Origin of the sequence: Rhodococcus sp. IEGM 1366, assembly GCF_033142425.1 — a bacterium.
GTDB lineage: Bacteria > Actinomycetota > Actinomycetes > Mycobacteriales > Mycobacteriaceae > Rhodococcus_F > Rhodococcus_F globerula.
This window is the reverse complement of the sequence record NZ_JAWLRZ010000004.1, coordinates 354,239-584,924: the sequence shown is the minus strand read 5'-3', so window position 1 is coordinate 584,924 and position 230,686 is coordinate 354,239. Positions and strand designations below refer to the sequence as shown.

The window sequence follows — 230,686 nt, the reverse complement described above, 5'->3', positions numbered from 1 at the left end:
GATGAATTCGTATCCGCGGCCCGGCACCCAACGGGCCAGGTCGCCGGCCCGGTACATGCGGTCGCCGGGAGCACCGAAGGGGTCGGCAACAAATCGTTCAGCCGTCGCGGCTTCCCGCCCGAGATATCCCCTGGCCAACTGAGGACCGGCCAGATAGAGCTCTCCGCGCTCGCCGTCGGCAACCGGCTTCAACGCGCTGTCGAGGAGATACGCGCGAGTTCCCGCGAGCGGGTAGCCAATTCGGGGTTCCGCGCCGTGGACGGAAGTCGCAATCGCGTCGACGGTTGCTTCCGTGGGTCCGTACAGGTTCTGGACCGGCACATTCGCATCGATGATCGCATCCCAGAGCGCAGGGGGCGCGGCCTCACCGCCGACAACCAACAACGCAAGTGGGTGTGCGCCCGTCAACAATCCACTGTCGACCAGTGCCGTAGCCATCGAGGGAGTGGTGTCGACGACATCGATCCGATCGCGCGCGAACGCGGAAACCAGTGCGTCGGCGTCCTTCTGAAGCTCTTCGTCGTACACATGCACTCGATGTCCACACAGCAGCCACAGCAGCTGGTCGAGGGATGCGTCGAAGGCAAACGAGGCTGTATGAGCGGTGTGCAGTTGCCGCCGGCCCACTCGGTTCGCAGCGTCACGGTAGATCGTCGCACTGTGGTGGTGTAGCAAATGGGCGAGTCCGCCGCTTCGCACCAGAACGCCTTTGGGTGTCCCCGTCGATCCGGATGTGTAGATAACGTAGGCGAGGTGGTCCGCGTGACGCGGAGCAGCCAGTTCACTCGCGGAGATAGGTAGATCGGAGTAACGCGTGAGTTCGTCGCGGAGCGTTTCGGACTCCACGACTACTGGATCCGGCCGGGAATCCCCCGAAAGTTGCTCCGCCAGTGCACCAGTGGTCAGCACAACCTTGGGCTGAGCGTCGTCGATCAGAGCCCGCAGGCGCTCTACCGGATGCTCCGGATCCAATGCCACGTACGCGGCCCCGGCTTGGAGCGTCGCGAGCAGTGCAACAACCATGTCGGCTGTGCGCGGTATTGCGATCCCGACTATGTCGTCAGGTCCGACGCTCCGGGCTCGCAACGCGCGCGCCAGTCGGTAGACGCGAGCGCCCAGCTCGCCGCCGGTCAGAGAATCGTCGCCGCACACCAGGACCGCGGCCTCTAACTGTTGGGCGACAACACGATCGAACACATCTGCAACGTGCTCGATCCGGCCGGCGCTCGGCGCGCTCTCACGGTCGACCAGAATCCGGTCGGCCTCGGCGACGGAGAGTACGTCCACCTGCCCGACAGCCGGATCGTCCTCCCCGACCATCGCGTCGATGATGCTGACAAATCCCGCGAGGCGTCGCTGCACCGATTCACGAGTGTTGGTGCGGGCGTCCACCTCGAACCCGAGGAGCACCTCACCGTCGGCAATGGGTGTAACAGTCAAGCCGAGGTCTTCCGGCGGACCGCCTGCAACGTTGCGCAGCACGCCCACAGCACCTGCGAAGTCCAATGCGAAGTCGAATGCCTTGAGATTGATGCCGATTCCGTGAAGCAACGCACCGCTGCCGGCCACCGCGAGATCGCGGGCCAGGTTCTCTCCGCGGTAACGCTGATGAGCACGCATGCTCTTCATCGACGCCGCGACCTGCTTGCTGAGGTCGCCGAGCCGGTCACCGCTGCGGACCGTCAGGCGCAGTGGCAGCACATTGACAGCCATCGCGGGAGTCCGGAGCGCCGTGCGACCGACCCGAGCCATCAGCGGCATCGCGATGACAACGTCCGACTCACCCAGCAGGCGATGCAAGAATGCTCCGTAGCAGGCAATAAGACCTTCGGCCCAGGTCGTACCCGTTGTGGCCGCCACTGCCTTGAGCTTGGTCAGGGTGTCGGCCGACATCACACTGCGGACCGCAACGGTTCGCTCGGCGGGACCGGCAACCTGCCTGCCTCGACCGTCCAACGGCGGCAACGGGGTAAGGGCGTCACGCCAGTAGTCGCGGTCTTCGGCAAACTGCTCACCGCCGCGGTACTCCTCGTCCTCGGCAATCAGCTGCTCGATCGAGCCGAATCGTGTTGGTGCTACGTCACTTCCACGCGCGAGCGCGGTGTAATGGTCGGCCACGCGGCGCGAGATCATTGCCGCGCTGTATCCGTCGACGATCAGGTGGTGATAGAGCTGGATGCACCAGACTTCGCGATCGGTGAGCCTGATCAGCGAGTACGTGTACAGCGGGCGTTCCACCATCGCCCGGCAGTACTCCGACGCCCGGCCTCGTTCGGCGTCGACGAGGGCGTGCGCAACCGCAACCGGGTCACGCTCCGCCCGCAGGTCGACTATCGGGATGTCACCGACGGGAGCGTCGGAAACGATCTGTCGAGGTCCGTCAGGCGTCTCGATCATGTGCAGCCGCATGGTCTCGGCCTCGCCGATCGTCGCCCGGATGGCATCTGCCAGAAGTGCGGTATCGATCGCGTCGTCGCCGACAATCTCGAGCACCTCGCCGACGAGATAACTCCGCGATTCCGGATCAAGTCTCTGCGCGTTCCAGATTCCGAGCTGAGCTCCTGTCAGTGCAAGCAAATTCTCGCTTGCCTCGATGGAGTTCGAACCTGGAAAAACGCTCACACTGATCCTTTCGCCGCGGACGTGCCACGCAAGGGTGGCCTAACCTCATTTTGGGCAGCCTAAACTAAATATGCGGCAAAGTGGAAGACTCACTCAGGGCAATTTTCGCAACCGCCGCCAAGTCGACGCTTTCCGACAATTACCGCAGGTGAAATACCGAATCTTATTGAAAGAACAACTACTTCATTTCCGACAACACCGCTGCTGTATCAAAATGTGGGATCGAACCCGAAACGGAATGCGTCAGCCCATCACGGTGGCAGCGACGGTTCCGCCCAATTCGTAGCACTGCTGACGAACGTTTTTGTCCACGGGCACAATCACTTCGAGCGGCTCGGCCACCGGAACCAAACCGAGACCGGTTGCCAGTGCCCGCACCGACGACACAGCACCGGCAGTGTCATTGTTTCCGTGCACCCATAACCCATATGGACGCTCGGACACCGCACCCAAGCATTGGTAATAGGTGGTGCCGAAAAAGTACTTCAATGCCCCGGACATATAGCCGAAGTTCGCGGTGGTTCCGAAAATATATCCGTCAGCACCGAGTACGTCGGGCACGGTCGCTGCCAATGCCGGGACAGCAATAATTTCGACGCCCTCGATCTCCGGATCATGCGCGCCTGCCAGCACGGCATCAAGCAATTCATGCGTCGCGGGCGAGGGCGAATGGTGAACCACCAACAAAGTCTTCACGTCCACGAGAATACGACGCGCTTACTACAGGCAAGGCCGCTTACCGCGAGCAGAGAACCTCAACCCATGCATTGACGGTCTGCTCTTCCGCCAACACGGCAAAATCTGCATCCGCTCCGTCGGCGCGCCACCGTTCGACCAGCATCATGAGCCGCACCGAGTCCAGGCCCTCATCGGTCAGATCCGTGTCGTCGCCGAGTTGTTCTGCCCTCATCGACAGAACTTCGGCAACGTCACGCACAATCCGGGCCCGGTCCACAGTGCTGCTCATCGATCTCCTCGTATAGTACGAATACGGAATGACTTTAGGCCAGCCTAACCATATTGGTACGTTGGTACCCAACTTGAAACTGGACACACAAATCTCGCACAACTAAGGCTAGCCTCAACATAGCAATAGTTCCGGACAATCTGGAAGGGCGTCCATGTTTGCACTGGCCGAAGTCGCCGAATACCCGTTGCACACCAACCGATCTGACAACGGAGCGGATTCAGTTTTCCTGCTCTCCCGCAGGCAGACCTCGGTTCAGACCTCCGGAGTGGTGGAAGAATTCGACTCGGCGTTCGACGCTGTAGAGGGACTCAAGACAGGGCGGATCGACTCGGTTGTGGGCGCCCTCCCCTTCGCTCCCTCAACACCGTGCGCGCTCACCGCGCCGCTGAGTTTCACCCGAACGAGGGGTGATCTACATCACTCCGGTGCGGTGAATCTTCCTTCCGCGAAAGTTGCCGGATGCGAACCAAGCCCTCTCGAGCACACCCGGCGAGTTCGCGGTGCGATCACGCGACTGCAGGCAGGCGAACTGGACAAGGTTGTTCTCGCACGCACGCTCGCGATCGCAACCGAATCGCCGATCTCGCCCACAGCACTCACGAGAAAATTGATCTCGCTCGATCACTCGCACAACGGGTTCTGCGTAGACCTCTCCCCCGCCGGCGGGAAATACCGCGGGCGCGCTTTGGTCGGTTCAACGCCGGAAGTCCTGATCGAACGCCGCGGAGACATCGTCACCTGCCACCCGCTCGCAGGTTCGATTGCACGACACCCTGATTCGAAGCAAGACGAAGCACACGCCCAGGAACTCCTGGCGTCCACCAAGGATTTGTCCGAGCACAAATTTGTCGTCGATTCGATCAGCGCGGTTCTCGGACCGCTGTGCCGATCATTCTCAGCGCCAAGCACTCCCGAACTGCTCCGCACGCCTCAACTCTGGCACCTCGGAACCAAGATCGAAGGGGTACTGGCCGACCCGAACACAACGGCACTGGAGCTCGCGCTTGCACTGCACCCCACTCCGGCGATCTGCGGAACACCGACCGATGCCGCTCGCGATCACATCACCGGGACCGAGGACGATCGTGGCTTTTACGCAGGTGCCATCGGATGGTGCGATCGGACCGGCGACGGCGAATGGATGGTTGCCATCCGATGCGCCGAGATCGCGGCCGACGGCCTCTCGGCGAAGGCCTATGCCGGTGGCGGAATTGTCGCGTCGTCGGATCCCGATACGGAATTGCGTGAAACCAGTACCAAGTTCCGAACGATTCTCAGCGCATTCGATCTAGCCGAAGATCTTGCCGAATAGTGGCTCACTACCGGTCGATGCACTCATTTTGACACCAACAGGTCGGGCGTTCAGTACCGTTTTGGGCGATACATCCTAATTCGTCTCTGGCTTCTCGCCTGGGGGTTCCCTGTGAATCGAATGCGCGCCTCAACCCGCCACGCTGCGATGGTCGCCGGCACAGTGACTGTCCTCGTCACCGGGACTCAGTTCGGAACCGCATCTGCGCAGCAGGTATCTCCAACCTTCGAGGCGTTGTGCACCCCGACTGACACCGGCCTCACCGAACTGTCCGGGTTGGCGGCAACGTCAACCGGAATGTATGCACTCGGCGACAGCGGAGCAGACGACCGGATTGCCGAACTCGACGCAGGCTGCCACGTCACTCGCTGGATACCGGTGGGGACTGAGACCTACGATGTCGAAGATCTCGACTCCACTACCGACGGCACTCTGTGGCTTGCCGACATCGGGGACAACAACAAGGTTCGTACGTCCGTGGCGCTGATCGGATTCGATCCGTCGGGCGCGGAAGCTGCCACACCACGTGTGCTGACCTATCCCGACGGCGCACATGACGCCGAGACCTTGCTCATCTCGCATGACGGGCTGCCCGTCATCGTGACGAAGGACTATCTCGGGTCGAGCGATATCTACGCACCGGCAGGTAATCAGAATGTGCATGACCTGAGCACCACTGTCCCGACACAACTGAACAAGGTCGGACACCTGCAATTCTCGCCGACCACAACTCCCGGCGGTCCGGTCGACGGAGCGGGAACAATGGCCGTCACCGGCGGCGCAGTCAGCACCGACGGCACGGTGGTCGCTCTGCGCACGTACACCGACGTCTACCTGTATTCCGCCCCCGACGGTGACGTAGTCAAAGCCCTGTCCGCCAGAGCGATTCGGGTTCCGCTCCCGAACGAACCACAGGGCGAGGCAATTGCATTCAACAACGACGGAGATCTGATCAGCGGATCCGAGGCCTACCAGGGGCCACTGCCGCCACTGCTCATCCTTCGCGGAGCAACCGCCCTTGCCTTGACGGCAGGCTCGGCCGGACCCCTGGGCTCAACGGGTTCGTAGACTCGGGGTCAATCCGCGGGACCGCTATCATCGCGGGGTGAATACACGAATTCGGATGAGCGGTGCTGCCATTGCACTGGTATGCACCGTTGCCCTCGGGGCAGCGGGCTGCACCCACGCAGTCACTGGCACGCCGCTCCCCGATGCGTTTGTTCCGAGCGCCGACAACCCTGATCCGTCGGAAGCGATCGACGGGGTTGTGTATGTCGAATACCCAACGGCACTTCACGTCCAGCCCAATGAGCGTGTGGCATACACACATTCACCACCGTTCGGCGGGCGGCACGACGGGGTGTGGGCTAAATGCACCGGAATTGTGTATCCACAGGCGATCCGAACAGAAAATGCCGTTCATTCACTCGAACACGGTGCGGTCTGGATCACGTACAACCCTGACCTTGTTTCAGCCGGCGACGTCGAGCTCCTCGCTGAAAAGGTCAGCGGAAACAGCCATATGCTGATGTCACCGTATCCAACGCTCGACGCCCCGATCTCGTTGCAGTCGTGGGGACATCAACTCGAGCTCGACCAAGCATCCGACATCCGAATCGATCAGTTCATCTCGGCGCTTCGACTCAATCCCGCAACGTATCCCGAAGTGGGAGCGACGTGTTCGATTCCGCCGTTGAGCTTCGACCCGGACAACCCGCCGCCGTTCGACCCCACCACTCCGGATCCGGCGTCCCCCACCACCGTTCCGGAGTAGACGGGTCTACTTGCCGCGCTCGCGGTTCCGGAGTAGACGGGTCTACTTGCCGCGCTCGCGTCGTTCCAATTCCACTGCCCGGCGCATGGTTTCGCGGGCACGGCTTCGGTCACCCGCGTAGTCGTAGGCGCGGGCAAGACGGAAGTTCTGCTTCCAGTTGTCGGGATCAGCTTCCCAGTCAACTTTGACCGTCGCGAACAACTCGTCGGCTGCTGCGCGCTCGATCCGGCCCGACGGCAATTTCGGGAGCGTCGACGCGTCGACGGCCAAGCCTTCGTCGTGGATCTGCTGAGCCAGGCGCTGATGGGTGAATCCCGCTCGCAATGTTGCGATCACCAGCCACAGTCCCAGGAACGGCAGGATGAGCACACCGATTCCCAGGCCGATGGCCACGCCGCCGCCGTCTTGGATGAGCTGAATTCCGCGTTGGCCCAGCAGCACGAAGTACACCGCCAAGGCAATACAGATCGCCGTGATCAAGATGAGCGTGCGGGTGGTTTTGTTGTTCATGTTCTTGGTACTCACAGGCCCGTAGTGCTCACAAATCCAGGAACGAATCGATACCGACGGTAAGGCCGGGGCGAGACGCGATCTGGCGAACGCCGAGCAGGACGCCCGGTGCAAAGGAGTTTCGGTCGATGGAATCGTGACGGATGGTGAGCGTCTCGCCCTGCGTGCCCAGAATGACCTCCTGGTGCGCGACCATCCCGGCCATGCGCACCGAATGCACGCGCACACCGTCTACATCGGCGCCGCGGGCACCGTCGAGTTCAGTGGTCGTGGCGTCAGGACTGGGACCGACACCAGCTTCGGCGCGCGCCGCGGCGATCATCGCCGCAGTGCGGTACGCGGTGCCGGACGGCGCGTCAGCCTTATGGGGATGGTGCAGTTCGATAACTTCGACGGAATCGAAGAACCGAGCTGCGGCAGCCGCGAAGCGCATAGACAGCACAGCACCGATCGCGAAGTTCGGGGCGATCAGGACGCCTGTGGTGGGCTGGGCGTCGACCCACGACTGCACCGCAGCCAGCCGACTCTCGTCGAAACCTGTGGTGCCGACCACGGCGTGAATGCGATTGGCTACGAGAAACTCCAGGTTTCCCATCACGACATCGGGATGTGTGAAGTCGACCACGACCTGAGTGCGGGTGTCGACAAACGTCTCGATCGGATCGCCGGTATCTACCTGCGCAACCAGTTCCAGATCAGCGGCAGCCTCGACTGCTGCGCAGATTGCCTGGCCGACCTTGCCCTTGGCTCCCAGAACCCCAACCCTGATGGGTGCTGCACTCACGTCTTCCACGCTCCGTCCGATGCATTGTTGTGGGGTAAAGCCTACGCAACCGGGCAGATGGGCTCACCATCAGTGCAACAGGAGTTTCGTCACGACTGGCACACTGGAGTTGGTGAGCAACCGCCCAGAAATTCAGCCAACCGGCAACTTGCGTCCACTCGAGGTGGCGACCGGTGCCGTGATGGCCGGATTCACGGTCGCTCTTTCCGTCATCGCGACAGTTATTCCTCTGGCGAGTGCTCTCCACCTTGTTGCGGCCGTTCCGATGGGGATCGTTGCTCAGCGGTTCAGAATCCGCGCTGTGGTCGCCTCCGGGGTTGCGGCCACCGCAGTCGCGTTTGTTGCCGCCGGCTCCGGTTCTGCCTCAGCCGTTGCGCTGTGCGCCCTACTGGGCGGAATTATCGGCAACGTAAAAAGGCGGGGGCGCGGATTCTTTTCCGCGCTACTGGCGTCGTTCGTTGTCGGGCCGATTCTGGCCCTGTTCTCGATAGTTCTGCTGCTCATTCTCTCGCCGCTACGAAATCTGTTGTTGGATTCACTCGACAACACGGCTCGCGGCGTCGCGGAAATTCTCAGAAGATTTCCGTACTTCATCGGGATCGCGGATGCGATCGAAAGCAGTATCGGAGCCATCATCGATTACTGGTGGCTCTGGATCGCCGCATCCGCGACGCTGGGCATCATCATCAGCACCGTCGTCTCCTACTTCGTTCTCGGCGCAGTTCTCGATCGGTTGGCCGCGCTTCCCACGGTGGATCCGCTGGCCACGACGCCCGACGACCGGTCGATCAACCCGTTGCCGTTGACGCTCGAACACGTCGGCTTCACCTACCCGGGTTCTTCGTCGCCGGCGTTGACGGATATCAACTTCTCGATCGACCGCGGCGAATTTGTCACCGTCGTCGGGCACAACGGTTCCGGAAAATCGACCTTGACGCGCCTTCTCGCCGGCCGGGCACCGTCCACCGGACTCCTGGTTCGACCTGGCGCTGCGGGACTCGGACATCGCGACGGTACGGCGGTGGTTTTGCAGCGACCCGAAAGCCAGATCCTCGGAACGCGCGTCGCCGACGACGTGGTGTGGGGCCTGCAACCCGAGCATGTTCCGGACATCGAGGCGCTCTTGACCGAAGTCGGGCTGGGCGGAATGGCGATGCGTGAAACGTCGTCACTCTCGGGTGGCGAGATGCAACGCCTTGCTGTCGCCGCTGCCCTCGCGCGTCGTCCCGCGTTGCTCATCGCCGACGAAGCCACCGCGATGGTCGATCGCACCGGACGAGAAGAACTGGTGGAGCTGCTCACAGCTCTCCCCCGTCGGCACAATATGGCCGTTGTTCTTGTCACCCATCATCAGGCAGACACCCGCCAAGCAGACCGGGTTATCCAGCTCGAGAACGGCCGGCAGATCGAACATGAGCCGGGCTGGATGGTCGGCACCGGAGCGCCGACAGTTCCCACCTACTGGCCGCGCAGCACCAAAGCCCTGCTCGAAATCAAGAACCTCTCGCACACCTACAACAATCGGACTCCGTGGTCGCGCACCGCGTTGTCCGACGTCAATCTGACCATCGGCTCAGGTGACGGCGTACTGGTCCTGGGCGGCAACGGCTCCGGAAAATCCACACTGGCCTGGATCATGGCCGGCTTGACGGTACCCACGTCGGGCACGGCGTTGTTCGACGGCAAACCGATTGCCCGGCAGGTGGGTTCGGTGGGCTTGACCTTCCAACACTCGCGGCTGCAACTGCAACGTCGAACCGTCTCCGAAGACATCGAGGCCGCCGGTGGGCCCGAAATCGGGTCGACGCAGGTTTCCTGGGCACTCGACGCTGTCGGACTTGATCGTCGCATTGCCAGCCGCAGCATCGATCAACTCAGTGGCGGGCAGATGCGCAGAGTGGTGCTCGCCGGTCTGCTCGTCCGACAGCCCCAGATGCTCATCCTCGACGAACCCCTCGCAGGCCTCGACCCACCCGGGCGAGCGGCCATCATGAATGTCCTGACCTGGATCAGGCGCAACGGCACCGCACTGGTCGTGATTTCCCATGACGTCGACGGCATGGATGGCGTGTGCAGCAGGACAATTCATCTCGCTGACGGTGTCCTGACCGAAAGTCCCGTCACACTGGAAGAGACCCGGCGATGACCACACTCCTGCGCGAAGTTCCCACCACCTCACCGATCCACCGACTATGGGCCGGCACGAAGATCATTGCCGTGGTTCTCATCAGCCTTGTCATGGTGATCGCGCCGTCGTGGCCGTCCATTGCCGTGATCACCGGACTGCTCGTCATTACTGCCGCGATCGGCCACATTCCACCGACGGCAATCCCGCGCCCACCGTGGTGGATATGGCTGCTACTGCTGGGCGGCGCCCTGGTCAATCTCCCGATCGGTCTCGACGCCGTGTACCTCTACCTTCGGGCAGTCACCTTCGGAATCATATTGCTGTGCGCGTCACTGATGTTGGCCTGGACCACCTCGATGAGCGACGTCGCACCCGCACTGGCGACACTCGGACGTCCGCTGCGGTTCCTACGAATCCCGGTGGACGAGTGGGCAACAGCCGCGGCGCTCTGCATTCGCTCACTCCCCCTCCTGATCGAGGAAATGCTCACGCTGGCCGCGGCTCGCCGACTCCGGCCGAAAGGCGTGGTGCACAGCGCGTCCGACAACACGATTATCGATCTGATCACCACCACGATGTCGGTGGCGATCCGGAGATCCGCCGAAATGGGTGAAGCCATCTCCGCACGCGGCGGAACGGGATTGATCGCCGCCTATCCGAAGCGTCCGCGTCGAGCTGACCTGCTGGCGATCATCGTTGTCGTTCTTTCCTGCGCCGGAGCGATCGTACTGACCGTGATCTAGGGCTGTGGTTGTGCAGTGATCCCAGCGCCCATCCAACGGCGCAGGTATTGCCGTAGTTCGTCGTCGCTCCGAGGTGGATTACCGGGGGATATGAAAAACGACTGCATCGTGCGCAGGACGTATTCGACGAGTTCCCGAAGAGCAGCGTCGTCGTAGCCGTACTTCTTCCAATCGACGTCGAAGCGGTTGATCATCGCAATTCCGAAGGCCTGAGCCTCATCCGATGTGAGACCGTCGGGGTGAAGGTTCGAGTACGTTCCCGTCAGCAAGATGCCAAGATGTGGGATTCTGCGGACTTCGGTCAGTGTGTAGACAACGCCTTCGGTCATCGCGTCGACGGGATCTTCGATGCCGCTCACATGGGCAGTGAGCCGATCTAGAAATCCGGCGACCGATGCGATTGCCGCTGCGCGCATCAGGGCGTCGGAGTTGGGAAAGTACCGATACACCGTCTGACGGATCACGCCCAGCGACTCCGCGATATCGGCGATGCTGATTGCCGAGCCCGTTCGCCCGATCAAATCGACTGCCGCGGTGACGATTCGACGAGTTGCGTCGTCATCGTCGACTGGCGGATTTCCGCCCCACCCACGTCTTCGCGCCACTGCCTGTATTCCTCACTCGAATCGAGAAACCCAGGCTAACACTGCCAGTCGACACCAATTCTGTGCGCATGACGGAATTGTGACCATACACAAACGCTAATCTGTGTATGGTCACATTCAGAGCGTGGCTATCGGGGCATCCGGGCAGCCACCTACCCGACCGTCCGGAAAGACGAGGTTTCGAGAAGTGACTGATCTACACGTGCGAAAGATGAATTTTGCTTTCGAGGACTACGACGTCCCCTTCCTGTGGAACGAGGAGAATCCGGCCTTCTCGAGCATGGCCAATGCCGTCTCTTTCCTGGCCATCGGTTTCGAGAAGATGATCGTCAAGCTCATCATGCAAACCAAACCGCTGTTGACGGATCGCGCAGTTGCCGAGGAAGCCGACGCGTTCATGCGCCAAGAGGGACAGCATTCCTCGGCACATCGCCAACACGTCAAGGGCTTGATCAGGCGATATCCCGGCCTGCAGGAAACTCTCGACGACGTGGTCGGCGAGTTCGACAAACTCACTGCAGAAACGTCGGTGAACTACCGACTGGCATACACCGCCGACCTCGAAGCAACCTTCACCTCGGTGTTCAAGCTGATGCTCGACAACGAATCTGCACTTTTCCGCCCCGGCGACGACAGGGTTGCGTCGCTGTTCATCTGGCACTTCGTCGAGGAAGTCGAACACCGAAGTTCCGCCCTCATCATCTTCGACTCCGTCGTCGGCAGCGACCTCTATCGGATGCGCATGGCACCGTCAATTTTCCGGCACGTCATGAAAGTGATCAGGCTGGCCTCCCTGGGCTTCAACAAGCATGTGCCGCGCGAAGATCGGCAGGTCGACGCGATGGCCATGTTCGCGTCGTATCGCAACATGCAGTTTCTTCGCAAGCGTTTACCCGGGCTCGAGGCGCAGGACAACGGTCCGATGTCTCGCGCGTTCGACGTATTGCCGCTCGGCGAGCAACTCACCGCGCTGCGGGGAGTTATCCGCAGCCAACTGCCCAAGCACAACCCCGCCACCGAGAACTTGCCCGCACTGGCCGACGTGTGGTTCGAACGTTTCGAAGCCGGATACGACGTAACCCGCTGGTATACAGCTGAATCGAACAGCACAGGATCGAAGAGCACAGGGCGGTCGAACAATGGCTGACCTCTGTTCCCCCACTTTCGATCAACTCGCCACGGAACTCGGCTTCTCCTGCGCAGAAGCGGGTGGGTTGGTCGAAATCCGCAATCCCTTCGGGCTGGAGAACTGGACTCTGCCGGTTCTCGAGTGGACCATCATCATCGGCTCGGTGCTCGCTCTGGTTCTCGCGATCGTGCGCTTGCGGCGAAACGGCGATCCCACCAATCTCGTACTCTGGTTCGGCGCCACCGCCTATCTGTTCATCATCGAACCGCCGCTGTACTTTCCCGCGGCCTTCGGCATCGAGAAGCACGTGGATACGATGTTCGCGCACAACGTGTTCACCGTCGATTTCCTGTGGGGCAGACTCCCCCTCTACATCATCGCGATCTATCCGCTGATGGCAACGCTGGCCTTCGAAATCGTCAAGATGCTGGGCGTTTTCCGTCGGTACGGTGTGCTCGCCGGCGCAGTCTGCGTGGGCTTCGTTCACCACGCGTTCTACGAGATCTTCGACCATCTCGGACCGCAGCTTCGGTGGTGGGAATGGTCGACAGCCAACCCGATCAACCAACCGATGTTCGACGCCGTCCCACTGCCGAGCGTTGTTGTGTTCGCAGCCTTGTGGCCGATGTCGCTGGCATTCTGCGTCCAGTTCTTCGTTGGCCGCCACGTCGACGACGGCCAACACTTCACCGGGCTCCAATTGGTTTGGCGCACAATCGTCATCGGCGTCCTGGCCTCAGTGGGCACGTTCATCCTGCCGTTGCCCGCGACAGTCTTCGGCGCGGGCAGCGACACGGTCCGAGGAGTGCTCTACGCAGCGGAGCTGGTGATCCTCTCGGTTGTCGCGATAACACTGCTGATCCGCCAGTGGACCCGGTTGCGTACGCAGCCGTCTGACGCGCCCCCGTACACCAACAGGTTTGTCCAGTACTACAGCGTGGTGTACCTGTGCATCATGGCCGTTCTCTGGGCCAGCGCCCTACCCGATTTCTTCGGTGCCGTCGACGGTTCGACCAGCAACGGAGACCCGATCGGGAATCTCTGGTACACGCTGGCGTGCTTCGTCGTCGCAATACTCTGTGTCGCTGCAACATTCACCGTGACGCGTCGCAGTGCAGCAGCAGGCGACTCTCCGTCCACCGAAGAGCAACCCGCTCCTCACACCGCATAACTTGGTTGAAAACAGCTCGAGGTGGACGCACCCTACGGCACGCGGTGCGTCCACTTCTCGGTGCTGAACTTGGTCTCCACCAGCTCACGCGCCTGCGCCAACTCTGCCTCGGTGTAGGTACTGGTGCGGGTGTCGTGCTGCGATCGGAAGTAATTCTCGAACGCTGTCAGGATCGCGGCGCGTGTCATTCCGGTCTGAGAGCGGAGCGGGTCCACTCGTTTGGCCGCGCTCTTGGTTCCCTTGTCGGACATCTTCTCTCGGCCGATTCGCAGAACCTGCGTCATCTTCTCCGCGTCGATGTCGTAGGCCATCGTCACGTGATGAACGACTGTGCCGTCGGCGAACCGCTTCTGGGCTGCGCCGGCGATCTTGCCCTTGTCCGAGGCGATGTCGTTGAGCGGTACGTAGCGCGCGGTGATTCCGACTTCGGCAAGCGCGCCCATCACCCACTGGTCCAGGAAGGCGTACGACCGTTCGAAACTCAGCCCCTCCACCAACGACGCGGGTACCACCAACGAATACGTGATGCAGTTACCCGGTTCCATGAACATCGCACCGCCGCCTGAGATCCGGCGCACAACACCGATACCGTGGCGCGCAGCAGCTTCCGAGTCGACTTCATTGCGTACGGATTGGAACGAGCCGATCACGACCAGCGGCGAATCCCAGTCCCAGAAACGCAAAGTGGCCGGACGCTCACCGGACACCACCTCGCGCGCGATGACCTCGTCCAGCGCAACGTGCATCGCGGGATCGAGGACCGCCGGCGAAATGACGTCGAATGTGTGGTCCGCCCAGCTGGTGGCATGACCGAGCGCGCGGCGAATCGCGATGCCGACCGACTCCGCAGTGAACCCGATCATCGACACAGACTCGTCGAGCGTCGCGATGATGGCGTCCGCCAGCTGTTCCACGTTGGCATCGGCCGGCATACCCGTCAGCGCTCCGTTGATGTCATCCAGCGCGCTGTCCGGCTCGAGGAAAAAATCGCCGGAAACCGCTACGTCGGACAGCTGCCCGTCCTCGACCTCGACATCGACTGCAACGAGCTTGCCACCAGGAACCTTGTACTCTCCGCGCATGTGTTCAGCCTATCCCCGCGGGATCGCCCGTCGGCGCGCGCCGTCGGAGCAGAGGGCAGAGTCACACATCGGATGCCCGGTGAGACAAAGCACCCCACCTGGTCGTGCCACCCGCCGAGCGAAATGATGCCCAGGGTGCGATCATTAGCCCATTCGGCTCGAATCCTGACGAGCCACAACGGAGGTGCACATGAAGGTCCCGGCGTTCCACTCGACGGTTCCTTCCGATCTCGACGTCTACCACGACAACGAGAGCTGCATCCTTGCCGCGCGCATCGACCCTTCGGATCGAAGTGACGGCGTCGACGGTCGCCCGTGGTGCACTGCCTGTGCATCGTTGGACTAGCACCGCCTGACGCGCCTACATTCTGCGCTCCCGCAGTCGCAGGTTGACGATCTCGAGTGCCGCCTCTTCGGCGTGATCCAAGGCCTCGGCTTGCTTCACCGAAATGCTGTCGCACAGCCAATCCCAGTGCAGCGCTACCACGTTCCCTCGCACCGGAGCGGGAGCAAGTGGAATGCCGTCGACGTTCCACCGCACGTGTTCGATCGCCTTCGGACCGCGGGTCAGTCGGTTACCGTCGAACGCGAGCGGCGAGGACTCCACCTCGGCATACTCGTCACCTACTTCACGTACTTCGCCCCACCTGATTCGGCAGTTCTGGAGGATGGACAGTGGCACCGCACCGTGCTTCCGCAGAAGGCGCACCCACGGATACACGGCAAGAACGTGGAAACTGTGATGCGCAAGAGCGCGATCTCGGCGATCCAGATCTGGGAGCAACCCTCCGTCGTTGCGCGTCCCGAATTCATGCCGTAGGTGCGCCACCAACTCTTCCGAGTTCACCGAATCCAGCAGCGACCCACCCAACCAGTAAGCCTCGATCACGCGTGGGTCGAGTGGGTCGTCCACGCCCGATGCCCGGGCCAGTGCCTCGAGATACGGCCACGCACCGTCGAACTGTTGCGCTCGGCCTCGGTCCTGCTCTGTCACCGTTCCGGCCGCCTGACGCAAGAGCGCCGACGGATCGTCGGCTCCGCAATACCCCAATTCGTTCGGCGGATATGCGTACCTCGCAAACAGAGCCGGGCCGCTAACGTGAACGCCGGTCATCAACAGATCCGCGGAAGCTGTTCACCAGCAGGGAGATCCACTACCCGATTGCCACCAAGCGCGGTTCGGGCAACCACCATTCCGGAGTGCGCGCTCACGCACTCCCCGATCACCGTTGCCCCCCTTCCCAACGGGTGTCCACGCATGGCATCGAGCACGAGATCGACGTCGGTGGGTGCGACAAACGCAACCAATTTGCCTTCGTTGGCCACGTACAGCGGATCCAGACCCAACAATCCACAGGCATCCCGAACGGCGTCGGGAATCGGCAGGTTCCGTTCCACGATCGCAACGCCGACATTCGACGCCTGGGCAATCTCGTTGAGCGTCGCTGCAACTCCGCCGCGAGTCGGGTCACGAAGGACGTGGATGTCCGCGCCGGTGGCGATCATGTCCGCAACCAGGCCGTTCAGTGCGGCGCAGTCGCTGCGCACCTCGGTTCCGAACTCCAGACCCTCCCGGCAACTCATCACCGCCACGCCGTGAACTCCGATGTCACCACTGACGATCACGGCATCACCGACCTCGGCCCGGTTCGGCCGTATGTCGACACCAGCTGGCACGATGCCGATGCCCGCAGTGTTCACGAAGACTCCGTCGCCGTGACCGGCGTCGACCACCTTGGTGTCGCCGGTCACCAGACGCACTCCGGCTGAGCGAGCCGCGTCGCCAAGCGTGGCCGCCACCGTGGCTATGTCGGCGAGCGGTGTCCCCTCCTCGAGAATGAAGGCGGTCGACATGGCCAGTGGTTGCGCGCCGGCCATGGCAAGATCGTTGACCGTGCCGTTCACGGCCAGATCGCCGATGTTTCCACCCGGAAACACCATCGGTTTGACCACGTATGAGTCCGTCGAGAACGCCACCCGAACGCCGCCGATGTCGAGCACCGCGGAGTCGCCGAGTTCCGCGTCGGCCGCGTCGCCGAATGCGGGCAGGAACAAGTGCTCGATCAGCTCGGCGGACATCGCGCCACCACCGCCGTGTCCCATGACGATGTTCGGCGAATCACGGAGCGGCAGCGGGCAGACCCACGCCCCAGGGTCCACCACCGCACTGTTGTCAGCTCCCATGACCCGCCTCCTGCAGTTCCAAGCGTCGGTACAGGTAGTAGGCGGCGCACGCACCTTCGGACGAGACCATGGTGGCCCCCAACGGATTACGCGGCGTGCACTCCTTCCCGAAGGCAGCGCACTCGTTCGGCTTGATCAAGCCTTGGAGAACTTCTCCGGAACGGCACACCGATGACTCGTCGGTGTGAATGTCGGTTACCGAGAATCTTTGTTCCGCATCGAATTCCGCATACTTCGGCGCCAACTGCCAACCGCTGTCCGGGATGGGACCGATACCGCGCCACGTCCGGTCGGATACTACGAACACATCGTCGAGCATCGCCTTGGCTGCCACATTTCCCTGGGCCGTCACAGCCCGGGCATAGGCGTTCTCCACCTCGTGCCTGCCGGTTTCCAACTGCAGCACGGTCTTTCTGATGCCCTCGAGCAAATCGAGGGGTTCGAACCCCGTGACGACGATAGGCACCCGGTACTTCTCTGCCAGAGCGGGGTACTCCGATGTTCCCATCACACTGCACACGTGACCTGCGGCGAGAAACGCCTGCACCCGACACTCCGGGGAGTCCATGATCGCCGCCATCGCGGGCGGGACGAGCACGTGGGAGACAAGTAACGAGAAGTTCTTGATGCCGAGTCGGTACGCCTGATACACAGTCATCGCGTTTGCGGGCGCAGTGGTTTCGAACCCGATCCCGAAGAACACGACCTCCCGGTCCGGATTCTCCTTCGCGATGGTCAGCGCGTCGAGCGGCGAATAGACCACGCGCACATCACCACCAGCACTCTTGATCCGAAAGAGGTCGGACGCACTACCTGGTACTCGCAACATGTCACCGAACGAGCAGAAGATCACGTCCGGGCGGGCGGCGATCTCGAGCGCTTTGTCGATGATCTCGAGCGGCGTCACACAGACCGGGCACCCCGGCCCGTGAATCATCTCGATCTGCTCGGGCAGCAATTGGTCAATTCCGTGGCGGATGATCGAATGCGTCTGGCCACCACAGACTTCCATGATCGCCCATCGGCGGGTAGCGAGTGTGCGAATCTGATCGAGTAATTTACCGGCCAACTCGGGGTCGGAGAATTCGTCCAGATACTTCATGATTGATTCTCCTTCTGATCGACTCCCAGAGCCTTGGCTGCGCGAGCAAATCCGTCGCCGAACTCCTCGTCGAGCACGCCGAGGTGCTCGAACTCCGCAAGTGTGCGTTGTGCTGATTCCTCGTCGAGCCTCTGAATCGCGAACCCGACGTGAACAACGACGTACTCTCCGACCGCGGCGCCCGGAATGTACTCGAGGCACACCTCTTTGCGGACTCCCCCGAAGTTGACGACGGACATCGTGGTTCCGTCACGATCCTCGAGCGATTCGATACGTCCCGGTACGGCTAAACACATGGCTACCCTCCTGACTTCATCGCGAACTCCCGACCAGCACTTGGCCGTACGCAAGACCACCGTCGTTCGGCGGTAACTCGTGGTGCGTCAGCGGGCGGAATCCAGCGTCTGACAGCAGTACCCGCGCCCGCGCCAGGAGTAACGGATTCTGGAAGACACCGCCACTCAAGGCAACGTCGTCGACGCCGGCTGCGGCGCGCGCTGCCTGCGCCCAGGTCACTACCAAACGCGCAACACTCTCGTGGAAGCGCGCACCGATCACACCTGCCGACACACCGTTCCGTAAGTCGTCAACCACGGAACGTATGACCGGACCGGGATCGGCGATCCACGACCCGCCGGCATCTTCGCGTTCACCGAACACGTAGTACTCACTGCCGCAGTCGATTCCCCGGGATATACCTTCCAATTCGATTGCTGCCTGAGCCTCGTACTCCACACTTTGGCGGACACCGGCAAGTGCGGCAACGGCATCGAAAAGCCGCCCCATACTGGAAGTCTCCACACAGCCGAATCCCGTCTCCAGCTGATGACCGAGGACGGAGCGTTCACGAGCCGAACACGCTGCAACTGGTGGAAGCTCACTGTCCCAGCCGATTCCCGCCGAACGCAGGTGCGACATCGCCATGCGGTACGGACGTTCCACGCCGGCGTCACCGCCCGGCAGCGCTACGTACCCGAGATGCGCTAGACGACGGAGACCTTTGTACGTGGCGAGCAGCATCTCCCCGCCCCACACCGCTCCGTCCGCTCCGTAGCCCGTTCCGTCGAAGGCCATTCCGATAACAGGTTCGGAGCCGTCACAGCCGTTCTCACCCATCACCGCAGCGATATGCGCGTGATGATGTCCCACAGTGCGCACCGGCCGTCCCGCCGCATGCCTTCTGGCCCACGCCGACGAGTGGTACCGGGGATGTTCGTCGCACACAACCTGACTCGGGGTGACGCCGGTAATCGATTCGAAGTGTGTCCGGGCCGCCGCGAACCCGTCCAACACGGCGACATCACCCATGTCTCCGATATGTTGACTCGGCCAGGCGGACGTTCCGTCGGCAATCACGAAGGTGTTCTTCAGATCTGCGCCCACCGCCAGAATCGGTGCGACGTCCAATGGCAGTTCGATCGGCAAAGGTGCATATCCGCGGGAACGGCGAAGCATCACTCGGCGGCCGTCGACTACACGCTGGACGGAATCGTCGCACGGCACCCGAATCGGGCGATCGTGGGTCAGGACACTGTCTGCGAGCGCGGACACTCTTTCCAGATCAGTGCCGCGGAACAGGATTGGTTCACCACCGAGGTTCGCCGACGTCATCACCAGCGCTGTCGGCCCAGCCGCATCACCGGGAAGACCGAGCAGGAGGTTCTGGATCGGGTTGTACGCCAGCATAATTCCGATATCCGGGATTCCCGGCGCGACCGAAGGCGCAAGGTCGTACTTCGACGCCTTGTCCACCAACACGATCGGACGCGAGCATTCGGTCAGCGCCCGCGACTGCGTCTCGTTGACCCGTCCCACCGCGTACGCACCGTTGATATCTCGCACCATCACGGCAAGCGGCTTACCGCGGCGGCGCTTACGAGCTCGTAGTTCCTGTACTGCCGACTCGTTTCGGGCATCACACGCCAGGTGATACCCCCCGATGCCTTTGACTGCAACAATCTTGCCGTCGCGCAAAAACTCTCGCGCCCGGTGTACGGCATTTTCGCCGTTCACGGGCACGGCAGCAGCATCTGCGTCTGTATCGACGAAGGTCAGGGTCGGGCCACACTGCGGACACGCAATCGGCTGCGCATGAAAGCGACGATTACGTGGATCGGCGTACTCGGCCGCGCATTCCGAGCACATCGGAAACCCGCGCATCGTTGTCGCTGCCCGGTCGTACGGAAGTTCCTCGATGATCGTGAACCGTGGACCACAGTTGGTGCACGTGATGAACGGATGCCGATACCGCCTGTTCCCCGGGTCGGCCATCTCGCGCAGGCAATCGTCGCAGGTCGCAACATCAGGCGGTGCCAACGTCCGCCCTGCAGTCGTCGTGTCCGTGTCCACGATCCGAAACCCGGCCCGCCCACACGCCTGAGCAGGCACGCACTCCACCGAGTCGATCCTGGCCAACGGCGGCTGGCGCACCCGCAGTACTGTCGCGAACTCCGCGAGCGATAGATCCTCGCCTTCGAGGTCGATCACCACTCCTCGCGGCGAGTTGCCCACCGTGCCCGTCAGCCCCAATTCGGTTGCGAGTGAATACACGAATGGTCTGAATCCGACTCCCTGCACCACCCCCTGAACATGAAGTCGGATGGCGGTGATCATGGCTCGCCCCCGCCCTCGCCCTCGGTCGCGGGACGCGATCGACCCATCAGCTCCAAACCCGCAAGCGCCTCGGCAGCGCCGGTCGCGTCCACCTTCTCGACGGCAAAGCCCATATGGATGACAACCCAGTCACCAGCGCCGACTGTATTCTCATCGAGCATCCCGATATTCACCTTGCGCGCCGCACCTTCCACATCGACGAGCGCCAGTTGTCCGCCGTATCCGTCGAGCAGCGCCACGACGCGTCCAGGGATACCCAGGCACATGGTCATGCCCCCTGATCAGCGGTTGCGGCGTCCGCCGCCATCGACCTGACAAGGCCCATGACAACTGACGCGGCGCCGCTCACGGCAGCCTGAACCTGTGGTGTCAATCCCATCCCCTCGTCCACCGATTCGACGTGCGCACCAACGACAAACGTTCGCGGCGCTGTTCCACCGAGCGCCCGCAGACTGGAGAACACGGAGTTCGGATCCAACGAATGCGCGTCGAACCTTGCCGTGCTGTCATCCCTTTCGGCCTCCAGCTCGAATACCTCGACCGCGCCGGGTTTCCCGCTCGGCGGCAGCGCGTCGATCAGCACCAAGGCCTCCCACGATTCCAGAAGGTCGTAGGCCAGGTGCACCCCTCGAATTCCGTAGTCCACCAACTGCACTCCCGCCGGCAGTTGCTCCTGTTGCAGCACCCGCACGACTTCGGGCCCGAACCCGTCGTCGCCGAGAAAGATATTCCCGACACCCGCAACCAGAACGCGCATGCGTGACTACATCTTTCGCATCCGTAGATACCGTTGAATATCCGGCATCGACACCACCAACACGACGGCCGCAGCGATCGCTGTTGCGCCGAGAAGTACCGTCGACAGCATTCCCATGCCCCTCATTGTGTGTTCTCCTCTCGATTGCTCTGCGTCTGCGCTCCGGGCACCGGTTCCACCTCGTCCGGAGCAAAATACAGATAGCGGCCGTACCAGTTGTGCAGGTCGGCCGCGGGATCGTCGAGCAGCGTCACCCCTACGTGAATGTCGCCGTCCACGTCTTCGTGGATGGTGGCAACGCGAGCGAGCTTGCCGTCGAAAAACAGGTCCTGAGCGTCGGCCCGCCGCGACGGATGCACGCGTACGGTGCTTCCCCCGGCTATCCGCACACCGCCCACCAAGATGCCGTCGATTCGCGGCGACACCCTCGTATCGGCCTCGGGCGACCACCAGTCGACACCGTCTGGCACTTCGGGAAGCATGGGAGCCGAGTTTCCCTGCCCGTCTTCCTGCCCGGCATGAGGATCACGAAGCACTCCGTGAAGGTCGGCAAACCCTTCGGGTGTCAGGGCCTCACAACGATCGATGATCTCGGCGGCTTTCGGATCTGTCGCCCGCGCCTGCGCTTTCTCCTCGTCCGTCATCGTCAGAATGCGCAGCGACAGGATCTCGTCGATTTCGGTGGAATCGAACAGCGATCCTTCACTTTGCCCCGCGATCACGGGAAAGTCGTACAGAATGATCGGCGATACCAGAACTGTGGTCGATCGGTCCGGCAACGCTGGATTCGGGGTACCGGCCAACACCGGATAGCACCGATCTTGAATCAACGGGTATTCGTGTGTCTGCTCGTCATTCACGCTGAAAAGCGAGATGAACGACGGCGTATCGCACTGCATGATCACATGCGCCCCGAGCATGGAATACGCCGGCGCCGAATGCTTGTCGACGGCCACGATCGCGGTGGTGTTTCGAACATCCATCGACAGCACAACCTGATCAGGCCTCCCCGACACAGCCCGAAGATCAACGAGTCCGGACAGCGCAGCCCGGGTGCGCACAATCCGACCGATAGATGCGCCGGTCGCATCCAGGATCGATTCGATCTCCGAAAAGGCCGGAGCCTCGAAAGCCAGGCTTCGCCCTTCGCCGAGGTCCGTGAGCCGGTGCGGACCCGACTCGATCTCACATTCACTTGCTTCGTCCCACGAAATCCATTCGTGGTCACCGGAAGTCACGTGATGCACTGATTCCCAGCCGTCCGGATCGATACGTCGTTGGACAGTTCGGCGCTGAAGGTGGAGAAACCGCAACGTGAAACGCAGATCGCCGGCATCTGCGGCCACGACGGCTTGGGCCGACATCCCTGATTGCTCACCGACACCCAACTCTGATGCCCCCGGTGGACCGAGCACACCGAACTGCCAGCGGGACTGGTTCTTTCCCGAGTTCGCCCGGTACGGGTAGAGCAGGTACCCCTCGTACAGGATCGCGTCGGCTACGGCTCGAACGTCATGGTCGACACCCGCGTGTGTCATCGCGGCACCTCGATCCCCGCCAAGAGCGCGCCGACCGTGGATTCCAAGTCGGTGTAACCGTGTGTGGCTTTGAACCGGGTGAGTTCGGCAATGGTGTCATGATCGAGGCGTACCCAACCCGAACCCGGGTAATGCGTCTCGATCATGTGCTTCCACGTGGCCACCGGCATCTCGTACGACGCCGATCTGTCCCACGGAATTTGCTCGACCGAGAATCCGCGACTGCCGTCGGTGAAGACGGTGCCGCTCAGTAGCACGACTACCGGCACCGTGCCGTCCTGCAGGGCATGCATGTACTTGGATGCGGTCACCGCGACGTCGTACGTACACGGCATAGGAAGATCGGCGACCGTGACTCCTGAGAACCCCTGGACCACCGTCGAGCATTCCATCCAGAGGAAGGTTCGTAGCGTACTCGACCAACGTTCACGCCGACCGAACAAATCGAGCAGCGCGTCTTCTTCAGATGCGGAGTACGGCCGTCGGTGTGGTTCGATCCGAACCTGTGCTCGCACGGCCAGCGCCCGGACAGGTGTTCCGGTGGACTCCGAAATCTTCAGTTTCACTACGAGATTGGGGGTCACCGCGTACGGGTCGACCATGATGTCCACGACGGAGAACTCCAAGGCGGTCATCGCGACCGTTCCTCGACTCTGTGGAAGAACTCCGCGATCTCGGTGTGCGCATCCTGGCCGCCGTCGAAACCGCGCCACACCTTCCGCAATCGCCCTACCAACTCGTAACAGGCGTCGATCGGCACAATGAAACATCGGGGAGCCACCTCGCCCGGAACAACGTGAACGATCAGGGCTTCGACATCGGCTCGCATCGTGCTCGTTCGCGGATTCTCCCGCAGCACCGCCTCGAAAGCATCGATGGGTAGCTCGGATTCCGTGGCCCCCGCCGGACCGGGATAAAACGCGATGAATTTGTCCAACACGGAATTGCGGAAGAAGAACGCCAGATTCACCGGAATTTCCAGCGATTCCCATCGACCAGGGCCCAACTCGAAATCGTCGAGCTCCTCGTATCGATCCGGAACTGCCTTGTACCGCAGATCAGCGTCCACCGGGGCAAAAAGCAGGTAACACGGTCGACAGACGCACATCAGGGCGCGCACCGAGACATCGACGACGTGCTGATGGTCCTCGCCGATGCCGACCGCGCACATCTCGCATCGCGGACCGGTTGGTACCGATCGCGCCGACGCTATTCTCGTGAGAACCTCTCCCACAGTGGATTTTGCCACTACATCACCGATACCTGAACGTCAGCTGCTGAACTTCCCGGTGCAGCGCTGCCAGGCACTGCCACCGACAGGATCCCGTCGCGAGGCAGAAGCGGCAGGGGCGCAAGATGTTCCGCCCCGGCATCAACGCCGGCACGGGCATCGACGCGCGCGCCTGCAGTTCGGACGTCGTAGTGAGTGCCGCAGTTCGGACAGGTCAGCACCACGCCGCTACGTGCGGGTCGCCCCATCATTCGCTCCAGCATCGCCCCCGCCATCGAGCGATCACAGACCGGACAGTGATCGCGGTAGGCGTACAGGGTGTCGCCGAGCCTGCATACCAACAGATCTGCGCCTTCGACGCAAAAACCTGCCACCTCACCTTCGCCGACCTCGGCGAACTCCGGCACACCGATCCAGTGGCCGGCGGCGTCGTGGTGGATGTGCGAGAACAGCGACTGCGCCGAGATCACACCAGCTTTGGGCTCATGTTCGGTTGGGGTCTCGACCTCGATGCCGCTCGTCTCGGGCGCCGCAGCCGTCACGGCGTCCTGCACGGCCGATTCGAGCGTGACGGACGACGACGGACAACTGTTGCAGCTGCCGAGCAGCCGCAACCGCACCACACCATCGGTCACCTCGATCAATTCGACGTCGCCGCCGTGCGACCCGAGGTACGGGCGCACACTGTCCAGCGCCGTACGTATGCGGGTTTCCACGTCGTGCGGATGTAGGCCATGCACGAGCAGAAGGCTCGAGATCAGGTCGTCACGGGTCATCTCATCTACCATCGCGGAATCCGCAAGGTGCACAGTGCGTTCGAGAGCTGCGCCGTAGAGTTGCACTACTTCACGCACCAGTTGCTCTGCACGATCACGTGCTACCGGTCCGCCCCCTGCGCTGGCCTGCAACAGAGTTTCGATGCGTTCGCCCGCTCCACGCCAGTAGTCACCAGGCGGTGCACCGCTCGCGTTCTCACCGCCCTCCCGGTCACCGTGCTCCCTGTCACCGTGCACCACGGGCTACTCCCCCGTCACGGATTGTGTCGGCGAATGCAGTTTCTCGATGGTCTTACCGCCACCGAGATACATGTGTACGCCACACGGCAGGCACGGGTCGAAACTGCGGACTGTGCGCATGATGTCGATACCCTTGAAATTGTCCCGATCGTTCTCCTCGAAGATCGGCTGACCTTGCACCGCATCCTCGTACGGCCCGGGAGTGCCGTAGCTGTCACGCGGGCTCGCGTTCCACGGAGTTGGCGGGTACGGGTGGTAGTTCGCAATCTTGCCGTCCCGAATCACCATGTGGTGGGAAAGAACTCCGCGGACGGCTTCGGTGAAGCCGCAGCCGATACCCTCGTCCGGAACTTCGAACGATTCCCACGTCTTGGTCCGGCCGGCGCGAATCTCCACCAAAGCCTTCTCCGCAAAATGTAACGCCGATGCGGCCGCGTATGCCTGGAAATACGTACGTGCACGGTTCCTTTCGAGCGTGTTGCTCCCGTGTTCGGGGATGTGCCACTCGAGTGTGACCGGCCCCTTCAGCGCTGTCTTGGGCAGATTGATCTGCACGCTGTGTCCGGTGGACTTGACGTAGCCGATGTCGACCAACTCCGCCAGCGCCGTGCTCCACAAGCGGGCGAGTGCGCCGCCGCCGGTATCGAGAGCAAGATTGTCTTTGCCGTCGAACCATCGAGGCGACATCACCCAGCTGTACTTGTCCTCCAGATCACGCTTCTGCGGATGAGGGTTGGTGTGCTGATTCCAGGGGTGACGCCGATCCACCGCGTTACCGAGAGGGTCGGTCTCGACAAACATCTCCTGGTCTTTCCAGTCCTCGTAATACGAAGAGCCCAGCATGATTCGGATACCGAGATTGATATCGACCAGATCGGTCGTGATCAGTTTGCCATCGACCACGATTCCGGGGGTCACGAACATCTTGCGTCCCCACTCGGTCATGTCCTTGTACTCGAAATTACAGAATTCCGGATCCTGGAACGACCCCCAGCAGCCGAGGAGAGTCCGACGCAGACCTACCTTCTCGTAGCCGGGCAGGGCTTCGTAGAAGAAGTCGAACAGATCGTCGTGCATGGGCACGACCTTCTTCATGAACTCGACGTAGCGCATCAACCGCGTCATGTAGTCGGTCATCAGTTCGATGGTGGCCACTGTTCCGACGCCGCCCGGGTAGAGCGTCGACGGGTGGACGTGACGGCCCTCCATCAGGCAGAACATCTCACGGGTCGAGCGTGAAACCTGAAGGGCCTCACGATAGAACTCACCGGTGAAGGGATTGAGAGTGCGCATGATGTCGGCGATGGTGCGGTAGCCGTGCTGATCCTCGTGCCGGCAGCGGGTGTTCTCCGCCTGCGCCAGGACACCGGGATTGGTCTCGGACACCATCTTCTCGCAGTAGTCGACCGCAACAAGATTCTCTTGAAAGATGTTGTGGTCGAACATGTATTCTGCGGCTTCACCGAGATTGACTATCCACTCGCCCAGATGCGGTGGTTTTACGCCATACGCCATGTTCTGGGTGTAGCACGAGCACGTCGCGTGGTTGTCTCCACAAATACCGCAGATGCGACTGGTGATGAAATGCGCGTCGCGCGGATCCTTCCCCTTCATGAACAGGGAATAGCCGCGAAAGATCGACGACGTGCTGTGGCATTCCACTACTTCCCGGTTCGCGAAGTCGATCTTGGTGTAGATGCCCAGACTTCCGACGATGCGGGTGATGGGATCCCACGCCATCTCCACCAGACCGTCACGATCCGCGGTAGAGGTGGGTTCGGGAACGATGGCCGTCATGTCAGTGCCTCCCAGTTTCGATGTATCTCGAGTTGTTCACCACGTGCGAGTGGCGCCGGTGAGCAACTTCGAACCCCGTTCGCGCCAATGCGGTTCCTTGTCCAAGGTGTGACCGGTGATCCGGCGCAGACTGTGAATCACGCTGCCGTACATACCCACAGCGGTGGACGAAAGCTTGCCGCCGGGTGGTTCGTCCATGAACGGCATGAATTTGTCCGGGAACCCCGGCATGGTGCACCCGATGCAGATGCCGCCCACGTTGGGGCATCCACCCACTCCGTTGATCCAACCACGTTTGGGCACATTGCATTTCACGACCGGACCCCAACAGCCCAGTTTCACGATGCACTTGGGCGAACCGTATTCGGTGGCAAACTCTCCTTGCTCGTAGTAGCCACCGCGATCACAGCCCTCGTGCACCGTCGCGCCGAACAGCCATTGTGGTCGCAGCGATTCGTCCAGTGGAATCATCGGCGCTTGATCAGTTGCCATGTACAACAGATAGGTCAGGGTCTCCGACAGATTGTCCGGTTGGATCGGGCATCCCGGCACACAGACGATCGGGATACCGGCCTTGGATTTCCACGTCCATCCCAGATAGTCCGGTACGCCCATCGCGCCGGTCGGATTTCCCGCCATGGCGTGAATTCCGCCGTACGTCGCGCACGTGCCGACAGCAACAACCGCAGTCGCTTTGGGGGTCAGCCTGTCCAGCCACTCACTGGTCGTGACCGGTTGCCCCGTCTCGCGGTTGTTGCCGAAACCGCACCAGTAGCCCTCGTCGTGCAGTTTCTCGTTCGGGATCGACCCTTCGACGACAAGGACAAACGGATCGAGTTCACCCCGATCCGCCTTCCAGAACCATTCCAGGAAATCGTCGGCGCCGCCCTCTGGCCCACACTCGAAGTCGATCAGTGGCCAATGCACCGCAACCTGGGGCAAGCCGGGCAGCGCACCGAGTGCAATCTCTTCGATGCTCGGCTGCGTGGCCGCGGTCAACGCCACCGAATCGCCGTCACAACTGAGTCCGGCGTTGATCCACAGAACATGGATGAGAGTTTCTTCCGCCTTCGCTGCTGCGGTGTCCGCAGTCGCATTCTGAGTAGTCATATCAGCCGCTTTCACGTGTGCGACGGCACCACTTGCTACACCGGGTCTGGTTCCACCGGATTCCTGCCGCCGGTATCGAACACCACCCGAGCCGATATTCGGCCCGCAACGTGGCACCCACTCATTTCATTAAGTACCCGAGCAGATCAGTTGTCAACGACAACTCAGGAAAGCGCCATTCGAGAATCGATCCAGTCATACCACTGCGACAAACCCTCACCCGTCGTTGCCGACAAAACAACAACGCGCACAGCAGGATTCAGCAATTTTGCCTGACGGATGCATGCCTCGACGTCAAATTCCACATAGGGAAGCAAATCGATCTTGTTGACGATGACGAGGTCCGCGACGGCAAAGATATGCGGATACTTCATCGGCTTGTCGGCACCCTCCGGCGTAGAAATTAGGACAACCTTGCCTTCCTCGCCGAGGTCAAAAAGTGCGGGACACACTAGATTTCCCACATTTTCGATCAAGAGAAGAGAATCGTCGAGAGGGCGATTCACGTTAATGGCACGATCGATCATTTCCGCATCCAGGTGGCAGCCCGCACCTGTATTCACCTGAACGACAGGAGATCCCGTTGACCGAATCCTCTCGGCATCGAGCGCAGTCTCCTGGTCGCCCTCGATAACGGCAACGGGAAATCGGCCGCGCAAGTCGTTGATCGTGCGAACCAGCAACGTTGTCTTACCCGCGCCCGGCGAACTCATAACATTGAGTGCGGCAATCCGGCGCCGGCGCATCCACTCGCGATTGCGGGTGGCAACTTCGTCGTTCTTGGCGAGTACCTGTTGTTCCAGAACAACGGTCGTGCTGTGGGAATGTTCGTGACTGTGTGAATGATCGTGACTGTGTGAATGATCGTGACTATGCGGGTGCTCGTGGTCGTGCGGGTGCTCATGATCCTGACTGTGCCCCGATTCACCGGAGATTCGCACCCCCGCGCCCTCACCGCAGCCGCACGTTGCGCACATGATCAGCTCACTTCCATCGACAATATCCGTAGTTCACGCCCGGCGAGGATCTCGACGTCGGCGCTGCCACAGGGGCAGAGCAAGATCATGTCCGGCGGTGAGAAAACCTCGCCGCATTCCCGGCAACGCACGCTCGTCGCGATCTCGTCGATGCGCAGACTCGCGCCTTCGGCCCGAGTACCCGCCGTCACGACGTCGAAGCAGAAGAGAAGCGAATCAGGCACAACTGCACACAGTCGTCCCACTTCGAGTCGGACACCACATACGCGTCGCGGCCCTGCCTTCTCGCACACGGCATCGACCACACTCTGGGCAATCGACAGTTCATGCACGGCAGACCCGCAATTCACGTGTGAAGGGACCGTACATTCCACGATAGGGCAGAGCCATGGCTTAGAAAAACCGTGGCATAGAAAACCGTGGCATAGAAAAAGGCTGCGATCCGCATGTACATGCGGATCGCAGCCTGATGCTTGCCGGGGAGAGGCTACTGTCCCGGAGTCGGCGCCTTGGATGTGGTCGTCGTAGACGTCACCGTCGTGGTGGTAGTGGCGGCCGCACTTGAACTCGCTGTCTCCGATGTCGGAGCACTCGTGACTGCGGCAGCCGTCGTGGGCACTACCGATTCGCTCGGTGTTGCAACTGCACCTGAGGTCTCGGAAACAGATCCGGCGACAGGAGCATCCGGCGACGTTCCCGGCGCGGTTACGGAATCCGTCGAACCTGTAGTGCCGGCGGGAGCCTGATTATCGGTGCCTTCGGCAGCGACATCGCCTTCGGCTGCGTCGTCAGCCATGTACGCGTCGACGGCAGCGGCAAGCTCTACAGCCGTGGGCTTTGCCGTCGTATCGACGGGCTTACCGTCCTTGGCCTGCTGCGCCAGGTACGTAAGCCACGCTGCTGCGTACTGCGCAGAGGTCAACGGCTTGCCGTTCGCGGCATCGGCGTCGCGCCAGTAGTCGAAGTGATGTCCGACGTCGGGGCCGAGTGTCATCTGGTACGGATCACTCATGATCACCGGGATCGTGTTCTGGTTGGTGGCGATCAGTCCGACGATCTCCTTGAAGAGCTTCTGCGGCAGGTACGCCAGCGGAGAGACCTTCTCGGCGGTAATCGAGTCTTCGTCGGCCACAGTGGTCACCGTGGTGGCCGTACCTGGCTTGTAGTCCGGATCCGATACCTTCAGCATCACCTGGAGGAAGGTCTCGTCACCCTTCATCCAATCAGGATCGGATGAAATGTCGTTGAATGCTTCGAAGACGATCTGACCGAGCACAACGGCAACGTTGATACCGGTGGTCGGGGTGAGTCCCTGGGATTCGAGATCGTCGATGTTCAACTGGCGGCCGACGTTCGCAGCCAGGAGCAAGAGCGAAATATTGCTCGGAGCCGAGCACGTGAAGTCACCGTCGGAGCAGAACGAGGCGACTTTGCCGTTCAGCTTGCCGAAGCTGCCAGCCGTATCGGGGAGGACTCCCTGACCAGGTGTCGCCGACGTGCCAGTCTGGTACTTCGTGTCGAAGTTGTTCGGGTTCGTGAACGGATTCTTGGCACCGATGAACGTGCCGTCGCCGGCTTCACGTCCCGCATCAGCGAGCATTACCACGCCGACAACCTTGTCCGGGTCCACGCCGAACTCGTTGGTCTCCTGAGTTCCGATGTCCATGGCAACGCGGCGGACGACGTCAGCGCCCTCGCTGTACCCGACGATCGAGAACTGCGTCTTGGGGCATTCCTTCGCGATCGCACTCATCACGGATTGGGTGTTTGCGGCGCCGGCGGCAACGGCATCCTCGTACGACGCCATGTTTGCCGGGTATGCGATATATACGGCCGCATACGAACCGGGCTTGGTCGTGTTGACCGAACCGGCCGGATTGATCACCTGATCGACGCGGTCACTCGTGTAATCGCCTGACAGCGCGGCAGGTAGCGGCTTACCGTCCGCACCGAGCAGCATCTTGACCGTGTTCGCGTCCGGAGTGTCGTGCCGACCGGCAACTGCGATGCTCACCATGTCGTGGCATTCGGTGACCGACGACGTCAGTTGCGTCTCGATCGTGCTGGACTGCGGTGAGTCCACGGCTACCGCCACAGCTACCAGCGCTGCAACGCCGAGCGCTGCAGGCGCCAGTGCGCCCGCAAGTATTCGATGTCGTGAAAAGAACCCACGAACCGGCATATTTTCTCCCCAATCCACTTTCGGAAAACGTACGACCGACCCCCGGGGCGTCACGCAACGTCATTCGAGTAGTCGTCCAGTTCAGGAGAAGCGTTACATCGGATAACGATCTGCGAGGGCTATGCGTGCTCGATTCGGCCGGAGAGGCCATGCCCTCACCCGACAAAATCCCTGTTCAGTCCTGCTCTGAGTCGAAAATAATGACCTGTCGGATTGCTTTCCCGTCCGCCAGTTCGTCCATCCCCGAATTGATGTCGGCCAACTCGATTCGTGACGAAATGAGCTTCTCGACCGGCAGCCTTCCGTCGCGCCACAATTGCGCGTAGATCGGGATGTCACGGGCCGGGACTGCCGATCCGAGATAGCTGCCGATGACGGTCCGAGCTTCCGCGACCAGTCCGAGCGGCGAAATCGACGAACGCGCGTCCGGCGCGGGCAGACCCACCGTCACAGTGGTGCCGCCCGCAGCGGTGGCGGACACTGCGGTCTCGAACGCCCGAGCATTGCCCGCAGCTTCCACCACAATGTCTGCGCGGACACCACTCTCGGACAAACCGGACGGTGTGAAGACATCGGTCGCACCCAGTTCCAAGGCCTGAGCCAACTTCGACTCGAGCGCGTCGACGCCGATGACCGTCGCGACACCCAACGCTCGGGCCGTCAAAATTGCTGCCATACCGACGCCGCCCAAACCGACAACCATCACGGTGTCGGTGGGACGGGGCTTTGCCGCATTGAGTAGCGCTCCGCCACCCGTCAGGACTGCGCAGCCCAGCACAGCTGCAATATCCGCCGGTACGTCGTCGTCCACGGCCACTACCGACTTGGCATTCACGACAGCGTGCGTGGCAAATCCGGATACTCCCAAGTGATGCTTGACGCTCACACCGTCGCGCTGCAATCGGTGCGCACCGCCGAGAAGGCTGCCGTCATTGTTTGCGGCGCTACCCACCGTGCACGGCATCCGGCCGTCGGTTGCGCAGCCGGCGCACTCGCCGCACCGAGGCAGGAAGGTCATGACAACACGATCCCCCACACGCAGGGCGTCCACGCCGTCACCGATCTGCTCGATCCGACCGGCCGCTTCGTGCCCCAGCAGCATCGGCACCGGGCGGACTCGATTGCCGTCCACGACAGAGAGATCCGAGTGACACAGTCCGGCCGCCTCGATCCTCACGAGGATCTCACCGGGACCGGGAGCATCAAGTTCGAGTTCGGACACGGTGATCGGCATCGACGACGCGTACGGGCGGCTCCGTCCGATTTCTTCGAGCACTGCTCCACGAATCTTCAACTGCACACCCTGATTTCGCTAGTTACCGATTATCGGACAATCCCACGCACTGACGCCGGCAGATCCCGGACACGTTTGTACGGACCGACCACGGCGGCGGCAAACGGTCGTGTCAGCAAAGTCTGTGCCACTTCGAGAACTTCTTCCGCAGTGACGGCGTCGATGGACGCCAATGTCTGGGCGACACTGCGATGGTTTCCGTAGTTGAGTTCACTGCGACCGATACGGTTCATCCGCGAACCCGAATCTTCCAGTGACAGAACAAGACTGCCCCGAAGCGCGCCCTTGGAGCGCGCAATCTCCGCGTCCGTGATGCCGCCTGCGGCCACCTGAGCGAGAACCTCGCGGATCACCGTGGTGACCTCACCCAGGTTTTCCGGCTGGCACCCCGCGTAGACCGAGAACGCCCCCGTGTCCGCAAAGGTGTCCACCCCGGAATACACGGAATACGCCAAACCACGCTGTTCCCGAATCTCTTGGAACAGACGCGAACTCAAGCCGCCGCCCACCGCGGTATTGAGCACAGACAGCGCCCACCGATGACCTTCGTGACGGCCGAAAGCCCGCACACCGAGCGCAAGATGAACCTGCTCGCTGTCACGATGCGTCAAACTCAGTTCCGGCATCGTGCGCAGACGCAAAGTTCCTTCACGGCGCGGTGCCGGCTTCACACCACGCTCGAGGTGACCGGCAAATGCGCGTTTCGCCAATGTCACGACCTGCTTGTGGTCGACGTTTCCGGCGACGGCAAGAACCATCCGCTGCGGCGTGTACCGGCGCACATGGAAGGAATGCAACTGATTGCGGGACATCGACTCGATGGAATCCACGCTGCCGATGATGGGGCGACCCACCGGGTGGTCACCGAACAGAGCAGTCAGAAACGCGTCGCCGAGGAGATCCTCCGGATCGTCGTCGCGCATCGCGATCTCTTCGAGGACCACTTGCCGCTCGACATCGACGTCAGCGGACCGGCACCGGCCGCGCAAAACGACATCGGCGACAAGATCCACCGCCATCGGCAGATCTTCGTCGATCACATGCGCGTAAAAGCACGTGTGCTCCTTCGACGTGAACGCGTTGAGTTCTCCGCCCACTCCGTCCATGACCTGCGCGATGTCGAGCGCTGTCCGCGACGGCGTCGACTTGAACAGCAGGTGCTCGAGGAAATGGGCCGCGCCGGCAACGCTGGGCTGCTCGTCACGCGATCCGACGCCCACCCAGACGCCGACCGACGCACTGCGCACACCCGGGATGAACTCCGTGACGACGCGGAGTCCGCCAGGCAGAACTGTCCGCTGGACTCCGGATTCGGGAAGAGCGTCGATCGGAGTTGCGAGTGCAGTACTGCGGCTGCGCGTCTTCTTCGCAGCATTCTTGGCAGTTGTCGTGCCTGAGGTCTTGGCAGTGGTCTTGCCTGGGGTCTTGGCCATGAAAAAGTTCAGCAGTCCTCGGTGCGGAGAATGATCAGGTCCGGAAAGTATGTGTCTACAGACAGTACAGATGCGGCCCCGCACGGAAATCCGCGCGGGGCCGCATCGAACAAACCGAGAAGAAGTGCTACTCGGAAGCAGCCTCTTCAGCAGCCGGAGCGGCAGCGTCGTCGTTGCCCTCTTCCACGGGGATCAGCGAGATCTTGCCGCGAGCATCGATATCGGCGATCTCGACACGGATCTTGGATCCGACGTTGACCACGTCTTCGACCTTGGCAATACGCTTGCCACTGCCCAGCTTGGAGATGTGCACCAATCCGTCGCGACCCGGCAGGAGCGAGACGAAGGCACCGAAGGCGGTGGTCTTGACGACCGTGCCCAGGAACCGCTCGCCGACCTTGGGGAGCTGCGGGTTGGCGATGGCGTTGATCATGTCGATCGCGGCCTGTGCAGACGGTCCATCGGTGGCGCCGACGAACACGGTGCCGTCGTCTTCGATGGAGATGTTGGCACCGGTCTGCTCGGTGATGGAGTTGATCATCTTGCCCTTGGGGCCGATGACCTCGCCGATCTTGTCGACCGGGACCTTGATGGCCGTCACACGAGGCGCAAACGGGCTCATCTCGTCCGGGGTGTCGATGGCCTCTGCCATGACCTCGAGGATCGTGGTGCGAGCATCCTTGGCCTGCGCGAGTGCGCCGGCGAGGACCTTGGACGGGATGCCGTCGAGCTTCGTGTCCAGCTGCAGAGCCGTGACGAAGTCCTTGGTACCGGCAACCTTGAAGTCCATGTCACCGAAAGCATCTTCGGCGCCGAGGATGTCCGTCAGTGCCACGTAACGGGTTTCGCCGTCGACCTGGTCGGAGACGAGGCCCATGGCGATACCGGCAACCGGAGCCTTCAGCGGCACACCGGCGTTGAGCAGTGCAAGCGTGGAAGCACACACGGAGCCCATCGAGGTGGAACCGTTGGAGCTCAGCGCCTCGGAGACCTGGCGAATCGCGTACGGGAACTCTTCGACGCTGGGCAGAACCGGCATGAGTGCGCGCTCAGCAAGTGCGCCGTGACCGATTTCGCGACGCTTCGGCGAACCGACGCGACCCGTCTCACCGGTGGAGTACGGCGGGAAGTTGTAGTGGTGCATGTAGCGCTTGCTGGTCTCGGGGCCGAGCGAGTCGACCTGCTGAGCCATCTTCACCATGTCGAGTGTGGTGACACCCAGGATCTGGGTCTCGCCGCGCTCGAACAGTGCGGAACCGTGTGCGCGCGGGATGATCGCAACCTCGGCGGACAGCGAACGGATGTCCGTGACGCCGCGGCCGTCGATGCGGAACTGATCGCGCAGGATGCGCTGGCGAACCAGCTTCTTGGTGAGCGAGCGGAACGCTGCTCCCAGTTCCTTCTCGCGGCCTTCGAAGTTCGGTGCAACCTGCTCGAGAACCTCGACCTTGACCTCGTCGGTCTTGTCGTCGCGTTCCTGCTTGCCAGCGATTGTCAGTGCGGCATTGAGCTTTTCGGACGCAGCAGCCTCGACGGCAGCAAATACGTCGTCCTGGTACGCCGGGAAGACCGGGTAGTCACCCGTGGGCTTTGCAGCCTTGGATGCCAGTGCTGCCTGCGCAGCGCACAGACGGGCGATGAACGGCTTGGCAGCCTCGAGGCCTTCGGCGACGATGGTCTCGGTGGGAGCCTGAGCGCCGTCGGCGATCTTCGCGATGACGTTGTCGGTGGCCTCGGCCTCGACCATCATGATCGCGACGTCGGCGTTGTCACCGCTGCCGGAAACGACGCGGCCGGCGACGACCATGTCGAAGACGGCGTTCTCGAGCTGATCGACCGTCGGGAATGCAACCCACTGGCCGGCCTTGTTGTCCTCGGAAACGATGAGTGCAACACGCACGCCACCGACAGGACCGGAGAACGGCAAGCCCGCGATCTGCGTCGACGCGGATGCGGCGTTGATAGCCACGACGTCGTACAGATCCTGCGGGTTGAGGCTCATGACCGTGACGACGACCTGGATCTCGTTACGCAGACCGTCGACGAAAGACGGGCGCAGCGGCCGGTCGATGAGGCGGCAGGTCAGGATCGCGTCGGTGGAGGGGCGTCCCTCACGACGGAAGAACGAGCCGGGGATGCGGCCCGCTGCGTACATGCGCTCTTCGACGTCCACCGTCAGGGGGAAGAAGTCGAAATGCTCCTTGGGGTGCTTGCTGGCGCTCGTGGCGGACAGCAGCATGGTCTCGTCGTCCAGGTAGGCAACGACGGCACCGGCGGCCTGCTGAGCAAGGCGTCCGGTCTCGAAACGGATGGTGCGGGTACCGAAGGACCCGTTGTCGATCACGGCGGTGGATTCGAACACGCCTTCGTCGACCTCTACTACGGAATTCTCTGTCATCTTTTTCTCTTCACTTCCCTCTCGTCTTCGCCGTACCCGCGCGGGCGTTCCCACCCTCCTGGTGGAAACTGCGCACCGAGGGACGTCCCCCTCTTGAATTGCAGAGGTTCCTACGTGCGAACTGGTCTCTGCTTCGGGACGTCACTGACGTTCGGGGCGGCCGTCGATCGAAGTCCGCCGGAACCACAGGGCATTCGCCCGGTCCGGAGAACCACTACCGACAACCGACACCACGTTCTCTGATGCATACGGTGTGCTGACTTCGCACTGCACCAACTGTGCAAATGCGCCGACAGCGGAAACTGCCTTGCGGCAGCTAACGCCGAAAGCCAGCGAAGCCCAGTATATGCGTGGCTTCGCCGGCTAACGGAGTGTTCGGCAAACCGGAGCCTGCCGTGTTGCTTTCGATCAGCGTCGTGACAAAAATCTAGCGACGCAGGCCGAGGCGCTCGATGAGCGCACGGTAACGAGCGACGTCCGTCTTTGCCACGTACTTGAGCAGACGACGACGACGACCGACCATCAAGAGCAGTCCACGACGTGAGTGGTGGTCATGCTTGTGGGTCTTGAGGTGCTCGGTGAGATCGGTGATGCGCTTGGTGAGCATTGCCACCTGAGCTTCGGGCGATCCCGTGTCGGTCTCATGCAAGCCGTACTCGCCGAGAACGGCCTTCTTTTCTTCCGTGGTCAATGCCACTTGATTCACTCCTGTGATGACGTTTGCGTGAAAGGAACTAGATCGGACGCGGCCGCCGCAAACCGCAGCACACACCGAGAGAAGATTCTACCAGGACCGTTGCGATCGATTTACCGGTCGACGGCAAGTGTGTCAGCCGACACTCTGTTCCCAGGCGTCAGCCGACACTCTGTTCCGAGTCGTGATCCAGAATTTCACGAGCGCGCTCGACATCGCGATTCATTTCCGCGATCAGCGACTCGATGGAATCGAACTTCTCCATCCCGCGGATCCGCGCCACCAGGTCGACGGCGACATGTTGTCCGTACAGATCTGCGTCGGCGTCGAGAACAAAAGCCTCGACGGTGCGAGCGCGACCGGAGAATGTCGGATTGGTGCCGACGGACACTGCCGACTTGTACCGCTTTCCCGGTACGAGCGTGCCCAACTCCTCGTCGGCCCCCAGAACGCTGAACCAGGCCGCGTAGACGCCGTCGGCCGGAATAGCCGAGAACACCGGAGGCGCGACGTTTGCCGTCGGAAATCCGAGCTCACGGCCACGCTTGTCGCCGTGCACCACAACACCTTCGACGCGATGCGGTCGACCGAGCGCCTCGGTTGCCGCGGCCATGTCGCCGGCGTCGACGCACGAGCGAATGTAGGTCGACGAGAACGTCACCGCATGCTCGGCGAGCAATTGGACACCGTCGACGGCAAATCCGAATCGCTCACCCATTTCGCGAAGCAGATCGACATTACCCAGGGCTTTCTTGCCGAACGTGAAGTTGTCGCCCACGACAACCTCGGCAACGTGCAGGCGCTCCACGAGGATTTCGTGGACGTACCGCTCCGGAGTCAGCTTCATGAAATCCGCGGTGAACGGCATGACGCAGAAGACGTCGATGCCCAACTCTTCGGCCAATTCCGCACGACGCGCCAGCGTCGTCAACTGAGCCGGATGACTACCCGGTCGCACAACTTCCATGGGGTGCGGATCGAACGTCATGAGCACACTGGGAACCCCGCGCTTTCGCGCCGCGGCCACTGCCCGGGCAATTAATTGGGCATGCCCACGGTGCACACCGTCGAACACACCGATAGTGAGCACACAACGACCCCAATCGGCCGGAACTTCGTCGAGACCACGCCACCTCAGCACGAAAGGCAGCCTACGGGGCGCACCGTCAGTAGTTTCGGTTGGACCCGCCGAGCGGTCTGCCACTGCACTACGTCGCAGGTACGGAACTTCCGCAATTCGTAGCCTAAGCTAAGTGTCGTGGCAGCTCACAAGACTGGACCCTCCGATACACACTCTGCACCGGATGGTGCCGCCGAATCGGGCGACGCGGATTCCCACCCGGACGGATCGATCGACACGCTTGCACTGTCTTCGGTCGCGCAGGACTACCTGAAGGTCATCTGGACCATTCAGGAGTGGTCACTCGAACGCATCTCCACGAAGTTGCTGTCCGAGAAGATGGGCGTCTCCGCCTCCACGGTGTCCGAAGCCATCCGCAAACTGTCCGATCAGGGCCTGGTCGATCACGCCCGATACGGATCGATCGCGTTGACGGACACGGGCCGGGCGGCAGCTGTCTCCATGGTGCGACGCCACCGATTGCTCGAAACGTATCTCGTTCACGAACTCGGCTACGGCTGGGACGAGGTTCACGACGAAGCCGAAATTCTCGAGCACGCCGTCTCCGACCTGATGATCTCGCGCATCGATGCCAAACTCGGCTTCCCCGAACGCGATCCGCACGGCGACCCCATCCCGGCCGCCGACGGGTCGATTCCCACTCCCCCGGCGCGCCAGCTCAGCGACTTCACCAACGGTGAGCGCGGGCGGGTTGCGCGAATTTCCGACTCCGATCCGGAGATGCTTCGCTACTTCGATTCCGTCGGCGTCACACTCGACGTCGAGATCACCGTGGAGGAGCGTCGCGATTTTGCCGGCACCGTCTCTGTACGCTTGGGCGACAACCCCGACTGCATAGATCTGGGAAGCCCTGTCGCCCAAGCCATCTGGCTGGTCTGATCCGCCTGGTCCGGGCGAGTGACTAATCTTGGCGCAGTGTCGCCGGGCGCACGACCATGACCGAACTCGCACGCTTTCCCTTTTCCTGCAGCAGGGCAATCGTATGGCCGCTGGGATCGATGGCCGCGTAGACACCTTTGAGCCCGATCGGTTCGAGCCACCGCCCCTGGCTGATGGCTTCGGCCTCGGCCACTGTGATCTGACGGTGTGGGAACGCAGTCTGCGCGGCCTGGTCGATATCGAGACTCACGCCCGGAGCCTCGGCGAGATCTTCGAGCGTGCGCGCGTGTTCGAGAGTGAACGGTCCGACGCGCGTGCGACGCAGTGCCGTCAGATGACCGCCGACACCCAACGTTCGCCCGAGATCACGCGCCAGCGAACGAATGTAGGTACCCGACGAGCACTCCACGTCGACGTCGAGGTCGACAAATCCGCCCTCGATGTCGCGTCGGGCAAGAATCTCGAACGTCGACACCGTCACCGGACGCGCGGCAAGTTCAACGGTTTCACCGGCTCGCACCAGAGCGTGAGCCCGCTGACCGTCCACCTTGATGGCGCTGACGCTGGCCGGGATCTGCTCGATGTCACCGGTCAACGTCGCCACCACTGCGGCGATCTCCTCATCCGTCACGGCCGACGCATCCGCTGAGGTGAGTACTTCACCTTCCGCGTCGTCGGTGGTCGTCGACGCACCCAACCGGATGGTCGCCGAATACGCCTTGGTGGTCAGTGCCAGCAGGCCGAGCAGTTTGGTGGCACGCTCCACGCCGAGAACCAGCACACCGGTTGCCATGGGATCAAGCGTTCCCGCATGGCCGACCTTGCGGGTATTCAACAGCTTGCGGCACCGGGCCACTACGTCATGGCTGGTGAGGCCTGCTTCTTTGTCGACGATCAAGATTCCGGCGCCGACAAGTCCGGAGGAAGGCTTTTCGCGAGCTGACACGGGTCTCGATTCTGCCAGCCGGACTCACTGCACCGAAATTGCCGTCAGGATCAGTCCGTCGGACACCATCCACCTACCGTCGAATTCGGTGAGCGGCGCACCGGAGGTCGTCTCCCCCGGGACCAACAACTTGGATCGGAACGTGCCAGACGTATCCGATTCGGATTCGAACGTGATGTGTGCGTCCTCGAACCCCAACCACCGTTGTGTCAGTGGGAACCACGCCTTGTACGTGGCTTCCTTGGCGCAGAACAGGATTCGATCCCAGTGGACGGGACCGTCGCCGGCCTTCTCGCCCAGCCAGGTTCGCTCGTCCTCGATGCTGACGGCCGGAAGCACCCCGTCCGGCAAGGGCCCGTGGGGTTCGGCGTCGATACCGAGCGAACGAACCTGCATCGAGTACGCCAGCACCGCGCCGCGATATCCGTCGCAGTGCGCGAGGCTTCCGACAACGCCTTTCGGCCACAACGGCGCTCCCCGCTCCCCCCGCATGACGGGGGCCGCCGGAACACCCAGTTTCCCCATGGCGGTGCGGGCAAGATTGCGCGTCGTCACGAATTCGCGACGACGCTTCTCCACCGCACGGCCGATCAGCGCCTCTTCGCTGGGATGCGGGACAAGTCCAGGCGGATCCTCGAACGCCTCGGCAATCGCGATGCCGCCGGGCAGAATCTGTTCGATCACGTGTCGGTGCCTTTCTAGCGACCCGAGCGCATACGCTCGACTTCGGCTTCCTGCTCCGGCGTCACCTTGAAGTGGCCGCCCCATTTGTTCAACGTTCCCGGCGGGTACTCCGGCACCGGCAGAATCTGCCGCAACAGTTTCTCGGGCAGGCCGCGCCGACGCCACTCCCGTGGGTATCCGAGCGACACTTCCTCGAAGCGGACGCCGTCGTAGTAGGTGGTTCGCGGGATGTGCAGGTGCCCGTAGACCGAGCACACGGCGTTGTATTTCACATGCCAGTCCGCGGTCAGCGTCGTACCGCACCACAGCGCGAATTCCGGATAGATGAGCACGTCAGTCGGTTGACGAACCAACGGAAAGTGATTGATCAGCACGGTCTTCGTACCTTCGGGCAACGCGTCCAGACGCTCCTGCGTGTACGTGATGCGGGCACGGCACCACGCGTCGCGGGTTGCGTACGGCTGCGACGACAGCAGAAATTCGTCCGTGGCGACGACGTTCTTGTCCCGCGCGATCTCGAGGCCGTGTTCCTTGTCTCGCGCCCCGACGGGCAGGAACGAGTAGTCGTAGAGCAGGAACATCGGGACGAGCGTCACCGGACCGTCTTCGCCCTCCCACACCGGGAACGGATCCTCCGGCGTGATGACGTCGATCTCGCGGCACATGTTGACCAGGTACTCGTACCGCGGAGCGCCGTGAATCTGCACCGGGTCCTTGGCCGTAGTCCACAGTTCGTGGTTGCCGGGAATCCAGATGACCTTCGCGAAGCGAGAGCGCAGGAGCGTGAGCGCCCAGCGAATATCGTCGGTCTTCTCCGACACGTCGCCGGCCAGGATCAACCAGTCGTCCGGCGAGTCCGGGAACAGTTCCTCCGTCATCGGCTTGTTGCCGTTGTGACCGACATGAATGTCGCTCACTGCCATCAGCTTTGCTGCCACGATCCCTCAGCTTCCTCACTCGAACGCTCGACTGCATGTGCAGTTGTCTCGGTTCCCGTCACAGCCCACTTTCCCGACAGCGCACGCCAGGACACCGCAATCATCCGCAGTACGACAAACACGGTCAGGCCCGCCCAGATTCCGGCCAACCCCCAGTCGAAGGCCAGCGACATCCAGATTGCCGGCAGAAATCCGACCACCGCACACGCCATGGTGGCATTTCTCATGAAGGTCACATCACCGGCGCCGAGGAGAACTCCGTCGAGGGCAAACACGACTCCCGCGACCGGCATGATCGCGACGAAGAACCACCAGGCGATCGACATCTGCGCGAGCACCTCGTCGTCTGCCGTGAACAGTTGCGGGATCACCGAGTGCCCGGCGGCAAACAGAACGGCCAACAGCACTGCGAAGACCGTCGACCACACTGTGATCCGCCACGCCATTTTCTTGGCAGCAACCGCAAATCCGCCTCCCAGTGCGGCCCCGATGAGCGTCTGCGCGGCGATCGCCAATGAATCGAGAAGCAGCGCAACCAGGTTCCACAACTGCAGAACCACCTGATGCGCGCCCACCACGGCTGCTCCGAATCGCGACGCAACCGCCGCAGCCGACACGAAACAGGCTTGGAAAGCGAGGCTGCGGAGAATCAGATCTCGGCCCATGACCATCTGCGCGCGCATGATCGACACACGTGGTCTGACCGAGACTGGTTCGCGGAACAACGCCCACGCGAACAAGATGCCGGAAATACTCTGACCGACAAGATTCGCAACCGCCGAACCTTCGAGTTCGAGGCGCGGCGCACCCCATAATCCGTGAACCAGGATCGGGCACAGAACCGCCGAAATCCCCAGTCCCACAAGAACGAAGCGCAGCGGACGGATCGTGTTCTGCAGCCCGCGCATCCAACCGTTGCCGGCGAGGGCTACCAGAATGAGCGGCACACCCAGCACCGCGATGCGCAGCCAACTCTCGGCCGCATCCGCGATATCGGAACCGCCCGCCACCGCCGACGTCAACGGCCCGGCAATCGCCTGCACCACCGCCACCAACAGCAGCCCGATCACCAACGCCAACCACGTTGCCTGAACACCTTCACCGACTGCCTCGCGATCGCGGCCGGCGCCGTGCAGTCGAGCCGCGCGAGCGGTGGTTCCATACGAGAGGAACGTCAACTGAGTGCTCACCAACGACAAGATGAGCCCGCCCACCGCCAGACCCGCCAACGGAAGGGCTCCGAGCCGTCCCACGACTGCGATGTCGAACAGGAGATAGAGCGGCTCGGCTGCCAGCACACCTAGCGCAGGCAACGCCAACCCGAAGATACGACGGCCGGTCACATCGACCTCGGCGCCGGATTTTGTCGCAGTTGCTGGCACAGGACTATCGGATGCGGTCACGATCGGACACTCACCCCAGTGCGGCAATCAACGCTGCAACCGTCTGCTCACTCGAATCGGTCGAGGTGTAGCCGGCCGAGAGCCGATGTCCACCGCCACCGAGTCTCTCCGCGACAGCCGAGACGTCGACATCGGTCTTCGCGCGCAACGATATCGACCAGCTGCCGGTTTCCGATTCCTTGAGCACAGCGGCAACCTCGGCTTCCGACGTCGTCCGGACGATGTCGACAACGCTCTCGATTTCCTCGGACCGCAGATCTCCGATGTCGTCTCGGCGGATTACCGCGTACACGAGACCGCGACCACCCGCAGCGCTTCGTACCAGCGTCGCCGAGCCGAGCACCGACGACAGCATCGGCAGCCAGCCGAACGGATGCGTGTCGAGAAGTTGCCGAGCGATGGTGTCGCCGTCGATACCGGTGGCCAATAGCCGGGCCGCAAGAACATGCGTCGACGGTCCGCCCCAACGGAAGGACCCCGTATCGGTCACCAGACCGGCATACAGGCAATGGGCCACGTCACGATCGATCTCCACGCCCCACGAATCGAACAACCGTGCCAGCAGAGCCGTCGTCGATGCTGCGGATTCGTCCACGACGTTGATCGCACCGAATTCCGAATTGGATCGATGATGATCTACGACGACAGTGCTGGCCGCACCAGCCAACCGATCCGCAAGAGCCCCCAAGCGCCCGGTGCTTCCCACGTCGACGGTGATCAGGACGTCCACTGCGGAACGCACGGAAGCCGGTGGAACCAACAGATGCAGACCGGGAAATCCGAGCATGGACTCGGGCAGGTGCGCAGGCCGGCTGAACGCAACCTGAACCGAAACGCCCCTGCGCTCGAGCGTCAACCCCAATGCCAGACCGCTACCGATAGTGTCTGCGTCAGGCTGGATGTGGCACAGGATAGTTGCCGTCCGAGCCGCATCCAGCACTTCGATTGCCCGCGCGAAGCCTGCCCGGCAAGGATCCTCGCAAGGGTCTCCGTCAGCGCGTGCGGTGATCGTCATCCTCGCTGCGGGTCAGTCGAGATCTCGAGCATCCGAGGCAACGACGTCGTCATCGTCGTCAGCAGCTACTCGTGGCTCCTTGTACGGATCTGCTTCACCGGCAGGCTGAGCTCCCTCGCGAGCCTTGGCGAGCTCGCCGTCGGCGGCACGCGCACGAGCCAACAGCTCTTCCATGTGGCGCGCAGTATCGGGAACGGTGTCCGCGACAAACGTCAGCGTCGGGGTGAAACGGACACCGGTGCCGGCGCCCACCTTCGACCGCAGAACACCCTTGGCCTTCTCGAGACCGGCTGCAGCAGCTTCGACGTCGGGTGCGGAATCGAGCTTTTCACCCATAACGGTGTAGTACACGGTCGCATCGTGCAGGTCGTTGGTGACCTTCGTGTCGGTGATGGTCACAAAAGCAAGCCGCGGATCCTTGATCTCGTGGTCGATTGCGGTCGCGACAATCGTGCCGATTCGTTTTGCGAGCTTACGGGCCCGGGCGGGATCCACCATGATCTCTGTCTCCTTCTCCCTGGACTTTCGATTCCACGGACATTCGATTTCACGCACATCCGATACGAGATAACTCGATCGTTCACAATGTTCGATTTACAAGAATTATTACCGACACCAGTCTTGTGCATCGCCGCCCACCGACCAAATCAGTCCTCGGGACCGAAGACGCGCCGACGTACGGCAAGTAACTGCATTTCCGGTCGCGCTGCAACCGCCCGCTCACAACGATCGAGTACGTCGTGCAGATGATCCATCGACGAACTGACCGCAGCAACACCGACCAAGGCGCGGCGAAGACGCCCCTGTTCCCCGGCTTCCGCCGCACTAATACCGAAACGCCGCAGTTCGGTCAGAATCGGCGACACCAGCGAACGCTTTTCCTTGAGGGAGTGGACATCTCCGAAAAGAATGTCGAACTCCAATGCACCTACGAACATATTCCCCCAGACAGTTTCTCGTCCCAGACCGCTTCCTCGTCGGCATAGCCGAATGGACTCTCCCGGACATTGTGGTCAATGTCCAGGAGAGTCCATGTCAGTCAATACTCACGAGCGCCCCCAGCGCCCGCGGCGACTACTAGTCGCGCGGCTTCTCACGAAGCTCGTAGCACTCCAGAACGTCACCGATCTTGATATCGGAGTAGGTGACGGTCAGACCACATTCGTAGCCTTCGCGAACCTCGGTGGCGTCTTCCTTCTCCCGCTTGAGCGAGGAGATGGTGACCGTCTCGGCGACAACCTTGCTGTCGCGGATGAGACGTGCCTTGGCGTTGCGACGGATGCTGCCCGACGTGACCAAGCAACCGGCAATGTTGCCGATCTTGGACGAACGGAACATCGCGCGGATCTCCGCCTTGCCCAGCTCGACCTCTTCGTACACCGGCTTGAGCAGACCCTTGAGAGCCTTCTCGACCTCGTCGATGGCCTGGTAGATCACCGAGTAGTACCGGATGTCGACACCCTCGCGGTTCGCCAGCTCGGTCGCCTTGCCTTCGGCACGGACGTTGAAGCCGATGATGATCGCGTTGGAAGCCGCTGCCAGGTTGACGTTGGTCTCCGTGACGCCACCGACACCGCGGTCGATGACGCGCAACTGCACCTCGTCGTCGATCGGGATAGCCAGCAGTGCCTCTTCGAGAGCCTCGACGGTTCCCGAGTTGTCGCCCTTGAGGATCAAGTTCAGCTGCGAATGTTCCTTCAGAGCTGCATCGAGATCGTCCAAGCTGATGCGCTTGCGGCTCTTCGCTGCCAACGCGTTGCGCTTACGTGCATTGCGGCGGTCAGCGATCTGGCGGGCAATACGGTCCTCGTCGACCACGAGCAGGTTGTCGCCTGCACCGGGGACGGACGTGAAGCCGATGACCTGAACCGGACGCGAAGGTAGTGCCTCGTGGACGTCCTCGCCGTGCTCGTCCACCATGCGGCGGACGCGGCCGTATGCATCACCGGCGACGATGGAATCGCCGACGCGCAGCGTTCCGCGCTGGATGAGCACTGTGGCAACGGGGCCACGGCCACGGTCGAGGTGAGCCTCGATCGCAACACCCTGTGCATCCATGTCCGGGTTTGCGCGCAGATCCAGGGAAGCATCCGCGGTCAGCAGCACAGCTTCGAGAAGCTGATCGATGTGCAGACCCTGCTTCGCCGAGATGTCGACGAACATGGTGTCTCCGCCGTATTCCTCGGCGACCAGTCCGTACTCGGTCAGCTGCTGACGGATCTTGTCCGGGTTAGCGCCTTCCTTGTCGATCTTGTTGACCGCGACCACGATCGGCACGTCGGCCGCCTGGGCGTGGTTGATCGCTTCCACCGTCTGCGGCATGACACCGTCGTCGGCTGCGACAACAAGGATCGCGAGGTCGGTGGCCTTGGCACCACGAGCACGCATGGCCGTGAAGGCCTCGTGACCGGGGGTGTCGATGAACGTCACGAGACGCTCGTTGCCCTCGAGCTCGGTGAGCACCTGGTAAGCACCGATGTGCTGCGTGATGCCGCCGGCTTCGCCCTCACGGACGTTGGCCTTACGGATCACATCGAGCAGACGGGTCTTACCGTGGTCGACGTGGCCCATGACGGTGACCACAGGCGGACGGGACTCGAGGTCCTCTTCTCCGCCGGCGTCCTCGCCGTAGGTGAGGTCGAAGTGTTCGAGCAGCTCACGGTCTTCGTCCTCAGGGCTGACGACCTGAACGACGTAGTTCATTTCGCCGCCGAGAAGCTCCAGCGTCTCGTCGTTGACCGACTGCGTTGCCGTGACCATCTCGCCGAGATTGAACAGTGCCTGCACAAGTGCTGCGGGGTTCGCATCGATCTTGTCTGCGAAGTCGGACAGCGACGCGCCGCGAGCGAGACGGATGGTCTCGCCGTTGCCGCGAGGCAGCCTGACGCCACCGACTGCGGGAGCCTGCATGCTCTCGTACTCGGCGCGCTTTGCCCGCTTCGACTTACGTCCACGACGAACAGCGCCGCCGGGACGGCCGAATGCGCCTGCTGCTGCGCCGCGCTGACCGGGACGGCCACCACCGCCGGGACGACCGCGGAAACCACCTGCGGGAGCTCCGCCACCGGGAGCACCTGCACCGGCACCTGCGCCGCCGCCGGGAGCTCCGCCACCGCGGTACCCACCGCCGCCGCCACCGGGACGACCGCCGGGAGCGCCACCGGGACGGCCCGGACGACCTGCGCCGCCACCGGGCGCGGGACGAGCGGAACGAGCAGGCATTGCACCCGGGTTCGGGCGAGGAGGCATGGAGCCGGGGCTCGGACGGGGTCCACCCTGACCTGCGGGCGGACGGGGTCCACCCTGGCCGGGAGCCGGACGAGGACCGCCCTGGCCGGGAGCCGGACGAGGACCGCCCTGGCCGGGAGCCGGACGGGGTCCACCCTGGCCGGGAGCCGGACGAGATCCACCCTGCGCCGCGGGACGCGGAGCGCCCGGACGAGGACCGCTCTGGCCCGGAGCCGGACGTGGTGCCGGACGCTCAGCCGGAGCCGAGGAGTACGGGTTGTTTCCGACGCGCGGAGCCTTGGGCATCGGACGAGGTCCACCGGGCTTTGCGCCGGTCGACGGTGCTGCCGGAGCAGCTGCAGCGGGAGCTGCCGGTGCCGCGGGAGCTGCCGGAGCCGGACGAGCCGGCTTCGGAGCGTTGCTGGGTGCAGCGGGCGCATTGAACGTCGGCGTGGGGACTGCCGGCGTCGTAGGAGCCGGTGCTGCGGGAGCGGACGGTGCTGCCGGGGCCGGAGCTGCAGCAGCCGGGGCTGCCGGTGCTGCGGGAGCCGGTGCGGCCGGCTTGGGGCCGGGACGCTGCCCGGGACGCGGTGCGCCGGGCTTTGCTGCCGACGGCGACGGTGCGCCGGGCTTTGCTGCGGGCTTTGCCGCTGCGTCGCCGGACGCGGGCTTGGTTTCTGCACCACCGGCAGACGGGAATGATTCCCGCAGACGACGTGCGACGGGCGCCTCCACTGTGGATGACGCAGACTTTACGAACTCGCCCTGCTCTTTGAGCGTTGCGAGTAGTTCCTTGCTGGTAACACCGAGTTCTTTAGCCAACTCGTGTACGCGGGCCTTGCCTGCCACTGCTCTCCTCACTGATGAGGTCGAGCAGGAGGCATCCCACAGATGTGGGTCCCACACGACCTCGGGTTATAGCCGATGGACGTTCATCGTTGGTGCTTCACGGTGTGCTCATGAGTGCTTGTGCCTGTTCTTCTCGAGAGGTACTGCTTTTGTGTGAACTGCGTCGACCAGCTGGTCGACAGCGGACGTGTCCAGATTTCCGGACACTCGCAGTGCTCTGCTGAATGCTCGGCGCCGCTCTGCCAGGCTCAGGCAACTCGGATCCAGGTGCAGCCATGCACCTCGACCGTGGAGCCTTCGCAATACGTCGGGGACAAGCAGGGAACCCTCCGGCCCCTGCCCACCAACCACGACCCTCAACAGATCGGCAGCCGACCCTTGTTCCCTGCATCCCACACACGTTCTGACCGGCGAACCGGGCGTCGCGCGCGCAAAATCCGAGGACTCACGTCGAACCATCGTCTACTCTACCGTCGAACTGTCTGGAACACTGCATTCCACCGTTATCCGTTTGACGCGCCGGAGCGATCCGACGCGTCGTCGACCGGTGCTGCATCGCTTCGAATATCGATACGCCAACCGGTCAACCGTGCAGCAAGGCGGGCATTTTGACCCTCCTTGCCGATGGCTAGCGACAGCTGGAAATCAGGCACGATAACCCGAGCTGCACGGGCATCGAGGTCGACAACAGTGACGGAGACCACTTTCGACGGAGAGAGTGCGTTGCCCACAAATGTCGCGGGGTCCTCGTCGTAGTCGATGATGTCGATCTTCTCGCCCGCAAGTTCGCTCATGACGTTACGCACGCGCTGCCCCATGGGACCGATGCATGCACCCTTCGCATTGAGCCCGTGAACGCGCGACGCAACCGCGATCTTGGAACGGTGACCAGCTTCGCGGGCAACATTGATGATCTCGACGCTGCCGTCGGCAATTTCGGGAACCTCGAGTGCAAACAGCTTGCGAACCAGGTTCGGGTGGGTGCGCGACAGCGTGATCTGCGGGCCGCGCGCGCCGCGGGCAACCCCGACGACGTAGCACTTGATGCGCTCGCCGTGCTCGTAGCTTTCACCCGGAACCTGCTCGGCCGGCGGGAGCAGGCCTTCGGTGCCATGCGCGTCGCTGCCGATTCGCACGACAACCATGCCACGCGAGTTCGCGCGGGTGTCTCGCTGGATCACACCACCGACGATTTCACCTTCGTGCGTCGAGTACTCGCCGAAACTGCGCTCGTGCTCGGCATCACGCAGACGCTGAAGAATCACCTGACGCGCGGTGGTCGCCGCGATCCGGCCGAAGCCCTCGGGGGTGTCGTCCCACTCGGCGCCAACCATATTTCCGTCGGAGTCGGTGTCGTGAGCCATAACTCGCACCGATCCGGTCTTGAGATTGACGTCGATCCGAGCGTTCTGCTTGTGGCCCTCGGTGTGTCGGTATGCCGTCAGCAGCGCAGTCTGGATCGTGGCGATCACCGTTTCGATCGGGACGCCTTTTTCGGCCTCGATCGCTCGCAACGCTGCAATGTCGATATTCACTTGTCGAACCCTTCTTCGTTATCTACGTCTTCTACGTCTTCTTCGGAATCGAGCACCTGTGCATCGGACTCGTCGAGGTCCGTATGCACTGCCCGACCCTCCGGGATTCCTCCGGCCAGCTCCAGCTCTGCGTCGCTCGGCTTCGAAAACTCGACCTGCACAACAGCTTTCTGCACGTCTGCCAGCGGTATCTCGCGGACTGTCAGACCGCCGCGACCGTTCATGACCACTGCAACCGAATCCTCGCCGAGGACACCGATTCGACCGACGACGGTCTCGTCGGCAAGATCGATGCGTGCTTTGCGCCCACGTGCGCGGCGCCAATGTCGCTCTGCTGTCAGCGGCCGATCGATCCCGGGCGACGTGACCTCGAGCGTGTACGGCGCTTCCCCGATTTCCTCGAGGCTGTCGAACAACTCGGAGACGAGCCGACTGATCTCGGCAGCGGCATCCAGTTCGATACCGGCGTCACTGTCGACCATGATGCGAACGGCGCTGTGCTTGCCCGCATTAGTGACTACGACGTCCTCGACGTCGTAGCCCTTGGACTGCACGAGTTCGGAGACCAGCTCGATAACCCTGTCCTTGGATGGCACCGGCATCTCGCGAACTCCTCGTTTCAGTTGTCGTCGACTCGCATCGACTCGGTGTTGTCAGTCTGTGTGGCTCAGGCCTGTGTGATGCAGGTCTCGAAGTAGCAGGTACCCAGTTTGTGGGCATGCCCAAGACACCATTCGCCACACTGTCCGGCCAAGCATCCAAGAGTACCGCCCCTTCGAGATGCCTGCGACCAGACCGACCGTTACACATCACACGTGAACACGTTTGCCTGATTCGAACGAATCGCGCGGTACCTGGCACCATGGACGAGTGCTGACGCCCCTATCCACCACCTCCCACTCCCGCCGGAGTGCGCTGAAGATCGCAGGTGCGGCATCGATCGGCGCCATCGCCTTCGCGGCCACAGCGTGTACTGACAACGGCTCCGCCCAGGCCGCCGTAGAAGTCGACCAGCTGACCTCGCAGGCCGATCGCGCACGAGCAGACGCCGCCGCTGCAAGCAATTCGATCGCGCTGGCACCGGAACGGGTTGCCGCGCTCACGACGATCAGCGCGGAGCGCACCGCTCATGCCGATGCCCTCGACGCCGAGATCGCGCGAGCGGCAGGCGGGGGTGCCGGCACCACGTCAACGCCGTCAGCGTCGTCGACCGCGCCCGCAGCGCCCGCGGGGATCGACGCTGTGCGCGCGTCGTTAGCGGAGTCCGCTCGCAGCGCTGCCGATCTCGCCCGGACGACATCCGGCTATCGCGCCGGACTGCTCGGTTCGATCAGCGCGGCGTGCGCCACCCAGGCGGCGGTACTGCTGCCATGAGCATTCTGCGCACATCGACAACCAGTGATTCAGCCGTGCTCGACGCCATCGAATCCGAGAACGCCGCAATCTTCGCTTACGGCGTCGTGGCAGCGTTCTCCAACCCGGCTCGGGCCAACGAGGTTGCCACCCACATGGCAACCCACCGGGCGCGCCGCGACGCTTTGTCCGTCATTGCCGTCGACGCGGGCCTCACTCCCCCGATTGCCGCCGCCGGCTACGACATCCCTTTCCCGGTCACCGACGCCATCACGGCGGCGCAGTTGGCGGCACAGATCGAAGCGGACACCGCAACTACGTACCGCGCGTTGATCGAACAGGCCGATTCCGACGATCTCCGCACTTTCGGAGTCGAGGCGCTCACAGACGCCTCGATCCGCGGGGCTGGATGGAACCTCGCACTCGGGACAACTCCCGCAACATCGGCGTTTCCCGGCGAATAGTGCTGTGCGCCTTTATTAACCGCCCGCGGTTGATAAAGGCGCACAGCAAAACTCACTTCCGAGTCGGCACAAACCACGCCGCCACTACCGCGACCAGTACAAAACATCCGCCGACTCGCAGGGCGGGCGTCAGTGCTTCGCTGTATCCCAGCGGCGTCAACGCTCCACCTGCGGCCAGGAACACCGCTGTCAGGACTGCGATTCCCAATGCGACGCCGATCTCGCGAAGTGTTGCGTTGGTCGAACTGGCCGTGCCGTGATCCGGCGCGTCCATGTCGACGAGTACCGCGGTGGCATTGGGCGCGAAGGTCAGCCCCATGCCGATTCCGGCCATGAGAAGTGCGGGGACGAGTGACGCGTACGTGGCGTCGGGACCGATGCGAGCAGCCAACCAGAACAACGCGCCGGCTTGCAGACCGAGACCGGTGAGAAGCAGCGGCCGCAGTCCCACTTTCGGGGCGAGGAAGCCCGCGAGCGGCGCAAAAACCATCGGCGCCGCCGTCCACGGAAGCGTCCGCAACCCGGCTTCGAACGGTGTGAACCCCATCGCGATCTGGAGGTACTGCGAGAGCAGGAACACCGCACCGAAGATGCCGATCGAGAAGGTCAGTCCGATCACGTTTGCCATCGAGAAGCTTCTGGATCGGAACAGACGCAACGGCATCACGGGGTGCGACGTGGTTCGTTCGCGAACGATGAACAGCCCCAAGGCAACTACGGCACCCACTAGCGATGCGACAACACCGAAGGAACCCCAACCGTCGTCGTTGCCGTGAACGATGCCCCAGACAGCGAGGAACACACCAAGTCCGGCCAGCGCGACCCCGGCGACGTCCAAAGGCTGCTTCCGCCCGGTCGATTCGCGCAATGCATACATTGCGAGCGGAACTGCGACGATTGCTACCGGCACGTTGATCCAAAAGATCCCTTGCCACGAAAAACCGTCGACCACAGCGCCGCCCACCACCGGACCCATCGCGATACCGAGCCCCGATACTCCACCCCAGATGCCGATTGCCATGGCGCGCTTGGCTTCCGGAACCGCAGCCACGAGCAGTGTCAGCGAGAGCGGCATGATGGCGGCAGCGCCGACGCCTTGAACGGCGCGTGCCGCGATCAACAGTCCTGCCGATGTCGAGAGCGCGGAGGCAATTGACGCCGCGGTGAACAGTCCGATCCCGCCCACGAACATGCGTCGCCTACCCCAGCGATCGCCGAGCGTCGTCGCCGACAACATCAGCGTCGCAAACGCAAGCGTGTACGCATTCATGAACCACTGCAACTGACTCACGGACGCATTCAGATCTTTCTCGATCACCGGCAATGCGCTGGTCATCACCAGATTGTCGAGGGTTGCCATGAACATCGGCAGGGACGCCGCGACGATCGCAATCGCAACCGGTACTGATCGCCTGCGGGTCCCTTCCGAACCGGGTGCGGCACCGGCATTCGCCAAAACAGTCATTGCACGCCTTCGCTTAGGTATCAGTTGATTACTTAATTGACGCTAAGTTATCAACTGATAACCTGTCAATATGTCGAGCGAAGATTCCGCCTCACCCAAGCGAAGGATGAGCGCGCCCCAGCGCCGGGCACTTGTCCTTGCAGCAGCCACCAGGGCCTTCGCCCGCGGCGGATACTCCGGCACCAGCACCGATGCGGTCGCGAAGGAAGCCGGCGTCTCGCAGCCGTACATCGTGCGCATGTTCGGAACGAAAGCGGAACTGTTCCGCGCCGTGTTCGCGCGAGCACTCGACGAAATCGTCCGAACCTTCACCGAAAAGCTGGACACACTCGATATCGAGCCCGACAATCCAGAGTTCTGGGCCGAGCTCGGTTCCGCCTACGGCGAGCTGATCCTGGACCGCGACCTACTGCTCGTCATGCTGCACGGGTTCGCCACCGGCACAGACGACATCGCCACCGTGTCACGGTTCGCGATGTCGAAGATCTACAGCCTGGTGCGTGATCGAACCGGTTGCACCCCCGAGCAGGCCCGAATGTTCATCGCCAACGGCATGCTCATCAACAATCTGCTCGCGATGAAAGCGCCGGAACACATCGACGAGGATCCCGCTCTAGGGGAACTGTGCGTCAGCGTCTTCGGCGAATCGGCCGCAACAACGCTCTCCACCACCGGCACCGCGCCTGCATCCGACTCGGACACCTGACCGGCCACTGGGATTTACGTCACATGTGTGATGGAACGCACCATAGAGTCGGGTTCCGACACATCACGTAAAACCGGACGAAAAGGACCGACGTTGGATCTTGCACAACGCATCGACGCCCTCGAGCAGATCGAAGAGATCAAAAAGCTCAAGTACAACTACTGGCGCGCCTGTGATGCCAAGGACCCGGTCGCGTTCCGCAACAGTTTCATCAAGAGCGGCGCGTCCATCGACTACGGCCAGCTGGGGGCGTTCGACGACGCGGGCCCGATGGCCGACATCTTCACCGCAGTCGCCCTGCGCAAAGTCGACGGCCACTACGCGGTCCTCGACATGCACCACGGACTTCACCCCGATATCGAAATAACTTCGGAGACTTCCGCACTCGGTCGATGGACGCTGCAGTTCCGCCAGATCGACACCGTCGCTCGGACTCAGAAATTGATGACGGGCGAATACGACGACGCGTATGTGATCGAGGACGGAGCGTGGAAGATGAGTCGCTGCCACTTCACGGAGACGTGGTCGATGACCACTCCCCTGTCAGCCGAGACCGTCCTCGCCGAGGGATCAGTGGGGAGCCAAGAATGACTGGATCAAAAGTTGCACTGGTAACCGGCGCGAGTCGCAGTGTCGGCAAAGGAATCGCGTTGGCACTCGGTAGCGACGGCTGGACCGTGTACGTGACCGCGCGCGGTGAAGTTGGCACCAACAGCCCACTCGACGCTGCTGCTGCGGAGATCACCGAGCGTGGTGGCCGGGGAATCGCCGTGCAGTGTGATCACAGCGATGATCAGCAAATCGTTGATCTCTTTGCCCGCATTGCCGACGAGCAGTCCGGGCGTCTCGATCTCCTCGTCAACAACGTGTGGGCCAACCCTGCCGGCTACGCAGGTTTCACGGATCCGTTCTGGAAGCGCCCCGTCGCCGACTGGGACTCCCTGATCGGGATCGGTTTGCGCGCACATTATGTCGCGTCCGTAGAAGCCGCCAAGTTGATGGTTCCGCGCGGAAGCGGTGTCATCGGCCATATCTCGTCATTCGGCAGCCGCGGATACCTGCACTCGGTGCTGTACGGGATGTCGAAGACCGGCCTCGACAAGATGGCCGCGGACATGGCCGTCGAGTTGAAAGGTACCGGAGTCACCGCACTGTCCTTCTGGCTCGGTTTGATTCGCAACGAGCGAATGGAAGCCAGCGGAATGGAGAGCTTCGAGGGCTTCTCCCTCGCCGAGGCGGAAACCCCGGAGTTCGTCGGGCAGGTCATCACGGCACTGGCCAACGATCCCGACGTCAACTCCCGCAGCGGGCACACCCTGATCACCGCGGAAACTGCACTCGACTACGGAATCACCGACGCCAACGGCAAGCAGCCGGCGTCACATCGTGCTGCATTCGGTGGCGGCCCGCTCTTCTGAGCCACGCACACCGGACGCCGTAGCGGCGTCGCGCACCCTCGCGGTGCCCGGCGCCGCTACGCGCGCCTTGAGCGCAAGCCACGCACAGCCGATGACCACGATGCCGCCCCCAACGATGGACAGCGACAATTCCTCGCCCAGGATCAAGGCCGACCACGCGATGCTGAGCACCGGTTGAACCAGCTGCGTCTGACTGACTGTGGAGATCGGCCCCATCGCCAGGCCTCGGTACCAGGGGAAGAAGCCGAGAAACATGCTGATGGCACCGAGGTAGGCAAACGCAAGCCATGAATTGGCGTCGGCGTGGACGGGCGTATTCACCACCGACACAACGGTCATGGTGGCCGTAACGGGCAGTGCGAGAATCAACGCCCAGGCGATTGTCTGCCATGATCCGATTTCGCGGGCCAGCAAAGCTCCTTCGGAATACCCGAGTGCAGCGCAGATCACTGCCCCGACGAGCAGAAGATCGGCGAGGTGGAACGAACCGAGTCCACCGCCTGCGAATGCGACAAACACTGCCACCGATATCGCGCCGGCCGCACTCGCCCACCAAAATGCCTGACTCGGCCGTTCTTTCCCCCGAAGTACGGCAAATACAGCTGTCGCGGCAGGCAATAGCCCGATCACGACGGCTGCATGACTGGCCGGTGATGTTTGCACTGCAAACGTGGTGAGCAAAGGGAACCCGAGAACAACTCCGATGGAGACAAGGGCAATCCGTGCCCATTGCCGAAGGCTGGGAATGGCGGCGCGCGAAGCCAGCAGCGCAATCGTCGCCAACCCTCCCGCCACTACAGCCCGGCCGGCGCCGATGAACAACGGATCAAGGTCAGCGACTGCGATTCTGGTCAGTGGAACCGTGAACGAAAACGCCAGAACTCCCAGGAGCCCCCACCACAGACCCGATAGCGGTGCCGATTCGTTCGCGATAGCGCTACTATTGTCATTCATGTCCCACGATAGCAGTAGCCGACGGGTAGTCGACGGCTTACGCACGCTGATCACGTCGTCTACCGCCGGAATGCAACTCCCCTCCACTCGGGCGCTGGCCGCAACGCACGGCGTGGGGCCTGTCACTGTGCAGCACGCAATCCGCCAACTCGTGGGTGAAGGCCTGGTTGAAACCCGCCCAGGTTCGGGAAATTTCGTCGCCCGCACGCGAGCGCCTCAGATATCCGACTATTCTTGGCAGACAACCAGTCTCGGGCCGAGCCGGGTCGACGCCAATCCCATCGGATCAAGCATGCTCACGGTTACGGCAGACACGATCTCGCTGCACAGCGGCTACCCAACGGACGAGTTGCTTCCCCTTCGTCAGATCCGCGGAGCACTTTCGAGGGCTGCGCGGAGCTCACTTGCGGCACGTCGACCGCACACCGCAGGGCTTGGAGAACTCCGCGAGTGGTTCGCCCACGAGCTCACCACAGGCGGCGCTACCACGGTGCGCGATTCCGACGTCCTGATCACACCCGGAGGGCAGAGTGCACTGTCTTCGACGTTCCGCGCGCTTGCAGGTCCCGGCGATGCCATCGTGATGGAGTCGCCCACGTACTGGGGTGCCATCGCAGCAGCCAAACAGGCCGGGCTGACCGTTGTGCCCGTCGCCCGCGGGACGCACGCGCCGGATCCGGATGATCTTGCCACCGCGTTCGAACTCTCCGGGGCGCGCTTGTTCTATGCGCAACCACATTTTGCCAACCCAACCGGAGCACTCTGGTCGGACACAGAGAGGCAATCGATCATGAAGGTCGTGCGCGATCACGGTGTATTCGTGATCGAAGACGACTGGGCGCACGATTTCGGAATCGACAAGGACGTCACTCCCCTGGCTGCGAACGACCCCGACGGCCACGTGATCTACGTCCGGTCGCTCACCAAGAGCACGTCGCCGGCACTGCGGGTCGCGGCCGTTGTTGCACGCGGTCCGGCGCGACGACGAATCGAAACCGATCGCACCATCGATGACCTCTACGTTTCCGGGATTCTCCAAGCTGCGGCGGTCGACGTCCTCACCCAACCTTCGTGGGTTACTCATCGGCGAAACGTTCGCGAACTACTGCGCGAACGGCGTGACCATCTGATCCGCGAATTGGATACTCATGCAACGGAACTCACGCTCACCCACAAACCCGCCGGTGGTCTCAACTTATGGCTTCGCCTGCCTGAGGGTTTCGATTCCGAAACGTTTGCAACCAGATGCCTCACGCACGGCCTCTCGATTTCCCCTGGGGCCGAGTGGTTTCCGGCGGAACCAACCGCCGCATACATTCGTCTGAACTTCGGCGGTTCACATCCAGATCGTTTCGAGGAAGCCGCCCGGATCCTGGCCGATCAACTCGTCCCGAAATGAGGGCGCCACAACGCTGGCCAGCCTGTCGAACACCGCTGTATTCTCAGGTGATGGCACTCTCCGAGAATGAGCGTGAACAGTTTCTGGCCGAGCCGCACGTAGCAGCGCTGTCGGTGGCGAACAACTCCGAGCGCGGTCCGTTGACAGTCCCCATCTGGTATCTCTACTCACCAGGTGGCAGCCCTTGGATTCTCACGGGAAAAGGATCGAAAAAGGCCCAGCTCATAGAGTCTGCTGGGCACTTCTCCCTCATGGCTCAACGACTCGAGCCGACCATCCGCTATGTGAGCGTCGAAGGTTCCGTCGACAAAATCGTGCCAGGAACCGACGAGATGCTGGTCGAAGTGTCGCGACGATATCTGACCCCGGACAAGGTTGACGGTTATCTCGACTTTGCCCGCTCTCAACTGGGCGAGCAGGTCGCAATTTACATGAAACCGCACACCTGGCTGTCCGCCGATCTCGGCGCTCTCTAAACAAGGACGACGCAGGCTCGGCGCGCCGGTATCGGTGCGCCGAGCCAATAACGTCAGCTCTCGGTGAAGAACCGCACCCGGTTGATCCGATGCCCCGAGGGCTCGAATCCGAAGAGCGCGATGGCCGGTTCACCGCAGACGACAACGCTTGCCGTGACCGTGCGGCCGGCAGCGAGGACCTTGCCCCGGCTCACGCCGGCCAGAAGATCGTTGGCGTCTGCGGTAGACAGGTGCGTGCCCGCCGGAAGCTCGACCGGAATGGGCGGAATCCGGCCGACCTTTGCGGCGTCGAGGAATCGTGTTGCCGCCCGCTTGCCCTTGGACCCGACCCCGAAGATGCCGCTGGAGAAGCCAATCGCTCCCCCGATCCCCTGGTTGGACAGCAATTGCGGCGTGAGCTTGGCCGCAGCCTTGACGCCTGCTGCGCCCGCGGTGGCAAGCTGACTCAACATGGTCGCCAATTCCCAATGGGCGTAGAGGGTTCCGATCTGCAGCGAATCCGGCTCGCCGACCAGGTCGTAGCGCAGATGCATCGGCACGTTCAGGACAACGCCCGTCGACATTTCGGTAGCGAGACTGAGATCGCGCCACACTGTTCGGCCACATACTATGTCGCGCTCGACATGGAACGTGATGGTGTTCGGGGCAATGAATGTGTCGTAGAACTTCTCGATCGACGCCCGCCCGTTGTGTGGGCGCGAACCAACCGGATCGTTGACCTGACCATCCGAGCTGAACAGCGACACCCACGCCGAACGATCGTGTGCGCCGACAGCTTTGGGAGATCCCTCGACTACCGCCATCAACTGATCGCGGGTTGCCACCGCGCTCATGCGCGCATCTCGTACGCGCCGTCGTATGCTTTGACCTGCTGCCACACGCGGTCGAAGCGCTCACTGTCTACGACGGGTTTGCGCACAGCTGCGAGCGCCCAGGCTTGCTGTTCCGGTGTCGACGACGGTTTCCCGTGCAGCGCAATCGCATAGCCGGAGAAATCGCGAATCTGGAAGTCGAAGATCTGATCCACGACATCGGCGTCGAGTCCGGCGATGTCGGCCTGCTCGAGGATCAGATGCCCGTACACGACGAGCGAGAACAGGTGCCCGACGTTGAGCATGAAATCGAGATCCTTTTGCTGCGCCGCGTCCGGGGCCGCCGACGTCAGCAGTTCGGTCAACGCGATTGCCTGCTCGTAGAAGCGAGCGACATTCGGGATACCGGAGTGCTTCTCGTACACCGGCTTCCACTCGTGGAACTGAATTTTCGCGGCGCCGCGAGTCGGTCCCTGATTCCAGAAGAACTCGTCGTCCGCAGCGTCGTCGCGCGTGACAATCTCCGGGAACTCTGCCGGATTGAAGAGGTAGTTCGGCAAGAACTTGAGGATCAAGCCGACATTGACGTGAACGGTGCCTTCGAGCTTAGGCAGTGTGCCGATCACCTGCGCGGCTTCGCGGAAGTACGTGGACTTCTCGTAACCCTTGGCAGCAATCACGTCGTGCAGAAGTCCGACAACGCGCTCACCTTCTGAGGTGACCTTGGCCTTGGTCATCGGGTTGAACAGAAGGTAGCGACGGTCATCGAGACTCGCACTGCGGAAGTAGTCGACAGCCCGCGCACTGAACTGCTTCATTGCAACCAGCCGGGAGTACGCGTCGACAAACGCCGCTCGGACGTGAGCGAAGTCGGTGACGGGATTTCCGTACAGAATTCGGTTCTGCGCGTGGGTGATTGCCTCGAAGAACGCGTGCTCGCTGATTCCGATCGAACCGGTGCAAAGGTTGAACTTTCCGACGTTCACGGTGTTGAGCGCTGCCTCGAACGCAGCGACACCGGTGTGCAGGATGTCTTCCTCGCGGACCGGGTAGTCCTCCAAGCGGAAGTTGCTGACGTACATCTGACCACGGAGGACGTTGTCGACGAGGTGGTAGTTCGGGTGCGCGCTGTCCGCAACGAAGAACACGTACCCCTCGGGTCCGTCGACATCGGTGCGACGGCCGAATACCGACACCATTCCGGCGACGTTGCCGTTGCCGATGTAGTACTTCTCACCGCTGGCCCGGAAGGCAACGTCGCCGTCGGCCGGAGTGAGAAGCATGTCGGTGGAGTAGACGTCGGCGCCATGGTCGCGCTCGGAGAGTCCGAACGCCATGACTCCGCCGTCGGTGAGTTCCTGCGCTGCACGCTTCTTTGCGGCGTCGTTGTCACTCATCCAGATCGGTCCGAGTCCGAGGATCGTGACCTGCCACGCGTACCAGTACGCGAGTCCGTAAAAGCCGAAGACCTCACTCAGTGCCGCATTGCGGGCACCGTCCCAGCGACGGTTCTCGTCGCCGTCGGCGTAGGCCGCCGGAGTCTGGAATGTCGCGAACAACTTCTCCTTCTTGACGAAGTCGAGGAAGTCCGACACCCAGACAGCTTCGAGATCGTCATGCAGGAGCTGATTCTTGCCACGGCTTTCGAACCATTCGACTGTTGCCAGCAGCAGCCTGCGAGTCTCGGGATCAAAACGGGCAAAATCTTCGGTGTGGGGGTTGAACAGCAATCCGTCGGTGTCAGACACGTCATACCTTTCGTCGATGCCGTAAACCTACCAGTGAGTAACTTAGGTTGGGAAGAGTTCACGAAGCCGGCGCGGTCCTCCGCGACGGCAATAGATCCGCCGGATTCCACACCCCCGTCCGAGCCCGCGTCAGCGGATAACACGCCACTCCGAGAAGTAACGCCGACATGTGCCCGACCGCAGTAAATGTCGTAGCAAAGATCAACGGCACCGCATAGAAAATCACTGCTGCGCCGAGGTAGACGTAACGCCAGGGCTTCGAAATCCGGTACACGAGAACACCGACGACACCGGCCAATCCGTAGCTGACCCCGACGTCGAGAGTGTTGACCGCCGACTCTGCGACATATCCGTGCCGAATGCCTTCGTAGAGAACACCTTCACTGATGTAGGTGGCGCCGACGTGCGCGATCACGACAACGCACAACCACCGCCACGTCCCGAGCCAGCGCTCTGCCGTGGCATGAAAAACAGTGAACAGAACCAAATACCCCAGCCAGCCACCACCTTCGAGCCAGAAGGCACTCGAGAACAGGACGCGGATCGGGTCTTCGGAGAGGTGATGCAGATTGGTGGAACGTTTACCGAGAAAGTGTTCCTCGACATTGTCGGGAAGACGCCGCAGGAACAGTGTGGTGAAGAGCAGGGCCAACAACCAGATATACGTCCCGGGTGCGCTCCGCACCCACTGCCATACCGCCTTTGCTGCCCCCAGCATCCTCACCGCTTCGAGTGTGCGCTCACTCGTTGACTACTGCAACGGCGAACCCGTCCCACCCTTTCGATCCGACAGTCTGGATCGCGGTGCCGTCGAGTCGCGGTTCGGCCGCGATCATCTCGAGGACGGCACGACTGGCCTTGACTCGCTCGTCGTCGATGTCCGGATTCGAGACGTGTCCCCCACGCACGACGTTGTCGACGACGATGACGGTTCCCGGGTGGGACAGCGCAAGGGCCCACCGGACGTATTCGCTGTTGTTTTCCTTGTCCGCGTCGATGAACACCAGGTCGAAGGGACCGAGTTCTTCTTTCGCGATCAACGGGAGGCTGTCGAGGGCAGCGCCGACGCGGATGTCGACCCGATCGGCGAGTTCGGCGCGTTCGATGTTGGCGCGCGCTACCTCGGCGTGTGCCGGCTCGAATTCGAGACTGATGACGCGTCCCGAAGGTCCGACGGCGCGGGCCAACCAGATGGTGCTGTACCCGCCGAGGGTTCCGATTTCGAGGACGTTGCGCGCCAGGCACATTCGAGCAAACAGATGGAGCAACTTGCCTTGGTTCGGCGCTACGTCGATAGGCGGCAGGCCGGCCGCGGTGTTGGCGGCGAGTGCCGCATCGAGGACCGGATCTTCACCTACCAACGTGGAGACAAGGTAACCGTCGACTTCTGCCCAATCCGGTTCGCGTTCCATAGCCACGATTGTGGCAGAAAAGAAGGGCCGCCGCAGACACCTCGAACAGTGTCTGCGGCGGCCCGCACATCTTCTGGGATCAGCCGCGAACTGCGGCGATGATCTCCTCGATTGCCGAATCGGCGTCGATTTCGCGGCTTTCGCCGGTGAAGCGGTCGCGGATTTCGACCTTACCGTCGGCCCAACCACGGCCGACGACAACGATCAGCGGAACACCGATCAGCTCGGAGTCCTTGAACTTCACGCCGGGCGATGCCTTGCGGTCGTCGAGGATCACTTCGAGTCCGGCACGGTCGAGTTGCGCCGCGAGGCCTTCGGCGCCTTCGCGAGCGGTCTCGTCCTTGTTCGCGATGACGAGGTAGACGTCGGCCGGTGAGACCTCAGCGGGCCAACGCAGGCCCTTCTCGTCGTGGTGCTGCTCGGCGATGACGGCCACGAGACGCGAGACGCCGACGCCGTACGAACCCATGGTCGGGCGAACCGGCTTGCCGTTCTCGGCGAGGACGTCGACGTTGAACACATCGGTGTACTTGCGGCCGAGCTGGAAGACGTGACCGATTTCGATACCGCGGGCCGAGACCAGCGTGCCGGCTCCGTCGGGAGATGCGTCGCCGTCGCGAACCTCGGCGGCTTCGATGGTTCCGTCGGGTGTGAAGTCGCGACCGGCAACAAGGCCAACAACGTGCTTGCCGTCTTCGTCGGCGCCGGTGATCCAGCTGGTGCCATCCACAACGCGCGGATCAACAAGGTAACGAACACCGTTGGCCTGCAGTGCCTTCGGGCCGATGTAGCCCTTGGCCAGGAACGGGTTGTTCTTGAAGTCGGTCTCGGTGATCATCACGAACTCGGCGGGCTCGAGCGAAGCTTCGAGGCGCTTTTCGTCGACCTCACGGTCGCCGGGGATGCCGATGCCGAGAAGTTCCCATTCGCCGCCGGGCAGGCGGGTCTTGACCATGATGTTCTTGAGGGTGTCGGCAGCGGTGATCGTGCGGCCGAGGTCGGCACCGTTCGCCCAGTCCACCAGGGTGTCGATGGTGGGGGTGTTCGCGGTGTCGTAGACCTTGGCCTCGGGCAGACCGTCGAACGGAATAGCCTCGGGCACAACCGTCTTGACGGCCTCGACATTTGCGGCGTAACCGGATTCGAGGCAGCGCACGTAGGTGTCTTCGCCGATCTCACTCTCGGCGAGGAACTCCTCGGATGCGCTGCCGCCCATCGCGCCCGACGTAGCCGAGACGATGACGTACTTGACGCCCAACCGCGTGAAGATCTTCTCGTACGCGTCGCGGTGAGCTTGGTACGACGCCGTCAGACCCTCGTCGGTGAGGTCGAAGGAGTACGAGTCCTTCATGACGAACTCGCGGCCACGCAGAATGCCGGCGCGCGGACGCTCTTCGTCGCGGTACTTGGTCTGTACCTGGTACAGAGTGACCGGGAAATCCTTGTAGGAGTTGTACTCACCCTTGACCGTCAGAGCAAAGAGCTCCTCGTGGGTCGGGCCGAGCATGTAGTCGTTGCCCTTGCGGTCCTTGAGGCGGAACAGTCCGGCGCCGTATTCGGTCCACCGGTTGGATGCCTCGTAGGGTTCACGCGGCAGCAATGCGGGGAGCAGGATTTCCTGGCCGCCCATGGCATTCATCTCTTCGCGGACAACGCGCTCGACCTCGCGCAGCACCCGCAATCCCAGTGGCAACCACGAGTAGACGCCTGGAGCGATTCGGCGCACGTAGCCGGCGCGAACCAGCAGTTTGTGGCTCGCAACTTCGGCGTCCGAGGGATCGTCACGCAAGGTACGCAGGAACAGGTGGGACAGACGGGTAATCACGAGGTACAAGGATAGTCGGCGCTGTACCGTCCGCGGGCGTCGGTACGGTATCGGGGTGCTTGTATTGCTGCCTCCCTCAGAAACCAAGTCCGACGGCGGCAAGGACGCGCCCCTCGATCTGGCTGAACTGTCGATGCCCCAGTTGACCGAAACGCGCGAATTGCTGGTGCAGACGCTCGTCGATCTGGCCGCGGACGTCGAGGCCTCGTGCCAGGCGCTGGGGCTCGGACCGACCCAGGCGGACGAGGTGGAACGCAACGCGAAACTGTGGGTCTCGGCAACCCGCCCGGCACTCCAGCGCTACACCGGGGTGCTGTTCGACGCCCTTGACGCGAAGTCGTTCACGCGCGCTCAGAAGGCCAAGGCACTCGATCGAATCGCTATCGGTTCTGCCCTGTTCGGTGCCGTCCGCGCAGGTGATCTGATTCCCGCCTACCGCCTCTCCGGCGGGTCCAAGCTGCCGGGGATGGGGACGCTGCGCTCGCTGTGGAAGCCGGAGCTGCCGAAGGCCTTGGCCGCCGAAGCCGACGGCCTTGTCATCGATCTACGATCCGGCACCTACCAAGACCTCGGACCTGTTCCGGACGCGTTGATTGCAACGGTCCTCACCGAGAAGCCGGACGGCACCCGCACCGTGGTCAGTCACTTCAACAAGCATCACAAGGGTCTGCTCGCGCGCGCCCTGGTGGTCTCGCGCGCCGAACCCAGCGACATCAAGGGAGTTGCTCGGGTCGCATCGAAGGCGGGCCTGCGCGTGGAAATCGCGTCGGAGCGCGAATTGATCATCCTGACGGATTGACGACTTCACCAGCCGACTACAGCACGCAGAGGTGGGTTCTCACAGCGGCCGGACCCGCGGTGTGGGTCGAGGACCGAGCGCTTCTCAACCCACGAAACGGGCCAAGGCCGGACCATCATCGAAGCCCTCTCGGGTCACCGTCAGGTCGGCCCTCAGCGACGATCGCTCCGACCTCGAGGCCGCCAAATCGTGGTCCAGTGTCGGTCATTCGTCACCTCCTCGATGCAGCCGAGTAGAAGTCACCGCCACGCCGAGATCGGCTGCCTAGTAACGGATCTCGGGACCTGTGACGGAAAGGAATTCTCAGCGCGGACGGCGACTGTACGGCTGTGGCGATGGCAGTAGGAGCGATGACATCCGCAAAGCCGACCGACCGAGAACTTCGACGTCGTGATGATGCGGATTGACCGCGACGTGCTCACAGAACTGCCAACGCGAACTATTAGCCGTACAGATACTTGGTATGTCTGAGACCCCATTCCCCTTTTCCGGGATGTGACGCAATCTGGTGATCCAAGCCACAAGTCACATTCTTCGAGAGGGACCCGAACGTGCCGCATTTGCTTTCTCACCTCAGCCATATCGAAATCACCACCCCTGACGTCGCCGCGTCTACCCGCTTCTATACGGAGAAGTTCGGCATGCGCGCTATCCATGACAGTGATGGTCGCGTCTATCTCCGATGCTGGGGTGACTACTACGCCTACAGCTTGGTCTTGTCGCAGGGCCCTGAACCCACGTTGAAGCGAATGGCGTGGCGCACGGCCAGTGCCCAAGCATTGGAGGAAGCAGCCGGTCGGGTCGAAGCGTCGGGCATCACCGGCACGTGGTCTACCGGAGATTTCGGATTCGGTAAGGCATACGAGTTCGTCGGTCCGTGGGGGCATCCCATGCGATTGATCTACGACGTCGACAAATTTGACGCCGACACCGACTACAAGTCGATTTACCCGGACCGTCCGGAGAAGCGATCGGCGCATGCGGGTGCCCCTCGTTTCCTCGACCACATCACCGTGGCGACCACCGATGTACGCGCGTTCTGCGCGTGGTACACCGATGTCCTCGGGTACCGCACGATGGCGTTCACCGATCTCGAAGAAGCACCGATCACCGTGTTCGGTGTCTTGACGACGAATGAAAAGTCACATGATCTCGGTGTTGTTCTCGACACCTCGGATCGGCCGGGCCGTATCAACCACATTGCATTCTGGGTCGATACCTACCAGGAGCTGATCGTGTGTGCCGACGTCCTGATGGAACGCGGAACCGACATGGAATACGGCCCATCCATCCACGGCATCGGCGAGCAGAACTACCTGTACTTCCGCGAGCCGAGTGAGATGCGCGTCGAACTCAATTCTGGTGGCTACCGCAACTACGTCCCTGACTGGGAGCCTCACACGTGGAAGCCGTCCGAGGGCTCGAACAATCTATACCGCAACGGCGCTATGCCGCACTCGATGACCGAATCCTTCCCCGCAGCAGAAGGTTTGACCGCAACCGAAGAGGGCGCCTCACCAGAGATGAAGGCCGAACTGCTCAACCCGTACGCGGTTCCCGGGCAAGGCTGAGCCGAAGAACCCGATTCGACCGCCGTACTACAAAGAACTCTGGAGAAGCATGAAGATCGCACGCCGACAGACCGACAACGGCCCCACATTGTCGGTGCTCGATGCAAATGACGAACTGGTCGACCTCCGCGGCGAGCGGGACCTCGCGTCGTTGCTCGCCGACGACGGCAAGCTCCACGATGTCGCCGAACACGCACTGGCGGAACGTCATTCGGTGACGAGCAGCGCCGATGCCATCCTGCTCGCACCACTCGATCCTCCGACATTTCGCGATTTCTCGACATTTCCCGAGCACACCGAAGGCATCGTCAAACTACTCGATCCGGGGGCGACGATACCGGACGAGTTTTGGCAGATACCGACCTTCTACTTCTCGAATCCGTACGCGATCATCGGTCCGTTCGCCGATGTACCCCTTGCGCCGAGTTGCGTGGATTTTGATTTCGAACTCGAGGTCGGGGCCGTCGTCGGTGCAGCCGGGCGCGATCTGACGGTGGACGAAGCTGCCGACCATATCGCCGGATACGTCGTGATCAACGACTTCTCCGCCCGCGACGTGCAGTTCCGCGAGATGCGTATGCGTCTAGGTCCGGCCAAGGGAAAGGACACTGCGACGAGTCTGGGCCCGTACTTCGTCACTGCGGACGAATTATCCTCTCGCGTATCGGGGCCGTCGTTCGACCTGCGCATGGAGGTCGCCGTCAACGGTGAGAAGATCGGCGGCGACACACTCGACCACATGGCGTGGTCCTTTCCCGCCCTCGCTGCCTACGCCTCGCGCGGCACGCAAGTCCGCCCGGGAGACCTTCTGGGCTCTGGGACATGCCGCAGCGGCTGCCTAGCGGAATTGTGGGGTAGGCATGGCCGCGGTTCACGGCCGGCGTTGCGCCCAGGCGACGTCGTGACCACGAGCGTCGACGTCCTCGGGGGCACACGCAACCGCATTGTCGAATCCGTTGCATCCCAGACGATCACGCCGTGGAGGTCGACATGACGTACCGAGTGCTCATCACAGATCATCCAGCGGCCACTCTCGACGTCGAACGCTCGGTGTTCGCGGCGGCGGGTGTGGACATGGTCGTGGCATCCACAACCGATCCCGCTGAGCTCGCAGTGTTGGCTGCTGACGTAGACGCCATCGCCACCTGCTTCGCCCACGTCACCGCCCAGGTTTTGGAGAGCGCAACGCGATGTCGGACGGTGGCGCGATTCGGCGTCGGTCTCGACAACATCGACGTTGCCCGTGCGACGGAACTCGGCATGATCGTGACGAACGTCCCGGTCTACTGCGTCGACGAGGTCGCAGACCACACGCTGATGATGGTCCTGGCGCTTGCTCGGAGGTTGGTGCCCTTTGTCAACGACACCGCAGCCGGAGCATGGAACCGCTCATTCGCCCCGACTCCGGTCCGATTGCGCGGAAAGACTTTCGGCGCAATCGGACTGGGATCGATCGGCTCGGCGCTCGTTCCCCGGATGGCATCTCTGGGAATGAACGTGGTCGGTCTCGGTCGCCGCTGCGGCGTCACCGATGGCGTCACCGCAGTCGATTCACTCGAGGAACTACTCTCTGTGGCCGATGTCGTGTCTTTGCACCTGCCACTCAACGAGTCCACCCGTCACACGATCGGCGGTGCCGAGTTGGCGTTGATGAAACAGTCTGCGTGGCTGATCAACACCTCGCGCGGCGGTCTCGTTGACACCGAAGCACTGACAGCGGCACTGACAGCGGGCAGCATTGCCGGGGCGGGTCTGGACGTCAGCGATCCTGAGCCGCTCCCCCCAGGGCACCCGCTGCGTACCAGCTCGAACGTTCTCCTCACGCCGCATTACGCGTTCAGCTCCGATGGATCGATGGCCGACTTGTCCCGCTCGGCAGCTCAGCACGTCGTAGATGTGTTGGGCGGTCGACTCCCCGAGTGCATCGTCAACGAGGCCGTATTGGCATCGCCGGCGTTGCGAGCATCGGAGATCGTTCGATGACCCTCGAAGACGCCGACTTCTCCGGCGCCGTCACCGACCATCTACGCCGGCGCGGCTTGACCTCGCCCACCACGGAGCTAACCGTTACTCCCTTGACCGGCGGAGTCTCCAACGACGTGTTGTCTGTGTCCGGCGACGGACTCGACATCGTCGTCAAACGTGCACTGAGCCGACTGCGCGTCGAGCAGGACTGGGTGGCCGACGTCAGCCGATTGAGCACCGAGGGGCGGGCACTTCAGCTCGCGGCCACCATCGATCCCGGCGCCGTCCCCGCGGTCCTGGATCTTGCGGACGGCTTTCTCGTCATCGAACGAGCACCAGCCCATTGGCGTACATGGAAAGCCGATCTGCTGGCTGGCATCGTCGACATCGACGTTGCAGGACGACTGGGCGAGTTTCTCGCCCACCTGCAGAGCCACACCACCGGGCGGACCGAGGAGTTACGTGGCGACTTCGGTTCCCGCACTGCATTCGAACAACTCCGCGTCGAACCATTCCACGTGCAAGTACGCGACGGTCACCCCGACGTCGCCGCCGAGATCGACCGCACCGTCGCAGTAATGAACGAGACGCCGACATGCCTGGTCCACGGAGACTATTCACCGAAAAACATCCTTGTCGGCGACTCCGATGCACACGTGTGGGTCATCGACTGGGAGGTCGCTCATCTGGGGGACCCCACGTTCGATCCGGCGTGGGTCGTCGGCCACCTGCTGCTCAAAAGCATCCGACGACCAGAGCTTGCGGAACGGTTCCGCCGCGCCGCCGCGAACTTCCTCGACGCGCTCGATCACTCCGACCCAGAATTGCACCGTCAACTGATCCGGCAAACCGGTGTCTTGGTCCTTGCCCGAGTCGACGGGCGAAGCCCGATCGACTACCTCGATGACGGCGGCCGACAAACAGCACGCGCACTCGGCCTCCGATTACTCGGAGACTTCCCTCATCCACTTCTCGACGCTTGGAGGCACCTGTCGTGATCGACACCGCAATCACCACCATCACCGCCTGGGAGGGCCTGGACTCGCGTGGTAAACCGACCGTGGGCTGCGAAGTTCAACTCTCCGGCGGCGGCCGCGGGCACGCCTACGTTCCCTCCGGCGCGTCGACGGGCAGGCACGAAGCGCGCGAACTGCGCGACGGCGACTCCCGCTACGACGGCCAGGGAGTTCAGCAAGCAGCGATCAATGCGCGGACCGTTCTCGCCGAGGCCGTTCACGGACTCGACGCCCTCGACGGCAAGACGGTCGACGAGGCATTGCGCGCGGCCGACGGCACTCCCGATCTCGGTCGCCTCGGCGCCAATGCCGTTCTCGCAGTGTCGGTCGCCGCTGCCCTCGCCGCCGCCGACGCCCAGCGAGTTCCCCTCTATCAATCGGTCGCGGCAGGTGCGGACCCACTGTTGCCTCTTCCGATGGTCAACATCATTTCCGGCGGTGCTCACGCCGGCCGCTCGATCGACGTGCAGGACTTCTTGGCAGTTCCGGTAGGGGCAGGGACGTTTTCCGAAGCGATCGACTACACCGCCCGAGTACGTCGCGGGACCGCTGAGGTTCTGCGCGAGATGGGCCATGCGATCGCTCTCGTCGCCGACGAAGGTGGCCTGGGCCCCGTTCTGCCCACCAATCGAGCGGCACTCGACATGGTGGTCGCCGGCATCGAACGGGCCGGACTACGACCCGGCACCGACGTCGGCATCGCGGTCGATGTCGCTGCAACACAGTTTCTTTCGAGCGACGGACGATATGTGCTCGCCGCAGAAGGTGATCGCCGACTGAACGCCGAGGGACTCATCGACGAATTGGTGCAATGGTGCGCGCACTATCCGATCGTCTCCATCGAAGATGCTCTCGGCGAAGACGACTGGGAAGGCTGGGTCGAAGCAACGGCGCGTCTGGGTGACCGGCAGCTTCTCGGTGACGACTTCTTCGTCACCGACGCCGAGCGATTGGGCCGGGGCATCAAGGTCCGCGCTGCCAACGCTGTCCTTGTCAAGCCCAACCAGACCGGTACGTTGTCCGACGCCCTGGCCGTAATTCGACTGGCTCAGGAAAACGGCTATCGCACTGTGCTGTCCGCTCGATCCGGCGAGACCGAGGACTCGTGGCTGGCCGACCTCGCCCTCGGCTGGCGAACCGGGCAGATCAAAGTCGGCTCAACGATGCGATCCGAACGCACCGCCAAGTGGAACCGATTGTTGCAGATCGAATCTCAGCTCGGCGGGACCGTCGAATACGCCGGCGCCTCCGCCCTGTCCTGCCCAACCATTGACGGAGTACCGGCATGAACCGACGACTGAACACCTATGGCGTTGGCACCTTCGACGACGGACAAGGCAGCTTCCCAGGCGTAGTGTCGGGTGACCGAGTAATCCGTATCGAACCGGGCCGCCTCGGCCCCGGCATCGACACCACCCTCGACATCTTCGACGCATGGGAATCTGTGCACACCGCACTACCCGCAATTGCCGACGAGGCATCGAAAACCGGGATCCCGCTGACGGAACTGCAGGTGCTACCGCCGGTGCAACCTCGCCACATCTTTCAAGCGGGAGCCAACTACCGCAGCCACGTCGCCGAGATGATCGTCTCAGGCAAAGACGATGCCGACATGCGATCCGACACCGAACTGCACACTGCCGCAACCGCAATGATGGACGAGCGCGTCCGGACAGGAAGCGCCTTCTTCTTCGCCGGCATGCAGTCCGCGATGTGCGGCGCCGACGACGACGTGCTCCTCGTTCCCGAATCGGCCCGCACCGATTGGGAAGCCGAACTGGTGATTGTCATAGGTTCCCGGGTGGCGAACGTGACCTACGAAGACGCACTGACAGCCGTAGCCGGATACACCATCGCCAACGACGTGAGCGCGCGCGATCTGCAGTTCCCCGCTGAACACGCCCCGCTCGGCGGAGACTGGATGCGCGCGAAGAACCGTCCGACCTTTCTTCCGATCGGCCCGTTCGTCGTACCTGCCGACTTGCTGGGCGACTACAGAGAACTCGAGATCGAGTTCCGTCTCAACGGCGAACGCATGCAACACGACAGAGCGGCCAACATGCTCTTCGACATTCCCTCTCTCGTCTCACAAGCATCCGCCATCACACCGCTCCTACCTGGGGATTTGATTCTTACCGGCAGCCCCGCCGGCAACGGAGGCAAGTGGCAGCGCTGGCTCACTCCCGGAGACGTCATGGAAGCGTCGGTGACCGGTATCGGCACCCTGCGAAACACCTGCCGCGCGTCCTCATCGCCGCCCAACACATCCAGTCCGGTCACTGACACACTTTCCAGGAAGGACAACCATCGGTGATAGTCAACAAAGTCGGCATCGTCGGCGCTGGCATTGCAGGAATGACAGCCGGTATCTTGCTCGCCGAGGCCGGCATCGATGTCGAGATACTCGAAGGCGCCGAGAACCCGTCCCTATCCGGTTCAGGGATTACTCTGCAAGGCAACGCACTTCGCATTCTCCAGCAGATCGGCGCATGGGATCGCATCAAAGAACTAGGCTACGCATTCGACTCCATCGGCATTCGCGCGCCCGACCCCGACGCCACCGTTCTCGCGATCATCGACGACGTCCGCACCGGCGGTCCGGAACTGCCGGCAACCCTCGGGATGCGACGACCGGAACTCGCGGAGATCCTCCGGAAACTGATGCACGAGAGCGGCGGCCGGATTCGATACGGTTGCACGCTCACCGCAACCGAATCCGACAACGACACAGCCACTGCGATCCTTGCCACCGGTGAGCGGCTGTCGTACGACCTGCTCATCGGCGCGGACGGCATCAATTCCACCACCCGCAAGCTACTCGGAATCGATATCGAACCGCGATCGACCGGTGCGGGCGCCTGGCGCGTCGTCGTCCCCAGGCCAACCGAAATCGTCCGCACCGACCTCATCTACGGTGGTCCCAACTATATCGCCGGATACTGCCCCACCAGTGACGACTCGATTTACGCGTACATCATCGAGGACGCTCGCATGCGTGACCTCAAAGACGGCCCGGCGGTCTTCAAAGAACTCGCCGGCCACTACGGAGGCCCGTGGAAGGAGATCGCGGCCTCCGTCGACGACGACACACCCATCAACTACACGTGGTTCACCACTCATCTGGTCGAGGGACCGTGGCACCGCGGGCGGATCATGCTGATCGGAGATGCGGTGCACAATTGCCCTCCGACCATTGCTCAAGGCGCGGCAATGGCCCTCGAAGATGCGTCTGTGCTGGTCGAGGAACTGCTCGGCGCCGATGGATCCATGGACCAGGTCTTGCTGCGCGTTCAGGGGCGCCGCTTCGGGCGAGCGAAGGTCGTCGTCGAATCATCGACCCAGTTGGTCGAGTGGATGGTCGAAGGACGTACCGACGGTGACGTCCCCGGTCTCATCCACAAGGTCGCGCTCATGCTGGAGGTGCCGGCGTGAGTACCGTCGACGTACATACTCATGCCTTGTTGCCTGCCGTCGAAGCGTTCGTAGGTGAACTCGATCCGGAAGGACTCGCCGCGGCGCGGGCCCTCGACGGACGCAGAAACGGATCTCTGTCGTCCGTCGAGTCGGGTCGCATGATCAAAGAGCGGTGGGCACTGTTGACCGACCTCGCCACTCGTCTGTCTGCGATGGACGCAACCGACGTCGACGTGCAGGTCGTATCTCCCTCACCGTCGCATTACTACTCGTTCCTCAACGGCGACAATTCTTTCCGGGTTGCTCAGGCAATCAATTCTGCGATCGCCGATCTGGTCGCCCAAGCACCTGATCGCCTGGTTGGTCTTGGCGTCGCTCCTGTGCAGCACCCGGATCGGATGGTCGACGCTCTCGACGATGCGCGCCGCCGCGGTTTGATCGGAGTCGAGATCAGCTCGTTCGGGCCACCGCGAACAGGTGGGCAAGCCGGCACCGTCGAGTTGTCCGACCCCGCACTCGAACCGTTCTGGGCCGCCGCTGAAGCGCACCGAGCAGTGGTGTTCCTGCACCCGTTCGGATGCTCACTGGATGAAAGACTGGACCGTTTCTATCTGTCCAACACCGTTTCTCAACCGGCGGAAAACGCTGTCGCCCTCTCACATCTCATTTTCAGCGGCGTTCTCGATCGTCACCCCGACCTGATCCTCGTCGCGGCTCACGGAGGCGGCTACCTTCCTACATCGATCGGAAGATCCGATCACGCGTGGGCGGTACGACCGGAAGCACGGCACTGCGCGCACCCTCCCTCGACCTATCTACAGCGCATATGGTTCGACTCGCTTACCCACGACAGCGGGCAACTGCGTGAGCTGATCCGCGTTGCCGGCGCCGATCGTGTGCTGTTGGGTTCGGATTTTCCGTTCGACATGGGTTGTGATCATGCGGTAGCGGCCGTGCGCGATGCCGGTTTACCCGACGAGGTGATCGAACAGGTGCTCGTCCTCAATGCCAGAAACATATTGACCGCGGCCACAGCGCGCCCCGTTGCCTCACTCGGCTCCGACGAAGGAATGCAATGACCTCCGAATCGACAACCACTGCCCTGGACAGGACCGATCCCGAACGCGAAATCGCCGCAGCTGCAAAGAGGAATCGCAACTGGGGCAGGTGGGGCTCCGACGATGTCCGGGGAACGATGAACTACCTCACCGACGATCTCCGTGCCGCTGCGGCCGGCCTCGTCCGCAGCGGTGCGTCGTTCTCACTGTCGCAGTCCTTCGACATGGACGGGCCGCAAAAAGGGTGGCGCAGACGAACGAACCCTATCCACACGATGCTCGATACAGGAACCGACGCCGCGGCCGGAATACAAGGGTTCCCGCACGGGCTGGGCGGTGCCGACGACGTCGTATCGATGCCGTTGCAGTGCTCCACCCAATGGGACGGACTTGGCCATATCTTCGACCACGGAGTGGCGTGGAACGGTCGACCCGCTCAAGAAGTCGTCACCAGCCTCGGCGATCACGTCACCGGAATCGAGACCGTGGCCAACGGAATCGCCGGGCGCGGTGTGCTTCTCGATGTCGGACGTCACCTGTCCACCGACGGAGAGCTGGCCGACGGCTTCGCCATTACCACCGAGCACCTCCTGCGCACCATCGACGCTCAGGGCGCGTCCTCCGCTGTCAGGCGCGGGGACCTCATCCTGGTTCGGACAGGGCAATTGACCAGAGCGCGCAGGCACGGCTGGGGTGATTATGCCGGCGGCCCCGCACCAGGACTGTCCTTCACCACCGCGGACTGGTTGCATGACAGCGAGATCGCTGCTATCGCAACGGACACATGGGGTTTCGAGGTGCGACCCAACGAATTCGACGTCGCCTTCCAACCTTTACATCAGGTTGCCATCCCCAACATCGGACTGTTTCTCGGCGAAATGTGGGACCTCGACGCACTCGCGGAAGATTGTGCGCACGACGGTATTTACGAGTTCTTTCTCACCGCTTCACCTATCCCCGTAACGGGCGCAGTGGGCGCACCGGTCAATCCCATCGCCGTCAAATGAGGGCCCGAGACACTGCATGACCGTCACACCTGACCGGTAGAGTTACCGAACCAGGGTCACGGTACTCACGGAGGAGGGGTAGTGAAAGAAGTAGACCTCAACCTACTACCCCACCTCCAGGCGCTCCTCGAATTGCGCAACGTCTCACGTGCAGCCGAGCGCGTTCACCTGAGCCAGTCGGCGATGAGCGCGGCACTCGCCCGGCTGCGCCACCACTTCGACGACGAGTTGCTGGTGCGGCAGGGACGCGGATATGTGCTCAGCTCGTTTGCCCAAAACCTTGCCCCTGCAGTGCAAGAGGCCGTGGCTAAGGTGCACGAGGCGATGCAGATGCAGTTCGACTTCGATCCGACCGATACGGACCGCACATTCGTCCTTGCCGCATCCGACTACGCCACCACCGTCGTCATGCGTCCGCTAAGACTACTCATCACCAACCAAGCACCACGAGTGTCGATAGATTTCGTCCCCATCGCAGGCCTGGAAACCGGACTCGAAGCGTTCGGCGCTGTCGATGCGATAGTGGGCCCTGTGGGATACAACTTCGGGGGTAGCTACCGTCAGCTCTTCCGCGACGAGTTCGTAGCTGTGATGGACAGCCACAATCCGCTGTTGGACAGAACAGAGCTCACTTTGCGGGACATCGCAGCGGCACCGCACGCGACGGGAGATTTCGGCACCGGGATCACCACACCTCCGATGCAGTTCCTCGCCGATGCCGGCCTGAGTCCGACTGTCGCTGCCCGTGTTTCGGGATGGCAGGTTCTCCCCTTCCTCGTAGAGGGAACCGATCTCGTCGCCCTCGTGCCCCGACAGCTCGCGCTTCGGTTGGCGTCCAGGCTGTCGGTGACGGTCGTGGAATTCGTGCGTGAACTCGAAGTTCCTGTGGTGGAGGCAATGTACTGGCATCCCCTGCACACCACGGACCCCGCCAACACATGGCTACGATCGTCCATACAACAAGTCTGCCGGGAGCTCCGCGCCGAGACGAAAATGGAAGTTCACCCCATCCTGATCGGCGCGTAGCGAATATCCCAGATGCACGACCGGTGTGATGGTTGTTTCGTCCCACCGATCGTGCAAGGTTTCCGGCGTCTTCGTGACAGAAATTTCCCGAGCCTGACCGCTCAGCGCAGGTGGACCTTCACAGGAATCTCCTCCCACGAGCGCAAAGTATTGTTGAGGTGCCGGTGCGCAGGTCCGGCCAGTTCAATCGACTTCACCCGCCTTGCAAGGGCAGTGAGTAGCGCTTCCGACTCCAAGCGCGCCACATGCTGTCCGACGCACTGATGGATCCCCATCCCGAAACCGACATGCCCGGAAGGGTTGCGATTGATGTCGAACTCGTCCGGGTTCTCCCAACGCCGAGGATCCCTGTTCGCAGAACCCAGAAACAGGAGAATCTTCCGCCCGTCCGGGATGAGAGTCCCACCGACTTCGATGTCGCGAGTGGCGGTACGGAAGAAGGTTTGGACAGGCGACTCCCACCGAACAGCCTCGTCGAACGCGGTTCTGGCCAGCGGTATCGGGTTGGCGTGTAAACGCGCCCACTGAAGCGGGTGGGTTGCGAAGGCGTAGAGGACCGCTGCCAGTCCATTGACCGTCGTGTCCACTCCCGCCGAGAGCAGGGAGCGCACCATCAACGGCGCCTGCTCGTAGGTAATGTCGCCGCGGTCCGCTGCCGCCCAGATCTGAGCGCCGAAACCGTCATCGGATAGCACTTCCCGCGAACACTGTGCATTGACCCAACACGAAAGTTCACCGACCCGCGGTGCGCCCTTCACCACGAGACTGTTCACAGGACCGAACGCGTTGAATACATGATCGCCGTAGGGCAACAAGTTTTTTCGACCGCTTTCGGGAATACCCACGGCGTCGGGAAACACCCGCAGGGGAAACGCTGCCGCGAGACGTGCGACCGCATCGAACTCCGTTCCCGAGGCCAAGACTTCGTCCACCAGAATTTCGGCATCGAGCAACCAAGACGTACGTAGCTTCGCCAGCGCGCGAGGGCCGAGGACCTTGGTCAAAACCGCTCGTGGAGCGTCGTGATGCGGCGGATCGGCTTCGAGCAACAAGCTCGGTGGACGCCAGGGAGTTTCGTGGCGAAAATTGCTCAGTCCCACTCCTGCCGCCGACTGGAACGTTTGCCAGTCGGTCAAGGCTGCATGGACCTCGGTGTAACGGCCCATCGCGAAGACCTCGTACCGGTCCAAGTACACCACCGCTCCGGCAGCCCGCAGGTCCGACTGGAACGGCAAAGGATCTTTGAGAACATCGAGCCCAAACGGATCGGCATGGCTGATCGAGGCGTGAGAGGAAGGGACGGAGGTGGTCATCGTAGAAGTCCTTCGGGAAAAGGGTGGGAGGGTCAGAGGTTGAGGACGAGGCGGTCCGAGCATGACCGTGAGACACAGATGAACATGCAGTTACCGACGGTGCGCTCGTCGTCGTCGAGGATCGAGTCGCGGTGATCGGGTCGGCCGGAAAGCACTGTCGTCTCACAGGTTCCGCAGGTGCCCTCCCGACAAGAGGACAGCACGTTCACACCTGCTTGCTGCACCACGTCGAGAACACTTCTCTCAGGTGTCACCGTCACGGTGACACCACTTCGTGCCAATTCGACGTCGAACGGCTCGGTGCGCACTGGAGCAAGCTGTTCCTTCGGCACGAAACGTTCCATCCGGAACTTGCCGACCGGCCAACCGGCGCAGTACTTCTCGACCGCATCCAAGAGCGGGGCCGGACCGCACACGTACACCTTCGTCTCCGTCGAGGCCGCTGGGTTCAGCCAGGAAGGCAGATCAAGGAGCCCATACTCGTCCTGAGGGACGATGACGACCTTGTCCCCGTAGGCTTCGAGTTCGTCGAGAAACGCCATCGATGCACGTGTACGACCGCCATAGAGGAGTTGCCACTCGATGCCCGTCAATTCGGCCTGAGCGATCATCGGCATCAGCGCAGTAATTCCAATACCACCGGCGATGAACAGGTATTTCGGTGCGGGAACCAACGGAAAGTTGTTACGCGGCCCTCCCATCCCGACTGCGTCACCAACAGACAAGGCATCGTGGACGAACAACGAACCGCCCCGACCGGCTCGTTCACGCAAAACTCCGATCCGGTAGGTGTAAGGGTCCCATCGGTTTCCACATAGTGAGTACTGGCGGGTCAGGCCGTTAGGTAGCACCACGTCGATATGTGCGCCGGGCGCCCAGTCCGGCAACCGGCGCCCGTCCGAATAGCTCAAGCCCAACGTCACGACGCCATCCGCGACAGTATCTTTCGAGCGCACGCACAGTGCGGATTCGGTAGTGGGGGCGGAACGATGCGCTAGTAGCGCTCGCGAAACAACATCTTCTGACATAGCGGACTCCTTGATCTCTTTACAGATCGAGGATCGTTCCTACGGGCCATTGACCTCGATAGCATTCTCAATAATTGAGAGAAAAATTGTGCATACGGTCACTAACCCGTCACGTGTGCGGTCGACATCACACGAGAGATTCCGCGACCTGCGGCCTGCAGCAGAGGGATCAAGGAGTATGCGCTTTCCGTACGGGGGACGATCAATCCGACCGCAGCAACCACAGCGTTTCCTGCATCGCGTATCGGTACCGCGATTCCCGTCGTGTCCTGATAGATGTACCCAGGGCAGAACGCATATCCGTGACGACGCACCTCCGCCAATGCCACCCTCAATTGCTGGCCTGTGCGTAGCGTCCTGTCCGTGTAGACCGTCATTGGGTGTTGCATTACCTGCTCCTGCAATTCCGACGATGCGTGGGCCAACAGAACTAAACCCGACGACGAAGCATGAAGCGGCAATCTCCCGGCGATCCGAGAGAAATTCACCGCGCTTCCAGGAGCGGTCAATCTCTCGACGAACAACACTTCATCGCCCTCGAGTACCGCCAACTGCGTGTCCTGGCCGCTGACAGCGTGCAAATCCTCCAAGAACGGCATAGCCGCCTCACGCAGACTCACCGTCGGAGACGCACGGGAGACTACTTCCCACAACCGGACACCGATCCGCACCCGTCTGCCCTCGCGCTCCAACCAACCACAATTCACCAACTCCTCGATCAACCGCGATGCCGTCGCAACATGCAACCCCGCCCGACGAGAAATCTCCGAGACAGTCAGAGTCGCATCATCTAGCCCAAAAGCCTCGACCACACGCACACCCCGCGCCAACACCGACTCGCCCGTACGGACACGCGCCACACCGACCCCCTTCGATAGCATCGATGATTACGGACCCTATCGTTCAAACCGAAAATCGCCGCTTGCCCGGCGCCCTTGCTGCAACTCTGCGAGGGAAAGGAAACCGGCAGGCAGCCCGGGCCCTTCGAACTTCGTCGAAGCTTTGAGTTTCACCTTGCGCTGGCGGCGCTCGATCATAAATCAAGTGCCACAGAAGGTTTGGAACGTTTCGCTGAAAGACTGCGGAGCCGCCTCGGTGTAGTCGGTCCACTCGTCGCGTCGGTCGAATGGATGCGTGACAACCTCGAGCAGCTTCTCGAAGGGAACGAGGTCGCCGTCGGTCGCGGCAGACAGAGCAGCATCGAGCTGATGATTACGCGGAATATATAGCGGGTTGACGCGATCCATCGCGCTCGCGGTCTCCGCGGCCCCATGCCCCTGGTCCGTCAGGGCGCCGTGCCACCGCTGCAACCAGGACGCGATGTGATCCCGTGGCACGAGGCCGTCGAGGGGCGCCGAATTTCCGCGCAGTTCGTCTGCGAGAGCACGGAAACTGCCCGTCCAATCAGCACCGTGTTCCGCCAACAATGTCAGCAGATCGTCGACTAGCGCTGGATCGACAATCGGGTGGGCCAGACCGAGCTTTGCCGCCATGCCGGCCGCGTAGTGGCCCTCGTAACGCTCGTCGAAGGTGTCGAGAACTGCCGACGCCGCGGAAATCGCATCGTCGGGTGTGGAATCGATCAGGGGCAACAATGTTTCCGCGAAGCGCGCCAGATTCCACTTCAAGACGGCGGGCTGATTGCCGAACGCGTAGCGGCCGCCGCTGTCGATCGAGCTGAACACTGCCGCCGGATCGAACGCGTCGAGGAAGGCGCACGGACCGTAATCGATGGTCTCCCCCGAAATTGTCGTGTTGTCGGTGTTCATCACTCCGTGTACAAAACCGATGAGCATCCACCGCGCCACCAGTGACGCCTGCGCCTCGACCACCGCCTCGAGGAACCTCAGGTACCGATTGTGTGCACCCGTTGCCGGCACTTCGGTCAGCTCCGGATAGTGCCGGGCGATCGCGTAATCGGCGAGCGGCTGCAAGACCTCGCCCTGCCGGGCCGCGAACTCGAAGGTCCCAACGCGTAGGTGACTCGACGCGATCCGTGCAAGCACGGCACCGGGTTCTGCGCCGTTGCGGCGAACGTCCCGGCCCGTCGCCACGACAGACAGCGCGCGTGTAGTCGGGACACCGAGGGCACACATCGCCTCACTGACCAGATATTCGCGCAGCATCGGCCCGACAACTGCATACCCGTCACCGCCCCGAGAGAACGGGGTGCGCCCCGAGCCCTTGAGATGCAGATCCACTCGCCGACCGTCACCGGTCAACAGTTCACCGAGTAGCAACGCCCGACCGTCCCCGAGGATCGGTGCGTATCCACCGAACTGATGACCCGCATACGCCATCGCCACCGGTTTGGCCCCGACCGGCATCGTCGACCCGGACAGGACGCCAACCCCGTCCACACTTCGCAGCGCTTCCACCTCCAAGCGCAACGACGCAGCCAGCCGCTCGTTCACGACGAGCAACTGCGGGTCAGGCGCGGCAGTACCTTGCCACGGCACTGTCAAAGCGCCCAACTCGTCAGCGAACGTGCTCTCGAGGCCGGCAACGGTGGTGTCCGTGCCTGCCATGGAATCCTGGATTGCAGCCATCACACGAGAGTAGCCACCGTGAGACAGCCCATCGATCAGCCCTGGTCGATGTACGACTCGAGGTGATCGCGCTCGCTCTGCAACTCGTCGATCCGGCTCTTGACCACGTCACCGATGCTGACGATTCCGAGCAGTTCGCCGTCCTCGATGACCGGCAGATGGCGGATTCGGCGATCGGTCATGATCGCGGCAATGCTGTCCACGGAATCAGCAGGCACGCACGTGTACATCAACGCTGTCATCACCTCGGACACTTCGGTGGCCAGCAATTCCGGACCCCGCTCGTGCAACCGCCGCACGACATCGCGCTCGGAGATGATTCCGACAACAGCGTCGCCGTCGAGGACGACCATGGCGCCGATGTTGTGGCGGGCAAGATCGCACAGCAACGCGTTGACGGTGGTGTGAGCGTCGATGGTGACAATGCTGTTGCCCTTGTTGCGCAAGATATCCGCGATCCGCATCACGGCACTCCGATCCTTCGAGAATCTCGGCCCTCTTGCAACGATCGTATCCAGTTGCGACGCACAAAAACAGGGCTGATCAGCTAATTCCCTGAGCTGCCTTCTCCGCAGCCTGCGCCTGAGCTACCTGAGCAGGAGTGAATCTGATGCACGCGGCCGCAATGCCGGCAAGTACCGCGCAGATCGCGCAGCCGACAAGTGCAAAGGTGTATCCCTCTCCGAGGGCAATCAGCTGGGCCGGATTCATGTCGGCAGCCTTGCCCGAAATACCGCCGAGCGAGAGAGTTTTCGACGTTGCCATCGCGCCGATGACCGACAGCGCGAGTGGGCCGCCAAGCGTCTGGGCAACCTGGGAAATGGCGGTCAACGGGCCGATCTCCGTCTCGGGAACACCGGCGATCGCGCACAGTGGCAGCGGCACCATCGCCAGTCCGATACCGAATCCGATGCCGATGACGGGGACAAAAAGGTTGGCAAGGTAGGTGGAACTGGAGTCGAGGGTGGAGCCGTAGAGAAGTCCGACGATCATGATCAGCACACCGGTCAGAACCAGCCAGCGAGGTTGGACACGTACCGCCAACTTCGACGCGACCGTTGCTGCGGCACCTAGTCCGATGGCAAACGGAATGAACGCCAAACCTGCGCGCAGCGGCGAGTACTCCATGATGTCCTGCACGAAGAGCGCAACAAACGCGGTCATGCTGAACATCGCGCCACCGACGAAGAAGATCGCCAGGAAGGTCGCAACGCGGTTCCGATCGGCAAACAACGAGAATGGGAGCAACGGATTCTTGGCGGTGCGTTCGACGAAGAGAAATGCTCCGAGAGCGATCAGTCCGGCGACCAACGCACCGATAACGGCGACGCTCCCCCAGCCCATTTCCGGCCCCTCGGTCAACGCGAAGACGATGCCGGTGCAGCCGAGCGTGGCCAGAATTGCGCCGGGAACATCCAGAGCAAGCCGAGTCTGCGTTGTTTCACGAAGTGCCCGGAATGCCATCCCCACGAGCACGATGCCGATGGGGACGTTGATGAGGAAGATCAGCCGCCATGACACCTCGGTCAACGCGCCGCCGATGATCAGACCCGCGATCGACCCGACACCGGTCATGGCGGCAAAAATCGCGATGGCCTGATTTCTCGCCGGACCGGCCGCAAACGTCGTGGCAACCAGAGCAAAAGCCGTCGGCGATGCTACGGCCGCGCCAACACCTTGTAGTGCCCGCGCCGCGATCAGCATGCCCTCGTTCAACGCAAGACCACACAGCAACGACGCCACGGTGAAGAGCGTGACGCCCGCGATGAACATTTTCTTGCGCCCGTACGCGTCACCGAGTCGGCCACCGAGCAACATCAGCCCGCCGAACGCCAGGGCATACGACGTCAGCACCCAATTTCGGCCGCTGTCGCTGAGGCCGAGATCAGCCTGAAGCGGCGCAAGCGCAAGGTTGGCGACGGTGCCGTCGAGCACCACCATCATCTGCAAACCGCTCAGGACGATGATGGCGAGTCCGATGACTCGGGTCGCTACCGGCGCATTGACCGCTGGGGCCGCGGATTGAGCGGTTTCAGATTTTGGGGAATCAGACACAAGACTTCACGTTACCCAGCGTTGACGGAAAAGCCCGCCACCGGTCCGATCACGATGATGGCCGGGGGCTTGATCTCTTCGTCCTTGACGCGCTGAGCAACGGTCGCCAGATCGGCCCGCACCTCACGCTGCGTACGCAGTGTGCCCTCCTGGATCACCGTGACCGGAGTGCTCGCGGCACGCCCACCCTCGATGAGTGCAGCCGCGAACTGATCAATGCGTTCGACTGCCATGAGCAGCACGATCGTGCCGCGCAGCTTCGCCAAAGCCGACCAGTCGACCAGCGAATCCGGATGATCCGGAGCAACGTGCCCACTCACGACGACAAACTCGTGGGTGACGCCGCGATGCGTGACAGGAATGCCGGCTGCCGACGGTACCGAAATCGCGCTCGTGATTCCGGGCACTACGGTCACCGGAACACCGGCTGCGGCACACGCTTCGAGTTCTTCGTAGCCACGACCGAAGACGTAGGGGTCGCCGCCCTTGAGCCGCACGACGAACTTTCCGGCCTTCGCGTTGTCGATCAGCGCCGCGTTGATGGCTTCCTGCGCCATGGCCCGGCCGTACGGAATCTTCGCGGCGTCGATGACCTCGACGTCGGGACCGAGCTCAGCCAGCAACTCCGGCGGCGCCAGGCGGTCGGCAACAACAACGTCGGCGCGGGCCAACAACCGTCGACCGCGCACCGTGATCAGATCCGGGTCACCTGGCCCACCGCCGACCAGTGCAACGCCAGGCGCCGCCGGTTCGGCCGTATCCGCGAGGACACCGGACTGCAGACCTTCGACCACAGCGGTACGGACGGCTGCCGAACGACGATGATCGCCGCCGGCCAGGACTCCGATGCTCATACCGTCGTACTCGGCACTTGCGGGTGTGACGGCAGTGCCGTGCTTGGCGTTGTCCGCGCGGACACAGAAGACTCGATGACGCTCCGCTTCCGCGACGATCGCCGCATTGGTCTCCGGCTCGTCGGTCGACGCGATTGCGTACCAGGCACCCTCGAGGTCACCCTCCTGGTACGGACGCAGCTCGAGTGTGATCTGCCCCGCCGTTGCCATGCCCTCGACTGCCGGCGTGACCTCGCGGCTGATCACGTGAACTGCCGCGCCCGACGCGACCAGCAGGCCGAGGCGGCGCTGAGCGACCGTCCCGCCGCCGAATACGACAACGCGTCGATCGGTCAGGTTGAGTCCGACCAGGTAGTTGGTCTCGTCTGCGGTGGGCTCGCTCACTCGCACTCCATTTCATCGTCGATCTTTGTGCTCGCTGGAAAAGCTGTGCTCGCGGGAAAACCTGCGCTCGCTGGGGGAACTTTACTGGCCACGGCTACTGTCACCGCACCGGTCGAGGTCTTACCTACTGTCAACTGTCCGTGACCGGTAGCCAGGATCGCTGCCGCCTCGGCAACGCTCGCAGTGCCGACAGCCTGCTCTACGCGCGTTGACGGTGACGGAACGGGCACGGCTGCAAGTTCTTCCGACGTGAACGCCGCGACATCGACTGACAGGATCTGCGCGGCGTCGACCAGAGCCGGGGCGAAGGCTTTGACCGCGGCGGTGGCAAGACCAACGAGCGTCGCGCCCTGCGGCAGTATCCCTCGCACAGCGTCGACGATCTCGGTAGAAGTGGCAGATGTCGTGAACCCGAGCCCCACATGCACCTCAGCCACGAGCAGCCTCGACAAAGGTGGCGATCGACTCGGGCTGACCCGCCGGATGTGTGTGGAGATACGACGCGTGAACTCCACCGCGGACAAATCCCTCGCGCACTGCGCCGCCGTCCCACGGTCGCCAACCCCATGCGGTTGCGCACCCGTCTGCGTCGGCGCTGACGAGAGACGTTCGGTGAAATTCGTGCCCGGCCACACGCGAACCCGCCGCAAAGAGACTCGAGTCGGTCAACGCCACCGCCTCCCGATAACCGAGTGTGAGTCGTTTACCGAAAACGGCGTCGACGCCGACAACTCCGGCCATGGCATGACCGTCGAGGCTGCGGGCGAGGTAGAGCAGTCCCGCGCACTCGGCGTGGATCGGCGCTCCGCCGTCGGCCAGCTCTCGAACCTGCGCCAGCAGAACAGTATTCGATGCGAGGTCAACAGCATGCTCCTCCGGAAATCCGCCGGGAAGGACCAACGCGGCAGTACCGAAGGGTAATTCGTCGCGCAGCGGATCGAAGACCTGCACGTCCGCGCCTGCGGCAGTGAGAAGTTCACGATGTTCGGCGTACCCGAAGGTGAAGGCAGGCCCGCCCGCCATTGCCACCACAGGCCGCGAGCTGCGAAGCTCCCCCACTTCCTGCGCCGGATTCCACACAGGTGCAACAACATTCGACGCGGCCAGAGCGCGCACCGCGCCGAGATCGACGTGAGTTGCGATCAACTCCGACATCGCGTCCACCGCGGCGACTGCCGCGGTGCCGTGCTCGGCAGCCGGAATCAACCCCAGGTGACGCGACGGCACCTCCAACTCGGCCAGGCGCGGAACAACCCCGAGTACCGGTATCCCCACCTTGTCGCACGCGTGGCGCAGAACCTGCTCGTGCCGGGCGCTGCCGACGCGGTTGAGGATGACGCCGCCGATCCGCACACTCGCGTCGTAGGTGGCAAAGCCGTGCAACACGGCGGCCAGGCTCTGGCTGTGGCCGCGAGCGTCGATGACCAGAACAACCGGTGCGCCCAGAACCGCGGCCACCTGCGCCGTCGACCCTTCTGCGGATGCCTGCGCATTGGCTTCGTCGATCTTGCCGTCGAAGAGGCCCATGACGCCTTCGACCACCGCGATATCGCAGTCGGCGGTGCCGTGCTGATAGAGCGGAGCAATACGTTCTTCGCCCACGAGCACGGTGTCGAGGTTGCGTCCTGGCCTTCCCGCCGCAAGTCCGTGATAGCCCGGGTCGATGTAATCCGGACCAACCTTGAACGGTGCAACACTGCTACCGGACCGCCGCAGAGCACCGATCAATCCCGTTGCCACCGTGGTCTTTCCGCTACCCGATGCGGGTGCGGCGATGACAACGGCGGGAGTGGACGAACTCACCATTCGATGCCTCGCTGGCCCTTTCGGCCGGCGTCCATCGGGTGCTTGATCTTGGTCATCTCGGTCACCAGGTCGGCTGCGTCGATCAACGCCTGCGGCGCGTCACGCCCGGTGATCACCACATGCTGATTTCCCGGTCGATCGCGCAGGGTCTGCACAACCTCGTCGACGTCGACCCATCCCCATTTGAGCGGATAGGTGAACTCGTCGAGGACGTAGAAGCGGTGCGTTTCGTCGGCGAGGCGACGGGCGATCTCCTGCCATCCCTCCGCAGCTGCTGCCGCATGATCTTCTTCGCTGCCAGCTTTACGAGTCCAGGACCAGCCCTCACCCATCTTGTGCCACTGCACCGGACCGCCGACGCCACTCTCGTCGTGCAGGTTTCCGAGTGCGCGGAAGGCGGCTTCCTCGCCGACTTTCCACTTTGCGCTCTTCACGAACTGGAAGACGCCGATGTCGAATCCCTGGTTCCAGGCACGCAGCGCCATCCCGAATGCTGCGGTGGACTTGCCCTTTCCCGGTCCGGTGTGGACGGCAAGCACCGGTGCGTTACGCCGCTGACGAGTGGTCAATCCGTCGTCGGGGACAGTGTCGGGAACGCCTTTAGGCATGGTGATCTCCTGAAATGAAAACGTTAGGCGGCGGCGCGGACGACACCCGCGACCTGCTGAGCTGACAATTCGGCAAGGCGGACGCATCCACCTCGTAGTTCTCGGGCCAATTCGGCGGCCAACCCCAAACGGACGAGCCCGGTTTCGCAGTCCACGACGATCGAAGCGACCGATGCATCGGCCAGTAAGTGCGCGGCAACGCGAGCGCGGTGCAGCGCGTCCTTGCCGCCGGTAGCACGCCCGTCTGTCAGCGCAACCATGAGCGCGCGGCGCTGCGGATCCCTGAGCCGCTCACGCAGAATCACCTCACGGGCACGCAAGAAGCCTTCTGCGAGTGGTGATTTGCCACCTGTTCGCATTGACTGCAACCGGCGAACAGCGATGTCCACGGACGACGTCGGCGGCAGAACCAGTTCGGCTTCGCGGCCCCGGACGGTGATGACGGCAACCTTGTCGCGGCGCTGGTATGCGTCGCGGAGTAGCGAGACAACGGCGCCGGTCACAGCGGAGAGCCTGTCGCGCGCCGCCATCGACCCCGACGCGTCCACCACGAACACGATCAGATTGCCTTCGCGCCCTTCACGAATCGCGCCGCGCAGGTCGGCCGGCGCCAACCGCAGTCGGCCCACCGTCCGGCCACGCGCAATCTGCGATTCCGCAGCGGCAAACACCGTGCTCGTCAGGTGCAGACCGTGCCCGCGGTCGGTGGTGGACCGCACGACGCGTCCGCGCGTCGACGTCGATCGTGAACGCCGACCGGGCGCGCCCTCACCGACACCGGGAACTTCGAGAAGTTTGGCCTTGAACGCACTGCTCGGCGGCGCAGACGGTCGATCGGTGGCGCGCACTCCCCCGCCCGGACCGTCCGGATCGTCTTGCGGCCCATCATCGTCAGGGCCGTCATCATCAGGGCCCCCGTCATCGGGTTCACCGCTGTCGGATTCCCCGCCGTCAGGTTCGCCGCCTTCAGGATTCTCGGGTGGTTCAGGCTCGCCGGCCCGAGCATCCTCGTCTGCACGATCCATCGCGTCGTCGAGTTGCTGCTGATCGAGGCCCGGCTCGTCGAAGGGATCGCGACGGCGGCGGTGCGGCAGTGTCAGTTCCGCTGCGACTCGTACGTCTTCCTCGGTGACCTCGCTGCCGCCACGCCAGGCAGCATGAGCGGTGGCAGTACGGGCGAGAACAAGATCGGCGCGCATACCGTCCACGTCGAACGACGCGCACAGCGACGCGATGCGCCGAAGTTCGCGGTTGCTCAGCTCCACGCCATCCAGTTTGTTACGCGCAGAAAGGATTTCGGCGGCGAGTTCCTGATCGGCCGGCGCATACCTGCGGGCAAACGCCTGTGGATCGCGCTCGTAGTCGAGGCGTCGACGCACTACCTCCATCCGCACATCCACGTCGCGAGACGCCGACACGTCGACCGCCAGGCCAAAACGATCCAGCAGCTGTGGACGCAGTTCTCCCTCTTCGGGATTCATCGTTCCGACGAGGACGAACTTCGCGGCGTGCGAGTGCGAAATTCCGTCCCGCTCGACATGCACTCGGCCCATCGCGGCCGCGTCGAGAAGAACGTCCACCAGGTGGTCGTGCAGGAGATTCACTTCGTCGACGTACAGAACCCCCTGATGCGCCGCGGCCAGGAGTCCGGGCTGGAAGGCACGCTCACCGTCGCGCAATACTTTCTCGAGGTCGATCGAGCCGATCACGCGGTCCTCCGTCGCCCCGACCGGCAGTTCGACCAGCCTGGCCGGACGCGTCACACCGGCGTCGTCGACAGCCGGTAGCAAAGCCGTCAAGGCTCGAACGACGGTGGATTTTGCCGTGCCCTTTTCACCGCGAACCAGCACGCCACCGATTCCGGGGTGTACGGCGCACAGGATCAACGCCAATCGCAGTTGGTCCTGGCCTACTACCGCGCTGAACGGGAAACCCGCCACCGCTGCCTGATCGTCTTCTACACGCACGTCGACATCCCTCCACCTCTCGGTTTCCTCGCCGAGAACTTGGCTTCATCCGAACGTCGCGGCAATCTGGCTGGGATCTCGTGAGATCTTTACAGTGGCGGGACCGCACCTGAATCGAACAGGACTTCCCCGCGAGCATTCGGTATCGAAAAAACCCTAGTCGGCCCACAATTGCGTGAGCCGACTGGGTCGGGTGTATGACTGCGTTTCAGCTGGCAAGCACAAACGCCTCGCCGCCACCGCGGCGCATCGGGGTGTGCGGAATACCGTCCTCGATAAATTCTTCGCCGTCAGCTTTGAAGCCGTGCTTGCTGTACATGTCGACCAGATAGGTCTGAGCGTTGATGCGGCACGGCGCTTCGCCCACTTCGGCCAGCGCAGCTTGCAGCAATCGCGTCGTATGGCCCTGTCCGCGTGCTTCACGTGACGTGCAGAGTCGACCGATACGGAAGCTCTTGGTGCCGTCGTCGTGCTCTTCGAGGAGGCGCAGAGTGCACACCACCTCGCCGTCCTGCTCCAGCCAGAAATGGCGGGTTTCCGTCAGCAGGTCCCGCCCGTCCAACTCGGGGTACGGGCAGGCCTGCTCGACGACAAATACTTCTACCCGAAGCTTCAACAACTCGTAGAAAGTCTTGTTGTCGAGGTCGAGTGCCCATGAACGCTTCAATGCTGCTGTTGCCGTCATGGTTGCGACTATCACACAGTTGCAGCGGTCTCCGCGACCGGAAGAGAATCGGTTGACGCCGAGGAATCGAGCTCGAGCACCTTCGAGGACCAATCCCAGACCTGGTTGAAAAGTCCTTCGTTGTCGGTGAGCTTGACGCCGATGGACGGAACCATCTCGCGCAGCTTGCCCTTCCAGCCCTGGAATTCGGTCGGGAAGCAGCGCTCGAGTACGTCGAGCATCGCGGGAACAGCCGTCGACGCTCCTGGTGACGCACCGAGCAGTCCGGCGATGCTTCCGTCTTCGGCAGCCACCACGGCGGTACCGAATTCGAGGACGCCGCCCTTGCCCTTGGCCCGGCGAATCACCTGAACACGCTGGCCTGCGGTGATGAGCTCCCAGTCCTTGGTCTCCGCCTTGGGCGCAAATTCACGCAGGTCCCAGATGCGTCCGGTTTCGCTCTTGGTGAGCTCACTGACCAGGTACTTCACCAGACCGAGTTCGCTGACGCCGACGCCGAGCATCGAGAGGATGTTGTTGGGCTTGACCGAACCGGGCAGGTCCGTGACGCGACCCTGCTTGAGGAACTTGGGTGACCAGCCGGCGTACGGTCCGAACAGCAGGCCTGGCTTGTTGCCGATGACACGCGTGTCGAGGTGCGGAACCGACATGGGCGGAGCGCCGACAGCAGCTTTGCCGTAGACCTTGGCGCTGTGCTGGTCGATCAGCTCAGGGTTGGTGCATCGCAGGAACGCGCCGCTGACGGGGAAGCCGCCGAAGCCCTTGGCTTCCTTGATGCCCGACTTCTGCAGCAGGTGCAGAGCGCCGCCACCGGCTCCGACGAACACGAATCGTGAACGCACGACGCGCTTTTCACCGGTGCGACGGTTGGTGACCTTGACTGTCCACGTCTTGTCGGAGTTCTGGGTGAGGTTGGTGACCTCGTGACCGAAGTACATGTTGCCGCCGGTCTTGCCGATGTAGCCGACGAGCTGCTTGGTGAGCGCTCCGAAGTCGACGTCGGTGCCGTCCTGGCTCCAGTTGAGGGCGATGGGATCCGAGAAGTCGCGGCCCTTTGCCATCAGCGGCAGGCGCTTGGTGAACTCGGCCGGATCGTCGATGTACTCCATGCCACGGAAGAGCGGGTGGCCGGCAAGTGCGTCGTAGCGGGCACGCAGGTACTTGGCGTTTGCCTCGCCGTGAACGAAGCTCACGTGCGCGATGGGGTTGATGAATTCCTTGGGCTGCGTCAATACGCCCTGCTCTACAGCGTGTGCCCAGAACTGCCGGGACACCTGGAACTGCTCGTTGACGTTGACGGCCTTCTTGATGTCGACCGTGCCGTCCGAGTTCTCGGGGGTGTAGTTGAGCTCACAGAGCGCGGAGTGACCGGTTCCCGCGTTGTTCCACGGGTCGCTGCTCTCGGCTGCGACGGCGTCGAGCCTCTCGAAGGTCGAGATCGACCAGTCCGGCTGAAGCTGGCGCAACAATGCGCCAAGCGTGGCACTCATGATGCCCGCACCTACGAGCACTACATCCGTCTTCGTCTCTACCGCGTTCTGATTCGACACTGGAGAATCGACTTCCTTGTCATTAGCCGTGCGCGCATCCGCCTGCTGTGTTACGCCGAATAGGTTACCTGGGCGTAAGTGCGCCGTTTACCACCCCCAATTGTGCTCTACAACGCCGCCGGGAAACGACGATTAGATTGTGATCTGTGACTACATGGGTTCCAGACGTCCTCGGAGACGCATATCAGCAGCTGACCATTCCTCTCGGAACCGACCCGGACGGTGAGGGTGAGGTCGACGCGACACTCGTCCGCTATCAGCCGCCTGGCGAGGCAGTTCGGGCGAGCCGTGCAGTTCTGTATGTACACGGGTTCACCGATTACTTCTTCCAGAAACATCTGGCGGAGCACTTTGCCGAGCAGGGTTACGCCTTCTTTGCACTGGATCTGCGCAAGTGCGGGCGTTCACTGAAACCGGGCCACACCGCTCACTTTGTGTCGGATCTCGCACTGTACGACGCCGAACTCAACGAGGCCCTGCGCATCGTGAACTCGGAAACCGACGGCAGCGAACTGCTCCTGATGGCGCATTCGACCGGTGGGCTCATCGTTCCGCTGTGGCTGGACCGACTCCAGCGCAAGCCGGGCGGCAGCGCGGGACACGGCATCGCGGGCCTGGTGCTCAACAGCCCGTGGTTCGACTTGCAGGGTCCGCCGATGGTGCGCAGCGTCGGCACCGCCGCCATCGACGCACTGGGACGGGTGTCCGCGAAGACTGTCATCCCCGGCACTGGCTTGCCGACGTACGGCTCGAGCCTGCACGTCTCCGCCAACGGCGAGTGGGACTACAACCTCGACTGGAAGCCGCTCGAAGGCTGCCCGGTCACGTTCGGGTGGATGCGTGCCGTGCGCGGCGGACACGCGCAACTGCACCGCGGCCTGGACATCGGTGTGCCGGCGCTGATCCTGCGCTCGAAGAAATCGGAGTTCGCCAGGGCGTACCACCCCGGCGTCGACCTGGCAGATTCCGTCCTGGATGTGAGGCAGATCGCACGGTGGGCAGGTTGCCTCGGTGATCGGACTACGATCGTTCCCATCGACGGCGCGCGCCACGACGTCTTCCTCTCGACTCAGAAGCCGTTGGCCACAGCCTTTTCCGAACTCGATCAGTGGCTGGAGTGGCTAGAGCGCCATCTGACCGCAGACGCAGACACCACCACACAGGAGAACGCGCAGTGACGCATTACGACCTTGCCATCATCGGAAGCGGCTCGGGGAATTCGTTGCCCGACGAGCGATTCGACGGCAAGAAAATCGCCATCCTCGAGGAAGGCACCTTCGGCGGCACGTGCCTCAACGTCGGATGCATACCGACCAAGATGTTCGTCTACGCGGCAGAGGTCGCGAACACGGTGTCGCATGCCGAGAAATTCGGCGTCGACGCCACCCTGGACGGCGTCCGCTGGTCCGACATCGTCAAGCGTGTCTTCGGCCGGATCGATCCCATCTCCGCGGGCGGCGAACACTACCGCAGCGAGGACAGCCCGAACACCACCGTCTACCGCGGCCACGCCACCTTCACCGGACCGAAGACCATCAACACCGGCACGGGTGAGACCATCACTGCCGACCAGGTTGTGATCGCGGCCGGTTCACGCCCGATCATTCCCGAGGAGATCGCCGGCTCTGGTGTGAAGTACTACACCAACGAAGACATCATGCGCTTGCCGGAACTCCCCGAGCACCTCGTGATCGTCGGCTCGGGTTTCATTGCCACCGAGTTTGCACATGTGTTCTCCGCCTTGGGTTCTCGCGTGTCGATCATCGGCCGCAGCGGGCGCCTCCTGCGTCATCTCGACGACGAGATCTCGGAGCGTTTCACCGAACTCGCCGTCAAGAAGTGGGACGTGCATCTCGGATCACCGATGCAGTCGGTCCGCGCGGACGGTGAGAACATCGCCGTCGAACTGGCAAATGGCACAGTCGTTTCCGGCGACGTTCTGCTCGTTGCGGTGGGCCGCAAGCCCAACGGAGATCTCCTGGACCTCGACAAGGCCGGCATCGAACTCGACGACAACGGCTCCATCGTCGTCGACGAGTACCAGCGAACCACTGCGGAGGGCGTCTTTGCACTCGGCGACGTCTCCTCCCCCTATCAGCTCAAGCACGTGGCCAACCACGAGGCGCGTGTTGTGCAGCACAACCTGCTCCAGGACGCGTGGAACGACACTTCCGGGCTGCGCGCCACCGATCACCGGTTTGTCCCGGCCGCGGTGTTCACCGATCCGCAGATCGCCGATGTCGGAATGACGGAGAAGCAGGCGCGCGACGCCGGACTCGACATCACCGTCAAGGTCCAGGCGTACGGCGACGTCGCCTACGGCTGGGCGATGGAAGATCAGGAAGGTCTCTGCAAGGTCATCGCGGAGCGCGGCACGGGCCGACTCCTGGGCGCTCACGTCATGGGAACCCACGCGCCGACCGTCATCCAGCCACTCATCCAGGCCATGAGTTTCGGGCTGTCCGCGCAGGACATGGCCCGTGGGCAGTACTGGATCCACCCGGCCCTGGCCGAGGTCGTCGAGAACGCGTTGCTAGGGCTCGACATCTAGAACGCTCGACATCTAGGAACACTCGACATCTGTTTCGGAAGAACGCACAAGGCGGGCACCCCCTCGGGGGATGCCCGCCTTGGTGGTTCCCGGGTCTACCAAGGGCTGGTGCGCAACACGATCTCCGTGGCGAGTTCAGCGGGCGCGGACTTCACGATGTCATCGACGCCAGGCACTTCGGCCACCCGGAAATCGGAATACACAAACCGTCCACTGGCGTCGGCGATCGCCCGCCCAGCACTACCGACCACGATGGTTGTCGGCACCTCCACCGGCGGAACTCCGGCGATGTCGGCCGCCGATGGATGGCCACGATCCACCGAAATCAAGCTCGCGAAGCGGCCGAACTGGCGCGCCGCCAACAGCCACGCGAGGTCTGCCCCTTCCCGGTGTCCCACCAGGTTCACCCAGGCGATGTTCAACTCGTCGAGCAGAACCACTGCCGTCTTCTCGTCGAGATTCTCGATCGATTCGACCGCAACCGTGCGCAAATCCGAATTGTGGAGGCGTTCACACACTTTGTCGTATACGTCGACAGGGTCGCCCTTGCCCGGAAGAAGGAGGACCGCGTGCTTACTGACCGGTCCGTCGATCCGAACGGTGCACGACCCCTTGCCCACCGCTACTCGAGTCAGTTCCATGAAAGGCAACGGTACGCGATCCAATCCCCAGGTCGGCGAGCAGCGGACCGAAAATGACAACTCACACAGGAGCGCGGTAATCAGCGGTCGCGCGAAACTCCCACAATCTTTCGATGGTCCAATTACCGTGAACAATGAATCCGCCGAGGTCAGGAGTGATCGTGCCCAAATTGGAGATCAAAAGTAAGTCCGCACTCTCGCGAGCGGAAGTCGCCGAGCGACTGATCGCGCTCGGCCAAGCCCTCGCCAGTGGCTCGGAAGTAGAACTGGGATCGGGCGGCGACTCGATTGAAATCGCTGTCCCTGAACAGGTTCGGTGGGAACTCGAGATCGAGGTAGACGGCAACGAAGTCGAAATCGAAATCGAGATTCACTGGCGCGACGATCCCCCGGCTGAGCCGGCCGCAAAGTCCACGCCTCCGACTAAGGCAGTTCGACGCGGTCGGCCTCGCAAGAGCGCCGCCAAGTAATTCGTTGACATTCCATCGGTGCGCTCCGGCCGAGCTTTCAGAGGTCCCGGCCGTCGCCACTTCGTAACTCTCCGTGTGACAACAGAATCGGGTAGCGGCTCCGAATAGAGTCGCGCGCCCCTCACGCGACTACCCCGCAAATCGATCTGCCACTGCGTCGGACGCAATGCCCTGCCAGGGCTCCAGGGATCATCCGACGCGGGTGATGCCGTCGTCGATACTGACCGTTGATGATCTGTGGCATGGACCAAACACATCCGACATCTGAGACACCCTATGAATTCTCCGGGGGCTACCCGACCGCTGCGACCGCGAAGAAAGCCCACGAGGACGCCTATCTGGAGCGCGCACTCGTCGCCTACCGGTTTTGGTACCCGACAGTGTCCATTGAGGGGATTTTCAACGGCAACCGCGAACTAGGTTTCGACGACAACAAGGCGATGGGAATTGCAGCGACAACCCCTCGGCAGGTCGGATTCACACTCAACTCCGATACCCCCTACGGGGCAGCGGCTTTGGACCTCACTGAGGGGCCGATGGTCGTCGAATTACCGCCCGGAGCGTACATCGGTCTCGTCGACGATCATCACCACAGGTGGATCACCGACATGGGTATCCCCGGGCCTGACCAGGGAGCCGGAGGAAAATACGCCATACTTCCCCCCGATCACACCGGAGAAGTACCGGCAGATCATCACGTCAGTCGGTCGAATTCCTTCAAAGTGCTGGTGGCAGTACGAGCCCTGCCGGTGGGAGGCGATCTCGACGCAGCCAAGGACGCACTCCTCCGAGTGAAGATCTACCGCCTCGGCACCGACAAACTACTCGATGTAATCGACACCAGCACCAAGACCGTCGACAGCACCTGTCTGCGGTGGGAGGACAACCTCGAATTCTGGCGAGTCCTGCACGGCATCCTCGAGGAAGAGCCGCTTGTCGAGGAGTTCCGGCCAATGCACGGACTGCTCGACGGACTCGGAATCGGGAAAGGAACCCCATTCGCACCGACAGACCGCGACGCCGCAGCACTCACGAAGGCCGCCCGAATCGGCCGTGATCAAATGTTGGTGGCGGCATTCGCCGGAACACGCCCTGACCAGGCCGCCTGGACCGATCGGCAGTGGGAATGGGTGGGGTTGGTTCCCGGCAACGCGGACTTCGAGACACCCGCAGGTCTCGATCTCGAAGCCCGTGAGCGGTGGTTCGCGCAGGCCATCGTCGCGTCGCCGGCGATGTTCCGGCGTGTGGAGGGCAGTGGATCGCTGTATTGGCTCGCCACACGCGACAGCACCGGGACATACCTGGACGGCGCCAACGCCTACACACTCACGATCCCGCTGCCGGTCCCTGGCAAGCTCTTCTGGTCCGTCACCATCTACGACGCGCAAACACGTTCGCAAGTGCAGACGGACGGCAACAAGGGAGCGCTCAGATCGTTGTTCGAACTGTCATCGGCTCTGACCTCTGGCAATGAGATCACGCTGCACTTCGGTCCGACCCAACCAGACGATGCGGCGGACAACTGGCTGGAAACGGTTCCAGGTCGCGGATGGTTCGCATACATCCGTATCTACGGACCCGAAGCCGCAGCATTCGACGGCAGCTGGCGTCCCGGAGACTTCACCCCGGCAAAACGCTGAAGCTAGCTGGGCATCGACCGCCCACTGTTCGCCCTGCACCGCACTGAACGGGTGACAGGTCTGGAGGTCAGAAGCTTTTCCTCCCAGGGGAGGATGCCAAGCCGAAAGCCCCCACGCCGCCAGGGCAACAGTGGCGAGCGGTCGGTAGCTGTACCGTCACCGCGGCATCGCCCACCCCTACAACCCGGCAAAGGTGAACGGTTCAGCGGGTTTGAACTGATCGGTGGAATCCCCCGAAAATACGGTGCTCTCGTCCGGCCCGAGTTCGAGCTTCCGGACGGTTGACCCCTCACTCAGATCGATCGACGACACATCCACCCAGAAAGTGTTCGGCGTCATCGCCGATTCGAAGAAGTAGAGCCGACGTTTGTGATCGACGACCGTGCGCCACCGCGTCGAGGATATGTTCGGCTCGTCGGGAGTCGAAATACCCAGGGGCACTGACACGTTCCGGATGACACTGAAGGTCGCGGCCAACGCCGCCCTCGGATCGTCGGTCTTCGGGACTGCGTCGACATAGAACGATGCACGGGCAAAACGATCCGCAGCTCGATTGGTACCGGGCAACATGACGGTTCCGTTGATCTGCTTCCAGTACTCGTTGACGGCGAGTTGTTTGTCGAAGATCGGAGAATTTGTCATCACCTGATGCTCACGACTGTGGTGAATTGTCTGTCGGCCACCGATGTACTCGATGATGGCGCTGTCACCGCGAGCGTCCGAGAGCGACATATGCAGTGTTGCCAAGCGGTCTTCTCCCGGAACGGCCGCAGTCACGATGGTGAATGGCTCCGCTGCCAGCACCTCGACGGCTTCCGCGACGCTCCCACACCGGTCCAACACGTACTGCGCCCACGCAGCAATCGACAGGCCTGGAGTTGATCCGTCGTATTCCGGATACTCGGATTCAACGAGCCACAACAGATTTGCGGACAGTCCTGCGTCGTTGACTCCATCCGTCGTGCACATGTCGTAAGCGGAAGCCACAACACTGCCGTACAACGATGTCCACGTTATCGAATTCGGCCCGGCGCAGCCTTCACGCTCCATGCCACGGGGAAATGCCCACAGATTGGTACCGAGATCGAGCTTCCAGTCCATCGACCGGGCAGTGATCACGGTGTCGTTCGGTCCTAGGTAAACCAATCGCGTACACATCGAGAAAATCTCCCTTCGTCTCTGGGTTACGGCGTGACGATATTGAAGGTGGGATCGAAGGTATCCAACAACCCTCCGAGCGTCTTCAAAGCCGAATCGTCGCCGTCGAGCGAGATTTTCCCGGCCCTGGCCAACTCGGGCGCTGCACCTGGTTGCAGAAGTGCGCCGATCAGCGCAGGTTTCGGCCCCGAGACCGTCAGCTGCGTGTTCGACGCCGCCCCCCGCCTGGCATTGAGAACGCCACGCTTGACCCACGTCGTCCATGTCTCGTCGTCGTGATCGGTGAACACGAAATCGATGCGGAGATCGACGTCAGCTGCCTTGTCGCCGATGAGATGTACTGCGACGAAGTCGAACAGGATATCGATGGGCATCGCGAGGACACTGTCCTCACTTGCCGTGATGTAGGGCGGAGGTTGCGAGCCTTCACGTAATTCCAGGGCGGCTGTCAGGTAGATCCCGCGCCACTGCGGCCCTTCGGCTTGATACCCCATCTGTTCGTAGACGTCGGCCTGGAGGTTCTTCGCCTCGGTGTTCTCTGGTTGCGCGAACACCAACTTGTGCAGGATCTCAGCTGCCCAGCGGTAGTCCCCCGCATCGAAAGCCCGCTTTCCCTCGTCCAGAATCTTCTGTGCACCAAGGAGATCGACAAACCGTCTAGACGACTCCACCGGTGGATGCGGATGGAGCGACACCGGATCGCCGTCCCACATTCCCAGTTCCTTGGTGTAGACGGCGCGAACGTCGTGGTGCAGTGTTCCGTGATATCCGCGGTTGTACCACTTGCGGCCGAGTTCGTCCGGTAACTCGATGACCTCGGCAGCTTCGAGCGGCGTGTATCCCTTGTTCGCTAGTCGCAGAGCCTGATCGTGGATGTATTTGTATGTGTCTCTTTGTGATTCGATGAAGGTAACCAGGTTCTCGTTGCCCCACACCGGCCACGTGTGCGGACCGTAATGAACAGCTGCGTCGTCTCCCCACCGTTCGAGAGTCTCGTCCAGATACCGAGCGAAGTTGCGGGCATCGCGAGTACGCGCACCCCGCAGGGTCTGGATGTTGTGGAGCGAATGATTGGCATTCTCCGCACAGGTCAAGGCCGCGAGTTCGGGGATCCAGATATGCATTTCCTCCGGAGCCTCGGTGTCCGGCGCATAAAGGAATTCGAACTCCAGACCCGCAATTTCGCGTTTCGTTCCCGTTTCGGTGATGCCGTCGGTGGGGGAAATATACGAGATCCGAGGTCCTTTGGTGCTGAGCACACCGATTCCGCAGGAGACTGCGCCCTTCGGACCGAGGTCGAGTAATCCACCGAAGGCATAGAACGACCGCCTGGCCATCGCATTGCCGGCAACAACATTTTCACCGATTGCAAACTTGTCGAACGAGGCAATCGTGCCCGGCGCGATGATCGGCACCTTCCCCGACGCAACGTCGTCGACATCGACGATTCCCTTGACGCCGCCGTAATGGTCGATGTGCGTATGCGTGTAGATAATTGCCGCAACCGGCTTGTCGCTGACGTGCTCGCGAATCATCTTCATGCCTTGGCGGGCCGATTCCACACCCGCCATGCAGTCGATGACGATCAGACCTTCGTCACCTTCTACGACCGTCAGGTTGGCCAGGTCGTTGTTTCGCACCTGATAGAGGCGATCCGTCACCTGGTAGAGCCCGCCTCTGCGTATTACCTGACTCTGGCGCCACAGACTGGGGTTGACGGTGTCCGGGGCGGGAACGTCGTCACCGATGTATTCCATCGCCTCGGGATCGAAGACCACATGCCCGTCGTCGCCGAGCACATTGCCCGGTAGCGGAGCGATCAAGCCGCGATCCGCGTCCACGAAGTCTTGCCGGTCCTCCATCGCATATCGCTCGACTGCTTCGCGATTCACCGTCACGGTGGCCGGTGTTGCGTCCTTGGGCGTCTGGCACATGGCACTCCCCGTTCGGTTACGACGATCGGTTACGCCCCCATCTCTATCTGGCCGACGGGGTAGTTGGAATCACCCTTGCTGGGTGAACCGAGTCGGCTGAGCCGATACACACGCGATGGCAAGAACAACCAACCCACACCCGACAACAAGCATCCACCCCGCGTGTGATGCCTGCGCGACGTCCGACTCGACAGTGTTCGCGACAAAGCCACCGGCCAGTGCGACGCCGAGAGCAGCGCCGAACTGTCTTGCACTGGATGTGATTCCACCAGCGAGTCCGGCTTGCGATTGAGGCAGTCCGCTGACAGCAGTGTTGGTGATGGGGGCATTCGAGAAACCGAACCCGATACCGAGAAACAGGTAGGCGACAAGCACAGTCGAAAGTCCGGTGTTGTTGTCGAGCGATACTAGACACAGGCCGCCCAACGCGGTGAAACTTCCCGCGATCAGCAGCGGTAACCGCGGCCCGGCGCGTCCGACCAGAATCCCCGACAACGGTGCGCACACGGTTGCTGCAACGGCCATCGGGAGAATCACGACGCCCGCGGCGGCCGGGGTCATGCCGCGCGCTTGTTGCAGGTAGAGCGTGCCGAGCAGCAGCGTCGCGTTCAATGCCACGAACACCACAACTGCGCCGAGAACCGCCGCGGAAAACGGTCTGTGCCGAAACAGTGCAGGGTCGACGAGTGGTTCGGCTTTTCTCGATTCGACAGCAATGAACGAAGCCAGAGCTAGCGCGACTGCGATGCAACCGACCACCGCACCGGGTGACGTCCATCCGATTCGTGGGCCCTCGATGAGCAGCGCCACCGCACCGCCCACAACAGCGACCAACAGTATTTGTCCCGGCAGGTCGAGCCTTCGCGCCTGCGGAGCGCGCGATTCCGGCACGAACACGGCAGTCAACACCAGAACAATCACGATCACCGGGACGTTGACCCAGAACACGGAGCGCCAACCGAAGCTCTCGATGAGCACTCCACCGACAATCGGCCCGACGGCCATACTCAGACCGAAGACCGCCGCCCACACGCCGATCGCCCTGGCTCGCTCCTTCGGGTCGGTCATCACGTTGACCACGATTGCGAGCGCGACCGGACTCAACATCGAACCGCCAACGCCCTGTGCAATTCTCGCGGCGATCAGCACGCCTACTGACGGCGCAAGTGCGCACGCAATCGACGCGATTCCGAACACGACCAGTCCGATCTGGAACACGCGTCTACGGCCGAACCTGTCGGCCAGGGCTCCGGACGAGATCAGTAAGCCCGCCAGAACGAGTGTGTATGCGTTGACGACCCATTCGAGACCAGGGATGCCGACGTGGAAACTTGCCCCGATCGTCGGCAGCGCGACATTGACGATGGTGGTGTCCAATCCGACCACGAACAAACTCGTGCAGCAGATTGCCAGGACGCCCCACCGCCGTCGGGCATGCGTTCCGATCGCCTGCGGTCTATCGATTCCGCTCGGAGGTTTCATCGTTGGACTCCCTTTGTGCTGATGCTGTGGTCGCCTGTCGAAAGGATCGTCGCAACCGGGCAGGCAAACTCGGTAGGGAATTTGCGGAAACTGCAAAGATGAGCACATGGATACCGAACTGGAGAAGATGCTCAGCGATATCGGACCGAGATTGCGGGCACTTCGTCGCGATCGCGACATGACCCTCGAAGCTCTGTCCGACGCCACCGGTATCTCCGTCAGCGCACTGTCCCGACTCGAGTCGGGCAAGCGTCGTCCTACCCTCGATTTGCTTGTGCCTCTTGCCCGAACCCACCGTGTGGCTCTGGACCAACTCGTTGGGGCGCCCGCCACCGGGGACCCCAGAGTCCACCTCACACCGAGTCGTCGCCGAAACGGGAGCGCTGTAGTGCCGTTGACGCGCTACCCGGGCCGGGTTCAGGTCTTCAAGCAGGTGATCGGGCCTCGCCCGCCGAAACTCGTCACACATGCCGGATACGAGTGGCTGTACGTTCTCGCCGGCGACCTACGCCTGATTCTCGGCGAGCACGAGGTTGTCCTCCGGCCAGGAGAAGTAGCGGAGTTCGACACCGCGGAACCCCATTGGTTCGGCCCGGCAGATGACCAGGTTGTCGAGATCCTGCACCTGTTTGGCCCCAGCGGCGACAAGGCCCGCGTGCGCACGAACTCGAAAACTATTGCCGCACAAAAGTGAGACCTCCGGCTGATCTGCCTGCGACGGCGAGTCGGCACGAGGCGTTCAGTGGCGTTCGGTGCCACTCGATTCACCCGCCGCGGATGATGCGCCGAGCAGTGCGGAATTCGACCATGTGAGGACGGGATCATCGACTCTTCGAGGGAGCTGCATCGATATGGCGCTGGATTACTCCGATCGCACGGATTTCGACAACGCCGAGCGGGGCTTCATCGCCACGCTAGAACCGCTTACCATCAAGAACGCCGACGGACGGATCGTTTTCGATCTGTCCGGCTACAGCTATCTCGACGAACCGTGCCCGGAAACAGTTCATCCGAGCCTGTTTCGTCAGGCGCAGCTCTGCGTCAAGAACGGACTCTTCGAGGTCACCGACGGGATCTATCAGATCCGCGGGTTCGATATTTCCAACATGACGATCGTCGAGGGCGATACCGGCGTCATCGTGATCGACCCGATGATCTCCGCCGAGTGCGCTGCCGCAGGTCTTGCGCTCTACCGCGAGCACCGCGGTGACCGTCCGGTCACCGGCTTGATCTATACCCATTCACACGCAGACCATTTCGGCGGCGTGATGGGAGTTCTGCCGGACGGCGCCGGCGACGTGCCGATCATCGCGCCCGAAGGATTTCTCGAACACGCGGTATCGGAAAACGTCTATGCGGGAACGGCAATGAACCGTCGCGCGAACTACCAATATGGCTACACATTGGACGTCGGACCAGAGGGCCAAGCCAGTCTCGGACTCGGCATTCAGACATCCGGTGGATCGGTGGGTCTGATCCCCCCAACTGTCGACATCACCCGTACCGGGCAGGAGGAAACCGTCGACGGAGTGCGGATCGTCTTCCAGATCACGCCGGGCACCGAAGCGCCGTCGGAGATGAACTTCCACTTTCCGGGCAGCCGCGCATTGTGCGTCGCCGAAAACGCCACGCACAACCTGCACAACATCCTCACACTTCGGGGCGCGCTGGTACGTGACCCACGCATCTGGTCCCATTACCTCGACGAGGCTGTCGAATTGTTCGCGCCGGATTCCGACGTCGTATTCGCGTCACACCATTGGCCCACATGGGGATCCGAGAACATCGTGCAGTTCCTGACAGAGCAGCGGGATATGTACGCGTACCTGCACGATCAGACGTTGCGGATGGTCAACATCGGACTGACCGGCAGCGAAATCGCCGAGGCGATCACGCTTCCCGCGTCGCTCGACGACGCCTGGCACGTGCGCGGTTACTACGGATCGGTCAGTCACAACGTCAAAGCGATCTACCAGCGATACATGGGCTGGTTCGACGGTCATCCCAGCTCACTCTGGCAGCACCCGCCGGAGCAGTTGGCGGCCCGCTACGTCGACGTGATCGGTGGCGTACCGGCAGTGCTCGACAAGGCGCGCGGCTACATCGATGCCGGTGACACGCGGTTCGCGGCCGAACTGCTCAAGCACGCGGTATTTGCCGAACCAGACAACACGGAAGCGAGAAACGCTCTCGCAGATCTCTACACCACGCTCGGCTACGGCGCCGAAAATCCGACCTGGCGCGGTTTCTACCTCACCGGAGCGAAGGAACTGCGCGGCGAAATCACCCCACCACCCATCGATCTCGGCACCGGAATGGCAGCGGCACTGACGGTGGAGCAACTCTTCGACACACTCGCCATCCGCGTCAACGGGCCCCGCGCCGGGGGTGAAAAGCTCTGCATCGAGTGGATTTTCACCGATCTCGACACAAAAGTCCGCATGACCCTCTCCAATGGCGCGCTGATACAGACACCCAACCCGCGGACCAAGGCAACCGCCGATCTCACCCTCACGTTGACCAAAGCCCAGTTGCTCGGGTTGCTGGCCGGCGGCGGACTGGACGGTATCGAGCATTCCGGCGACCCGGCGACGATACAGCGGCTCCTCGGGCTACTCGACAGTCCCGATCCGGCATTTGCGATTGTGACTCCCTGAACGAATACGTAAGGCCCACCCGGCAATTGATTGCCGGGTGGGCCTTACGTATTCAGCAGGGCGGCGATCAGTCGAGGTCGAACCGATCGAGTTCCATCACCTTGGTCCACGCGCTCGCGAAGTCCTCCACGAACTTCTGCTGTGCGTCCGCACTTGCGTATACCTCTGCGAGAGCACGCAGTTCCGAGTTCGATCCGAAGACAAGATCGACGGCAGTGGCAGAGTATTTGACGTCACCGGTTGCCCGGTCACGACCCTCGTAGACGTTCTCCGACGACGTGGACGGCTTCCACTCCGTACCCATGTCGAGGAGATTGACGAAGAAGTCGTTGGTCAACGCCTGCGGCCGATCGGTCAGCACACCGTGGGCGGTACCCCCGACGTTGGCGTTCAGCCCGCGAAGGCCGCCGACCAGCACCGTCATCTCCGGCGGGGTCAACGTCAACATGTATGCCCGGTCGACAAGCAGGATTTCGGCCGGAATCTTCTCCCCGCCGCGCAGGTAGTTCCTGAATCCGTCTGCCCGGGGTTCGAGAACCGCAAAGGACTCCACGTCCGTCTGTTCCTGCGACGCGTCCGCCCGACCGGGGGTGAACGAGACAGAGACTTCGTGGCCGGCGTCCTTGGCGGCCTTCTCGACCGCCGCGGTTCCTGCCAGAACAATCAGATCGGCAAGCGAGACCTTCGCTCCGCCGGACTGGGAATTGAAGTCCTGCTGGATCTGCTCGAGTGCAATCAATACCGTCGACAACTCGGCGGGACTGTTTGCCTCCCAACTCTTCTGCGGCTCGAGGCGAATCCGGGCTCCGTTTGCGCCGCCGCGCATATCGGTGCCACGGAAACTCGCCGCCGACGCCCAGGCGGTAGACACCAACTGCGAGATCGACAGCCCGGACTCCAGTACCTTGCTCTTGAGGGCAGCAATATCCGTATCACCGATCACCGGGGCAGCGGCGTTGGGAACGGGATCCTGCCACAGCTGCGGTTCCGGAATCCACGGACCGAGATAGCGAGTCACCGGTCCCATGTCTCGGTGCAGCAGCTTGTACCAGGCCTTGGCGAACTCCTCGGCAAATTCGTCCGGGTGATCGAGCCAACGGCGCGTGATCTTCTCGTATGCAGGATCGAGCCGCAGCGACAGGTCCGTGGTCAGCATGGTCGGAGAACGCTTCACCGACGAATCGAACGGGTCCGGGATCGTGCCGGCGCCGGCGCCGTCCTTGGGCGTCCACTGCCACGCGTCAGCGGGGCTCTTGGTCAGTTCCCACTCGTAGCCGTAGAGAATTTCCAGGAACGAGTTGTCCCACTGCGTCGGCGTATTCGTCCACACGACCTCGAGGCCGCTGGTGATCGCGTCCTTCCCCACGCCAGTGCCGAAGGAACTCTTCCAGCCCAAGCCTTGCTGTTCGATCGGAGCGCCTTCGGGTTCGGGCCCGACGAGATCGGCGGGGCCGGCCCCATGAGTCTTACCGAAGGTGTGTCCGCCGGCGATCAGCGCCGCTGTCTCGACGTCGTTCATCGCCATGCGCGCAAAGGTTTCGCGGATATCGCGAGCAGCGGCGACCGGATCGGGCTGCCCGTTCGGTCCCTCCGGGTTCACGTAGATCAAACCCATCTGCACTGCGCCGAGCGGACCGGACAGCTCACGATCGCCGCTGTACCGCTCGTCTCCGAGCCACGAGTCCTCCGGGCCCCAGTACATTTCCTCCGGCTCCCAGATGTCCTCGCGACCGAACCCGAAGCCAAAGGTCTTGAACCCCATGGACTCCAAGGCGCAGTTGCCGGCAAAAACCAGAAGGTCGGCCCACGAGATCTGCTTGCCGTATTTCTGCTTGACGGGCCACAGCAAGCGGCGAGCCTTGTCGAGGCTTGCGTTGTCCGGCCAACTGTTCAGCGGCGCAAACCGTTGTGCGCCTTGACCTCCACCGCCGCGTCCGTCCGCGATGCGGTAGGTACCCGCGGCGTGCCAACTCATCCGAATGAACAGACCACCGTAGTGACCGTAGTCTGCGGGCCACCAGTCCTGCGACGTTGTCATCAAGTCGATGACGTCGCGCTTGAGAGCGTCGACGTCGAGTTTCGCGAACTCCGCCGCGTAATCGAAGTCCGAACCCAAAGGGTTGGATTTGGGCGAATGAACACGCAACACCGAAAGGTTTGGCTGGTTCGGCCACCAGTCCTGGTTTGTCATCGGACGATGCGCCGTGGGCGTCGGAGCCGAGATCGCGGGATTTTCACTTTCGCTTCCCCCCTGCGACTTTCCTTCAGGGGCCATCGGGCAACTATCGGACACGTTAATCCCTCCATGAACAAATAGATCCGACTCCGATCACGGGTGTGATCGCGAACTCTGTGATGCCACGCAGTCGGGGCACATCCCCCAGAAGACAACTTCGACTTCGACGAACTCGAAGCCGTCGTAATCCGGTGGCGTCAGACAAGGTGCCTCGCCAACTGCGCAATCGACGTCCGACACCGTCCGGCACGATCGGCAGACGACGTGATGATGGTTGTCACCAACCCTCAACTCGTAGAGAGCCACTGAACCGGAAGGCTGAATCCGCCGCACGATTCCCACTGAGGTCAACGCATGCAGTACGTCGTACACCGCTTGGCGAGACACTCCCGGTAGAACCGCCCGCACAGCATCGAAAATCGAATCCGTCGGGGCATGTGGACGCGCATGCAGCGCTTCGAGCACCGCAACCCGTGGTCGGGTCACACGGAGCTCTGCGTCACGCAGTTGTGCTGGAAAGTCCGGCGTCGAGGACACCCCACTACTATGACGCGGATTTCTGGACTGATCCAAGACTTTCGCGAAAATAGTTGGAATTGACGCCAACCGAATGGTTTCGAGCTCGAATTGATTCCGGATTGTTGCCACAGACGTCTCGGTGGCCGTTATCCTCCGGCGCAGTATCCGAGCGGAACCAACGGGCCGACCGACGCGCAGGGTCGAATCCCTTACCTAGCCTGAATGCAATTACTCGGCGTTGATATCGCTGCGCGTAGAGGTGATCAGCAGCGCCAATGATGCGGCGGTTCGGGTGCAGAAAGCGTCGGCGTCGGTGAGTCCACTGGTGAGTCCGCGGACAATCGTGGCCGCAACGAGGAAATCGAAGGCGACATCGGTGGCGGCGGCAACGTCCGCCTCGGACCGCTCCGGGTACTCGGCGCGCACCCGCTCGAGGAGTGCCAGTCGGGCGGGATACTCGGAACTGAGAACCAGTCGCTGGTAAGCGCCTTCCTCTTGTTGATATGCAGAGAGTAAGCCCGGAATGGCTGCGCGAGTTGCCGGTTCCGCCACTTGCGTGAGGAACCATCGCGTCCAGATCAGTATGTCCTCGCGCAAGTTCGAGGTAGTCGCGGGCAATGCACCATTCTGCATGCCGAACACCGCTTCTTCGATAATCGATTCGCGAGTTGCCCAGCGCCGATAGATCGCTGCCGTGCCCAGGTTCGCTCGTCGGGCGATCGCCGTGATGGTGGTTTTCTGGTATCCGAGCTCTACGAGCAATTCCCGGGTGGCGGCGAGAACGGCCAGGTCTACCTGAGGATCGCGGGGCCTCCCCACGCCAGCGGTACCGGTTCGACGATCTCTGCGTTCATCCACATCCGCGGACATTACCGGAGATATATTTGCCGAAAACTATTACGTTGCGATGCGCTCCGTAATAGATTGAAAACATCCATCCACCACGAAGGGGCCCGCAGTGATCACTCCGCACGACGAACTGCTCATCCACCAACTACCCACGACACTCGACCACGTCTCGCAAAGCGACCTGCGTTGGACCGAACGCATCGTGATGTACGGGTTCGACAAAACCGGCGAGGTCTCCGTCATGACCGGCCTGGCCAAATACCCGAACCGCAACGTCCTCGACGCCTACGCGATGGTCACGCGCAAGGGCGAGGAGGCTCGCGTGGTTCGTCTGTCGACCGAACTGAACCCGCAGACCGGCGCTCTTGCGGCCTGGAGCGTCGGGCCGTACACCTACGAGATCGTCGAACCGCTGCGCAAGGTTCGCTCGACCGTCGAGTCGAACGAGCACGGACTGAGCCTGCAACTCGATTTCTCCGGCGACTTTCCGGTCTACGAGCAGACGGCAGCATTCCACCGCACCCGTGGCAGAGTGCGCGAGGACGCCCGTCGCTTCTACCAGAACGGCACGATCACCGGCTGGATCGAGATCGACGGCGAGCGCATCGAGATCGATCCGGACAACTGGTGGTTCGGTCGTGACCACTCGTGGGGCGTTCGCCACGGCGGCGGGGGCGGCAGCCTGTCGGAGGGCGCGAACCTGCAGCCGTCGGAGGTTCCGGAGGGAGTCCTGTACTACATGGGGATCTTCCAATTCGACGACGAGGTAGTGCATTTCGCGCAGCGCGAAACGAGCACGGGAGCGCGTTGGCAGTTCGAGGGCGAGGTGCTCTTCCCGATCGACTGCGGCAAGGACGCATTGCCCATCATCGACGTCGAACACGACCTGAAGTTCCGTGACGATCTGCGCGTCGTGAAATCCGGTACCTTCACCGTGCATCGCGCCGACCGAACCACCGACGTCATCGAAGTGAATCCGGTGTGTGATTTCTGGCCGGGACTCGCCGGTTACGACGAATACCGCGGTTACGCCTCGGGCATGTACCGCGGCAAGGACTTCAGCGACAGCTTCACAGTGGACATCACCAACCTCGACGAGATCCGCCAAGTGAGCATGCTCAGCGAAACACTGTGCGAGGTTCGGATGGGTGACAAGATCGGGCACGGACTGGTCGAGATGGTTTTCATGGGTGTGAACCCCCGGTACGGGTACACGGACTGGTCGGCAAACCGGACGGACGCACACAATGACTGAACGTGTCGGCGCGGAAGCCCTGGCATCGACCCTGGAACCCGTTGTTCGCGAACAGATTCCAGGCGCACAGGAAGCGAAGATCGTCGCCTGGCAACGCACCGAGCGCGGGTTCTCGACCGAGACATACCTGTTCGAGCTGGAAGGGTCCGAAAATTCGGGGGCGGGCTTCGTGTTCCGACGCCCACCCGAGATCTCCCTGTTTCCCGACTACGACCTACGACGCCAGTATTTGGTGTCGAAGCGACTTGCCGGCACCGATCTGCCTGTCCCCCGGATGCTCTGGATAGACAACGACGACAATGCTCTCGGCGGGCCGTACTACGTCATGGAACGCATCGGAAATGCCGAGGCTCCCAGCGATTTTCCGTCGTATCACACCGCCGGAAACTACTTCGAGGCCGACGAGCAGAGTCGGGCGCGGATGTGGTGGGGCTGCGTCGAGACGATGGCCCAGATCCATCAACTCGACCCCGGCGAGCTTCGCCTCGACTTTCTCTCCATGCCGAGGTTCGGGGACAGACCGATCGAGCAGGCCGTGAACTATCTCGACTGGGCCGTGCGTTGGGCAGCGCCGAGTCTGTCGCCGGTAATGGAGAAGGCACTGTCGTGGCTCCGCGCGAATATCTACGAGCCCGAACATGTCACGTTGTGTTGGGGCGATGCGCGCATGTCGAACATCCTCTACAGCCCGGACCATTCCGTTGCCGGTGTGCTCGACTGGGAAATGGCGTATCTGGGTGATCACGAAGCCGACCTGGCGTGGATGCTGTTCCTCGACTGGGCCTGCAGCGAGTTCGAGGGTCACCCATCTCTGCCTGGCACACCGACCCGGGAGCAGACGATCGCCCGCTACGAGGAACTGACAGGATGGCCGGTCCGGAACCTGTTGTTCAACGAGGTGCTCGCTGCGGTGCTGTTGTCGGTTCCGCTACTGCGACTGTCCACGCACCTACAACTCGGTGAGCACGCGGACATCACCGCATTCTGTAGCCGCCGCCTCGAGCAATTGTTGGAGCACACCTAGCACGGCCTGACCCCACACTGAGTCATTGCGGAGCAATCTCCTGCCAGTCGGTTGACAGCCGTGAGACCCAGTGTGGGTCACGCCGTTCCAGGTAGGCGCGAACCCCCTCGGACGAGTCGGGTGCGCCCATCACACGCAAGTGCAACTCTGTCTCGAGGTCCGCTACCCGCTCGGGACCGTAGCCGTGTCTGGCCGACTGCCACAAGAGACGTTTGGACAGCGCAACCGACATGGGTGCAACGTTCACCGCGATATCCCGAGCGATGTCCAGGGCGGCGGGCAACACGTCGTCTGCGGGTAGGCAACGGCTCGCGAGTCCCAGCCGAACAGCTTCCGCACCGTCAAATGTGCGACCGGTCAACAGGATATCGGCAGCAACCGCCATACCGGCGATGCGCGGAACGGTCCAATGTGACATCGCGTCGGGCAACACTCCCCGGCGAACCTGCGGAATCGCATACTTGGCATCGGTGGCAAAAATCCGGATGTCTGTTTGCATCGCGATAGTCAGTCCGATACCTATCGCGTGTCCGTTCACCGCCGCGATCACGGGCTTACGCAAATCGAAGGCCGGTGGATTGATCGGCGATGCCGAAAAGCCGTCACCGACAGGCGCATCGAACGTGTCCGCGCCTCCCTCTAGATCTGCGCCCGCACAGAATGCCGGCGGCGCACCGGTCAGCACGATGGCACGAACGCCGTCGTCGGCGTCAAGATTCCGGTACGCCTCACCCAGTGCTCGACCCATCGCCCCGGTGAACGCGTTGCGTCGTTCCGGCCGGTCGAGGGTGACTACGGCTACGCCGCCGTCCACCTCCACCAGCACCCCGCTTGTCATCGCACTGTCCCGAGCGCCGAAATCATCTCCGCAACATGGGAATCAGATACCGAGTATCCAGGAAAGTAGCAGCACACGCGCTCAGCGTGGTCGCCGAATCGCGCGATGATCTTCGCCGCACATTCCTCGGGGGTACCCACCACTGCAAGCGTGTTCATCATGTCTCGATCGATCAGGTCCGTCATTGCAGCAAACTCGCGCCGCTTGGAGAGCGAGTTGAGTTCGGGCTGAACATCTTCCCAGCCGTCGACCTCCAACACCGGCCGATACGCCGGCGTGGAACCGTAGAACCCGAGCAGACTCCGGACCCCGCGCTCGGCGTCGGCGAGTTCGTCTGCGGTCCGCCCGACACCAACCAGCACCTGCGGGTAGATCGCAAGATCTACCCTGGTACGCCCGCCGAGTTCGAGCCCCTCCTCGATCGCGGGCATGGTCCGCTCGCGAAAATGACGTGCACTGTTGAAGGGCATGACAAGCAACCCGTCTGCCACTTCCGCAGCGGCCCGAGTCATCAAGGGCCCCAACGCCCCCAGACAGATTTCCGGCGGACCGTACGGATTAGGTCCAGGATCGAACGTTGGTGGCATGAGCGTGTGCTGGGTGAACTCGCCCACGAAATCCAGGGGCGAACGCTCTTCCCACGCAGTGAAGATCGCTTTGATCGCAAGTACTGCTTCCCGCATTCGTGCGGCCGGCCGCGACCACTCGCTACCGTAGCGTCGCTCGATATGGGGACGGATCTGCGAACCCAAACCGAGCCGGAATCGACCGCGGCTCAATGCCTGTAAGTCGTTTGCAACATGAGCGAGGTGCAACGGACTGCGGGGCAACGCGATCGCCACATTGGTCATGAGCTCCGCCTCGACCACACCTGACGCTGCGACGAGCGGGACAAAAACGTCGTGTGCGCCCTCGAACGTGAAAAGACCGTCGGCGCCCAGCGCAACAAGTTCCTTCGCGCGCGCTGCCGAGTCTTCGGGACGTGAATCCAACTGGAGATCGATCTTCATTCGTGCCCTGCTTTCAGACCGATCGTCTCGCTTGCATGCACTGCCAACACAAACAGCGAACCTGCAAGTGAATCGACGAAACGGTCCTCGTCCTCGGCGCCACGCGTGAGACCACGCATAGTGGTGGCGCCCGAGAGTAGGTCGAACAGGAACGTCGCGTCGACGTCGGCCGGGATTTCTCCCCGCTCGGCGGCACCGTCCAACATCTCTTGAAAGGCCTTGCGAACCGGCGCGCCGATGGCCAGCAATCGCTGCCGGGCGTCCTCACTTTGAGGGTCCGCGAGCAGTCCCGGAACACCGGCCCTGGCCGCAGGTCGCGCAGCTCGAACCAGGAAGATTCGCACCCACGTCGCAAGGTCGGTTCGGAGGTCTCCGGACACTTCGGGCAGCGGATGGCCTCCGGTCCCGTGCACAGCTTCTTCGATCAATGCTTCGCGAGTCGGCCATCGGCGGTAGATAGCCGGCGTATTCACTTCTGCTGACCGGGCGATAGCGGCAATCGTCGTCTGCTGGTAGCCAACTTCGGCCAGGAGGCGGCGCGCTGCAACCAGCACAGCTTGGTCCTTGCCCGGGTCGCGCGGTCGGCCGGCGCGTGGAGTCTCGGAATTCACCATTACATAGTATCTCGTAACGTTATTAACGGGTGTCCGACATGCCATACACATGATCTGCTCGCACACTCAGGATCTGGCGGCGTTCCGCCACCATCGCGCGCCGGTAGTCCTCCCAGTCGGGATGCTCATTGCCACTGATGTCTCGATAGAGTTCGACTAGCGCGTCGACCACCTCGTCGTGCGGATCAACAGCTGGCGGGGTCAACTCCGAAATACCTTCGATAACCGCATAGCTCCAGAAATCCGGAGCGCTCACATGCAGTGACACCCGCGGGTCACGCTCGGCATTCTTACTCTTGACGCGGTCCGCCGTAATCGAGATCGACGCCGTTCGCGACTCGGAATTCCAGCGGTAAATGATGTTGGACAGCTGCGGCCTGCCGTCCCGCTTGATGGTTGCCAAAACACCCTGTTTCCCATTGGCAACAAGCTCGAAGAGTGCGTCCCGGACTTCCGTATCGTCGCTCATAGCCCGGACAACGACGCAGGAATGGATATTGTTCCGCACCGGGATCCGCCGAGAATCCACACCATCCGAGATAGTTCAGCGCTGTTTCGCCAGCTTCAAGTACGGGTAACAACTCTTGCAGTCGCGCTTCCATACGTGCGATGGGAGACCTGATGACCGCAGTACCAGTCCGCGCCCTCGTAGGCCGACGGCCGTATCCCCCACGCCGCCTGCGGAAGGGCCAGGCGCTTCTCGACACGTTGACGACCACAGATCCGAAGAAACTCGGCTTGATGTATCTGTTCACGTCGTTCGCCTACTTCTTGATCGGCGGCGTGATGGCGTTGATGATGCGTGCCGAGACAGCTGTTCCAGGAATGCAGTTCCTGTCAAACGAGCAATACAACCAACTGTTCACGATGCATGGCACCATCATGCTTCTGCTGTACGCGACCCCGATCGTCTTCGGCTTCGCGAACTACATACTGCCGCTGCAGATCGGAGCACCTGACGTCGCGTTTCCCCGATTGAACGCCCTCAGTTACTGGCTCTACCTGTTCGGCGCGATTACTACGATCAGTGGGTTCGTCACCCCTGGCGGCGCGGCCGATTTCGGTTGGACTGCGTACGCGCCGTTGTCCACCGACACGTTCTCACCCGGCGCCGGAGCCAACCTCTGGATTACCGGTCTTACATTGGCCGGAGTCGGAACCATTCTCGGAGCGGTCAACATGATCACCACCGTGATCTGCCTCCGCGCGCCGGGAATGACGATGTTCCGCATGCCGATCTTCACCTGGAACATCTTCATCACGTCGATACTGATCCTGATCGCCTTTCCGATCCTGACTGCAGCACTGATGGCACTCCTCGCCGACCGAAACCTCGGCGCACACGTCTACGACGCGAGCAACGGCGGAGCCATCCTGTGGCAGCATTTGTTCTGGTTCTTCGGCCACCCCGAGGTCTATATCGTGGCCCTCCCCTTCTTCGGCATCATTTCGGAGATATTGCCGGTCTTCAGCCGCAAACCGATCTTCGGCTACAACGGCCTGGTCTACGCCACTCTCGCCATTGCGGCGCTGTCCATCGCCGTCTGGGCACACCACATGTTTGCCACCGGCGCCGTTCTATTGCCCTTCTTCTCCTTCATGACCTTCCTGATCGCGGTGCCCACCGGAGTCAAGTTCTTCAACTGGATCGGCACAATGTGGAAGGGACAGTTGACTTTCGAGTCACCCATGCTGTTTTCCCTCGGCTTCTTGGTCACGTTTCTGTTCGGCGGATTGACTGGCATCATCCTCGCGAGCCCACCACTCGACTTCCACGTCACGGACAGCTATTTTGTCGTCGCGCACTTCCACTACGTTCTGTTCGGCACAATCGTGTTCGCGACGTTTGCCGGCATTTACTTCTGGTTCCCGAAGATGACCGGCCGGATGCTGGACGACCGGCTCGGCGTCTGGCATTTCTGGACCACGTTTGTCGGATTCCACGGCACATTCCTTGTGCAGCACTGGCTGGGCGCAGAAGGAATGCCGCGCAGGTACGCCGACTACCTACCTTCCGACGGGTTCACGATGCTGAATTCCGTATCCACGCTCTTCGCGTTCGTTCTTGGTGCATCCACGTTGCCGTTCGTGTGGAACGTCTTCAAGAGCTACCGATATGGCGAAGTGGTCACGGTCGACGATCCGTGGGGATTCGGAAACTCCCTCGAGTGGGCAACCAGTTGTCCCCCGCCCCGGCACAATTTCACCGAACTTCCCAGAATTCGATCAGAACGCCCCGCGTTCGAACTTCACTACCCACACATGGTCGACCGGATGCGCGCCGAAGCTCACATCACCAGCGATGGCCACTCCGCGCGCGCAATGTCCTTGGAAGACAACGCTGATCGTTAAGACGCTCCGTCATACCGCCGCTCGCGCGGTTAGCAGGCTTGTTGACGGGTATTCGTGGGTGGACGAGCGATCAGTGACAACTCGTCCACCTCGTTCCATGCCGGACGACAACAGGAGACGTCATGCAGAAAGCACTGATCTTCATAGCGGGCGCCGCTGCGGGATTCGTCGTGGGCACCAGATCCGGACGACAAACCTACGAAAAGATGAGGGACCAGTCCCTCGAACTGTGGCACAACCCGACTGTCCAGGAAAAAGTGAGCGAAGTGGCGGAAACCGTCAAGGAGAAGGCACCGCAGGTGCAACACAAGGTCGGCGACCTTGCCAAAAAAGCTAGCCACCACAACGCCGAGACAAGCACTGCGAGCGGTCCAGCCATCGGAGAAACACCCGATGAGGTTGCGACCCCAACTCCGACAGCGGAAGGCAACTCGCCCGGCACCCCGGCCCCGCCAGACGACGCCGCACCAAGCGATTCCGGCCAGGGGCACACCAGCCGCAACCAAAACCCGGATCCGAAAACCTGACCTGACAGAGGCGTTGGTGTGCGGGACAACGGAATCGCGTGCACCCGAGCCGAACATCCGTCGCCTCAATGCAACTGTCGGGTGAACCTCAACCTACAGTTGTCGGATGTCTGTGAATATCGATGTCCGTTTTGGTGTGTATGGCCTCACGCCGGCAGACGCCGACGCGATCTACACATTGTTCGAGCAGGTAGTTGAGGAAAATCGGCTCGAACGTGAGGTGGTCATCTCACGGCGAGAAAATCCCGAAGGGACCCGTGACGTGCACGTCGTGTCACAGCATCCCGTAATTTTCAGCGGTTTCTACAAGTGGCGTCCCACCTTCGAGAAGTCGTTGCAGCTTCGCGTCGCGGAGGCGATTCCGCCCGCGAAGGTTGTGTTCGACTGGAACTACCCTGACGAGGACTGAAGACGAGGATCGCGGTAGCGGCGCGTAGCGCGGCCGCAAGCCGCGGCCTGGCTCGCTGGGCCGGCCGGCCCGCTGTCCACTGGCGTGGGCTCGGCGACACACCGAAACAGGATCACCAAAAGGACAGCGGGCCACGACGTCAGCGTGCGTCGACGGCTTCCTTCACTGTCTCGTGCATCTCGGTAAGTGCTCGCGCACAGTCGTTCCGGGTGTAGCCGAGCAGCGCGGTGTCGGCGTCAGACGGCTCGTAGGAGATCACATTGCCGCGCCCCTGGACGATGAAGCTGTCCGGAAGGATCGGGTGCTCCTCATTGCGTTCGCCGATCTCCCGGTCGCCGCCTGCTGCAGCAACCAGCAACTGGAAATACTGCTGGTAGGTGAGATTCTGGTCGCCGATCAGATATGCCTTGCCGGATTCCGCGTGTTGCAGCGCGCCCCAGATCGCTTCCGCCAAAGACCGCACCGACATGAAATTGGTGCCGCCGGCCGGAGCGAAATCAGGAATCTGTGCCTCGTTGCCCGCAGCCCACGAGAACATCTTGCGGTAACGCTTGGCAGACGTTCCACTGATGACGCCGAGAATTGAGGGTGGGTTCAGCGTCGAGACATTGAAGGTCTCGTCGGCCAACGCCCGTGCTCCTTCGTCGGCAGCCTTTCGCGCAGCGATGTACGGCATCGTCTCTGCCAATTCGGGACGCAGATGGTGGTAGTAGCTTCCCACCTGGACGAACCGGGCAACACCAGCCTCTTTGGCCAGGGCCGCGAACCGCGGCACCCCACCGGACTGTGTCTTCTCCCAGAATTCCGCCTCATCGACGCCGCGGCCCATGTGTCGCACGTCCTGACCGGCGGCAAAGACGATCGCGTCGAACGGTGCCAGTTGATCCGCCGTGAAAGTTTGTTCCGTGTAGTCACCGAGCAGGACCGGGAAATCTCGCACAGGCGAGTCATCGGCGAGTGGATTACGCGCCGCGACGGTGACGTCGTTTCCCATGTCGCGAAGGTGAAGTGCCGTGTGGGCACCGATCATGCCAGTTCCGCCAACAATCAGGATCTTCACAGAATGCCTCTTCTTTACGTAGAGAATTACTTCTAGGTGGAGAAATACTTCGATTCATGAATCTAGGTAAACCGGAATCCCTTCGGGATGACTTCTCTCACCAACCGGGATCAAAAATTCATTTCGCCGGGTGCGCGCCGGTCAGCTCGAGCCTGACGCCGGCGGTATAGACACCGACCAGCAGGGCTGCAAGCACTGCCGAGATACCGACTGCCGTGTTCGCCACTTCGCCGCCCAGCCGGCCCTGCGCCACCCACGCCAGTCCCCACACAATGCCGATCGACGGCGCGATCGCGCCGCGCGAACCGGTCGCAAGGCCAACTCCGACCATGGCAGCGACGGCGAGAACAATGACTGCCCACGTCGTCGCGGCACTCGTGATACCCAGATCGACGAGCCAGGCGGTGACGTTGGCAATGGTTGCGACGCACACCCAGCCGAGATACAGACCCATGGTGCCGTCCGTGATCACCGCGTCGATCCCGTTCTCCGGGCGCTGTCGCTGAAGCAGCACGAACACTCGCGCAAGCACGGCCAGCAGACTCGCGATAATCACGACGCTCAGCCACAACAATCCGGCCTGCACCGAGAGAATCCAGGCAGCATTGAGGAGCATCGACACCGCTATCGCGGGACGCAAGGCCTCGTGACGCACCGTTCTGCCCGGCAGGAACTGCCAGATCGCGTATGCGAGAAATCCGCCGTAGACAACCGACCAGATCGAGAACGCAGTCCCGGCCGGTGCCACCAGCGTTGACGTAGCGCTCAGTGCACCTCCTGCTGCCTCCGCGATAGGCGTGCCGATCCAGGCTCCCGAACCGATGAACGATCCGACTACTGCGATCACGGCGCTGACAACAACGACGAGTTTCATAACCTGACCCATACCGGATGTATGCCCAGCGAGTCCGAGTACGACTCCCGTTGGCGATCGCGGTGCCACGGCGTTCCCGGTGTAACAATGATGTGTGGACTTCGACAGCACAGCCGACGAACTCTACGCACTCGACCCGTCCGAATTCATCGGCGCGCGACGCGCCGCAGTCGCGCGCGCCAAGGAGTTGGGCGATACGACGCTGGCGAAAAATCTGAATGCCCTGCGCAAACCCACGACAACGGGATGGGCTCTCAACCTTCTCGTTCGGGTCGAGCCGGAAAGCGTCGATCGTTTGCTCGAACTCGGGGCAGCACTGCGATCCGCACAACAGGCCCTACGCGCTGGAGAGTTGCGGTCTCTGGCTTCCCGGCGAGCGGCCGTCATCTCAGCGCTGACCGACCGCGCCGCGTCGGCGGCACAAGATCGTGGCCGCCCGCTGTCGGAGACAGTGATGCGCGAGATCGGGCAGTCACTGTCGGCGGCGCTCTCCGAACCCGATATCGGCGCCGATCTACGTCGCGGCCGGATGCTGGGCTCAGTGTCGTACAGCGGCTTCGGCCCTGCCGCGCTCGCATCGGTACCTGAACCGACCGCACCGGCGCCTTCCGACGCCGAGCCGAAAGGACAGCCGACTGAGGCCGCGCGAAAACAGGCCCAGGCTCGCGTCAGTGACGCGGAAACTGCTGCACATCAGGCTACTTCGGAACTCGACTCGGCTACTGCGAGGGTGAACGAGGCGGCGCAGAAGGTCTCCGATCTCCGAGAGGCTTTGTCACAGGCCGAGCAGGAGTCCCGATTTGCCGAGTCCGCTCGGCGCACCGCCGAGGAAGCCGCGGAGCGGGCGGCGACGAAGCTGACGCAGGCCAGGGATCTTGCTGCCGAGTTCGACACCTGATATTTCCCACGTCCGACCCATCCGCATTCGATCCGGCTACGAATGCACTACAGACGGCATCTGGCCTGTCCCTGCCGAATCGTTTCGACGGGAGGCCACTGGAATGAGCACCTTTTGATGCGCGCACTGGTAGTCATCAGGACGGTCCGCCGCCGCTGCTTCCTGACACGACACCGCAACGCATCGTAGGAGCACTCATGGTTGTCGACGAGTTTTTCCCCTTACCTTCACTTTCCGTGGCCGCCACCGCTGATCAGCTCCATGTCCTGCGAGCTCTCGTCCGGTCGAGGGGCAGACACCACGATCTTGCAGCCGACGCTGTCGCAGACCTCGTTCTCGCGGTCGACGAAGCAGCGAGCACTCTTTTGCGCCACACGCCTACCTGCAGCACTCTCACCTGCACCGTCGGAGCCGACCCTGGCAGCGTGTCGGTGATCCTCACCGGGACGACGTCGGCAATGGTCGACACCAGTACAACCTCATTCAGTTGGTTCGTTCTGCAAACGCTGGTGGACAGCGTCGCTCTGGAGCAGTGTCCGTCCGCAGTCGCAGGCCCCACCGAGATGTGGGCTGTGACCGTGACCATGGACATGACACTGAAGGCCGACCCCTGATGCCATCCACGGACGACGAGCGTCCAGCGGGAGTCCTCAGCACAAACAGACGGTATGTGCGACGGAGGTAGGACAACGGATTGTGGGTACGCAGAGATCATGACGCCAATCCCCACTGCGCGATTGCTCCCTCAAGCTCTCGGTGTCCTGACCGCCGCTTACAGCGCCGCCCTCGTCCTCTCACCGAGAATTCTTGCGAAGCCGTGCAAACTCACCAAGGCTGACGGCAGCATCGCACCGGAAGTAGCGACCGTGATCAGGGCGGTTGGAGCGCGCGATGTCGCCAGCGGACTTCTGCTGGCCATGGCACCGTACGGGCCGGCGCGTCGCGGCGCTGTCGCGTTCCGAGCCGCAGCCGATCTCGGTGACGCCGCAATCTTCGGATCGACGCTGCCCGGAACCGCAACGCGGCTCAAGGTCGCTGGATTCGCGGCCACCTGGGGCTTGCTGTGCGCCTACAGCTGGCGCTACGCGGGCTGATCGAAACGCTCGCAGTCCAGTTCCGACCATCCGGCCATTTGTTGCCGGCACGTCCACGAGGGACGATAGTTTCATGGCCATCACACCCGATATCCTTCGATATACCGCATTCAGCTCCGATCCCGCGGGCGGCAATCCCGCAGGAGTGTTGCTGGACGCACGGGGGCTGAGCGACGCGGAGTTGCAGGCCATCGCGACGGACATCGGATACGCGGAGACTGCATTTGTCACCAAGCCTGGATCCGAGGAAGACAAGCAACACAACGTTATTCGATACTTTTCCCCTATTGCGGAAATTCCGTTTTGCGGTCACGCCACCATTGCCACCGCGGTCGCGCTTACCGAACGCGACGGCGCAGGAACCTTCACGTTCGAGACATCCGTCGGGCCGGTGTCGATCACGACCACAACAGAAGCATCAGGCATTCTCGCAACGTTCACCAGCGTGGAACCTGCAGTCTCGCCCATCGACCATGCCGTGCTCACTGCACTGCTCGGCCTCGTGGGCATCGACTCGTCAGCAATCGACACCAACTTTCCGCCGCAGCTGTCGTATGCCGGAAACACCCATCCGATTGTGGTTCTCAGTGACAAATCGACCTTCGACCAGTTCACCTTCGACCCCGCGGCAATGCGCACACTCATGGACGCACAAGGCTGGGCCGGAACCGTGACCTTCCTCCATCAATTGGACGCCAACACTTTCGAAGCCCGAAATCTCTTCCCCGCGGGCAACATCACCGAAGACCCGGCAACAGGATCTGCGGCGGCTTCCACCGGCGGATACCTGCGGGCACTCGATCCCGCTGACACTCCTCGGCGCATCACAATCCACCAGGGCAGACACGTCGGCCGGCCGAGCGTCCTACTCGTCGATATTCCGACACAGGGCGGCATCGCCGTGACGGGAACAGCTGTCCCGATCACCGCGTAACAATCAGCGCGCGTCAGACGCGATTCACGTGAGAGGTGATGACGGGCAATCCATTCGGCACTCCCCCGCCGATCAGTTCCTCGAGTGCGTCCTTATCCAGGTACTTCTCGACGAGGTCTGCAAGGAGGTCGAGTTGCTGTTCACGAACCGCAGCCACCGAGGTATCCGGCGCCACGACAAACCCCGCACCGGCAATGTCCGTCAGGAAGGTGCGGCGATAGGCGTCGCTTTCCAGAAGTCCATGCCAGTGGGTGCCGCGAACCGACCCTCGAACACTTCCTTCCGGCGAACCGTCGGCAGCGGTCAACAACGGAAGATCGTTGTTGCGGATCACCCGTCCATGATGAATCTCGTACCCGGACACCGGAATACCGTCGTAGTGACCGTCGACCTGAGCCAGCACTTTGTCCGAAGCGAATTCGATGTCGAGTTCGAGCAATCCGAGTCCGGCAGTAGTGCCCGATCCTGATTCGACGTCGTCGACGATGGATCTGCCCAACATCTGATAACCACCACAGATTCCCAGGATGGCTTGCCCGCGGCCTGCTCGAGCGATGATCTCGTCGGCCAGGCCCGTGCTGCGCAACCACTCGAGATCACTCACGGTGGACTTGCTGCCTGGAATCACCACGAGGTCTGCGTCGCGGATACGTGCCGGGTCGGTGACCCACGAAACCGCAACCCCCGGTTCGCAGGCGAGAGCTTCGACGTCCGTCGAATTGGAAATGCGCGGCAACCGAACTGCCGCGACCGTCAACCACGCCGAACCGACGGGCTGTCCGGGGCGACCCACCGGTGCATTACCGGTGACTCCCAGCGAATCCTCCGCGTCGAGCCACAGATCGTCGGCAAACGGGATGACACCCAGCGTCGGGCGTCCGGTCAGTTCGCGGAGTTGTTCGAGGCCGGGCTCGAGCAGCCCGACGTCACCACGGAATTTGTTGATCACAAAGCCGGCAATCAAGGCCTGATCACTCGGCGAGAGAACCGCGACCGTTCCGAACAGATGAGCCAGCACCCCACCGCGGTCGATGTCGCCGACCACGATCACCGGTATGGAAGCCGCTTCCGCCAACCCCATGTTCGCGAGATCGGTTGCCCGCAAATTGATTTCAGCCGGTGAACCGGCACCCTCACAAATCACGACGTCGAAGTCGCCGCGCAAAGACGCCAGATCCTCCGCGACGACGCCGCGCAGCCACGCACGATGCTGCATGTAGTCCCGCGCACCGACAGTTGTCATCGCCTTGCCACGAACGACCAGCTGCGATGTCCGGTCACTTCCCGGCTTGAGCAGTACCGGGTTGAACCGCACACTCGGTTCGAGACCGCAGGCACGGGCTTGAAGTGCCTGAGCACGGCCGATCTCCCCGCCGTCGAGAGTGACGACGGAGTTGTTGGACATGTTCTGCGCCTTGAAGGGCGCGACGCGTACACCGCGACGCGCCAGCATCCGACACAACCCGGCGACAAGGACACTTTTGCCCGCGTCGGAGGTCGTACCCGCTACGAGCAGGGCACCGCGCAGGGTCAAGGCAGAGTCAGGATCTCGGCACCGGTGTCGGTGACAACCAGGGTGTGCTCGAACTGAGCCGTCCACTTGCGGTCCTTGGTGACCACAGTCCAGTCGTCTTCCCAGATTTCGTAGTCGATGCCACCGAGGTTGATCATCGGTTCGATGGTGAAGACCATTCCGGGTTCGATGATCGTTTCGACGCCGGGCTCGTCGTAGTGCAGGATCACGAGGCCGTTGTGGAAGGTCTCGCCGATGCCGTGGCCCGTGAAATCACGCACGACGCCGTATCCGAATCGGTGAGCATAAGACTCGATGACGCGACCGATCACGTTGAGCGCGCGGCCCGGCTTGACGGCCTTGATCGCCCGCATCGTGGCTTCGTGGGTGCGCTCGACAAGAAGTCGATGCTCCTCGGATACATCACCGGCGAGGAAGGTGGCGTTGGTGTCGCCGTGCACGCCGCCGATGTAAGCGGTGACGTCGATGTTGACGATGTCACCGTCCTGGATGACCGTGGAATCGGGGATTCCATGGCAGATCACCTCGTTGAGGGAGGTGCAGCAGGACTTGGGAAAGCTCTTGTAGCCCAACGTCGACGGGTACGCACCGTGATCGATCATGTACTCGTGAGCAATGCGGTCCAGCTCGTCGGTCGTGACGCCAGGTGCAACGGCCTTGCCCGCTTCCTGCAACGCCCGCGCGGCGATCTTGCTCGCGACGCGCATCGCCTCGATGGTCTCCGGCGTCTGGACCCAAGGCTCGTTGCCTTCCTTGGCTGTCGGCTTCCACGCGTACTCGGGCCGCTCGATCTTCGAGGGCACAGCAAGGACAGGTGAGACGGTTCCGGGGACCAACGGTGTACGCACAGACATGCCGAACAGCCTAGCCCCCGATCACGGCGCTAGCCGGACGCACTCCAGTTCCCGCGACTGCGGGCCAGCGCCTCCAGCACGGCAAGTCGTTGACTGCACGATCCGCGTCCACGTCTGAGCGTCGCCGAAGCCGGTTGTGTGTCGTCGAGCCCATACACAGCTCGAATATTCCGTTGGACGACGGCGTGAGCCGCTGCCAGGTACTCGCTGTCGAGGAAACCTCCGCTGGACGGGGGCGAGGCGCGATCGATCACCGAGTCCAGGCGCTGCACCTGGGAGTGACGCAGTCGAGAATCTGCGTCGCCGCAAGTTCTCCGTCGGAGCAGCGGCTACTGCTCTGACAGAATCACGGCTTGTGAAGAAATGGCTACTACTGATTGCCGCAATCGTGACCGAGGTCACCGCCACGCTCTCGTTGCGCGCAGCTCTCGATCACCCTGCCTGGTACGTAGTGGTCGCTGTGGGATACGTGGCAGCCTTCACCGCGCTGTCGTTCGTTCTCCGCGCAGGTATGGGACTTGGTGTTGCATACGGAATCTGGGGAGCGACCGGAGTTGTCCTGACCGCAATTCTCGCAACGCTTCTCTTCGGCGATCCCTTGACCGCGACGATGGGACTTGGCATTGCCTTGGTCATCGGTGGAGTCTTGTGTGTCGAACTCGGCTCGCAAGCAGCCGCCACTCGCGAATCGGGTGACACCGCGTGACATGGATATTTCTGATCGCGGCGATCCTGTCCGAGGTTTCCGCCACCCTGGCGCTGCGTATGGCGTCGCAAACTGGAAGCAACAAGAAGTGGTTCGTCGTGGTGGGCCTGGGCTATGTGGCCTCCTTCGCGTTCCTGACACTCGCGCTCGACGCCGGCCTTGCCCTCGGAGTGGCGTACGGAATCTGGACGGCCTGCGGGGTGGCGCTAACTGCCCTCGCGTGCCGAATCCTGTTTCGCGAAGCCCTGACGAAGCTCATGGCGGCGGGCATTGCGCTGATTGCCGCCGGTGTTGTCCTCATCGAACTCGGCGCCGGCCACTAGGCCAACCGACGCCAGGTGGCGATTCAGGATCGGACCGATGACTGCCAAACCTGGAGGGCTCGTCATCTGTTCATGCGTCGTGGGGATCTTGTACTCGTGGATGTCGCCCACGATGTAGTCCTTCCAGTCCGCTGCCCCGATCGAGCCTTCGGGTCCGCCATTCCTTTCGGCTTCGCGCGATTCCACAGAGCTGAAGTAGAGAAGATCGGAGAGATCAAGGTTCGACGGGTGGTGCGCCACGGCATCATCGACCAGCTTGCAGTACTGCCGGTACAAAGTCCCGAGGTGATCGGCCGTCAGTGTCGAAAAGAATCCGCCCTTGCGGCGCAACAACTCCGCGACCTGATCGAATGTGGGGTCTTCCTCGAGCGCATCGGGAGAATCAACCTCAGCGAACTCGGCGACCAATCGCGCGACAGACGGCATCGGCGCGTCAATCTCGGTCATCAAGCGACTGTCCATCATCGCGAGCGTTGCAACGTCAGCACCGTCACGACGAAGCCTGTCCGCCATTGCATGTGCGATCTGGCCACCCACCGAGTATCCGAGCAGATGATAGGGCCCGTGTGGCTGCACGGATCGGATCTCACGGACGTAGCGGGCCGCAAGATCGTCGAGCGAATCGAAATGCACGGACGAATCTGTCAGTGCTGGTGATTGGATTCCGTAGATCGGGCGGTCACTATCCACATACTGCACCAATCCACTGAAACACCACGCCAACCCGATCGCGGGATGGACACAAAAGAGCGGTTCACGATTCCCCGTGGCCCGCAGGGGAAGCATTACCCCGACCGCGTCGTTCGTCTCCGCTGTGCACGTCGCAATTCGGTGCGCCAACGTCGCGGGCGTCGACTCGGTGAAAATCCAGTGAACCGGCACTTCGGTCTCAATCGGTTGATGCAATCGCGCAGCCACTGCGGTGGCTGTCAACGAATTGCCTCCGAGTGCAAAGAAATTGTCGTCGGCGCCCACTCGCGATATACCCAGTGCATCTGCAAACGCCGCGGCGACGGCGGCTTCCGTGCCTTCTCGAGGCGGCCGATATTCTGCGCGCTGGGCTTCGAAGTCGGGTGTGGGCAATGCATCCCGGTCGATCTTCCCATTCGGCGTCACCGGCAACTCGCCAACCACCACCACCGCAGCCGGCACCATCTGCGCAGGCACCCGCCCTGCCACACAATCCACAATCGTCGAAATATCCAGGCTCACAGACGACTCCGGCACCACATACCCGACCAACCGACCTTCCCGCACCGCAACAGCCGCCCGAACCACCCCCACACAGGCCAGCAACGCCGACTCCACCTCCCCCAACTCGATCCGAACACCCCGCACCTTCACCTGCAGATCACCACGACCCACAAACTCCAACGCGAGACCCCCACCCGAAACCCGCCGCCACCGAACCACATCCCCCGTCCGATACAACCTCCGCCCACCGCCGCCGAACGGATCCGCCACAAACCTCGACGCCGTCAACCCCGCCCGATTCACATACCCCCGCGCCAAACCAGGACCCGAAAGATACAACTCCCCCACCACACCCACCGGAACCGGACGCAACCAACCATCAAGAACAACTTCCGCCACACCCCGAATCGGGCCACCAATAGTCACCGGATCCCCCACCACCAACGGCACACTCGCATTCGACTGCACCGTCGCCTCCGCCGGACCATACGTATTCACCACCACCCGACCCGGAGCCCACCGCGCCACCAACTCCGGCGAACACACCTCACCGCCCACCACCACAGTCGACAGATCCTCCAGACCAGATGGATCGATCGTCCCCAACACCGTCGGCGTCAACGCAACATGAGAAACCCTCTCCCGCACCAACAACTCCCGCAGATCCTCCCCACCGAACACCTCCGGCGGAGCAACCACCAACCGGCCACCAGAACCCAACGCCCACAACTGCTCCAACATCGCAGCATCAAAACTCGGTGACGCGCCATGCAACACCACCGAGTCGGCATCTAGCCCGAACCGAACACACTGATCCACAACCAAATTCGCCAACCCCCGATGCGGCACCACCACACCCTTCGGCACACCCGTCGACCCCGACGTATACACCACATACGCCGCCCCATCCGGATGCAGTGTTCCGCCCCGATCCACATCCGTCACCGGCCCAGCATCAAACCCCGCCAACGCACCCTCGAACTCGGGATCATCGAGCACCACCCACGGCACCGAACCCGGCAACACCCCACCATGCTCCGAAGACGTAACACCCAGCACCGCACCACAATCAGCAAGCATGAACTCCACCCGCGCCGCCGGATACCCCGGATCAACCGCAACAAACGCCGCCCCCGACTTCGCCACCGCACACAACGCCACCACCGACAACACCGACCGCGACAACGCCACCGCAACACACGACCCCGAACCAACACCACGGCTAATCAACAACCGCGCCAACCGATTCGACCAACCATCCAACTCCCCATACGACAACCGCTCATCACCACACACAACAGCCAGTGCGTTCGGATCCCCCACAGCCAACAACTCCGGCAACACCAACACCCGACCACCCGCAACACCCGACACCGGAACCAACTCACCACATTCCGCCGGCGAGAGTAAGTTCAGCGCGCCGATTGGCAGGTTCGGGTCGGTAACCGCTGCGTTGATCACACGGAGGACTCGCTGCATCATCTCGTCTATCACGTTGTGGTCGAAGAGATCTGGGAGGAACTTGATTGTCAGGTGTACTACCGCGTCGACGTGAGCGACCAGTCCGATCGGATAGTGCGCAGCGTCAACACCACTCACATCAACCACCCGCATACCCGCAATATCCGTCTCCGCAGTCAACCCACCGCGATCGACCGGATACGATTCGAACACCGTCATCGAGTCGAACACCGCACCCGGCCCCGCCGCCCGCTGAATATCCGCCAAACCCACATACTGATGATCCAAAAGCCCAGCCTGCTCAGCCTGAATCCGGCCGAGAAGCGAACCAAGACTCTCCCCCCGATCCAACCGAACCCGCACCGGCACCGTATTGACAAACAAACCGATCATCGACTCCACACCCGCAACCTGCGGAGGACGACCAGCCACCGTCGAACCGAACGTCACATCATCACGAGAAGTCCACCCACCCAACACAATCGACCACGCCATCTCGATCACCGAATTCACAGTCACCCCCCGACCCCGAACAAACGACATCAACCCCGCAGTCTGCTCCTCGGTCAACTCACCGAACACATCCCGCGACTCGCGATACCGACGACCAGGATCGGCTGGCGCAACCAACGTCGGCTCGTCGACACCGTCGAATGCCTTGGCCCAGACGTCAAGTGACTCTGTCTTGTTCTGCCCGGCGATCCAGGCCAGAAAGTCCCGATAGGGACGTACCCGGGGCAGCGCCGCGCCATCGGTTGCGTAGAGCACCAGCACTTCCTTCAGAAGCAGCGGCGTCGACCAACCGTCGAGCAGCAGATGATGATTGGTCATCACCAGGCGATAGCTTCCCGGGCCGGTCCTGACCAACTTCCACCGCAACAGCGGAGCTCGAGTCGGTTCGAAGCGGGTAGCGCGATCCTCCGCCATCAGGTGATCCCAGGCACGAGCGCGGGCGCCGGAGTCCAATCCGGAAAGGTCGATCTCCGACCACGGTGCTTCGACAAAATCGTGCACCACCTGCACCGGCTGAGATCCGACGTCGGTGCGAAAGGCGGTCCGCAGATTCGGATTGCGATCGAGCACCGATTGGCAGGCACGGCGCAATCGCTGCGAGTCAACCTCACCCCGCAATTCGACAACCAACTGCACAACATAGGCGTCCACCGATCCCTCGGACGCCAACGCATGGAATAGCAAACCTGCCTGCAGCGGGGACAACGGCCACACATCACTCAATGCGGGGTACCTGTCCTCGAGCAGATCGATCTCACCTTGGCCGAGACTGACCAAGGCCAGATCCGACGGAGTCCGGCCACCGACACCCGGGTTACCCGAGTCGGCGGCCAGCGCTGCCAGCGTTTCGGACCACATCCTCGCGGCCACTTGAACATCGCCCTTGCCCAGTATCCCTGTGGGGAACGACCAGATTGCGCGCAGTCTCGGCCTGCCGTCTTCGCCGTCGACGGTGAGAGCATTGATGTCGAGCACAGCCGGCAGCGGCGTATCCGGATTTTGTGCACCACCCAGGTCGCTGTCTCCGTTGATCGGAATCCACGCCGCCCCGGACCCGTTCGATAGAGCACCGGCGCCAACCCTGCCGAGATAGTTGAAGCCGATCTGCGGTGTTGGCAACTCCCCCAACACCAGTCCGGTGTCCTCGTTGAGATACCGCAAAAGCCCGTAGCCGATCCCGTGATCGGGTACCGCCCGAAGCTGTTCCTTGACAGATTTGACAACAGCACCCAAGGCCGGGCCACCCGAACACGCATCGTCGAGATCGATGTCCGAAAGATCCAACCGCAGTGGGAAACTCGTGGAGAACCAGCCGATGGTTCGACTCAGATCCGAGCCTGGGACCGCACCTTCCTCGCGCCCATGACCCTCGAGCCCGATCAACACATCCGCAAGGGAAGGGCTATCTTCGCGCCGCCATGTCGTGACCGCGACGGCGAGTGCCGCCAGTAGAGCGTCGACCACACCACCGTGGAACGCTTCCGGAACTGTGGTGAGGAGTGCCTCCGTCACTTCCGGGGGTACGTCAATCTCGATGGTGTCCGCGGTGGTGCTCACGTCGATTGAGGAGTCGAGGGGCCGAGACCCGATCATGGGGTCCTCGCCCCCAGCCATCGATTGCCACAACGCGAGTTCGGCTACCCGCTCCGGTCGACGAGCCTCCTCGGCAAGCCCGTAGGCCCAACGACGCATAGACGTCCCGACCGGTTCCAGTTCCGGTGATCTACCGGAACTGATCTGCGACCACGAAATCGCCAGGTCAGGTATCAATACCCGCCACGACACCCCGTCGATGACCGTATGGTGAGCCACCACCAGCGCACAACCCTGATCGCCGGAATGTGGGGGATCAAACCAGACCACCTGCACTACGGTGCCAGTGCTGGGATCAAGTCGGTCCGCCGCAGCGTCCAACTCGTATGCAGTCACCTCACGGAAATCGGCGCCGCCACGCCCGGTCGATACTTTCCGAATTATCTTCTCTGCTTGAATTGATCCAACGGGCAGGACTTTCCAGCCCCACGATCCATGTGTGTCGGGACGCAATTGAGCCCGCAGCATGTCGTGATGGTCGAGCACCGCTTGTATCGTGCTCGCCAAGCTCTGTTCGTCTATTGCCTCCGGCAGATTCAGCATCACTGCCTGCGAGAAGCGATTGAACCCCGAACCACCCCGCTCGACGAGCCACCGCATTATCGGCGTCACCGGAACCTCACCGACACCACCGCCCGTCATTTCCTCCAACTTCGCTACGTCGGCCCCACCCGCCTCAACTGCTACCTCCGCCAACCCAGCCACTGTTTTACGCTCGAACACATCCCGCGGGGAGATGACCACGCCCTGAGCTTTTGCCCGCGCTGCAAGCTGAATCGACATGATGCTGTCGCCGCCGAGGGCGAAGAACGAATCCTCCACGCCTACCGATTCGAGTCCGAGCACCTCCTCGAACAGTCCTGCTAACGCCGATTCCATGTCGGTTACCGGAGCTCGGTATTCCTTCCGAACGGCAGAAAGATCCGGCGTGGGCAATGCGTCGCGGTCCAGCTTTCCGTTAGGAGTGACCGGCAACTCGCCAACCACCACCACCGCAGCCGGCACCATCTGCGCAGGCACCCGCCCTGCCACACAATCCACAATCGTCGAAATATCCAGGCTCACAGACGACTCCGGCACCACATACCCGACCAACCGACCTTCCCGCACCGCAACAGCACAACGCGCCACCCCCACACAGGCCAGCAACGCCGACTCCACCTCCCCCAACTCGATCCGAACACCACGCACCTTCACCTGCAGATCACCACGACCCACAAACTCCAACGCGAGATCCCCGCCTGAATCCCGCCGCCACCGAACCACATCCACCGTCCGATACAACCTCCGCCCAGGACCAGCAAACGGATCCGCCACAAACCTCGACGCCGTCAACCCCGCCCGATTCACATAACCGCGCGCCAAACCAGGACCCGACAGATACAACTCCCCCACCACACCCACCGGAACCGGCCGCAACCAACCATCAAGAACAACCTCCGCCACACCCCGAATCGGCCCACCAATCGTCACCGAATCCCCCACCACCAACGGCACACTCGCATTCGACTGCACCGTCACCTCCGCCGGACCATACGTATTCACCACCACCCGACCCGACGAACACCACCGCGCCACCAACTCCGCCGAACACACCTCACCGCCCACCACCACAGTCGACAAATCCTCCAGACCAGCCGGATCAACAGTCCCCAACACCGTCGGCGTCAACGCAACATGAGAAACCCTCTCCCGCACCAACAACTCCCGAAGATCCTCCCCACCGAACACCCCCGGCGGAGCCACCACCAACCGACCACCAGACCCCAACGCCCACAACTGCTCGAGCACCGCAGCATCAAAACTCGGCGACGCGCCATGCAACACCACCGAGTCGGCACCCAAACCGAACCGAACACACTGATCAACAACCAAATTCGCCAACCCCCGATGCGGCACCACCACACCCTTCGGCACACCCGTCGACCCCGACGTATACACCACATACGCCGCCCCATCCGGACGCAGTGTTCCGCCCCGATCCATATCCGTCACCGGCCCAGCATCAAACCCCGCCAACGCACCCTCGAACTCGGGATCATCGAGCACCACCCACGGCACCGAACCCGGCAACACCCCAACATGCTCCGAAGACGTAACACCCAGCACCGCACCACAATCAGCAAGCATGAACTCCACCCGCACCGCCGGATACCCCGGATCAACCGCAACAAACGCCGCACCCGACTTCGCCACCGCACACAACGCCACCACCGACAACACCGACCGCGACAACGCCACCGCAACACACGACCCCGAACCAACACCACGGCTAATCAACAACCGCGCCAACCGATTCGACCAACCATCCAACTCCCCATACGACAACCGCTCATCACCACACACAACAGCCAGCGCGTTCGGGTCCCGCGCAGCCGACAGTAATTCCGGAAGCACATGTTCTTTCGCGGACAAACCACCCTGAACCGGAGCCAGTTCCCGCCGCTCCGAGGGCGAGAGCACGTCCAGTGCTGCAAGTGGTAGGTCAGGATCTGCGACTGTGGTGTTGATGACACGCAGAACCCGCTGCACAGCACTGCTCATCGTGTCGTTGTCGAAAAGTTCCGGTAGATACTTGATTCTGATGTGTAGTCGGTTGTCCAGGTGCGCAACGACGCCGATCGGATAGTGCGCAGCGTCAACACCACTCACATCAACCACCCGCATACCCGCAATATCCGTCTCCGCAGTCAACCCACCGCGATCGACCGGATACGATTCGAACACCGTCATCGAGTCGAACACCGCACCCGGCCCCGCCGCCCGCTGAATATCCGCCAAACCCACATACTGATGATCCAAAAGCCCAGCCTGCTCAGCCTGAATCCGGCCGAGAAGCGAACCAAGACTCTCCCCCCGATCCAACCGAACCCGCACCGGCACCGTATTGACAAACAAACCGATCATCGACTCCACACCCGCAACCTGCGGAGGACGACCAGCCACCGTCGAACCGAACGTCACATCATCACGAGAAGTCCACCCACCCAACACAATCGACCACGCCATCTCGATCACCGAATTCACAGTCACCCCCCGACCCCGAACAAACGACATCAACCCCGCAGTCTGCTCCTCGGTCAACTCACCGAACACATCCCGCGACACGCTGTACCGACGACCAGGATCGGCAGGTGCGACCAGGGTAGGGCTCGGGGCGCCGGCAAGTTGTTTGACCCACTCGTCCACAGATCTAGCGGTATCCTGCCGGTTGATCCACGCCAGGTAGTCGCGGTACGGGTACGCCCTGGGCAAGGCATCTTCACCTGCGGCATAAGCCAGCAGCACTTCACGCAACAAGAGTGGCGTCGACCAACCGTCGAGCAGCAGATGATGATTGGTCATTACGAGCCGGTAGCTCTGCGGACCTGTAGTGATGAGCAACCAGCGCAGCAGCGGCGCACGCGTGGGATCAAAACGGTGTGCTCTGTCAGAGGCCATCACCCGATCCAATTCCAGGCGGCGCGCTTCCTCGTCGAGTTCCGAGAGGTCCATCTCCGACCACACGACCGTCAGGTGTTCCTGGACCACCTGCACCGGCCCGGGTTCGAGGTCGGATACAAATGCGGTCCTCAGATTCGGGTAGCGATCGAGCACCACCTGACCCGCCTGACGCAAACGCTCCGAATCGACCTCACCCCGCAATTCGACGGTCAATTGCACGACGTACGCGTCTATCGACTCCTCGGACAACAGGGCATGGAACAGCAAACCGGACTGAAGCGGGGACAACGGCCACACATCACTCAACGTGGGATACCTGTCCTCGAGCACGTCGATCTCACCTTGGCCGAGACTGACCAAGGCCAGGTCCGACGGTGTCCGCCCCCCGATGGGATGGTCGGCCAGCGCGGTCAACACTTCGGTCCACAACCGTGCCAGCTCGCTCACCTCGTCGACAGTCAGCACCCCCGTTGGGAAGGACCACGTCGCACGTAATCGGGGCTTGCCCTGGCTACCGAGAGTCACGGCGTTGATCTCCAGGACGCTCGCTATCGGCATGTCAGGATCCTGAGCACCCCCACGGTCGGAGCCGCCGAGCCTGCCATTTTCATCTAATGGCGACCATCCGATTCCGTCCGGGATTGATGCTCCGACGCGCCCCAGATAGTTGAATCCGATCTGCGGTACTGCGAGCTCCCGCATCTCAAAAGCGGTGTCCTCGTTGAGATACCGCAACAATCCGTACCCGATCCCGTGATCGGGTACCGCCCGGATCTGTTCCTTGACAGCTTTGACAGCGGCAGCCAATGCCGGGCCACCTGCGCAGGCGTCGTCGAGATCAATGTCTGCAAGATCCAGGCGCAGTGGAAAACTCGTGGTGAACCAGCCGACGGTACGACCCAGATCCGAACCGGGGACCGCGTTCTCCTCTCGTCCATGGCCTTCGAGCGCAATGAGCGTCGTGGCAATCGGGGCACCTGCCGACATCGGTCGGCGATCTCGCCGCCATTGCGTGACCGCGACTGCCAACGCAGCCAGCAACCCATCGCTGACCCCACCGTGAAACGCCTGAGGAACTGTGGTCAGCAAGGCTTCTGTCACGTCGGTGGGCAGTTCCACGGAAACATGATCCGTCGATCTGTTCACATCGACCGACGGGTCGAGGGGCCGCGACCCGATCACCGGATCGTCGCCGGCCGTCATCGCTCGCCACCGGTCAAGTTCCGCTACTCGCTCCGGCCGACGGGCCTCCTCCACAAGCCCATGAGCCCAGCGACGCATCGACGTTCCAACCGCCGGCAACTCTGGTTCCACCCCAGCCACGATCTGCGACCACGCAATCGCCAGATCCGGCACCAACACTCGCCAGGACACACCGTCGATAGCCGAATGATGTACCACCACAAGAACACAGCCGTGCGCGCCATCCTCCACAGGTTCGAACCACACCACCTGCATCACCACACCGGCACCGGGATCGAGCCGGTCCGCCGCAGCATCCAACTCCGCAGACGCGAGGTTATTGAACTGGGAACTTCCCGGCTTCCCTCTCATCGGTACCCGGCAGATGAGGCGGTCCGCTCGAATCCCTCCTTCCGGCAACACCTCCCACGTCCAGCGGCCACCGGCTTGCTGCCGGAGCCGAGCCCGGAGAATGTCGTGATGGTCGAGCACCGCTTGCACCGTGCTCGCCAAGCTCTGTTCGTCTATTGCCTCCGGCAGATTTAGCATCAGCGCCTGTGAGAAGCGAGTAAACCCCGACGTGCCCCGTTCGAGGAGCCAGCGCATTATCGGCGTCAACGGAATCTCCCCGACCCCGCCCCCAGGCAGTTCTTCCAACGTGGCTGCCTCCAGTCCGTCACCGAAGACAGCAATCTCCGCCAACCCAGCCACTGTTTTACGCTCGAACACATCTCGCGGTGAGAAAACTATTCCGGTCGCCTTTGCCCGTGAGACCAATTGAATCGAAACGATGCTGTCACCGCCGAGGGCGAAGAACGAATCCTCCACGCCTACCGATTCGAGTCCGAGCACCTCCTCGAACAACCCTGCTAGTGCCGATTCAATCTCGGTTACCGGAGGGATGAATTCGCTGAGGCGCTCGTCAAAATCCGGTATGGGCAATGCATCCCGATCGATCTTCCCATTCGGCGTCACCGGCAACTCGCCAACCACCACCACCGCAGCCGGCACCATCTGCGCAGGCACCCGCCCTGCCACACAATCCACAATCACCGAAGCATTCAGGGTCACAGACGGTTCCGGCACCACATACCCGACCAACCGACCTTCCCGCACCGCAGCAGCACAACGCGCCACCCCCTCGCACGCCAGCAACGCCGACTCCACCTCCCCCAACTCGATCCGAACACCACGCACCTTCACCTGCAGATCACCACGACCGACAAACTCCAACACGAGATCCCCGCCTGAATCCCGGCGCCACCGAACCACATCCCCCGTCCGATACAACCTCCGCCCGCAGCCGCCAAACGGATCCGCCACAAACGTCGACGCCGTCAACCCTCTCCGATTCACATACCCGCGCGCCAAACCAGGACCCGACAGATACAACTCCCCCATCACACCCACCGGAACCGGACGCAACCACCCATCAAGAACAACCTCCGCCACACCCCGAATCGGCCCACCAATAGTCACCGGATCCCCCACCACCAACGGCACACTCGCATTCGACTGCACCGTCGCCTCCGCCGGACCATACGTATTCACCACCACCCGACCCGGCGAACACCACCGCGCCACCAACTCCGCCGAACACACCTCACCGCCCACCACCACAGTCGACAAATCCTCCAGACCAGCCGGATCAACAGTCCCCAACACCGTCGGCGTCAACGCAACATGAGAAACCCTCTCCCGCACCAACAACTCCCGCAGCTCGCCGCCCCCGAACACCTCCGGTGGAGCAACCACCAACCGGCCACCAGACCCCAACGCCCACAACTGCTCGAGCACCGCAGCATCAAAACTCGGCGACGCGCCATGCAACACCACCGAGTCGGCACCCAAACCGAACCGAACACACTGATCCACAACAAGATTCGCCAAACCCCGATGCGGCACCACCACACCCTTCGGCACACCCGTCGACCCCGACGTATACACCACATACGCCGCCCCATCCGGAAACAGCGATCCACCCCGATCCACATCCGTCACAGCAGCACCCGACAGTCTGGACAACTCCCGGGCCACCGCAACATCATCAAGCACCAACCACGGCACCGAACCCGGTAACCCCCCAACATGCTCCGAAGACGTAACACCCAGCACCGCACCACAATCAGCAAGCATGAACTCCACCCGCGCCGCCGGATACCCCGGATCAACCGCAACAAACGCCGCCCCCGACTTCGCCACCGCACACAACGCCACCACCGACAACACCGACCGCGACAACGCCACCGCAACACACGACCCCGAACCAACACCACGGCTAATCAACAACCGCGCCAACCGATTCGACCAACCATCCAACTCCCCATACGACAACCGCTGATCTCCACACACAACAGCCAGTGCGTTCGGATCCCCCACAGCCAACAACTCCGGCAACACCAACACACGACCACCCGCAACACCCGACACCGGAACCAACTCACCACATTCCGCCGGCGAGAGGAGACTGATATCCCCCACTCGGGTTGACGGCGCAGTCACGATGTCCTCGAGGATGCGTACAAATCGATCCGCAAAGCCCTGCACGGTATCCCGGTCGAGAATGTCGACGGCAAAACCGAAGGACGCAGACATCCCGGCGGGAGAATTGTCGCCGGGATCGAAGTCCTCGGCGAGACTCAAGTGCAGGTCGTACCGGGCGACCTCGACGTCCACTTCGAGAAGTTCGACGGTCAATTCCGGGAGCGCCAGTTCCGGCAACGCGGCATTCCTGAACTCGAGCATCACTTGAAACAACGGTGAGTGTGCGGTCGAGCGGACCGGATCGATTGCCTCGACCACTTGCTCGAACGGGATCTGGGCGTGTGCGAACGCCCCCAGATCGCTCTCTCGGACCGTCGCCAGCACCTTCTCGAACGACGACCCGGATGTTACTGCCGTCCGCAACACCACTGTGTTGACGAACATGCCCACCATATCGTCGAGTGCAGCCTCACCACGCCCGGCTACCGGAGTTCCCACCACAATGTCGCCGCTCCCACTCAACCGGCTGAGCAGGATGGCCAGCGCCGCATGCATGGTCATGAATATCGTCGAATCATGCTTGCGCGCAAGAAGTTGCAGGGCGCGATGTAGCTGCGCAGCGATCTCGAAGTGCACTGAGCTTCCTCGCATCTGCCGCCACGTCGGGCGGACTCGATCCGTCGGCAACGGCAGGACGGCCGGTAACCCCGACAGCGCCTGTTGCCAGTACGCGAGCTCCTCGCCGGCAAGTGAACCCGGATCGGATTCGACGCCGAGCAGGCGGCGCTGCCACAAGGTGTAATCGGCATAGGTCACCGCAAGCGCCGCCCAATCCGGGATTCGCCGGTTCGCCCGCGCGGTGTACGCGGTCATCACATCGCGGGCCAGCGGCGGCATCGACGAACCGTCGGCAGCGATGTGGTGCACCACAATCACCAGCACGTACCGCTCTGGGCCATCCCTGAACAACGCTATTCGTACTGGAACTTCTTCTGTGACATCAAATCCGGACGACGCAAGCCTCTCGATGCGCCCGAGCAATTCGCTCTCACCTGCCACGTCGACCGGACTGAAATCCCGAAGCACTTGCCCTGTCGGAACGACCACCTGGTGCGGACCGTCCGACGATCCGGGGTACACCGTGCGAAGGGTGTCATGACGCTCGACGACGTCTGTCAGCGCCGCTCGGAAGGCGTCCGTATCCAGTTCTCCGGTCAGGCGGAGCGCGATGGGAATGTTGTACGCGGGCGACGATGTGTCCAATTGATTGACCAGCCACATACGATGCTGGGCAAGGGACACCGGAACTCTCTCGGGTCGCACACCTGCCGTCAAAGCGGGCCCCGCGGACGTCCGTCCGTCGGTGCGCTCGATCCAGCCTGCGAGCGCCGTCACGGTAGGTTCGTCGAACAGGTCCCGCACGCTCACTCCCTCGTTGAGCGCTGAATTGATCCGCGCCACAGCTTTGGTCGCGCTCAGAGAATTTCCGCCGAGGTCGAAGAAGTGTGCATCGGCGCCGAGGTGCTCGATGCCCAGCACCTCGGCGAACACACCGGCGATGGTCTCTTCGATCGGAGTTCGAGGCTGACGGAACTCGGATCTTGATGCCCCGACATCGGGTTCTGGCAGGGCGCCGCGATCGAGCTTGCCGACCGGGGTCAGAGGGATAGCGTCGAGCACGGTGATTGTTGCCGGCACCATGTAGTCGGGCAGCAATCCCCGGACATGGGTTCGTAATTCAGCCGGGTCGACGTTGTTGTCACCGGTGGGAAGCACATACGATGCCAAGCTGGTGTTTGCAGTGGGTTCGGTGTGTCCGAGTGTAACCGCAAATGCCACGCTCGGATGTTCGGTCAATGCCGCATCGATCTCGCCGAGTTCTATCCGGAAACCGCGGATTTTCACTTGAAAATCGTTGCGGCCCAAGTACTCGATTGTCAGACGTCCCTCCTGATCGTGGCGCCATCGCACCATGTCCCCGGTGCGATACATACGGCGCCCCGGAGGCCCGAACGGATCGGCAACAAACCTCGACGCTGTTGTTCCCGTCTGGTTCCGATAGCCGCGCGCCAAGCCGACACCGCCCAGATATAACTCCCCGACCACTCCGACCGGCACCGGTCGCAGTCGATCGTCGAGGACTACTTCGGCGAGACCGCGGATCGGACCTCCCAGTGTCAGTAGCTCACTACCCGACTCGATCGCCCCGACATTTGCCATGACCGTCGACTCGGTCGGGCCGTAGGCGTCGAACATCAACCGGCCGGCTGACCACCGACCCGCCAATTCCGGCGAACATGCCTCCCCGGCAACAACAAGGCACTGCAGCGAGGTTCGCCCCCGCGGGTCCAGTGATGCCAGCGCGGAAGGTGTGAGGACGGCATGTGTGATCTTCTCGCGATCGAGCAGCGCCGTGAGTTCGTCACCGCCGTATGTGGTTGGCGGCGTGATCACCAATCGGGCTCCCGACCCCAAGGCCCACATCAATTCGAACACCGACGCGTCGAAACTCGGAGATGCACAGTGCAATATTCGCGCGTGCGGCCCCGTCTCGAATCGTGTGCACTGCTCCGTCATCAGGTCGAGCAACCCTCGGTGCGGCACCACCACCCCTTTCGGAATCCCGGTCGACCCGGATGTGTAGATCACGTATGCCGGGTGGTCGATGTCGAGAGTCGCTGTCCGTTCCCCGTCGGTCACCGGCGCAGCGGAGGAACCCACGATCTCGGTAGCGGTGTCCTGGTCGTCGAGCACCAGCCACGGAACCGTCTGAGGAAGTTTTCGGGCATAGCTGGTGTTCGCCACACCGAGTACCGCCCCGGAATCGACGAGCATGTGTTCGAGTCGCGCCGACGGGTATCCCGGATCCACCGGAACAAACGCCGCACCGCTCTTCGTGACGGCCAATAGCGCCATCACCGAATCGATCGACCGCGGCAGTCCGATAGCCACCACCGACTCGGGTCCTATCTCATGGCCGATCAGATAGTGGGCCAGGCGATTCGATCGGCGATCCAGCTCTTCGTACGTCAGTGTGCAATCGCCGCCCACAAGAGCAATCGCGGTCGGATCGGCAGCGACAGCCTCTGCAAAAAGCAGCGGCAAACTCCGTGGTGGCAGTGCGGCCCCACCCCGTACCGGTGTCAGGTATTCATGCTCCGACGGCAAAAGCAGATCCATCTCGTAGATCCGAACCTCAGGATTCGCGACGCCACACTCGAGCACACGCACCAGACGCTCGGCGAGAATATCGATTGTTTCCGGGTCGTACACGTCGGTGGCAAACCCGAGATCCACCTGTACGCCCGAAGGTCGACCGGTATCGGTAAACCTTTCGCCTACTGTGATATTCAGGTCGCAGTTCCAGGATGAACGCCATCCGTCGGGCGCGGTGAGAGCCACATCCGCCGCCGTGGTCGGCTCACAGCCACGGACGCCCAGCATTACGTGGAAAAGAGTCGAACCTACAGCCTCCGCGACCCGTTCCGCCGGCACCTGGGCATGAGCGAATGCATCACGCTCGCATCGTTTTACCTGAATAATCAGGTCGGCAAAGGACATGTCCGGATCGGCTCGAGTCCGCAGGACAACCGCGTCGACGACTGGGTCAGCTGCCTCATTCCGCCTGCGAACCGGCGCTCCCACCGAGATGTCGTCGGCGGCAGCCAATCGAGCCAGCAGTACCGCCAGACCCGCATGCATCACCGCAAATACTGTCGAACCGCGCTCGCGGGCAATGGATTCAAGCTGGCGGTGCAACTCGGCACCCAGTTCGACCTGGCGCGATTCCAACAACGGGGACCTGTCGGTCGAGCGACGCCGATCCGTCGGCAGGTCCAACCACGCCGGGAGACCTGCCAGGCTGCGCCGCCAATAGTCCAGGTGCTGCACTGTTTCCATCCGGCGCTTGCCCACCACCGCGCTGGCAGCATGGATTGTGGAAATCGGTGTCGCCGGGCCGGCCGCGGCGAACTCCTCGACAACTGCGACGCAGCCGCGATGATGGCATTGCAACTCGCCTTCCGTATAGCGACCCGGATTTCCCCGGAACTCGACGAATGTCCTTACTGGAGTGCCACTTTGATAGATATTCACCAGCAGATCGTCGATCGGACCTGACGTCAGCACGTGGAACTCACCGCGCACCGATCCGAAGTTGATCTCTTGACGGAACAGCATCACGTTGACGATCGGCCCGGTGGCAATGGATCGCCGCGCACCGGCACTCAAGCCACGGGCGATCTCTTCGAGATTGCCGCGCTGATGGCGCAGTGCACCGGTCAACTCGAGTCGGACACGATCGACCAGTTCGCCAACAGTGTCGTCGGGGCGGATATCAATCCGCAGTGGAACGATGTTGACGAGCATTCCGCCTGATCGGCGGAGCACAGCGGTTGTCCGGCCGGAAACGGGGATCTGCACGCAGACATCGGTGTGCCCCGTCATCCGGGAGAGGTAGCAGGCAAACCCGGCAATGATGGTGGCCGCCGACGTTCCGCTCGCGTGTCTTTCCGAATCCGTCAGACGCGCAACAGTATTCTCCTCCAACGACGACGCGACCAGCGTGTCGGTGGCGACCGGAATCGCATATCGCTCGGCGAGACTCGAGCCTTCCGCCATGCCCCCCAGTCGCTCGGACCAGTAGGCGCGATCGGACTCGAAGCGGCTTGAAGCGCGGTACGCGCAGTCGAGTTCGTACAAGGTGCGCAGGTCTGCCGTCGGGTTTGGCGGCGGTTCACGCCCCTCCACAGCAGCTGTGTAGATCACGGCCATGCGATTGACCATCGTCACCGCGGCATAGGCGTCGAGCGCTACATGGTGAGCCCGGCCGTACCAGAGGTAATGCGCATCGCCGACTTGCAGCAGCGAGGACGCGATCAGACGCTCACGCATGGGATCCGTCGGCGTTGTGTATTCGTCGCGCATCCAGGCTTGTGCTGCCGCGACCGGATCGTGCTCACCACGAAAGTCGACAAATCCCAGTTCCTTGTCCTGACTGGGATCAAGAATTTGGCGGGGCTCGCCGTCGACCTCGATCAGTCGGAGGAACGCCCACTGAACCTCTCGTCCAGCGGTTACCGCCACCGAGCGGAACAGCGCAAGATCAAGTTCTCCGTGGAACTCGACGTATTCGGCGATGCAGTGCGGCAGTTCCGGAACGAGTTGCTGCGCAAGCCACACACCGTATTGAGCAGACGACAGCGGAAACGGTTCTGAGGGTGAATCGGCGGGAGTAAGTTCCGGATCCGCGTTCGATTCGGGAACGCGGGTGTCGTTGCTACTGAGTCGAATCTCATCCATCAGTTATCTCCACATTCTGTCCATCGCACGCTTCGGCAAGATCCCACGGACTCAGCTCGACCTCGACGCCGACGTTCCCGCCGCCGACCACGACAGTGGAGTGGGCCATCAGAGATGTGTCGATGACAACCACAATGTCGCGCGGCAATCCGAGCGGTGACACTCCGAGACGTTGATATCCACATTTCTTCTCGACGGTGTCCTCACCCGCCACTTCCAGCCGACCCAACCCCAGATGACGGGAAATCGACGCCATGTCGATCCGCCGATCGATCGGGCACACCGCAAGGACAAGACGGGTTCCGGACTGTTGCTGCAACAGGATCGATTTCGTGATCCGACCCAGCGAAATCCCGAGTGTCCTTGACAAATCTTTCGGCGATAAAACTGGAAGATCGAAAGTGGAGTGGTCATGAACAACGACCGGGAATTGGAATTCTTCGACCGCCGCAGCAACTTGATCGTGCAATTCATTCACGGTGCACTCCTGCCCATTGTTCGAACTCCAGCGCGTCGTGCTAAGACTCCAGTTTCGAGACGATGTAGGCGCGGGCAGGCGGCGGGACAGTCGGCGCAAACCGCTTCAAATACGCAGCCATCCATTCGGAACGTTCGGTCAGGAACGGGTAGTCCGTGCTGACCATGTGCCTCACTGCCAGCATCGGAAGCGGTGCATCCAGTGGTTTGAAGTCGTCGTTCCATAAACCGGGCCTGGTACACCCTGGATAAAACTGTCCCAGCATCAGACCTTTGTTGATGAACGTCGACTTTCCATACGACTGAACCGCATCAATGATCGAGAAATCAGTCAGATCCGGAAATATCGCCAGAATCGCCTTGAATACTGCATCTTTCCCGTCACTGGGACTCAGCTCCGGAAATATGTCGGCCATGTCCTGCGCGATCTTTGTCATCAAGGAAAAATCTATGTTGTCACCTTGGACGATTCCTGCCCAGAAAAGGCGCCGTTCCAGCGATGGACCGGTAAATGGGCACACTGGACCTGCTCGCCCCAAATCCTGGTGTGGCTCAGTGAGATACTGGCGGGCCCAGTTTCGAAGAATTCCCATAGTCCGATCCGGACTATCGAATTCTTCCTCGTCCAAGATATTGAGGAATTCTATGTGCGATCTGGTACCTACAATCCGTTGATACGCCATTCGATTCGTCATTGTCGCAATCCTTATCACTGGCGAGGCTCCGCTTGTCGATAACGAAACTGTGCCTCCTGAGGAAGAACGTCGCGATCACGAGAGACCAATCTTCCGACCACGACCGTCACGCCTGTCGGTACTGCGCTGACGGCACAGGTGCTCCTTGCAATGTGGTCATGTTGCCTCCCGAAATTACTTCTGACTCCCAGAATCGTCGGCACACGTACCGATGTCGTCACCGCTGACGCCCATCTGCGCTACCGACTGCCCCCACTGCCACCATTCCCGCTACCTTCAATGCCACCACCGAGTCGCCCCGGAGCAACATCGCCGTCCTCGCGTATACCTGCAGACCGCAACTCGGTAGGCTCGAAGTTGATCGGCCCGGCGACGTTTGGGTGAACACCCAGTCATGGACCGGGAGTCTCGGAGTCGACGATGACAGATTTCAGTTTCGTTGCACCACATCGAGATAGAGACAGCAACAGCCACAGCACAGTCCGGGTGGTGCTGGCCGAGGACGACGTCCTACTCCGCGAAGGTCTCGCAAGCCTGCTGACCCGCTCGGGCGTCGACGTTGTGGGTCAGGCCGGCGACGCGGAGCAATTGCTGGATTCGGTCCGGGAAATGTCGCCGGATCTTGTGGTGGTCGACATCCGAATGCCACCGACTCATACGACCGAAGGACTCGACGCGGCCAAGGTGATCCGCGACGAACTCCCGGAAACCGGCATTCTGGTCCTGTCGGCGCACGCCGACGTCGAGCAGGCAATGGAGTTGCTCGCAAGCGGTCAAGGGATTGGTTACCTGCTCAAGAGCCGCATCACCGACGTGGACGATTTTGTCGAGACCCTCCAGCGAATCGCCAAGGGCGCGGCAGTTATCGACCCCGCCTTGGTTCGGGAGTTGGTGACGGCTCGCCGACGCAACGACCCACTTGCCGCCCTCAGCACGCGCGAACGAGAAGTGCTGGCATTGATGGCTGAAGGACGTTCGAACGTGGGTATCGCCCACAGGCTGTGTGTCACGCCGGGCACCGTCGAGAAACACGTCCGCAGCATTCTCACCAAACTGGAACTCACCGAGACCGGTGAAAACCACCGCCGAGTACTCGCCGTTGTCACCTACCTCCAAGCATGCTGACTGCTCGAGTCTCCAAGCGCACGCGCGATGGCTTAGTCACCTGCCGTCGCCGTAGACTGAAGCAGGAAACCGATGCCTCGTCAGCGCTGGGCGGTATGGCCGCGGCAATTTTTGTCGCAACGGGTTACTCATGGATATTTTTCGGACGAGAATCGCCCCGGGTAAGACGGTCGGATTGTTGGGCCGCCTGACGGAGTTGCTGCGCTCGACTCGTGATCGCAAATCGAGCGATCACGCATCCGCGGTCGGCGTCGACGATCTCGAGAAGTTCTTCGATCTTTCGTCCGATCTGCTCTGCATCGGCGGCATCGACGGTTTCTGCAAGCGAGTGAACCCGGCGTTCGAGAAGGCACTCGGGTACACGTCACAGGAAATGTTGAAGCGACCCTTCCTGGATCTTGTCCATCCTGCCGACAGAGCACGAACCATCGAGGCTCTCGACGATCTGGCCCGAGGTCTTCCAGTTGCACAATTCGAATCCCGACTCGTCTGCAAAGACGGCTCCGCGCGATGGATCGAATGGAACACCGTCCCGGCGCGCGATTCGCTCTATGCGGCCGGCCGCGACGTGACGGAGCGCCGCGTGGCCCAACAGATGATCGAAGCGAGCCATGCGGAGCTCAGAGCTCTCGTAGAGCAACAGGCCGCACTCCGACGCATTGCGACCCTGATTGCGCACGGCACTTCCCCGTCGGACGTATGCGCTTCCGTCGCAGCGGAATTGACCCGAATACTGGGCAATCGATCGACCGGTCTGTATTGCTTCAGTTCTGACGGTATGTCCATGTTGGTGGCCTCCAACACAGAACCGGTCGGTGGGTCTGCGCGGGGCGCACCCCACCCCGTCGACGGCGAAAGTATCGCCGCACGAGTCTTCCGCTCCGGCCACTGCGCTCGGATCGACTCGGCGCAGAACTCGGAGGTCGCCGTGCCGATCGTCGTCGACGGAAACCTGTGGGGCTCGGCGGTAGTCGGGTCAACCAGCCCCGATCCCCTCCCGCCAGACACCGAAGCACGCGTCGGCGACTTCACTGATTTGCTGGCAACCGCAATCGCCAACGCTCAAGCCCACACACAACTCACCGCGTCGCGCGCCCGGATCGTCGCCGCCGCCGACGACGCACGGCACAGACTCGAACGCGATCTGCACGACGGTGCACAACAGCGCCTCGTCTCGCTTGGGCTCGCGCTCCGGTCCGCCGAAGCGTCGGCGGATACCGAACCGGCCGCGCTCAAGGAACAGATATCCGACATCGTGGCAGGACTCAACGATGTCTCCGCCGATCTCCGAGAAATCTCACGCGGAATCTATCCCGCGATCCGGTCCAAGGGAGGTCTCGGCCCAGCACTGAAAGCCCTTGCCCGCCGCTCCGCGATTCCCGTCGATCTGGATCTGCACCTCGAACCGCGAGTGCCGGAATCCACGGAAGTAGCGGCGTACTACGTCGCAGCGGAAGCCCTGACAAACGCAGCTAAACATGCCCGCGCGTCGGGGGTGCACCTGCAGGCCAGAACGACCGGCACGCACCTCGAGCTCTCGGTCCGCGACGACGGGTCCGGAGGTGCCGACCCCGCCAAAGGGTCCGGACTGACCGGAATCAGGGATCGCGTCGAGGCCCTCGGCGGCCAGTTGGAGATCATTTCGCGAGCCGGAAGCGGTACCGCACTTCTTGCCGACATACCGATGGACGCCCCGTGACTGGTCTATACCAAGGGTTAACCTGTTGTTCGTTTCGATGATCCTTGCTGGTCTAGACCAAAGGTCATGATCGCTTCATGCAAATTTTGATTGTCGGTGGCGGGATACTCGGAACGACGCACGCCGACGAGGCCATCCGCCGCGGACACGACGTCATCCATCTCGAACGTGAACCCGAGGCCCGTGGTGCAACGGTACGAAACTTCGGATTGGTCTGGGCATCCGGGCGAGCGCCTCACGAACTCGAGGCCACTCTACGATCGCGCGAATTATGGGCCGATCTAGCCGTTCGCGTCCCGGGAATCGGATACCGCGCGGCCGGCTCCATCACCCTGATGCGCACGGAGGAGGAAGTTGCGGTAGCCGAGGAAGCGTTTGGGCGAGAAGACGCCGAGAACCGCGGCTTTTCGCTTCTCGACGCCGACGCAGTTCGCGTCATCAACCCCGCACTCCAAGGCAAGTTCCTCGGCGGCTTGCACTGCACTCTCGACGCAGCCGTTGAATCGCGCCAAGCGCTCCCGGCAATCCGCGGCTACCTCGGCGCCACCGGAAGGTACACATTCCACGCCGGCACGGAAGCCCGCGAGATCACCACCACCGAATCCGGCGTTCACATTCGCGACGACCACGGACGCAGCTACGACGCAGACCTGGTAATCGTCTGCCCCGGAGCCACATTGGGCGGGTTGGCCCGCGACCTGGCCGGAGACCTTCCCCTTCGCCGAGTGCGCCTGCAGATGATGCAGACAGCGCCGCTCGGCGAAAAGCTCACCACCGCAATCGCCGACGGTGACAGCTTCCGGTACTACCCCGGCTTTGCGGGCCCCGCACTGGATACCCTCCACAAAGTCCAGCCTCAAGAGGCGACTGCCGAACAGCACCGCATGCAACTCCTGTGCGTCCAGCGCCTGCACGGCGGGCTCACGATCGGCGACACCCACGAGTACGAGGAGCCCTTCAACTTCGACGTAGACGAGGAGCCGTATCGTCACCTGTCCGGCGTCGTGGAAACCCTTCTCGGACGAGATCTTCCACCGATCGTCAAGCGTTGGGCCGGCGTGTACAGCCAATGCCTCGATCCCACACAACTGGTTCACCGCGCGCAAGCCGCCGACAATGTCTGGGTGATCGCCGGTCCCGGTGGGCGCGGAATGACGCTCGGCCCTGCCCTGGCCGAACAAACTGCCGATCAACTCGGACTCTGAAAACCTGCTGTGCGCCTTTGTCAACCGCCCGCGGTTAACAAAGGCGCACAGTGGGATTACCCCTTACGTAAGATGTACCGCTGGACCTTGCCACTCGGAGTCTTGGGCAGGCTCGGAACGAAGTGCACCGTACGCGGGTAGGCGTGAGCGGCAAACTTCTTCTTCACCAGGGTCTGCAGTTCCTTCTCCAAATCGTCGTCACCATCGACGCCTTCGCGCAGAACGACAAACGCCTCGAGAACTTCTCCGCGCAACTCGTCCGGCATACCCACAACCGCAGCCTCGATGACGTGCTCGTGCATGACCAGCACGCTTTCCACGTCGAAGGGGCCGATGCGGTAGCCCGCCATGATGATGACGTCGTCGTCACGCGAGGAGAAGAAGTAGAAACCGTCCTCGTCCGTCATGCCCGCGTCGCCGGTGATGTACCAGCGTCCGTCTTCGGTGAAGCGCTGCTTCGTCTTCTCCGGTGCGTCGACGTACCCGGTGAACCACATGAGTGGACTGTTGTGGGTATCGATCGCCACCCGGCCCGGTGTCCCGGCCGGAGCAATGTCGTCGGAATTGTCTTCCAGCACAGCGGTGGACCAGCCCGGCAATGGCAGACCCATCGAACCGGGGCGTACGTCCTCACGCAGACCGTCGGCCCACGCGTTGACGATGAACATGCCGTGCTCGGTCTGTCCGTAGTGATCCCGAACCTCGACGCCCAGCGAATCCTTGGACCACGCAACAACATCCGGCGTCAGCGGCTCACCTGCGGACGACGCGCGCCGCAAGGAGATACCGGCGGGGACAGGTGTTTTGTCAGCGCGCAGGCTGCGGTACACCGTCGGTGCTGCGGCAAAATTGGTGACACCGAACTTCTCGATGATCTGCCACGTCAACGGCGCGGAGAAACCGGCGTGCAGTAGCAGGCTTCGAGTGCCTGCGGCCAACGGTCCGAGCAACGCGTAGTACAGGCCGTACGCCCAGCCCGGATCAGCGGCGTTCCAGAACACGTCGTCGCCGCGGACGTCGAGGCCGAACTCCTGATACGCGTGGAACGACGCCAGCGCACGCACCGGAACCGGCACGCCCTTCGGTGTTCCCGTGGTGCCACTCGTGAACAACTGCACCATCGGGCCGTTGCCGCCGACAGCCTGAGCAGCGCCCTTCGGATCCTCGGCGTCCTGCGCCGCGACCAGGGTGCCGAAGTCCAACTCGTCGCCGACAGCGCCACCCGCGACGATGATCCGCCACGGGGCGTCGGCGGGAATGTCTTCACCCGGTGCCAACTTCTCCAGCTGATTCGCGTCGGAAATGACGACCTTCGCGCCGCTGGCAGTCAAGCGGAACGCAATTGCCGGAGCGGCAAACGCGGTGAACAACGGCACGTGAACTGCGCCGCGGCGCCAGATACCGAGCAACGCGACCACCAGATCGGCGGACTTGCCCATGAGCGTCGCGACGTGGTCACCCGGTTCGACTCCGAGGTCCGACAGTGCCGCGGCAAACCGGGCGGACTGCTCACGTAGGTACCCGTACGTGAGGTCCACTGAGCTAAGGTCTGCCTCGACAACGGTGAAGGCAACGCCGTCCGCGGGGTGCCGGTCGCAGAGCAGTTCTGCGGCGCTGGCCTCGGGGGTGTCGTACTGATCCAAAAGCTCACGCACCCGCGCCGTGGGATCGGTGCTCATCAACATGCTCCTTTTTCATGGTCGTATTGTGGGTCGGCGGGTTTGATCACCGACTCGTCATACGCAGTGTCCACCACTTATGATCAAGCTCACAAGGAAACTTCACTACCCCCGGAAAGGGGTGCGGCGTGACCCGAAGTTCATCGTCACTTCTACGCCCCCGAGACGGGGACGCCATGCGGAGCGAACTCCGTTCGATCGCCGCTCAGGGCGTTGTTCCCGTGCTGTTCGGCGGTGAAGTACAGGACGAGACCCTGCACCTCACCGAATTTGTCGGCACGCGCACCAACAACCTCAAGGGCCTCGCCATCCCGCCGCGCTCCGGCATGGGTGGCCGCGCCGTCGCGCAGCGAGCACCGATCCTGGTTCACGACTACGGCAACTCCCAGTCCATCACTCATCACTTCGATCGACCGGTGCTGAGCGAGGGATTGCACTCCATCATTGCCGTTCCGGTCATGGTTGCCGGCAAATCTCGGGCCGTGCTGTATGCCGCAATCCGTGAGAGCGCCCCACTCGGCGACCGCGCCGGCGACGTCATGGTGTCCGCCTCCCGTCGACTGGGGATGGAATTCGCGATCCGCGACGAAGTCGACCGACGCCTCCAACTCCTGCAAGCCGCATCCGCCGCAAGCAGCGACGGCATGTCCACCGAAGAGATCCGCGACGTGCACGCCGAACTGCGCAGTGTCGCAAACAGCGTCACGGATACCGATCTGCAGATCAAACTCCGCGGACTCTCGCAACGTCTCGCATCGGTCCTTAGCCCCGCTGACCGCGACATGGCCTCGGCCGTGACCCTGACGCCACGCGAAATCGACGTCCTCTCACAGGTCGCCCTTGGATGTACCAACATCGAAGCAGCACAGCGTCTCTCAGTCAGCGCGGAAACCGTCAAGAGCTACCTGAGAAGCGCAATGGGCAAGCTCGACGCAAGCTCGCGCCACGAAGCAGTAGTGACGGCACGACGATTGGGCATACTGCCGTAAAACTGGGCGCAGCCCAGGAGCATGTACGGCTGGATGGCCGAGAGCGCTCGCAACGAAGGGTGACGCTGATGTCGGAAACCATGGACAACAGGCAATCCTCGGAACAACCGAGCCTCAAACGCGTCATGGGCCCCGGCCTGCTTCTCCTGTTCATCGTCGGAGACATCCTGGGCACTGGTATCTACGCACTCACCGGAAAGGTCGCCAATCAGGTAGGCGGCGCAGTCTGGGTACCGTTCCTCGTCGCGTTCGTGATCGCGATGATCACCGCGTTCAGCTACCTCGAACTGGTGACCAAGTATCCCAAAGCCGCAGGCGCAGCACTGTATACACACAAAGCATTCGGCATCCACTTCCTGACGTACATGGTTGCCTTTGCCGTCATGTGCTCCGGGATCACATCCGCGTCCACCGCATCGCGGGCATTCGCAGCCAATTTTGTCGAGGCATTCGACCTCGACTTCACCACCGGAATAGGTATCACGCTGTTGGGTATCGCCTTCATGGCGGTAGTGGCGATCGTCAACTTCCGCGGTGTCAGCGAAAGCGTCAAGACAAACGTAGTGCTGACCTGCATCGAATTGTCCGGACTGTTGATCATCATCATGATCGGTCTGTGGGCACTCGGCGTCGGCGACGGCGATTTCGCGCGAGTCACCACATTCGACACCGGCGATCGCAGCACCCTCTCCGCGGTGATCGCCGGCACCGCGCTCGCGTTCTTTGCGATGGTCGGTTTCGAGGACTCGGTGAACATGGCCGAAGAATGCAAAGAACCGACCCGGATCTTCCCGAAGGTTCTCCTCACCGGGCTGGTGATCACCGGAATCATCTACATATTGGTCTCCATCACCGCAATTGCCTTGGTAAGCCCGAGCGAGCTCGGCGAAGGTGACACCCCACTCCTCAAAGTGGTCCAGGCCGGGGCACCCGGATTCCCCATTGGTATCTTCGCGTTCATCACGATGTTCGCCGTGGCAAACACGGCACTGATCAACATGCTGATGGCATCGCGACTCCTGTACGGAATCAGTCGCGAAGGCATACTTCCGTCGGCGTTCGGCAAAGTCCACCGCACCAGGCGCACACCCTATGTCGCCATCATCTTCACGACGCTTGTCGCATTCGGGTTGATCACCTTTGTCGGCGAGGTTCCGGAACTGGGCGGAACCACCGCACTACTGCTGCTGTGCGTCTTCACCATCGTCAACATCGCAGTTCTGGTGCTACGCAGACATCCCGTGGAACACAAGCACTTCCGGGTTCCGACAATCTTTCCGATCCTCGGCGCCATCACCTCAGGCCTTCTGGTCACGCCTATCGCCGACCGTCCCGTCGTGCAATATCAGATCGCCGGGATTCTCCTCGGGATCGGAGCAGTTCTCTGGCTCGTCACCTACGCCGTGAACAAGCGATCCGGGCGAGGCGGCCCCGAAATCGACCCGGAGCATCTCGCAGAACGCTGAAGGTCAGTAACCTTCCGGGAGAGCTGCGAACATGTCCCGCGTTACGCCGACAGCATTGTCCGAACTTCCGCCGCGCACAACCAAAGTCGCAAAAGCTAAGTCACCCCGATACCCGACGAACCATGCATGCGAGCCGCCATCGACCTCGGCCTCACCGGTCTTGCCGTACACCTCACCCTGATCCTCGACGCGCTCAGCCGTACCACTGGTAACCACCAAGCGCATCATGCCGCGCAAACCATCGACCATCTCCGGACTGATGGGCGTGCGGTCACCGTCGATGACGGTTTCCCGACCCGAAATCAGTTGCGGCACAGGAGTGGACCCGTGGGCCACCGTCGCTGCAGCCAATGCCATACCGAACGGACTCACGACCACCAAGCCCTGCCCGAAGCCGTCCTCGGTGCGCTGCACCAGATCCGGCGCGGGCGGGACCGAACCGGAATCGGTCGGCAATCCCACGATGTTGTAATCGGGGCCGATACCGAACTGCGCTGCCGCAGTGGTCAATGCATCGGGTTCCATCTCACTGGCCAGTTTCGCGAAACTTGTGTTGCACGAACGGGCGAACGCCGTTGCCATCGGTACCGTCCCGAGCGAGAACTCGTTGTAGTTCGGGACACTTCGCTGACCGATCTCGATGCGACCGGGGCACGGTACCATCGTCTCCGGGCTCGCTTGCCCACCGGAAATTGCGGCACCCGCAGTCACGATCTTGAACGTGGAACCGGGCGGGTACAGGCCCGTCGTCGCGACCGGACCGTCGCGGTCCGCCGCCTTGTTCTGGGCTACCGCCAGGATCGCGCCGGTGGAAGCCTCGATCACCACCATCATCGCCTGATCCGCATTCACATTGACGGCACGTTGCGCGGCGATCTGAATATTGCGGTCGAGACTGATAGTGAACGACGGAACCGGTTGCGGCGCAGTCTCCGTCAAGATATCGGTATCGACGCCGTTCTGGTTGACCGTGACGACACTCCACCCGGCCTTGCCGTCCACCTCGTCGATGATCGTCTTCTTGATCTGCCCCAGCAGGTCCGGTGCAAACTCCGGATCGGTGGACACCAGATCCGATTCATCGGAGACGCTCACCCCGGAAATCCCGGCCAACTGCGCCGTTACCCGCTCGTAGTCGTCGCTACGCAAACGAGTGACCAGGTAGTCACCCTTCACAGCCGTCGACGACTCTGCGATCGACTGGCCCGACAGCGTGGAATCGAACTGAGCCAAGGTCGCGGCCAAGGCGTTTGCCGCACCGACGACGTCGGAACTCTTCGAGCGATCGAACTTGACCCGGTACACGATTCCCGGAACCAGAACATCGGTTCCCGAATGCTCGTTGACGCGAGCCCGGGGCGCCGGTTTCGACCGCAACGACATGGTCTGCTTGTCACCGAGTTTCGGGTGGACGTCGGTGGAACTCCAACGGACGGACCAGCCTCCGTCCTTGCGGCCCATCTGCATTTCACCGTCGTACGTCCAGACACGCTCCTTCGGGAGGTGCCAGACGTAGGTGTAGCCAACCGTCGCGGTATCGCCGTCGATCTTGACCTTGGTGGTCTCCGCCGTCATCGACTCGGCCTGCAACTCGTCCCACGTATCGCTCAGCACAGCCCCGGCCGCGTCAGGTCGATCCGTCAACCCCGCTGCTTCCTCGATATCCCGGTCTGCAAACGCACTCAAGAACTGCTGAGCCACAGGTTCCGGCCCCGCCGGCTTCGGAGTGCATGAGCTAACCCCCACCGCCAGCAAAACAGCAGTGCAGGACGCCAGGATTTGGGCGGAGCGGCTACGCGTGAAAGTCCGAGTGTTCATCGGACCCCATACTAAGTCGACACAAACTCGACGCAGCGGAGGCACGACTCAATCGAGGAGAACGGTCGCAAATGTTGCGACCTGCCGGAACCCGACCCGCGCGTACGTGGACCGTGCCACTGTGTTGAAGCTGTTGACATACAGACTCGCGACCCTGCCGGTTGCCATGATCGATTCGGCGACTGCGGCCGTCCCCGTCACTCCGTATCCACGACCACGGAATTCGGGATTAACCCACACCCCTTGGATCTGACCGCACCGTGACGACACGGAACCCACCTCGGCCTTGAAGACAACCTGGCCGTCGTCGATTCTTGCCCACGCTCGGCCCGACGCGATCAAGCTCGCGACACGATGACGGTATCCACGTCCGCCGTCGTTCGTCCGGGGATCGATGCCCACTTCTTCGATGAACATGGCGACGGCAGCGGGTAGATAGATGTCGAGTTCGTCGGGCCGGACCTGCCGGACCGACGGATCGGACAAACATGAAAGGGGTTCGGACACCGCGAGCAAAGGTTGTTCGGCCCGCACCTCCCGCGCGCTCCCCCAATCCAACTCGAGCATCTCCCACAGCGGCAAGGCCAATTCGGCCCGGCCGACCACCGACGAACACATTCGCGGAATCCGGCACGCCCGATCCGCGAACGCACGGATGCTGTCGATGTCTCCGCGAAGAGGCACAAGATTGGCGCCGGCAAAACACAACGACGACGACGGGCCGCCGCGGCTCCACAGTTCGCCGTGGATCATGCGAGGATCAACGCCGCATTCCTCGACGCGTGAAGCGATCATGCACGACGCAATGGGGTCGGCGTCGAGGACACGACGAACGTCGTCGAGATCGCGGCCCCCGACCGGCTTGGCTCCGAGGAGTTTCAGCATTGATTGACCCCTCCGCTCTCAGTGCGCCCGCGCCGTGCAGACTTGTGCACCCAGATTGCCACGAACCGGGAACTTGCGGGAAGGTTTCATCCGGCTATTGCTCAACTCACAGTGTCGACAGGTTCATCAGCTCACCGTGACAACCGGTGCGCCGTCGGGAGATTCACCTTCCATGGCTTCCGCGATCTTCATAGCCTCCTCGATGAGAGTCTCGACGATCATGGCTTCGGGCACCGTTTTGATGACCTCACCCTTCACGAAAATCTGGCCCTTGCCATTGCCGGACGCCACTCCGAGATCGGCTTCGCGGGCTTCTCCTGGTCCGTTGACAACGCAGCCCATCACGGCCACGCGCAACGGGATCTCCATGCCTTCGAGACCAGCAGACACCTGATCGGCCAACGTGTAGACGTCGACCTGTGCACGTCCGCAGGACGGGCACGACACGATTTCGAGCTTGCGCGGACGCAGGTTCAAGGACTGAAGGATCTGGTTGCCGACCTTGATTTCCTCAGCCGGCGGCGCGGACAGTGACACACGAATGGTGTCGCCGATACCTTCTGCCAGCAAAGCGCCGAACGCCACTGCGGACTTGATGGTGCCCTGGAATGCCGGACCGGCTTCCGTAACACCGAGATGCAGCGGGTAGTCGCATTTTGCAGCGAGTTGACGGTAAGCCTCGACCATCACAACGGGGTCGTTGTGCTTGACGGAGATCTTGATGTCACCGAAACCGTGTTCCTCGAACAGTCCGGCTTCCCACAGCGCGGATTCGACGAGTGCTTCCGGAGTGGCCTTGCCGTACTTCGCCATCAATCGAGGATCCAACGAGCCTGCGTTGACGCCGATACGAATCGGGATTCCCGCGTCACCGGCAGCCTTGGCTACCTCTTTGACACGGCCGTCGAATTCCTTGATGTTGCCGGGGTTGACGCGGACGGCGGCGCATCCGGCGTCGATGGCGGCAAAGATGTAGCGCGGCTGGAAATGAATATCCGCGATGACCGGAATCTGACTCTTCTTCGCGATGGTCGCCAGAGCGTCCGCGTCCTCCTGGCGTGGACAGGCAACGCGCACGATGTCACAACCGGAAGCGGTCAGTTCGGCGATCTGCTGCAGCGTCGCGTTGATGTCGTGCGTCTTCGTGGTGCACATCGACTGCACCGAGATGGGGAAATCGCTACCCACACCCACGTTGCCGACCTTCAACTGACGGGTCTTGCGTCGCGGAGCGAGAATCGCTGCGGGTGCGGAGGGCATTCCCAAACCGATGGGGGTGGTCACGTCTGTGCCTACTTTCATAGCTTCACTGCAAGTTTAGCCGGGCCGTGGTTGTGCGAGCGCCTCGAAACGATTGCGCTGATCACACAGCCTTAGAAAATCTTGATCGGATTGACGATGTCAGCTGTGAGTGTCAGCAACATGAACGCGCCACCGATCACGATGAAGACGTAAGTGATCGGGAGAAGCTTGGTGTAGTCGACCGGTCCCCCGGCAATAAGTCCGCGCCGGGCACGGAACCAGTCGCGAATCTTCTCGTAGAAAACCACTGCGATGTGTCCACCGTCGAGCGGCAGCAACGGAAGGATGTTGAAAACGCCGAGGAAGAAGTTGATCGAGGCGAGCAGCAGGACAAATGTCGGCCACTCAGCGCGGTCCGCAGCTTCACCACCGATCACGCTCGCTCCCACGACACTGATCGGTGTGTCCTGCGCCCGCTCACCGCCGGTGACCGACTCCCACAGCGCACCGACCTTGGACGGAATATCTGCCAACGCCTTCACCGACTCGACCATGATCGTGCCGGTGTAGTCGAAGGCCGCCGGAACAGCCGTGAGCACGTTGTAGCTCTCCCGTGCCTGCTCGACTCCGACAATCCCGACGGCCCCGACCTTGGTGAGCTCAGGCGTCGTCTTACCTGCGCCCGTGACATAACGTTCGGCAGAGGTCACGGCAACCGGAATCTGAAGTATCTGGCCGTCACGTTCGACGGTGAGATCCACCGTGCCGGAGGTATCCCGGATTGCGGTTGACACTTCCTTGAACGTCTCGACCGGTGTTCCGTCGACCGCGGTTATGCGATCACCAGGGGCAAGTCCGGCAGCTTCGGCAGGGCCGGTTCCCTCGCACGGCGCCAACGCCCAATTCTGGTCCTGGCCGTACTGCGTCGGCGCGACACACGAGAGCTTCTCGACAACAGCCGGAGCAGGATCCGTGGATTGCGTGCCCCAGCCGAGGAGCAAACCGTAGATCAGCAACAGTCCGAGAATGAAGTTCATCGCGATACCGCCGGACATGACAACGACGCGCTTCCACGCCGCTTTCTTGTACATGGCGTGCGGCTCTTCTTCTGGCGTCATCTCGTCGAGCGCCGTCATTCCGGCTATGTCGCAGAAACCGCCGAGCGGCAAGGCCTTGAGGCCGTACTCCGTCTCACCCCGACGGAAGGAGAAGATCTTGGGACCGAAGCCGATGTAGTAGCGGCGGACCTTCATGCCCAGCGCCTTTGCCGTCCACATGTGGCCGGCTTCGTGCAGGGCGATGGACACGCCGATTCCGAGGGCGAACAGGATGACGCCCAATGCAAAAACCATGGAAGCTCTAGCCCTCCTGCTTCACGAGCTGACGCGCGCGTGTGCGTGCCCAGCCGTCTGCGGCCAGAACGTCGTCTACGGTAGTCGGTTCTGCGGACCACTCCGACGCGTCGTCGAGAACTGCCGACACAGTCCGGACGATTGTGGGGAACGTGATGACGCCGTCGAGAAATGCCTGCGCGGCAACTTCGTTGGCGGCGTTGTAGATCGCGGTGAAACAGCCGCCCGCCTTGCCCGCGCTACGAGCCAACGCGACTGCGGGAAAGACCGTCTCGTCGAGGGGTTCGAACTCCCACGTGGATGCCTTCGTGAAATCGCACGCCGATGCCGCGCCGGCAATCCGATCGGGCCACCCCAGTGCCAGCGCAATGGGGAGTTTCATGTCCGGCGGGCTGGCCTGCGCCAAAGTGGAGCCGTCGAAGAACGCGACCATCGAGTGCACGATCGACTGCGGATGGACAGTGACGTCGATGCGGTCGTAGTCAATCCCGAACAGAAGGTTGGTCTCGATCAATTCGAGCCCCTTGTTCACCAACGTCGCCGAGTTGAGTGTGTTCATCGGGCCCATCGACCACGTGGGATGGGCACCGGCCTGCTCGGGTGTCACGGATTCAAGAGCATCGGCACTCCATCCACGGAACGGACCACCGGATGCGGTGAGAATCAGGCGAGACACCTCGTCTGCGGTGCCACCGCGAAGGCACTGTGCCAGTGCCGAATGTTCGGAGTCCACCGGAACGATCTGACCTGGTGCGGCGGCCTTGGTCACCAGTGCGCCGCCGGCAACCAGCGATTCTTTGTTGGCCAGCGCCAGTCGCGCGCCAGACTCCAAAGCGGCCAGCGTCGGTTCCAAACCTAGTGATCCCACCAACGCGTTGAGGACAACGTCGGCTCCACTGGCGCGAACCAGTTCCGCCGCGGCCGACGGCCCCGATCGAGCAGTTACGCCGTCGAGCGCGGCGGCGGCGTCCGGATTCGCCACCGCAACCTCGGTAACGCCAGTCGCCCTGATCTGCTCGGACAACAACTCGACGTTGTTGCCACCCGCAGCCAAGCCGACCACCTCGAACCGTTCGGGGTTGGCTGCGATGACTTCCAAGGCCTGTGTACCGATGGAACCGGTGCTGCCGAGGAGAAGGACGCGGGTGGGTGTGGTTTCCTGCACGCATCCATTGTTGCCGATAACACCTGAGAACAACCTTATCGACGCCCCACTACGTACGACGGTCGGTCGTATGTCACCATATTGAGCAGTAGTGCAACCTATTGAGCAGGAGGATCGACCGTGGCCGATACCCAGTTGGACGTCAAGTCCAGCGCCCCCGTCGTGGTCTCACATGTCGATGAGGCCGAGGTTCCCTCTGCCGCATGGGGGTGGAGTGGTGAAAGCCTCAAGACTTTCCGTATCGCCGGATGGTTCTTCACGGCATTCCTGCTCCTGATGATCATCGGCAATCACAGTGGCAAGGTCGAAGACCTGTGGCTGATCGGTACCGCCGCTTTGATGGCGATCGTCTTGATCCGTGACGTGATCGTCCGTCGCCACCCGCGATAACCAACGCAGACAAAAAACCTCCACGAACTTCGAGTTCGTGGAGGTTTTTTGTTGCGGTACTTCAGTTTTCAGCAGCCAACTGACCACAGGCGGCAGCGATTTCCTGGCCGCGGGTGTCGCGGACCGTGCAGGACACACCCTGCGCGATGACGCGGCGAACAAACTCCCGCTCGACGTCCTTCGGGCTCGCGTCCCATTCACTTCCCGGAGTCGGGTTCAGCGGAATCAGGTTGACGTGAACCAGTCCTCCGAGTGCCTTCTTGAGTTTCTTTCCGAGCATGTCCGCGCGCCACGGCTGATCGTTGACGTTCTTGATCATCGCGTATTCGATCGACACACGGCGGCCGGTCTGATCTGCGTAGTACCGCGCAGCCTGCAGAACCTCAGCCACCGACCACCGGTTGTTGACCGGTACCAAGGTGTCGCGCAGTTCGTCGTCAGGAGTGTGCAAGGACACCGCCAGCGTGACGCTCAGGCCTTCGTCGGCGAGTTTGCGGATTGCCGGGGCCAGGCCGACCGTCGACACGGTGACGGATCGCTGAGACAGTCCGAGTCCGTCCGGCGCCGGTGACGTGATGCGACGCACGGCCGCGACAACACGCTTGTAGTTGGCCAGCGGTTCACCCATGCCCATGAAGACGACATTGGAGAGACGGCCGGGTCCGCCCGCAATTTCACCGTCGCGCATGGCAGCAGCAGCGTCGCGAACCTGGTCGACGATTTCCGCCGTCGACAGGTTGCGATCGAGGCCGCCCTGACCGGTGGCGCAGAACGGGCAGGCCATTCCGCAGCCGGCTTGGCTGGAGATGCACAGCGTCGCGCGATCCGGGTACCGCATGAGGACGCTCTCGAGAAGCGTGCCGTCGTGCGCCTTCCATAGCGTCTTGCGAGTATCGCCGGCATCGCACGCGAGATGCTTGACGGGTGTCAGCAACCTCGGGAAGAGCGAGTCCCCCACCTTCTCACGCACCGCTGCGGGCAGATCCGTCATCTTCTCGGGATCAGCTTCGAGGCGGGCGTAGTACTGGCGGGCGATCTGATCGGCCCGGAATGCCGGTAACCCTAGCTCCTTGACCGCCTCTTTGCGCTCGTCGGAGTCGAGGTCAGCGAGGTGCCGAGGAGGCATTCCGCGCTTGGGTGCATTGAAAACGAGGGGAAGAGAGGCAGCCATAGTTACACCATTCTCCCATTGATTTGGCGTTCACCCCTACTTCGGCCCGATTGAGCGCCGAGAACCCGTGCATGTTCGTGCTTCTTGCGTGATGATCAACTCATGTCGAGCACACCAGAGGATCCCTCGAACGCACCCGTGTACGGACCCGTCGACGGGTTCGGATCCGACCCACAACTCCCCGCCACCGATGACGCGGCGGCCGTGGAGAAACACGACCCGGCGCCGCCAGTAGAACCCACGCCGACTTCCACCGGAACTGCCGTCACCGACCGAACTCGCGCGGCAACAACGTGGGTTGGCCTGGTCATCGGTGCAATTGTGCTGATCCTGCTACTTGTCTTCATCCTGCAGAATCTCGAGAACGTGTCGGTCAAAATCCTGGCGTGGCAACTGGATTTCCCACTCGGGATCACCATCCTGCTGGCGGCGATTGCCGGCGCCCTCATCATGGCCCTTGCCGGCGGTGTCCGGATTGTTCAGATTCGCCGCGCGGCCAAGCGTCAGCTGTGACTGAAATCTAGTTACGCAATTGGGTCGATCGGTGGTCTGCCAGGCATCATTGGTGTCGTACAAATCACCGGAAAGGACCTGCTGTGACCACTCACATGGAGAGACCTGTGACCATGCGGATCGCACCTGAACAAGCGCGATCCTGGCTACTCGTCCCCGCGTCCAAACCGGACACCTTCACCGCCGCGCTGAACAGCGCTGCAGATGCCGTGATTCTCGATGTCGAGGACGCGGTCGCCCCGGCACACAAGCCGAAGGCCCGAGAAGACGTCGTCGCGTTCCTGAGCGGGCATGCCCGCGCCTGGGTGCGCATCAACGACGCCACCACACCGTTCTGGGAAGAGGACCTCGCAGCACTGTCCGGCCTTCCCGGACTCGAAGGCGTCATGCTCGCGAAGACCGAAAGCGGTCAGCAGGTAGACGCCACCGCCGAACGCCTCCCAGAGGGCACGAAGATTCTTGCTCTCGTCGAATCGGCAGTCGGACTGGAGGCAGCACCGGAAATCGCTCGAACCGAGGGCACGTTCCGACTGGCATTCGGTAGTGGCGACTTCCGCCGCGACACCGGGATGGACGACTCCCCCACATCCATGTCCTATCCCCGCTCACGGCTCACCATCGCGAGCCGTGCCGCCCGGATCGCCGCTCCCATCGACGGCCCGACGTTGGGTACCGACCTTGATCTGCTGTCGCGCGATTGTGCGATCACGCTGTCACTCGGAATGGCAGGCAAGCTCTGCATGACGCCGGCACAAACAGAACCCGTCAACACAGGTTTGAGCCCCTCCGTTGCCGACGCCGCCTGGGCCCAGGACGTCATCGACGATCTCGGTGAGGACGGCTCACGCGTACGTGATGGCAGTGACCTGCCGCGGCTGGCAAAGGCAAAGAAGATTCACGCCCTGGCAACCCTCTTCCACATCCCGACTCAGAACTAATTTCGGCATAGTTCTGAATCGGTGCAGAATGCGTCAGGCGCTCATGCTCATGAAGAGCGCCTGACGTGCGACTTTCTGAAGAGATTCACAGCAATTCCAACGATCGCGGCTTGAATCGGACGTGCACGCGATAGCGCACCGGGAACGACAAACCCGACACCGTCGAGAACGCGCGCGCTGCAGTTTCCTCGGTGAATTCGATCCCGAGAACCTTGCGCATATCGTCCCGATTCCGAAATTCCCATCGGGTCTCAGCCCGGCTCAGTGAAAATCCCTGAGCCTCGAAGAATGCTTCCACTGCGGCCGGGTCGTACTTGGGCAGATCGGCCCGCATCCAGTCGCCGTACGGCGACGCGCTGACATCGAGATCGACAATCACCAATGCGCCCCCGGGCCTGAGGATTCGCATCGCCTCGGCGATGCCCCGGCCACAGCCCTTCCCGAAGAAGTACGCCGTGCGCGCATGGACGACATCGACAGACGAATCCGCCAGACCGGTCGACTCGGCAGACCCGGCAACGACGTCGATCTTCGCGTCGTCGCGTGTTCGATCCTGGGCCAATCGCACCAAAGGCGTGTGCGGCTCGACCCCGACCACCCGGCGCGCAGTGCGCGCGAACTCCGGCAGATGAAAACCGGCCCCACAGCCGACGTCCACGACGTCACGATCCGCCCAGTCCACAGCCGCACGCATCGCCGTCCAGATTGCGCCGTCGACGTCCTGCGCACGATTCTCCACCTCGTACACGTCGGGCCAATGCCAGATGTTCGGACTGGGAATCGGTGTCACGCTGCGTTCGATCACACGAGTGCGTACAGGATCAACCAGGTCACGAATGCGGACGGTAACAGCGAGTCCAGACGGTCCATGATGCCGCCGTGACCGGGCAGGAGCGTGCCCATGTCCTTGATTCCGAGTTCGCGCTTGACCTGCGACTCGATGAGGTCACCGACCGTGGCGACGATGACCAGAACAACGCCGAGCAGGACACCGATCATCGAATTGGCGTCGAGAATCAGCGTCACCGACAGCAGGCTGCCGATTACGCAGAAGATCATCGACCCCGCGAAACCCTCCCAGGATTTCTTCGGGCTGACCGCCGGGACCATGGGGTGCTTCCCGAACAGAACGCCTGCGGCGTAGCCACCGACGTCGGAACACACGACGCCGATCATGAGGACGAACACGCGACCGGGTCCGTCGTCTTCGAGAACCATCAGAGCGCCGAACGACGCCAAGAGCGGGATCCACGCCAACACGAACACCGTGATCGACGTGTCCCGCAGGAAGTTCTTCGGAGTGGCTTTGAGTCCGTGATCGAAAAGGCGCCACACCATGCACACCAGAACCGTGGCGGTAAAAGCGCCGATCACGCCAACCGGGCCCCATGGCCAGCCGAGCCAGATCGTTGCCTGACCGCCGACAAGCAACGGGATCCGTGGAACTTCGATGTCCGCTTCCCGAAGCCGTGTCGCAACTTCCCACGTCGCGATGAACATCGCAATCGCCACGACGGCAATCCAGCCCGGTGGCAGGAAGATCAATGTCCCGATAACCAATGCGCCGAGACCAACTCCGACGCCGATGGCGGCAGGAAGATTCCTGCCCGCCTTCGACTTCGGCGGCTGCGCGCCAACAGCGCCCCCCGTCGGCCCGTCCGTGACGGGACCGCCGGCGGTTCCCTCTTGTGCGTGCACCCAAACTCCCTGATCTGCTACCGACCGACAAACACGAAAGCGAGGAGGTCTAGACCTCCATCAACTCCGATTCCTTGTGCTTGACCAGTTCCTCGACAGTGTGCACGTACTTGGCCGTGGTCTTGTCGAGTTCCTTCTCTGCGCGGCCGACTTCGTCCTCGCCTGCATCGCCGTCCTTCTGGATCCGGCTGAGCTCGTCCATCGCCTTGCGACGAATGTTGCGGAGCGTGACCTTGGAATCCTCACCCTTCGACTTGGCCTGCTTCACGAGCTCGCGACGACGCTCTTCCGTGAGCTGCGGAACCGAAATGCGAATGATGCTGCCGTCGTTGGACGGGTTGACGCCGAGGTCCGAGTTGCGGATGGCCGTCTCGATGGCGTTCAGCTGTGAAGACTCGTACGGCTTCACGATCACCATGCGCGCCTCGGGAACGTTGATGCTCGCGAGCTGCGTGATCGGAGTGATCGAACCGTAGTAGTCGATCACGATACGAGAGAACATGCCCGGGTTAGCGCGGCCGGTGCGTACCGAGCCGAGATCGTCCTTGGCTACCGCGACAGCCTTTTCCATCTTTTCTTCGGCTTCGAAGAGCGCTTCATCAATCACGGCTGTTCCTCCATGTCGTTCTGATTCATGTCGTTCACTGTCGAATTTTCGAGCGGATCGTGGGAGTCGCTCACGACTTGACCAGTGTTCCGATCTTCTCACCGGACACCGCACGTGCGATATTGCCCTCGGTAAGAAGGTTGAACACCATGATCGGCATCGAGTTGTCCATGCACAGGCTGAACGCAGTGGCGTCGGCAACCTTGAGTTCCCGCTCGATGACCTCGCGGTGCGTGATCTGGTCGTACATCGTTGCCGTCGGATCGAGACGCGGGTCCGCGGTGAAAACGCCGTCGACGCCCTTTGCCATCAGAACAACCTCGGCACCGATTTCCAGAGCGCGCTGCGCGGCGGTGGTGTCGGTGGAGAAATACGGCATTCCCATACCCGCACCGAAGATGACAACGCGACCCTTCTCGAGGTGCCTGCGTGCGCGCAGGGGCAGGTACGGCTCGGCAACCTGTCCCATCGTGATCGCGGTCTGCACTCGGGTGTCGACGCCTTCCTTCTCCAGGAAATCCTGCAGAGCCAGGCAGTTCATGACCGTGCCGAGCATGCCCATGTAATCGGAACGCGCGCGGTCGAGTCCGCGCTGCTGCAGTTCGGCGCCGCGGAAGAAGTTACCGCCGCCGATGACCACAGCTACCTGCACGCCTGATCGAACGACCTCCGCGATTTGTTCAGCCACCTTCGTGACCACGTCGGGGTCGAGTCCGACCTTGCCGCCTCCGAACATTTCGCCGCCGAGTTTGAGCAGGACCCGCTTGAATCCTGGACGTTCGTTGGCTGGTTCGGACATTGTTCTCCTCAGTTCGATACAAGACCCGTAGGCCATAAGTCCTTATTCGATCGCCGACTTGATCCGGCGACACAACAATCTTCCGGGACTGCTCCCGAAGGCACTCTTATCCTGCCTCATCGGAGGCCCCAGGTACACGTAGACCCCGCCGGATGAGCATTGCTCTTCTGGCGGGGTCCATGTGCACGGGCTCCGGATTAAGCGGAGGCGCCGACCTCGAAACGCACGAAGCGCTTGATGGTCACGCCGTTCTCGTCGAGGATCGCCTTGACGGTCTTCTTGGAATCCGTAACCGAAGACTGCTCGGTCAGTACGACGTCCTTGAAGAAACCGTTGACGCGGCCTTCGATGATCTTCGGCAGAGCCTGCTCGGGCTTGCCTTCTGCGCGGGCGGTCTCTTCGGCGATGTGACGCTCGGAAGCGACGATCTCCTCGGGAACCTCGTCACGCGTGACGTACTTGGCCTTGAGTGCTGCGACCTGCATTGCAGCGCCGCGAGCGGCCTCAGCAGCAGCGTCGCCTTCACCGGTGTACTCGACGAGAACGCCGACAGCGGGCGGCAAGTCGGAGCTGCGCTTGTGCAGGTACACGGCAACGGGGCCGTCGAATGTTGCGACGCGGCTCAGTTCGAGCTTCTCGCCGATCTTCGCGGACTGCTCGGCGATGACGGTCTCGATGGTCTTGCCGTCGAGCTCGAGTGCCTTGAGGGCAGCGAGGTCAGCAGGCTTACCTGCAGCGGCGACGGTCACGATCTCGTCGGCCAGCTTGATGAACTCTTCGTTCTTGGCAACGAAGTCGGTCTCGCAGTTGATCTCGATCATGACGCCGTCCTTGGCGACAACGAGACCCTCAGCCGTGGTGCGCTCTGCGCGCTTTCCGACATCCTTTGCACCCTTGATGCGCAACTGCTCGACAGCCTTGTCGAAATCGCCATCGGATTCTACGAGTGCGTTCTTGCACGCCATCATTCCGGAGCCGGTGAGCTCACGGAGCCGCTTGACGTCAGCGGCGGTGTAGTTCGCCATGGTTAGCGAGCCTCCTCATATGTCTGTTTCGGACCAGGGACTAAATATGAAGCACGGGCCTAACGGTGAAACGGCCCTGACCACAGGAACTCTGGTCAGGGCCGGTTTCGACGAATCAGGCCTCGGTGGCCGGTGCCTCTGCGGCGGGGGCCTCAGCCTCTGCAGCGGGGGCTTCAGCAGCCGGAGCTGCTTCTGCGGCGGGAGCTGCCTGTGAAAGCAGTTCCTGCTCCCACTCTGCGAGGGGCTCGCCAGCGCCGGTCTCGGGCTTCGCGTCCTTGTCGGCGCTCAGTCCGGCACGCGCCTGCAGGCCTTCGGCCACAGCGGAAGCGACAACCTTGGTGAGCAGCGCTGCGGAGCGAATCGCGTCGTCGTTGCCCGGGATCGGGTAGTCGACGAGGTCAGGATCGCAGTTGGTGTCCAGGATCGCGATGACCGGGATGTTCAGCTTGCGAGCCTCGGCAACTGCCAGGTGCTCCTTGTTGGTGTCGACAACCCACACAGCGGAAGGAACCTTGGCCATGTCGCGGATACCACCGAGGGTGCGATCCAGCTTGGTCATCTCACGCGTGAGCATGAGGATTTCCTTCTTGGTGCGACCTTCGAATCCACCGGTCTGCTCCATTGCCTCGAGCTCCTTGAGGCGGATGAGACGCTTGTGGACGGTGGTGAAGTTGGTGAGCATGCCGCCGAGCCAGCGCTGGTTGACGTAAGGCATCCCGACGCGGGTTGCCTCAGAAGCGATGGATTCCTGCGCCTGCTTCTTGGTGCCGACGAAGAGGACGGTGCCGCCGTGGGCAACGGTCTCCTTGACGAACTCGTACGCCTTGTCGATGTACGTCAGCGTCTGCTGGAGGTCGATGATGTAGATGCCGTTGCGGTCGGTCAAGATGAAACGCTTCATCTTCGGGTTCCAACGACGGGTCTGGTGCCCGAAGTGGGTACCGCTGTCAAGCATCTGTCGCATAGTTACAACAGGCATTGTTGTTCTCTCTTTCACATTCGGTTGCTGCGCGGTGCCGGTGGCACTGCGCCCTGGCGCCCACACGGCCGTCGGACCCGTATCCGGAAATACAGGACCAGCCGAAGGCCGAAAAAACGTGCGCGGGCGCGCGAAGTCGGACTGTGCGAACACAGACCGCTCGACAAGTGTACGTCCTTGCCTCGCAATGCCATAACCAGCACTACAACACCAGTGCCGAATCAAACCTGTGGATGGAATCCGAACCTGTGGAAAACCATCCTGATCTGCACCTTCACGGCGAACGCGCAGTGCAGGCTGAAGTGATGCCCCTAGTGAATTCCATCCGCCGGACAATCCTGGTGCTGTGCGGAGTTACTGCCGTGACGATCGGCGCCGGGCCGACTCTCGCCGACGCCGCAGACCGATTCGATTGGCCACTCATGCCATGGCCGCGAGTGGAAAGGACCTTCGACAACCCCGAAAAGAACTGGTTGCCCGGACATCGCGGGGTCGACCTGGCCGGTTCGACCGGACAGGCCGTAGTTGCCGCCGGACCCGGGGTTGTGGTGTTCGCCGGACAGGTTGCCGGCAAACCAGTGGTGTCCATCGACCACATCGGCGGATTGCGCACCACATACGAACCTGTCACCGCAGTGGTATCGGCGGGCGACCGCGTTGGCCTCGGGACGGTGATCGGCACTCTCGAGCCCGGGCACGAAGGCTGCGCTGTTGCCGCCTGTCTCCATTGGGGGCTACGACGCGATCGCACCTACCTGGATCCGCTCGGCCTTATCCATGACCGGCCGCTGCGACTCAAACCGCTGGGACGCTAGGGAACGCTCAGCGCCACTCAGCAACAGCGTGACGGCCCGCCGCATCGGCAAAATCATCCGCCACCATCGCGGCCAGCTCCATGAAGGCCCGCTTGGTTGCCGGACGGAGCAGTTCCAGGTCCATGACCGACCCCTCGGCGAGATGCTCGTCGAATGGCACAACCGTCACCGCTCGGCACCGTCGCATGAAGTAGTCAGTGAGCGCGTCCATGTCGATGACGCTCGAACCCGGCCGAGCGGCGCTGATGACAACTACGGTTCGTTCCACCAAATGCCCGTATCCGTGTAGTTGCAGCCAGTCCAGAGTGGCGGCAGCACTTCTTGCACCGTCAACTGCGGGCGAGCTGACCAGGACCAGCGAGTTGGCCAGATCGAGCACCCCGGACATGGCCGAATGCATGATGCCGGTGCCGCAATCGGTGAGGATGATGTTGTAGTACACCTGCAGGATGTCGATGACCTGGCGATAGTCGTCCTCACTGAACGCCTCGGAGATCGCAGGATCCTGTTCACTCGCGAGAACTTCGAGCCGACTGGGCGCCTGGGAGGTGTGGGCGCGCACGTCCGAGTAGCTCTTGATATCCGGTCTCGATGCAATCAGATCGCGCACAGTTGAACGGGTTTGGAGCGGCACGCGCTGTCCCAGCGTTCCGAAATCCGGGTTGGCGTCGACGGCAACAACACAATCTCCGCGAAGAGAAGCAAAGGTCGATCCAAGACCCACGGTGACTGTCGTCTTTCCGACGCCGCCCTTGAGGGAAAGGAGTGCAATCCGGTAGTCGTTCCGTATCGGTTGTTCAATTCGCTCGACCAACGCGCGTTGACGCTGGTCCGAGGTGGACTCCCCCAGGTTGACGTATCCGCCGGTCGCGCGGTGAACACCACGTCGCCACCCGCCGCGAGGCGTTCGCCGGGACCGCTTCAGTAATGCTTCAGCTACCAAATCTTGATTGGTAACTTGCTGTTGGCTCATCTGGTTCGAAACCGGGGGCGGGGCCGACCAGGAATCCTGCGGCCACACTCGCGCTTCGGGCGGCGCGGCGGGCGCAGCTACAACCGGAGCGACTTCGGCAATCCACGCCGGTTCCCCGGTCTGTGGCAGGTGTTCGACATCTGTGCGATTCACAATTCCCCCGGATATTGCGTAGCAACGAGCGGTGCAGCGCGATTGTGCCAACCGTGCCGATGGTCCGCCCTTCCGAGTCTCGACGCTACCAAATGGCTCGGAGGAACTCTCGTTCGACGAGCTTTTCAGGCTCGCGGATGCGCCTGGTCGTGGACTGCACGCAGACGCTCCACCGAGACGTGGGTGTACAACTGAGTAGTCGCCAGACTCGCGTGTCCCAACAGCTCTTGTACGACACGTAGGTCAGCTCCACCTTCCAGCAAATGTGTCGCTGCCGAATGCCGCAAACCGTGCGGCGATAGATCGGGCGCTCCCGGAACAGCTGAGACGGTTTCGTGCACCACCGACCGCGCCTGGCGTTGATCGAGCCGCCCGCCGCGCTTTCCCAGCAGCAGCGCACTACCCGATTTTTCCGATGCCAACAGTGGCCTGCCAACCCTGAGCCATTGTTCGATGGCCGATTCGGCCGGCACGCCGTAGGGCACCGAACGCTCTTTGTTTCCCTTGCCGAGCACTCGCAACAATCGACGGTTCGCATCTACCGATTCGATGTCGAGGCCGCACAGTTCTCCGACTCGAATTCCTGTGGAGTACAACAATTCCACGATGAGCCGGTCACGTAGAGCTATCGGATCGTGTTGTTGCGCTCCACTTTCCGCCGCTTCCATCGCCTCGATCGCCTGATTCTGACGTAAGACGACTGGCAACGTTCGTCTAGCTGGTGGCGCAGCGAGTCGCACCCCGGGATCAACCTCGATGCGCGCGGTCCGCGCAAGCCATGCGGTGAATCCGCGCGCCGACGACGCGCGGCGTGCCACCGTTGTCCGCGCGGTCCCGGCAGCGGACTGCTGTGCCAACCAGGAACGAAGCACCCGAAGGTCCAGAGCATCCAGATCGGTTCCAGTCGACTGCGCAGCAAGGTGTTCCAACAGCGAGCGTGCATCGCCGACGTACGCACGGATGGTGTGCTCCGACCGTCCACGCCCCAGCCTCAGGTGCTCCGCATACGCGTCGAGGTGGATCGACAGCGCTCGCGGTAATTCGTCACTCATCTTCATAAGGTTGCCTGCCTCGCGTGAAACTTCAAGCACCCTCGCCGATAGGGTTGGCCGGTGAACCGAGCAATTCCCTTGAAAATGCTATGCATCCTTGCCCTGATTTCAGCAATAGCGCCACTGTCGACCGACATGTATCTGCCAGGACTTCCCATCATGGCCGAGTCACTCGATACATCCGCCGCCAGTGTCCAATTGACGCTGACAACATTCATGGCCGGACTGGGAATCGGCCAGCTGATCATCGGACCGATCTCCGACGGAATAGGGCGTCGACGCCTTCTGCTCGGCGCCGCGGCGATCACCACGCTGGCAAGCGCGGCATGCGCTCTAGCACCCAACATCGAATTCCTGATCGGTGCACGTCTGATCCAGGGCCTCAGTGGCGGGGCTGCGATCGTGCTCGCACGCGCGTGCATCGCCGATCGCGCCCGTGGCAACGGAGCGGCAAAACTGTTCAGCATCATGATGATCATCGGCGGCGTCGCTCCAGTCGTTGCCCCACTGCTCGGTGGAGTACTGCTCGGTCCGGTTGGTTGGCGAGGCATCTTCTGGGTGCTGACAGCCGCAGGCGCAGTCATGGTTGCCGGGGTGCTCACACTCGTTCCGGAAACATTGCCGCCAGAGCGTCGACACGGCGGCGGGTTGAAGGCGCTCGTCGCCAACCTAGGCTATGTCACCGGAAACCGTCGTTATCTCGGCTACGCGCTGGCCTTCATATTCGGGTTCGGCGCCCTGTTCTCCTACATCGCCGCTTCACCGTTTGTCGTGCAGAACGTCCTGGGATTGACCCCTTCACAGTTTTCGATGGTGTTTGCGGTCAACGCAGTGGGAATGGTTGTGGCGGCGACAATCACAGCGAGGTTGCTCGGCCGCCTGAGCGCACGCACCCTCTTGAACTTCGGAGTTGCTCTGCTGACAATCTCAGGAGCTGTATTATTTTGTACTGCAGCGCTTTTCAGCTCAACCAGCCCGGCCGCGTTACTCATTCCGCTGTTCGTTTCGGTATCCAGCATCGGATTTATCATGGGCAACGCGACAGCGCTCGCACAAGGCGAGGTCACTGCTGCAGCCGGAACCGGCTCCGCATTGATGGGCGCGGGTCAGTTCGGATTGGCTGCAGCAGTGTCACCACTAGTCGGTATCGCGGGCCCGGATACCGCCGTACCGATGGCCATCGCAATACCGACATTCGGGTTACTCGCAGCCCTCTCGTTGGCGCTGTTCGCCCGCAAGGCCGATGCTGCGAACTAACGTTCAACCGCTGCGAGTTCCGACTTCCACACCCGGAATCCCTCTTCCGTGCGCCCACGCCGCCAGTAGCCCGAGATCGACGCGGAACCTGCCGGCACTCCACGTTCCTTCCGGACGTAGGCGCGCAGATTATGCATGACAGCCTGCGCTTCGCCGTGAATGAATACCTGCGGATTTCCCGGCAACCATTCGAGGTTTCTCACTGCTGTGACAATCGGCGAATTGTCGCCTGCGGATTCATCTGAAACAGCGTCCGAGGACGCACCTCGATGGACCCACTTCACAGAAACACCATTCGGTGCATTGATAGCAATCTCGTCGTCGGCACTACCAACTTCGACGACTACATACCCGATCGCGTCGCCCGAAAGTCTCTCGACGGAAGCTGATATTGCCGGAATGGCGGTTTCATCGCCTGCATAGAGGTGCCAATCGGCTGATTCTGCCGGCGCGAAGGCACCGCCGGGCCCACGGATTGTTATCTTGGCGCCCGCTTCCACTGATGCGGCCCACGGTCCAGCGATCCCGATGTCCCCGTGAACAACAAAATCAATCGCGATCTCGCGAGCACTACTGTCGTAACTTCGGATGGTATAGGTCCGAAGAGCCTGACCTTCCGGTGTCTCGAATTCGATTTTCACATACGAATCACTGAACTCACTAGGTGCGAAGTTGTCGAATCCCGGACCTCCCAGGAACACGCGGACCATGTGTGGAGTCAGTTTCTGAGTTCGCAAAACTGTCAGGGTTGTCGTCGGCTTGGCCACAGCCACATCCTTCCAAAGTTAGTGTTACCTAAGTAGAGTACAGGATGGCGAGCGTAGCGGCCGAAAGCTGATTCCAAGACAACCCACGCCAGTGAGCGTCGCTCAGCGATACATACCGATTCCGATGACCTAATTAATCGACTGAAAACCGACCAACCCGAATGAAGAATCTTTGCCAAAGAAAGGACAATTCCTCACTTCAGCGATCAACTCGCTCATTCGGAGGTACTGCCAGCAAAGAAAGAGTAAAAACAACTCTGGCACTCCACGGAATCCGTGAAGTGCCAGCGAAGGTCAATGTGCTCTAGTGAGCAGCATCGAATGCGTCGATAATCTCTGCCTTGATACGACCGCGCGGTGCGACCTCGTAACCGTTCTTCGCTGCCCAGTCACGAATAGCCTGCAGTGTCTCCTTGGAACGCCCAGAACCCGATGTAGCCTGCGTAGATGGGAGCTGCGCCTTCTTGCCGCGACGTGCAGATACCTTGGCTGCAGCATCAACGAACGGCTTGACTGCTGCGTCGAACTTCTCCGCATTGGTTGCCCGGAGGTCGATCACATAATCGGTTCCCTGGTACGAGAACTCAATTCGATCACCGAAGCCATCGTCGATCGGCTTACCATCAAGGTCGTCAATGAGTTGCCGAATCAGCTTCTCAGCCATTGCACTCCTCTTTCAATGATCGATTTGCTTTCGCTTCACAATACACAGAATTCCATAGCAATAACAAAGATGCCCACAGAACCGAAAAACAAACCGAACAGACTCGGCGGTTTGCATTAACGATAAGTTAGCGACATCGAGTTACCTCGATCCAGCGCTACAGCATTGGCGCGCAATCTATTTCGACCACCGGGCGCGACATGGAAACCCGCACCTTTCTGGACGATACTGACTAATCGGCAAATCAGCACATCAACCTGAGACATTCCTGAGACACGCGAGCGGCATTCGTAACCTACCGCACAGTCCGACCTGAACTGCCGCCCCTCTCATTCGGTGCAGCGCCCCACCGCACCGCTCTGACGTGCCGATAAACAGTCTTTCGAAGAACCAACCGACACGCTACACAACATTGTGCCAACGATCTGGCAAATGACCGATCACACCATCACGCCAAAAATAGACCCACTGCACAACGCCTATTTCGTACGAAACCACCCGCTTCCGTCAGAGTCGATAAAACCCTCCAACTCGAGCAGTGGAAGTGTTGCACGAACCTGGGAAATCAGCAGCCCAGATGCCTCGGACAACTCATTTGTGCTTCGTGAACCGCTTCCTGGTAATGCCTCGTACACGAGTCGAGAATTACCGGTCAACGAGTCGATGTCGCGAACCGCAGCAGCGTCCTGCTCTGAATTCAGAACACCGAACGGTCCGGAAACTTCTACGACGTCGACCGCGTTCGCAACAAGATATGCCTCTCCCTCACGAATCATTCTGTGACAGCCGGCAGACGACGATGATGTCACCGGTCCGGGCACTGCCATTACCGGGCGACCTAATTTCCGCGCCCAATTAGCCGTGTTCCTCGCACCACTTCGCCATCCCGCTTCAACCACGACCACCCCGTCGGACAGCGCAGCGACCAGTCGATTCCGGGCAAGGAATCTGAACTTGGCCGGAGTAGTCCCCGGCGGGTATTCGCTCACCACCGCTCCGGAACTCACGATCTGGCGCAGTAATCGAGCATGACCGGACGGGTAGGCGCGGTCCACTCCGCACGCCAACACAGCAACCGTGGTGCCACCTACTCCCATTGCTGCTCGATGCGCTGCGCCGTCAATACCAAAAGCTGCGCCCGACGTCACCGTCCATCCGTCCACTGCCAAGTCACCGGCTATCTCAGCGGTCACGTGCTCACCGTATGCCGTCGACGCCCTCGTACCGACAATCGCGACAGATCTCTCCGTCAGTTCCGTCAGATCACGAGAACCCAAGACCCACAGAACAAATGGTGGGACTTCACCTGCTGCCACGTCGAGATCATTGAACGGGAGAAGTCGCCACGACGGCCATTCCGGGGAATCCGGAGTTACCAACCTTCCTCCCATCGCCGCCATCAGGTCCAGATCGCGTTGCGCAGTGTCGATATGCGCCCGAGCCCGGGTCTTCTCCTCCAATGACGGCGGCAGATCCCTGGATTTCACGGCCCGTGCCGTCTCCTCGACGCCGAGGTGCTCGACCAACGCGGCCAAGTGAACGCTCGGCCCCTGTGCAACCGCGGACAAGTACGCCCAGGCCAGCTGTCGCGGATCATGTGTGCTCACTGAAATCCCCTGTCTCGGAAATCGAGTGCCGTTGCAACCTGATCGGGGCCCGGCGTTGATTCACCCGCCAAGTCGGAAACTGTCCAGGCAACTCTCAAAGCCCGATCAGCACCTCGCGCAGTGATCACGCCTTTGCGGAGCGCACGCTCGACGGGCGCCAGAGCGTCGCGTGAGAGTCGGAACTTCTGTCGCAGCGCTGGGCCCGGAACTTCGGCATTGGTCCGCCATCCGTAGTCACTCCAGCGTTCCGCCGCGGCATCACGCGCCGCGGATACTCGGGTTCGGACGCTTTCGGTGCTCTCGCCTACTTCGTCGATCAACGCACCCGTTGCAACGGCCTGCATCCGCACCCGAATATCGACTCGATCGAGTAGTGGTCCCGACAGTTTGCCCAGATACCGTCGCCTCGCCGCGGGTGCACACACGCAGTCCGCGTCACGCGGCGGCGCACACGGACACGGATTTGCAGCCAAGATCAACTGGAAACGTGCCGGGTACCGAGCGACTCCGTCACGTCGGGCTATCCGAACTTCGCCGTCTTCCAACGGTGTTCGCAAGGCTTCGAGCACTTTGACGCCGATCTCCGCGCACTCGTCGAGGAAGAGCACCCCGCGGTGCGCCCTACTCACCGCGCCTGGCCTTGCCATGCCACTACCACCACCGACCAACGCACTCACCGACGAACTGTGATGCGGCGCAATGAACGGCGGCATGTCGATCAACGGATGCTCCGCCGTCAACACGCCAGCCACCGAATGAATCGCCGTCACCTCCAGAGCCTCCGACTCCGTCAGCGGCGGCAATATCCCCGGAAGCCGCGAAGCCAACATCGTCTTCCCGATTCCCGGCGGACCCGTCAACATCAAATGATGTGCACCGGCCGCAGCCACTTCGATAGCCCAGCGTGCATCCGCCTGCCCCACCACCTCACTGAGATCACGCACACCCACCTCCACCGCCCGCTCGAAAGGCTCCGGAACAGGCAGGAAAATCTCACCCCGCAACCACGAGAGCACCGAAGCCAGATCACCGGCACCGAGCACCTCGATCCCCTTGACCAACCCCGCCTCAGCCATCGCCTGACGCGGAACCACCACCGTCCCCCAACCCGCACGCTTCGCCGCCAGAACCGCAGGCAACACACCCCGCACCGACCGCAACCGGCCATCCAACGCCAACTCACCCAAAAAGATCGTCTCGCGTAACTCCTTGCGCGGCAATTTCTTTGCCGCATCCAACACCGCCAAGGAAAGAGCAAGATCGTACACACTTCCCACCTTTGGCAACGTCGCAGGAGACAACGCCAAAATTACTTTGCTGTCCGGCCACTCCTCCCCCGAATTCGTCACCGCCGCCCGAATCCGATCCCGCGACTCGTGCAACGCCGTATCCGGCAACCCCACCAACTGCACACCAGGCAAACCACGCCCGATATCCGCTTCGATCTCCACGATCTGACCGTCGACGCCACTGACCGCCACCGAATGCGCCCGCCCCAACGCCATCAGAACGCATCCACAAAATGCTCGACCACCGGATCTTGATCGCGGCGAATCAACACCGCCACCACATCAAAACGCACCTTCGACCACGACCGACCCGAATCACCAAGCCACTGCAACGCCAACACCCGAATCCGGCGGCGCTTCGCAAACGTCACAGCCTCCGCCGGCGACCCGTACCCCACCCCACTACGCGTCTTCACCTCGACAAAAACAATCCGATCATCAACCGTCGCAATAACATCCAACTCGCCGTACCGACACCGCCAATTCCGTTCGACAATCTCCAAACCCGCACCGACCAGGAACTCCGCAGCCACATCCTCGCCGCGCGCCCCCAACGCCATATTCCCCGCCATCACAGCCCCCACCGTTCCGGTCCCGCGCGCCCGCCCATGCAAAACGCGTCCCACCCGTCACAGTGCCCCACCAACCGCGCACCCCAACAAAAGAAAACCCACCTGTTGATAACTCGAGGCCTGTGGAATTCGACAGAACAACTGGACCCGAGTAGTCAGCGAGCCTCAGGGACGGCGTTTGTAGAGAATCGTGGCCTGAGCTGCCGCATCGACGTCGTCTGGCAGGTGCAGTGTGACAAAGCAGAACCGACCCTCACACTGAACCGTCAATTCGTCCCTTGATCTCAACAAGGAACTTATAACCAAACTCTGGATGCCACCATCGATGTCGAGCATAAATGAGCTACCGTCCAGGATCGGATCTGCGATGATTCGCCGACAATCGGCAACTGTGATTCCAAGGTTGGATACAAAGGTGGCCACGGGTCGAACTATAGCTTCCGAAATTGGAAAGTCCGTCTCGATCGAGGCTGATGCTTGTTCGACATTTGACAGCGCTGACGATCGTCGAATGGCAATCGGTGGCCAGCTGATCTGGCACAGGTCGCCCCTCACTGCACTAGTTTGATCCCCATGGTTCGTTACCTACTCATTCTCGCGATTGAGGACAAGCCCTATCGGATGCCGTCACCAGAGATCACGAGCCTCATGCTATCGACTGACCACGGCGAACTGAGTGTCAAAATGCAGGCAGTCGAGCTCAATTGGGGACCGAACATGATCCGTGTCGAGGGACTTGTCGACTACAACAACGAAGTCTGTCGAATCGTTGCGGCCTACCAAGTTGACATCGACCCCGCGCACGAAGCAGTTGGAACAGCGCAGCTTTACACCAGCGAAGAAGTCCCAGACTGATTCACGACTCTCAGCTTCACGACTCTCAGCGCGACCAGAAACGCCAAATCGACGAGAACTGCTGCATGGAATCACGCTCACTCCGCCTACTCCCGGAGTTCGAAACCGCGAACAATTCATTCGCTCGAACAACAGTGCCTCATGTGCTAGTCAATCGGACAGCAGACTCCAGAGGATGGGCGGCTGTATCGACACCGCCACTTCCCCGAGTAGCGATTCCCGACGATTGCGAATCTTCTGAGGGCCCGGCACTACCCATTTGCAGGTGGGCGATTAGCGACAAGTCCGGTTGCATACCGGCAATATTCCGATTCCCACCAAAACTGGACGTCGGTCCAGTAGAACTGGTTATAGTTTTTGCTCGAACCTACAAGACCGCTGCATTTCGCTGAATGGAGTTCTACATGTCACGCCGCTCACTACGCCACGCAGTAGCGACCACTACGTCTCTCGTCCTCCTCGCCGCCGGCGTCACCGTCGGACTCGGAGCATCGGTGGCACAAGCCGCACCCGCATGCGCGCTCAGCCAGTCGGTCACCGATGATTGGGCCGGCTCCTGGGGACTTCCTTACACCGTCAGCAAAGAGGTGGTCGGAGACGGCACCGTCGCACCAGGGCAGACGGTCACCTATCTCACCAAAGTGTCGGGTTCGGGAGCACTCGTCAACCAGATCCGCGACTTCCACCCGGCAGGATTCCAGTTGGTCAAGGCTCGCCTTAACGTCAAATGGCTTATCGGAAACCAACAGTGGGAAGATGTCACAGGCACAGCCGTCGTCAACGGTACTTCCGTAGTTGCCAAGGGCGGCGGGTGGACGACGGCCGGCGGCGGCGTCATCGCCCTGGAAACCACCTACAAGGTTCCCGATGATGCCACTGTCGGCAGTCAGCTCGACAGCGGCGCAGGCACCAACATCGTGCTCGCGGCCGGCGACTGGAACATCAACCCGATGGGCGTGTGCGTCACGATCCGGCAGCCGAATCCTGTCGAGGCCGGCGCCGGCAGCCTCGAAGACATGGGCTTCGGTTCGGTGAACACCGGATCGGGTCAGGTATTCGGCTCCCTCACCGATCCGCAGGGGTCGATGACCAACGTCATCGGCGGAGTCCTGGGCAATGTGATCGGCAATTTGAGCTAACTCAGTTCGGGGAAGGAAATGGGCAGAGCCGCCAGCGCATGCTGGTAGCTCTGCCCATTTCTACGTTGATGCCCATTTCGACATTGAACTGTGGCCTGGATTCGCCCGGTCATGTGCGGCGTCGCCCCTATTCTCGACAGATGACAAAACCGCGAATGCGCCATTTCGCCCAAGCTGCCGTCGTCGCAGCTTCAGTTGCAGCAGTTACCCTCGGCAGCACGGCGATCGCGCAGGCCCAGGACGAGTGGCCGCCGATTCCTCCGTACCCGAGCCCATCGGTACCGTTCGACAACTCGAATTTCCTCACTCCAGAGAATCCGAATTACTGGAATCCATTTGTTAATCAAGACCGGCTCACGTCACCGTTCGGCACCAGCACACGCATTGTGTGCACGGCATTTCACGGAGTTCTGACCGGATGCTGGCAGGCCGATCAGTACGGTAATCCGCACAAATTGATTCGCCTCCAAGCCAATGTGCCCAACGTGTCCGGATCCGGTCTCCCCGGCGGTGGACCGGGCCACTTCGTATACCCGGGCTTCATCCCCGGCAGCTGACGACAAAACTCACCTTCGAATATCTGTTCGAAGAGTGCTAGCCTGGGACCAGGACGTATCGACGAGCACATCGAGGACCGCCATGGACGAAACAACGGACGCAACCTGCGAGTTGGCGCGGCTGGTCGAGGAGCTGGCGGTGCTCGATCAGCGCCGCGTCGACATCGGCGAAAGCTTGGTCCATCTCGAGTACGTCTACACGCACGCGGGGGCAGAACATCAAGCTGCAGCCGCCCGAAAAGCCTTCCAGGAGAAGTACGTCGGCCGCATCTACGAGCTTGCCGACGGTCTTCGGACCTGAAAATCGGTTGCACACACCACCTCTCGACGCGCATGGTTGATCCCGCACACCACAAGGACCAGCAGGTCCTCGACGTGCACTATGTGGGAGAAAACTGATGGAGAAGATCACCGAAAGGCTGTGGAACTGGGCATCGATACTCGACGAGAAAACTCGCGAGCAAGCGTTGCGCACGTCCCAGATGCCTTTTGTCCGTCCACATCTGGCATTGATGCCTGATGCGCACCTCGGTGCGGGTGCGACGGTGGGTTCGGTCATCCCGACCGAAGGCGCGATCATGCCTGCCGCCGTCGGCGTGGATATCGGCTGCGGAATGATCGCAGTCAAAACCCAGTACAACTCTCAGGATCTGACCGGTCGCGATCTGAGCGCGCTTCGCCACAGTATCGAACGCTCGGTCCCCCTGTCTGCCGGTGTCTACAACAAAACACTGACCGCAACGGCGCAAACCCGTATCGCAGAGCTCGAATCGATGGCCGGTGATCGACTGCCCTTCTACGACAAGTTCAAGAACAACTGGCGTTTCCAGTTGGGAACGCTGGGGTCGGGCAATCACTTCATCGAGGTCACCCTCGACGAGAATGACGGCGTGTGGCTGTTCCTGCACTCGGGTAGCCGCGGTGTCGGCAACAAGATCGCACAGCACCACATCAAGGTCGCGCAGGATCTGTGCGCCCGTTGGCACATCGACCTCCCCGACCGGGATCTCGCCTACCTGGTCGAGAAGACACCCGAATTCGACTGTTACATCACCGATCTGAACTGGGCGCAGCATTTTGCTCTGTTGAACCGTGAGGAAATGATGGATCGGGTGGTGAAGGACTTCGCGTACTTCATGGGCGACGGCGGGCCGGCTGTCGTCGAGGAACTCGAGAGGATCAACTGCCACCACAACTTCACCCAGAAGGAATTCCACATGGGCCGCGGTGTGTGGTTGAGCAGGAAGGGGGCGATCAAGGCCGACGTGGGCGTGCCAGGACTCATCCCAGGGTCCATGGGAACGGCCAGCTACGTTGTGGTCGGCAAGGGCAACGTGCCGTCGTTCAAGTCCAGCCCGCACGGCGCCGGTCGCGTCTACGCCAGGAACAAGGCAAGGCGGACGTTCACGATCGACGACCTCGACAAGGCCATGGTCGGCATCGAGTACAAGCGTTCGAAGGCGTTTCTCGACGAAATTCCGGGAGCGTACAAGGACATCGACGTCGTGATGGACGATGCCAAGGACTTGGTGGAAATCCGTCACACGCTGCGTCAGATCGTCAATGTGAAGGGCGATTGACCCGAACAAAGAACAATGACGGCCCCGCCGAAAATCGGCGAGGCCGTCATTGTGCGCAAAAGTCCATGTGAGCCAAGCTCAGTCCGGCAGGCGCAGATCCGGCTTGTCCAGCTCTTCGATGTTGACGTCCTTGAACGTCACGACGCGCACGTATTTCACGAATCGCGCGGGGCGGTACATGTCCCACACCCACGCGTCGGACATCCGCAGTTCGAAGTAGATCTCGCCATCCGAATTATGGGGCAGCAACTCGACCGTGTTGGCGAGATAGAAACGTCGTTCGGTCTCCACGACGTAGGAGAACTGTCCGACGATGTCCCGGTATTCGCGGTAGAGCGACAGCTCCATCTCGGTTTCGTACTTCTCGAGATCCTCGGCACTCATCGGTTTAGCCAGTCCTCCCAGTTCGTCTGAACCTTCATCATCCCGTATGCCCCGCGCGCTGCTCCACCCGGAGTCCCGCAGCAACGACATTGGCGTACGTCATCCGGTGCTCCGGGCACGGGCCCAGCTCGTCGAGCGCGTCCATGTGCACGGGTGTGCTGTATCCCTTGTGGATCGCAAAGCCGTATCCGGGATGGGTGCCGTCCATCTCTTCCATGACGTGATCGCGCGTCACTTTGGCGAGCACGCTGGCGGCGGCAATGCACGCGGCTGCGGCATCACCACCGATAACGGGCAGCGACGGCGCGGGCAGGCCGGGAACTCGAAACCCGTCGGTGAGCACATATCCGGGTGGAGTCTCGAGGCCGGCGACAGCGCGTCGCATTCCTTCTATGTTGGCGACGTGGATGCCGATTCGATCGATTTCCTCGGCTTCGACAGAAATGACACTCCAGGACAATGCCAGCCGTTTGATCTTCGGAAAGAGTTCTTCGCGGGCGCGTTCGGTGAGCTTCTTCGAATCGTCGAGACGAGCAAGGGCCACATGCGGTTTCGGCGCCAGAACACACGCCGCGATGACCAGTGGGCCGGCGCACGCACCGCGTCCGGCTTCGTCGACACCGGCAACCGGACCCATCCCCGTTCGATACAGCGCAGACTCCATCGTTCGCAAACCTGTTGATCTGCGAATGACCACTCGGGGTGGCCAAGTACTCGAACTACTCACGGTCTTCTGCACTCAATTGCTTTGGGGATCAGGTGAACTGATGCTACCCATCCGTGAGGGCGGGAGAACGATGAAGCGTGCCTGACCGATGATGTTGTCGAGCGGGATCGTCCCCTGGAGCTCGTCCTGCACATGGGCGCGCGAATCGGCGGAATTGCTCCGGTTGTCGCCCATCACCCACACGTGTCCCTCGGGCACGGTGACGGGAGCAAAGCATCGGCCGGATTGAACAGCGGTTTGGCAATCCTGGACGCCGGGAGTGAACGGGTAGTCCATCTTGACGTAGGGCTCGTCGAGCGGTTTGCCGTCCACGAGGACTCGACCCTGTTCGTCACAGCACTCGACGGTTTGTCCGCCGGTGGCGATGACGCGCTTGACCAAGTCGTTCTCGTCGGGCGGGACCAGGCCGACCCACGACCCGACCTCCTGGATTCCGCGCATCACGACGTTGTCCGACCGCGTGGAGGTGTAGTGGGTGTTCCATGAATCGGGGCCCTTGAAGACGACTACGTCGCCGGGCTGCGGATCTCCGAAGCGGTATCCGATCTTTTCCACCACGATGCGGTCACCGGTACATCCTGCACAGCCGTGCAGGGTCGGCTCCATCGACTCGGACGGAATGAGGAAAACGCGAAAGACGAATGCTTGTAAAACGATGCTGAGAACCAGCGCCACCCCGATCAGTATCGGGAGTTCCCGGAAGAACGATCGTTGTTTCTTGGGTGAGCGGTGAGATGTCTGTGGTCGAGGAGTGTTCTGTTCCTCGGGATTACCTGTTCCATCCTGATTCTCGGGTCCGGACGACAATGCCTGCTCCTTCGAAGAATCTGCCACAGAAACAGATTAGCCCGACACCGCGCGTACGCGGTGCCGGGCCAATAAGAAAGATCAGCGCTTTTCCTTGATCTTTGCCTTCTTGCCGCGCAGCTCGCGCAGGTAGTACAGCTTCGCGCGACGAACGTCACCGCGGGTCAGAACCTCGATGGAGGCCAGCGTGGGGCTGTGAACCGGGAACGTACGCTCGACACCGACGCCGAAGGAAACCTTGCGGACGGTGAAGGTTTCGCGAACGCCGCCACCCTGACGACGAATAACGACGCCCTTGAAGACCTGCACGCGCTCCTTCGAGCCTTCGATAACCTTGACGTTCACGTTGAGCGTGTCGCCGGGGCGGAAGTCAGGAATGTCGTCGCGCAGCGACTTCTTATCCAGGAAGTCCAAAGTGTTCATGTGTCATCCTTGCATTTCGCAGGAGCAGAGGAACCGAGCGGCGACGCTTCGGTAAGCCCGATACGACGCTCGACTGGTTCGTGCCCAGATCAAGTACTGCTGCCTGGTCCAGGCAACCCGTCCATTGTGCCAGACGCGGACAGTAAGGGCGAAACCGGAGGTGGCGGAGCCGGTTGAATCGTGTGGTCGAGTTCCTCCTCCGCCGCGGCCATCGCATGTTCGACGCTCGGCGACCCGGCGATCAGATCCTGGACGTAGATCTTGGCCCGGATAACGGGGCGTCGCCATTTTCGTTCACGTTCGAGCGCCCGTTTCATTCTTTTCGGTTTGCGGGTGTACCGCCACCGCGCCCACGGCGCACCAGGCCTACTGAGTCTGATCGCTCCGATGATCAGCAGTGGAAGGACAAACAATCCGACGAGACCCGTCCAGATCTTGCCTTTGAGAATCACGATCGCGGCCAGGCCGAAGTTGATCAGAGCGACAAACACGAAGGCCAATCTGATCCAGGGGTTTCTTTCCTCGCGGAAGCCGGCCAAGTCCAGCAGCTCTAGCGGACGGAAGCCGAGCAGAACGAGGCCTGTCACCGCGATGGCGACAAAAACCGCGTCGACCGACGTCCTGCCCTGCTCCGACCAGTAGACGTCCTTCAAATAGAAGATGAGCGCAAACTCGTCGAGCACCAACGCGGCGCCCATCCCGAAGATCGCGGCGAGGACGGCGCCAGTGGTTTGGGAGCCGTCCACGTAGACCGCGATCAGTGCGCCGCCCGAGGCGATCATGGCAACAACGCCGAAGACCACATGGTGAACGTGCTGACCACCCGGAGTGATGTTGCCCGGCCACCACTTCACCTGCGCGCGGATCATTCGCACGCTGAGCCGAATGAACAGGAACGCAGCGAGAAACCCGAGAAGAAAGAACAACAGCGGCAGTCGGCCGTGGGCGACGATCTCGCGGTCGAGCCACTCGCCCATTACTGCCCTCACTCCACGAAGTCCCCCGACCCGGTCTGCTCAATTGTGACAAACCGGGCGGGGTGAATCATTCGAACCCTCTTATTTGCCGAATCCCGCATTTCGCAAGGCATCGGCCATCGACCCGGACGCCGGCGCCCGGTTGTCCGGGCGCTTGTCCCGACCGCCCTGCTGCTGGCCACCGCCGCGGCGCTGCTGCTGCCCGCCCTGCCCCTGCCCCTGCCCCTGACGCGGGTTCTGCCCACCGCGAGGACCATCGGACTTTCGCGGCGGCGCACCGACCTCGTCGTCGAGTCGCAGTGTCAGCGCGATGCGCTGGCGAGCCTCGTCGACCTCGAGAACCTTGACCTTGACGACGTCACCCGACTTCACCACTTCCCGCGGGTCCTTGACGAAGCTGTGCGACATCGCGGAGACGTGGACCAATCCGTCCTGGTGCACTCCCACATCGACGAAGGCACCGAAGGCGGCGACGTTGGTGACTACGCCTTCGAGCACCATTCCGGGCTTGAGATGTGCGACCTTCTCGATGCCTGCGGCAAAGGTGGCCGTCTTGAACTCCGGACGCGGATCACGGCCCGGCTTCTCGAGTTCGGCGATGATGTCCGTGACAGTGGGAAGGCCGAAGCGGTCGTCGACAAAATCTGCGGCGCGCACCGAGCGCAACGCCGTCGCGTTGCCGATGACACTACTGACGTCACCACCTGCGCTCGCGACGATCTTGCGGACGACGGGATACGCCTCGGGGTGCACACTCGACGCGTCGAGCGGGTCGTCGCCGTCGGCGATGCGGAGGAAGCCCGCGCACTGCTCGAATGCCTTGGGTCCCAACCGCGAGACGTCCTTGAGCGCCTTGCGCGTTCGGAACGGACCATTCTGATCTCGATGCGACACAATGCTTTCCGCCAGCGAACCGGCAATACCCGAGACACGAGCCAGCAGCGGGACCGACGCCGTGTTCACGTCGACGCCCACCGAGTTCACAGCATCCTCGACCACGGCGTTGAGTGAACGAGAGAGGAGCGATTCGGTGATGTCGTGCTGGTACTGGCCGACGCCGATGGACTTCGGGTCGATCTTCACCAGTTCGGCGAGGGGATCCTGAAGGCGACGCGCGATGGAGACGGCTCCGCGGATGGACACGTCGAGGTCCGGCAGTTCCGCAGATGCGTAGGCCGACGCCGAGTACACGGACGCACCGGCTTCGGAGACAACGATCTTGGTCAGGTTGGTGGCGCCGGACTTGGTGATCAGGTCGCCGGCCAACGTATCGGTCTCACGTGACGCGGTGCCGTTGCCGATGGCGATCAATTCGACGCCGTGCTTGGCGACCAAGCTCGCCAGTGTGGCCAGAGCAGCGTCTCGCTTATTGTGGGGCTGATGCGGGTAAATAGTCTCGTACGCAACCACCTTGCCCGTACCGTCGACGACGGCAACCTTTGTGCCCGTTCGGAATCCGGGGTCGAGACCCATGGTCGGACGAGCGCCGGCCGGCGCTGCCAGCAGAAGGTCCTTGAGGTTGGTCGCGAACACGTCGACGGCGTCCTTCTCCGCAGACTGGCGCAGGCGCATCCGGACGTCGACGCCGAGGGTGACTGCAAACTTGGTCCGCCACGCCCATCGAACGGTGTCGAGGAGCCAGCCGTCGGCTGCGCGTCCACGATCCGCAATGTCGAACCGGGTTGCGATGCGGCCTTCGTAGACCGTCCGCTCCCCCGGTGCGAGTTCCGCGGTATCGGGTGCCATCGTCACCGACAGCACTTCTTCCTTCTCGCCGCGCAGTACCGCGAGGATTCGGTGGGACGGAAGTTTTGCGAAGGGTTCGGAGAACTCGAAGTAGTCAGCAAACTTCGAGCCATCGGTTTCCTTGCCCTTACGAACCGCGGAAACAACCTGTCCGCGGGTCCACATCAACTCGCGCAATTCACCGACGAGATCGGCATCTTCGGCAAAGCGCTCGACCAGGATCGATCGCGCACCGTCGAGTTGTTCCTCCGAATACTGCGCGGGATCGGTGGTGGGATCCCCGATGAGCGCATCCGCCACGGGCTCGTGGCCGGCCTCGCGAGCGATCTGCGCCTTGGTGCGGCGCTTCTTCTTGAACGGCAGGTAAATGTCTTCTAGCCGCGCTTTTGTGTCGGCAAGCATGATCTGACCACGCAAGGCGTCGTCGAGTTTTCCTTGGGATTCGATCTCGACGAGAACCGCGTCGCGCCGCTCGTCGAGTTCGCGGAGGTAGCGCAGCCGCTCCTCGAGAAGTCTCAATTGAGCGTCGTCGAGAGTGCCGGTGACTTCTTTTCGATACCGGGCGATAAAGGGCACGGTGGCCCCGCCGTCCAACAGGTCTACGGCCGCAGCCACCTGCCCTTCGCGGACGTCGAGTTCCTCGGCAATGCGCTGGTTCACGGTCTTGAGAATCACGAGAACCGAGCCTACCGCTATCCTGGAACAAGAAGACCGGCAGACAGCGCCGTGTCCGGAGTCCGGGGGAAATTGATGACTGCGCGGTTCGTCCGGGTTATCGCAATGATTGCCGCAGTTACTTGTGCGGCATCATGCAGCGCGGCCGCAAACCAGGCAGCATCCACCGAGACCTCCCCATTCCCTGATACAAGCGTGCCGCTCGCGCAGGCCCTTGACGTGCGACTCGAACAGGCCCGTACTGCCGCACTTGATCGCGGAGCAGAGGCGTCGATTGCCGTCTTCGACCGCACCACGAACAACTATCTCGAGGTGGGCGGCGATCAGCAGATCGAAACAGCCTCGGTAGCAAAGCTTTTCATCGCCGAGGATCTGCTCTATCAAGATTCGCGTGGCGAACGCCCGCTCGGCGACGACGACCGCACCCTCATGGTTGCCATGCTCGAATCTTCCGATGACACGGCCGCCAATCTCCTGTGGGACGCTGCCGGTGGCTCCGACCTCGTGAACCGCGTCGCGCAGCGATACTCGTTGACCTCCACCACCGCCCCATACGACGGTTTGTGGTGGAACACCGAAACTACGGCGCGCGATCTGATCACGTTCTACGACGGAGTCCTCGACGACACCGCAGGGCTGGGGGCGGACCGGATCAATCTGATCGTCGACCACCTCCGCGAATCCACGGCGACTGCCGCCGACGGCTACGACCAACGCTTCGGCCTCCCGGACGCTCTCTTCAACGAACCGGTGCTTGCCGTCAAACAGGGATGGATGTGTTGTGTCAGCGACCAGTGGGTCCATCTGACCACCGGCATCGTCGGCGAGGACAACCGATTCATCGTGACTGTCACCACGCGCGAGGATATTCAGTATCAGGACGACGACAACTACGGACTCATCCCGGATACCTCGATGACAGACGCCACCAACGACGAGAGTGCGCTCCACGCCCGCGACACCATCACGGGCGTAGCGCAGATCATTTTCCCCGACGGCACGGTGGACGAATGGTCGCCCTCCACACCCACAACCGAAAAGCCCGTTCAGGAAGCGTCCGGGCCCTAGAAGTCTTAACTACACGCGATACGACGCCGCAGCATCTACGACGCGGCCCTGCTGGTCGGCTGTGAGCATCGGCCACAGTGGAAGCCGCAGAATCGTGGTCGAGAACTGCAGGCTACGGACGCACGGCACAGGTGTTCGGCCGTAGCGCAGTCCGGCCGCACTCGTGTCCAGGGGCACGTAATGAAACGGTGCCACTACGCCGCGCTCGGCCATGTGCCGGATCATGGCGTCGCGGCTACGCTCGTTCGGCAGCCGGACATAGAACAGGTGCGCGGGGTGCTCACGATCGTCCGGAACAGTCATCAGTTGAACGTCGTGATTCTTCGCCCAATCGGACAGGTTCTCGCTGTAGTCGTCCCAGACGCGATGACGGCCCGCATGAATCGCGTCGAATTCGGCTAGTTGAGCGTCGAGCACTGCCGCGTTGAGTTCACTGGGCAGATAGCTGGAGCCGATGTCCTGCCACGAGTATTTATCCACCTGACCACGCAGGAAACGAGCACGGTTCGTGCCCTTCTCGCGGATGATCTCGGCGCGCTCCATCAGTGCATCGTCGGAGAGCAGCAGCGCGCCACCCTCGCCGCAATGAATGTTCTTGGTGTCGTGGAAACTTTGAGTGCCGACGGTGCCGATGGTGCCGAGTGTTCGGCCCCGCCACGTGCCGCCCAGTCCGTGCGCGTTGTCCTCGATCAATGCAAAGCCGTGTTCCTTCGCGAGTGCCAGCAGCGGTTCCATCTCGGCTGCCACACCGCCGTAGTGCATGACCAGCACGGCTTTGGTGCGCGGTGTGATCGCGTCGGCGACGGCGACCGGATCGATGTTGCCGGTTTCCAGATCGATGTCGACGAACACGACGGTTGCCCCGCGCAGCGCGACCGCGGTTGCTGCGGAGCTGAAGGCAAAACTTGGAACGATGACTTCGTCGCCCGGCCCGATCTCCAACAGAAGTGCACCGAGTTCGAGCGCGTGTGTGCACGAGGTTGTCAGCAGGGCGTGCTTGGCGCCGGTGATCGCCTTGATCTTTGCGGTGGACGAGGCGGTGAATGTGCCGTCGCCGTGAATGTGATCCGATTCCAGAACCGTTGCCAGATTGGTCAATTCATTCGCGGCACGGTAGGGCCGACTGAAGATGATGCGGTCAGCGTTCACGTGTGACACCGTCCATTTCAGTTACACCCGGACGTGGTGCATCGACCTTGAGATACAGGGGTTTGCCCACCAGAATATGCAGGGCAACCCCGAGATATTCGGCAATGAGACCAAGCGAGAACAGAATTGCCCCCGAGCAGAGCAGCATCGCCACGATCATCGATGCCCAGCCTTCAGGGTCGTTGTTGTCGCCGGTCACCGCCTGGACGAAGATCACCGCAGCGACGACCACTCCGGCGAGCGCAAGAGTCACGCCGAGCAGGCTGACCAATCGGAGACCCCGGGTTCCGCTGCACAACACCATCTTCCAGAACAGAGAGAACAACCGGCGGTAGTTGTAGCCGGATTCCTCGCGGCCCTCCGCACGTAAGCTAACCGGAACGGTGGCGGTGTTACCCACCACCCAGGTCAGAGCGACGTCGAGGTACGCACCGTTTGCGGCTACCTCCGCCAGTTGTCTCGCGATGTCGCCGCGAACAAGTCTGAAGCTCTCGAATTGCGCCGATGCCGGGAACGCGAACACCGTAGCCAGAACCATCTTTGCGCCCCGCGACGTCACGTTCCGCAAGAATCCGTGGGGGCGGGTATTGACCGGCTTCGAATAGACTAGATCGGCATGTTCTCGGAGTGCGGTGTCGAGAAACGCGCTGATTGACGCCGGGTCATGCTGCCCGTCCTCGTCCATCGTGACAATCCAGTCGCCGCGGGCAGCAGCCATACCGGCAATCGTTGCGGCGTCCTGGCCGTAGTTGCGGCTCAGCCAAATCACCCGTACGTGGTTGAAACGGCGTTCCAACTCGAGAAGAACGACGTCGGAGCGATCTGGCCCGTTGTCATGGACAAGGACGATCTCGTCGACCGAAAATTCGGCACCACCTGCAGTGACACAGGTACCGGTGAGAGTGTTCAGCTCGTCGACCAGCGCGGAAATCGTGCGTTCGCCCTGGTATACAGGCACCACGACGGAGATCGAGTGCACTCGCTTACTGCTCCCTTCGGGAACTCGACGAAGGGTCGAGTGATCAGTGCGACCGGACTCACACCGCCGCGAACTTTAACACGCGCGCGTGTACGACTCTTGTACTTTGCCAACGGTTTACCTGCACGCGTCATGGCACGATTCCCCCATCCTGTTAAGGTCTGGAACTCGTGGTGGAAACTCGCATTCGCGCCAGAGCTGACGTGTACAAATGGGGTGCCGGTACTGCGGTCGGTGTTATCGCGGGATACATCGCTGTCGTCCTGGCAAATGCACGCCATTTCTACACCGATGACACCGAGTCCCAGTACGCCCCGTTGTGGGTGATGTTGGGCCGAAATCTGCGCGAGGGCCACCTACCAGTCCTGGTGCCGGAGAACTGGATGGCCGGGAACTACGCCATCGAGGAAGCCGGCCTTCTCAACCCACCACAACTGCTCATCGACCTGATAGCGCCGTCCTTCGACAACCTCGCGTTATACGCAACGCTGGTCAAGCTGATCTTCGCGATCATCCTCGGCCTCGGTGTATTTCGGATCTGCCTCGAATACGGCTCCAAGCCCGCGTGGGCGGCCGTAGCCGGCGTCTCGATTCCCTTCACCGGTTTCCTGCTGTTCTTCGACGAGGCCAGTTGGATGACGGCCTTTACCGGCACCGCCTGGATGGTGCAGGCCTGGGCGTCGGCGATCCGGTACTCCCGCGGCAAGAGCGGTCCGATACCGACGTTTGTGTTCCTGTATCTCGCGATGTCGGTCCAATACGTGTTTCCCGCAGTCGAATCCGGTCTGATGATCGTTGCTGTGGCCATCGGCGAAGTGGTCTACCAACGACGCTGGCTGCCATCGCTGCGGCTCCTCGCAGTCTCCGCGTGTGCCGCGCTGGCGGGCCTCGCAACCTACCTGCCGAGTCTGCTCACCGCCGACGTCACCTGGCGCGGCGCATCCGAGGTCAAGAACGACGCCTTCCTCGCCGTACCGTGGTCGGAATCCCTCAACGCCAGCCTGCCGAGCACGATGCCCGCGTTTGTTTCGTGGTGGGGCTACATCCAGACCATGCCGATGGTCTACATCGCCTGGTTCCTGATTCCTGCGCTTGCATTCATCGACTGGGGCAAAGCTCGCGGCGCCGCACGCGAACTGACGGCCGTCGGAATTTTCACGGTGGCAGTACTCATGTGGACTGCCGGACCCAGCACCATCGGCCCCCTCCGCTGGCCCGCTCGGGTGCTCCCGATGGTGGCGATCGGACTGCTACTTCTGGTGTGCATCCTGCTCGGGCGCTACGCCACCACCGACAACTGGCGTCGCCGCGGCGCGGCCGCCGGAATCCTGGTGGGCTTACTCCTGATCCGCTCGGCGTCGGCTGCGCCCAGCCTCCTGGAATGGCACGTGATCTCGGCCGTCGCCGTCGCTGCTCTCGGCGCCGCGATGGTCTGGCTCGGCCGAACGAAGGGAACGGCCGCGGCCTGCATCCTCGCTATTGCCGCAGTCTCCCCCATCGCTTACGCCCAGGTGCGCGCCGCGCAACCGACACCGATGAGCTGGAACCTGCCGGAGTCGCGCTCGGACATGAAAGCAGCTTTCCCCGACTTCGACGGAACAACACTGCAACTCGCCGATCGCGCGCTCATCGCCCCCGACCAACGCACCCTCGACGGCGCATACGGCTCACTGGCTTTCGGAAACTATCCGAAAGATCTGGAACTCACCTACACCAGCGGTTACACCCCCAACGGGCACTACTACTTCGGCAATCTCCTGTGCATGCGGTGGGATATGAGCGTGTGCCCCGACGCGTTCGCACGGGTCTTCGCCGTCGAACCCGAAACTGGCCGCACCCTAGTCGATCTCATGAACGTGGACCGCGTGGTTCTGCAGAACGCGTTGTATCCCGATGCTCGTAACCAGCCGGCCCCCGACGGCTGGAAATGGGTCGACTACCCCGGCCACGACAACTACATCTCTGTACTCGAACGCGTCGACGGTCCAGTCTCCACCCGCAACGGCCGAATCTCGCACACCGAAGGGGTGGAAGCGACGTCGGTCGCCGAGACGAACATGTCGAGCACTCTTCGAGTCAGCTCGAGCGGCGGCGGGAAGGTCGTCTTCGCCCGTCTCGGCTGGCCTGGCTACCGCGCCACCCTGAACGGTGAGCCTGTTCCCATCGACGTTGTTGCGAAGTCCTTTGTCACCGTGGATGTTCCAGCCGGAACAAAGGACGCGGAACTTGTTCTCACCTGGCGTCCGCCGGGATGGAAGATCGGCGGCGCGTCGATGGTCGCCGGAATTCTCGGCCTCGGCGTACTCGAATGGATGTATCTGCGCGGCCGTCGACGCGACCGGATCGACGACGCAACGAACAACGCATCGTGAGCGAGGACACCGCCCCAGTTGCCGACCCGGGCCCGCTGCTGCGAATCGTGAAACATCAGCCGATCGCATTTGCCGTTGTGGGAGTGGCGAATACAGCCATCGGATACGGGCTGTTCGTCATCTGGATGCTCGCGTTGGGCAACGACAACCTCTACCCGGTCGCGCTGATCGGTTCCTACAGCATCAGCGTCCTGATCGCGTTTGTGCTGCACCGAACTCTGGTCTTCCGCGTCCGGGGTCACCTCGCCCGCGACCTCGGGGCGTTTATCGTCGTCAATTCCGGTGGACTGGTACTGAATCTGATCCTGGGGACTTTTGCGGTGTCGGTTCTCCATGCGCCACCACTACCGGCACAGGCAGTGGTGATGCTGATCGTGGCAGGCGTGAGTTTTCTGGGGCATCGATACTTCTCGTTCCGGCGCAGCACCGACAACCACTGACCTGTTACCGATCACTGACCTGCTACCGCTGTGGCGGCAAGGCCCGATCCACCGCCGCCTCGACGACGGCACGAACGTCCTCCTGCCCGAAAAGATTCGGCAGGGTGAGCCGATCGAGAACCAGCCAGTTCAACGACATGTAGAGCAGTCGAACGGTCATCGCATCACCTGGCACTCCCGAGGCCAGATGGTTGGCGACGTTGAGTTCGAAGTCTTCTCGGATGCGGACCGTCAGAACAGCTCGAAGATCAGGCCGACGCGTCGCCTCGAGGCGCAGCTCCATCAATGCGAGGAATCCGGTCCCGAATGAGGTGACCCGCTCGACCACGTCGAGCATGAGCGTCACCAGGCGCTCACGATCGGTGCCGTTGACGGGATCGATCATCCCTTCGAGGTCGTCCGGAATCAGTCGCTCGTAGATCCGGCCACCGGATTGGGTGAGTAGGTCGTCGCGATTTGCGAAGTAGTTCGACGCAGTTCCGTTCGGCACGGCCGCCTGCGTATCGACGGCTCGAAATGTCAAGCCTCTAGCGCCTTCTCGCGCCAGCACCTCGATTGCCGCATCGATCAGCGCCAGCCGGCGTTCCGGGTTTTTTCGCACTTGACACCGCTCCTGTCACGACCCTAAATTAAACCACTACAAACAGAGTACTACGAACGGAGTTTTACATGCGCAAGCTTGTGTACTACGTCGGAACAACGCTGGACGGATACATCGCGGGCCCCGGAGGAGAGTTCGATTTCTTTCCGCTCTCCGACCAGATGACCGCGTCGATGAACGAGCGTTACCCGGAAACCGTACCCACGCACATCCGGCCCCACGTCGGGATGGGCAACCCACCGAACAGAGTTTTCGACACCGTCCTCATGGGCCGCGGTTCCTACGAGCCCGCACGAAGCGTCGGCGTGAGCAGTCCATACGCGCACCTTCGGCAATACGTCGTATCGACCACGCTCCCGGATATCGACGATCCGGCAGTCAACCTGGTGCGCACGGACCCGGTAACGAAGATCAAGGAACTCAAAGCCCAAGAAGGACAAGATATCTGGCTGTGCGGCGGCGGAATACTTGCCGGGGAACTGCTACCGGAGATCGACGAATTGATCATCAAAAGGTACCCGGTCATCGTGGGTGCGGGGACACCGATGATCGCCGGTACATTCGAGCCGATACTTTTCACGCCCACGGCCAGTGAAGCCTTCGACAACGGCGCGAGCGTCACCTGGCTGAAGCGAAACAGCTAGGGCAGCAGATCCGGCCGACGTTCGGCGGTGCGCTGCAGCGACTGCTCATGGCGCCATGCCTTGATCTTTGCGTGATCGCCGGACAGCAGAACAGGCGGAACTTCGAGGTCGCGCCAGACCGCCGGGCGGGTGTAGCTCGGCCCTTCGAGAAGACCGTCGGAGAACGAATCCTCTTGGTGCGACAGCTGATTGCCGAGCACACCGGGCATCAAGCGAACTACTGCTTCCACCATCACCAGTACGGCAGCCTCGCCGCCGATCAGGACGTAATCGCCGATGCTGACTTCTTCGACGCGAACCCGCTTGGCCGCGTCGTCGAAGACTCGTTGATCGATGCCCTCGTACCGGCCGCAGGCAAACACAAGATGCTGCGCCTTCGACCAACGATGCGCTGTTGCCTGGGTAAAGGGAACACCGGCGGGAGTCGGCACCACCAAAATGGTGTCGGCATCATCCGGGCCGGAAGAATCGGAGCGGCCGAGGACGTCGTCGAGGGCGGGACCCCACACGGTGGGTTTCATGACCATGCCAGGTCCCCCGCCGTACGGGGAATCGTCGACGGCCTTGTGTACGTCATGGGTCCACGAACGCAGATCATGGACGTCAACCGAGATCAAGCCGCGTTCGATTGCCTTGCCCAGCAAGGCGGCACGAAGCGGTTCGAGGTACTCGGGAAAAATGGTGACTACGTCGAGACGCATGAATCGATCAGTCGCGATCTGAGTTCGACTTGTCGCTGTCGCTGTTCGACTTGTCACCGAAGTCAGGGTCCAGCAGACCCTCGGGAGGCGTGATCTCAACCAGGCCGTCGGCAATCGACACCTTGGTCACGATGGCGGCGACAAATGGGATCAACAACTCGCCCGATGCCTCACCGGTGCGGCGAATGGAAAGCAATTCGCCTGCGGCGGAGTGCAATACCTCGATCACAGAACCCACCTCGGTACCGTCGGCCAGAACGACCTTCAGTCCTTCGAGTTCGTGATCGTAGAACTCGTCCGGATCGTCGGACGGTTCGAGTTCACTGCTGTCGATGACAAACAACGTGCCGCGCAAGGCATCTGCCTCGCCGCGATCGTTGACGCCTTCGAGACGCAGCAGGAGCCGCCCGGAATGATCCCGGGCGGCTTCTACTGTGTAGGACTTGCTAGTGGACTCGCGTGGCTTATGCCCACGCAGCACAGTTCCAACGGCAAAGCGCTCTTCGGGTTCGTCAGTACGAACCTCTACGACCAGCTCACCTTTGATGCCATGCGACTTCGCGACACGACCGACGACGAGTTCCACGTGAAATACTGCCGTCTACTGATCGGTGTCGACGACGTCGACGCGAATGCCACGGCCACCGATACCGGAGACCAGGGTGCGCAGAGCGGTCGCGGTGCGGCCGCCCCTGCCGATGACCTTGCCGAGATCGTCGGGGTGCACGTGCACCTCGACGGTACGTCCACGGCGTCCGGTCATCAGTTCGACGCGTACGTCGTCAGGATTGGCGACAATGCCGCGAACCAAATGCTCTACCGCATCAGCGACGACGGCACTCACTTGTCAGCAGCCTCGGCGTCTGCAGCGGGAGCCTCGGCGTCGGCTGCGGCGTCGTCTGCCTTGGCCTCGTCTGCCTTGGCAGCCTTCTTCTTCTTGGGGGTGATTGCTTCTGCAACCGGCTCGTTCTCGGCCTGCGCGAGTGCAGCCTGGAACAGTTCGAGCTTGGAGGGCTTGGCTTCCTTGACACGCAGGGTGCCTTCGGTGCCCGGGAGGCCCTTGAACTTCTGCCAGTCACCGGTGATCTTGAGGAGAGCCTCGACGGGCTCGGTGGGCTGTGCGCCCACGGACAGCCAGTACTGAGCGCGCTCGGAATCGATGTCGATCAGCGACGGCTCTTCCTTGGGGTGGTACTTGCCGATGGTCTCGATCGCACGGCCGTCACGACGGGTGCGGGAGTCGGCGATGACAACGCGGTACTGAGCGTTGCGGATCTTGCCGAGGCGGGTGAGCTTGATCTTGACAGCCATGGCTGCGGTACTCCTTCAGCGCGCACAACAGTGCGGCGCGTGTCACGTGCAATTCAGCAACCCCCACGAATTTGGGGGCCCGGTTTTGCCTCTAACCTGTGACCGTCGCAGCGGTACGTAACCGTTTGCGACGAACAGTCGTCCATTGTGCCAGATGCCTACTTGTGGATGAAATCCAGGCAAGCGTTATCGGGCGATTACATTGCCGCGAAGCACCACGTGGGCGGGCTTCGCCAGCACAGCGGTGTTTCCCCGCGGATCTTCGTCGAATACCACCAGGTCAGCGGGCGCACCCTCGACCAATCCGGATCCACCCAGCCACGTCCGGGCGTCCCAGCAGGCTGCACCGAGCGCGTCGTGTGACGACATCCCGGCGATCTGGAGTTCAGCCACCTCGTCGGCGATCCGGCCGTGCAGGATCGATCCTCCGGCATCAGTGCCGGCGTAGATCGGGATCCCGGCTTCGTGCGCCGCACCGATCGTCCGATGGCGCCGCGAGTGGAGATCGCGCATGTGGGCCGCGTAGATCGGGTACCGCGTCGCGGAGTCGGCGATTCCGGGGAATGTCGCGATGTTGATCAGTGTCGGCACCAGTGCGGTGCCGTGAGCAACCATCATCTCGATGGTCTCGTCGGTCAATCCGGTGCCGTGCTCGATGCAGTCGATACCGGCGTTGATCAGGCCGGGAAGTGCGTCCTCGGCAAAAACGTGGGCCGTGACCTTGGCGCCTTCAGCGTGAGCCGCCGCAATAGCTTCAACCAGGATCTTGTCGCTCCACAGGGGCGCGAGGTCGCCGACAGAGCGGTCGATCCAGTCGCCGACGAGCTTGACCCACCCGTCACCGGCCCTGGCTTGGCGCACGACCTCGGCAGGCAACTGCGATTCGTCGTCGAGATCGACCGGCAACCCCGGGATGTAGCGCTTGGGCGCAGCGATGTGCTGACCCGCACGGATGATCCGGGGAAGATCGGCCCGCTCGTCGACGAATCGGGTATCGACGGGTGATCCCGCGTCACGCAACAGCAATACACCGGCGTCGCGCTCGGTTTGTGCCTGAGCGATCAAACCGTCGACGGTCTCGCCGCCGCCCCCGCCGTAGCGAATACCGACATGGCAATGCGCGTCGACAAGACCGGGAGTGATCCACCCAGCATCGACAATCGTCTCGGCGCCTGCGACCGGTTCGAAGGTGATCCTGCCGTCGACAATCCACAGTTCGATGGGCGCAGCATCGGGCAGACCGATGCCGCGCAGATGGAGGGCGCTCACGGGCTTACTTCTTGGGCAGCTTGAGCTGCGACAGGTCGATGCCTTCGAGTCCGGGTGGCAACTGGTCGAGTCCCTTGGGCATGTTCGACAGGTCGGGCATTCCGGCAGGCATGCCACCGGGCATACCCGGGAATCCGCCCATGCCGGGGAACCCTCCGCGCATCTTGGGCTGCGTCGGACCCTTGCCGCCCTTCTTGCCCTTCTTGCCCTTCTTGCTGCGCACCTGCTTGCGGGCGCCGGGCATGCCCATGCGACCGGCCATGGCGGCCATCATCTTTCGGGCCTCGAAGAACCGGTCCACCAACTGGTTGACGTCGGAGACCTTGACACCCGAACCGTTTGCGATGCGCAGACGGCGGGACGCGTTGATGATCTTGGGGTCTTCACGCTCGGCGGGCGTCATACCGCGGATGATCGCCTGGATGCGGTCGAGTTGCTTCTCGTCGACGTTGGCCAGCGCGTCCTTCATTCCGCCTGCGCCTGGCAGCATGCCGAGAAGGTTGCCGATCGGGCCCATCTTGCGGACAGCCATCATCTGATCGAGGAAATCCTCGAGCGTCAGCTGGCCGGAGCCGATCTTGGCGGCGGTTGCTTCAGCCTGCTCGGCGTCGAAGACCTGCTCGGCCTGCTCGATCAGGCTCAGGACATCGCCCATGCCGAGGATGCGGCTGGCCATACGGTCCGGGTGGAAGACGTCGAAGTCTTCGAGCTTCTCGCCCGTCGACGCGAACAGAATCGGCTGGCCCGTGATCTCACGAACGCTGAGCGCGGCGCCACCACGGGCGTCGCCGTCGAGCTTGGTGAGGACAACACCGGTGAAGCCGACACCCTCACGGAACGCCTCGGCCGTGCTGACCGCGTCCTGACCGATCATCGAGTCGAGAACAAAAATTGTCTCGTCCGGGTTGACGGCGTCACGAATACCGGCAGCCTGCTCCATCAGATCTGCGTCGATGCCGAGTCGGCCGGCGGTGTCGACGATGACCACGTCGTACTGCTTGTTGCGCGCCTCTTCGACGCCGGCTCGGGCTACCTCGACGGGGTCGGCAGCGGAGACGCCGAGAGCGTTCTCGCCGCCGCCGATGGACGTACCCGGGTGCGGCGCGAAGACGGCGGCACCGGCGCGTTCGCCGACGATCTGCAGCTGTGTGACGGCGCCGGGACGCTGCAGGTCACACGCAACCAGAAGTGGAGTGTGGCCCTGATCCTTGAGCCACTTGGCCAGCTTGCCGGCGAGGGTGGTCTTACCGGAACCCTGCAGACCGGCCAGCATGATGACTGTCGGGGGGTTCTTGGCGAACTGCAACCGACGAGTTTCGCCGCCGAGGATCTGAACAAGTTCCTCGTTGACGATCTTGACGACCTGCTGCGCCGGGTTGAGAGCACCGGACACCTCGGCGCCCTTGGCGCGTTCCTTGATCTTGGCGATGAAGCTGCGCACGACGGGCAGCGCAACGTCGGCCTCGAGAAGTGCGAGGCGGATCTCACGGGCGGTCGCGTCGATATCGGCGCCGGACAGACGACCCTTACCACGCAGATCCTTGAGAGATCCGGTCAATCTGTCGGAAAGGGATTCGAACACCGAGTGCGCTCCTGAAGGTCGTGCGAGTTTGCCGTGGATATTCTCGGGCACCAGCCTAGCCGCTACGTCCGCATCGATCCCAGCCGATGCGGACGTAACCGCTTTCAGGCGTGTCGCTACTGCGGCTTTTTCTCCGGCTGCGGCAGCGGCACAACACTCAGAACGGCGGCCTCGACGCGCTCACGACTGGCCCGCGAATCGGCCCCACCGAAGTCGAGGCAGAACGAGTCGATGACAGACGAGCCCAGGGTCGCGACTTTTGCCCACCTGATGTCGGCGCCGCTGCGTTCGAGAGCTGCGGCCAGACGACACAGCAATCCGACGCGATCCTCGGTACGTACTTCGAGGATCGCCTGACCCTCACCAGGCGAATCGAACCAGATCACCCGCGGCGGTGCCTGTGCGTACAGGACCGGGATCGCCGAACTCTTGCTCAGCGCAATCGGATCTTCCCACTGCTGCGCCCGAGTTTCCTCTTCCTTGGCATCGAGTAGCTCTAGGAGGTTCAGCTCGCCCTCGGATGCACGGATCAACTCCTGTCGCAGCAGCGCGGCTTGCGGCGGCGCCCCGAAACGCGGAGTCACGACAAAGGAGTTGACTGCAGATCCCGCGTGGGCGCCCAGCGAAGCCGAATGCACGCGAAGCGACGACAACGCAAGAATCCCCGCGGCCCGTGACAACAGGCCGGGTGCATCCGGAGCAATGACCGTGACGACATACGTATGCGCGTTCTCGGCCGGAGACAACGACACGTGAACACCGCCGTCCTCGGCGATGGACAACTGCTCGGGATCGAGCGGATCCGGAGCGGGCAGATCCTCCCCCGCCATCAGCAAGCGGCATCGACGCACCAGTTCGCCGATCAACGACGATTTCCAATCACCCCACACACCCGGACCCGTTGCCAGAGAATCCGCTTCGGCGAGTGCATGAAGAAGGTCGAGCAGCGTTCCGTCACCGCCCAGTGAATCGACGACCCCCTGCACCGTCGCCGGATCGTCCAGATCGCGTCGCGTCGCCGTTTCCGGCAACAACAGGTGATATCGGACCATCGCGGACAGCATTGCGACGTCGGAAGGCCAGAGCCCCAACCTGTTTCCGATTGCCGTGGCCAGTTCCGCGCCGACCACACTGTGATCGCCGCCGCGCCCCTTTCCGATGTCGTGAATCAAGGCTCCGAGCATCAGCAGATCCGGACGCGCGACCCGCGTCGTGAATCCGCTTGCGTATGCGGCGGTTTCGACGAGGTGCCGATCGACCGTCCAGGTATGGACGGCGTCACGCGGAGGCAGATCCCGAATCGTGCCCCACTCCGGCAACAGTCGCCCCCACAATCCGGTGCGATCCAAAGCCTCGATGACCGGCACCGCCCGAGAACCCGACCCCAACAACACCAGAAGATCGTTGACCGCGTTCTTAGGCCACGGCTCGCGCAGTTCAGGAGCGTTGTCCGCCAAGCGATTGAGCGTCGACGCCGAGATCGGCATCCCACCGGTTGCGGCAGCCGCCGCAACGCGCATGATCAACCCTGAGTCCTTCTTGGGCCGAGCATCGCGCGCCAGCACGACTTCTCCGGCATGCTCTACGACACCCTCGTCCAGAGGATGACGCACCGGAGGCCGCCGGAGCCGCGACAACCCACGCTTGGGCAAAGAGTTTCCGGCAGTACGGATTCCGACGTCCACCGAATAGCTGATAATGCGTGCCGATTCGCTGAGCAGGCGAGCCAGATCGAATCGATCACCGATCCGCAGGGCGGCGCCGATCTCGTCGGCGTCCTGCGCCCGCAGCTGATCCCGCGGCCGACCGGCCACGCGATGCAACTCCGTGCGTACGTCGAGCAGTCGCCGGTGCGCCAGTGCCAGACCGCCGCCAGGCGAATTGGGACCGAGCCCCGGCATGCCGTCCGTCAACTGAGCGATGGACAGGGCATTGAGCAACTGCACGTCACGCAGTCCCCCGCGCCCGCTCTTGAGATCCGGCTCGGCTCGGTGGGCGATCTCGCCGCTGCTCGCCCACCGCGACTGGGTCTGCGCGATCAAATCGTCGAACCGCGAGCGAATGTCCATCCGCCATTGGCGTCGCACACCGCTGATCAGCAAATTGGTGAGTTCCATATCGCCGGCAATGTGGCGAGCTTCCAGCATGCCAAGCGACGCGGTGATATCGGTTGCCGCAACCTGCAAGGCCTGCGGCAGCGTCCGCACGCTGTGGTCGAGCTTGATGTGCGCGTCCCACAACGGGTACCAGAGGCGTTCCGCCACCTGAGCCACCACGGCGGGATCCATGTCGTCGTGCAGCAGTATCAGATCGAGATCGGAATAGGGCAGCAATTCGCGTCGGCCCAGCCCGCCGACAGCAACAATCGCAAATCCGCAGTCGGGCTTGATTCCCAATTCGGCGCCCTTGGTGGTCAGCCAGAACTCGTGGAGATCAACCAGTGCGTGTCGCAGCGAAGGTGCGTCGAGCCGACGATTCTTGGGTCCACCGTCGAGTAATGCCTTGCGTGCGCGGGCCAGGTCCGCGGCTTCATCGGATCCCCCTGACGAGACCGGCCCTGGCCCCGTCGCCTTAGCGACGGAACCAGGGCCGAAGTTCCCGGACCCATTCGGGTCAGAGTGCATCGCCACCACGTTCTCCGGTACGAACCCGGATGACCGACTCGACCGGCGAGACCCAGACCTTGCCGTCACCGATCTTGCCGGTGCGCGCAGCCTCGACGATCACCTCGACCACCTTGTCGACAGCCGCGTCGTCGATCACGACCTCCACCCGAACCTTCGGTACGAAGTCCACGGAGTACTCCGCGCCTCGGTACACCTCGGTGTGGCCCTTCTGACGACCGTAACCCTGAACTTCACTGACAGTCATACCCAGCACCCCGGCCTGCTCGAGCGCGGTTTTGACGTCCTCGAGCGTGAACGGCTTGACGATTGCTGTGATCAGCTTCATGTGCTCATCCCTTTCCCAACTCTGAAGTGCTGCGATTTCACTTTAATCACGTGCTGATCACGCGAGGTCGTATGCGGTCTCTGCGTGTTGGGTCTCGTCGATTCCACGAGCCTCGTCCTCGGCCGAGATGCGCCATCCGAGGGGCTTGAGTGCGTAGCCGATGATCGCGGTGAGAACACCGGTGAAGACAAGAGCGACAACTGCAATCACGATCTGAACCACCAACTGCTTGTAGTCACCGCCGTAGAAGAGACCGGTCGACGTACCGAAGAATCCGATACCGATCGTGCCCCACAGGCCGGAGACGAGGTGAACACCGACAACGTCGAGCGAATCGTCGAAGCCGAAGCGGAACTTCAGGCCGACGGCCAGAGCGGAGAGAATACCGGCGATTGCGCCGAGGAAGATCGAGCCGACCGGGTTCAGTGCACCAGCTGCCGGGGTGATGGCAACAAGACCGGCAACAGCACCGGAAGCAGCACCGAGGCTGGTGGCATGTCCGTCACGGATACGCTCCGTGAGCAACCAAGCCAGGATTGCAGCCGCGGTAGCGGTGGTGGTGTTGACCCAGGCGAGACCGGCAAAACCGTCGGCAGCAAATGCGGAACCGGCGTTGAAGCCGAACCAACCGAACCAGAGCAGAGCCGCACCGAGCATGACCAGCGGCAGGTTGTGCGGACGGAACGCGGTCTTGCCGAAGCCGGCGCGCTTGCCGACGATCAGAGCGAGAACCAGAGCGGCCATACCGGCGTTGATGTGAACGACTGTGCCACCGGCGAAGTCGATCGGCGGGACTGCGGCAACGAGGCCACCGTCACCGTCATCGGTGGTGCCGAAGATCTTTGCGGCGATGCCGTCCTCGGAACCCGAGAGCAATCCGCCACCCCACACCATGTGAGCGAGCGGGAAGTAGACAACCGTGACCCAGATGCCCGAGAACAGCATCCACGTACCGAACTTCACGCGCTCGGCCAACGCACCGCTGATAAGTGCGGTCGTGATGATGGCGAACGTCACCTGGAAGGCGATGTCGATGACATTGGGGTAGCCCCACGCACCGGCAATGAAGTTACCGTCCGCGTCGGTGATGCTGTCCTTGAGTCCGAAGAACTCGAAGGGATTCGCGAAGATGCCACCGATGTTCTCGGTGCCGTAGGACATGGACCATCCCCACAGCACGTAGATGACACCGATGACGGCCATCGAACCGAAGGACATCATCATCATGTTGAGCACGGACTTGGACCGAGACATGCCGCCGTAGAAGAACGCGACACCCGGTGTCATCAGCAGAACCAGTGATGCGGCCATCAGCATCCATGCGGCGTTACCGGAGTTCGCCAACAAATCGTCGGTACTCACTTACTACCTCCTAGTCGCACGTGCCGGGTGGCACGTCGTTGAGTAGAAGACTGCTGGGCTGGTGTTTCGTCCGTGGCGCGCTTACGTTTCGCGGACGTGAACCAATTACCCAACTTTGTTGCAAGTAAGTTTCATACTGGGATTCTTCGAATCCCTGTGCGCCTTTTCGGTAGTGGGCACTACCGAAAAGGCGCACGGGGGCGCTAGCCCAACAGTGCGTCGACAAACGCTCCCGGTTCGAACGGAGCCAGGTCGTCAGCGCCCTCACCGAGGCCGACAAGCTTCACCGGAACCCCGAGTTCATGCTGAACCTGGAAGACGATTCCGCCCTTCGCCGTACCGTCCAACTTGGTCAGAACAACACCGGTGATATCGACAACTTCGGCAAACACGCGGGCCTGAGCGAGACCGTTCTGCCCCACGGTGGCGTCGAGAACCAGAAGAACGTCGTCGACCGACGCCTTCTTCTCGATCACTCGCTTGACCTTGCCGAGCTCGTCCATCAAACCGGTCTTGGTGTGCAAGCGGCCGGCGGTGTCGATCAGAACGACGTCGACGCCCTCCTCGATGCCACGAGTAACGGCGTCGAAGGAAATAGCAGCGGGATCGCCGCCTTCCTTTCCGCGAACAACCTCAGCGCCGACGCGCTCGGCCCACGTCTGCAGCTGATCGGCCGCAGCAGCACGGAACGTGTCAGCGGCACCAAGAAGTACCCGTCGCCCGTCAGCGACCAATACGCGGGCCAGCTTGCCCGTCGTGGTGGTCTTGCCGGTTCCGTTCACACCGACGACAAGCAGAACCGCCGGATGGTTGTCGTGCGGAAGCGCCCGGATCGAGCGATCCAGTTCCGGACGAAGCTCCGCGACGAGTACCTCACGCAGCAAAGCGCGAGCCTCGGCCTCAGTCCGAACACTGCGGGCTGCCATCTGCGCCCGCAACGCGGCAACAATCTTTTCCGTCGTCGCAGACCCGAGGTCCGCGATCAACAGGGTGTCTTCGACCTCTTCCCACGAATCCTCGTCCAGGTCGCCACCACCGAGCAGACCGAGCAAGCTCTTGCCGACTGCCGACTGTGAACGAGACAGTCGACCACGCAGGCGATCAAGTCGACCTTCGGTCGGTTCGATCTCGTCGAGAACCCGAGGGGCGGGCTCGACCGGAGCAACAGGAGCCGTCTCGACGACAGGGGCCTCGACCACCGGGGCCTCGACGACCGGCTCTTCGACAACCGGCGCTTCAACGACCGGCGCTTCAACGACCGGCGCTTCAACGACCGGCTTTTCAACGACCGGTTCCTCGACGACGGGCGCTTCGACAACCGGCTTTTCAACCACCGGCTCTTCGACCACGGGCGCCTCAACGACCGGCTCCTCGACAACCGGCTCTACAACAGCGGGCGGCGCCGGTTCCGGCTCAACCGGCTTCTCCGGAACTGGCTTCTCTGGAACTGGCGGCTTTGCCGGCGGGGCCGGCGCCGGCGGTGGCGCCGTTGCCGTTGATCCCTCACTGAAGTTGAACCCGCCGCCGGCTTTGTAGCCGCCCGACTTGTCCTTCTCCGGTGCACCGAGCTCCGGCTTCGTCTCTGGCGCCTTCAACGACACCTGGCGGCTGCGGTAGCGCAGGAAACCCGCCACAAGAGCAATAAGTACTACGGCCGCGACAGCCGCGATGATGATCCAAGCCTGGGTAGTCACCGGCTCATTGTTTCAGGCCCGGCAACAGAAAGTGACCAAGGCTTACCGAACGGCGAGGTCTTGCCCTCGCAATCGCTGGGAAATGACAGTCGTGATGCCGTCGCCGCGCATGCTCACTCCGTAGAGAGCATCCGCGATTTCCATGGTGGGTTTCTGGTGCGTGATCACGATCAACTGCGATTTTTCCCGCAGCTGTTCGAAGAGCCCGATGAGGCGTCGCAGGTTGGTGTCGTCGAGAGCGGCTTCCACTTCGTCCATGACGTAGAACGGTGACGGCCGGGCGCGGAAGATCGCGACGAGCATGGCCACCGCTGTCAAGGATTTCTCTCCACCCGAGAGCAAGGAGAGCCGTTTGACCTTCTTTCCCGGTGGTCGCGCTTCGACCTCGATGCCGGTGGTGAGCATGTCCGACGGGTCGGTCAGGACAAGTCGGCCTTCGCCGCCGGGGAACAGTGTCTCGAAGACCCCTACGAACTCACGGGCGACGTCGGTGTAGGCCTCGGTGAACACCTGCAAGATCCGGGCGTCGACGTCGGCGACCACCGCGAGGAGATCCTTGCGCGCTGTTTTGACGTCTTCGAGTTGAGTGGAGAGAAAGGTGTACCGCTCTTCGAGTGCGGCAAATTCTTCGAGCGCCAGCGGATTGACCTTGCCCAGAGTTGCGAGGTCTTTCTCGGCCCGCTTGGCCCGACGCTCCTGCGTGGCGCGGTCGTACGGAGCGGGCGCCGGAGCGGTGACCTGCTCGCCGCGCGCCTTGGCTTCTTCGTACTCCGCCAACTCGAGAGCCGTCGGTGGCAATTCGACGTCGGGGCCGTACTCCGCGATCAGATCGTCGAGTCCGATTCCGTACTGCTCGAGAATGGACTCTTCCAATTGCTCGATGCGCATTGCTGCCTGTGCCTTGGCAACTTCGTCGCGGTGAACGGCATCGGTCAGCGATGCGAGCTGCCCGTTCAGCGCCTTGACGATCTCTCGAACCTGGTCGAGCTTGGCGACGCATTCGGTACGGGCGCGCGCCAGGTCGTCGCGATGAGCAACCGCTGCCGCCAAGACGGTCTCGAGTTCGCTCACCACTCGCAGACCGGATTCTGCGACTGCCGCAGCCACGGCGGCCGCGTGTGCCCGTGCCCGCAACGCGTGTTCTGCCCGCACTCTCGCCTCGCGTTCGGCGGCTGCCGCGCGGCGCAGCGAATCAGCTTTTCCGCGAACGGATTCGGCGCGTTCCTCGGCAGTGCGTACGGTCAGTCGCGCATCCATTTCGACGATGCGTACTTCCGCGAGCGCTGCCGCCGCCATTTCCCGGTCGGTGGCGGTTGATTCCGGTTCCCCGGCTTCGAGCCCGCCGTTGTCCTCCGCGTGGCGCAGGCGTTCCTCCAGTTCGGTCAGCGCAGTGAGAGATTCGACTCGACGGGCTTCGGCGCGACTGCGGTGCAACGTCAGTCGCTCCGATTCTTCGTGCGCGACGCGCACCGCCTGACCGAGTCGGCCCAACTGTTCGTAGATCGCGGAGATCGCCGCATCGGATTCGTTGAGTGCGGCAAGAGTCTGTTCTGCGGTTTCCTGCCGGATTGCCTGTTCAGACAGGGCGCCGGCCAAAGCTGCATCCAACTCTTCGGCCCGCAATTGTGTTTGCACCAACTCGGCTGCGGATGCGTCGATGGACGCTTGGGTTTCCAGCGTGCTCGGGCGTCGATCGGAACCGCCGACGAACCACCCCCGGCCGTGCAGGTTCCCGGAGCGGTCGACGGCCCGAATCATGCTGTGTTCAGCCACAACTCGTATCGCCTCGTCGAGGGTGTCGACCAAAACCACGTCGCCCAGGAGAGCGTCGAGTCCCGCTCGCAGTTCGTCCGCGCACTCGATGACGTCGACGGCCCGGCGAATGCCAGGACCGAGGTCGACCGGAGCGGACAAGTCGTTCGGCCCGTGGACAATCAACGCCGCCTGCCCACCGTCGTGTTCGGCCAATGCCGATACCGCAGATCGTGCGGCGTCACTCGACTGCGCGACAACAGCATCCGCGGCCGGCCCCATCGCAGCGGCAATTGCACTCTCGTAGCCCGGCGTCACCCGAATCATGTCGGCCAGCGCGCCGGTGACGCCGTCGTGGCGCTCCAGAAGCCACCCCGCGCCGTCCTTGCGGGCCAACCCGATCGAGAGCGCTTCGATACGAGCGCTCAGCGACGCGATGCGCTGTCCGCTCGACTTCTCTTCGGCGCGCAACTCGGCAACCCGCGCATCGACGATCGTGAGCGCTTCGACGGCGTGCTCGTGATTGGTGTCGAGACCGACCTCGCCGGCATCGAGGTCACCGATACTTTCCTGCACCGTCTCGAACTCGGCTTCTGCGTCATTCCCGCGGCGTCGGGACTCGTCGATCGATTCGGTGAGCCGCGCAACTTCGGCGTCCGCGGATTCGACGCGCGTTCGTAGGGTGTCTACCTGCCCGGACAGTCGAGCGAGCCCCTCGCGGCGATCGGCCACAGCGCGTACCTCGGCCATGTGTGCCCGTTCCGCTTCTGCCGCAGCGTCTTCCGTGGCTGCCAATTGTTCGCGCGCCGCCTCGGCCGCAGCACGAGCAATCTCGACGCCTTCGATCAACTCGGCTTCCTCAGCCGCCATTCGCTCGGCCCGCGCCTCCATCTCGTCGGGATCCTGGCCACGCACGCCCACCGGTTCGGTGTCGAGGTGACGCGCACGCTCACGTGCGATACGCACCGTGGCGTTGACTCGTTCCGCCAGCGCCGACAACTGGAACCACGTCTGCGCCGCGGCTTCTGCGCCGGGCGTCAGGCGGGCCAGTGCTTGCTCCTGGCGCCCGAGTTCGAGGTTGGCCTCGTCGAGCGCGGCGGCCACCTGATTGTGTTGCTCGCGCGCAACCTTCTCGTCCTGCGCTTGATCCTGCAGGGCATTGCGCCGGGTCACGAGATCATCTGCGGCCAAACGCATCTTGGCATCACGCAGATCTGCCTGCACAGTCTGGGCGCGCCTGGCAACCTCGGCCTGACGACCGAGTGGCTTGAGTTGGCGTCGCAATTCCGCAGTGAGATCGCTCAACCGGGCGAGATTGGCCTGCATGGAATCGAGCTTGCGTACCGCTTTTTCCTTGCGGCGCCGGTGTTTCAGCACGCCGGCCGCTTCCTCGATGAATGCGCGGCGATCCTCCGGCCGCGATTCCAGGATCGCGGCGAGCCTGCCCTGGCCGACGATGACGTGCATTTCACGGCCGATTCCGGAGTCGCTGAGTAGTTCCTGGACGTCCATCAACCGGCACGACGAGCCGTTGATCTCGTACTCCCCTGCGCCGTCGCGGAACATTCGCCGCGTGATCGACACCTCGGTGTAGTCGATCGGAAGAGCGCCGTCGGAATTGTCGATGGTCAAGGTCACTTCGGCGCGGCCGAGCGGTGCCCGCCCGGAGGTTCCGGCAAAGATGACGTCTTCCATTTTTCCGCCGCGCAATGCCTTGGCGCCTTGCTCTCCCATGACCCAGGACAGCGCGTCGACGACATTCGATTTTCCGGAACCGTTAGGGCCGACCACGCAGGTGATGCCGGGTTCGAATCGCAGAGTCGTTGCCGACGCAAAAGACTTGAAGCCTTTGAGCGTCAGACTCTTGAGATGCATGCGGAGAACTTTACCGTCATCGCGGTCAGCGTTCGACGAACCCGGACAGGTCTCCCCGCGCGGCGTCCCAACTGTCGACAACCAGGTCGACAGTTCCCGGCGTGGTGCCCGAGCGCAACAACTCCAGCAACCTTTCGAGCGACTCCCGATCACCCTCCGCGACAACGAGTACTCGGCCGTCGCGCTGATTCGACGCGTACCCCACCAATCCCAATTCCAACGCGCGCGCCCGGGTCCACCACCGGAACCCGACTCCTTGGACAAAGCCGTGTACCCACGCCGTCAACCGCACCGGCTCACTCATGACACACCGCCGACCCGATCGAGTCGGTGCACGTCACCCAGGAAACTGGTGGTGTACAGCGCATTCGGATCCCACCCCGGTCCGGCGCCGAACTTCACCGCCGAGGTCAACGGCAAACCGGAAGCAATCTCACACGAGGTGCCCCACTCCGGATCAACACGCACAACCTTGCCACCGGCGTTGAACGCCACGTACAGCGCTCCGTCCGGTCCGACAGTCAAATCGTCGGCCATGTTCGCGGGACCGAACCCTGGCAACGCAATAGTCCGCACAGTTCCACCCAGATCGTCGGCGTTCAGAATGTGAATTGCGGTGGTGAGGTCGAATGTTGTTGTCACAAAAATATTCTGCCCCGATCGAGCCAACCCGTCGACGGTTCCGAGATCCTCGCGCACGACCGACGCCGAACCGTCACTGCCGATCACGGTCAGTCCGGGTTGTGTCAATGTACGCGTCGTCAGGAACCGATTGCCGTCCAGCGGCACAAGGCCATTGGGCATCACCAACCCGTCGGCAATCGTCGTCACCGACCCGTCCGCGACGTTCACTCTGCCCAGAGTGCCGTCCGCGAGCCCGAACAGTCCTGAGACTGCAGTGTTTCCGGTGGTGAAGTACACGGCGCCGTCTTGGGCAACCAGCCCACCAGGCCCGTTCACGTTGCTCACCAGAGTCTTTCGGCTTCCGTCCGGCGCAACAGTCAGCAGCGATCCCGGACCGACGGGAGCCGACTGCGACAACACCAACGACCCGGCCCCGTCGAATTCCAGGTTTTCGAGCATTCCCGCACCGGAGGTCACGAGCGTCGACCTCCACTCACCACAACCGTCGCCGGCCCCAGTGGACTCCGCTGCCGCCGGAGTGGACACTGCTACAGCACAACCCAGTACCAGCGCAGCGACAACACTGCCGGCGCGCAGCATCAGGCGTCCGTGTCGATGGTCAACGTGACCTTGGTGCCGGCTTTGAGGGTGCGCCCCACAGTGCAGACCTTGTCGACGGATCGTTCGATCAGCGTGATCAACCGCTGTTGGGCGTCGGCGTCGAGTTCACTGAGGTCGAGTTCGAGAACCTCGTCCAGTTGCGGGTACACCTCGTTCTCACGATCCGCGGTTCCCGACACTCGAATGGTCGCGTCGTAGTTGTCACCGAGACGGCGCGAAATCGGGAAGTCCGAACTCATTCCCGAGCAGGCTGCCAAAGCGATCTTGAGAAGTTCACCCGGTGTGAAAACACCAGGTACCGATTCCGATCCGATGAGGACTTCGGCGCCCCGCGAACTCTTACCGGTGTAGAGGCGGGTGCCGGTACGTTCGACCCAGAGTTCGGTGTGTGCCGGTGCGTTGTCAGCGATCTGTTCAGCCATGCCGCAATCTTGCCACCCTTCTGCAGTGGCGAGTGCGACGACCTACGCTACGTTTCGACGCGACCTGGGTGCCGGTTGGCAGCGCGGGCAACTGAACGACGATCGATTCATGAACTTCTCACGCCGAATGGGCGCACCACACCGCGGGCACGGCAAATTTTCCTGCCCGTACGCCGAGAGTGAGCGATCGAAGTAGCCGGATTCGCCGTTCACGTTGACGTACAACGCGTCGAAGGACGTGCCGCCCTGCTCGAGCGCCTCACCCATGACACTGCGGGCCGCCGTCACGAGCTCACGCAGCTTGGGCTTTGTCAGGGTCTCGGCGATTCTGTTGCCGTGAACCTTTGCCCGCCACAATGATTCGTCGGCATAAATGTTGCCGATACCGGAGACCACGGTTTGATCGAGCAGTGCACGTTTGATTTCGGTGTGCTTGCCGCGCAGAACGCTCACCACCGATTCGAGATCGAAAGCCTCGTCCATCGGGTCACGTGCGATGTGTGCGACCGACTCCGGCAACAGCGTCCCGTCCACCTCGACCAACGGCGAAATCGACCAGCCACCGAAGGTGCGCTGATCGACAAACCGAAGATCGGCTCCGGAATCGAGAGCCAGTCGGATACGAAGGTGCTTTTCCCAGTCCACAGTGGGCGGCTGAACGAGCATCTGACCGCTCATCCCGAGGTGAACCACTACACCGACACCGGCAGGTTCCAGAACCAGCCACAGGTATTTGCCGCGGCGCTCGGCCGAGGCGATGGTCTGTCCGGTCAACTGCCCGATCAGGTCGTCGGACCCGAGAACGTGGCGGCGAATAGCGCGGGGATGGAGAACTTCGACAGCCTCGATCGCCGCACCTACAGCGTGAGACTGTAGGCCGCGGCGAACGACTTCGACTTCGGGAAGTTCAGGCAAGAGAAGAACTCAGCCGGCAAGATCGACAGGAGCATCGGCTACAGCAGCGCCCTCGGAAGCCTTCTCCGACATCGCTTTCCATGCCGTACTTGCTGCCTTCTGCTCGGCTTCCTTCTTGGACCGACCGACACCGACACCCAAGGGATTGCCGCTGATAAGCACAGTGGCGGTGAATTCCTTGTCGTGATCGGGGCCGGTAGCCGTGATCTCGTACACGGGAACACCGGCACTGTGTTCTGCGGTCAACTCCTGCAGACTCGTCTTCCAGTCCAAACCGGCACCCAGAAGCGGAGCACGGGTCAGAAGATCGTCGAACAGGTCGAGGACCACACGGCGCGCGGTATCGATTCCGTGCTGCAAGTGGATGGCGCCAAGAATGGATTCCATACCGTCGGCGAGGATGGACGGCTTGTCACGGCCACCCGTCATTTCCTCGCCCTTGCCCAGAAGCAGATGCGCTCCGAGTCCACCTTCACCCAAAGTCCGCGCAACCTCGGCCAGAGCGTGCATGTTGACTACGCTCGCACGAATCTTGGCGAGGTCACCTTCGGACTTGGCCGGGTGTGACAGGTAAAGATTTTCGGTAACAGTGAGACCGAGAACGGAATCCCCGAGGAACTCGAGGCGCTCGTTTGTCGGCAGTCCACCGTTCTCGTATGCATACGAGCGGTGGGTGAGAGCCAGCGTCAAGAGGCCAGGCTCTATATCGACGCCGATAGCGGCGAGGAGCGTGTCGTGATTGCCCTCGCCGCCAACGGCTGAAACTGTATTGTCGCTCGTCATAGTCTTTCTCCGTGGAGAACTAGACAGCAGCGGTTACCTGGCGGCCCTTGTACGTACCGCAGGACGGGCACGCGATGTGGGGCAAGGTCTGCTCGCCACAGCCACGGTTGGGGCAGGTAACGAGGGTGGGCACAGTGGTCTTCCACTGGCTACGACGCGACCGCGTGTTGGATCGCGACATTTTGCGCTTGGGGACAGCCACTTCTACTTCTCCTCGGCTTCGGTGATCACAAGATTTTCACTGGTGTTTGATTCCACGCCAAATTTGGCCGCGAGACCAGCCCAGCGAGGATCAAGTATGTCATGCCCATGCCCAGATTCCGCAATCGCCAGGCGAATGCCACATTCTGAGCACAATCCCAGGCAATCGTCACTGCACAAAGGCTGGAGCGGAAGCGCCAGTCCGACTGCATCGACGATGACCGGTTCCAGATCGATTTCTTCGTCTTCGACCTGGTAGACCTCGCCCTCTTCGGTTGTCTCCTCGGTGACGCTGTCCGGGTAAGCGAACAACTCCGTGAGATAGACGTCCACAACGCTCGTGAACGGCTCGAGACACCGCGAGCACTCACCCGTAGTGGGTGCGTGCACGGTACCGGTGACGAGAACGCCCTCGGATACCGCTTCCATACGAAGATCGAGATCTATGTCCGAACCTGCTTCGATCGCGATGAGATCGAGACCGATGCGATTCGGCGACTGGATCGTTCTCTCGACAGTGCGCATCGACCCTGGACGCCGACCTAACTTGACGGTGTCCAGCAAGAATCCCGCATCAGTTGACTGATGCGATGAATGACGACGATGCGTTGACAAAGAGAACTCACCTAACTGTTGAAACTGGATGGGCAACCACCCCACAATACCCGACAGTGCACAGCAGGCCCAATCCGGTGAAGGACCCTATCGGCGACGCTCCTGGCGGCGATCGTCGTCGAGGTAGTCGGGCACACCCGAACCCGTCCGCAATTGCTGACGACCGCGCCCGACGGATCGAACAGTCCCGTTGAGGAACTCCTCGAACTCGGCAAGTTTGGTGTCGACGTACAGATCGCACTCCGAGCGCATTCGATCAGATTCCGCGTGCGCGGCGTCGATCACCCGAGCCGACTCGGCGCGCGCGGTCTGGACGACCTCGGTCTGGGAAACCAGACGTGCCTGCTCCTCGGCTCCGTCGGAAACCGAGCGGTCGTACGACGCCTTGCCTGCTTCGATCATGCGATCGGACTCGTCGCGCGCGCGAGCAGTGACGGCGTCGTACTCGCGTCGACCGTCCGTGACCGTGCGCTCGGCTTCAGCCTCGGCATCGGCGACCAACTGATCGGCGTGAGCGCTGGCCTCGGCGACCATGCGGTCCGCCTGAGCCTTGGCGTCGGACAGGATGCGATCGGCGTCGTCGCGGGCATTCTCGACCGTCGACGTTGCTTCCGCGTTGGCACTGCTGACGGTTTTGTCCGCCGTGGAACGCGCGTCCGAGACCAACTTGTCACGATGGTCGAGGACGTCCTGGGCGTCGTCCAGCTCACTCGGAATAGCGTCACGGACGTCGTCGAGCAGTTCGAGCACGTCGCCGCGTGGGACGACGCACCCGGCAGTCATCGGAACGCCTCGTGCCTCTTCGACAATCGCGACCAGTTCGTCAAGCGCCTCGAATACCCGGTACACAAGCAACCCCAATCTTCACCGGCCAACTATCGGCCCACATCGTCACCGATCCACCTGGATCTGCGCCCGTTCCTTGTCGACAAGTTTGCCGGAAGATCGGCCCACCAGGTGCGTCTGGGGGCGGTGTGTCGGGTATCAGCTGTTTTCGGCTGCCCGTTCAGCGATGCGGTCGAGCAATCGGGCATGCACTTTTGCGGGCAACATGTCAGCGACATCACCACCGAAGGTGGCAACTTCCTTGACCAGTGAGCTGGACAGGTAGCTGTAGGTGGGGTTGGTTGCGACGAACAACGTGTCGACACCGCTGAGCTTCTTGTTCATCTGCGCCATCTGCAGTTCGTAGTCGAAGTCGTTGGCGCCGCGCAGACCCTTGACGATCGCGGTGATGCCCTCTTGCTTCGCGTAGTCGACCAGAAGCCCGTGCCATGACGTCACTCGAACGTTGGGCAGGTGGCTCGTCGCGTCTTCGAGCATCTCGATACGCTCGTCGACGGTGAACATTCCGCGCTTGTTCTTGTTGATCATCACGGTGACCACGACCTCGTCGAATTGCGCAGCAACTCTTCCGATTACGTCGAGGTGACCATTGGTCACAGGGTCGAAGGATCCGGGGCAAACGGCGCCAGTCATGAGTCCAGACCGTAGCAGGTTGCGAGTTCGATCCTGGCCTCGCCGTACTTCTTCGCCTTGACGGGTTCGAACCCGTGCGGCCAGACGGTCTCCGGTGATCGGGACGACCGCTCGAGAACGACGATCGTGCCCTCCCCCACCCACTTGTTTGTCTGAAGGTGTTGGAGGATGGACACCACCGCGTCGTCGGTCACCGCGTACGGCGGGTCTGCGATGACGATGTCGTATTCACGAGCACTCGGACCGGAGACGACGGCAGCGACCGGCGCTGCCCGTAGGACCGCGCCAGGCAGCCCGACAACACCGATGTTGTCCTTGATCACTGCTGCTGCCTTTGCGTCGGACTCGACGAGCATCACGTGCTCCGCACCGCGGGAGAGTGCTTCGAGGCCAAGGGCTCCGGAACCGGCAAACAGGTCGAGGACAGCACAGCCGTCGAGGTCGATACGCGCTTCGAGCGCACTGAAAAGCGCCTCGCGGACCCGGTCCGAGGTGGGCCGGGTTCCGCTCGGCGGGACTCGCAGGCGGCGACCGCCTGCGAGTCCCGAGATAATGCGTGTCACTCTGCGGCGCTCTCCCCGGTGGAGACGACAACGAGGAGGTCGCCGCCTTCGACTTGCTGGACTGCGCTGATCGCGATGCGGGAGACGATGCCGCCGCGCGGTGAGGTGATCGCCGCTTCCATCTTCATTGCTTCGATGGTGGCGACGGTGTCACCGGCCTCGATCTTCTGGCCTTCCTTCACCGCGAGCGTCACGACGCCCGCGAACGGTGCGGCCACGTGACCTGGGTTGTTCTTGTCGGCCTTCTCCGCCACGGGCACATCGCTGGCGATGGACCGGTCCCGGATGGAGACCGGACGCAGCTGGCCGTTGAGAATGCACATCACGGTGCGGTAGCCGCGCTCGTCGGGTTCGGAGATCGCTTCGAGTCCGATGATCAACTGCACACCCGGTGTGAGTTCGACGCGATGTTCTTCGCCGCGGCGCAGGCCGTAGAAGAACTGGTTCGCCGAGAGCCGCGAGGTGTCTCCGTACTTGTCGCGGTGCTCGAGGAATTCCTTGGTCGGGCCGGGGAACAGCAGACGGTTCAGCGCGCCCTGACGGTCCTTCGACGAGCCTTCGAGCAGCGCCTCGTCTGCAGCGGAGAGCGGCGTCTCCGGCTTCGCGGGGCCGCGGCCCTCGAGTGCCTTGCTGCGGAACGGTTCCGGCCAGCCGCCGGGCGGGGTGCCCAGTTCACCGCGCAGGAAGCCGACAACCGAGTCGGGGATGTCGAACTTGGCCGGGTCGGCGGCAAATTCCTCCGACGGAACACCGGCACCGACGAGGTGCAGGGCGAGGTCGCCGACAACCTTCGACGACGGTGTCACCTTCACCAGATGCCCGAGCATGCGGTCGGCGTCGGCGTACTTGGCTTCGACTTCTTCGAAGCGGTCACCGAGGCCCAGTGCCACAGCCTGAGTGCGCAGGTTCGAGAGTTGGCCGCCGGGGATCTCGTGCGTGTAGACGCGCCCGGTCGGAGACGGAAGCCCGGACTCGAACGGCGCGTACACCTTTCGCAGTGCCTCCCAGTACGGCTCGAGGTCGCACACGTTCTGCAGATTCAGTCCGGTGTCGAACTCCGAGTGCGCAGCAGCAGCCACGATGGCCGACAGCGCGGGCTGGCTGGTGGTGCCGGCCAGAGCCGCCGAAGCACCGTCGACGGCGTCGGCGCCCGCCTGCCAGGCGGCGAAGTACGTTGCCAACTGTCCACCGGGGGTGTCGTGCGTGTGAACGTGCACCGGCAGATCGAAGTTGGAGCGCAACGCGGTCACGAGCTTGGTCGCGGCCGGGGCGCGGAGCAGTCCGGCCATGTCCTTGATCGCCAGGACGTGTGCGCCGGCATTGACGATTTCCTCGGCCAGCTTCAGGTAGTAGTCGAGGGTGTAGAGCGTTTCGTTCGGATCCGACAGGTCGCCGGTGTAGCTCAGCGCAACCTCGGCGAGGGCCGTACCGGTCTCGCGGACCGCGTCGATGGCCGGCCGCATCTGGTCGACATTGTTGAGCGCGTCGAAGATTCGGAAAATGTCGATACCGGTGTCGGTGGCTTCCTGCACGAAGGCGCGGGTGACTTTTTCCGGATACGGCGTGTAGCCCACCGTGTTTCGGCCACGCAGCAGCATCTGCAGGTTGATGTTCGGGATCGCCTCGCGCAGTGCGGCGAGCCGGTACCACGGGTCCTCGTGCAGGAAGCGAAGTCCCACATCGTATGTCGCGCCGCCCCACGCTTCGATGGAGAGCAGCTCCGGCGTCAACCGGGCAACGTGACCGGCGACGTCGAGCAGACCGCTGGTGCGGACGCGGGTCGCCAACAGCGACTGGTGTGCGTCACGGAACGTGGTGTCGGTGACCGCAACAGCCTTCTGCTCACGCAGCGCCTTCGCGAATCCTTCCGGACCGAGTTCGAGCAACCGCTGGCGGCTACCGGCCGGCGGCGGAGTCGAGAGATCGATCTTGGGCAGCTTGTCCTGCGGGTACACCGCGGAAGGACGTTCGCCGTGCGGCTTGTTGACCGTGACGTCGGCGAGGTACGTGAGGATCTTGGTACCGCGGTCCGCCGAGGAGCGCTGCGTCAACAGATGGGGACGTTCCTCGATGAACGAGGTCGTGACCCGCCCGGCCTTGAAGTCCGGATCGTCGAGAACTGCTTGCAGGAACGGGATGTTCGTCGAGACGCCGCGGATACGGAACTCCGTGACCGCGCGACGCGCACGCGCCACGGCAGCCTCGAGGTCGCGTCCACGGCAGGTGAGCTTGACCAGCATCGAGTCGAAGTACGCGCCGACCTCGGCACCGAGAGTTGCGCCGCCGTCGAGGCGGATACCGGCACCACCCGGCGTGCGGTAGGCGGTGATCCGGCCCGTGTCGGGGCGGAACCCGTTGGCGGGGTCCTCGGTGGTGATGCGGCACTGCAGCGCCGCGCCGCGCAGCTTGATCGAGTCCTGCGTCAGACCCAAGTCGTCGAGGGTGGAACCGGACGCGATCAGGAGCTGCGACTGAACGAGGTCGACATCGGTGACCTCTTCGGTGACCGTGTGCTCCACCTGGATTCGCGGATTCATCTCGATGAAGACGTGATTGCCACGGGTGTCGAGAAGGAACTCCACCGTGCCGGCGCACGTGTAACCGATCTGCTTCGCGAAAGCCACGGCATCGGCGCAGATCTTGGCCCGCAACTCCTCCGACAGATTCGGGGCCGGGGCGAGTTCGATCACCTTCTGGTGGCGACGCTGCAACGAGCAGTCGCGCTCGAACAGGTGAATAACATTGCCGTGCTCGTCGGCGAGGATCTGGACTTCGATGTGGCGGGGATCGATGACAGCCTGCTCGAGGAACACCGTCGGATCACCGAAGGCGGATTCCGCTTCACGCGCCGCGGCTTCGATGGATTCCTTGAGCAGTGATCGCTCGGCTACGCGGCGCATACCGCGGCCACCACCACCGGCGACGGCTTTCACGAAGATCGGGAACGTCATGTCCTCGGCTGCCGCGAGCAACTCGTCGATATCCGACGACGGCTCCGACGACGCCAGCACCGGCAGACCCGCAGCCTTCGCTGCGGCAATCGCCCGCGCCTTGTTACCGGTCAGCTCGAGGATCTCCGCGGACGGGCCGACGAACTTGATGCCCGCCTCCGCACACGCAGCCGACAGATCCGGATTCTCGGACAGGAACCCGTAACCGGGATAGATCGCGTCAGCGCCGGCATTTTGGGCCGCGGCCACGATCTCCTCCACCGACAGGTACGCCCGAACCGGGTGCCCCTTCTCCCCGATCTGATAACTCTCGTCAGACTTCAGGCGGTGGATCGAGTTCCGATCCTCGTACGGGAACACCGCGACAGTTCCAGCACCTAGTTCGTAGGCGGCGCGGAAGGCGCGGATCGCAATTTCGCCGCGGTTGGCGACGAGCACTTTGGAGAACATGGGGAAAAACTACCGCGAATTCCGTGTGTGCAGGCACGCGGCGTCCCACATCGTAGACTGAATCGAGAAACAAACCCGATGGTCCTGCCGCTATTCGTATTCAGTTTGCCGTCATACTTCTCACGATTTCTCGAGGTATTCGATCCGATCGGAGTCCAGGGCGGCGCTCACCATCGACGCAAGTGCGGGGTGCTGGGCGAGCGTCGGGTCGCGTTCGACAACTCCGGTCGCGAAGTCTCGCGCGGATTCGAGAATGTCGCCGTGCGCGATGAGCGAGAGCAGCCGCAGATTGGACGTGGTGCCGGATTGGGCCGCTCCGAGGATGTCTCCCTCACGTCGTGTCGCGAGATCGAGTTGTGCCAGTTCGAAACCGTCATTGGTGGCGGCAACGGCAGAGAGCCGCTCGTACGCCGGTCCACCTGGGTTGCTGCCCGTCACCAGAATGCACAGCCCTTGGTGCTTTCCTCTGCCGACACGGCCACGCAGCTGATGGAGCTGACTGACGCCGAACCGCTCCGCGTCGACGATCACCATGACCGTCGCGTTCGGCACGTCCACACCGACCTCCACGACGGTGGTGCAGACGAGCACATCGATGTCGCCGACGTTGAACGCGCTCATGACCACGTCTTTCTCATCTGACGGCAGGCGACCGTGCAGGAGGCCGACGCGCAGCTCGGAAAGCGGACCGCTCGACAACTCCTCGAAGACGTCGACTGCCGACTTCGTTTCGGGTTGCTTCTCCTCGGTGAACTGGTCCTCGCCAGCAGCAGGCTCGCCGTCACCGATCCGGGAGCACACGACGTAGGCCTGACGCCCGTCTGCGACGTCCTCGCGAATTCGTGCCCACGCCCGATCCACCCAGGCGGGCTTCTGCTTTGCCGGCACAACGCTGCTCTTGATCGGGCTACGCCCACGAGGCAATTCGCGCAGGGTGGACACTTCCAGATCGCCGAGCACCGTCATGGCAATGGTGCGCGGAATGGGAGTAGCAGTCATGACCAGCAGGTGGGGGCTCAGGCCGTCGCGAGCACGCGAGCGGAGGTGATCTCGTTGCTCCACCCCGAACCTGTGCTGCTCGTCGACCACAACCATGCCGAGGTTGAAGAACTCGACACTGTCCTGGATGAGCGCGTGGGTACCGATGACAATTCCCGCATCACCGGTCACCGCGTCGAGAAGCGCGGCACGTTTTGCGGCAACCGGAAGTGAACCGGTGAGCAAGGCGATACGAGTGGAGTGCTCGGCCGAGCCCAGCTCTCCCCCGGTTGCGAGCGGCCCCATCATCGCGCGCAGGGAGCGGGCATGCTGATTGGCCAGCACCTCGGTAGGCGCGAGCAGTGCACATTGATATCCCGCGTCAACCGCTTGCAGCATCGCCCGAAGCGCCACGATGGTCTTACCCGAGCCCACCTCACCTTGAAGGAGCCGGCTCATGGGGTGAGTCTGAGAGAGATCGGCCGCGATTTCCGCGGCGACGGCTTGCTGCCCTTCCGTCAGTGTGAACGGCAACATCTCCTCGAACTGCTCGGCGATACCGCCTGCGACAGGCACGCACGCCGGTGCCACCCGCTCGGAATTGTCGTGACGTCGCATCGCCAGAACCAACTGCAGAGACAGCGCCTCGTCGAACCGCAATCGCTCGCGGGAACGTTCGATGTCGTCCTTGGTATCGGGCAGGTGCACCGTCCTCAGTGCCTCGTCCAGCCCGACAAAATGATGTTCGGCGAGAGTCTCGGCCGGAAGTGGTTCGGGAACCGGATCAAGCTGGTCGAGAACTTGTCGGACGCACCGCATGATCGTCCAGCTCTCCACCTCGCGCGTCGCCGGATACAGCGGGATGAACTCACGCTCGAAAATCGAGTAGTCGAGTTCGGCGCCCGGCCCCGAACTGGCACGGGCCAGCCCCGCGAGATCGCCGGCCCCTTTGACGGCTTTCAAGGGAACCACCGAATCTTCTTCCCCGGCACGGGGTTCCGGAAGGATCAGATAACTGGGGTGCGTCAAACTCCACTTGTTCCGGAAGTACTTGACTGTGCCCGAGAACATCGCCCGTACGCCGGGCTTGATGGCGTGCTTCACCTTGTACGGGTTGAAGAAGGTGACGTCGACGGTCTGTGTGTCCGTCGTGAGCGAGACCTTGAGCATCTGCCCCGTCCGGGACTTCATATTCACCACGCTCGCGGACGCCACCCGCGCAATGATCGTGATGTGCTCGCCCTCCGGGGGCTCTTTGTCGGCAAGTTCCTTACCGGCCGACGCGTACCGGTGAGGATAGTGGCGCAGGAGATCCTCGACCGTGCGTATCTCGAAGGCCTCGGCCAACGCGTCCGCGGTCTTCTTTCCCAGAAGCCGATCCAAGTTGTCGGCGAGCGTTGCCATGTCAGTTTCCTCGCAGATCGAAAAGCAGCAGATCGAAAAGCACAGCTATTCGTATATCAGTAGCCGCCGACACAAAAGCTCCCGACACGATCACCCCGGAGACCGATCACTCCACGCCCAGCTGAAACAGATCCCCCGGCTGACCGCCCTGATAGATCAGCACGTCGACGCCTGGGTAGGTGCTGATGACATGTGCTTCCATCCGCTCGGCCAAGCCGTCGGCGGCGTCGGCGCCCATGAGAAGTGTGACCAATTCGCCACCAGATCCCAGCGCAAGATCGATCAACCGCGCTGCCGACGCCTCGACGTCCGGTCCGATGACCACCACCTCGTGGCCCATCAATCCGATGGCGTCGCCCGGGTCGCAGGTTCCGACAAACGTCAGCGACCTTTCCACCGCGATCCGCAGAGACCCCCACCGAGTTGCCGCGGCCGACTCGGACATGGTGAACCCGTCGTCGGCGACGTTGCGACTTCCGTCGTGGACCGCGAGTGCTGCCAACCCCTGAACCATCGAGGATGTCGAGAGCAGCAGCACCTGATGCAGGGGGTCTCGGGCCGCGGCACTGACCGCAACCAATTCCTGAGCGCTCAGCGCGCCGTTCGGCAGCACCAGCACCTCGGTGCGATCCATGGTGCGGATATGGCCGAGCAACTGTGCGCGGGTCACCGGCGCTTCGTCGCACCGCAGTACCGAGGCACCTTCACTCTCGAACAGTGCCGCGGCGCCGTCCCCGGCCACAACGGCGAGTACACCACGCGCGTCGTGGCCCTGAAACTGCATCTCCTGACGGGCGACCAACTGATCACGTTGGTCGACGAGGAAACTGCTGATCCGAATCCCGTGCACGCGGCCGGCTTCGAGGCCGGCCTCGACTGCGGCGCCCGCATCACAGCAATGCACGTGAACCGACCAGCCACCGAATCCGTCACTGACGATCACTATCGAGTCTCCGAGCACCGCCAACCGGGTGCGGAGCGCCGCCATCAGATCCTCATCCGACTCGTCGACGAGGTACATCACCTCGAAGTCCTGCGCCGAATCGTCGCCACATTCGAGCGGACCCGATTTCCGGTCCCAGTCATGGTCGCGTCTGCTGACCTCTGCAATGAGACCGCGGCTTCGTCCGGCACCCAGTTCCACCCGATCCGGTGAGTGCCCGGACACCGACTCGACCAGAGCGTCCAAAATCACCAGCAAGCCCAGTCCGCCCGCATCCACGACGCCTGCCGAGGCCAGCACGTCGAGTTGCTGCGGTGTCTTGACCAGGGCCCTCGCGGCCGCATCTGCCGCGGCGAGCGCAACAGACTGGAGGTCCACGCCGACGCACTGCGCCGCCGCTTCACCGGACGCTCGGAGAACGGTCACGATGGTGCCCTCGACCAAGTCCGTCACCGCGCGCGACGCAAGCTCGGTACCCGTCTGCAGCGCTTCCGCAAGATCGAGTCCGTTGATCCGCTCACCGCGCACCGTCTCAGCAATCCCACGAATCACCTGGGACAGGATGACGCCGGAATTGCCGCGGGCTCCTGCCACGGCGCCCCGCGCCAGCGCATTGGCGGTGCGGGTAGCGCTGGTGACGTCGCCGCCGAGCGCTTCGGCCGAATCGAGCGCGGCACGCATCGTGAACAGCAGATTTGTGCCGGTGTCGGAATCAGGGATGGGAAAGACGTTGAGGCTGTTGATCTCTCCACGCCGCTCCTCGAGGCAATCGACCGAGCGTCGCGCCCACCGGCGCAGCAGGAGACCGTCGGCCGTCCCGTCCGTTCTCTGGTGGTGCGCGTCCCCCACTGGCAATTCCCCTCTGCGGAAACGTCCCCTCCTCGGGGACGGAAACGAATGCTGTCGAGGGTAGTCGGGCACACTCCGTAATCACCGGTTTGCAGGCCGGTTTGGTCAATCCACCGGTCAACAGTTACTGTTACACGGTTGCCTCGAACGGGCTACACCAAATATTGCTGCAAACAGTGCACTCCGGTGCATCGTCTACAACAGTGTTCTGTGTTGTCACGCTCGACTGCACCGTAAGCGGTCGGAGACCGATTCGGTATCGCAAGATCCACAGCGTATATTCGAATTGTCATTCTGGCCGTCCTACTGTGTAGGGTGACCACTTCAATATTCATTTCTAACAAGGAGTTCGCGACTATGGCTGCCGTCTGCGACGTATGCGCCAAGGGGCCCGGCTTCGGTAAGTCGGTCTCGCACTCGCACCGGCGTACCAATCGTCGCTGGAACCCGAACATTCAGTCTGTTCGTACCGAGGTTGCCCCGGGTAACACCCGTAAGGTCAACGTGTGCACCTCCTGCCTGAAGGCAGGCAAGGTCGCTCGGGGCTGATTGCCCGAGCACAACAATTGCAAGCTCTGCCCCCGACACTTCGGTGTCGGGGGCAGAGCTGTTTTTGTCGTGCCTTTTGTTGTGCCTGTGCCGGGGTCCCTCCTGTGACGACCCGGACACCTGACCCGTAATGTGCGTGAGGTGACTTCCATCGATGACCTCAGCAAAGTAACGCTCGAAGAAGGCGTACTCCGCATCACCATTTCCACCGCCGCCAACGGCACCTCCCTCGACGACGAAGGGATGATCCAGGGTGCAGTGGCCCTGGAATCGTTCGGAAACGACATCGGCAGCATTCTCCTGGTCGGTGAAGGCCCCAACTTCTGTGCGGGCGGTAACGTCCGGGCCTTCGCGTCAGCGCCGGATCGCGGCGAGTACGTCGAAGGAGTTGCCCAGAACCTCCACACCTTCGTGCGTGCTCTGGATGCGGCATCGGTTCCCGTGGTCGCGGGAATTCACGGTTGGGCAGCGGGCGCCGGCATGAGCCTGGTCTGCCTTGCCGACATCGCCATCGGCGGCACCAGCACCAAACTTCGCCCTGCATACCCTTCCATCGGATTCACGCCGGACGGCGGGATGTCCTGGTCACTCCCCCGTATCGTCGGCGCCGGACGGGCTCGCGAAATCCTCCTGAGCGATTCCATTATCGGCGGCGACGAAGCCGTTCGTCTCGGCATCCTCACCCGCCTCGTCGGTGACGACGAGGTTCAGGAAGAGGCAGCCCGGCTCGCCCGCACGCTTGCACACGGACCGAGTTCGTCGTACGCCGGCATCAAGGCACTGTTGCGCTCGTCACGAACCAACACGCTCTCCGAACAACTCGACGCCGAAGCAGCGTCCATCAAGACTGCCGCCAACAGTCCCATCGGCCGGGAGGGCGTCGACGCGTTTGTCGAGAAGCGTCGCCCCGATTTTGTAGCTGCCAAGCAGGCTTGATTCGGCTCGCGTGACCGAATCGCTCTCACCAGAGTGGTTCGGTCACGCTCACGGTTGATCCCAGATCCCAGTCGACCGGCGTGGCCCCCATGTCCGTCAGAAGTTGGTTTGCCCGGCTGAACGGACGTGAACCGAAGAACCCACGCGACGCCGAAAGTGGTGACGGGTGCGCAGATTCGATGATGGGGGTATCCCCTAGTAGCGGGGTCAGCGTCGCGGCGTCGCGACCCCACAGAATGGCAACCATCGGGGCAGATCGAGCCACCAGAGCGCGAATTGCCTGTTCGGTCACAGGTTCCCAACCCTTTTTCCGATGTGACGCCGCTGCCCCTGGCGCTACGGTCAGTACCCGATTGAGCAGCAACACACCTTGATTCGACCACGGTGTCAGGTCACCGTCATCGGGAATCGGCAAACCGAGATCTTGGTGATATTCCTTGTAGATGTTGACCAGACTGCGGGGAACGGGTCGAACATCAGGGGCAACCGAAAAGCTCAGACCCACCGCATGACCGGGGGTCGGATACGGATCCTGTCCGACGATAAGCACTTTGACGTCCTCGAACGGATTCGTGAATGCGCGCAGCACATTCTCGCGCGCAGGCAGAAACTCGCGGCCTGCTGCGATCTCGTTGTCGAGAAACTGCTGCATCAGAGCGATCTGCTCCGAAACCGGTTCCAGCGCTGTGGCCCAGCCGGATTCGATGTGAGTGTCAATCAGTCGAGCCTGCGTAGGGCGCCGCGATAATGTGCAGCGTTGGCAGAGTAGTTCGCGACATTCGCTTCGAGATGACCGAGCGGAACTTCGTAGCCTTCGCGAATCTTGGCGGGCACCCCCAAAGCCATGCTGCGCGGTGGCACTACGAATCCGCGCGCGATCACGGCGCCGGCTCCGACTATCGACCCAGCCCTGATCACCGAACCGTTGAGCACGATCGACCCGGATGCGATCAAGCACCCTTCTTCGATCGTGGAACCCTCTATATGCGCGTTATGACCCACAACACATCCCGCACCGATAATCGTGGGTTCGGTAACCGTGCAATGAATCACGGTGCCGTCCTGAATGTTCGATCCAACACCCACCGAGATGGTCCCGTAGTCACCACGCAGTACGGCCTGCGGCCAGATCGACGTTCCCGCAGCGAGGCTCACATTGCCGATCACCACCGCGTCCGGGTGTACGTACGCGTCCGGATGTATATCCGGAACCTTGTCTCCTAGTGCATAAACAGCCATGAGGAGAACCTATACCGCGGTGGTGCCCGTGGCCGAAAAGCTGTGCCAGCCGCCGCCGGATTCACGCAGTTCTCCGTCCACAACAACTCCGGCGCCGGCAACGATCTCCCCGATTGCGGTCCACCCCGACGGCAACTCTTCACCGGCTGCAAAGGTCGCGGCAAATCCGTGATCTTCACCACCGGAGAGAATCCATTCCAGCGGATCGAGTTTCAGAGCGGCTGCGACTTTCGGTACGTCGGCTGACGTCGGCACGGCACCCGAATCGATGCGGACCTGGACTCCTGACGCAGACGCGAGGTGGCGAAGATCAGCGACAACCCCGTCCGAGATGTCGGTCATGGAGTGAGCAGCATCGGCCGCTGCCCATGCGGACTCGTACGGCGGGACCGGTACACGATGGAGCGCGAGAAGATCCGGGAACGATCGATCGCCGGCGAGCAGCAGCGCCAAACCTGCTGCCGAACAACCGAACAATCCGGCGACGGCAACACGGTCACCCACCTGGGCGCCGGCCCGCGTGACTGCCCGCCGTCCACCCAAATCTCCGAGTACCGTCACCGAGACAACAATGTCCTGCGACTGCACCAGATCCCCGCCGACAATGCCCGCACCCAGATCCGTTGCGGCATCCCAGATTCCGGCGGAGATTTCGTCCATGACGTCGATCGGAGTCGACGGTGGGCAGCCCAATGACACGGTGAAGGCGCTTGGCCGCGCACCCATCGACACGATGTCGGCAGCATTCTGTGCCACCGCTTTACGTCCCACGTCGCGCGGTGGCGACCAGTCCAGCCGAAAATGCCTTCCCTCGACCAGCATGTCCGAGGAAATGACAACCCGTCCGTCGGGTGCGGTGACGATCGCCGCGTCGTCACCGGGACCCAACTCCGTCGTCAGCGGTTGAATTCGACCGACAAGGGAGCGGGCAATCACGTCGAACTCCCCCACCTGCGCAACCGTGCGGGGCGATGAAGATGCCTGTTCGTTCGAGGTCGATCCTGATGACGAGATGAGCACTCCCTTTTTTCTCAGCGCAGATCGGACCGAAAGCGTCCTGCGGTACCGTCAAAGCAGTGGCAATTCTACCGATGCGCACGCGAGCTCCCCAGCAACAACCGAACCCGGAACCGAACGAAGAACTGAGCATGTCTGAGAACACGTCCCCCGAGACGAACGACCAGGGCGATAACGACCTCGACGAGGTCGAGCGTCGTAGCCCGGCATTGATTGCCACCGCCATCGCACTGCCAGTGGCCCTGATCGTCGGGTTGGTGATCGCCGCCGTGGTCGCCGGAAAGAACCCGACGGTCGAACCGGTGGCACTCGGCCCGGTTCCGGCACCCAACGCGGAGTCCGAGACGTGCGTTTCGCTGCTTGATGCTCTCCCCGAGGACATCGGCGACTTCACCAAGGCCGAACTTGTCGAACCCGCACCCGCCGGTGCCGCTGCGTGGCAGCGCAGCGAGAGCGAACCGATCGTCCTGCGCTGCGGACTCGACCGCCCCGCCGAATTCGATCAGGCCGCGGCACTTCAGGTAGTCAACGGCGTCCAGTGGTTCCAGATCTCGGGTACCGACATCGGCCTGGCGGCCAGCACCTGGTTTGCCGTCGACCGCGGCGAGTACATCGGGATCACCGTTCCCGACGGCACCGGCCCCACTCCGATTCAGGAAATCTCGGACACTATCTCTGCGACAATCCCGCAGCAGCCACTCGACCCGGCGCCGATCCCGGTTCCCTGATGTGACACGAGGGGCCGGTAATCCCGGCCCCTGTCCGTCAGCGCAACACGTCCGTCAGCGCAATCCGGTCCCGCGGGCGAGCGCAGTGTCGACCAACGTCGAAAGCAAAGTGCCGTAATCGATTCCGGTTGCTTTCCACATCTTCGGATACATCGAGATGGACGTGAATCCTGGCATCGTGTTGATCTCGTTGATCACCGGCCCGTCCTCGGTGACAAAGAAGTCCACGCGTGAGAGCCCCTGGCAATCGAGTGCGGTGAACGCGCGCACGGCCAACTCGCGAATCTGATCGCTGACAGCCGCGTCCACTTGCGCGGGGACGTCGAATTCGCAGACGTCGTCGAGATACTTGGTGTCGAAGTCGTAGAACGCGTCCGAGTCACCGTCGTCGGCGGGCATCCGGATCTCTGCGACCACACTCGCCTTGACGTCACCACTGGGGAATTCGAGCACACCGCATTCGACTTCCCGCCCGATGATCGCGCCCTCGATGATCACCTTCGGATCGTGCAGGCGAGCATGAGCGATCGCGCCCTCGAGGCCGTCCCACCCGGTGACTCGCGTGATGCCGATCGACGATCCACCGCGAGCCGGCTTCACGAAAACCGGTAGACCCAACTGCTCCTTCTGCTCGTCGGTCAGTGTCGCCGTTCCCGGGCGCAGGACCACCTGCGTACCGACCGGCAACCCCTCGGCGGCAAGCAGTTTCTTGGTGAATTCCTTGTCCATACCGGCGGCGCTAGCCAGCACACCGGGACCGACGTAGGGAATTCCGGCCATTTCCAGGAGACCCTGGATGGTGCCGTCCTCGCCGTAAGCACCGTGCAGGACGGGAAATACGACGTCGACAGTTGCCAGGACAGAACCCACGTCGGTTCCGTCGAGCGCCAGCAGCGCACCGGAACGCGTCGGATCAGCAGTCAGTGTCAGCGCCGTCCCGTCCTTGTCGACTGTGGGCAACTCGCGACCGTTGATGGCCAGCGATTCCGGATCGGTGGAACCGAGAACCCAGGCCCCGTCGGCGGTGATGCCGATCGGCACGACGTCGTAGCGTTCCGGATCGAGGTGCGCGAGGACGCTCCCGGCGGATACGCACGACACGGAATGTTCATTGCTCCGGCCACCGAAGATCACGGCTACCCGGGTGCGGCTGTTATTCACGCGTCAAACCGTACCGTCGAATCGACTTCGGCACGCGCTCGGGCCAGTGGATAATTTACCGACCGGACGTCAGTCCACCGAGGGCGCGCTGTATATCCGTCAACAAATCTTCGGTGTCCTCGATGCCGCACGAGATCCGGACAAACCCTTCGCTGACCTGATCTCCCCACCGAGCTCGCCGATCAGCTGTGGTGTGGATGCCACCGAAACTGGTCGCAGAAGTGACAAGTTCACTTGCCGAGACAAAGGAATGGAAAGCCGCCGCGGATTCCAATTCGATGCTCACCAGACCGCCGAACCTGTGCATCTGCTCCGACGCAACGACGTACGACGGATCGGTGTGCAGCCCCGGGTAACGGACGGACATGACAGCCGGATGGCCGGACAACATGTCGGCGAGCGCCTGAGCATTGTCACAGTGTCGGCCGAATCGCAGGCCGGCCGTTCCGAGACTGCGATGCGCCAGCCATGTTTCGAATGGACCGAGCACCGTCCCGGACAGCAGACGCTCGCGCTCGACCTTTGCGGCTATGTCCGCGTCGGACGTGGCGATGTAACCCATCAACAGATCGCTGTGCCCGCTCAGCGCTTTTGTTCCGCTGGCCACCACGACGTCCGCTCCCAGTTCCAGGGGACGTTGACCGAGCGGAGTCGGGGTCGTGTTGTCCACCACAAGGATTGCTCCGACGCGGTGGCACACCACGGCCAACGCCCGAAGATCGACAACGTCGAGCATCGGATTGGACGGTGTCTCGGCGACAACGACAACGCGGCCCGGCAACCCAGACAACAACTCCGCGAAACTCGCATCACCCATGCCCGTCGTCGACACCTCGCGAACGCCGATGCCCAGTAGAGCCAGGGCTTCCTCCGCGTAACGACGCACCTGGTAATAGCCGTCCGACGGAACGACGACGGTATCGCCGGCCTGAAGTAGGCTGCGCAACGTCACCGTGACGGCCGACATTCCTGACCCCGTGACAACGACGTGATCTGCGCCTTCAAGGATGCCGAGCGCCGCCTCGAGGCCACGCCACCCCGGATTCGATGCCCGGGCGTACGTGTCGCTCTCGCTCCCCTCGTCCTCCGAAAGCTGGTACGGCGCAGCAAATACCGGACCCAACTGCATGGGCTGACCAGGGCTGTGCGCACTCCCGACGCTGCTCACGCACCGGGTGGAATCGCCGTAGCCGTCTGCTGACGTCATTCCGGCTTGGTCCGCCGGCCGAGCAGTTGACCGATCGCCTCGCTGACCGCTATCCCCTCGTGGCAGACGCGGTGGACGGCATCGGTCAACGGCATTTCGACGTCGTATCCGGCAGCGAGTGCGCGCACGGACGTGCACGATTTCACGCCCTCGGCTACCTGACCGTTGGTGGCCTGCTGCGCCGATTCCATGGAGCCGCCGCGGCCGAGGTGCTCACCGAACGTCCGGTTTCGTGACAGCTCCGACGTGCACGTTGCAACGAGATCGCCGACGCCGGCCAACCCCGAAAACGTGGATGCCTGGCCACCGAGCGCGACGCCCAGCCGGATCGTCTCGGCCAACCCACGCGTGATGATGCTGGCAACAGTGTTGTCCCCGAAACCGCTGCCTGCCGCCATGCCGCATGCCAACGCGATCACGTTCTTGCACGCGCCACCGATTTCACAGCCGATCACGTCGGAATTAGTGTACGGCCTGAAATATCCTGTGGCACAAGCATCTTGAAGCGCCAAGGCACGGGAAGAATCGGTGCAGGCGATGACCGTCGCCGCCGGTTGACGGCTCGCGATCTCACGCGCGAGATTGGGTCCGGACAGCACGGCGACACGGCCGGGTTCGACGCCGGTAACCGACACGATCACCTGGCTCATCCGCATCAAGGTGCCGGTTTCGATGCCCTTGGCCAGACTCAACAGGGTGGCATTCGGACCTATCGAATCCTTCCACTGCTCGAGGTTCCCCCGCAGCGACTGCGACGGGACCGCCAGAACGACGAAGTCTGCTCCCTCCATCGCTTCCTCGTGACGATCCGTCGCACGAAGCGACTCGGGCAGCGCGATACCGGGTAGGTAGTCCCTGTTCTCGTGCGTCGCGTTGATCCTGTCGGCGACTTCCTTCCGGCGAGCCCACATCGTCACCTCGGTGCCGGCCTCGGCCATGACCTTCGCCAGCGCCGTTCCCCATGAGCCTGCACCCAATACTGCTGCCTTACTCACACAGTCACCTCGTCTACCCCTCGTGACGTTCGCCAAGACGCCGGTTGTGTTGCGACCCGGCAATGAAATCGCCTGCACAGACTATCGCCCGGACCGAACTCGAGTCGCCAGACGCCCCGGCGAGGCAGGCAGAGACAGACATGTCGGCGACCGACTGGCAAGATCGAAGGATGACCAGTGCGAGGCCGAGCGCAACCAGATCGGAACGTCCGCGCCCGATGCATGCCATTGTCGCGGTGAAGGACCTCCGATCCGCGAAGTCCAGGCTGGCCGGCGAACTCGACGTCGACGCCCGTGCCGATCTTGTTCTCGCGATGCTTCACGACACTCTCACCACGGTTACGGGTGTACCTGCCATCGACGGCGTCACCGTCGTGACTCCGGATCCGACAGTCGCCGCACTCGCGTACGCCGCGGGAGTAAACGTGTACGCCGATCCAGATTCGAGTAGGTCCACCGAGAATTCACTCAACTCTGCCCTCGACGCAGCGGCCACGCACATCCGCACCGAACATGGCACTGTGGATCTTGTTGTCATCCAAGCGGATCTTCCGTCGCTCCAACCAGACGAACTGCTCGAAGCCCTCGACGCCGCCCGCGCCGGTGGCCGTTCCATCGTCGTCGATCACCACGGAACCGGGACCGCGGCCCTGTTCTCGTGTGATCCCGATCTGCCGCTCGATCCACGATTCGGCCCCGAATCCGCGCGTGGCCACACGGATTCCGGCGCCAGGCGTCTCACCGGAGAGTGGCCGGGCCTTCGCACCGACGTCGACACCGCAACAGATCTCGACACCGCCCGCGCACTCGGCGTCGGACCGGCAACACTCGCGTCGTTGACACGCTTCCATCGCGCCACGTCCAAAACGCATTGACCTTTTTCGATCATCAATTGTCGAAGCGCGCAATTGTGGGGGATGATCGACAGGTGAGCAACGGCGAAGCACTCGAGCACCGCAAGTCCGCAAACAACGTAGAGACCACACCGCCAGAACTTGGCGACACCAACACCGCAAAAACCGGTGACGGGCAGCAGCCTTCGACACCGCAGCCTTCGGCGCGACCACCGGTCAGTGGATCGCCGACGCACATACCGAGTGCGCCGCCGGCAGCCACGAAGGCAATTCCCGCAGTCCTTCTCGGTGGCTTACCCGAAGACCGCTACCTCAACCGTGAACTCAGTTGGCTCGACTTCAACGCCCGCGTTCTCGCGTTGGCAGCCGACGAGTCACTCCCCCTCCTCGAACGCGCAAAGTTCCTCGCTATCTTCGCGTCCAACCTCGACGAGTTCTTCATGGTTCGTGTTGCCGGTCTCAAGCGCCGCGACGAAACCGGTCTGTCCGTCCGCTCTGCCGACGGACTCTCGCCGCGCGAACAGTTGGCTCTCATCGCGCAGCGGACACAGGAACTTGCCGACAAGCACGCACACGTCTTTCTCGATTCCGTTCGCCCTGCCCTAGCGGCAGAAGGAATCTCGATCGTTCGCTGGTCCGACCTCAGCGACGACGATCACGAACGCCTCTCGGTGCATTTCACCGAACAGGTGTTCCCCGTTCTGACTCCACTCGCCGTCGACCACGCTCACCCCTTCCCGTACATCAGCGGGCTGAGTCTCAACCTCGCAGTGACGGTGAAGGATTCCCTGACCGGCGGCGAGCACTTCGCCCGAGTGAAGGTTCCCGACAACGTCGGCCGCTTCGTTCGCGTCAAGAGCACCACCTCGTCGATCGACTCCTTCATCCCGTTGGAAGAGCTGATCTCGGCGCACCTCGATGTTCTGTTCCCCGGAATGGAAATCGTGGAGCACCACGCCTTCCGAATCACACGCAACGCCGACTTCGAGGTCGAGGAGGATCGCGACGAGGACCTCCTGCAGGCGCTGGAGCGCGAACTTGCCCGTCGCCGTTTCGGATCACCGGTCCGTCTCGAAGTTGCCGACGACATGACCGAACACATGCTCGACTTGTTGCTTCGTGAACTCGACGTCGACCCCGCCGACGTCATCGAGGTTTCCGGTCTGCTCGACTTGTCCTGCCTCTGGCAGGTTTACGCCGTCGACCGCCCGGCCCTCAAGGACGCACCTTTCGTTCCGGCGACGCACCCGGCGTTCGGTGAACGCGAAACACCCAAGAGTGTGTTCTCCACTCTGCGCGACGGCGACGTACTCGTCCATCATCCGTACGACTCGTTCTCCACCAGTGTTCAGCGATTCATCGAACAGGCGGCCGCCGACCCGCAGGTTCTCGCGATCAAGCAAACCCTCTACCGAACGTCCGGTGATTCACCGATCGTCAACGCGCTCATCGACGCCGCTGAAGCCGGCAAGCAAGTTGTCGCTCTCGTCGAGATCAAGGCTCGCTTCGACGAGCAGGCCAACATCAAGTGGGCTCGCAAACTCGAACAGGCCGGCGTGCACGTCGTCTACGGCCTGGTCGGACTCAAGACTCATTGCAAGACATGCCTCGTGGTTCGGCGTGAAGGCTCGACCATCCGGAGGTACTGCCACATCGGTACCGGCAACTACAACCCCAAGACTGCGAGGTTGTACGAGGACGTCGGATTGTTCACAGCCGCACCGGAGGTCGGCGCCGACCTCACGGACCTCTTCAATTCGCTGACCGGCTACTCCCGCAAGACCAACTACCGCAACCTTCTGGTCGCGCCGTACGGTGTGCGCCGCGGAATCGTCGAACGTATCGAAGCCGAGATCGAGCACAAGCTGGCCGGGCGTGACGCTGCCATCCGCATGAAGGCGAATGCACTTGTCGACGAACAGGTTATCGACGCGCTGTACCGGGCATCCAAGGCCGGCGTGCCCGTGGAGATCGTGGTTCGCGGAATCTGCGCGCTCAAGCCCGGAGTACCGGGACTGAGCGACAACATCGAAGTACGTTCCATTCTCGGACGATTCCTCGAGCACTCACGCATGTTCCATTTCCGGGCCGCCGACGAATTCTGGATCGGCAGCGCAGACATGATGCACCGCAACCTCGATCGCCGAGTGGAGGTGATGGTTCAGGTTACGGATCCCAAGTTGGCGAAGCAGTTGGGCGACATCTTCGATTCCGCGCTCGACCCACGCACCCGTTGCTGGGTACTCCATCCCGACGGAAGTTGGGTCGCCTCCCCCGAACACGGCGAAGATGTACGCGAGCATCAACATGCGTTGATGCGCAGTCGCACATCCAGCGGATCCTGACGGTCGCTGCCATGGCTGACAAACCTGTCAAAGCGAATATCTTTGCCGCCGGCGCAGTGTTATGGCGAAAGGCTCCCGATAATCCGGAGGCCGTCGAAATCGCCGTTGTTCATCGCCCTAAATACGACGACTGGTCTTTTCCCAAAGGCAAACTCGACCCGGGTGAAACATTCCTGACGGCCGCTGTTCGTGAAGTGCAGGAAGAAACGTCGATCACCGGCCGCTTCGGACGTCACCTCGGTGGTGTCACCTATCCGGTTCCTGGCCACCGCAAACTCAAGCGCGTCGAGTATTGGGCCGCAGAAGCCGTCGACGGAGATTTTGGTCCGAACAGCGAAGTGGACGTTCTGCACTGGCTTCCGATCGACGAAGTCCCTGACCATCTCTCGTATCCGATGGATCGGATGATCCTGCGCCGCTTTGTCTCCGCACCACCCGATACCCGAACCGTGCTGCTGGTCCGTCACGCAAAAGCGGGAAGTCGCAAGCGGTACAAGGGCGACGACACACTTCGCCCCCTCGAAGCCAAAGGCAAGGAACAGGCCGCGGCCTTGGCGTCGCAGTTACGCATTTTCGGCGCGGACACCGTCTATTCCGCCGACCGAACTCGCTGCATCGAAACTGTGATGCCGCTCGCCGAGGCTCTCGGAGTGGAGATCGGGATCGAACCACTTCTGAGCGAAGAAGGATACGCGGAAGATCCAGAAGCTGCCCGTGCGCGGGTACTCGAGATTGCCTCTGCAGGCGGCACACCGGTCATCTGCAGCCAAGGAGGCGTCATTCCGGATCTGATGGCCTGGTGGAGCGAATCAGCGGGTGTAACACTGCCCTCAGCGCGCAACCGCAAGGGCAGCACCTGGGCTCTCTCGCTCGTGGGCGACCGACTGATCGCGGCTGATCATCTCGACAGCCCGCTCCCGAAAGTCGCCAATTAGAAAAGAGTACTGAAAACAACGCAAGAGGCGGGGGGGGGGGGGGGGGGGCGCGGGGCGGCCCGCGCCGGGGGGGGGGGTTTGTTTGTGTTTTTTTTTGGGTGGGTGTGGGGGGCGAGGGGGTGGGGGGGTGGGGTGTGGTGGGGGTGGGTGGTGGGGGGA

General features: G+C 62.2%; 208 protein-coding genes (1 of these 208 only partly in view). 70 read left to right on the top strand and 138 right to left on the bottom strand.

Translation table 11 applies throughout. From position 1 onward, the window contains the following. The 3 genes from R4P64_RS15435 to R4P64_RS15425 form a co-directional block, all read right to left on the bottom strand. Positions 1 to 2,622, bottom strand: the beginning of a protein-coding gene (locus R4P64_RS15435; RefSeq protein ID WP_317821562.1) for a non-ribosomal peptide synthetase. Its footprint begins 9,831 nt before the window's first position; the window shows 2,622 of its 12,453 coding nt (coding positions 1-2,622); the start codon lies at positions 2,620 to 2,622; its stop codon lies beyond the left edge, outside the window. Positions 2,623 to 2,865: 243 nt separating this feature from the next. Beyond that, entirely contained in the window at positions 2,866 to 3,318 is a 453-nt protein-coding gene (locus tag R4P64_RS15430; protein WP_317821561.1) for a flavodoxin, read from the bottom strand. A 40-nt stretch (positions 3,319 to 3,358) separates the two neighbouring features. Beyond that, on the bottom strand, positions 3,359 to 3,589 hold the full coding sequence (locus R4P64_RS15425; protein ID WP_317821559.1) for a phosphopantetheine-binding protein: 231 nt from the start codon (positions 3,587 to 3,589) through the stop codon (positions 3,359 to 3,361). A gap of 154 nt (positions 3,590 to 3,743) precedes the next feature. On the opposite strand from R4P64_RS15425, the gene R4P64_RS15420 reads away from it, so the two are divergent. The 3 genes from R4P64_RS15420 (at position 3,744) to R4P64_RS15410 (ending at position 6,678) form a co-directional block, all read left to right on the top strand. After that, positions 3,744 to 4,904: an isochorismate synthase MenF gene (locus tag R4P64_RS15420; protein ID WP_051730551.1), complete on the top strand. Its 1,161-nt coding sequence runs from the start codon at positions 3,744 to 3,746 to the stop codon at positions 4,902 to 4,904. Positions 4,905 to 5,024: 120 nt separating this feature from the next. After that, entirely contained in the window at positions 5,025 to 5,972 is a 948-nt protein-coding gene (locus R4P64_RS15415) for a hypothetical protein (RefSeq protein WP_317821558.1), read from the top strand. A gap of 37 nt (positions 5,973 to 6,009) precedes the next feature. Then, complete coding sequence (locus tag R4P64_RS15410; protein WP_317821557.1) at positions 6,010 to 6,678, top strand: DUF3105 domain-containing protein; 669 nt, start codon at positions 6,010 to 6,012, stop codon at positions 6,676 to 6,678. A gap of 42 nt (positions 6,679 to 6,720) precedes the next feature. Here R4P64_RS15410 and R4P64_RS15405 read toward each other — a convergent pair whose 3' ends face one another. Both R4P64_RS15405 and dapB read right to left on the bottom strand, forming a co-directional pair. Continuing rightward, entirely contained in the window at positions 6,721 to 7,188 is a 468-nt protein-coding gene (locus tag R4P64_RS15405) for a hypothetical protein (RefSeq protein WP_033234876.1), read from the bottom strand. 28 nt (positions 7,189 to 7,216) lie between these two features. After that, complete coding sequence (gene dapB / locus R4P64_RS15400; RefSeq protein ID WP_092808454.1) at positions 7,217 to 7,981, bottom strand: 4-hydroxy-tetrahydrodipicolinate reductase; 765 nt, start codon at positions 7,979 to 7,981, stop codon at positions 7,217 to 7,219. Between the two features lie 103 nt (positions 7,982 to 8,084). Between dapB and R4P64_RS15395 the strand changes: the two genes are divergently transcribed. Together R4P64_RS15395 and R4P64_RS15390 are read left to right on the top strand one after the other, a co-directional pair. Next, positions 8,085 to 10,118 carry an ATP-binding cassette domain-containing protein gene (locus tag R4P64_RS15395; protein ID WP_317821555.1) on the top strand — a complete coding sequence of 678 codons (2,034 nt, stop codon included), beginning with the start codon at positions 8,085 to 8,087 and terminating at the stop codon, positions 10,116 to 10,118. Further along, positions 10,115 to 10,843 carry an energy-coupling factor transporter transmembrane component T family protein gene (locus tag R4P64_RS15390; RefSeq protein ID WP_092808456.1) on the top strand — a complete coding sequence of 243 codons (729 nt, stop codon included), beginning with the start codon at positions 10,115 to 10,117 and terminating at the stop codon, positions 10,841 to 10,843. Before R4P64_RS15395 ends, R4P64_RS15390 begins: the two co-directional genes overlap by 4 nt. Here R4P64_RS15390 and R4P64_RS15385 read toward each other — a convergent pair. Continuing rightward, positions 10,840 to 11,448, bottom strand: a complete 609-nt coding sequence (locus R4P64_RS15385) for a TetR/AcrR family transcriptional regulator (protein WP_092808457.1) — start codon at positions 11,446 to 11,448, stop codon at positions 10,840 to 10,842. The genes R4P64_RS15390 and R4P64_RS15385 overlap by 4 nt on opposite strands. A 187-nt stretch (positions 11,449 to 11,635) precedes the next feature. Between R4P64_RS15385 and R4P64_RS15380 the strand changes: the two genes are divergently transcribed. Both R4P64_RS15380 and R4P64_RS15375 read left to right on the top strand, forming a co-directional pair. Further along, positions 11,636 to 12,595, top strand: a complete 960-nt coding sequence (locus R4P64_RS15380; RefSeq protein WP_141485999.1) for a metal-dependent hydrolase — start codon at positions 11,636 to 11,638, stop codon at positions 12,593 to 12,595. Next, positions 12,588 to 13,748: a hypothetical protein gene (locus R4P64_RS15375; RefSeq protein ID WP_141486000.1), complete on the top strand. Its 1,161-nt coding sequence runs from the start codon at positions 12,588 to 12,590 to the stop codon at positions 13,746 to 13,748. The genes R4P64_RS15380 and R4P64_RS15375 overlap by 8 nt, the downstream gene beginning before the upstream one ends. A 32-nt stretch (positions 13,749 to 13,780) precedes the next feature. On the opposite strand, the gene R4P64_RS15370 is transcribed toward R4P64_RS15375, so the two are convergent. Next, positions 13,781 to 14,830, bottom strand: coding sequence for a biotin/lipoate A/B protein ligase family protein (locus tag R4P64_RS15370; RefSeq protein ID WP_317821551.1), 1,050 nt, complete (start codon positions 14,828 to 14,830; stop codon positions 13,781 to 13,783). A 190-nt stretch (positions 14,831 to 15,020) separates the two neighbouring features. Here R4P64_RS15370 and R4P64_RS15365 point away from each other — a divergent pair, with 190 nt between their 5' ends. Then, on the top strand, positions 15,021 to 15,176 hold the full coding sequence (locus R4P64_RS15365) for a hypothetical protein (RefSeq protein ID WP_187328581.1): 156 nt from the start codon (positions 15,021 to 15,023) through the stop codon (positions 15,174 to 15,176). Positions 15,177 to 15,191: 15 nt separating this feature from the next. On the opposite strand, the gene R4P64_RS15360 is transcribed toward R4P64_RS15365, so the two are convergent. The 22 genes from R4P64_RS15360 to R4P64_RS15260 form a co-directional block, all read right to left on the bottom strand. Then, positions 15,192 to 15,944, bottom strand: a complete 753-nt coding sequence (locus R4P64_RS15360; RefSeq protein WP_033234884.1) for a DUF6390 family protein — start codon at positions 15,942 to 15,944, stop codon at positions 15,192 to 15,194. Further along, positions 15,944 to 17,014 (bottom strand): hydrogenase expression/formation protein HypE, encoded by a 1,071-nt coding sequence (gene hypE, locus R4P64_RS15355; RefSeq protein WP_045067318.1) that lies wholly within the window; start codon positions 17,012 to 17,014, stop codon positions 15,944 to 15,946. Before hypE ends, R4P64_RS15360 begins: the two co-directional genes overlap by 1 nt. After that, entirely contained in the window at positions 17,004 to 18,116 is a 1,113-nt protein-coding gene (gene hypD / locus R4P64_RS15350; RefSeq protein WP_141486003.1) for a hydrogenase formation protein HypD, read from the bottom strand. Before hypD ends, hypE begins: the two co-directional genes overlap by 11 nt. Beyond that, positions 18,113 to 18,412: a HypC/HybG/HupF family hydrogenase formation chaperone gene (locus R4P64_RS15345; RefSeq protein WP_033234887.1), complete on the bottom strand. Its 300-nt coding sequence runs from the start codon at positions 18,410 to 18,412 to the stop codon at positions 18,113 to 18,115. Before R4P64_RS15345 ends, hypD begins: the two co-directional genes overlap by 4 nt. Before the next feature lie 16 nt (positions 18,413 to 18,428). Further along, positions 18,429 to 20,729: a carbamoyltransferase HypF gene (gene hypF, locus R4P64_RS15340; protein WP_317821545.1), complete on the bottom strand. Its 2,301-nt coding sequence runs from the start codon at positions 20,727 to 20,729 to the stop codon at positions 18,429 to 18,431. Next, the gene (locus R4P64_RS15335) at positions 20,726 to 20,995 is read right to left on the bottom strand and encodes a HypC/HybG/HupF family hydrogenase formation chaperone (RefSeq protein ID WP_317821631.1); all 270 of its coding nucleotides are present in this window, start codon (positions 20,993 to 20,995) and stop codon (positions 20,726 to 20,728) included. Before R4P64_RS15335 ends, hypF begins: the two co-directional genes overlap by 4 nt. Positions 20,996 to 20,997: 2 nt before the next feature. Then, entirely contained in the window at positions 20,998 to 21,486 is a 489-nt protein-coding gene (locus R4P64_RS15330) for a hydrogenase maturation protease (RefSeq protein ID WP_033234889.1), read from the bottom strand. 6 nt (positions 21,487 to 21,492) lie between these two features. Then, complete coding sequence (locus tag R4P64_RS34005; protein ID WP_371851312.1) at positions 21,493 to 21,612, bottom strand: DUF6893 family small protein; 120 nt, start codon at positions 21,610 to 21,612, stop codon at positions 21,493 to 21,495. Further along, positions 21,609 to 23,024, bottom strand: coding sequence for a hypothetical protein (locus tag R4P64_RS15325; protein WP_317821542.1), 1,416 nt, complete (start codon positions 23,022 to 23,024; stop codon positions 21,609 to 21,611). The genes R4P64_RS34005 and R4P64_RS15325 overlap by 4 nt, the downstream gene beginning before the upstream one ends. Beyond that, on the bottom strand, positions 23,021 to 23,659 hold the full coding sequence (locus R4P64_RS15320) for a DUF6084 family protein (protein WP_317821540.1): 639 nt from the start codon (positions 23,657 to 23,659) through the stop codon (positions 23,021 to 23,023). Before R4P64_RS15320 ends, R4P64_RS15325 begins: the two co-directional genes overlap by 4 nt. Continuing rightward, positions 23,656 to 24,258, bottom strand: coding sequence for a DUF5947 family protein (locus R4P64_RS15315; RefSeq protein ID WP_084702856.1), 603 nt, complete (start codon positions 24,256 to 24,258; stop codon positions 23,656 to 23,658). Before R4P64_RS15315 ends, R4P64_RS15320 begins: the two co-directional genes overlap by 4 nt. 14 nt (positions 24,259 to 24,272) lie before the next feature. Beyond that, on the bottom strand, positions 24,273 to 25,163 hold the full coding sequence (locus tag R4P64_RS15310) for a NifU family protein (RefSeq protein ID WP_172935603.1): 891 nt from the start codon (positions 25,161 to 25,163) through the stop codon (positions 24,273 to 24,275). A gap of 111 nt (positions 25,164 to 25,274) precedes the next feature. Next, on the bottom strand, positions 25,275 to 27,068 hold the full coding sequence (locus R4P64_RS15305) for a nickel-dependent hydrogenase large subunit (RefSeq protein WP_045067307.1): 1,794 nt from the start codon (positions 27,066 to 27,068) through the stop codon (positions 25,275 to 25,277). A gap of 36 nt (positions 27,069 to 27,104) precedes the next feature. Next, positions 27,105 to 28,178, bottom strand: coding sequence for a hydrogenase expression protein HypE (locus R4P64_RS15300; RefSeq protein WP_033234895.1), 1,074 nt, complete (start codon positions 28,176 to 28,178; stop codon positions 27,105 to 27,107). Positions 28,179 to 28,342: 164 nt separating this feature from the next. Continuing rightward, positions 28,343 to 29,155: a hydrogenase nickel incorporation protein HypB gene (gene hypB / locus R4P64_RS15295; RefSeq protein WP_287162382.1), complete on the bottom strand. Its 813-nt coding sequence runs from the start codon at positions 29,153 to 29,155 to the stop codon at positions 28,343 to 28,345. Positions 29,156 to 29,157: 2 nt separating this feature from the next. Further along, a complete protein-coding gene (locus R4P64_RS15290; protein ID WP_172935313.1) occupies positions 29,158 to 29,487 on the bottom strand; it encodes a hydrogenase maturation nickel metallochaperone HypA in 330 nt (109 codons plus the stop codon). Between the two features lie 155 nt (positions 29,488 to 29,642). After that, the gene (locus R4P64_RS15285) at positions 29,643 to 31,337 is read right to left on the bottom strand and encodes a cutinase family protein (RefSeq protein WP_317821534.1); all 1,695 of its coding nucleotides are present in this window, start codon (positions 31,335 to 31,337) and stop codon (positions 29,643 to 29,645) included. 175 nt (positions 31,338 to 31,512) lie between these two features. Continuing rightward, positions 31,513 to 32,631, bottom strand: a complete 1,119-nt coding sequence (locus tag R4P64_RS15280) for an alcohol dehydrogenase catalytic domain-containing protein (protein ID WP_317821532.1) — start codon at positions 32,629 to 32,631, stop codon at positions 31,513 to 31,515. Positions 32,632 to 32,660: 29 nt separating this feature from the next. Continuing rightward, a complete protein-coding gene (locus R4P64_RS15275; protein WP_230590176.1) occupies positions 32,661 to 34,064 on the bottom strand; it encodes a M16 family metallopeptidase in 1,404 nt (467 codons plus the stop codon). 127 nt (positions 34,065 to 34,191) lie between these two features. Then, on the bottom strand, positions 34,192 to 36,462 hold the full coding sequence (locus R4P64_RS15270; protein ID WP_033234900.1) for a polyribonucleotide nucleotidyltransferase: 2,271 nt from the start codon (positions 36,460 to 36,462) through the stop codon (positions 34,192 to 34,194). Between the two features lie 427 nt (positions 36,463 to 36,889). After that, positions 36,890 to 37,159 carry a 30S ribosomal protein S15 gene (gene rpsO, locus R4P64_RS15265; protein ID WP_033234901.1) on the bottom strand — a complete coding sequence of 90 codons (270 nt, stop codon included), beginning with the start codon at positions 37,157 to 37,159 and terminating at the stop codon, positions 36,890 to 36,892. A 157-nt stretch (positions 37,160 to 37,316) separates the two neighbouring features. After that, positions 37,317 to 38,297: a bifunctional riboflavin kinase/FAD synthetase gene (locus R4P64_RS15260; RefSeq protein WP_141486008.1), complete on the bottom strand. Its 981-nt coding sequence runs from the start codon at positions 38,295 to 38,297 to the stop codon at positions 37,317 to 37,319. A gap of 117 nt (positions 38,298 to 38,414) precedes the next feature. On the opposite strand from R4P64_RS15260, the gene R4P64_RS15255 reads away from it, so the two are divergent. After that, positions 38,415 to 39,176 (top strand): metal-dependent transcriptional regulator, encoded by a 762-nt coding sequence (locus R4P64_RS15255; RefSeq protein WP_411742672.1) that lies wholly within the window; start codon positions 38,415 to 38,417, stop codon positions 39,174 to 39,176. Between the two features lie 22 nt (positions 39,177 to 39,198). On the opposite strand, the gene truB is transcribed toward R4P64_RS15255, so the two are convergent. From truB to rimP, 11 genes are all read right to left on the bottom strand, one after another. Then, on the bottom strand, positions 39,199 to 40,122 hold the full coding sequence (gene truB, locus R4P64_RS15250) for a tRNA pseudouridine(55) synthase TruB (protein ID WP_045067298.1): 924 nt from the start codon (positions 40,120 to 40,122) through the stop codon (positions 39,199 to 39,201). A gap of 24 nt (positions 40,123 to 40,146) precedes the next feature. Beyond that, positions 40,147 to 40,806 carry a 4'-phosphopantetheinyl transferase gene (locus tag R4P64_RS15245; protein WP_317821526.1) on the bottom strand — a complete coding sequence of 220 codons (660 nt, stop codon included), beginning with the start codon at positions 40,804 to 40,806 and terminating at the stop codon, positions 40,147 to 40,149. Between the two features lie 14 nt (positions 40,807 to 40,820). Then, on the bottom strand, positions 40,821 to 41,744 hold the full coding sequence (locus tag R4P64_RS15240) for a metallophosphoesterase (RefSeq protein ID WP_317821524.1): 924 nt from the start codon (positions 41,742 to 41,744) through the stop codon (positions 40,821 to 40,823). Further along, entirely contained in the window at positions 41,729 to 43,147 is a 1,419-nt protein-coding gene (locus R4P64_RS15235) for an MATE family efflux transporter (RefSeq protein ID WP_080711754.1), read from the bottom strand. The genes R4P64_RS15240 and R4P64_RS15235 overlap by 16 nt, the downstream gene beginning before the upstream one ends. 10 nt (positions 43,148 to 43,157) lie before the next feature. Further along, positions 43,158 to 44,162, bottom strand: a complete 1,005-nt coding sequence (locus R4P64_RS15230) for a bifunctional oligoribonuclease/PAP phosphatase NrnA (RefSeq protein ID WP_317821522.1) — start codon at positions 44,160 to 44,162, stop codon at positions 43,158 to 43,160. 12 nt (positions 44,163 to 44,174) lie between these two features. Then, the gene (gene rbfA, locus R4P64_RS15225; RefSeq protein ID WP_317540572.1) at positions 44,175 to 44,660 is read right to left on the bottom strand and encodes a 30S ribosome-binding factor RbfA; all 486 of its coding nucleotides are present in this window, start codon (positions 44,658 to 44,660) and stop codon (positions 44,175 to 44,177) included. Between the two features lie 149 nt (positions 44,661 to 44,809). Then, positions 44,810 to 45,100, bottom strand: coding sequence for a DUF503 domain-containing protein (locus tag R4P64_RS15220; protein ID WP_033234909.1), 291 nt, complete (start codon positions 45,098 to 45,100; stop codon positions 44,810 to 44,812). Between the two features lie 139 nt (positions 45,101 to 45,239). Then, positions 45,240 to 48,239 carry a translation initiation factor IF-2 gene (infB, locus tag R4P64_RS15215; protein WP_084702751.1) on the bottom strand — a complete coding sequence of 1,000 codons (3,000 nt, stop codon included), beginning with the start codon at positions 48,237 to 48,239 and terminating at the stop codon, positions 45,240 to 45,242. Positions 48,240 to 48,347: 108 nt separating this feature from the next. Beyond that, positions 48,348 to 48,698 (bottom strand): YlxR family protein, encoded by a 351-nt coding sequence (locus R4P64_RS15210; protein ID WP_045067292.1) that lies wholly within the window; start codon positions 48,696 to 48,698, stop codon positions 48,348 to 48,350. 44 nt (positions 48,699 to 48,742) lie between these two features. Next, positions 48,743 to 49,774: a transcription termination factor NusA gene (nusA, locus tag R4P64_RS15205; protein ID WP_033234910.1), complete on the bottom strand. Its 1,032-nt coding sequence runs from the start codon at positions 49,772 to 49,774 to the stop codon at positions 48,743 to 48,745. Beyond that, on the bottom strand, positions 49,771 to 50,376 hold the full coding sequence (rimP, locus tag R4P64_RS15200) for a ribosome maturation factor RimP (protein WP_033234911.1): 606 nt from the start codon (positions 50,374 to 50,376) through the stop codon (positions 49,771 to 49,773). The genes nusA and rimP overlap by 4 nt, the downstream gene beginning before the upstream one ends. A gap of 271 nt (positions 50,377 to 50,647) precedes the next feature. Between rimP and R4P64_RS15195 the strand changes: the two genes are divergently transcribed. Both R4P64_RS15195 and R4P64_RS15190 read left to right on the top strand, forming a co-directional pair. After that, the gene (locus tag R4P64_RS15195) at positions 50,648 to 51,148 is read left to right on the top strand and encodes a hypothetical protein (RefSeq protein ID WP_175393694.1); all 501 of its coding nucleotides are present in this window, start codon (positions 50,648 to 50,650) and stop codon (positions 51,146 to 51,148) included. Then, entirely contained in the window at positions 51,145 to 51,591 is a 447-nt protein-coding gene (locus R4P64_RS15190) for a ferritin-like domain-containing protein (protein WP_092808590.1), read from the top strand. Before R4P64_RS15195 ends, R4P64_RS15190 begins: the two co-directional genes overlap by 4 nt. A 52-nt stretch (positions 51,592 to 51,643) precedes the next feature. On the opposite strand, the gene R4P64_RS15185 is transcribed toward R4P64_RS15190, so the two are convergent. Beyond that, complete coding sequence (locus tag R4P64_RS15185) at positions 51,644 to 53,056, bottom strand: DHA2 family efflux MFS transporter permease subunit (RefSeq protein ID WP_233366187.1); 1,413 nt, start codon at positions 53,054 to 53,056, stop codon at positions 51,644 to 51,646. A gap of 70 nt (positions 53,057 to 53,126) precedes the next feature. Between R4P64_RS15185 and R4P64_RS15180 the strand changes: the two genes are divergently transcribed. The 3 genes from R4P64_RS15180 to R4P64_RS15170 all read left to right on the top strand — a co-directional run bounded on the left by R4P64_RS15180 (position 53,127) and on the right by R4P64_RS15170 (position 55,180). Then, positions 53,127 to 53,762 (top strand): TetR/AcrR family transcriptional regulator, encoded by a 636-nt coding sequence (locus tag R4P64_RS15180; protein ID WP_317821515.1) that lies wholly within the window; start codon positions 53,127 to 53,129, stop codon positions 53,760 to 53,762. Between the two features lie 93 nt (positions 53,763 to 53,855). Further along, on the top strand, positions 53,856 to 54,353 hold the full coding sequence (locus R4P64_RS15175) for a nuclear transport factor 2 family protein (protein ID WP_033235020.1): 498 nt from the start codon (positions 53,856 to 53,858) through the stop codon (positions 54,351 to 54,353). After that, the gene (locus tag R4P64_RS15170; RefSeq protein WP_045067289.1) at positions 54,350 to 55,180 is read left to right on the top strand and encodes an SDR family NAD(P)-dependent oxidoreductase; all 831 of its coding nucleotides are present in this window, start codon (positions 54,350 to 54,352) and stop codon (positions 55,178 to 55,180) included. The genes R4P64_RS15175 and R4P64_RS15170 overlap by 4 nt, the downstream gene beginning before the upstream one ends. Here R4P64_RS15170 and R4P64_RS15165 read toward each other — a convergent pair. Then, positions 55,142 to 56,134, bottom strand: a complete 993-nt coding sequence (locus tag R4P64_RS15165; RefSeq protein ID WP_317821512.1) for a DMT family transporter — start codon at positions 56,132 to 56,134, stop codon at positions 55,142 to 55,144. The genes R4P64_RS15170 and R4P64_RS15165 overlap by 39 nt on opposite strands. Here R4P64_RS15165 and R4P64_RS15160 point away from each other — a divergent pair. After that, positions 56,133 to 57,533, top strand: coding sequence for a PLP-dependent aminotransferase family protein (locus tag R4P64_RS15160; protein WP_317821510.1), 1,401 nt, complete (start codon positions 56,133 to 56,135; stop codon positions 57,531 to 57,533). The two genes, R4P64_RS15165 and R4P64_RS15160, sit on opposite strands and share 2 nt — an antisense overlap. Before the next feature lie 50 nt (positions 57,534 to 57,583). Further along, entirely contained in the window at positions 57,584 to 58,009 is a 426-nt protein-coding gene (locus R4P64_RS15155; protein WP_033234918.1) for a pyridoxamine 5'-phosphate oxidase family protein, read from the top strand. A gap of 53 nt (positions 58,010 to 58,062) precedes the next feature. On the opposite strand, the gene R4P64_RS15150 is transcribed toward R4P64_RS15155, so the two are convergent. From R4P64_RS15150 to R4P64_RS15130, 5 genes are all read right to left on the bottom strand, one after another. Then, the gene (locus tag R4P64_RS15150) at positions 58,063 to 58,842 is read right to left on the bottom strand and encodes a nuclear transport factor 2 family protein (protein WP_317821509.1); all 780 of its coding nucleotides are present in this window, start codon (positions 58,840 to 58,842) and stop codon (positions 58,063 to 58,065) included. Continuing rightward, complete coding sequence (locus R4P64_RS15145) at positions 58,839 to 60,569, bottom strand: acyl-CoA dehydrogenase family protein (RefSeq protein WP_317821508.1); 1,731 nt, start codon at positions 60,567 to 60,569, stop codon at positions 58,839 to 58,841. Before R4P64_RS15145 ends, R4P64_RS15150 begins: the two co-directional genes overlap by 4 nt. Positions 60,570 to 60,627: 58 nt before the next feature. Then, positions 60,628 to 61,287 carry a rhomboid-like protein gene (locus R4P64_RS15140; protein ID WP_317821624.1) on the bottom strand — a complete coding sequence of 220 codons (660 nt, stop codon included), beginning with the start codon at positions 61,285 to 61,287 and terminating at the stop codon, positions 60,628 to 60,630. 22 nt (positions 61,288 to 61,309) lie between these two features. Beyond that, a complete protein-coding gene (locus R4P64_RS15135; protein ID WP_033234922.1) occupies positions 61,310 to 61,981 on the bottom strand; it encodes an O-methyltransferase in 672 nt (223 codons plus the stop codon). A 79-nt stretch (positions 61,982 to 62,060) separates the two neighbouring features. After that, a complete protein-coding gene (locus tag R4P64_RS15130; protein ID WP_033234923.1) occupies positions 62,061 to 63,806 on the bottom strand; it encodes a proline--tRNA ligase in 1,746 nt (581 codons plus the stop codon). A 55-nt stretch (positions 63,807 to 63,861) separates the two neighbouring features. Between R4P64_RS15130 and yaaA the strand changes: the two genes are divergently transcribed. The 11 genes from yaaA to R4P64_RS15075 all read left to right on the top strand — a co-directional run bounded on the left by yaaA (position 63,862) and on the right by R4P64_RS15075 (position 75,662). Further along, positions 63,862 to 64,605: a peroxide stress protein YaaA gene (gene yaaA / locus R4P64_RS15125; RefSeq protein WP_317821506.1), complete on the top strand. Its 744-nt coding sequence runs from the start codon at positions 63,862 to 63,864 to the stop codon at positions 64,603 to 64,605. A 551-nt stretch (positions 64,606 to 65,156) separates the two neighbouring features. After that, on the top strand, positions 65,157 to 66,176 hold the full coding sequence (locus tag R4P64_RS15120) for a VOC family protein (RefSeq protein ID WP_317821504.1): 1,020 nt from the start codon (positions 65,157 to 65,159) through the stop codon (positions 66,174 to 66,176). Positions 66,177 to 66,225: 49 nt separating this feature from the next. Further along, the gene (locus R4P64_RS15115; RefSeq protein WP_317821502.1) at positions 66,226 to 67,170 is read left to right on the top strand and encodes a fumarylacetoacetate hydrolase family protein; all 945 of its coding nucleotides are present in this window, start codon (positions 66,226 to 66,228) and stop codon (positions 67,168 to 67,170) included. After that, complete coding sequence (locus R4P64_RS15110) at positions 67,167 to 68,159, top strand: C-terminal binding protein (protein ID WP_317821500.1); 993 nt, start codon at positions 67,167 to 67,169, stop codon at positions 68,157 to 68,159. Before R4P64_RS15115 ends, R4P64_RS15110 begins: the two co-directional genes overlap by 4 nt. Further along, a complete protein-coding gene (locus R4P64_RS15105; protein ID WP_317821498.1) occupies positions 68,156 to 69,139 on the top strand; it encodes an aminoglycoside phosphotransferase family protein in 984 nt (327 codons plus the stop codon). Before R4P64_RS15110 ends, R4P64_RS15105 begins: the two co-directional genes overlap by 4 nt. Beyond that, positions 69,136 to 70,446, top strand: coding sequence for a phosphopyruvate hydratase (gene eno, locus R4P64_RS15100; protein ID WP_317821496.1), 1,311 nt, complete (start codon positions 69,136 to 69,138; stop codon positions 70,444 to 70,446). Before R4P64_RS15105 ends, eno begins: the two co-directional genes overlap by 4 nt. Further along, the gene (locus R4P64_RS15095) at positions 70,443 to 71,471 is read left to right on the top strand and encodes a fumarylacetoacetate hydrolase family protein (protein WP_317821494.1); all 1,029 of its coding nucleotides are present in this window, start codon (positions 70,443 to 70,445) and stop codon (positions 71,469 to 71,471) included. The genes eno and R4P64_RS15095 overlap by 4 nt, the downstream gene beginning before the upstream one ends. Continuing rightward, a complete protein-coding gene (locus R4P64_RS15090) occupies positions 71,468 to 72,589 on the top strand; it encodes an FAD-dependent monooxygenase (protein WP_317821492.1) in 1,122 nt (373 codons plus the stop codon). The genes R4P64_RS15095 and R4P64_RS15090 overlap by 4 nt, the downstream gene beginning before the upstream one ends. After that, positions 72,586 to 73,650 carry an amidohydrolase family protein gene (locus R4P64_RS15085; protein ID WP_317821490.1) on the top strand — a complete coding sequence of 355 codons (1,065 nt, stop codon included), beginning with the start codon at positions 72,586 to 72,588 and terminating at the stop codon, positions 73,648 to 73,650. Before R4P64_RS15090 ends, R4P64_RS15085 begins: the two co-directional genes overlap by 4 nt. Further along, positions 73,647 to 74,636 carry a cyclase family protein gene (locus R4P64_RS15080; protein WP_317821488.1) on the top strand — a complete coding sequence of 330 codons (990 nt, stop codon included), beginning with the start codon at positions 73,647 to 73,649 and terminating at the stop codon, positions 74,634 to 74,636. Before R4P64_RS15085 ends, R4P64_RS15080 begins: the two co-directional genes overlap by 4 nt. Positions 74,637 to 74,717: 81 nt before the next feature. Continuing rightward, positions 74,718 to 75,662 carry a LysR family transcriptional regulator gene (locus tag R4P64_RS15075; protein ID WP_317821486.1) on the top strand — a complete coding sequence of 315 codons (945 nt, stop codon included), beginning with the start codon at positions 74,718 to 74,720 and terminating at the stop codon, positions 75,660 to 75,662. Positions 75,663 to 75,763: 101 nt separating this feature from the next. On the opposite strand, the gene R4P64_RS15070 is transcribed toward R4P64_RS15075, so the two are convergent. The 13 genes from R4P64_RS15070 to mqo form a co-directional block, all read right to left on the bottom strand. Beyond that, positions 75,764 to 76,975, bottom strand: a complete 1,212-nt coding sequence (locus R4P64_RS15070; RefSeq protein WP_317821484.1) for a cytochrome P450 — start codon at positions 76,973 to 76,975, stop codon at positions 75,764 to 75,766. A gap of 32 nt (positions 76,976 to 77,007) precedes the next feature. Continuing rightward, entirely contained in the window at positions 77,008 to 78,003 is a 996-nt protein-coding gene (locus R4P64_RS15065; protein ID WP_317821482.1) for a PDR/VanB family oxidoreductase, read from the bottom strand. 101 nt (positions 78,004 to 78,104) lie between these two features. Next, a complete protein-coding gene (locus tag R4P64_RS15060; protein ID WP_317821480.1) occupies positions 78,105 to 78,863 on the bottom strand; it encodes an IclR family transcriptional regulator in 759 nt (252 codons plus the stop codon). Positions 78,864 to 79,043: 180 nt separating this feature from the next. Next, entirely contained in the window at positions 79,044 to 80,552 is a 1,509-nt protein-coding gene (locus R4P64_RS15055) for a protein adenylyltransferase SelO (RefSeq protein ID WP_317821478.1), read from the bottom strand. Between the two features lie 35 nt (positions 80,553 to 80,587). Then, positions 80,588 to 81,016 (bottom strand): CBS domain-containing protein, encoded by a 429-nt coding sequence (locus tag R4P64_RS15050; protein WP_033234926.1) that lies wholly within the window; start codon positions 81,014 to 81,016, stop codon positions 80,588 to 80,590. 79 nt (positions 81,017 to 81,095) lie between these two features. Beyond that, positions 81,096 to 82,607 carry an MFS transporter gene (locus R4P64_RS15045; protein WP_095886014.1) on the bottom strand — a complete coding sequence of 504 codons (1,512 nt, stop codon included), beginning with the start codon at positions 82,605 to 82,607 and terminating at the stop codon, positions 81,096 to 81,098. Between the two features lie 11 nt (positions 82,608 to 82,618). After that, a complete protein-coding gene (gene cobA, locus R4P64_RS15040; RefSeq protein WP_095886013.1) occupies positions 82,619 to 83,845 on the bottom strand; it encodes a uroporphyrinogen-III C-methyltransferase in 1,227 nt (408 codons plus the stop codon). Continuing rightward, complete coding sequence (locus R4P64_RS15035) at positions 83,842 to 84,282, bottom strand: cobalamin biosynthesis protein (RefSeq protein WP_317821477.1); 441 nt, start codon at positions 84,280 to 84,282, stop codon at positions 83,842 to 83,844. The genes cobA and R4P64_RS15035 overlap by 4 nt, the downstream gene beginning before the upstream one ends. Further along, the gene (locus tag R4P64_RS15030) at positions 84,275 to 85,651 is read right to left on the bottom strand and encodes a cobyrinate a,c-diamide synthase (RefSeq protein WP_317821476.1); all 1,377 of its coding nucleotides are present in this window, start codon (positions 85,649 to 85,651) and stop codon (positions 84,275 to 84,277) included. The genes R4P64_RS15035 and R4P64_RS15030 overlap by 8 nt, the downstream gene beginning before the upstream one ends. Continuing rightward, on the bottom strand, positions 85,645 to 86,259 hold the full coding sequence (gene cobO, locus R4P64_RS15025; protein WP_033234930.1) for a cob(I)yrinic acid a,c-diamide adenosyltransferase: 615 nt from the start codon (positions 86,257 to 86,259) through the stop codon (positions 85,645 to 85,647). The genes R4P64_RS15030 and cobO overlap by 7 nt, the downstream gene beginning before the upstream one ends. 23 nt (positions 86,260 to 86,282) lie before the next feature. Further along, complete coding sequence (locus R4P64_RS15020) at positions 86,283 to 88,199, bottom strand: magnesium chelatase subunit D family protein (protein ID WP_411742678.1); 1,917 nt, start codon at positions 88,197 to 88,199, stop codon at positions 86,283 to 86,285. 235 nt (positions 88,200 to 88,434) lie between these two features. Then, complete coding sequence (locus tag R4P64_RS15015) at positions 88,435 to 88,911, bottom strand: GNAT family N-acetyltransferase (protein WP_045067941.1); 477 nt, start codon at positions 88,909 to 88,911, stop codon at positions 88,435 to 88,437. 11 nt (positions 88,912 to 88,922) lie between these two features. Then, the gene (mqo, locus tag R4P64_RS15010) at positions 88,923 to 90,461 is read right to left on the bottom strand and encodes a malate dehydrogenase (quinone) (RefSeq protein WP_072782477.1); all 1,539 of its coding nucleotides are present in this window, start codon (positions 90,459 to 90,461) and stop codon (positions 88,923 to 88,925) included. Between the two features lie 146 nt (positions 90,462 to 90,607). Here mqo and R4P64_RS15005 point away from each other — a divergent pair, with 146 nt between their 5' ends. Further along, positions 90,608 to 91,639 carry an alpha/beta hydrolase gene (locus R4P64_RS15005; protein WP_317821471.1) on the top strand — a complete coding sequence of 344 codons (1,032 nt, stop codon included), beginning with the start codon at positions 90,608 to 90,610 and terminating at the stop codon, positions 91,637 to 91,639. Next, a complete protein-coding gene (gene mtr / locus R4P64_RS15000) occupies positions 91,636 to 93,012 on the top strand; it encodes a mycothione reductase (protein ID WP_317821469.1) in 1,377 nt (458 codons plus the stop codon). Before R4P64_RS15005 ends, mtr begins: the two co-directional genes overlap by 4 nt. A 95-nt stretch (positions 93,013 to 93,107) precedes the next feature. Here mtr and R4P64_RS14995 read toward each other — a convergent pair whose 3' ends face one another. Next, on the bottom strand, positions 93,108 to 93,653 hold the full coding sequence (locus R4P64_RS14995) for an alpha/beta fold hydrolase (RefSeq protein WP_045067266.1): 546 nt from the start codon (positions 93,651 to 93,653) through the stop codon (positions 93,108 to 93,110). 161 nt (positions 93,654 to 93,814) lie between these two features. Between R4P64_RS14995 and R4P64_RS14990 the strand changes: the two genes are divergently transcribed. Then, complete coding sequence (locus R4P64_RS14990) at positions 93,815 to 94,123, top strand: amphi-Trp domain-containing protein (protein ID WP_033235026.1); 309 nt, start codon at positions 93,815 to 93,817, stop codon at positions 94,121 to 94,123. 242 nt (positions 94,124 to 94,365) lie between these two features. Then, positions 94,366 to 95,763 (top strand): DUF1254 domain-containing protein, encoded by a 1,398-nt coding sequence (locus tag R4P64_RS14985; RefSeq protein WP_317821465.1) that lies wholly within the window; start codon positions 94,366 to 94,368, stop codon positions 95,761 to 95,763. A 177-nt stretch (positions 95,764 to 95,940) separates the two neighbouring features. Here the strand turns inward: R4P64_RS14985 and R4P64_RS14980 are convergent, their stop codons facing one another. The 3 genes from R4P64_RS14980 to R4P64_RS14970 all read right to left on the bottom strand — a co-directional run bounded on the left by R4P64_RS14980 (position 95,941) and on the right by R4P64_RS14970 (position 100,337). Beyond that, on the bottom strand, positions 95,941 to 96,921 hold the full coding sequence (locus tag R4P64_RS14980; protein WP_317821463.1) for a linear amide C-N hydrolase: 981 nt from the start codon (positions 96,919 to 96,921) through the stop codon (positions 95,941 to 95,943). Between the two features lie 26 nt (positions 96,922 to 96,947). Next, positions 96,948 to 98,855 carry an alkyl/aryl-sulfatase gene (locus R4P64_RS14975; RefSeq protein ID WP_317821461.1) on the bottom strand — a complete coding sequence of 636 codons (1,908 nt, stop codon included), beginning with the start codon at positions 98,853 to 98,855 and terminating at the stop codon, positions 96,948 to 96,950. A gap of 69 nt (positions 98,856 to 98,924) precedes the next feature. Further along, complete coding sequence (locus R4P64_RS14970) at positions 98,925 to 100,337, bottom strand: MFS transporter (protein ID WP_317821460.1); 1,413 nt, start codon at positions 100,335 to 100,337, stop codon at positions 98,925 to 98,927. Positions 100,338 to 100,443: 106 nt separating this feature from the next. Between R4P64_RS14970 and R4P64_RS14965 the strand changes: the two genes are divergently transcribed. Both R4P64_RS14965 and R4P64_RS14960 read left to right on the top strand, forming a co-directional pair. Further along, complete coding sequence (locus R4P64_RS14965; RefSeq protein WP_045067257.1) at positions 100,444 to 101,031, top strand: helix-turn-helix domain-containing protein; 588 nt, start codon at positions 100,444 to 100,446, stop codon at positions 101,029 to 101,031. 157 nt (positions 101,032 to 101,188) lie between these two features. Further along, the gene (locus tag R4P64_RS14960) at positions 101,189 to 102,994 is read left to right on the top strand and encodes an alkyl/aryl-sulfatase (protein WP_045067256.1); all 1,806 of its coding nucleotides are present in this window, start codon (positions 101,189 to 101,191) and stop codon (positions 102,992 to 102,994) included. Between the two features lie 67 nt (positions 102,995 to 103,061). Here R4P64_RS14960 and katG read toward each other — a convergent pair whose 3' ends face one another. The 3 genes from katG to R4P64_RS14945 all read right to left on the bottom strand — a co-directional run bounded on the left by katG (position 103,062) and on the right by R4P64_RS14945 (position 106,607). After that, on the bottom strand, positions 103,062 to 105,269 hold the full coding sequence (gene katG / locus R4P64_RS14955; protein ID WP_317821457.1) for a catalase/peroxidase HPI: 2,208 nt from the start codon (positions 105,267 to 105,269) through the stop codon (positions 103,062 to 103,064). A gap of 54 nt (positions 105,270 to 105,323) precedes the next feature. Then, on the bottom strand, positions 105,324 to 105,767 hold the full coding sequence (locus R4P64_RS14950; RefSeq protein ID WP_045067939.1) for a Fur family transcriptional regulator: 444 nt from the start codon (positions 105,765 to 105,767) through the stop codon (positions 105,324 to 105,326). 210 nt (positions 105,768 to 105,977) lie between these two features. Beyond that, positions 105,978 to 106,607, bottom strand: a complete 630-nt coding sequence (locus tag R4P64_RS14945) for a helix-turn-helix domain-containing protein (RefSeq protein WP_317540592.1) — start codon at positions 106,605 to 106,607, stop codon at positions 105,978 to 105,980. A gap of 100 nt (positions 106,608 to 106,707) precedes the next feature. Here R4P64_RS14945 and R4P64_RS14940 point away from each other — a divergent pair, with 100 nt between their 5' ends. Beyond that, positions 106,708 to 107,853 (top strand): hypothetical protein, encoded by a 1,146-nt coding sequence (locus R4P64_RS14940; RefSeq protein ID WP_317821453.1) that lies wholly within the window; start codon positions 106,708 to 106,710, stop codon positions 107,851 to 107,853. After that, positions 107,846 to 108,877, top strand: a complete 1,032-nt coding sequence (locus tag R4P64_RS14935) for a phosphotransferase family protein (RefSeq protein WP_317821451.1) — start codon at positions 107,846 to 107,848, stop codon at positions 108,875 to 108,877. Before R4P64_RS14940 ends, R4P64_RS14935 begins: the two co-directional genes overlap by 8 nt. 22 nt (positions 108,878 to 108,899) lie before the next feature. Here R4P64_RS14935 and R4P64_RS14930 read toward each other — a convergent pair whose 3' ends face one another. The 4 genes from R4P64_RS14930 to R4P64_RS14915 are packed head-to-tail and all read right to left on the bottom strand — an operon-like array spanning position 108,900 to position 111,808. After that, a complete protein-coding gene (locus R4P64_RS14930) occupies positions 108,900 to 109,715 on the bottom strand; it encodes an enoyl-CoA hydratase/isomerase family protein (RefSeq protein ID WP_317540595.1) in 816 nt (271 codons plus the stop codon). Further along, a complete protein-coding gene (locus R4P64_RS14925) occupies positions 109,712 to 110,725 on the bottom strand; it encodes a TIGR03617 family F420-dependent LLM class oxidoreductase (RefSeq protein WP_317821448.1) in 1,014 nt (337 codons plus the stop codon). Before R4P64_RS14925 ends, R4P64_RS14930 begins: the two co-directional genes overlap by 4 nt. Continuing rightward, positions 110,722 to 111,336, bottom strand: a complete 615-nt coding sequence (locus R4P64_RS14920) for a TetR/AcrR family transcriptional regulator (RefSeq protein WP_317821446.1) — start codon at positions 111,334 to 111,336, stop codon at positions 110,722 to 110,724. The genes R4P64_RS14925 and R4P64_RS14920 overlap by 4 nt, the downstream gene beginning before the upstream one ends. Before the next feature lie 25 nt (positions 111,337 to 111,361). Continuing rightward, positions 111,362 to 111,808, bottom strand: a complete 447-nt coding sequence (locus R4P64_RS14915; RefSeq protein WP_317821445.1) for a PPOX class F420-dependent oxidoreductase — start codon at positions 111,806 to 111,808, stop codon at positions 111,362 to 111,364. Between the two features lie 152 nt (positions 111,809 to 111,960). On the opposite strand from R4P64_RS14915, the gene ctaD reads away from it, so the two are divergent. From ctaD to R4P64_RS14900, 3 genes are all read left to right on the top strand, one after another. After that, positions 111,961 to 113,691: a cytochrome c oxidase subunit I gene (gene ctaD, locus R4P64_RS14910; protein WP_317821444.1), complete on the top strand. Its 1,731-nt coding sequence runs from the start codon at positions 111,961 to 111,963 to the stop codon at positions 113,689 to 113,691. A 122-nt stretch (positions 113,692 to 113,813) separates the two neighbouring features. Then, a complete protein-coding gene (locus tag R4P64_RS14905) occupies positions 113,814 to 114,218 on the top strand; it encodes a YtxH domain-containing protein (RefSeq protein WP_317821442.1) in 405 nt (134 codons plus the stop codon). A 106-nt stretch (positions 114,219 to 114,324) separates the two neighbouring features. Continuing rightward, positions 114,325 to 114,627: a hypothetical protein gene (locus R4P64_RS14900; RefSeq protein ID WP_317821440.1), complete on the top strand. Its 303-nt coding sequence runs from the start codon at positions 114,325 to 114,327 to the stop codon at positions 114,625 to 114,627. A 139-nt stretch (positions 114,628 to 114,766) separates the two neighbouring features. Here R4P64_RS14900 and R4P64_RS14895 read toward each other — a convergent pair whose 3' ends face one another. Together R4P64_RS14895 and R4P64_RS14890 are read right to left on the bottom strand one after the other, a co-directional pair. Further along, on the bottom strand, positions 114,767 to 115,687 hold the full coding sequence (locus R4P64_RS14895) for an NAD-dependent epimerase/dehydratase family protein (protein WP_033234948.1): 921 nt from the start codon (positions 115,685 to 115,687) through the stop codon (positions 114,767 to 114,769). A gap of 118 nt (positions 115,688 to 115,805) precedes the next feature. Next, positions 115,806 to 116,561: a tryptophan-rich sensory protein gene (locus R4P64_RS14890; protein WP_045067938.1), complete on the bottom strand. Its 756-nt coding sequence runs from the start codon at positions 116,559 to 116,561 to the stop codon at positions 115,806 to 115,808. A gap of 94 nt (positions 116,562 to 116,655) precedes the next feature. Here R4P64_RS14890 and R4P64_RS14885 point away from each other — a divergent pair, with 94 nt between their 5' ends. The 4 genes from R4P64_RS14885 to R4P64_RS14870 all read left to right on the top strand — a co-directional run bounded on the left by R4P64_RS14885 (position 116,656) and on the right by R4P64_RS14870 (position 119,487). Next, positions 116,656 to 117,459, top strand: coding sequence for a hypothetical protein (locus R4P64_RS14885; RefSeq protein ID WP_317821438.1), 804 nt, complete (start codon positions 116,656 to 116,658; stop codon positions 117,457 to 117,459). A 197-nt stretch (positions 117,460 to 117,656) separates the two neighbouring features. Continuing rightward, entirely contained in the window at positions 117,657 to 118,073 is a 417-nt protein-coding gene (locus tag R4P64_RS14880) for a hypothetical protein (protein ID WP_317821436.1), read from the top strand. Between the two features lie 99 nt (positions 118,074 to 118,172). Then, on the top strand, positions 118,173 to 118,553 hold the full coding sequence (locus R4P64_RS14875; RefSeq protein ID WP_033234950.1) for a hypothetical protein: 381 nt from the start codon (positions 118,173 to 118,175) through the stop codon (positions 118,551 to 118,553). Positions 118,554 to 118,626: 73 nt separating this feature from the next. Continuing rightward, positions 118,627 to 119,487 (top strand): PhzF family phenazine biosynthesis protein, encoded by an 861-nt coding sequence (locus R4P64_RS14870; protein ID WP_317821433.1) that lies wholly within the window; start codon positions 118,627 to 118,629, stop codon positions 119,485 to 119,487. A 13-nt stretch (positions 119,488 to 119,500) separates the two neighbouring features. On the opposite strand, the gene R4P64_RS14865 is transcribed toward R4P64_RS14870, so the two are convergent. Both R4P64_RS14865 and map read right to left on the bottom strand, forming a co-directional pair. Next, positions 119,501 to 121,015, bottom strand: a complete 1,515-nt coding sequence (locus R4P64_RS14865; RefSeq protein WP_317540652.1) for a cobyric acid synthase — start codon at positions 121,013 to 121,015, stop codon at positions 119,501 to 119,503. A gap of 2 nt (positions 121,016 to 121,017) precedes the next feature. After that, the gene (gene map, locus R4P64_RS14860; protein WP_033234952.1) at positions 121,018 to 121,875 is read right to left on the bottom strand and encodes a type I methionyl aminopeptidase; all 858 of its coding nucleotides are present in this window, start codon (positions 121,873 to 121,875) and stop codon (positions 121,018 to 121,020) included. 89 nt (positions 121,876 to 121,964) lie between these two features. Here map and R4P64_RS14855 point away from each other — a divergent pair, with 89 nt between their 5' ends. The 3 genes from R4P64_RS14855 to R4P64_RS14845 are packed head-to-tail and all read left to right on the top strand — an operon-like array spanning position 121,965 to position 122,904. Continuing rightward, positions 121,965 to 122,216 (top strand): hypothetical protein, encoded by a 252-nt coding sequence (locus tag R4P64_RS14855; RefSeq protein WP_317821429.1) that lies wholly within the window; start codon positions 121,965 to 121,967, stop codon positions 122,214 to 122,216. A 14-nt stretch (positions 122,217 to 122,230) separates the two neighbouring features. After that, complete coding sequence (locus R4P64_RS14850) at positions 122,231 to 122,581, top strand: DMT family transporter (protein WP_045067234.1); 351 nt, start codon at positions 122,231 to 122,233, stop codon at positions 122,579 to 122,581. Continuing rightward, entirely contained in the window at positions 122,578 to 122,904 is a 327-nt protein-coding gene (locus tag R4P64_RS14845; RefSeq protein WP_317821426.1) for a DMT family transporter, read from the top strand. Before R4P64_RS14850 ends, R4P64_RS14845 begins: the two co-directional genes overlap by 4 nt. Here R4P64_RS14845 and R4P64_RS14840 read toward each other — a convergent pair. The 3 genes from R4P64_RS14840 to R4P64_RS14830 are packed head-to-tail and all read right to left on the bottom strand — an operon-like array spanning position 122,788 to position 141,248. After that, positions 122,788 to 140,076 (bottom strand): non-ribosomal peptide synthetase, encoded by a 17,289-nt coding sequence (locus R4P64_RS14840; RefSeq protein ID WP_317821424.1) that lies wholly within the window; start codon positions 140,074 to 140,076, stop codon positions 122,788 to 122,790. The genes R4P64_RS14845 and R4P64_RS14840 overlap by 117 nt on opposite strands. After that, positions 140,069 to 140,554 carry a YbaK/EbsC family protein gene (locus R4P64_RS14835; protein ID WP_317821422.1) on the bottom strand — a complete coding sequence of 162 codons (486 nt, stop codon included), beginning with the start codon at positions 140,552 to 140,554 and terminating at the stop codon, positions 140,069 to 140,071. The genes R4P64_RS14840 and R4P64_RS14835 overlap by 8 nt, the downstream gene beginning before the upstream one ends. A gap of 40 nt (positions 140,555 to 140,594) precedes the next feature. Continuing rightward, a complete protein-coding gene (locus R4P64_RS14830; protein WP_317821420.1) occupies positions 140,595 to 141,248 on the bottom strand; it encodes a DUF6875 domain-containing protein in 654 nt (217 codons plus the stop codon). 420 nt (positions 141,249 to 141,668) lie between these two features. Here R4P64_RS14830 and R4P64_RS14825 point away from each other — a divergent pair, with 420 nt between their 5' ends. From R4P64_RS14825 to R4P64_RS14815, 3 genes are all read left to right on the top strand, one after another. Further along, positions 141,669 to 142,373, top strand: coding sequence for a response regulator transcription factor (locus tag R4P64_RS14825; protein ID WP_317821419.1), 705 nt, complete (start codon positions 141,669 to 141,671; stop codon positions 142,371 to 142,373). A gap of 130 nt (positions 142,374 to 142,503) precedes the next feature. Continuing rightward, on the top strand, positions 142,504 to 144,072 hold the full coding sequence (locus R4P64_RS14820; protein WP_317821417.1) for a PAS domain-containing protein: 1,569 nt from the start codon (positions 142,504 to 142,506) through the stop codon (positions 144,070 to 144,072). 77 nt (positions 144,073 to 144,149) lie between these two features. Continuing rightward, positions 144,150 to 145,277: a TIGR03364 family FAD-dependent oxidoreductase gene (locus tag R4P64_RS14815; RefSeq protein ID WP_317821415.1), complete on the top strand. Its 1,128-nt coding sequence runs from the start codon at positions 144,150 to 144,152 to the stop codon at positions 145,275 to 145,277. 56 nt (positions 145,278 to 145,333) lie between these two features. On the opposite strand, the gene R4P64_RS14810 is transcribed toward R4P64_RS14815, so the two are convergent. After that, on the bottom strand, positions 145,334 to 146,956 hold the full coding sequence (locus R4P64_RS14810; RefSeq protein ID WP_092808597.1) for an AMP-binding protein: 1,623 nt from the start codon (positions 146,954 to 146,956) through the stop codon (positions 145,334 to 145,336). A gap of 176 nt (positions 146,957 to 147,132) precedes the next feature. Here R4P64_RS14810 and R4P64_RS14805 point away from each other — a divergent pair, with 176 nt between their 5' ends. Both R4P64_RS14805 and R4P64_RS14800 read left to right on the top strand, forming a co-directional pair. Then, positions 147,133 to 147,945, top strand: a complete 813-nt coding sequence (locus R4P64_RS14805; RefSeq protein WP_233364741.1) for a LuxR C-terminal-related transcriptional regulator — start codon at positions 147,133 to 147,135, stop codon at positions 147,943 to 147,945. A 68-nt stretch (positions 147,946 to 148,013) separates the two neighbouring features. After that, on the top strand, positions 148,014 to 149,411 hold the full coding sequence (locus R4P64_RS14800; RefSeq protein WP_045067932.1) for an APC family permease: 1,398 nt from the start codon (positions 148,014 to 148,016) through the stop codon (positions 149,409 to 149,411). 3 nt (positions 149,412 to 149,414) lie between these two features. Here the strand turns inward: R4P64_RS14800 and R4P64_RS14795 are convergent, their stop codons facing one another. The 5 genes from R4P64_RS14795 to dxr all read right to left on the bottom strand — a co-directional run bounded on the left by R4P64_RS14795 (position 149,415) and on the right by dxr (position 155,873). Beyond that, a complete protein-coding gene (locus tag R4P64_RS14795; protein WP_317821410.1) occupies positions 149,415 to 151,229 on the bottom strand; it encodes a penicillin-binding transpeptidase domain-containing protein in 1,815 nt (604 codons plus the stop codon). Positions 151,230 to 151,277: 48 nt separating this feature from the next. Then, a complete protein-coding gene (locus tag R4P64_RS14790) occupies positions 151,278 to 152,114 on the bottom strand; it encodes a GNAT family N-acetyltransferase (protein WP_317821409.1) in 837 nt (278 codons plus the stop codon). Between the two features lie 126 nt (positions 152,115 to 152,240). Beyond that, the gene (ispG, locus tag R4P64_RS14785; RefSeq protein ID WP_092808598.1) at positions 152,241 to 153,398 is read right to left on the bottom strand and encodes a flavodoxin-dependent (E)-4-hydroxy-3-methylbut-2-enyl-diphosphate synthase; all 1,158 of its coding nucleotides are present in this window, start codon (positions 153,396 to 153,398) and stop codon (positions 152,241 to 152,243) included. 89 nt (positions 153,399 to 153,487) lie between these two features. Further along, positions 153,488 to 154,708 (bottom strand): M50 family metallopeptidase, encoded by a 1,221-nt coding sequence (locus R4P64_RS14780; RefSeq protein WP_092808507.1) that lies wholly within the window; start codon positions 154,706 to 154,708, stop codon positions 153,488 to 153,490. A gap of 7 nt (positions 154,709 to 154,715) precedes the next feature. After that, on the bottom strand, positions 154,716 to 155,873 hold the full coding sequence (dxr, locus tag R4P64_RS14775) for a 1-deoxy-D-xylulose-5-phosphate reductoisomerase (RefSeq protein WP_317821405.1): 1,158 nt from the start codon (positions 155,871 to 155,873) through the stop codon (positions 154,716 to 154,718). Between the two features lie 120 nt (positions 155,874 to 155,993). On the opposite strand from dxr, the gene R4P64_RS14770 reads away from it, so the two are divergent. Next, on the top strand, positions 155,994 to 156,263 hold the full coding sequence (locus tag R4P64_RS14770; RefSeq protein WP_033236516.1) for a DUF2631 domain-containing protein: 270 nt from the start codon (positions 155,994 to 155,996) through the stop codon (positions 156,261 to 156,263). Positions 156,264 to 156,324: 61 nt separating this feature from the next. Here the strand turns inward: R4P64_RS14770 and rlmN are convergent, their stop codons facing one another. Then, on the bottom strand, positions 156,325 to 157,434 hold the full coding sequence (gene rlmN, locus R4P64_RS14765; RefSeq protein ID WP_033236517.1) for a 23S rRNA (adenine(2503)-C(2))-methyltransferase RlmN: 1,110 nt from the start codon (positions 157,432 to 157,434) through the stop codon (positions 156,325 to 156,327). Positions 157,435 to 157,536: 102 nt separating this feature from the next. Between rlmN and R4P64_RS14760 the strand changes: the two genes are divergently transcribed. Next, a complete protein-coding gene (locus R4P64_RS14760) occupies positions 157,537 to 157,947 on the top strand; it encodes a lipopolysaccharide assembly LapA domain-containing protein (RefSeq protein WP_317821402.1) in 411 nt (136 codons plus the stop codon). Positions 157,948 to 158,042: 95 nt separating this feature from the next. Beyond that, on the top strand, positions 158,043 to 158,885 hold the full coding sequence (locus tag R4P64_RS14755; protein ID WP_116103141.1) for an HpcH/HpaI aldolase/citrate lyase family protein: 843 nt from the start codon (positions 158,043 to 158,045) through the stop codon (positions 158,883 to 158,885). A gap of 85 nt (positions 158,886 to 158,970) precedes the next feature. On the opposite strand, the gene R4P64_RS14750 is transcribed toward R4P64_RS14755, so the two are convergent. From R4P64_RS14750 to rpsB, 6 genes are all read right to left on the bottom strand, one after another. After that, the gene (locus R4P64_RS14750; protein ID WP_317821400.1) at positions 158,971 to 159,675 is read right to left on the bottom strand and encodes a class I SAM-dependent methyltransferase; all 705 of its coding nucleotides are present in this window, start codon (positions 159,673 to 159,675) and stop codon (positions 158,971 to 158,973) included. An 11-nt stretch (positions 159,676 to 159,686) separates the two neighbouring features. Continuing rightward, positions 159,687 to 160,583 carry a phosphatidate cytidylyltransferase gene (locus R4P64_RS14745; RefSeq protein WP_033236519.1) on the bottom strand — a complete coding sequence of 299 codons (897 nt, stop codon included), beginning with the start codon at positions 160,581 to 160,583 and terminating at the stop codon, positions 159,687 to 159,689. Positions 160,584 to 160,632: 49 nt separating this feature from the next. After that, entirely contained in the window at positions 160,633 to 161,190 is a 558-nt protein-coding gene (frr, locus tag R4P64_RS14740) for a ribosome recycling factor (RefSeq protein ID WP_033236520.1), read from the bottom strand. Between the two features lie 70 nt (positions 161,191 to 161,260). Then, positions 161,261 to 161,989, bottom strand: a complete 729-nt coding sequence (pyrH, locus tag R4P64_RS14735) for a UMP kinase (protein ID WP_033236521.1) — start codon at positions 161,987 to 161,989, stop codon at positions 161,261 to 161,263. A 197-nt stretch (positions 161,990 to 162,186) separates the two neighbouring features. Next, positions 162,187 to 163,014 (bottom strand): translation elongation factor Ts, encoded by an 828-nt coding sequence (gene tsf, locus R4P64_RS14730; RefSeq protein ID WP_033236522.1) that lies wholly within the window; start codon positions 163,012 to 163,014, stop codon positions 162,187 to 162,189. Positions 163,015 to 163,129: 115 nt separating this feature from the next. After that, positions 163,130 to 163,993 carry a 30S ribosomal protein S2 gene (rpsB, locus tag R4P64_RS14725; protein ID WP_033236523.1) on the bottom strand — a complete coding sequence of 288 codons (864 nt, stop codon included), beginning with the start codon at positions 163,991 to 163,993 and terminating at the stop codon, positions 163,130 to 163,132. Positions 163,994 to 164,298: 305 nt separating this feature from the next. On the opposite strand from rpsB, the gene R4P64_RS14720 reads away from it, so the two are divergent. After that, positions 164,299 to 164,808 (top strand): M23 family metallopeptidase, encoded by a 510-nt coding sequence (locus R4P64_RS14720; RefSeq protein ID WP_411742677.1) that lies wholly within the window; start codon positions 164,299 to 164,301, stop codon positions 164,806 to 164,808. A 7-nt stretch (positions 164,809 to 164,815) separates the two neighbouring features. Here the strand turns inward: R4P64_RS14720 and R4P64_RS14715 are convergent, their stop codons facing one another. Then, the gene (locus tag R4P64_RS14715) at positions 164,816 to 165,781 is read right to left on the bottom strand and encodes a MinD/ParA family protein (RefSeq protein WP_371851314.1); all 966 of its coding nucleotides are present in this window, start codon (positions 165,779 to 165,781) and stop codon (positions 164,816 to 164,818) included. Between the two features lie 278 nt (positions 165,782 to 166,059). Beyond that, positions 166,060 to 166,992, bottom strand: a complete 933-nt coding sequence (locus R4P64_RS14710; protein ID WP_317821393.1) for a tyrosine recombinase XerC — start codon at positions 166,990 to 166,992, stop codon at positions 166,060 to 166,062. Between the two features lie 78 nt (positions 166,993 to 167,070). Between R4P64_RS14710 and R4P64_RS14705 the strand changes: the two genes are divergently transcribed. Further along, positions 167,071 to 168,243, top strand: a complete 1,173-nt coding sequence (locus R4P64_RS14705) for a multidrug effflux MFS transporter (RefSeq protein WP_141486206.1) — start codon at positions 167,071 to 167,073, stop codon at positions 168,241 to 168,243. On the opposite strand, the gene R4P64_RS14700 is transcribed toward R4P64_RS14705, so the two are convergent. From R4P64_RS14700 to R4P64_RS14675, 6 genes are all read right to left on the bottom strand, one after another. Beyond that, entirely contained in the window at positions 168,240 to 169,010 is a 771-nt protein-coding gene (locus R4P64_RS14700; protein WP_033236527.1) for a siderophore-interacting protein, read from the bottom strand. The genes R4P64_RS14705 and R4P64_RS14700 overlap by 4 nt on opposite strands. A 304-nt stretch (positions 169,011 to 169,314) precedes the next feature. Further along, entirely contained in the window at positions 169,315 to 169,674 is a 360-nt protein-coding gene (locus R4P64_RS14695; protein ID WP_033236528.1) for a histone-like nucleoid-structuring protein Lsr2, read from the bottom strand. 479 nt (positions 169,675 to 170,153) lie between these two features. Further along, a complete protein-coding gene (dprA, locus tag R4P64_RS14690; RefSeq protein ID WP_033236529.1) occupies positions 170,154 to 171,281 on the bottom strand; it encodes a DNA-processing protein DprA in 1,128 nt (375 codons plus the stop codon). Then, positions 171,278 to 172,786 carry a YifB family Mg chelatase-like AAA ATPase gene (locus R4P64_RS14685; RefSeq protein ID WP_033236530.1) on the bottom strand — a complete coding sequence of 503 codons (1,509 nt, stop codon included), beginning with the start codon at positions 172,784 to 172,786 and terminating at the stop codon, positions 171,278 to 171,280. Before R4P64_RS14685 ends, dprA begins: the two co-directional genes overlap by 4 nt. Further along, positions 172,786 to 173,142: a YraN family protein gene (locus R4P64_RS14680; protein WP_033236531.1), complete on the bottom strand. Its 357-nt coding sequence runs from the start codon at positions 173,140 to 173,142 to the stop codon at positions 172,786 to 172,788. The genes R4P64_RS14685 and R4P64_RS14680 overlap by 1 nt, the downstream gene beginning before the upstream one ends. Before the next feature lie 165 nt (positions 173,143 to 173,307). Next, positions 173,308 to 173,565 (bottom strand): hypothetical protein, encoded by a 258-nt coding sequence (locus R4P64_RS14675; protein ID WP_141486072.1) that lies wholly within the window; start codon positions 173,563 to 173,565, stop codon positions 173,308 to 173,310. A 150-nt stretch (positions 173,566 to 173,715) separates the two neighbouring features. On the opposite strand from R4P64_RS14675, the gene R4P64_RS14670 reads away from it, so the two are divergent. The 5 genes from R4P64_RS14670 (at position 173,716) to R4P64_RS14650 (ending at position 177,273) form a co-directional block, all read left to right on the top strand. Then, entirely contained in the window at positions 173,716 to 173,997 is a 282-nt protein-coding gene (locus R4P64_RS14670; protein ID WP_033236533.1) for a hypothetical protein, read from the top strand. A gap of 404 nt (positions 173,998 to 174,401) precedes the next feature. Beyond that, entirely contained in the window at positions 174,402 to 175,136 is a 735-nt protein-coding gene (locus R4P64_RS14665; RefSeq protein ID WP_033236606.1) for a hypothetical protein, read from the top strand. A 140-nt stretch (positions 175,137 to 175,276) separates the two neighbouring features. Then, on the top strand, positions 175,277 to 175,693 hold the full coding sequence (locus tag R4P64_RS14660) for a hypothetical protein (RefSeq protein WP_033236534.1): 417 nt from the start codon (positions 175,277 to 175,279) through the stop codon (positions 175,691 to 175,693). Between the two features lie 82 nt (positions 175,694 to 175,775). Beyond that, complete coding sequence (locus tag R4P64_RS14655; protein WP_033236535.1) at positions 175,776 to 175,994, top strand: hypothetical protein; 219 nt, start codon at positions 175,776 to 175,778, stop codon at positions 175,992 to 175,994. A gap of 97 nt (positions 175,995 to 176,091) precedes the next feature. Next, on the top strand, positions 176,092 to 177,273 hold the full coding sequence (locus R4P64_RS14650) for an RtcB family protein (RefSeq protein ID WP_317821386.1): 1,182 nt from the start codon (positions 176,092 to 176,094) through the stop codon (positions 177,271 to 177,273). A 78-nt stretch (positions 177,274 to 177,351) separates the two neighbouring features. On the opposite strand, the gene R4P64_RS14645 is transcribed toward R4P64_RS14650, so the two are convergent. The 6 genes from R4P64_RS14645 to R4P64_RS14620 form a co-directional block, all read right to left on the bottom strand. Next, entirely contained in the window at positions 177,352 to 177,657 is a 306-nt protein-coding gene (locus R4P64_RS14645) for a DUF2469 domain-containing protein (protein ID WP_003942715.1), read from the bottom strand. A gap of 37 nt (positions 177,658 to 177,694) precedes the next feature. Continuing rightward, the gene (locus R4P64_RS14640; RefSeq protein WP_095887784.1) at positions 177,695 to 178,384 is read right to left on the bottom strand and encodes a ribonuclease HII; all 690 of its coding nucleotides are present in this window, start codon (positions 178,382 to 178,384) and stop codon (positions 177,695 to 177,697) included. Positions 178,385 to 178,396: 12 nt separating this feature from the next. After that, positions 178,397 to 179,218 (bottom strand): signal peptidase I, encoded by an 822-nt coding sequence (gene lepB, locus R4P64_RS14635; protein ID WP_116103125.1) that lies wholly within the window; start codon positions 179,216 to 179,218, stop codon positions 178,397 to 178,399. Between the two features lie 54 nt (positions 179,219 to 179,272). Then, entirely contained in the window at positions 179,273 to 179,614 is a 342-nt protein-coding gene (gene rplS / locus R4P64_RS14630) for a 50S ribosomal protein L19 (RefSeq protein WP_033236539.1), read from the bottom strand. A gap of 89 nt (positions 179,615 to 179,703) precedes the next feature. Next, entirely contained in the window at positions 179,704 to 180,591 is an 888-nt protein-coding gene (locus R4P64_RS14625) for a hypothetical protein (protein WP_033236540.1), read from the bottom strand. Positions 180,592 to 180,672: 81 nt separating this feature from the next. Then, entirely contained in the window at positions 180,673 to 183,012 is a 2,340-nt protein-coding gene (locus tag R4P64_RS14620) for a Tex family protein (RefSeq protein WP_092808526.1), read from the bottom strand. Positions 183,013 to 183,087: 75 nt separating this feature from the next. Between R4P64_RS14620 and R4P64_RS14615 the strand changes: the two genes are divergently transcribed. Beyond that, entirely contained in the window at positions 183,088 to 184,080 is a 993-nt protein-coding gene (locus R4P64_RS14615) for a serine hydrolase (protein ID WP_317821380.1), read from the top strand. A 9-nt stretch (positions 184,081 to 184,089) separates the two neighbouring features. Here R4P64_RS14615 and rffA read toward each other — a convergent pair whose 3' ends face one another. Beyond that, positions 184,090 to 185,229 (bottom strand): dTDP-4-amino-4,6-dideoxygalactose transaminase, encoded by a 1,140-nt coding sequence (gene rffA / locus R4P64_RS14610; RefSeq protein ID WP_317821378.1) that lies wholly within the window; start codon positions 185,227 to 185,229, stop codon positions 184,090 to 184,092. After that, complete coding sequence (locus tag R4P64_RS14605; protein ID WP_317821376.1) at positions 185,219 to 186,208, bottom strand: glycosyltransferase; 990 nt, start codon at positions 186,206 to 186,208, stop codon at positions 185,219 to 185,221. Before R4P64_RS14605 ends, rffA begins: the two co-directional genes overlap by 11 nt. Positions 186,209 to 186,381: 173 nt before the next feature. Here R4P64_RS14605 and R4P64_RS14600 point away from each other — a divergent pair, with 173 nt between their 5' ends. After that, the gene (locus tag R4P64_RS14600) at positions 186,382 to 188,580 is read left to right on the top strand and encodes a hypothetical protein (RefSeq protein ID WP_317821374.1); all 2,199 of its coding nucleotides are present in this window, start codon (positions 186,382 to 186,384) and stop codon (positions 188,578 to 188,580) included. Next, complete coding sequence (locus R4P64_RS14595) at positions 188,577 to 189,020, top strand: GtrA family protein (RefSeq protein ID WP_033236546.1); 444 nt, start codon at positions 188,577 to 188,579, stop codon at positions 189,018 to 189,020. Before R4P64_RS14600 ends, R4P64_RS14595 begins: the two co-directional genes overlap by 4 nt. A gap of 22 nt (positions 189,021 to 189,042) precedes the next feature. Here R4P64_RS14595 and R4P64_RS14590 read toward each other — a convergent pair whose 3' ends face one another. After that, complete coding sequence (locus R4P64_RS14590; protein WP_317821371.1) at positions 189,043 to 189,621, bottom strand: TetR/AcrR family transcriptional regulator; 579 nt, start codon at positions 189,619 to 189,621, stop codon at positions 189,043 to 189,045. A 68-nt stretch (positions 189,622 to 189,689) separates the two neighbouring features. Here R4P64_RS14590 and R4P64_RS14585 point away from each other — a divergent pair, with 68 nt between their 5' ends. After that, positions 189,690 to 190,265, top strand: coding sequence for a dihydrofolate reductase family protein (locus R4P64_RS14585; protein ID WP_317821369.1), 576 nt, complete (start codon positions 189,690 to 189,692; stop codon positions 190,263 to 190,265). Here R4P64_RS14585 and trmD read toward each other — a convergent pair. The 24 genes from trmD to R4P64_RS14465 form a co-directional block, all read right to left on the bottom strand. Continuing rightward, entirely contained in the window at positions 190,262 to 190,966 is a 705-nt protein-coding gene (gene trmD / locus R4P64_RS14580; protein ID WP_033236549.1) for a tRNA (guanosine(37)-N1)-methyltransferase TrmD, read from the bottom strand. The two genes, R4P64_RS14585 and trmD, sit on opposite strands and share 4 nt — an antisense overlap. A gap of 7 nt (positions 190,967 to 190,973) precedes the next feature. Beyond that, positions 190,974 to 191,552: a ribosome maturation factor RimM gene (gene rimM / locus R4P64_RS14575; protein ID WP_033236550.1), complete on the bottom strand. Its 579-nt coding sequence runs from the start codon at positions 191,550 to 191,552 to the stop codon at positions 190,974 to 190,976. A gap of 15 nt (positions 191,553 to 191,567) precedes the next feature. Next, complete coding sequence (locus R4P64_RS14570; protein ID WP_033236551.1) at positions 191,568 to 191,810, bottom strand: RNA-binding protein; 243 nt, start codon at positions 191,808 to 191,810, stop codon at positions 191,568 to 191,570. After that, complete coding sequence (rpsP, locus tag R4P64_RS14565; RefSeq protein WP_033236552.1) at positions 191,807 to 192,277, bottom strand: 30S ribosomal protein S16; 471 nt, start codon at positions 192,275 to 192,277, stop codon at positions 191,807 to 191,809. The genes R4P64_RS14570 and rpsP overlap by 4 nt, the downstream gene beginning before the upstream one ends. Before the next feature lie 186 nt (positions 192,278 to 192,463). Continuing rightward, on the bottom strand, positions 192,464 to 193,546 hold the full coding sequence (locus R4P64_RS14560; protein WP_095885962.1) for an amidohydrolase family protein: 1,083 nt from the start codon (positions 193,544 to 193,546) through the stop codon (positions 192,464 to 192,466). A gap of 4 nt (positions 193,547 to 193,550) precedes the next feature. After that, positions 193,551 to 195,128 carry a signal recognition particle protein gene (ffh, locus tag R4P64_RS14555; protein WP_033236554.1) on the bottom strand — a complete coding sequence of 526 codons (1,578 nt, stop codon included), beginning with the start codon at positions 195,126 to 195,128 and terminating at the stop codon, positions 193,551 to 193,553. Positions 195,129 to 195,244: 116 nt separating this feature from the next. Beyond that, complete coding sequence (locus tag R4P64_RS14550; protein ID WP_092808602.1) at positions 195,245 to 197,752, bottom strand: [protein-PII] uridylyltransferase; 2,508 nt, start codon at positions 197,750 to 197,752, stop codon at positions 195,245 to 195,247. Further along, complete coding sequence (locus tag R4P64_RS14545) at positions 197,742 to 198,080, bottom strand: P-II family nitrogen regulator (protein WP_033236555.1); 339 nt, start codon at positions 198,078 to 198,080, stop codon at positions 197,742 to 197,744. The genes R4P64_RS14550 and R4P64_RS14545 overlap by 11 nt, the downstream gene beginning before the upstream one ends. A 57-nt stretch (positions 198,081 to 198,137) precedes the next feature. After that, the gene (locus R4P64_RS14540) at positions 198,138 to 199,397 is read right to left on the bottom strand and encodes an ammonium transporter (RefSeq protein WP_045067926.1); all 1,260 of its coding nucleotides are present in this window, start codon (positions 199,395 to 199,397) and stop codon (positions 198,138 to 198,140) included. Between the two features lie 248 nt (positions 199,398 to 199,645). After that, positions 199,646 to 201,136, bottom strand: a complete 1,491-nt coding sequence (gene ftsY / locus R4P64_RS14535) for a signal recognition particle-docking protein FtsY (RefSeq protein WP_317821363.1) — start codon at positions 201,134 to 201,136, stop codon at positions 199,646 to 199,648. 42 nt (positions 201,137 to 201,178) lie between these two features. Continuing rightward, positions 201,179 to 204,763, bottom strand: a complete 3,585-nt coding sequence (smc, locus tag R4P64_RS14530; RefSeq protein ID WP_317821361.1) for a chromosome segregation protein SMC — start codon at positions 204,761 to 204,763, stop codon at positions 201,179 to 201,181. 25 nt (positions 204,764 to 204,788) lie between these two features. After that, complete coding sequence (locus tag R4P64_RS14525; RefSeq protein WP_045067185.1) at positions 204,789 to 205,067, bottom strand: acylphosphatase; 279 nt, start codon at positions 205,065 to 205,067, stop codon at positions 204,789 to 204,791. Continuing rightward, on the bottom strand, positions 205,064 to 205,987 hold the full coding sequence (locus R4P64_RS14520) for a hypothetical protein (RefSeq protein WP_317821359.1): 924 nt from the start codon (positions 205,985 to 205,987) through the stop codon (positions 205,064 to 205,066). Before R4P64_RS14520 ends, R4P64_RS14525 begins: the two co-directional genes overlap by 4 nt. Further along, positions 205,987 to 206,430 carry an OsmC family protein gene (locus R4P64_RS14515; RefSeq protein WP_033236561.1) on the bottom strand — a complete coding sequence of 148 codons (444 nt, stop codon included), beginning with the start codon at positions 206,428 to 206,430 and terminating at the stop codon, positions 205,987 to 205,989. Before R4P64_RS14515 ends, R4P64_RS14520 begins: the two co-directional genes overlap by 1 nt. Positions 206,431 to 206,472: 42 nt before the next feature. Beyond that, positions 206,473 to 207,345 carry a bifunctional DNA-formamidopyrimidine glycosylase/DNA-(apurinic or apyrimidinic site) lyase gene (gene mutM, locus R4P64_RS14510; RefSeq protein ID WP_033236562.1) on the bottom strand — a complete coding sequence of 291 codons (873 nt, stop codon included), beginning with the start codon at positions 207,343 to 207,345 and terminating at the stop codon, positions 206,473 to 206,475. Between the two features lie 9 nt (positions 207,346 to 207,354). Further along, positions 207,355 to 208,128, bottom strand: a complete 774-nt coding sequence (gene rnc, locus R4P64_RS14505; protein ID WP_033236563.1) for a ribonuclease III — start codon at positions 208,126 to 208,128, stop codon at positions 207,355 to 207,357. A gap of 19 nt (positions 208,129 to 208,147) precedes the next feature. Then, the gene (rpmF, locus tag R4P64_RS14500; RefSeq protein WP_007729318.1) at positions 208,148 to 208,330 is read right to left on the bottom strand and encodes a 50S ribosomal protein L32; all 183 of its coding nucleotides are present in this window, start codon (positions 208,328 to 208,330) and stop codon (positions 208,148 to 208,150) included. 2 nt (positions 208,331 to 208,332) lie between these two features. Continuing rightward, positions 208,333 to 208,893 (bottom strand): YceD family protein, encoded by a 561-nt coding sequence (locus R4P64_RS14495; RefSeq protein ID WP_033236564.1) that lies wholly within the window; start codon positions 208,891 to 208,893, stop codon positions 208,333 to 208,335. A gap of 138 nt (positions 208,894 to 209,031) precedes the next feature. Further along, on the bottom strand, positions 209,032 to 209,793 hold the full coding sequence (locus R4P64_RS14490; RefSeq protein WP_033236565.1) for a DivIVA domain-containing protein: 762 nt from the start codon (positions 209,791 to 209,793) through the stop codon (positions 209,032 to 209,034). Between the two features lie 135 nt (positions 209,794 to 209,928). Continuing rightward, positions 209,929 to 210,423: a pantetheine-phosphate adenylyltransferase gene (gene coaD / locus R4P64_RS14485; protein WP_033236566.1), complete on the bottom strand. Its 495-nt coding sequence runs from the start codon at positions 210,421 to 210,423 to the stop codon at positions 209,929 to 209,931. Beyond that, entirely contained in the window at positions 210,420 to 210,986 is a 567-nt protein-coding gene (gene rsmD, locus R4P64_RS14480) for a 16S rRNA (guanine(966)-N(2))-methyltransferase RsmD (RefSeq protein ID WP_033236567.1), read from the bottom strand. The genes coaD and rsmD overlap by 4 nt, the downstream gene beginning before the upstream one ends. Next, complete coding sequence (locus tag R4P64_RS14475; RefSeq protein WP_045067179.1) at positions 210,983 to 214,387, bottom strand: pyruvate carboxylase; 3,405 nt, start codon at positions 214,385 to 214,387, stop codon at positions 210,983 to 210,985. Before R4P64_RS14475 ends, rsmD begins: the two co-directional genes overlap by 4 nt. Positions 214,388 to 214,507: 120 nt before the next feature. Beyond that, positions 214,508 to 216,769 carry an ATP-dependent DNA helicase RecG gene (recG, locus tag R4P64_RS14470; RefSeq protein ID WP_033236569.1) on the bottom strand — a complete coding sequence of 754 codons (2,262 nt, stop codon included), beginning with the start codon at positions 216,767 to 216,769 and terminating at the stop codon, positions 214,508 to 214,510. A 106-nt stretch (positions 216,770 to 216,875) separates the two neighbouring features. Further along, on the bottom strand, positions 216,876 to 218,561 hold the full coding sequence (locus tag R4P64_RS14465) for a DAK2 domain-containing protein (protein WP_317821353.1): 1,686 nt from the start codon (positions 218,559 to 218,561) through the stop codon (positions 216,876 to 216,878). 357 nt (positions 218,562 to 218,918) lie between these two features. Between R4P64_RS14465 and rpmB the strand changes: the two genes are divergently transcribed. Then, positions 218,919 to 219,110: a 50S ribosomal protein L28 gene (gene rpmB / locus R4P64_RS14460; RefSeq protein ID WP_003942669.1), complete on the top strand. Its 192-nt coding sequence runs from the start codon at positions 218,919 to 218,921 to the stop codon at positions 219,108 to 219,110. Positions 219,111 to 219,251: 141 nt separating this feature from the next. Beyond that, a complete protein-coding gene (locus R4P64_RS14455; protein WP_033236609.1) occupies positions 219,252 to 220,046 on the top strand; it encodes an enoyl-CoA hydratase-related protein in 795 nt (264 codons plus the stop codon). Between the two features lie 25 nt (positions 220,047 to 220,071). Here R4P64_RS14455 and R4P64_RS14450 read toward each other — a convergent pair whose 3' ends face one another. The 3 genes from R4P64_RS14450 to R4P64_RS14440 are packed head-to-tail and all read right to left on the bottom strand — an operon-like array spanning position 220,072 to position 222,221. Then, the gene (locus tag R4P64_RS14450) at positions 220,072 to 220,767 is read right to left on the bottom strand and encodes a uracil-DNA glycosylase (RefSeq protein ID WP_411742676.1); all 696 of its coding nucleotides are present in this window, start codon (positions 220,765 to 220,767) and stop codon (positions 220,072 to 220,074) included. Beyond that, positions 220,764 to 221,285, bottom strand: coding sequence for a gamma carbonic anhydrase family protein (locus tag R4P64_RS14445; RefSeq protein WP_287163067.1), 522 nt, complete (start codon positions 221,283 to 221,285; stop codon positions 220,764 to 220,766). The genes R4P64_RS14450 and R4P64_RS14445 overlap by 4 nt, the downstream gene beginning before the upstream one ends. 9 nt (positions 221,286 to 221,294) lie before the next feature. Then, on the bottom strand, positions 221,295 to 222,221 hold the full coding sequence (locus R4P64_RS14440; protein WP_411742671.1) for a thiamine-phosphate kinase: 927 nt from the start codon (positions 222,219 to 222,221) through the stop codon (positions 221,295 to 221,297). A 212-nt stretch (positions 222,222 to 222,433) separates the two neighbouring features. Between R4P64_RS14440 and R4P64_RS14435 the strand changes: the two genes are divergently transcribed. Continuing rightward, on the top strand, positions 222,434 to 223,030 hold the full coding sequence (locus tag R4P64_RS14435) for a DUF3515 domain-containing protein (protein ID WP_317821350.1): 597 nt from the start codon (positions 222,434 to 222,436) through the stop codon (positions 223,028 to 223,030). Between the two features lie 54 nt (positions 223,031 to 223,084). On the opposite strand, the gene R4P64_RS14430 is transcribed toward R4P64_RS14435, so the two are convergent. From R4P64_RS14430 to R4P64_RS14420, 3 genes are read right to left on the bottom strand one after another with little or no spacing between them, the layout of a single operon-like run. Continuing rightward, positions 223,085 to 224,191 (bottom strand): D-alanine--D-alanine ligase family protein, encoded by a 1,107-nt coding sequence (locus tag R4P64_RS14430; protein WP_317821349.1) that lies wholly within the window; start codon positions 224,189 to 224,191, stop codon positions 223,085 to 223,087. A 55-nt stretch (positions 224,192 to 224,246) separates the two neighbouring features. After that, complete coding sequence (locus R4P64_RS14425; protein WP_219111533.1) at positions 224,247 to 225,398, bottom strand: cystathionine gamma-lyase; 1,152 nt, start codon at positions 225,396 to 225,398, stop codon at positions 224,247 to 224,249. Next, positions 225,395 to 226,393: an NAD(P)H-dependent glycerol-3-phosphate dehydrogenase gene (locus tag R4P64_RS14420; protein ID WP_219111532.1), complete on the bottom strand. Its 999-nt coding sequence runs from the start codon at positions 226,391 to 226,393 to the stop codon at positions 225,395 to 225,397. The genes R4P64_RS14425 and R4P64_RS14420 overlap by 4 nt, the downstream gene beginning before the upstream one ends. Before the next feature lie 170 nt (positions 226,394 to 226,563). Here R4P64_RS14420 and cofC point away from each other — a divergent pair, with 170 nt between their 5' ends. From cofC to R4P64_RS14405, 3 genes are all read left to right on the top strand, one after another. Beyond that, complete coding sequence (cofC, locus tag R4P64_RS14415) at positions 226,564 to 227,268, top strand: 2-phospho-L-lactate guanylyltransferase (protein ID WP_317540631.1); 705 nt, start codon at positions 226,564 to 226,566, stop codon at positions 227,266 to 227,268. Positions 227,269 to 227,483: 215 nt separating this feature from the next. Then, positions 227,484 to 229,592 (top strand): RNA degradosome polyphosphate kinase, encoded by a 2,109-nt coding sequence (locus tag R4P64_RS14410; RefSeq protein ID WP_230590374.1) that lies wholly within the window; start codon positions 227,484 to 227,486, stop codon positions 229,590 to 229,592. 11 nt (positions 229,593 to 229,603) lie between these two features. After that, positions 229,604 to 230,527, top strand: coding sequence for a bifunctional NUDIX hydrolase/histidine phosphatase family protein (locus tag R4P64_RS14405; protein WP_317821348.1), 924 nt, complete (start codon positions 229,604 to 229,606; stop codon positions 230,525 to 230,527). The last annotated feature ends 159 nt before the right edge of the window (positions 230,528 to 230,686 follow it).

Excerpts from the sequence above, each read along its gene's own strand:
- R4P64_RS15425 (WP_317821559.1), bottom strand. The coding sequence starts at position 3,589 with ATGAGCAGCACTGTGGACCGGGCCCGGATTGTGCGTGACGTTGCCGAA.
- R4P64_RS15420 (WP_051730551.1), top strand. The coding sequence starts at position 3,744 with ATGTTTGCACTGGCCGAAGTCGCCGAATACCCGTTGCACACCAACCGA.
- R4P64_RS15415 (WP_317821558.1), top strand. The coding sequence starts at position 5,025 with ATGCGCGCCTCAACCCGCCACGCTGCGATGGTCGCCGGCACAGTGACT.
- R4P64_RS15405 (WP_033234876.1), bottom strand. The coding sequence starts at position 7,188 with ATGAACAACAAAACCACCCGCACGCTCATCTTGATCACGGCGATCTGT.
- R4P64_RS15390 (WP_092808456.1), top strand. The coding sequence starts at position 10,115 with ATGACCACACTCCTGCGCGAAGTTCCCACCACCTCACCGATCCACCGA.
- R4P64_RS15375 (WP_141486000.1), top strand. The coding sequence starts at position 12,588 with ATGGCTGACCTCTGTTCCCCCACTTTCGATCAACTCGCCACGGAACTC.
- R4P64_RS15370 (WP_317821551.1), bottom strand. The coding sequence starts at position 14,830 with ATGCGCGGAGAGTACAAGGTTCCTGGTGGCAAGCTCGTTGCAGTCGAT.
- R4P64_RS15365 (WP_187328581.1), top strand. The coding sequence starts at position 15,021 with ATGAAGGTCCCGGCGTTCCACTCGACGGTTCCTTCCGATCTCGACGTC.
- R4P64_RS15360 (WP_033234884.1), bottom strand. The coding sequence starts at position 15,944 with ATGACCGGCGTTCACGTTAGCGGCCCGGCTCTGTTTGCGAGGTACGCA.
- hypE (WP_045067318.1), bottom strand. The coding sequence starts at position 17,014 with ATGGGAGCTGACAACAGTGCGGTGGTGGACCCTGGGGCGTGGGTCTGC.
- hypD (WP_141486003.1), bottom strand. The coding sequence starts at position 18,116 with ATGAAGTATCTGGACGAATTCTCCGACCCCGAGTTGGCCGGTAAATTA.
- R4P64_RS15345 (WP_033234887.1), bottom strand. The coding sequence starts at position 18,412 with ATGTGTTTAGCCGTACCGGGACGTATCGAATCGCTCGAGGATCGTGAC.
- hypF (WP_317821545.1), bottom strand. The coding sequence starts at position 20,729 with ATGATCACCGCCATCCGACTTCATGTTCAGGGGGTGGTGCAGGGAGTC.
- R4P64_RS15335 (WP_317821631.1), bottom strand. The coding sequence starts at position 20,995 with ATGTGCCTGGGTATCCCTGGACGCGTCGTGGCGCTGCTCGACGGATAC.
- R4P64_RS15330 (WP_033234889.1), bottom strand. The coding sequence starts at position 21,486 with ATGCGCGTTCTGGTTGCGGGTGTCGGGAATATCTTTCTCGGCGACGAC.
- R4P64_RS34005 (WP_371851312.1), bottom strand. The coding sequence starts at position 21,612 with ATGAGGGGCATGGGAATGCTGTCGACGGTACTTCTCGGCGCAACAGCG.
- R4P64_RS15325 (WP_317821542.1), bottom strand. The coding sequence starts at position 23,024 with ATGACACACGCGGGTGTCGACCATGACGTTCGAGCCGTAGCCGACGCG.
- R4P64_RS15320 (WP_317821540.1), bottom strand. The coding sequence starts at position 23,659 with ATGACCGCCTTGGAGTTCTCCGTCGTGGACATCATGGTCGACCCGTAC.
- R4P64_RS15305 (WP_045067307.1), bottom strand. The coding sequence starts at position 27,068 with ATGACGGCCATCGTTCCCGAACCCACCTCTACCGCGGATCGTGACGGT.
- R4P64_RS15300 (WP_033234895.1), bottom strand. The coding sequence starts at position 28,178 with ATGACTACTCAGAATGCGACTGCGGACACCGCAGCAGCGAAGGCGGAA.
- hypB (WP_287162382.1), bottom strand. The coding sequence starts at position 29,155 with ATGTGCGCAACGTGCGGCTGCGGTGAGGGCGCGGGGGTGCGAATCTCC.
- R4P64_RS15285 (WP_317821534.1), bottom strand. The coding sequence starts at position 31,337 with ATGCCGGTTCGTGGGTTCTTTTCACGACATCGAATACTTGCGGGCGCA.
- R4P64_RS15275 (WP_230590176.1), bottom strand. The coding sequence starts at position 34,064 with ATGGCCAAGACCCCAGGCAAGACCACTGCCAAGACCTCAGGCACGACA.
- R4P64_RS15270 (WP_033234900.1), bottom strand. The coding sequence starts at position 36,462 with ATGACAGAGAATTCCGTAGTAGAGGTCGACGAAGGCGTGTTCGAATCC.
- R4P64_RS15230 (WP_317821522.1), bottom strand. The coding sequence starts at position 44,162 with ATGACGATCACCGCACGCGCTGACGGAGACCCTTGCGAGGATCCTTGC.
- rbfA (WP_317540572.1), bottom strand. The coding sequence starts at position 44,660 with ATGGTGGATCCCGCCCGGGCCCGTAAGCTCGCAAAACGAATCGGCACG.
- R4P64_RS15220 (WP_033234909.1), bottom strand. The coding sequence starts at position 45,100 with ATGTTCGTAGGTGCATTGGAGTTCGACATTCTTTTCGGAGATGTCCAC.
- R4P64_RS15210 (WP_045067292.1), bottom strand. The coding sequence starts at position 48,698 with ATGGTTCGACGTGAGTCCTCGGATTTTGCGCGCGCGACGCCCGGTTCG.
- rimP (WP_033234911.1), bottom strand. The coding sequence starts at position 50,376 with ATGCCGGTGCCATCCAAGGACAGGGTTATCGAGCTGGTCTCCGAACTC.
- R4P64_RS15190 (WP_092808590.1), top strand. The coding sequence starts at position 51,145 with ATGAGCATTCTGCGCACATCGACAACCAGTGATTCAGCCGTGCTCGAC.
- R4P64_RS15185 (WP_233366187.1), bottom strand. The coding sequence starts at position 53,056 with ATGACTGTTTTGGCGAATGCCGGTGCCGCACCCGGTTCGGAAGGGACC.
- R4P64_RS15180 (WP_317821515.1), top strand. The coding sequence starts at position 53,127 with ATGTCGAGCGAAGATTCCGCCTCACCCAAGCGAAGGATGAGCGCGCCC.
- R4P64_RS15170 (WP_045067289.1), top strand. The coding sequence starts at position 54,350 with ATGACTGGATCAAAAGTTGCACTGGTAACCGGCGCGAGTCGCAGTGTC.
- R4P64_RS15160 (WP_317821510.1), top strand. The coding sequence starts at position 56,133 with ATGTCCCACGATAGCAGTAGCCGACGGGTAGTCGACGGCTTACGCACG.
- R4P64_RS15165 (WP_317821512.1), bottom strand. The coding sequence starts at position 56,134 with ATGAATGACAATAGTAGCGCTATCGCGAACGAATCGGCACCGCTATCG.
- R4P64_RS15155 (WP_033234918.1), top strand. The coding sequence starts at position 57,584 with ATGGCACTCTCCGAGAATGAGCGTGAACAGTTTCTGGCCGAGCCGCAC.
- R4P64_RS15150 (WP_317821509.1), bottom strand. The coding sequence starts at position 58,842 with ATGAGCGCGGTGGCAACCCGCGATCAGTTGATGGCGGTAGTCGAGGGA.
- R4P64_RS15140 (WP_317821624.1), bottom strand. The coding sequence starts at position 61,287 with ATGCTGGGGGCAGCAAAGGCGGTATGGCAGTGGGTGCGGAGCGCACCC.
- R4P64_RS15135 (WP_033234922.1), bottom strand. The coding sequence starts at position 61,981 with ATGGAACGCGAACCGGATTGGGCAGAAGTCGACGGTTACCTTGTCTCC.
- R4P64_RS15115 (WP_317821502.1), top strand. The coding sequence starts at position 66,226 with ATGAAGATCGCACGCCGACAGACCGACAACGGCCCCACATTGTCGGTG.
- R4P64_RS15110 (WP_317821500.1), top strand. The coding sequence starts at position 67,167 with ATGACGTACCGAGTGCTCATCACAGATCATCCAGCGGCCACTCTCGAC.
- R4P64_RS15105 (WP_317821498.1), top strand. The coding sequence starts at position 68,156 with ATGACCCTCGAAGACGCCGACTTCTCCGGCGCCGTCACCGACCATCTA.
- R4P64_RS15095 (WP_317821494.1), top strand. The coding sequence starts at position 70,443 with ATGAACCGACGACTGAACACCTATGGCGTTGGCACCTTCGACGACGGA.
- R4P64_RS15080 (WP_317821488.1), top strand. The coding sequence starts at position 73,647 with ATGACCTCCGAATCGACAACCACTGCCCTGGACAGGACCGATCCCGAA.
- R4P64_RS15070 (WP_317821484.1), bottom strand. The coding sequence starts at position 76,975 with ATGACCACCTCCGTCCCTTCCTCTCACGCCTCGATCAGCCATGCCGAT.
- R4P64_RS15065 (WP_317821482.1), bottom strand. The coding sequence starts at position 78,003 with ATGTCAGAAGATGTTGTTTCGCGAGCGCTACTAGCGCATCGTTCCGCC.
- R4P64_RS15055 (WP_317821478.1), bottom strand. The coding sequence starts at position 80,552 with ATGGCTGCAATCCAGGATTCCATGGCAGGCACGGACACCACCGTTGCC.
- R4P64_RS15050 (WP_033234926.1), bottom strand. The coding sequence starts at position 81,016 with ATGCGGATCGCGGATATCTTGCGCAACAAGGGCAACAGCATTGTCACC.
- R4P64_RS15030 (WP_317821476.1), bottom strand. The coding sequence starts at position 85,651 with ATGGTGAGTTCGTCCACTCCCGCCGTTGTCATCGCCGCACCCGCATCG.
- cobO (WP_033234930.1), bottom strand. The coding sequence starts at position 86,259 with ATGCCTAAAGGCGTTCCCGACACTGTCCCCGACGACGGATTGACCACT.
- R4P64_RS15015 (WP_045067941.1), bottom strand. The coding sequence starts at position 88,911 with ATGACGGCAACAGCAGCATTGAAGCGTTCATGGGCACTCGACCTCGAC.
- R4P64_RS14995 (WP_045067266.1), bottom strand. The coding sequence starts at position 93,653 with ATGGAACTGACTCGAGTAGCGGTGGGCAAGGGGTCGTGCACCGTTCGG.
- R4P64_RS14985 (WP_317821465.1), top strand. The coding sequence starts at position 94,366 with ATGGACCAAACACATCCGACATCTGAGACACCCTATGAATTCTCCGGG.
- R4P64_RS14980 (WP_317821463.1), bottom strand. The coding sequence starts at position 96,921 with ATGTGTACGCGATTGGTTTACCTAGGACCGAACGACACCGTGATCACT.
- R4P64_RS14975 (WP_317821461.1), bottom strand. The coding sequence starts at position 98,855 with ATGTGCCAGACGCCCAAGGACGCAACACCGGCCACCGTGACGGTGAAT.
- R4P64_RS14970 (WP_317821460.1), bottom strand. The coding sequence starts at position 100,337 with ATGAAACCTCCGAGCGGAATCGATAGACCGCAGGCGATCGGAACGCAT.
- R4P64_RS14965 (WP_045067257.1), top strand. The coding sequence starts at position 100,444 with ATGGATACCGAACTGGAGAAGATGCTCAGCGATATCGGACCGAGATTG.
- R4P64_RS14960 (WP_045067256.1), top strand. The coding sequence starts at position 101,189 with ATGGCGCTGGATTACTCCGATCGCACGGATTTCGACAACGCCGAGCGG.
- katG (WP_317821457.1), bottom strand. The coding sequence starts at position 105,269 with ATGGCCCCTGAAGGAAAGTCGCAGGGGGGAAGCGAAAGTGAAAATCCC.
- R4P64_RS14935 (WP_317821451.1), top strand. The coding sequence starts at position 107,846 with ATGACTGAACGTGTCGGCGCGGAAGCCCTGGCATCGACCCTGGAACCC.
- R4P64_RS14930 (WP_317540595.1), bottom strand. The coding sequence starts at position 109,715 with ATGACAAGCGGGGTGCTGGTGGAGGTGGACGGCGGCGTAGCCGTAGTC.
- R4P64_RS14925 (WP_317821448.1), bottom strand. The coding sequence starts at position 110,725 with ATGAAGATCGATCTCCAGTTGGATTCACGTCCCGAAGACTCGGCAGCG.
- R4P64_RS14915 (WP_317821445.1), bottom strand. The coding sequence starts at position 111,808 with ATGAGCGACGATACGGAAGTCCGGGACGCACTCTTCGAGCTTGTTGCC.
- ctaD (WP_317821444.1), top strand. The coding sequence starts at position 111,961 with ATGACCGCAGTACCAGTCCGCGCCCTCGTAGGCCGACGGCCGTATCCC.
- R4P64_RS14905 (WP_317821442.1), top strand. The coding sequence starts at position 113,814 with ATGCAGAAAGCACTGATCTTCATAGCGGGCGCCGCTGCGGGATTCGTC.
- R4P64_RS14900 (WP_317821440.1), top strand. The coding sequence starts at position 114,325 with ATGTCTGTGAATATCGATGTCCGTTTTGGTGTGTATGGCCTCACGCCG.
- R4P64_RS14890 (WP_045067938.1), bottom strand. The coding sequence starts at position 116,561 with ATGAAACTCGTCGTTGTTGTCAGCGCCGTGATCGCAGTAGTCGGATCG.
- R4P64_RS14880 (WP_317821436.1), top strand. The coding sequence starts at position 117,657 with ATGGTTGTCGACGAGTTTTTCCCCTTACCTTCACTTTCCGTGGCCGCC.
- R4P64_RS14875 (WP_033234950.1), top strand. The coding sequence starts at position 118,173 with ATGACGCCAATCCCCACTGCGCGATTGCTCCCTCAAGCTCTCGGTGTC.
- R4P64_RS14870 (WP_317821433.1), top strand. The coding sequence starts at position 118,627 with ATGGCCATCACACCCGATATCCTTCGATATACCGCATTCAGCTCCGAT.
- map (WP_033234952.1), bottom strand. The coding sequence starts at position 121,875 with ATGTCTGTGCGTACACCGTTGGTCCCCGGAACCGTCTCACCTGTCCTT.
- R4P64_RS14840 (WP_317821424.1), bottom strand. The coding sequence starts at position 140,076 with ATGGATGAGATTCGACTCAGTAGCAACGACACCCGCGTTCCCGAATCG.
- R4P64_RS14830 (WP_317821420.1), bottom strand. The coding sequence starts at position 141,248 with ATGACGAATCGAATGGCGTATCAACGGATTGTAGGTACCAGATCGCAC.
- R4P64_RS14825 (WP_317821419.1), top strand. The coding sequence starts at position 141,669 with ATGACAGATTTCAGTTTCGTTGCACCACATCGAGATAGAGACAGCAAC.
- R4P64_RS14820 (WP_317821417.1), top strand. The coding sequence starts at position 142,504 with ATGGATATTTTTCGGACGAGAATCGCCCCGGGTAAGACGGTCGGATTG.
- R4P64_RS14815 (WP_317821415.1), top strand. The coding sequence starts at position 144,150 with ATGCAAATTTTGATTGTCGGTGGCGGGATACTCGGAACGACGCACGCC.
- R4P64_RS14810 (WP_092808597.1), bottom strand. The coding sequence starts at position 146,956 with ATGAGCACCGATCCCACGGCGCGGGTGCGTGAGCTTTTGGATCAGTAC.
- R4P64_RS14805 (WP_233364741.1), top strand. The coding sequence starts at position 147,133 with ATGCGGAGCGAACTCCGTTCGATCGCCGCTCAGGGCGTTGTTCCCGTG.
- R4P64_RS14800 (WP_045067932.1), top strand. The coding sequence starts at position 148,014 with ATGTCGGAAACCATGGACAACAGGCAATCCTCGGAACAACCGAGCCTC.
- R4P64_RS14795 (WP_317821410.1), bottom strand. The coding sequence starts at position 151,229 with ATGAACACTCGGACTTTCACGCGTAGCCGCTCCGCCCAAATCCTGGCG.
- R4P64_RS14790 (WP_317821409.1), bottom strand. The coding sequence starts at position 152,114 with ATGCTGAAACTCCTCGGAGCCAAGCCGGTCGGGGGCCGCGATCTCGAC.
- R4P64_RS14780 (WP_092808507.1), bottom strand. The coding sequence starts at position 154,708 with ATGGTTTTTGCATTGGGCGTCATCCTGTTCGCCCTCGGAATCGGCGTG.
- rlmN (WP_033236517.1), bottom strand. The coding sequence starts at position 157,434 with ATGGCTGCCTCTCTTCCCCTCGTTTTCAATGCACCCAAGCGCGGAATG.
- R4P64_RS14760 (WP_317821402.1), top strand. The coding sequence starts at position 157,537 with ATGTCGAGCACACCAGAGGATCCCTCGAACGCACCCGTGTACGGACCC.
- R4P64_RS14755 (WP_116103141.1), top strand. The coding sequence starts at position 158,043 with ATGGAGAGACCTGTGACCATGCGGATCGCACCTGAACAAGCGCGATCC.
- pyrH (WP_033236521.1), bottom strand. The coding sequence starts at position 161,989 with ATGTCCGAACCAGCCAACGAACGTCCAGGATTCAAGCGGGTCCTGCTC.
- tsf (WP_033236522.1), bottom strand. The coding sequence starts at position 163,014 with ATGGCGAACTACACCGCCGCTGACGTCAAGCGGCTCCGTGAGCTCACC.
- rpsB (WP_033236523.1), bottom strand. The coding sequence starts at position 163,993 with ATGCCTGTTGTAACTATGCGACAGATGCTTGACAGCGGTACCCACTTC.
- R4P64_RS14720 (WP_411742677.1), top strand. The coding sequence starts at position 164,299 with ATGCCCCTAGTGAATTCCATCCGCCGGACAATCCTGGTGCTGTGCGGA.
- R4P64_RS14715 (WP_371851314.1), bottom strand. The coding sequence starts at position 165,781 with ATGAGCCAACAGCAAGTTACCAATCAAGATTTGGTAGCTGAAGCATTA.
- R4P64_RS14710 (WP_317821393.1), bottom strand. The coding sequence starts at position 166,992 with ATGAAGATGAGTGACGAATTACCGCGAGCGCTGTCGATCCACCTCGAC.
- R4P64_RS14705 (WP_141486206.1), top strand. The coding sequence starts at position 167,071 with ATGCTATGCATCCTTGCCCTGATTTCAGCAATAGCGCCACTGTCGACC.
- R4P64_RS14695 (WP_033236528.1), bottom strand. The coding sequence starts at position 169,674 with ATGGCTGAGAAGCTGATTCGGCAACTCATTGACGACCTTGATGGTAAG.
- R4P64_RS14685 (WP_033236530.1), bottom strand. The coding sequence starts at position 172,786 with ATGGCGTTGGGGCGGGCGCATTCGGTGGCGGTCAGTGGCGTCGACGGT.
- R4P64_RS14680 (WP_033236531.1), bottom strand. The coding sequence starts at position 173,142 with ATGGCGGGGAATATGGCGTTGGGGGCGCGCGGCGAGGATGTGGCTGCG.
- R4P64_RS14670 (WP_033236533.1), top strand. The coding sequence starts at position 173,716 with ATGGTTCGTTACCTACTCATTCTCGCGATTGAGGACAAGCCCTATCGG.
- R4P64_RS14665 (WP_033236606.1), top strand. The coding sequence starts at position 174,402 with ATGTCACGCCGCTCACTACGCCACGCAGTAGCGACCACTACGTCTCTC.
- R4P64_RS14660 (WP_033236534.1), top strand. The coding sequence starts at position 175,277 with ATGACAAAACCGCGAATGCGCCATTTCGCCCAAGCTGCCGTCGTCGCA.
- R4P64_RS14655 (WP_033236535.1), top strand. The coding sequence starts at position 175,776 with ATGGACGAAACAACGGACGCAACCTGCGAGTTGGCGCGGCTGGTCGAG.
- R4P64_RS14650 (WP_317821386.1), top strand. The coding sequence starts at position 176,092 with ATGGAGAAGATCACCGAAAGGCTGTGGAACTGGGCATCGATACTCGAC.
- R4P64_RS14645 (WP_003942715.1), bottom strand. The coding sequence starts at position 177,657 with ATGAGTGCCGAGGATCTCGAGAAGTACGAAACCGAGATGGAGCTGTCG.
- rplS (WP_033236539.1), bottom strand. The coding sequence starts at position 179,614 with ATGAACACTTTGGACTTCCTGGATAAGAAGTCGCTGCGCGACGACATT.
- R4P64_RS14625 (WP_033236540.1), bottom strand. The coding sequence starts at position 180,591 with ATGGGCGAGTGGCTCGACCGCGAGATCGTCGCCCACGGCCGACTGCCG.
- R4P64_RS14615 (WP_317821380.1), top strand. The coding sequence starts at position 183,088 with ATGACTGCGCGGTTCGTCCGGGTTATCGCAATGATTGCCGCAGTTACT.
- R4P64_RS14585 (WP_317821369.1), top strand. The coding sequence starts at position 189,690 with ATGCGCAAGCTTGTGTACTACGTCGGAACAACGCTGGACGGATACATC.
- trmD (WP_033236549.1), bottom strand. The coding sequence starts at position 190,966 with ATGCGTCTCGACGTAGTCACCATTTTTCCCGAGTACCTCGAACCGCTT.
- rpsP (WP_033236552.1), bottom strand. The coding sequence starts at position 192,277 with ATGGCTGTCAAGATCAAGCTCACCCGCCTCGGCAAGATCCGCAACGCT.
- R4P64_RS14550 (WP_092808602.1), bottom strand. The coding sequence starts at position 197,752 with ATGCACTCTGACCCGAATGGGTCCGGGAACTTCGGCCCTGGTTCCGTC.
- R4P64_RS14545 (WP_033236555.1), bottom strand. The coding sequence starts at position 198,080 with ATGAAGCTGATCACAGCAATCGTCAAGCCGTTCACGCTCGAGGACGTC.
- R4P64_RS14540 (WP_045067926.1), bottom strand. The coding sequence starts at position 199,397 with ATGCTGATGGCCGCATCACTGGTTCTGCTGATGACACCGGGTGTCGCG.
- smc (WP_317821361.1), bottom strand. The coding sequence starts at position 204,763 with ATGCATCTCAAGAGTCTGACGCTCAAAGGCTTCAAGTCTTTTGCGTCG.
- R4P64_RS14525 (WP_045067185.1), bottom strand. The coding sequence starts at position 205,067 with ATGAGTGAGCCGGTGCGGTTGACGGCGTGGGTACACGGCTTTGTCCAA.
- R4P64_RS14520 (WP_317821359.1), bottom strand. The coding sequence starts at position 205,987 with ATGCTGCGCGCCGGCAGTGTTGTCGCTGCGCTGGTACTGGGTTGTGCT.
- R4P64_RS14515 (WP_033236561.1), bottom strand. The coding sequence starts at position 206,430 with ATGGCTGAACAGATCGCTGACAACGCACCGGCACACACCGAACTCTGG.
- rnc (WP_033236563.1), bottom strand. The coding sequence starts at position 208,128 with ATGACGAGCGACAATACAGTTTCAGCCGTTGGCGGCGAGGGCAATCAC.
- coaD (WP_033236566.1), bottom strand. The coding sequence starts at position 210,423 with ATGACTGGCGCCGTTTGCCCCGGATCCTTCGACCCTGTGACCAATGGT.
- R4P64_RS14475 (WP_045067179.1), bottom strand. The coding sequence starts at position 214,387 with ATGTTCTCCAAAGTGCTCGTCGCCAACCGCGGCGAAATTGCGATCCGC.
- recG (WP_033236569.1), bottom strand. The coding sequence starts at position 216,769 with ATGGCAACGCTCGCCGACAACTTGGATCGGCTTCTGGGAAAGAAGACC.
- rpmB (WP_003942669.1), top strand. The coding sequence starts at position 218,919 with ATGGCTGCCGTCTGCGACGTATGCGCCAAGGGGCCCGGCTTCGGTAAG.
- R4P64_RS14445 (WP_287163067.1), bottom strand. The coding sequence starts at position 221,285 with ATGGCTGTTTATGCACTAGGAGACAAGGTTCCGGATATACATCCGGAC.
- R4P64_RS14435 (WP_317821350.1), top strand. The coding sequence starts at position 222,434 with ATGTCTGAGAACACGTCCCCCGAGACGAACGACCAGGGCGATAACGAC.
- R4P64_RS14425 (WP_219111533.1), bottom strand. The coding sequence starts at position 225,398 with ATGACGTCAGCAGACGGCTACGGCGATTCCACCCGGTGCGTGAGCAGC.
- cofC (WP_317540631.1), top strand. The coding sequence starts at position 226,564 with ATGACCAGTGCGAGGCCGAGCGCAACCAGATCGGAACGTCCGCGCCCG.
- R4P64_RS14405 (WP_317821348.1), top strand. The coding sequence starts at position 229,604 with ATGGCTGACAAACCTGTCAAAGCGAATATCTTTGCCGCCGGCGCAGTG.